Consider the following 192,233-nt stretch of genomic DNA (forward strand, 5'->3'; position numbering starts at 1 on the left):
CGGCGCTCGGTCACCTGGGCGATCGGACTGATCGGCGCGTTCTACATCTTCACTCTGGTGCTGGGCTTCGGCGCCGCGGCGTACGTCGGTGCCGACGTGATCGCCAAGGCCCCCGGCGGCGTCAACTCCGCGGCACCGCTGCTCGCGTTCTCGCTCGGCGGCACCATTCTCATGGCGGTCATCTCGGCGGTCGCCTTCGCGACGATCCTCGCCGTCGTCGCCGGCCTCGCGATCACCGCGTCGGCCAGCCTTGCGCACGACATCTACAACGGCGTGATCAAACACGGGAAGGCGTCCGAGGAGTCGCAGGTGCGGGTCTCGCGGATCACCGTGGTCGTGATCGGCATCGTGTCGATCATCCTCGGGATCGGCGCGATGGGGCAGAACATCGCCTTCCTCGTGGCCCTGGCGTTCGCCGTCGCGGCCTCGGCGAACCTGCCGACGATCCTGTTCTCCCTGTTCTGGCGGAGGTTCAACACCACGGGCGCGGTGCTCTCGATGTACGGCGGGCTCATCTCGGCGATCGTGCTGATCGTCTTCTCGCCCGCCGTCTCGGGGAAGCCGACGTCGATGTTCAAGTCGCTCGACTTCCACTGGTTCCCGCTCGAGAACCCGGGCCTGGTGTCGATCCCGATCGGCTTCGGCCTCGCCGTCCTCGGCACGCTCTTCGGCAAGCCGGATACCGAGCTCGCCGACAAGGCGGTCGAGATGGAGGTCCGCTCGCTCACCGGTGTCGGTGTCGAGAAGGCCATCGATCACTAGGTCTTCGCGCTCGACGGTGCCCGTCCCTCACTCTCGAGGGGCGGGCACCGTCGTTCCCGGGTCAGAGCGGGACGACCTCGCTGCCCGCGACCTCGTCGGTGCGCAGCGTGACGTCCAGCGCCGCGATGCGGCCGTCGGGGGTGAAGGTCACGTCGCCGAGCAGCAGGTAGCCGGGCGCTTCGGGCAGCCGCACGGTGTAGCCGAGCACGCCGTCGATCAGCGCGACCAGGGCCGTCTTCGCCTTGAACAGGAAGGCCTCGGCGATGGCCGGCGCCCCGACGAGCACCGACGAGGCGTCGTCGGTACGGGTGCGGAAGACCGCGTCGGGGTCGAGCAGGTCGACGAGCGCGGTGAAGTCGCCGTCGCGTGAGGCCGCGAGGAAGGCGCGCACCGCGTCGGCGCGCGCGGCGTCCGGCCGGGGCGTGCCCGCGACGCGGCGGCGCGCCCGGCTCGCGAGCTGGCGGGTCGCGGCGGGGCTCTTCCCGAGGACCGCCGCCACGTCGTCGAAGGGGACGGCGAAGACGTCGTGCAGCACGAAGGCCACGCGCTCAGCGGGCGCCAGGTCGTCGAGCACTGCACCCATCGCCGCGCCGACGGACTCCGCGAGCTGCACCTCGGTGTCCGGCGACGGCCCTGGATCGACCGGGTCGACGTCGTCGAGCGGCGCGGTCTCGCGGCGGGCGCGCAGGCGGTCGAGGCAGATGCGGGAGACCACGGTGGTGAGCCACGCGGTCGGGCTGTCGACGGTGCCGTCCCCATCCGCCCGGTCGGCGCGCAGCCACGCCTCCTGCACCGCGTCCTCCGCGTCCGCGGCCGAGCCGAGCATCCGCGTGGCCACCGCGATGAGCCGCGGCCGCGCTGCTTCGAAGTCGTCGAGATCCATCTGTCACATCCTCCGTCGTCGATCCGTCATGGAGGTGACGGGGTGATCGCCCCGAGTGTGACAGACGAAGGAGACCACGATGACCGCACGGATGACCAACCCCGCCTTCACCCTCCCCGGCGCGATGGACGCGCTGACGAGGCTGGGAGAGGCGGTGGCCGCCTCGGGACTCTCGCCCGAGTTGCTCGAGCTGGTGAACATGCGGGCGAGCCAGCTCAACAGCTGCAGCACCTGCCTCGACGGGCACTGGCGGATGGCGCGCAAGCACGGCGCCTCCGACGACAAGCTCTTCGCGGTCGGCGCGTGGCGGCACACGCCTTACTTCTCCGATGCCGAGCGCATCGCGCTGGAGCTGACGGAGCAGCTCACCGCGCTCGCCGGCAACCCCGACGCGGTGCCCGACGAGCTGTGGGACGCCGCCGCGGACGAGTTCGATGCGGCCCAGCTGGCCGCGCTCGTCCTCGCCATCGGGCAGATCAATCTGTGGAACCGCGTGAATCACGCCACCCGCCAGGAAGCGGGTTCTTGGAGGCCTTGATGCACCGAGGTTCTCCGACGATCAGAGGAGGCGTGCGGCCACCCAGCCGCCTCCGTCTCGTCAGTGCTCGAGCTCGACGAGGTGTTCGGCAGCAGTACCTGGTCGACGGCTCCCCGCTGCACTTCGTGGACGAACTCCTCGTACCAGGTTTCGCGCCCGCCCGCCGGGTCGTTAGGCGCTCTCAGGGTGACGGTGCAAAGGACGGGCGATCGACCGGATTAGACTCATAGGCATGTCCGATCAGCCCTACCAGCCGACCCTCGCGCAACTGCGCGCCTTCGTCGCAGTGGCACGCTCGCGCCACTTCGGGACCGCGGCGACGTCGCTCGGCGTGAGCCAGCCGTCGCTATCCCAGGCGCTGGCGTCGCTCGAGGCGGGACTCGGTGTGCAGCTGGTGGAGCGCAGCACGCGCAAGGTGCTGATCACCGAGGCGGGGATGGCGCTGTTGGAGCAGGCCTCGGTGATCGTCTCGTCCGCCGCGGAGCTGGTGAGTTCGGCGGCCGGTCTCACCGGGGAGCTCCGCGGCACGCTCCGGCTCGGGATGATCCCGACGGTCGCCCCGTACCGGCTGCCCCGCCTCCTGCCGCAGCTCCGGGCGGAGGTGGAGGACCTGGCGGTCACCGTCGTCGAGGACCAGACGGCGCGCCTGCTCGACGCCCTCCGCTCCGGACGGATCGACGTCGCCGTCCTCGCGTTGCCGGTGCACAGCGCGTCCATCGCCGAGATCCCTCTTTACGACGAGGAATTCGTTCTGGTCGTGCCGCCCGGGCATCCGCTCGCGGGCCGCGACGACCTCACCGCGGACGACCTCTCCGGCCTGCCGCTCCTTCTCCTCGATGAGGGGCACTGCCTGCGTGACCAGGCGCTGGACCTGTGCCGGCAGGCGGAGGAGGGCGTCGGTGTCATGGGCGACACCCGCGCCGCCTCGCTCGCCACGATCGTGCAGTGCGTCTCCGGCGGCCTCGGCGTGACGCTGCTGCCCGAGCCCGCGGTCGCCGTCGAGCTCCGCGGCACCGACCTGGCGACGGCGCGGTTCGCCGCGCCCGCGCCGGGCCGGCGGATCGGCCTCGCCTACCGGGCCTCCAGCGCGAAGACCGAGGGCTTCACCCGCCTCGCCGAGATCGCCCGCGCCGCCGCCGAATCGCCCCTGTGACCTCACAGAATCCGGCGTAGCATGGCCCCCTGCGACCCGCCCGCACCTCCAGTCGCTGGGGGAGTGGGACGCCTTGAGGTAGGACTCGTCGTCGTACACGGAGATTCAGGTGGGGGCCCGACTACTGGATCGTCGATCTCGACGGCACCGACGTGCGTCTCGAGATACTCACCCTCGTCGACGGCTGGTACGAATCATCCTCGTACACAGGCGTCGCCGAGACGGCGGAGCCCTTCGTCGTCCGGCTGGACCTCGATGCCCTGCGCTGAGCGCTAGCCTGGGCGCATGGCTTCCGACCGTTCCGTCCTCCTGCTCATGGACTATCAGCGCGGCATCGTCGACGGTGCCGAGCGCGCCGGCGCGGCCGCGCTCGGGTCCGCCGCACGCGCCCTGTCGTCGGCGCGGGACCACGGCGTCCCCGTGGTGCACGTGCGCGTGGCCTTCCGGCCCGACTACCCCGAGATCCCACCGACGAACCGGGCTTTCGCTCCGATCCGGGAGGGCGGCGACTCGATGACCGAGGTGTCGCCGCTGACCGCCATCGTCCCCGAAGTGGCGCCGCTGCCGGGGGAGCCCGTCGTGGTCAAGCGCCGGTTCGGAGCGTTCAGCGGCAGCGATCTGGACGTCGTCCTGCGCGGCCTGCGGGCCGACCACCTGGTGCTCGCGGGCATCTCGACGAGCGGCGTCGTGCTGTCGACGGTCCGCTACGCGGGCGATCTCGACTACCGCCTCACGGTGCTCTCCGATGCGTGCGCCGACCACGACCCCGAGGTGCACCGCGTGCTGGTGCGCAAGGTCTTCCCGCGCCAGGCCGAGGTGCTCGCCGTCGACGAGTGGATCGAGTTCCTGGGCTGATCAGCGGCGCGGCCGCTTGCCGGGCCCGCCCTTCGTCGCCCCCGGCTTCTTCCCGGCCGCGGCGCGCGCCGCCTGCTTGGCGAGCGTCTTCTCCCGCGCGGTGCGCTTGGGGGCCGGTTCCGCGCGGCCGCGCGAGGAGCCGGCCTTCCGTCCGCGGACGACGCCGATGAACTCCGCGACCGCCTCGGCCTGCTCACCCTCCGGGACCGCGAGCACCACGGGGGAGCCGGGCGCATCGGTGATGGGCCGGTAGGTGAGGTCCTTGCGATGATGCAGCCGGGCGAGCGACTGCGGCACGATGAGCGCGCCCAACCCGGCGGCGACGAGCTCGATCGCGGCCTCCGTGGTGTCCGGCCGATGCTCGACCGGTACGCCCGGGGCGCCGTCCCAGCGCAGGGCGTCGTCGCGGGGGAGCACGGTCGGCTCGTCGTCGAGATCGGCGGCCGTGAGCTCGTCCGCGGCGGCCGCGTGGTGGTCCTTCGGCACGACGGCGACCACCTGTTCCTCGTACAGCGCGATCGTCGCGAGCCCGTCCGTCTCCGCGGGCAGGCGCAGCAGCGCCAGGTCGACGGCGCCGTCGCGAACCGCGCCCGCCGCCTTCGCGGCCTCGACGGGGACGAGGACGAGACGGACGTCGGGATGCCGCTCGCCCCAGATGCGTGCCCATTTGGCGGGCGTGGCGCCGGGGACGTAGCCGAGCCGTAGGTCCGGCGGGAGCGATGAGGTCACGGCATGAGATTACCGATAGGCTGGTCGGCATGAGCAGGCCGAACGCACAGTCCATGAAACCCGCGACCGCGGCGAAGAAGCTGGACGTGTACCTGCCCGCCACGCCGGCCCAGTTCCAGGAGAACTCGATCACCCGCGACGAGTTGGCGGCGCTGCAGGCGGAGCCGCCGCAGTGGCTGCAGGACCTGCGGAAGAACGGGCCGCACCCGAAGAACCTCGTCGCGGCCCGTCTGGGCGTGTCGATCTCGGGCCTCCAGCGCGCCGGAGTCGATGCGGCGATGACCTCCGAGCAGATCGCCGCTCTGCTCGCGGATCCGCCGCAGTGGCTGGTCGACGAGCGAGCGGGTCTCGATGCGGTGCGCGCCGAGGAGCAGCGCGTCGCCGAGGCGCGCGCGGCTCGTAACCGCCCCCGGCGGAAGTAGGTCCGCGGCGGCTGCAGGCCGAGCCGCGCTCCGCCGCACGGGCGGACCAGCGCACGGATTCCTCCGATCGGGCACCGGCGCACGCGCTCATGTGTACGCTGTGAACATGACGCGCCGCCCCAGGCGCGCCGTGGAGACACCGGAGAGAGTGAGCCGCCATGTCCGAGCAAATGTCCGCCACCCGAGTCATCCCCGCCAGCCCCGAGCGGGTCTTCGCCGTCCTCGCCGATCCGGCGCACCACCAGGACATCGAGCCCACGGACTGGGTGCGCACAGCGGTGGACTCCGCCCCGCTCGATCACGTCGGGCAGATGTTCTCGGTGAACATGTACCTCGAGCAGGCGGGCGGCGACTACGTCATGGAGAACAAGGTCTCCGCCTTCGAGCCCGGCCGCACCATCGGCTGGCTGCCCGGCCAGACCCCGGCCGGCGGCGAGTGGGAGGCCGGCGGCTGGTGGTGGCGGTACGACCTGGCACCGTCGGGCGACGGCACCGAGGTCACGCTGACCTACGACTGGACCGACACTCCGCAGTCCTTCCGGGACTTCGTCGGCGCCATGCCGCCGTTCCCGCCCGAGTATCTCGATCAGTCCCTCGCGGGCCTCGATGCGGTGGCTCGCGGCTGATTCAGCCCGCCACGACTTCGACGTCCACGAGCGCGACGTCGCCGCGCTCGTCGGACGCGGGCAGGTCGACGACGGCGGTGATCGCCCAGCCGTGGTCGCCGTCGGGATCGGCGATCGTCTGGCGCACCCGCCACGCCCGCGGCATCGAGGTGTCGAGCGAGAAGAGCTGCGGCCCACGGGCGTCCGCGCCGGTGAGGATGTCGTCGTACTCCTCGTAGTAGTCGTCGAACGCCGCGTACCAGTCGACGCCCGGGTCCATCGCGTCCAGCTGGTCGTACTCCTCCTCGGCGACGAGTTGGACACGGCGGAACAGTGCGTTGCGCACCATCACCGCGAACGCCCGCTCGTCCGAGGTCAGCGACGTGGAGCGCCCGATCTCCGGCGCGGAGGCGTGGGCCTGCACCGGGTCCGGGGAGGTCATCTCCTCCCACTCGTCGACGAGCGAGCTGTCCACGTACCGCACGAGCGCGCCGAGCCAGGCGATGTAGTCGTCGAGCTCGGGTGTGCGGGCCGTTTCCGGGACCGTGTGCCGCAACGTGCGGAAGGCGTCCGAGAGGTACCGCAGCACCGCGCCCTCCGACCGGCCGAGCTGGTACTTCGAGACCAGGTCGTTGAAGGTCATGGCGCGTTCGATCATTTCGCGCACCACCGATTTCGGCGAGAGCTCGAACTGCGTCACCCAGGCGTGTCCGGCCGCGTAGGTCGCGAACGCGGGGACCAGCAGGTCCTCCAGCGGCTTCGGGTAGGTCACGTCCTCGAGTAGTGCCATGCGCTCGTCGTAGTCGATGCCGTCGGCCTTCATCTCCGCCACCGCCGCGCCGCGCGCCGCGTTCTGCTGCGCGCGGAGCACCGGCCGGGGGTCGTCGAGCACCGACTCGATCACCGAGATCACGTCGAGCGCGTAGTCGGGTTCTTCGGGGTCGAGGAGCTCCAGCGCGGCCAGGGCGAACGGCGCGAGGGGCTGGTTCAGGGCGAAATCGGGCTGCAGCTCGACGGTGAGCCGCGCGTGCCGGCCGTCCTCGTCGGGCTCGGCGAGCCGCTCGACGACGCCGCCGGACTCCAGGCCGCGGAACAGAGTGATCGCGGTGCGGATGTGCCGCAACTGATTCCGACGCGATTCGTGGTTGTCCTCCAGGAGGTGCCGCATCGACTCGAAGCAGTTCTGCGGCCGGGCGATCACGTTGAGGAGCATCGAGTTGGTCACGGAGAACCGGGAGGCCAGAGGCTCGGGATCGGCTGCTACGAGTTTCTCGAAGGTCGCCTTGCCCCACGAGACGAAGCCCTCGGGCGGCTTGCGGCGCTGGACGCGTTTGAGTTTGGCCGGGTCCCCGCCCGCCTTGGCCTCGCGGCGCGCGTTCTCGATCTCGTGGTCCGGTGCCGCCACGACGACGGTGCCCATCGTGTCGAATCCGGCGCGCCCGGCGCGGCCGGCGATCTGGTGGAACTCGCGCGCCCGCAGGTGGCGGGTGCGGTTCCCGTCGAACTTGGTGAGCCCCGTCAGGTAGACGGTGCGGATGGGCACGTTGATGCCGACGCCGAGCGTGTCGGTGCCGCAGATGACCTTGAGCAGCCCGTCCTGGGCCAGCTTCTCCACGAGGCGCCGGTAGCGGGGGAGCATGCCGGCGTGGTGCACGCCGATGCCCGAGCGGATCAGCCGTGAGAGCGTCTTGCCGAAGCCCGTCGTGAACTGGAAGTCCCCGATCGCCGCCGCTATCGCGGCTTTCTGCTCCTTGGTGGCGAGCGGCAGTGACATCAGTGCCTGCGCCCGCTCGGCCGCCGCCTGCTGGGTGAAGTGCACGACGTAGACCGGCGCCTGGTGGGTGGTGACCAGCTCGACGATCTGATCCTGGACGGGCATCGTCGAGTAGGAGAAGTGCAGTGGTACCGGGCGTTCCGCTCCGGCCACGAGTACGGTCTCGCGCCCCGTCCGCCGGGTGAGGTCCTCCTCGAAGAAGGACGTGTCGCCGAGCGTCGCCGACATCAGGACGAACTGCGCGCGGGGGAGCTCGATGAGGGGCACCTGCCACGCCCAGCCGCGATCGGGCTCGGAGTAGTAGTGGAACTCGTCCATCACCACCTGCGCGATGTCGGAGCCGGCGCCCTCGCGCAGCGCGACGTTGGCGACGATCTCGGCGGTGGCGCACACGATCGGCGCGTCGGCGTTCACCGCGGCGTCGCCCGTGACCATGCCGACGTTCTCGGTGCCGAAGACCTCGCACAGGGCGAAGAACTTCTCGCTGACCAGGGCCTTGATCGGCGCGGTGTAGTAGGTGCGGCGGCCCTGCGCGAGCGCGGCGAACTGGGCACCCATCGCCACCAGGGACTTGCCGGAACCGGTGGGCGTCGCGACGATCACGTTCGCGCCCGAGCACGCCGCGATCAGTGCCTCCTCCTGGGCGGGGTACAGCGTGATGCCGCGATCCTCGGTCCATTCCAGGAAGGCCTCGAAGACCGCGTCGGCCGTCGGATCAGCCGGCAGCAGGTCGATGAGGTTCACTCATCTCACTCTACGGGCCGCGATCGTGGCCGCTCAGCCCAGCTCCTGGGCGGGTGCGGCGACGGCGACGCCGGCGGCCGAGCGGAGCCCGTCGCGCAGGTGCGTCCGCGCCAGCCGGGCCGGGGTCGTCGACGTCAGGAAGTCCGTGAGCACGGCGAGGAAGCGATCCGGGGCCTCGGTCATGGGGAAGTGCCCGACGCCGTCGAAGACCTCCACCCGCGCCGCGGGCAGCGCCTCCCGGAGGACCTCGGCGTGCGAGGCGGGGATGATCGAGTCGTCGGCGCCCCAGGCCACGAGCGTCGGCACCTCGGCGGTCAGGTAGCAGCGGTCCCGCATCGTCACCACCTGCCCGCGCAGGTCCACCACGGACCGCAGGGTCCGGGCGAAGGCGTGGGGGGACGCGGTGTTCGGCATCCGATCGAGCGCACGGAGCAGTTGGGCCGCGTCGGGGCGCACGGGGCTCGGCACGGCCGCCGCCGCGAGGAGTGCGGCCGCCAGGACCTGCTTGGCGCCCGGGAGGGCGGTGAGCGCGACGACCTGCTCGGCGAAGGGCAGGGAGAGGAGCCGCAGGAGCGGCGAGACGTCGTGATCCACCCCGCCGGGCGCGACGAAGGCGATGCGCTCGACCATCTCCGGGAATTGGTAGGCGAACTGCCCGGCGACCCCGCCGCCCAGCGAATGGCCGACGATCGAGACGCGCTCGATACCCAGGTAGCACAGCAGATCGCGCATGCCGTTGGCGAACGCCGCGACCGAGTAGTCGGCGCGCGGACGGTCGGAGAGGCCGTGTCCGAGCAGGTCCGGGGCGATCACGGTGAACCGGTCGGTGAGCGGCGCGAGGACCAGGTCCCACACCAGCGAGTTGTCGCCGATGCCGTGCAACAGCAGGACGGCGGGTCCGGTACCGCCGATCCGGTAGGCGCGACGGTGGCCGTGGATCGTCGCGAAACACAGGTCGGGTACGTACGGGCGCGCCCGGAAGGGCAGAACGTCGGAACTCATCGCGGCCTCCTCGTCACTGACGTCTCGTCAGTGTGGGCGGGCGTGATTACGGTCCGGGCCTTCGCCGGTTACGCCGGCGTTTCGGCCTCGGCGTCGAGGTCGGCGTCACGACGCAGCGCGGTCTGCAGGTCGGCCACGGTGAGCCGCGCGGGCGCGGTCCCGTCGATGAAGTCGGTCAGTACCGTGAGGAACCGCTCCGGGTCGCTGCGGAACGGGAAGTGGCCGGCACCGTCGAAGATCTCCAACCGCGACGACGGCAATGAGGCGTGCAGCAGGTGGGCGTGCTCGACGGGGATGATCGGATCGTCCGAGCCCCACACGACGAGCACCGGCACCGTCTCGGCGACGTACGTGCGGTCGAGCATCGTCACGACCTGCCCGAGCGGGTCGACGACCGCGCGCAGGGTTCGGGCGAAGGCGCGCGGGGTGCCGGCGTGCGGCAGGCCGGCGAGGACGCGAGCACATTCGGCGTTGTCGATGAAGAGCCGGTGCGGCACGCGGCCGAGCAGCTCCAGGGCGGCGCTCGCGATGGGCACCGCACCGGGGAGGGCGAGCGAGCGGATCGCGATCTCGGACAACGGCAGCGAGACTGCGCGGAGCACGGGGGAGACCGAGCGCGTGACGCCTCCCGTGTTGACGAAGACGAGGCGCTCGACCATCTCGGGGTACTGGTAGGTGAACTGGCCGGCGATGCCGCCGCCCAACGAGTGCCCGACCAGGGTGGCGCGCTCGACGCCCAGATAGAGGAGAAGGTCGCGCATGGCGTTCGTGAAGGCGGGCAGCGAGTAATCGGCGCGCGGGCGCCCTGACAGGCCGTGCCCGAGCAGGTCGGGCACGATCACCGTGTACCGCTCGGCGAGGCGGTCCAGGATCGGCTCGAACGTCGACGAGTTGTCGGCCATCCCGTGGATGAGCAGCAGGGCGGGCCCGGTGCCCCCGATCCGGTAGGCCCGGCGGTGGCCGTGGATCAGCGCGACGCGCTGACGCACCTGGGTCACGAGGCGTCGCCGTTCTCGCCCTCGTCGCCGGCCTGCTCGGCGAGGAAGGCCTCGAACTCGCTGGCCAGGTCGTCGCCGGTCGGAATCGCCTCGCCGTCGGCGATGAGCAGCTCGCGCGGCTGCGTGGCGGCCTCGTCGTACTGCTGCTCGAGCGCCTCGACCACCGAGGAGATCTCCGAGCTGGACGAGACCTGGGCGTCGATCTGCTCGCGCAGTTCCGCAGCCTCCACCGAGAGCTCGCCGTCGGGCAGTTGGAGGCCGACGGAGCTGCGGAGCGCGCCCAACATGCCGAGGACGGCTTCGGGGTAGTCGTTCTGCGCGAGGTAGTGGGGCACGTGCACCGACAGGCCCAGCGTGTCGTAGCCCTTGTCTGCCATGCGCAGCTCGAGCAGTCCGGCGGCGCTGCCGGGCAGGCGCATGGTGCCGCCGTCCCATGAGCGCAGCTCGCTGCGCAGCTCCGGCTTGTTGCCGTGCGCGGTCACCGGCACGGGCCGGGTGTGCGGCACGGCCATCGGGATCGCGTGCAGGCCCACGACGGTGCGCACGCCGAACCGCTCGGCGAGGCCGGCGACGGCGCTGACGAAGCCGTTCCATCGCAGGTCGGGTTCGGCACCGGCGAGGAGGAGGAAGGGCTTACCGGACGAGTCGCGCACAGCGTAGAGGTTGAGCTCGGGCTCGTCCACGCCGGTGAAACCGTCCTCGAAGGTCATCGGGGGGCGGCGCGAGCGGTAGTCGATCAACTCGTCGACGTCGAAGGACGCGACCAGCTCGGTGGTGAGGTTGTCCTTGAGGTGCTGCCGGAGCAGCCGCAGCGCGTGCCCCGCGTCGGCGTAGCCGTCGAGCGCGTGCACCAGTACGGGGCCGTTGCCGTCGGTGTCCGAGACCGAGGGACCGGGGAACTCCAGTTCGTACATGTGGGACTGCTCGTCCATGCGCTACTCCTTCACCGTGCCGCCCCGCGAGGGGGAGCTACCAGTTTTCCACGAGTGACAACCTCGCGTGCATCGTGTCGATTCCCCGTGGCCGCGTGTTTCCGCTCACGGCGTAACCGCGGAGGCCAGGAATCGTGCCACCGCTGCGGCCTCGTCGGGCGTGAGGGCGGCGGCCGCGGCGCGGATCGGGCCGAGGAAACGGGCGAAGAAGCCCTCGCCGATGTCCCGGGCGCGGGAGGTGACCAGCAGCCGTACGCGGCGCCGGTCGCCGGGGTCGGGGCCGCGTTCGACGAGGCCGGCGGCGGCGAGGCGGTCGACGAGGGCCGTGCAGGCCGCGGAGCTGAGCTGCAGCTCACCGGCGAGCGCGCCCGGCGTCGCGGGGGCGTCGGCACGCTCGAGATCGAGCAGGACGATCAGCGCCCGGATGTCCGTCGTGCCGAGGTCGTACCGCCCGCCGAAGGCGGCGATCTCCTGCTCCCAGCGCAGGGCGGCCGCCCGCAGTGCGTGCACGAGATGGTCGTTGTCGCTCACGGGGCGAGGATATCAACTACCTTGAGTATCAAGTATCTCGATGATCGAGAGGAATGAGATGGAATCCGAGCTCGCCGATGCCTACGCCACCGTGCTGCGGGACTGGGGCGTGCCCGTGCGGCGCCTCGTCGTCGACGGTGACCTCGCCCGCACCCAGGTGCTCAGCTGCGGCCCGGACGACGCGCCGCCGCTGCTGTGTCTGCCCGGTGGTGGTGGTACCGCTGCCGTGTGGTTCGCGCAGGCAGCGGACCTGGCGCAGCGATTCCGGGTGATCGCCCCCGACCTGCCGGGCGATGCGGGCGGCACCGAACGCCGCACCTTCCGCACTCGGGCCGATTGGCCGGCCTGGATCGACGAGGTCCTCGACGGTGTCGGCGCTCCGGCCGCCGCGGTACTCGGTCATTCCTACGGCGCCCAGATCGCGGTCGCGTACGCCCTCGCGCGCCCCGAGCGGGTGGAGACGATGACCCTGCTCGACCCGACCGACGTCTTCGCTCCCATGCGACCGAGCACACTGATCCGGGCGGTACCGCTCCTGCTGGCCCCGTCGAGCTCGCGGCAGCGCGCCCATGCGATCTGGGAGACCCGGGGCCACTGGCCGCCGACACCCGAACTCGGTCGCCTCGCCGCAGCGGTCGCCGACGGCGCTCGGCGAACGTACGTACCGCCGCGCCGCCCGTCCGCCACGGCGCTGGACGCGCTGGAAGCGGTCCGCGGGGGAGTCACCGTGATCTTCGCGCTGCGGACGCGCTACCACGACGGCGCGGCGCTGGCGCGCACCGTCGGGCAGCGGTACCCGTGGATGCGGGTCGAGACGCTCCCCGTGGCGCACCACGAGCTGCCGTTCGCGTACCGGCCCGTTTAGGAGACGTGCACCGTCGGGCGACGTTTGGCGTCGTGCTCGGCCTGCCGGAGCACCTCGTGGCAGACGGCGGCCACCTCGCCCGAGCCCTCGACGAGGTACTTGCCCATGTTGAGGACGGGGTTCATCTCGGACCACTGGAAGTACACCTCGGGCACGACGCCCGTCTCGTCCCGGATGTACAGGAGCACGGCGGCGATGGTGTTCGCGATGCTGCCGGAGCGCACTTTGAGCAGGCGGTAGCCGAACTTCTCGATGCCGCGGACCTCCAGGTCCTCCTCGAAGTCCGAGGAGTCGCGCGGCCACACCTCGAGCAGGATCACCCGCGAGCGGCCGGGGATGTGCCCGAACTTGCGCTCGGCGCGGACCTTGTCGCGGTACTCCTTCTTGGTGTCGACGTCGGGCTCGTGCGAGACGATCCGGATGGCGTGCTGGGCCGCGGCGTCGTCGCGGATGAACTCGAGCGCCTTCTCATCGAAGGTGATCGACGACGCGCGGAGTTCGAACGAGCGGCGCACGCGCGAGCCGATCGACACGACGGCGATCGCGAGGATGAACAGCGCGGCGATCCGCACGCCGTCCGGCCGTTCGATGATGTTGTCGATGGTGGTGTAGACGAAGACCGCCGAGATCAGGCCGAAGCCCCACGTGGCCGCGGTCTGCCGCTTGCGGCGCGCGGAGATCGTCACCGCGATCGCCGCGGACGTCATGAGGACCAGGACGCCGGTCGCGTACGCGCCGCCCTGCGCGTTCACGTCGGCCTCGAAGATGAGCACGATGACGAGGGCGATCACGGTGAGCACCACCACGAGCGGCCGCACGGCCGAGGCCCAGCGCGGGGCCATGCCGTACCGGGGCAGGTAGCGCGGGACCAGGTTGAGCATGCCGGCCATGGCGGAGGCGCCCGCGAACCAGAGGATCGCCACCGTCGAGACGTCGTAGACGGTGCCGAAGCCGTTCCCGAGGTACTCGTGCGCGAGCCAGGCGAGGGCGCGCCCGTTGGCGCCGCCGTGCGGCTCGAACTCCTCCGCGGGGATCAGCACGGTGGTCGCGAAGCTGGAGGTCGCGAGCAGGACGCTCATGATCACCGCGGCGGTGGTCAGGAGACGCCCGGTGTCCCGGATGCGCTTGGCCGGGTACTCCGGGGGATCGTTCGGGTCGCCCTTGATCTGCGGCATCACCGCGACGCCGGTCTCGAAGCCGGAGAGGCCCAGCGCCAGCTTCGGGAAGACGATCAGCGCCACCGCGATCACCATGAGCGGATTCGAATGCTCGGACCACAGCAGATCCTGCCAGTCCAGGACCTTCTGCGGCCGCTCCGCGACGTGCCACAGCGAGACGCCGATGACGACCACGTTGAGCGAGAGGTACACCGTGACGAGGACGACGGCGGTGCCGATCGCCTCGCGGAAACCCTTGAGGAAGATCACCCCGAGGGCGAGTACGAGGCCCAGGGTGATGGGGATGTTCGCGCCGTGCAGGAACGACGGGACGAGGGGGTTCTCGACGATGTGCTCGGCGGCGTCGGACGACGACAGGGTGATCGTGATGATGAAGTCGGTGGCCGCGAAACCCAACAGCACCAGCACGAACAACTTGCCGCCCCACCAGGGCAGGAGCCTCTCGAACATGGCGAGCGACCCCGCGCCGTTGAAGCTCTCGCGGGAGACCCGTTTGTAGACCGGCAGTGCGCCGAACAGCGTGAGGGCGATGAGCACCAGCGTGGCGATGGGCGAGATGACGCCCGCGGCGATGAACGCGATGGCGGGCTGGTAACCGAGGGTCGAGAAGTAATCGACGCCGGTCAGGCACATGACCTTCCACCACGGCTGCGGGTGTTCCACGTCGGTCGCGTGGGGTCCGACGTGGGTGCCGGCCCGCTCAGACATGCCGCTGAGGAACCAGTCGCGCGTGCGGTCCGAGAACCGCGGTAAGCCGATCACGCGGTTCACAGTAGCGCCCACCGGTTCCCCGTGTCGGTCGCCCGCCCACCGGTGTCCGGTAATGCCCGATCCTGTGCACAACGCCCAGCGTGGAGAACGTTTCGTAATCAAACTGGGGATGAGTGGTGCCGCACCGGCGGTGTCCGTCCGCGCCTTCCGTGAGCATTCGATCATGACGAAACATCACTCGGATCCGGCCATGAAGATCGACTCACTCGGCGAGCTGCTCGCCGCCGTCCCGGCACTCCTGGGCTTCTATCCCACGCGTTCGGTGGTCCTCCTCACGCACGACGAGGTGACCGGCCGGATCGGGGCCACCGCCCGCACCGACCTCGGCCTGAACCGGTCGGGCGGGCTCCGGAAGGACTGCCGGGCGCACATCGCCGAGGCCGTGGGCCTGCTGCGGAATCAGGGCGCCGACCGGCTGTTCTGCGTCGCTGTCGACGATCGTCCGCTCGTGCGGGCGGTCCCGGCGCTGCTGCAGCTGCTCGAGGATGCGGGACGGTCGCGGAGCGCGGTCGACCCGGACCTCGAGATCCTCGACGTGGTGCTGGTGGACCGGATGACGGCCGGCCAGCGGTGGGTCTGCAGGCACGGTGAGAGTGGTCCGCTCCCGGACCCGGCGTCCTCACCGGCGATGCTGGCGGCGGTCATCGAGGGACGCACGGTCCACCGGTCCCGCGCCGAACTGACCGACCAGCTGGCGGAGGAGGGTCCCGGGGTCGCCGCCGACCGGTGCCGGGACGCCGCCGCGTACGAGGCCGACGGCGACCCGTGCGAGCTGCTGGCCGCCGTGGTCGGGGCCGTCACCGCGCAGCGCAGTGCGACGCTCTCGGACGCCGACGTCGCCCTGCTCGGCGGCGCTCTGCTCGACGTGGCGGTGCGCGATGCGGCGATGGCGCTGGGTCTGACCGTGATGGCGGACGAGGCCCGTCTCCTGTTCGCCGAACTGGCCCGGCGGTTGCGCGGCACACCCCGGGCCGCCGCGGCCACCCTGGTGGCCGCCGCGGGCTATCTCCGCGGCGACGGACCGCTCACGGGGATCGCTCTCGACGCGGCGCTCACCGCGGACCGGCGCTACCGCGGTGCGCAGCTCCTCGCGCACGCGCTCGCCGCGGGCATGCATCCGCGGGAACTGCGGATCACCGCCGAGATCGGGATGACGGTGGCCCGCCGCCTCGGCGTGGAACTGCCGCCCCGGGACCTGGAGTTCCCGCTCGCCGGGTGACGACGGTCGCCGGGCGCGGGAGGCCGCGGGCCCGGTCAGGTGCGACGGGCGGCGTGGGCGCGATCGCCCAGCGCCTGCGTGAACTCCCAGGCGTCGGCGACGATCTCGCGCAGATCGGTCTTCTCCGGCCGCCAGCCCAACTCGTCGATCGCGCGACGCGAGGACGCGACCAGCGACGCCGGATCGCCGGCGCGGCGGTCGGCGGCGATCTCCGGGATCTCGCGCCCCGTCACCTCGCGGCAGGTGTCGATCACTTGGCGGACCGAGAAGCCCTCGCCGGAGCCCAGATTGAAGATCTCGTGCGTTCCCGGCCGCGCGTGGTCCAGAGCCAGGAGGTGAGCCTCGGCCAGATCCTTGACGTGCACGTAGTCGCGCACCGCGGTGCCGTCGGCCGTCGGGTAGTCGGAACCGAAGACGGCGATGTCGCCGCGCTGGCCCAGCGCGGTCTGCAGGACCAGCGGGATCAGGTGCGTCTCGATCTCGCGGTTCTCGCCGAAACCCTCGTAGCTGCCCGCCACGTTGAAGTACCGCAGCGAGACCGCGGCGAGGCCGTAGGCGGTGGCGTACGAGGAGATCGCGGCGTCGATCGCGAGCTTGGTGGCGCCGTAGGTGTTGGTGGGAGCGGTCCGCGCATCCTCGGGGATCGGGACCGTCTCCGGCTCGCCGTACGTGGCCGCGGTGGAGGAGAAGACCAGACGCGGCACGCCGGCCGCGAGCATCGCGTCGAGCAGCGTCAGCGTGGTGACGACATTGCCCTGCCAGTACTTGTGCGGATGCGACACCGATTCGCCCACCAGCGATTTCGCTGCGAAATGCAGGACGCCGTCGAAGTCGCCGTCGCTGAGCAGGGGGCGCGCCGCCTGCGCGACGTCGCCCTCCACGAAGGTGGCGCCCGCGGGCACCGCCTCCCGGTTCCCCGTGCTCAGGTCGTCGATCACGGTCACCTCGTGGCCGCGTTCGAGGAGCACCTGCGTGCACACACTGCCGACGTAGCCGGCGCCGCCCGTCACCACCAGGCGCATCGGCTACACCGCCTCGACGAAGACGGCGTGGGCCATCTCGTCGGGAAGCTCGAAATCCTCGTGTCCGGCGACCGAGATGACCACGGCGCCGCGCTGCACGGTGACCGAGACGCGCGCGTCCGGCACCACGCCGGCCTCGCGGAACCGGCCGATCAGGTCGGTGTCCGCCTGCACGTGCTCGGCCAGCCGCTTGATGACGACCGCCGTGGGGCCGCCCTGCGGCAGGTCGGTGAGGCGGGCGGGACGCGCGGGCTCGGTACCGATCGCCACGCCGAGCTCGCCGAGCCCCGGGATCGGGTTGCCGTAGGGCGACGTGGTGGGGTTGCCCAGCACCTCCAGCAGCCGCCGCTCCACGTCCTCGCTCATCACGTGCTCCCAGCGGCAGGCCTCTGCGTGCACGTTCTCCCACTGCAGCCCGATGACGTCCACGAGGAGACGCTCGGCGAGCCGGTGCTTGCGCATCACGGCGATCGCCAGCTGACGGCCCTTCTCGCTGAGCTCCAGGTGACGGTCGCCGGCCACCCGGACGAGGCCGTCGCGCTCCATGCGCTGCACCGTCTGCGAGACGGTGGGACCACTCTGCTCGAGACGCTCCGCGATCCGCGCCCGGAGGGGCACGACGCCCTCCTCCTCGAGCTCGTAGATGGTCCGCAGGTACATCTCGGTGGTGTCCACCAGATCGTTCACGTGTCCAGCTCCTTCTCGTCACTGTCGAGCTTAACCGAGACGCGCTACCGTCCCCCGTACTAAAGGTTACCTAACTTCGAGGCGGTGCAGGGGAGCAACGACTAGGGTCGTGACTCATGGCGCGGTTCCCCGACTCCCAGGTGGTCTGGGACCCCTCGGTTCTCGACTACCGGTTCTCCCACTCCCACCCCATGGACCCCGTGCGACTGCGTCTGACGATGGAGCTCTCGCGGATGCTCGGAGTGCTCGACGGGGTCGAGGTGGTGACCCCCGCGGACTTCGATCCGCTGGAGCTCGGCCGCGCCCACACCGACGACTACCTCGCGGCCGTGCGGGTCGCGGGCTCGGGACGCTCCCGGATAGACCTCACGGGGTACGGGCTGGGCAACGACGACAACCCGATCTTCCTTCGCATGCACGAGGCGGCCGCGAGCCTGGTCGGCTCCACCCTCACCGGCGCGAAGGCGATCGCGACGGGGCACACCACCCGCGCCGTCAACATCGCGGGCGGGATGCACCACGCCATGCGGTCGCACGCCTCCGGGTTCTGCGTCTACAACGACGCCGCGATCGCCATCTCCTGGTTGCTTGACAACGGCTTCGACCGGATCGCCTACATCGACGTCGACGCCCACCACGGCGACGGCGTGCAGGCTCAGTTCTGGAACGACCCACGGGTCCTGACGGTCTCACTGCACGAGGACCCCCAGCACCTCTGGCCGAACACCGGGTACCCCACGGAACTCGGCGGCCCCGAGGCCCGCGGCACCGCCGTGAACATCCCCGTCCCGGCCTTCTGCCCCGACGGGCTCTGGCTGCGCGCCTTCCACGCCGTCGTCCCGTCGGTCGTCCGCGAGTTCCGGCCCCAGCTCATCATCAGCCAGTGCGGCTGCGACTCGCACGCGACCGACCCGCTGACCGATCTCTCGCTCACCGTCGACGGACAGCGTGCGGCGATCCTCGCGATGCGCGACCTCGCCGACGAGGTGTGCGACGGCCGCTGGCTCGCGGTCGGCGGCGGCGGCTACCAGCTCGTGCACGTGGTGCCCCGCGCCTGGACGCATCTCATCGCCGCCGTCGTGGGCGCCGACATCGACCCCGCCACACCGATTCCCGACGAGTGGAAGGACCTCGCGGCGAGCCTCCCGACCGATCAGGTCGGCGCCGTGGGCACGCTGCCGGAGACGATGGGGGAGGGCGCCGCCACCGGCTTCGTCCCCTGGGAGCCGTCCTCCTACGACCCCACTGCCGCGCCGATGGAGGCCGCCGCCGACCGCTTCATCGCCCGCGCACGTTCCGCGGTCTTTCCGCTCCACGGACTCGACCCGGAGGATCCTCGTGACTGACGTGTTCCCTGCCGCACTTCGCACTCCAGGACTCGACCCGGAGGATCCTCGTGACTGACGACATCCCGCTGCATCCCTCGGGCCCCGCCACCGACCCGTTCCCCGCTCCGAGCCAGCAGGCACCGTCGGGACCCTACGAGTTCCCCGCGCACTGGGTCGCCGACGTGCTCGCATCCGACGGCGGCGTGGTCCACCTGCGCCCCGTGGTCCCCGACGACGCCGACGCGATGGTCGAGTTCCACGCGGGCCTGTCCGAGCGCACCCGCTATCTGCGCTACTTCGGGCCGTACCCGGTGATGCCGCCGCGCGACGTGGCGCGGATGACCACCGTCGACCACGATCAGCGCGTCTGCCTGCTCGCGATCCTGGGCGGCAGGATCATCGCCGTCGGCCTGTACGAGGGCCTCGCCGACTCCGGCAAGCCGACGTCGGCGGAGGTCGCCTTCGTCGTCGCCGACGAGCACCAGGGCCGCGGCCTCGGACCGATCCTGCTCGAGCACCTCGCCGGAGCCGCCGCCGAGAACGGCTTCCACCGGTTCGAGGCGGAGGTCCTCGCCGAGAACCGCTACATGGTCAACGTCTTCAAGGCCGCCGGGTACGAGCTGCGCCGCAGCTTCGACGGCAGCGTGGTGCACGTCGAGTTCGGCATCGACCCCACCGAGGCGCTGGTCGCCGTGCGCAACGCGCGCGAGCTGGCGTCGGAGGCACGCAGTGTGAGCAACGCGCTGCGGCCCACCTCGATCGCTGTGATCGGCGCGTCGACCACCCCCGGCAAGGTCGGACACGCCGTGCTGCGCAACATCATCGCGGGCGATTTCGCGGGCCCCGTGTACCCGGTGCACCCCGACCGCCGGTCGGTCGCGGGCATCCGCGCCTACGAATCCGTGCGGGACATCCCCGACCAGGTGGACCTCGCCGTGGTCGCCGTGCCCGCCGACAACATGGATCAGGTGCTCGACGACTGCCTCGCCAAGGAGGTGCGGACGCTGCTCGTCGTCTCGTCCGGCTTCTCCGACGTCGGCGGCCGCGGCAAGGAGTCCGAGCGGCGGCTGCTCAAAGCCGTTCGCTCGCACGGCATGCGACTGATCGGGCCCAACGCCCTCGGCGTGATCAACACCGACCGCGAGGTGCGGATCAACGCGACGCTGGCCCCGGTCGTCCCCGGGCGCGGCAACGTGGGCTTCTTCTGCCAGTCCGGCGCCCTCGGCATCGCCATCCTGGACACCGCGGCGAAACGCGGTGTGGGCCTGACGACCTTCGTCTCGGCCGGTAACCGCGCCGACGTCTCCGGCAACGACGTGCTGCAGTACTGGGACACCGACGACGCCACCGAGGTGGTCCTGCTCTACCTCGAGAGTTTCGGTAACCCCCGCAAGTTCGGCCGCATCGCGCAGCGCCTGTCCCGCCAGAAGCCGATCGTCGCCGTGCACCGGGGTGGGATCGACGCTGATCGCCGCCGCCGCGGCTCCGAGGCGCTGTTCGAGAACTCCGGTGTGGTCCAGGTGGATTCGATCCCCGAGCTCTTCGACTGCGCCACCTTCTTCAGCTACCAGCCGTTGCCCGCCGGGCCGCGGGTCGCCGTCATCGGCAACTCGACGGCGCTGGGCGTCCTCGCCACGCACACCGGTATCCGCGCGGGCCTCGACGTGGCGCAGCCCGTCGACCTCGGCGCGTCCGCGACACCCGAGGAGTTCGGCGCCGCGATCGATGCGGCGTTGGCGGACGACGCGGTGGACGCGATCATCGCGGTCTTCGTGCCGCCGGTGGAGGCCCCGCCCGAGGCCCACGCCGCGGTACTCCTCGAGGCCTCCCGGAAGCTGATCAAACCGATCGTCTCGACCTTCCTCGCGTTCGACGGCGTCACCGAACTGCTCGCCGCCACCGACGGCGACGGCGTACGGGTGCGCGGCTCGGTCCCGTCGTACCCCGAGCCCGAACGCGCCGCCCGGGTGCTCGCGCACGGTTGGCGCTACGCGCAGTGGCGCGCCCGCCCCGTCTCCGACACCGCGCGGCCCGACGGCACCGACGTGGAGACCGCCCGCACGCGCGTGCGGGAATGGCTGCCCACCGGCGACGCCGACACGGGGCCCGTCACCCTGACCTTCGCGCAGAGCGCGGAACTGCTGGGGCTCTACGGGGTCGGCGTGGTGGCCTTCGACATCGCGTCGACGCCGGAGGAGGCGGCCGTCGCCGCGGACCGCCTCGGATACCCCGTCGCCGTCAAGGCCATGGGTGAGCGCTGGCGCCTGCGCGCCGACCTCGCTGCGGTGCGCCTGGACCTCACCGGACCGCAGGCCGTGGCCGCCGCCTTCGCCGAGCTGACCGAGGCGACGGGGGAGTCGACACTGCACGTGCAGCGGATGGCGCACAAGGGGATCGGCTGCGCCGTCGGCTACGAGAACGACCCGCGGATCGGTCCGCTCCTGTCCTTCGGCCTGAGCGGCGCCGTCCCCGAGCTCCTGGGCGACCGGGCCTACCGGCTGTTGCCGCTGACCAACGCGGCCGCGGCCGACCTCGTGACCGCGACCCGCTCCGCGCCCCTGCTCGACGGGTTCGCCGGCGAGTCCGGCGTCGATCGGGCCGCCTTGATCGACGTGGTGACCCGCGTCGCGGCGCTCGCGTACGAAGTGCCGGAGATCGCGTCGATCGACTGCCAGCCGATCCTCGCGACGACGGACGGCGCCTCGGTGCTGTCCGTGGTGATCCGCATCGGCCACGCGAGCGAGGTGCTGGCCCAACAAGCGGAACCGCGCCGGCTGTAACAGCCGACGCGGTTCCTTCCGTGCTGGTTCCTAGCTCGCGTACGCGCGCAGGCGGTCGGCCCGCTCGCCGTTGCGGAGCTTGCTCATGACCTCGCGCTCGATCTGGCGCACGCGCTCGCGGGAGAGCCCGAAGAGCTTGCCGATCTGGTCGAGGGTGCGGGGCTGGCCGTCGTCGAGGCCGTAGCGCAGGCGGATGACCTGCTGTTCGCGCTCGTCGAGCGTCGCCAGCACCGACCGCACGTCGCTGTGCATGAGTCGCGAGATGACGGCGGACTCGGCGGACGCGGCCTCCGCGTCCTCGATGAAGTCACCCAGCGGGGCCTCCTCGTCGGAGCCGACGGGCATGTCGAGGCTCACCGGATCGCGCGAGTGGTCCATGAGATCGGCGATCTTCTCGGCCGGGATGCCCGACTCCTCCGCGAGCTCCGCATCCGTGGCCTCGCGGCCCAACTGCTGATGCAGCTCGCGCCGGATGCGGGCGAGCTTGTTCACCTGCTCCACGAGGTGGACGGGCAGGCGGATCGTGCGGGACTGGTCCGCCATACCGCGGGTGATCGCCTGCCGGATCCACCAGGTGGCGTACGTGGAGAACTTGAAGCCCTTGGCGTAGTCGAACTTCTCCATCGCGCGGATCAGGCCCAGGTTGCCCTCCTGGATGAGGTCCAGGAGCGGCATGCCCCGCCCCGTGTAGCGCTTGGCCAGCGACACCACGAGACGCAGGTTGGCCTCCAGCAGGTGCTGGCGCGCGGCCTGTCCGTCGCGGACGATGAACGCAAGATCGCGCTTCTTCGACGCGGCCATCCGCTTCTTCGTGGCCAGAAGGTGCTGGGCGTAGAGCCCGGCCTCGATGCGCTTGGCCAGGTCGACCTCGTCCTCCGCGGTCAGCAGAGCGGTACGGCCGATGCCGTTCAGGTACACCCGCACCAGGTCCGCGGCGGGACTCTGCGCATCGAGATCGGCCTCGGTCAGCGGGGGCCGCACCCGATCAGCGGGGCGGGCTGCGGTGCTAGCGGTGTTGACGCGGTGTGCCATGTGGCTGCCTCCTGTTCGCCGGTACATCAGGTTCAACGGACGGCGGGCGCACAGAGTTCCCGGCGCCGAATCCCCTGACCTGCGGAAACACAGAGGCGTTCTGAGAAGTTGCTTAGAGGAAGGTTACGAATCCGTGCCGGTGGAGATCGGCCAGCAGCCGGTGGGCGGAATCGGCCAGTCCGTCGAGGCCGGTGGCGACCTCCAGGAGGGCGACGAGGTCCTCGGTCGGCAGTTCCCCGCGGCAGCCGGCCAGCAGCCGGGCGCCGGCGTCATCGATGTCGTGACTCCACCGCGGGCCCGACATGCGGGTCACCCGCACGGCGACCTCGTCCCAGCCCTCGGCCCCGGCCACCGACACCCGCTCGTGTGCGACGTCGTCGCCGAGCAGCGGCCGGGCGGCGTCCAGGTCCGCCCCGCGCAGCCAGGCCATCCGCGCGAAATGGGCGGGCACCTCGTCGCCCAGCGGATCGTCGAAGGGATGGCTCAACTCCTCGCAGACCACCTCGGACGGGCCGTCGATCGCGCGCAGCAGTACGAAGCCGAATCCGATGCCCGTGACATCGGCGTCCGCGAGGTGGGCCAGCCATCGGTCCGACTTCGCGCGTCCCTCGCCGACGCGGGGATCGAGCCCCTCGTCGCGCAGCCAGGTGCCCACGTACAACGCGGGATCGGCGACGTCCCGCTGCAGCACCCAGGCCGCTACGCCTTCGCTCGGCAGCCAGGACGCGACCCGGGCCTGCCAGCCCTCGTCCGCGCGGTGGACCCAGGAGGCGAGCAGTGCCGCGGTGCCGCCGGGCGCCAGGTGCTCCGGCGCGCTGCGCACCACCAGTTCGGAGGCGCCGTCGAGGTCCAGGCCGGAGTCGCGATAGGTGTGATCGACGCGGCCCTCGCCCACGACGAAGGGCGGGTTCGCCAGTACCAGGTCGAACCGGCGGCCGGCGACCGGCGCGAACCAGTCGCCCTCGAGCACCTCGACGTCCGCACCGTTCAGCGCGGCCGACGCGGCGGCGAACCCCGTGGCGCGCTCGCTGACGTCCGTGGCGGTCACCGCGTCCGCGAACCGCGTGGCGGCGCACGCGTGGACGCCGCACCCGGTGCCGAGGTCGAGGACGGAGCCCACCTGTTCGCGGGGCGTGGCCCGCAGCAGCGACTGCGAGGCGTGACCGACGCCGAGGACGTGCTCGCGGTGCTGCGGGTGCGGCCGCATCAGGCCGTCGAGGTCGGAGAGGAACCACTGCGGACCGTCGGGCAGATCCAGGGGCCGCAGGCTCAGGGCGGCGCGCACCCTCGACGGGTCCTCCGGGTCGGGCTCGAGCAGGCCGGCCTCCAGTGCGTCGTCGACGGTGACGGGCGCGAGCGCACCGTCGACCTCCGACCGCGGGACCGGCGCGGCGGCCAGGAACAAGCGGATCAGGACGTCGAGCGGCGCATCGCCGTCCGCGGCGGACTCGACGGGGCCGGGCTCGCCGCGGGAGAGGCAGCCGTAGGCGTCACCCAGTCGATCGGCGACGGCGGATTCGGAGAAGTCGGCGGCGGCCAGCACGGGACCGAGCCGACGGCACAGCGGTGCCAGGCCGGGGGAGAGCAGCACCTATTCGCCGCGTCCCGAGACGGTCGTGATGGGATGTCCCTGCAGTGCGAGCCGGTCGAGCTTGCGCCGGGTGAAACGATCGGGCTCGCCCTTGCGCTTCTTCGGCCGGTCGTTGGCGCGGATCACCGCGATCCACGGGATCGGTATGGAGCCGGCGAGCACGGCCAGCGCGATCATCCAGTTGCCGGTGGCCGAGTAGATCCACGCCGAGATGACGAGGGCGGGGATGCGGATCGCCATGATCATCAGGTACCGACGGACCCGCCGCCGGTGCTGCTCGTCGTACGAGTCCTCCGCATCGGTGATGACGTAGGTGCTCTCGCCCTGATTTCCCACACTTCGATCGTCCCACCGCGGCTGGCAGAATGAAAGTCATGAGTACGAAGACCCTGGAGAAGCCGGACGTCGACGTCGATGCCGACACCGGTAACGACGACGACACCCCCAAATTCTTCCACTACGTGCGGAAGAACAAGATCGCCGAATCGGCCGTGATGGGCAACTACGTCGTCGCGCTCTGCGGCGAGACCTTCCCGGTCACCAAGTCGGCGAAGCCCGGCTCGCCGGTGTGCCCCGAGTGCAAGAAGATCTACGACCGCATGAAGAAGTAGCCGCTCAGCGCGGTTCCACCTCACGCGGGGGCCGCGCCGGCGGACGGCGAGGGGTCTCCGGCGCGACGGTACGCGGCGGCGGCACGTCGGTCTCGACGGTGCGTCCGGATGCATCGGTACCCGGCTCCGGGTCGTCGCCGTCGGGCGCCTCGGCCTCCGTACGCTGGCGGCGACGGATCGGGTCCGTCGCGCGACGCAGTCCCTCGGCCGCCGCCTTGCCGGGGTCGGAGATCCCGGCCTCCTTGATCTGTTCGACGACCCAGTCGCGCAACTGATCCGTGCGGATCTCCCGCGCGGGCCAGCGGTCCTGCAGCGCGGCGTTGAACTCGGCGCCGACCATGACGGCGAAGCCCAGGAAGAACGTGAACAGCAGGAAGGCGATCGGCGTCGCGAGCGCGCCGTAGGAGATGCCACGGCCCGACGCGATGAACGACAGGTAGACGCGTAGTCCCGTGGACGCGACGAGGAAGATCAGGGCTGCGAGCGCCGCGCCCGGAACGTGCCGGTACCAGGGCAACGGCCGCGGCAGCGCCTGCCGGTACAGCAGCGCGAGCCCGCCGACCAGCATGAGCACGACGAAGGGCAGGTAGCCGAAGTCGATGAGCTGCGCCACCGCCGGGTGCCACGACGCCGGGATGTACTTGATGATGAAACTCGGCCCCAGCGCGACCAGCGGCAGCGTGAAGACCGCGATCACCAGGAACTCCACGTACAGCAGCAGGGCGAAGAACCGCTGGTGGACCGCGTTGCGCACGGTGTGCTGGTCGTGGGCCATGCTGATCGAGTCGACGTACGAGGACAGCGCCGACGAGCCGGCCCACAGCGCGATGATGAAGCCCACCGAGACCACGTCGCCGCGGCCCTGCTGCAGCACCCCGTCGACCATCGGGCGGATGATCTCGTCCACCACGTTGGGCGTGAAGATCCGGAGGCCGAAGGAGATGAGCCGGTCGTGGATCACCCCGATGGTGTCGGGGCCGAACCAGTTCGCGATGTAGCCGATGAGGCCCATCAGGGCCAGGAGGAGCGGCGCCAGCGACAGGGTCGTCCAGAAGGCCGCCTGGGCGCTGTGGCCCACGATCGAATCGTCCCAGGACTTCACCACGGTGCGCCACAGGACCTGCGGCATGCCTTTGACGACTCCCCACGCCCGGGTGGGGAAGGAGGCACGACGGGGCCGATCCAGGTCCTGGGTGTGCGGGCCCGGATCGCGCGGCCCGGCGTCCTGTGCCGGGCCCGATCGCCGGGTCCCCGGCGTGCCGTGTGCGTCGTCCATCGTCTTCAGTCTTGCGCACCGGCGCCGATCACGCCGGAACCGGGATCGCCGCGTGTTGCGAGTAGACTGCTTCCGGGTTCACGATCGACCCGCCCGCGCCGCGGACTCGCGCCGGGCGGGCTTCTCTCGCGGTATAGGGGTGCGTTTCTCGATGGCGGTTTCACTTCGTGTCTGGCAGCGCCGTGCGCTCACGAAGTACCTGACCTCGAAGCCTCAGGACTTCCTCGCCGTCGCCACGCCGGGTGCCGGAAAGACGACGTTCGCGCTGCGGGTGGCCGCCGAGCTGCTGGCCGACCGCACCGTCGAGCGGGTGACCGTGGTCGCCCCGACCGAGCACCTCAAGTACCAGTGGGCCGAGGCCGCGGCGCGCAACGGCATCAACCTCGACCCGAACTTCACCAATTCCGGCGGCAGCACCTCGTCCGACTTCCAGGGCGTCGTGATCACCTACGCCCAGGTCGGCATGCACCCGTACAAGCACCACGCGCGCACCACGGCCTACAAGACTCTCGTGATCCTCGATGAGATTCATCACGCCGGCGACGCGAAGAGCTGGGGTGAGGGCGTGCGCGAAGCGTTCGCACCCGCGACGCGGCGCCTCGCGCTGACGGGTACGCCCTTCCGCAGCGACGACAACCCGATCCCGTTCGTCACCTACGAACCCGAGTTCGGCGGTGGACAGCGGTCGAAGGCCGATCACGTCTACGGCTACTCGGACGCCCTCGCCGACGGCGTGGTCCGTCCCGTGGTCTTCCTGGCCTACTCCGGCCAGGCCAGCTGGCGCACGAGCGCCGGCGAGGAGTTCACCGCCCGCTTGGGCGAGCCGCTGAGCAAGGAGCAGACCGCGCGGGCGTGGCGCACCGCGCTCGACCCGCACGGCGACTGGATCCCGGCGGTCCTCCACGCCGCGAACACGCGGCTCGAGCAGCTCCGGCGCGCGATGCCCGACGCGGGCGGCCTGGTGATCGCCACCGACCAGTCGACGGCGCGCGACTACGCCGAGCTGCTCGAGGAGATCAGCGGCGAGAAGGTCACCGTCGTCCTGTCCGACGACCCCACCGCCTCGAAGCGGATCTCCGCGTTCGCCGAGGGCACCGACAAGTGGATGGTCGCCGTCCGCATGGTGTCCGAGGGCGTCGACGTGCCGCGCCTCGCAGTGGGTGTGTACGCCACGAGCGCCTCGACGCCGCTGTTCTTCGCGCAGGCCATCGGGCGCTTCGTGCGGCTCCGGGTGCCGGGCGAGACCGCGAGCGTCTTCCTGCCCTCGGTGCCGGTCCTGCTGGATCTCGCGGCGAAGCTCGAGGAGCAGCGCGACCACGTCCTGGGCAAGCCGCACCGCGAGTCCGACGGTCTTGAGGACGCGCTGCTCATCGACGCCAACAAGCAGAAGGACGAGCCCGGTGAGGAGGAGAAGGCCTTCGTCTCGCTCCATGCCGACGCGGAGCTGGATCAGCTCATCTACGACGGGTCCTCGTACGGCACCGCCACTTTCGCGGGAAGCGAGGAGGAGGCGGACTACCTCGGTCTGCCCGGCCTGCTCGACGCGGAGCAGATGCGCGCCCTCCTCAAGCAGCGGCAGAAGGATCAGGTGGACGTCCGCTCCACCGAGGCCGAGCGGCCCGCGCCGCCCCCGGCCGTGGAGGAGCGGGCCACTGCGGGAGCGCAGCTGTCCGCACTGCGTCGGGAGCTCAACTCCCTGGTCGCGATGCATCACCACCGCACCGGGAAGCCGCACGGCGTGGTGCACAACGAACTGCGCAGCCGGCTCGGCGGTCCCGTGACGGCGATGGCCTCGGCGGATCAGCTGCGGGAACGGATCGCCGCACTGCGCACGTGGAAGTGACCGTGGGCACGCCGGATTGATCCGGGTCGACCCCCGCATACGCCGACGGCGCCGTGCACCCGGAAGTAGGGCGGGTGCACGGCGCCGTCGGACGCCGGAAACTAGACGGAGACGGGCTCGCCCGCGATGGTCGCGCCCTGCGACTCCAGCTTCGCCTTGTGCTCGGTGAAGTGGTGCCCGCAGAAGAGCAGCTCGAAGCCCGACGGGAGTACCGCACGGACCTGGGCGGCCGCGGAACAGCGATCGCACCGGTCGGACGCCGTCAGGGGAGCGAAGGCATCGCCCGCAGGGGCCTCTGAAGTGACTGTGTTCGTCATGACTCCTCCGTTCCTCACGAACTCTTCTTACATCTGTTTATACGTTCGAGGGTACCCATTTGTTCCACCACACCGGGGAGGTGGGCGGCATGTTCTCCCAGGGTGAACAACTTCCCGCCGGCGAGAACACGGATGCGATCCGCTCATGGGGTCCCCTAGGGTGATGCGCGTGACGCAGCTGATGATCCCCGCGATGTTCGTGGTCGGGGCGATCAGCCAGTACGTCGGAGCCTCCCTGGGCGTCGGCCTGTTCGAGCAGCTCTCGCCCGTCGCGGTGGCGTGGCTGCGTGGTGCCGGCGCCGGCCTCATCCTGCTCGTCGCCCTGCGTCCCCGTCGCGGCGACTGGACCCCGGCGCGTCTGCGCGCCGCTGCCTTGTTCGGCACCGTCACCGTCGCCATGAACATGGCCTTCTACGAGGCGATCGACCACATCGACCTGGGGACGGCGGTCGCGATCGAGTTCCTGGGCCCGATCGCAGTGGCCGTCGCCGGGTCGCGGCGCGCCGTCGACCTCGTCGCCGCCGCTGCCGCGTTGGTCGGGGTGGTGTGCGTCGCGGGCGTCAACCTCGACGGAGCAGGCGGCGGACTCGGCTCCGACGGCGCGATCGGCATCGCCTGCGCCCTGCTGGCGGCCGCCCTGTGGGCCGGCTACATCGTGCTCGGAAAGCGCGTCGCCGACGCGGGCGGCGGCATCGAGGGCCTCGGCGTGGGCCTCGCGGCGGGTGCCCTGGTCCTGGCGATCCCCGGACTCGGTCCCGATCTGGCGACCCGTCCCGAGGCCTTCCTCAGCTGGGAGGTGTGGGTGCTCGGCCTGGGGCTGGGCTTGCTCAGCTCGGTGGTCCCGTACGCCCTCGATCAGGTGGTCCTGACGCGGGTCGGGCGCGAGCGCTTCGCGCTCCTGCTGGCCCTGCTGCCGGTGACCGCCACGGGCGTCGGTGCGGTGATGCTGGGCCAGCGTCCCGGCTGGCTGGAAGCGGTGGGGATCGCGCTGGTGGTCTTCGCGATCGCACTCACCTCGCGGCGGGCGCCCGCACCCGACGCGGGTGGTTAGCGTGTCGCACCTTCGTTGCCGCCGATCGGGTTAGATTCGGGTATGCACACCGGTGATGACCACTCGTCCGCTCATCCGCCCCGCCCCGACCGCGATCCGTTCGGCGCCCCGACCGGCGGATTCGACCGTCGCCGGTTCCTCGCCGGCTTCGGCGTGTTGGCCGGCACCGCGGTCCTCGCGGCGTGCGGGGTCTCCGCGCCGAACGGCGGACCGTCGACCTCCTCCAGGCCCTCCCGCCCGCTGACGGGCCCCGACCTCGGCGGCGCGGCGCCCGGCGTCCGCGTGCAGGACGACCTGTTCCGGCACGTCAACGGCGGCTGGGCCGACGGCTACACGATCCCCGCAGACAAGGCCTCGTTCAACACGTTCACCGACCTGTCGGACCGCGCGCTGGATCAGCTCAAGGCGATCATCGAGGGCATCAAGGACCCGCGCACGCGCAGCGATGAGGCGAAGATCCGCGACGTCTACGACTCCTTCATGGACACGGCCCGGATCGACCGGGAGGGCGCCGAGCCGATCAAGCCCGATCTCGACGCGATCGACAAGGCGGCCGACAAGGCGGCGCTGCTCGACGTGATCGGCGCGCACGAGAAGCAGGGCGTCGGCGGCCTGGTCGGGTTCTACGTCGACACCGACCAGAAGGACTCGTCGAAGTACGTGCTCAGCCTGGTGCAGTCCGGCATCGGCCTGCCCGACGAGGCCTACTACCGCGACCCGAAGTACGCCGAGGTCCGCGACAAGTACCGCGCGTACCTCGAGAAGGTGGCCTCGCTCGCCGGACTCTCCGACGCTCCGGGCGTCGCGGCCCGCGTGCTGGCGTTCGAGACGTCGGTGGCGAAGGGGCACTGGGATCGGGTCCGCTCGAGGGATGCGACGGCGACCTACAACCCGTACCCGTGGTCGGAGCTCGCGAAGCTCGCACCCGGCTACGACTGGGACCGCTGGCAGAAGGCCGTCGGCATCAAGGCCGACGACGCGAAGAACGTCGTGGTCTCGCAGCCGAGCTTCCTCACCTCCGCGGCCAAGCTGTGGGCCGACACGGACCTGAACACGCTCAAGGACCATGCCCGGATCCAGGTCGTGCGCGCCTACGCCGCGTACCTGTCCGAGCCCTTCGTCACGGCGAACTTCGAGTTCTACTCGAAGACTCTGAGCGGGGTCGAGCAGCAGCGCGACCGCTGGAAGCGGGGCGTGGCCGTGGTCGAGGGCGCACTCGGCGAGGCGCTCGGAAAGCTCTACGTCAAGAAGCACTTCCCGTCGGACGCCAAGCAGCAGGCGGAACAGATGGTGAACAACCTGCGCAGCGCGTACCGCGCGAGCTTCGAGGACCTCGACTGGATGACCCCGGCAACCCGGCGGGCCGCGGCGGCCAAGCTGGAGAAGATCCGCACCAAGATCGGCTACCCCGAGAAGTGGCGCGATTACTCCGATCTCACGACCGACTCGAAGTCGATCGTCGCGAACGTCCGCGCGTCCGGCGAGTTCGAGAACGCCTACCAGCTGGCCAAGCTCGCCAAGCCGGTGGACAAGGGCGAGTGGCTGATGACGCCGCAGACCGTGAACGCCTACTACAACCCGGGGATGAACGAGATCGTCTTCCCCGCCGCGATCCTGCAGTCTCCCTTCTTCTCGCCCGACGCCCAGGCGGCGGTCAACTACGGCGGGATCGGCGCCGTGATCGGGCACGAGATCGGCCACGCCTTCGACGACCAGGGTGCGAAGTACGACGGTGACGGCAACCTCAAGGACTGGTGGGAGCCCGCCGACCGTGCCGAGTTCGACAAGCGCACCAAGGCACTCATCGCGCAGTACGACGCCCTGGTCCCGGCGGGCCTGCCGCCGACGAACAAGGTGAACGGCGGCCTCACGGTGGGGGAGAACCTCGCCGACCTCGGCGGCCTGTCCATCGCGATCGCGGCGTACCGGATCGCCGTGGCGAACCGGGACACCGGCACGGAGGGGGCGGGCTCGGCGAGCGCGGCACCGTCGGCGAGTGCCGGGGCGAGCGCGTCGCCGTCCGCGGCCGCGAACGCGGGGCCCGACCTGACGCCGCTCTTCCTGAGCTGGGGCCGGATCTGGCGGAACAAGGCGCGGGAGGCCTCCGCGATCCAGTCGCTGGCGACCGATCCGCACGCGCCCAACGAGTTCCGGGCCAATCAGGTGGTCAAGAACGTGGGCGCGTTCGCCGCGACCTTCGGGGTCAAGGCCGGCGACGGCGAGTGGCTGGACCCGAAGGACCGGGTCACGGTCTGGTAGCCGGAGTGCACCTCGTCGGCGTCAGTCGAAGTCGAAGATGGAGTGCTTGTCGTAGAAGTGAAGAACGTACCTGCAATTCAGGCAGATCATGAGTGTCATCCGGTGGCTCGTCATTCCCCAGCGGGAGTCCTGGCGGGAGGACTCCTGCTGGAAGTCCTCGCAGGCGCATAGTGGGCATCGTAAAGTCGTCATTCGTGAAGGTTACTCGGTGACCTGAACCGCCAAGTCCAGGTCGCGGCGCGGCGGCGGATCGATGGGATCCGGGTGACCGGGTAGAGCAGGTAGCCGAGTAGGACCGCGCGCAGGTGGCCGAGGGTGGAGTAGAGCCCGAAGAAGGGCATGGTCAGCTGCACCAGGATCGGCAGCGCGATCATCGCGCCGATCCGCCAGCGCCACAGCGTGATCCGGTAGACCATCAGCCCGGCGAGGCAGAGGCTGCCGTAGCTCACACCCACGTCGATCATGCCCTGCACGTCGAGATCGTCGGTGATGATCCCGTGCGCCAGCAGGCGGTTCGCCGACAGCACCGAGATCAGCGACGCGGTTGCGCTGCCCGTGAAGTACACGGCCGGCATGCCCACGTGGCCCAGCCAGCGCTCGGCGGGACCGAGCACCAGCAGGGTCATCAGCGTGACGAACGGAATGTCGACCGGGTCGATCCAGAGTGCGGACGTGATCAAGGACTGCAGGGGGTGGGAGCCGAACTGGTCGAGGTTGGTGCTGTGGGCCTCCAGGACCTGCTCGCCGAGGCTGCGCGGCAGCCCGAGCAGCATCACGGTGTTGGCCATCACGACCAGCCACATCAGGGCGGCGACGGGGCTCGCGCGCACCCACGCCCGCGCGTACCGGGCCGCGCCGAGCATCCACTCGGAGCCCGGCCCGGCGCGCCGGACGTGTCCGACGGCGGCCCACAGGAGCACGACCGCGATCAGTCCGATCAGCAGGTCCACGCGCTCAATACTCCACCGCCGTGCGGGGGAGTGCTAGAGGCCCATGTCCTTGGCGATGATGGTCTTCATCACCTCGGACGTGCCGCCGTAGATGCGGTTGACGCGGTTGTCGGCGTAGAGCCGCGCGATCGGGTACTCGTTGATGTAGCCGTAGCCGCCGTGCAACTGCAGGCACCGGTCGATCACGTCCGAGGCGGCCTCGGTGCAGAAGAGCTTGAGCGAGGCGGCGTCCGCGGCGGTGAGCTCGCCCGCGTCGTGCAGCTCGAGGCCGCGGTCGACGCTCGACTCCATCGCGTCCACCTTCGCCTTGCACGCGGCGAGCTCGAACTTGCTGTTCTGGAAGGACGCGACGGTCTTGCCGAAGATGGTGCGGTCCTGCGTGTAGGCCTGCGCGAAGCGCACCGCGGCGGCGGCCTGCGAGTACGCGCCGACGGCGATCGACAGGCGCTCCTGCGGCAGGTTCTGTCCGAGGTAGGAGAAGCCCTTGTTCTCCTCGCCCAGCAGATCCTCGGCGGGGACCTTGACGTCGGTGAAGGAGAGCTCGGCGGTGTCGGACGTGCGCAGGCCGATCTTGTCGAGCTTGCGGCCCACGGCGTAGCCGTCGAGCGTGGTGTCCACGACGAACAGGGAGATGCCGTGGCGCCGGTCCTCGGGGGTCGACGGGGCGGTGCGCGCGCAGACGATCACACGGTCGGCGTTGACGCCGCCGGTGATGAAGGTCTTCGCTCCGTTGAGTACGTAGTGGGTGCCGTCCTCGGACAGCTTGGCGGTGGTCTTCATGCCCGCGAGGTCGGAGCCGGTCCCGGGCTCGGTCATCGCGATGGCGAACATCATCTCGCCCGCCGCCATGCCGGGCAGCCAGCGCTGCTTCTGCTCGTCGGTCGCGAGGCCCGTCAGGTAGGGCAGGCACAGCGCGATGTGCACGCTGGAGCCACCGAAGGAGACGCCGGCCCGGCCCAGCTCCTCGCTGATCACGGCCTGGTACTTGAACGACTCGATCCCGGCACCGCCGTACTCCTCGGGCACCTCGATGCCGAAGACGCCCAGTTCGCCGAGCTTGGGGTAGAAGTCCTTGGGCACGATGCCGTTGGCGTACCACTCGTCGTAGTGCGGCACGACCTCCGCCTCGATGAAGGCGCGCAGGGTCTCGCGGAAGGCCTCGTGATCGGCGTTGTAGACGGTACGACGCATGGTGTTCTCCTCGGGTTCTCTACTTCGGGTGTACGGATGTGTTCGCCCCGACGGTGCGCAGGGCGAGATCGGCGTAGAAGTCGCCGATCCGGTCGGGGGTGATCTCGCCGCCGTCGTGGTACCAGCGGCCGATGTCGATGCCGCTGGAGAGGACCGCGATGGTCGCCATCCGCGGATCGGGCGTGTCGAAGGAGCCGTCCGCGACGCCGTCGTCGACGATCGCGCGCAGCCGGCGGGTGATCTCGCGGCGGAGTCCGCTGATCTCGGCGCGGTGCTCCTCGGTGAGGGCGTCCAGCTCGTAGTTGACCACGCGGACACTGGTGTGCGACGACGCGTGATGGGTCGCGAAGGCCCGCATCGCCGCGGCGAGCCGCTCGGCGGGGGAGTCCGAGGCGTCGACGGCGTCGTCGATCGCCTCGATGATCCGCTGGTGCCCGACCCGCGAGAGTTGGTGCAGCAGTTGTTCCTTCGACTTGTAGTGCACGTACACCGCCGCAGGGCTCATGCCGGCGGCAGAGGCGATGTCGCGGGTGGTGGTGCCGTGGAAGCCGCGTTCGGCGAACGCCTCCGCCGCGGCCGCGAGCAGTCGCGCGCGGGTCGCGTCCGCGCGGGACGGCGCTTCGGATTCGGTCATCGTCTCCCCTTCGGTCGCCACCGCGATGCGGCGCCCCGGTGCGGTGTCTCTAGTGTGAACGGGACCACAGGAAACGGTGCATTGACGACCGGCTCTCAGTGGTGCAGAGTAATGGTACACCGCTAAGCGAGCGCTTAGTCAGCAACTGGTTCAACTCGGAGGTCATTCCATGCCCGAAGCCGTCATCGTCTCCACCGCACGCTCGCCGATCGGGCGCGCGGCGAAGGGCTCGCTCAAGGACGCCCGTCCCGACGACCTCTCGGTCCAGATGGTGCGGGCCGCGCTCGACAAGGTCCCGGGCCTCGATCCCCGCGAGATCGACGACCTCATGTTCGGCTGTGGCCAGCCCGCGGGTGAGTCGGGCTTCAACATCGCCCGTGTCATCGCCGTCGAGGCCGGTCTCGACCACCTGCCCGGTGTCACCGTGAACCGCTACTGCAGCTCGAGCCTGCAGACCACCCGGATGGCCTTCCATGCGATCAAGGCGGGGGAGGGCGACGTCTTCGTCTCCGGCGGCGTCGAGACCGTGAGCCGCTACATCAAGGGCAACGCCGACGGCCTGCCCGACACCAAGAACGCCCTGTTCGCCGACGCGGAGGCGCGCACCGCCACCTTCGCCGCCGGCGGCCAGACCTGGGTCGACCCGCGTGAGAACGGTCTGCTGCCCGACGTCTACATCGCCATGGGTCAGACCGCCGAGAACGTCGCGCAATTCAAGAACGTCAGCCGCCAGGACCAGGACGAGTGGGGTGTCCGCAGCCAGAACCGCGCCGAGGCCGCGATCGCCTCGGGCTTCTGGGAGAAGGACATCACCCCGGTCACGCTGGCCGACGGCACCGTCGTCTCGAAGGACGACGGACCGCGCGCGGGCGTCACGTACGAGGGCATCGCCGGCCTCAAGCCGGTCTTCCGCCCGGACGGGACGGTCACGGCGGGCAACTGCTGTCCGCTCAACGACGGTGCCGCTGCGGTCGTGATCATGTCGGACACCAAGGCCAAGGCGCTCGGCCTGACGCCGCTCGCGCGCATCGTGTCCACCGGCGTCACGGGCCTGTCGCCCGAGATCATGGGCCTCGGCCCGGTCGAGGCGTCGAAGCAGGCGCTGCAGCGCGCCGGCCTGTCGATCGGCGATATCGATCTCATGGAGGTCAACGAGGCCTTCGCCGCGCAGGTGATCCCCTCGGTGCGCGACCTGGGTATCGACGCCGACAAGGTCAACGTGAACGGCGGGGCGATTGCGGTAGGCCATCCCTTCGGCATGACGGGCGCGCGCATCACCAGCACGCTCATCAACTCGCTGCAGTGGCACGACAAGCAGTTCGGTCTGGAGACCATGTGCGTCGGCGGCGGCCAGGGCGTGGCGATGATCATCGAGCGGCTCAGCTGACCCTGCTCGACCGCGCACGGAGCGGCCCGTCGCGTCCTCGGACGCGCGGGCCGCTCCGTCGTTTCCGGGGTGTGCCACCGCAAGCATCCGTACTGTGAGAAGCGTCACAGGCATTGGTTCGCCCAAGGGGTCGTCACGCGCAGGCGTGTGTCGTAGGCTACAAACTAAGCGAGCGCTTAGTCAGTTTGAATGGAAGGTGTGTGGAGCATGACCCGATTCGCCGGGAAGACCGCGATCGTCACGGGAGCGAGCCGCGGCATCGGCCTGGCCATCGCGCAGCGGCTGGTTGCCGACGGCGCGAAGGTCGTCATCACGGCCCGCAAGCAGGAGGCGCTCGACGCCGCCGTCGCGGAGCTGGGCGGCCCGGAGGTCGCGGTCGCCGTGGCCGGGTCGGGTGACGACGAGGCGCATCAGGACCAGGTGATCGCCACCGCGATCGAGACCTTCGGCAGCGCGGACTTCTTCGTCAACAACACCGGCATCAATCCGGTCTACGGCCCGCTCATGGAGCTCGATCCCGCGGCCGCCCGCAAGATCTTCGAGGTCAACGTGCTCTCCACGTTGTCCTGGACCAAGAAGGTGTACGCGGCGTGGCAGAAGGAGCACGGCGGTGCGATCGTCAACGTCGGTTCCGTCGCCGGGCTGCGCCCCGCGCCCGGCATCGCCTTCTACGGCGTCTCCAAGGCCGCTGTCATCCACCTCACCGAGGAACTCGCCGTCGAGCTCGGCCCCGACATCCGGGTGAACGCCGTCGCGCCGGCGGTCGTCAAGACCCGCTTCGCGACCGCCCTGTACGAGGGGCGTGAGGAGCAGGTCTCCGCGGCGTACCCGCTCAAGCGACTCGGTGTGCCGGACGACATCGGCTCGGTCGTGGCCTTCCTCCTCTCCGACGACGCCGCCTGGATGACCGGCCAGACGCTCACCGTCGACGGCGGCGTCCTGCTCACGGGCGGGGTCTAGACCGTGGCCGCCTTCGATCCCGAGAACAGGGGCGTCGTCGTCACCGGCGCCGGCAACGGCATCGGTGCCGCGCTGGCGCGTGAGCTCGCCGCCCGGGGCGCCCGTGTCGTCGTCTCCGACATCGACGCCGACGGTGCCGCACGCACGGTGGCCGAGATCGAGTCCGCGGGTGGTACCGCCTTCGCCGTGGCCGGCGACGCGGCCTCCGAGGAGGGCGTCGCCGCTCTGGTCGCGACCGCCCGTCGTGAGCTCGGCGCGATCGACGCCTGGTACGCGAACGCGGGCGTGGACCGCGGTCGCGGTCTCGACACCCCCGAGTCCGAGTGGGCTTTGTCGATCGACGTCAACGTGATGGCGCACGTACGCGCCGCCCGCCTGCTGGTCCCGGAGTGGGTCGCCGCGCGCGGGGGCCGGTTCGTGGTCACCGCCTCCGCGGCGGGCCTGCTGACGATGATCGGTGCCCCCGCGTATTCCGTGACCAAGCACGCTGCCGTGGCCTTCGCCGAGTGGCTGTCGGTGACCTACCGCCATCAGGGCGTCGTGGTGCAGGCGATCTGCCCGCAGGGCGTCCGCACCGGCATGCTCGAGCGCTCCGGCGAGCTCGAGGAACTGCTCAGCCGCGACAGCGCGCTGGAGCCCGCCGATGTCGCGACCCTGGCCGTCGACGCGCTCGGCGGTGACGACTTCCTGATCCTCCCGCACCCCGAGGTGGGCGGCTACTACGCCGCCCGTGCGAGCGCCACGGACAAGTGGCTGCACGGCATGAACAAGCTGCAGCAGCGGCTCGAGACGAAGGAGACGACACGATGAGGGCCTGGCAGGTACAGGAACTGGGCGAGCCGCTCGCCGCGCTGCGCGAGGCGGACCTTCCGACACCTGAGGCCGGTCCCGGCCAGGTCGTCGTCCGCACGCTCGCGACGGCGGCGAACTTCCCCGACGTGCTCATGTGCCGCGGCCTGTACCAGGTCAAGCCCGACCTCCCGTTCACCCCGGGCGTCGAGCTGTGCGGCGAGATCACCGCGCTCGGCGAGGGTGTCGAGGGCTTCGCGGTGGGCGATCGCGTGCTCGGCGGCGCGGCGCTGCCCGCGGGCGGCTTCGCCGAGTACGCCGTGCTGAACGCGGCCCAGACCTTCGCGGCACCGGCGTCGCTCGACGACGCGCAGGCGTCGTCGCTGTACATCGGCTACCAGACCGGCTGGTTCGGGCTGCACCGCCGCGCACACCTCCAGGCCGGCGAGACCCTCCTGGTGCACGCCGCAGCGGGCGGCGTCGGCAGCGCGGCGATCCAGCTCGGCAAGGCCGCCGGCGCGAAGGTCATCGGCGTCGTGGGCGGCGCCGACAAGGCCGAGGTCGCGCGCGCCCTGGGCGCGGATGTGGTCGTCGACCGGCACACCCAGGACTTCGTCGAGGTGGTCAAGGCCGAGACCGGCGGCCGCGGCGCCGACGTGATCTACGACCCCGTCGGCGGCGAGACGTACAAGCGCTCCACAAAGTGCATCGCCTTCGAGGGCCGCATCCTGATCGTCGGCTTCGCCGGCGGCACCATCCAGGAGGCCGCGCTCAACCACGCGCTGATCAAGAACTACTCGATCGTCGGCCTGCATTGGGGCCTCTACAACACCTATGACCCCGAGGCCGTGCAGCAGTGCCACCGTGAGCTCACCGCGCTCGCCGACAAGGGCCTGGTGAATCCGCTGGTCAGCGAGCGACTCTCGTTCGACGAGGTGCCCGACGGTCTGCAGCGCCTCGCCGACGGCACCACCGTGGGCCGCGTGGTCTACCAGGCGGCCCGGTGACGGCGGCCGCGACGGGCGGGGGCCGCGAGGTCGATGCCGTCCTGTTCGACTACGGCGGCGTCCTGACGGTGCCGATGCGCCGCAGCATCGAGGCATGGATCGCCGACGAGAGCATCGATCCGGCGAGCTTCACCACGACCCTGAAGGCATGGCTGGGCCGGGATGCGGAGTCGGGCAGCCCGATCCACCGTCTGGAGACCGGCGAACTGCCCGAGGCCGAATTCGATGCGGAGTTCGCGGCCGCGCTGCGCACCACGACCGGCGCGCCCGTGGACCCCGACGGCGTGCTGCGCCGCATGTTCGCCCGCGTCGAGGAGGATCCTGCGATGTGGGAGCTCGCCGAGGACCTGCGCGCCGCCGGCGTACCCGTGGCGATCGTCTCGAACAGCTGGGGCGGCGGGAACCTCTACCCCCGTGAGCGTCTCGCGGCGCTGTTCGCGCCGGTGATCATCTCCGAGGAGGTGGGACTGCGCAAGCCCGACCCGGGGATCTTCACGCTGGCCCTCGACGCCCTGGGCGTCGCGGCCGACCGCGCCGCCTTCATCGACGACGCGGCGCCGAACGTCGAGGGCGCCGCCGCCCTCGGCATCCGCGCCGTCCACCACACCGATCCCGAAACCACCCGTGCGGCCCTGCGGGAGCTGATTCCCGCGCTCGCCGATACGTCCGTTCACCCCTGAAGGAGTTACCCATGACCCAGCGCATCGCCATCGTGACCGGAGCGGCCCGCGGTATCGGCGCCGAGGTGGCCCGCCGCCTCGCCTCCGACGGGCACGCCGTCGCCGTCCTCGACCTCGACGAGGCCGCGTGCCAGGTGGTCGCGGACGAGATCACCGCGGCCGGTGGCCGCGCCGTGGGCGTGGGCGTCGACGTCTCCGACGAGGAGAAGGTCGGCGCCGCGGTCTCGCGCGTCGCCGAGGAGCTCGGACCGCCGACCATCCTCATCAACAACGCCGGCATCATCCGCGACAACCTGCTCTTCAAGATGACCGTCTCCGACTGGGATTCGGTGCTGGGCGTGCACCTGCGCGGCGCCTTCCTGATGTCGCGCGAGGTGCAGAAGTACCAGACCCAGGAGAAGTGGGGCCGCATCGTCAACCTGTCGTCGACCTCGGCGCTGGGCAACCGCGGCCAGGCCAACTACTCGGCCGCGAAGGCGGGTATGCAGGGCCTGACCAAGACGCTCGCGCTCGAGCTCGGCCGCTTCGGGGTGACCGCCAACGCGATCGCCCCCGGTTTCATCGCCACGGACATGACCGCCGCGACCGCCGAGCGGATCGGCATGTCCTTCGAGGACTTCAAGACCGCCGCCGCCAAGGAGATCCCGGTGCAGCGCGTCGGCCTGCCGGCCGACATCGCGCACACCGCCAGCTTCTTCGCCAGCGAGGGCGCCGGATTCGTCTCCGGCCAGGTGGTCTACGTGGCCGGCGGGCCCAAGGACTAGGGCCGGACAGGACGAGGAGAGGAAGAGACGATCATGCGGGTACTCAACGGACTCGAGGAGTTGCAGGCCGCCGTCGGCGAGCACCTCGGCTACAGCGACTGGGTCGAGATCGACCAGCAGCGCATCGACCTGTTCGCCGAGGCCACCGGCGATCATCAGTGGATCCACGTGGATGCGGAGAAGGCGAAGGCCGGGCCCTTCGGTTCGACCATCGCCCACGGGTACCTCACCCTCTCGCTCATCCCGATGCTGGTGTGGCAGATCTACACCGTCGAGGGCACCAAGATGGGCGTCAACTACGGGTGCAACAAGGTGCGTTTCCCGTCGCCGGTCCCGGTCGGCTCGCGGGTGCGCGCCGGGGTGGAACTCCTCTCCGTCACCCCGGGCGGCGGCGGCCAGCAGGTCGTCGCGCGGGTCACCATCGAGCGCGAGGGCGGCGACCGTCCGGCGTGCGTCGCCGAGACCGTCTCCGTGGTGGTCTTCTGATGGCGGAGCAGCATCCGGGGCTCGACCTCGACGTCCTCGGCACCTGGCTCCCGCAGCACGTGCAGGGCGCGGGCTCCGACATCGAGGCCGTGCTCATCGCGGGCGGGAAGTCCAATCTCACCTACCGCATCTCCGACGGTGCCTCGTCCTGGATCCTGCGCCGGCCGCCGGTCGGCAAGCTGTTGGCGACGGCGCACGACATGAGCCGCGAGTACCGGATGATGTCGGCGCTCGGCGGTACCGCCGTCCCGGTGCCCGTGATGTACGCCTTCTGCGAGGACCCGGAGGTCCTCGGGGCGCCGTTCTACGTCATGAGCGAGGTCGACGGCGTGCCCTACCGGCGCGCCTCCGAGCTCGCGACGCTGGGCGCCGACCGCACCCGCGCGATCTCCGAGCGGCTCGTGGACACGCTCATCGAGTTGCACCACGTCGACCCCGCGAGCGTGGGCCTGGCGGACTACGGCCGCCCCGAGGGCTTCACGGGCCGGCAGGTGGAGCGGTGGCGCAAGCAGTTCGCCGCCGCCCACACCCGTGATCTGCCGAAGGTGGACGAACTGTACGCCGGGCTGCAGGCGCGGGTTCCCGCGGATTCCGCTCCTGGCATCGTGCACGGCGACTACCGCCTCGACAACGTGCTGGTCTCGCCACAGGACGAGCCGGCCGCCGTCATCGACTGGGAGCTCGCCACCATCGGCGACTCGCTCACCGACCTGTCGCTCATGCTGGTCTACGGCCGCCTCGCGAAGATCTCCGCGGGCACCGTCAGCGATGTCACGGAGGCCCCGGGCTTCCTCAGCGAGCAGCAGATCATCGACCGCTACGCCGCCGGGTCCAGCCGCGACCTCGGCGATCTCGGCTTCTACATCGCCCTCTCCTGCTTCAAGTTGGCAGGCATCGTCGAGGGCATCCACTACCGCTACGTCAACGGCCAGACCGTCGGCGAGGGCTTCGCCGAGGCCGGTGAGGCAGTGAACCCGCTGCTCGACGCCGGACTCGACGCTCTGAAGGAGAACTGACATGGAATTCGCGTACGACGCCAAGACCACGGAGTTGATCGGACAGGTCAACGACTTCATGGACAGCCACGTCTACCCGGCGGAGGAGACCTTCCACCGCCAGTTGGCGGAGCTGGACGACCGGTGGGCCTGGGACAGCGTCCCGGTCCTGCACGAGCTGCGCGCCGAGGCCCGCAGCCGCGGCTTCTGGAACTTCTTCCTGCCCGGCGAGAACGGTGCGGGCCTGACCAACCTGCAGTACGCGCCGCTCGCCGAGATCTCGGGCCGCAGCCTGCACCTGGCGCCGGCCGTGTTCAACTGCGCCGCGCCGGACACCGGGAACATGGAGGTGCTCAACGAGTTCGGTACCGCCGAGCAGAAGGATCGTTGGCTCACCCCGCTTCTGAACGGCGAGATCCGTTCCGCGTTCGCGATGACCGAGCCCGATGTCGCCAGCTCGGATGCCACCAACATCGGCCTGTCCATCGTCCGCGACGGCGACGACTACGTGATCAACGGCCGTAAGTGGTGGATCACGGGCGCCATGAACCCCAATTGCGCGATCTTCATCGTGATGGGCAAGACGGCGCCCGACGCGGAGCGCCATCGCCAGCAGTCGCAGATCCTCGTCCCGCGGGACACCCCGGGTCTCGAGGTGCTGCGTGGCATGCAGGTCTTCGGCTACGAGGACAACAACCACGGCGGCCACGCCGAGCTCCGCTTCACCGATGTGCGCGTGCCCGCGAGCAACCTCATCGGCGAGGAGGGCGACGGCTTCGCCATCGCGCAGGCCCGCCTCGGACCCGGCCGCATCCACCACTGCATGCGCTCGATCGGCGTCGCCGAGCGCGCGGTGGAGATGATGTGCGAGCGGGTGTCGGGTCGCACCGCCTTCGGTAAGCCGCTCTCCGAGCAGGGCGTCATCCGCGACTGGATCGCGGAGTCGCGGGTGCGGATCGAGCAGCTGCGCCTGCTGGTGCTCAAGACGGCGTGGCTGATGGACACCGTGGGCAACCGCGGCGCCCACACCGAGATCCAGGCGATCAAGATCGCCACCCCGCAGACGGTGCAGTGGATCCTCGACAAGGCCATCCAGTCGCACGGCGCGGGCGGTCTCTCGCAGGACTTCTCGCTCGCCGAGGCCTACGCCGGCATCCGCACGCTGCGGTTCGCCGACGGCCCGGATGAGGTGCACAAGAACTCGCTGGCGCGGGCCGAGCTCAAGCGCGTCGCCGCGAAGAAGGCGCAGTGACGACGGCGGACGACCTCGCGCAGCGCGTCGACGACTTCCTGGCGGCGCACCCGCCCGCCGGGACCGACCCGCAGGAGTTCCTGCGGGCGCGGTACGACGCGGGCCTGGCGTGGGTGGCGTACCCGGAGGGGCGCGGCGGCCTCGGGCTGTCCCGGTCGCTGCAGCGCGGGGTCGACGAGGCCTTCGCCGCGGCGGGTGCCCCCGACAACCGCAGTCACGTCAACGGGATCGGGCTCGGCATGGCCGCGCCCACGATCCTCGCCTTCGGCACGCCCGAGCAGGTCGACCGCTTCCTGCGCCCGCTGTGGACCGGCGAGGAGATCTGGTGCCAGCTCTTCAGCGAGCCCGGCGCCGGGTCCGACCTGGCGGGTCTGGCGACCCGCGCAGTCCGCGACGGCGACGACTGGGTGGTGACGGGCCAGAAGGTGTGGACCTCGGGCGCGCACAACGCGCAGTGGGCGATCCTGGTCGCCCGCACCGATCCCGAGCAGCCGAAGCACAAGGGGCTCACGTACTTCCTGTGCGACATGTCCGATCCGGGCATCGACGTGCGGCCGCTGCGGCAGATCACCGGCGAGGCGGAGTTCAACGAGGTCTTCCTCGAGGGCGTGCGGATCCCGGACGCCCACCGCCTCGGTGAGGTCGGCCAGGGCTGGCAGGTCGCGAACGCGACGCTCAACAACGAGCGGGTCGCCATCGGCGGCCGCGCCTCGCAGCGCGAGGACGGCATGATCGGCGTCGTCGCATCGACCTGGCGCGAGCGCCCCGAACTGCGCACCCCGGACCTGCACGACGATCTGCTCCGCCTCTGGGTGGACAGCGAGGTCGCCCGGGTCACCGCGCTGCGGCTGGGCCAGAAGCTCGCCTCGGGCCAGCCCGGCCCGGAGGGGGCGGCGATGAAGCTGTCCTTCGCGCGACTCAACCAGAAGCTCTCGGGCCTCGAGCTCGAGCTGCTGGGCGAGGACGGCCTGCGGTACAGCGACTGGACGATGGTCCGCCCGGACCGCGTGGACTTCTACGGCCGCGACGCCGGCTATCGCTATCTGCGCGCCAAGGGCAATTCCATCGAGGGCGGCACCTCGGAGATCCTCAAGAACATCGTGGCGGAGCGCGTGCTGGGCCTGCCGCCGGAGCACCGGGTCGATAAGGACCTGCCGTGGAAGGACGTGCCCAAGTGAGCTTCACCCCGCAGCTGCTCAGCAGCGATATCGAGGACGACCTCCGCGCCGCCGTCCGTGATCTGCTCGACCGCAGGGTCGCGCCGGCGGACCTCATCGCGGCGTACGACGGCACCGCGGCCCCCGGCATCGACGGCGAGCTCGCCGAGATGGGCGTCTCCGGCCTGCTGATCCCGGAGGAGTTCGGCGGCGCCGGAGCGGGTGTCGCCGTCGCGGGTGTGGTGGCGGAGGAGCTCGGAGCGGCGTGCGCCGCAACGAGTTTCGTCACCTCGTCCGGCATCGCCGCGACGACCGCGCTCGCGGCGGGCGCCACCGAGTTGGTCGTCGCGCTCGCGGCGGGGGAGACGGTCGCCGCGCTCGCGGTTCCGTTCTCCGTCGATCCGCACGGCCCGGTCGCGGGCGTCCCCGTCGCCGACGGTGCGTTCACGGGCACCGTCCGATCCGTGGCGGGCGCGCTCGGGGCCGACGTGCTCCTCGTGCCGGGCGCAGACGGTGCGCTGTACGCCGTCGACGCCGCCGCGGCGCGGATCGAGCCGGTGCCCTCGCTGGACATGACGCGACAGGTCGCCGACGTGACCTTCGACGGTGCCGCCGGCACCGCGCTCACGACCGACGGTGCCCCCGCAGTCCGGGCGGGGCTGCTCACCGGGGCCGCACTGCTCGCGGCGGAGCAGGCCGGCGTGGCGCGGTGGTGCGTCGCGACCACCGTCGGATACCTGAAGCAGCGCAAGCAGTTCGGGCGCGTGGTCGGCGGCTTCCAGGCCGTCAAGCACCGCCTGGCCGAGCTGTACGCGGACGCGGAGTCCGCCGCCGCGGCGGCCCGCTCGGCGACGGTGACCCTCGCCGAGCTCGGCACCGAGGACCCGGAGTCCGTCATCGCCGTGGCCGTCGCGGCGGCCTACTGCTCCGATCTGGCCGTGCGCGCGGCCGAGGAGGCGGTGCAGCTGCACGGCGGCATCGGCATGACGTGGGAGGCGCCGGTGCATCTGTACCTCAAGCGCGCCAAGGCGGATCAGATCGGGCTCGGCGTCCCGGGGCGGCATCGCGCCGCGCTCGCGGGCCTCGTCGACCTGCCCGCCTGAGAGCACGGCGCCGCGGCGCAACCAGAGAAGGAAGAAGGAACCATGGGAGTCGTCCACACCGTCACCGGAGACGTCGACGCCGCCGACCTCGGCGTCACGCTCATGCACGAGCACGTCTTCGTGCTCACCCCGGACATCCAGCAGAACTATCCGGAGGACTTCGGCGACGAGGACGCCCGGGTGGACGACGCCGTCGCCCAGTTGCAGAAGGCGTACGACGCCGGCGTGCGCACGATCGTCGACCCCACGGTGGTGGGCCTCGGCCGGTACATCCCGCGCATCCAGCGGATCGCGGAGCGCACGCCGGTGCGGATCGTGGCGGCGACGGGCGTCTACACCTACCGCGACGTGCCCCGCTACTTCATGTACCGCGGTCCGGCGCTCACGGCGATGACCGGGATCGACTTCCCGGATCCCATGGTGGACATGTTCGTCCGCGACATCAGCGAAGGTATCGGCGACACCGGGGTGAAGGCGGGCATGCTCAAGTGCGCGATCGATCACCACGGGCTCACCGAGGGCGTCGAGCGGGTGATGCGGGCGGTCGCACAGGCACACAAGGCCACCGGCGTGCCTATCACCGTGCACACCCACCCCGGCTCTGAGACGGGCCTGTTGGTCAAGCGGGTGATGTGCGACGAGGAGGGCGTCGATCCGGGCCGGATCGTCCTGGGCCATAGCGGCGACTCGACCGACGTCGATCACCTCGCGGCGCTCGCCGATGCCGGGTTCACGCTGGGCTTCGACCGGTTCGGCATCAATCTCGAGACCACCTTCGAGGCCCGCAACGACACCCTCATCGAGATGGTGCGCCGCGGTTACACCGAGAAGATCGTGCTGTCGCAGGACGCGTCCTGCTACATCGACTGGATCGACCCGAACGTCAAGGCGGGCATGCTCCAGTGGCACTACACCCACGTCTTCGACGACGTCTTCCCGTACGTGCTCGAACGCGGCGTGACCCAGGCTCAGATCGACACCATGCTGGTCGACGTGCCGCGGCGCGTCCTGGCGGGGGAGTGAGGCGGCGTGTCCTTCAACCTTGCGACGATGCTGCGCGAGTCGGCGACGACCGCGCCCGATGCACACGCCCTGTTCTTCGGCGATCGTGAGATCACCTACCGGGAGGTCGACGAGCAGTCCGGGCGGCTCGCGGCCTCGCTGCTCGCCCGCGGGCTCGCCGCCGGCGACAAGGTGGCGATCCAGCTGCCGAACCTCCCGGAGTTCGTCCTCCTGTACTTCGGCATCCTCAAAGCCGGCCTGACCATGGTGCCGCTGAACCCGCTGTTCACGGCTCCGGAGATCGCCTACCACGTGGGCGACAGTGACGCGAAGCTGCTCGTGGCCTCCGACTTCTCCGCCGAGGCCGCGCTCGCGGGGGCGGCCGAGGCCGGGGTGGGCGACGTGGTGATCGTCTCGCTCGGGGCGCCGACACCGTCGGGCGCGGCGCCGTTCGCCGAGCTCCTGGCGGAGCCGGACACCGGCGAGATCCATCCCACGAGCTCCGACGACACCGCTGTGCTGCTCTACACCTCCGGCACCACCGGCCGCCCGAAGGGCGCCGAGCTCACCCACTTCGAGCTCTACATGAACTGCACCGTCGCGCCGCAGCTGTTCGGGATGACCGACCAGGACGTCGCGCTCGGCGCCCTCCCGCTCTTCCACGTCTTCGGCCTGTCCAGCGTGCTCAACGCCGCGGTCCGCTACGGCGGCTCGGTGGCGCTCGTGCCGCGGTTCGACGCGGAGGCCGTCATCGACGTCATCGCGCGCCGTCGGGTCACCGTGCTCTCCGGTGTGCCCACGATGTACGTGGCGCTCCTCGGCATCGAGCTCGCCGGCCGCGACGTCTCCAGCCTGCGGGCCGCCGTCTCCGGCGGTGCGTCGATCCCCGGCGGCGTGATCACCGCGTTCGAGGAGAAGTTCCCGGGCCTGGCGATCCTCGAGGGCTACGGTCTCTCGGAGACCGCCTCGACCGCGACGTTCAACATCAGCGCCGAACAGCGCAAGGTGCTCTCGATCGGCAAGCCCATCTGGGGCGTGGAGATGCGGGCCGTCGATCTCGACGGGACGGAGCTCCCGCCCGGCGAGGACAACATCGGCGAGATCGTGGTCCGTGGGCACAACGTGATGAAGGGCTACTACAAGCGACCCGAGGCGACCGCGGAGGCGCTCCGCAACGGCTGGCTGCACACGGGCGACCTGGGCTATCGCGACGAGGACGGCTACTTCTTCATCGTCGACCGGCTCAAGGACCTGGTGATCCGGGGCGGCTACAACGTCTATCCCCGCGAGGTCGAGGAGGTGCTCTACGCGCACCCCGAGGTCGTCGAGGCCGCCGTGGTGGGCCGGCCCGACGAGCGGCTGGGGGAGGAGGTCGTCGCCTTCGTCGTGCTGCGTCCGGGGGCGAGCGCCGACGCCGCGGCGCTCACCGAGTTCAGCCGTGAGCGACTGGCCGCGTACAAGTACCCGCGCGAGATCCACCTCCTCGCCGAGCTGCCCAAGGGCGGCACGGGGAAGATCCTCAAGCGGGAGTTGCGCACCACCTCGAGCTGATCACCGGGGTCCGGTGAGGACCCGCTCGACGAACCCGATGAGCTCGGCGGCCACGTCGTCGCGGCTCTCGGGTTCGTTGTGCACCTCGTGTCGCAGACCGGGGTAGACGCGGGTGCGGACGTCCGGGTGTCCGGTGGCGACGAGGCGGTTCGCCACGTGATAGGCGCCTTCGCCGTAGTTGGTCACGGGATCCTGGTCGCCGGCGAGGATCAGGACCGGCGTCGTGGACGGGAGCGCGGCGTAGAAGCCGTCGCCGTTCGCGGCGTCGTACAGGTCGAGGAAGCCGCGGAGGAAGCGGGCGGACATCGGCGCGCCGAAGTTGTTGAACGGGTCTTTTCCGTGGTCGCGGACCACGTCGGCGTCCCGGGCGACCCAGTCCGTCGGGCCCGCACCCTCACCGAACCGGGAGACGAAGCCGTCGAACAGCGCTCCGACGTACGCGAGCGGAGCCGGGCCGGCCTGGTCCGGCACGGCCGCGAGCGCCGCGCGGTCGACGGTGTGCGCTCCCGGGATCTGTGCGGCGATGCCGCACAGCACGAGACCGTCGATCTCAGCGGCGGATTCGACGGCCGCACCGCGGGCGATCATCGAGCCCATCGAATGGCCGAAGACGACGAAGGGGAGTCCGGGGTGCTGCTCGCGCACCGTCGCACCGAGCGACCGCGCGTCCGCCACCATGACGCGCCCGGCGTCCTCGCCCGCATCGGCCCAGACGCCCGAGGCCATCGCCGTCGCGCCGTGGCCGGCGTGGTCCTCGGCCGCGACGACGAAGTCCGCGTCGAGGAGCGCGGTGATCAGCCGGAGGTAGCGCCGGGAGTGCTCGCCGAGGCCGTGGATCAGCTGGACGATCGCGCGGGGCTCACGTACCGGCGTGTAGATCCAGGCATGGATGGTGTCGCGCCCGTTGGCGGACGGGAAGTCGGGTTCGGAGAGTGCCATGTGCTCTTTGTACGTGATGGCCGCCGGAAGCGGCGCCGAACAGTCCGAAGCCATGGAAACGGTCTCCCATCTGCGTAAGCAAACGCTTAGCAATTTCCCCGAAACGGTTGACACCAACGTCAACGTCAAGCATTCTCTGTGGCGGGGATCACAACATTCACGAAGGGCCATCCATGACACAGACCCACGAGCCCGGTGCCGTCGCGCCGGTGAAGAAGTCGCACGGCAAGCTGCTCACCGCCGGGCTGATCAGTAGTTCCATCGAGTGGTACGACTTCTTCATCTACGGCACCGCCGCCGCGTTGGTGTTCGACAAGGTCTTCTTCCCGGACCTGTCGCCGCTGATGGGCACGCTGATGGCCTTCGCGACCTTCTCCGTCGGCTTCATCGCCCGGCCGCTCGGCGGCATCCTCGCCGGACACTTCGGCGACAAGATCGGCCGCAAGCCGATGCTGCTCTGGTGCCTCACCGCGATGGGCCTGGCAACGTTCCTGATCGGCTGCCTGCCCACCGCGGGCGCGATCGGATCGCTGGCACCCATCCTGCTCGTGTCGCTGCGCTTCGTGCAGGGCCTCGCGTGCGGAGGCCAATGGGGCGGCGTGGTGCTGCTGCTCACGGAGTCCGCGGGCCCCAAGAAGCGGGGCTTCGCCGGGACCTTCGGCCAGATGGGTGTCCCCCTGGGGCTGCTGCTCGGCAACGTGATGATGATCCTGATGAACACCGTCCTCGACGACGCCGCGTTCCTCAGCTGGGGCTGGCGCGTCCCCTTCTGGGCCAGCGCCGTGCTGGTGCCCGTGGTGATGTACATCCACAAGAAGATCGAGGACTCGCCCGAATTCCTCGCCCTGCAGCAGGAGGTCGCCGCGAAGAACGCCGGCAAGGAGGCGATCGCCGCCGCGCCGCTCTCCGAGGCGATCCGCAAGCACTGGGTCAAGATCCTGCTGGGCGCGGGCCTGCTCGCCGGCACCAACTCGGCGTTCTACGTCTCGATCGCCGGCTTCGTCAGCTACGGCAGCAAGAAGACGTCCGCCGGCGGCCTGGGCATGAGCAGCAACTCCATCCTCATGTGCGTCCTCGCCACGTCCGTGGTGATGCCGCTCGTGATCATGGCCGCGGGCGCGGTCTCCGACAGGGTGGGCCGCCGCCCGCTGATCCTCATCGGCGGCGCCGTGCTCGTCGCCTGGGCGTTCCCGTTCTTCTGGCTCGCGGAGACCACGAACATCGGGCTCCTGCTGGTCGCGATGTTCGTCTCCAGCTTCGGGCAGGCGCTGACCTACGGACCCCTGGCGGCCTTCATGGCGGAGCTGTTCGAGCCGCGCATCCGCTACTCGGGCGCCTCGCTGGCCTACCAGCTCGCCGCGGTGGCCGTCTCCGGTGTGGCGCCGCTGATCATGACGGCCATCATCGCCGAGACGCAGTCCACCACGTTCGTCTCGGTCTACCTGGCCGCCATGGGGCTGGTGACCTTCGCCAGCGCGTACTTCCTCAAGGAGACGAACGGCAGGGCCGTACGGGAGGATCCGGAGGCAGTGCCCGGCGTCCCCGCATCGGTCTGATCCGGTACCGGCGTCCTTGAAGGTCCGAGCGGAGCCGAGCAGACTCGTGAGCGTGACGATCAGCGAATCACAGGAGCGGGCGCGCGCGAACCGCAAGGACGCCGGCGGCGCCCGCCGGGAGGAACTCCTCCGGGCGGCGGCCGATTGTTTCGACGATCTGGGCTACTCGGCGACCACCGTGGAGCTCATCGCGGCCCGCGCGCAGACCTCCCGGCCGACCTTCTACGCCTACTTCCGGTCGAAGGACGAGATCCTGCTCGCCCTCGTCGACCGGATCGGTTCCGAACTCGAGGCCACGCAGATGCTCGACGGCATCGAGACCGAGGAGCCGCGTGAGGTCATCGCGGCGACGATGCGGGCGTACGCCGACGCGGTCTTCGCCAACGGCGGCCTGGTCGCGCTGTTCGACGCGCTGGCGCCGGTCCGCGAGGACGTCGCCGAGGTGTGGGGTCGCACGATCCGGCGCACCCACCGCCGCTACACCGCATACCTCGCGTCGCTCGATCCCAGCACCGTCGACCTGTGCCTCGCGCCCGGGGCCCTGGTCAGCATTCTCAACGACACCATCCACCACGGCGCGAAGCGCGTCGTGCGCGACAGTCCCGCCGCGCGCGAGCGCTTCGTCGCGGATCAGATCCGCGTCGCCGAACGACTGATCGGCTTCTGACGGAGCCGACGCACCGAAGGAGCCCCATGTCCGACCGGACCACCGACGTCGCCGCAGAACTGGACGCCGTTGCCGAGGAGATCCGCGCCCTGCGCCTGCGGAACTGGCCGCCGCAGGTGCCACGCACCGTCGAATATCCCGCGGGGACGCCGACGATGGTGGAGCATCTGCGGCACTGGGCGCGGGAGCGGCCCGAGACGGTCGCGATCTCCTTCTACGGACGCGAGGTGACGTACGCCGAGTACGACGAGCTCTCCGACCGCTTCGCGGGCCTGCTCGCCGATCATGGTGTGCGCCCGGGCGATGCGGTCGGCGTGTACCTGGGGAACTGCCCCCAGTTCGCTGTCGCGATGCTCGGCGTCCTGAAGCTGGGGGCCGTCCACGTCCCGGTCAATCCGCTGCTCAAGGGGCGCGAGTTGCAGCACGAGCTGGCCGACGCGGGCGTCGGTGTGCTGCTCGCGCAGACGGACCTGCTGGACCTGGTGGAGTCGGTGCGCGCGCAGACACCCGTCCGCACCGTGCTCGCCACCGCTCTGGGGGACCTGCTGGACGGGGTGGACGCGCTCGCCGGCGCCCCGGCGCCCTTCGACACCGCGCCGGATCCGCGGAGCGACTGGCACCGCGTGCTCGCCGCTCCGCCCGCGCCCGCGCGGGCTTCGGACCCCGACGCGCTGGCGGCGCTCAACTACACCGGCGGCACCACCGGCCTGCCCAAGGGATGCGAGCACACCCAGCGGCACATGGCCTACACCGCGGCCACCGCGACGCTCGCGGGCGGCGGCACGGTGGGGGACTGCGCCTCGGTCGGCCTGAACTTCCTGCCCGTCTTCTGGATCGCCGGTGAGGATTTCGGCATCCTCAAGCCCCTGCTGAACGGCCAGACGATCGTGCTCATGACGCGCTGGGATCCGGCCGTCGCCGCGGCGCTCATCGCCCGGTACGGCGTGACGGACACCGTCGCCACGGTCGACAACTACGTCGAGCTCATGGACCTCCCCGGTTTCGACGGCGCCGCGTTCCGCACCGTGGTGAACCCGCTCGCGGTCTCCTTCGTGCTCAAGCTGACTCCGGAACTCCGTGCCCGCTGGCGCGCCCTGACCGGCGGTGTCCTGCGCGAGGCCTCGTACGGCATGACCGAGACGCACACCGCCGACACCTTCACCCTCGGCTTCCAGGACGGCGACCGCGACCTCACGGCCGACCCCGTCTTCTGCGGGCTTCCCGTGCCCGGCACAGACATCCTGATCGTCGACGCCGACGGCCTGCCCGTGCCCATCGGGGAGAGCGGCGAGATCGTCGTGCGCAGCGAATCCATTCTCACCGCCTACCACGGGCGGCCGGACGCCACCGCCGAGGCGATCCGCGACGGCTGGCTGCACACCGGCGATGTCGGCCGGCTCGACGACTGGGGCGCCGTGCACTACCTCGCGCGCACCAAGGAGATGATCAAGGTCAACGGCATGTCCGTCTTCCCCTCCGAGGTGGAGGCGCTGCTCAAGGACCACCCGGCGATCGGATCGGTCTCCGTTGTGCCGCGCCCGGACCCGCGCAAGGGTCAGGTGCCGCTGGCCTTCGTCGTGTCCGCCGGCCCCGTCGACGTCGCCGAGCTGACCGCGTGGGCGCGGGAGAACATGGCGGGGTACAAGGTGCCCGACTTCGTGCTCCTCGACTCGCTCCCGATGACGGCGACGGGCAAGGTACGCAAGGGGGATCTGTTCGCGAGGGCCGCGCGGATCGCGGCCGAAGGGGAGTCGAAGTGAAGCTGCTCATCGCCAACCGCGGCGAGATCGCACTGCGGATCATCCGTACCGCACGGGAACTCGGTGTCCCGACGGTCGCCGTATACGCGGAGGACGATGCCGGGACGCCGCACGTCGCGGCGGCCGACGACGCCGTCGCCCTCCCGGGGTCGGGCCCCGCGGCGTACCTCGACGGTGCCGCCGTCATCGCGGCGGCCGCGAGCACCGGCGCCGACGCCGTGCACCCCGGCTACGGGTTCCTCGCCGAGAACGCCGATTTCGCCGCGTCCTGCGCCGCTGCCGGGCTCACCTTCGTGGGGCCCGAGCCCGCGGTGCTGCGCACCTTCGGCGACAAGGCCTCGGCGCGGGCGGCCGCGGTCGCCGCTGGGGTTCCCGTGCCGGCCGCCACCGACGGGGGAGTGGACCTCGACGCGGTGCGCGCGTTCGCCGCGGATCGCCCGTCCGGAATCATGATCAAGGCCGTCGCCGGCGGCGGCGGGCGCGGCATGCGCGCCGTGCTGCCGGGGCCGCGGTTCGACGAGGAGCTGGACGCCGCCTACCGCGCCTGCGTCTCCGAGGCCGAGCTCGGATTCGGCGACGGCCGCGTCTTCGCCGAGGAACTGCAGAACGGCGCGCGGCACATCGAGATCCAGATCGTCGGCGACGGGGCGGACGCGCTGGCGCTCGGCGACCGGGACTGCAGCGTGCAGCGCCGCAACCAGAAGCTCATCGAGGTCGCGCCGGCGCCGGCGTTGCCCGCGGATCTGCGTGCCGCCCTGCACGAGCACGCCGTGCGCCTGTGCGCGGCCGCCGGATACCGCGGCCTCGCGACCGTCGAGTTCCTGGTCCGCGACGACACGGCGGTCTTCCTCGAGGTGAATCCGCGGATCCAGGTCGAGCACACCGTGACCGAGGAGGTGACGGGCGTCGATCTGGTCGCGGCCCAGCTCGCCCTCGCCGAGGGGACGACGCTCGCCGATCTCGGCCTCCCCACCGGAACCCGGTGCCGTGCGGGTGTCGTCGACGGGGCGCCCGCCGCCGCGCTCGGCACGGCGGTGCAGACCCGCGTGAATCTCGAGGCGCCCCAGCGGGACGGCACGGTCCTGCCCACCGGCGGCGTGCTGGCCGGCTACACCCCGCCGACGGGTCCGGGCGTCCGCGTCGACGATTACGGTCGCCCGGGCCTGACGACCTCCGCCCGGTACGACTCGCTGCTCGCGAAGGTGATCGTGCGCGCCGCCACCCCGGCGCGCGCCTTCGCCAAGGCGGATGCGGCGCTGGGGGAGTTCGTGATCGACGGACCGGGCACCAACATCGCGCTGCTGCGTGCCGTCCTCGGAGACCCCGAGTTCCGGTCCGGCCCCGTCGACACGGGATACCTGGCGCGCCGCCTCGGCGACCTCGTTCCCGAGACCGCCGACATGGCGGCTGCTCCGGTCACGGACCTCGACGGGGACGTGCTCACCGCCACCCTGACCGGCACCGTCGTCGCCGTCGCCGATGCGGGCGCGGTGACGGAAACCGGAACCGCCCTCGTGGTCCTCGAGGCCATGAAGATGGAACACGAACAGACGCTCGCGGTGCCGGTCACCGTCGGCGATGTGCTGGTGAGCCCCGGGCAGACCGTCACCGCGGGGACCCCGCTGCTGAGCTATCTCCCCGCCGACGGGGCGGAACCCGGCGGAGCCGCCGCCGACGCGCTCGATCTCGACCGCTCGCGGGCGGACCTCGACGAGGTGCGCGAGCGGCACCGGGTGACGCGGGACGAGGGGCGCCCCGACGCGGTGGCCAAGCGGCGGCGGATCGGCCGACGCACCGCGCGCGAGAACATCGACGACCTCGTCGACGCGGGGAGCTTCACCGAGTACGGCGCGCTGCTCCTGCCCGCGCAGCGCGCCCGCCGCTCGGAGGAGGACCTGATCGCCACCGGAGCGGCCGACGGCCTCATCGGCGGCCTGGCGACCATCGGCGGCGCCGAGGCGATGGTCATCTCCTACGACTACACGGTGCTCGCCGGCACGCAGGGGTGGCGCAACCATGCCAAGACCGACCGGCTCATCGACGTCGCGGAACGCCGCGGCGTGCCGATCGTGCTGTTCGCCGAGGGCGGCGGCGGACGCCCCGGGGACACGGACCTCGACATCGTCGCCGGCCTCGACGTGCCGACCTTCCGTTCGCTCGGGGCGCTGCGCGGGCGGGTCCCGCTCGTCGCCGTCGTCTCCGGACGCTGTTTCGCGGGTAACGCCGCCCTGGCCGGGATCTGCGACGTCGTCATCGCCACGCCCGACGCCAACCTGGGCATGGGCGGGCCCGCGATGATCTCGGGCGGCGGGCTCGGCGAATTCCCGCCCGAGGCCATCGGGCCCATCGACGTGCAGCGCCGCAACGGCGTCGTGCACGTCGTCGCCGACGACGAGGCCGACGCGGTGGACCGCGCCCGGCGATACCTCGGCTACTTCGCCGGGCCCGTCGACGATTGGACCGCGCCCGATCCGCGCATCGCGCGTCACGTGGTCCCGGAGAACCGGCTGCGCGCCTACGACGTGCGCGCCGCGATCGCCGCGATCGTCGACGTGGATTCGACCCTGGAACTGCGCCGCGACTACGGCATCGGCGTCATCACGGCGCTCGTGCGCGTGGAGGGCAGGCCCTACGCGCTCATCGCCAACAGCACCCGGCACCTGGGCGGCGCGATCGACGCGGAGGCCGCGGACAAGCTCGCCGATTTCCTGGAACTCGCGCAGGCGCACGGGCTTCCCGTGGTCTCGCTGTGCGACACCCCCGGTTTCATGGTCGGGCCGGAGGCGGAGGAGCAGGCCACTGTGCGGCGCTTCTCGCGGTTGTTCGTGCTCGGGGCCCGGCTCACTGTGCCGCTGGGCGTGTTCGTCCTGCGCAAGGGCTACGGGCTCGGCGCGATGGCGATGACGGGCGGCAGCTTCCACGCCCCGCAGTTCACCGTGGCCTGGCCCACGGGCGAGATCGGCGGGATGGGGCTCGAGGGCGCCGTGCGGCTCGGGTTCAGCAAGGAGCTCGCTGCCGCGCCCGATGAGGCGGCCCGCGCCGAGCTCTTCGAGCAGCTGCTCGCGCTCGCGTACCAGCGGGGTCGGGCTCTGCACGCAGCGACCACGTTCGAGCTGGACGACGTGATCGACCCCGCCGCCACCCGAGACTGGATCCGTACCCTCACCCGGTGAGGGGATGAGGGTACGGATCCGCCGTGGGCCGTCCGCCGGCGTGACGGTGGACGGCCCACGGTTCAGCGGTCAGCGCACCCGCCGGTAGAGGGACTCGAGCGTCCCGGCCAGGACGGCCGCGATGACCACGTGCATCAGCGAGAGCGTCACGGTCGACGGCCCGTCGAAGTCCGCGGCCAGCGTGCCCGCGATCGTGCCGAGCGAGGCCAGGGCGCCGACCACGGCGGCGACGCGCAGGATCGGGGCCCACAGCTTCGAGAGCAGCACGGCGGCGGTCATGCCGACGGCGAGCGGCGCCACCGTCATGAGGACGACGCCGCCCGGGGCGACCGAGGCGCGGACGCCCTCGGGGTCGGTCATGGTGAAATCGCCGCCCGCCGCGAGGCCGACGAGCCACAGGACGAGGTTGCCGAACAGTGAGACGACGACCGCGCCCAGAACGGCGGTCGTGCGGGTGAGGCGGAAGGTCGACGGAGCTGCGGTGTCGATGGCGGTCATGATGTCTCCTCGGATCGTTTTCTGGAACGGATCCATCACATAACCTGAAGTATTGTTGAGGTCAAGCCCCTAGCTCAAACCGGATTGTGCGGCGATCACGGCGGCCTGTACGCGGGACTGGACCCCCAACTTCATCAGCACCCGGGAGACATGTGTCTTCACCGTGGCCTCGCCGATGTCGAGCCGCCGGGCGATCTGCTGGTTGGACAGTCCGTCGCCGAGGCCCGCGAGCACGTCGCGCTCCCTCTCCGTGAGCGCCGACAGGTCCGCGACGTCCGGTTCCGCGGTGGTGCGGGGCAGCGCACCGATGACGGCGCGGGTCACCTTCGGGTCCAGGACGGCATCGCCCTCGGCGACGGCCCGAACGGCCCGGATCAACTCGTCGCCGCCGGCCGACTTGAGCAGGAACCCGCTCGCACCCGCGCTCAGCGCACCCAGTACGTACTCGTCGAGGTCGAAGGTGGTCAGCACGAGTACGGCGCTGTCGGTCTCGGCGACGACGGACGCGGTCGCCGCCAGGCCGTCGACGCGCGGCATCCGCACGTCCATCACCACCACGTCCGGCCGGAGCGCCCGGGCCTGCCGCAGGGCGGCGGCGCCATCGGCCGCCTCGCCGATCACCTGTACCTCGCCGCTGGATTCGAGCAGCAGGCGCAGCCCGGCCCGGATGGCGGCGTGGTCGTCGGCGAGGACGACGGTGACCGTCATCGCGCGACCTCCAGCGGCACGGTCGCCCGGACCACCCACGCGTCGCCCTCGGGCCCCGCCGACGCGGTGCCGCCGACGGACTCGGCCCGGAAGGAGATGTTGCGCAGGCCGTCCCCCGAGCCGATCGGCGCGTCCCGCGCGGGCAGCGGATTGGTGGCGGTCACGGTGAGTTCCTCCCGGCCGGTGTCGATGACCACGTCGAGCGGAGCGCCCGGCGCGTGTTTGGTGGCGTTCGTGATGACCTCGCCCAGGATCCGCGTGAGCACCGCCTCGCCGGCGGTGGGCAGCGGACCGTCGGGCAGGCGAAGCCGCACGGCGACCCCGGCCGCACCGGCGGTCTCGATGAGCGGCTCGAGGGACTCCAGGGTGGTGCGAACGGCGGCGTCGTCGGGGGAGGTGAGCAGATTGATCGTGGCCCGCATCTCCTCCAGTGCGGCGAGGCTGCCGGACCGGATCGACTGCAGGACGGCGGGATTGCTGGGCGTGCGCTGCGCGGCGTCGGCGAGGATCGCGACCGCCGACAGGTGCCCTGCGACGGTGTCGTGCAGCTCGCGGGCGAGGCGCCGGCGCTCGTCCGCCAGCGCCGTGGCGCGCCGGGCCTCGCCCTCGTCCCGCTCGACTTGCGCGAGTTCGCGGTAGGCGAGGACGGCCCGCCCGTAGCCGATCGGCGACCACAGGATGGCCACCAGGACCAGCACCGCGTAGATCCCGCCCTTGACGCCGCCCGCGGCGGTGAGCCCCGCGCCGATCACGACGGTCAGGACGAGCACCGTCCACATCACGGCGGCGCGCAGACGGTCGCTACCGGTGGCGACCGCCAGGTAGATCACGTCGGAGAGGGCGATCCACAGCACGACCGACGGGCCGAAGGGCAGGTCCCAGAGGACGAGCGTGAGCATCAGGACGAACGCGAGAGCCGGGCGGCTGCGCGCCAGGAGCTGTATCGCCAGGGCGCCGCAGAGCAGTCCGAACTTGACCTGCCAGGGATAGAAGTGCTCCGTATCGGCGCGGACCGACCAGCCGCCCGCCGCCCACAGCATTGCCCCGACCAGCGATATGCCGATCGCGGGTACCGCGGCGTACTCCGACGTCCACGACATGCGATCCGCTCGCTTCGCTCCCGGCGGCGTGGTCCGCCCCAGCGACCTCATGCGCCCATTGCAGCACATCCCCGACTCCGGCGGGTCCGTCGAAAGGGGGACGGGAGCGTCGCCGAACGCGGGACGACAGTGCCGCCCGGACCGGGAAGAGTGCTGGGCATGGGAGAGCTGAACAGTCCGGTGCTGTGGACGATCGCCGCGTGCGAGATCGGTTTCTGGGTCCTGGTAGTCGGGGGTCTGGCGATGCGCTACATCCTGCGCTGGCGACGCGCGGGGATGGTCTCGCTGGCGCTGGTCCCACTCCTCGACGTCGTGCTCATCATCGCCGTCGCAGTGGACCTGTACCGGGGCGGCGAGGTCGGGTTCGCCCATCGTCTCGCGGGGATCTACCTCGGCTGCACAGTGATGTTCGGTCACCGCATGATCTCGTGGGCGGACGAGCGGTTCGCGCACCGGTTCGCCGGCGGGCCCGCGCCGCGGAAGGTGCCGAAGCTCGGACCGGAGCGCACGCGCAAGGAGTGGTCGGACTTCTACCGCTGGCTCGGTGCTGTCGCGATCGCCGGCGCCGTCTCGCTGGGACTGGGTTACACCGTTGCCGACGACGCGCAGCGCGACGCGCTGATGGGCGTGTTCGGCACGCTCGGCGTGATCACGGTCATCTGGCTGATCACCGGCCCGCTGTGGGTCGCGGGACGAGGGGAGAGCGCCGAGCGCTGACCGCGCGGTGCCGGCGCCGGCGCCGCGACCGCCCGCGCGGTACAGCGCGAGCACCCCTTCCCGGTGCGAGCGCCGTCGCGATGGGCGGGCCTGATCGCGCTCACGCGGAGATCGGCGAGGAACGAACGAACGGCCCGACGGAGAACCGTCGGGCCGTTCGGGGGTCGTGCCTAGTCGAGGTAGTCGCGCAGGACCTGCGAGCGCGACGGGTGCCGCAGCTTGCTCATCGTCTTCGACTCGATCTGGCGGATGCGCTCACGCGTCACGCCGTAGACCTGGCCGATCTCGTCTAAAGTACGCGGCTGGCCGTCGGTGAGACCGAAACGGAGACGGACCACGCCGGCCTCGCGCTCGGACAGGGTGTCGAGCACCGACTGGAGCTGATCCTGCAGCAGCGTGAAGGAGACGGCGTCGACCGCGACGACGGCCTCGGAGTCCTCGATGAAGTCACCGAGCTGGCTGTCGCCCTCGTCGCCGATGGTCTGGTCGAGAGAGATCGGCTCACGCGCGTACTGCTGGATCTCCAGCACCTTCTCCGGCGTGATGTCCATCTCCTTGGCCAGCTCCTCCGGGGTGGGCTCGCGGCCCAGGTCCTGGAGCAGCTCGCGCTGGATGCGACCGAGCTTGTTGATGACCTCCACCATGTGCACCGGGATGCGGATGGTGCGGGCCTGGTCGGCCATGGCGCGGGTGATCGCCTGCCGGATCCACCACGTGGCGTACGTCGAGAACTTGTAGCCCTTGGTGTAGTCGAACTTCTCGACGGCGCGGATCAGGCCGAGGTTGCCCTCCTGGATCAGGTCGAGGAAGGCCATTCCGCGCCCCGTGTAGCGCTTGGCCAGCGAGACCACGAGGCGCAGGTTGGCCTCGAGCAGGTGGTTCTTCGCGCGGTTGCCGTCACGGGCGATCCAGTTCATGTCGCGCCGGATACCGATGGCGGGCTTCTCACCGCGCTCGAGCCAGCGGTTGATCTGCTGCTCCGCGAAGAGGCCCGCCTCGATCCGCTTGGCGAGCTCGACCTCCTCCTCGGCGTTGAGCAGCGCGACCTTGCCGATCTGCTTGAGGTAGGCGCGCACCGAGTCCGCCGATGCGGTGAGCTCGGCGTCCTTGCGGGCCTGCCGCAGCGCCTCGGACTCCTCCTCGTCCCACACGAAGTCGCCGGAGGCCTTGTCCTGCTCGGACGGCTCCTCGTCCTCCGCGTCGGCCGGGGCGGGCTTGGTGACGGCGCTCTTGCCCTTCGTCTCCGGAGTGTCGTCGGGGGTGTCGTCGGCGTCGAGCGTGACGTCCTCGTCCGCCAGCTCCGTGGGATCGGGATCGCCGTCGAGCTCGGGATCGACTTCGTCCTCGGCGCCGCTCTCGGCACCGGCCGCCGAGGCGTCCTTCTTGCCCGCGGCCTTCTTCGCCGTGCGCTTCGCGGGGCCCGCCGCCTTCTTCGCGGCGGCCTTCTTCGCGGGCGCCTTCTTGGCCGCCGCCTTCTTGGCGGGCGCCTTCTTGGCCGCCGCCTTCTTCGCGGGAGCCTTCTTGGCGGTGGTCTTCTTGGCGGGGGTCTCCGCCGAGGTGGCCGAACCGTCCACGCCGCCTGCCGACGGTGCGCTGGAGGTGGTCTGCGTCGCTGCCACGTACGCCCTTTCCTACTGTGCCTGCGTGCGCCGGAGGTCACCTCCCGGGCGCGACAACAGCACCGGTCCGAGCCGGGTTCGGCGTCGGTGGTGGCTGAGGCGTCCGGACGTGAGGGGATCCGGCGTCTGTTCCGGCGTTTCGACGCCGACACCCCATTGTAACGATTCGGTCGCTCCGCCCGCATTCACCTGCGGTCAAAGCGCCCGAACCGGGCGGTTTCACGACTGTTGCGATGCCATCGCCGCGCCCACGATGCCCGCGGTGTTCAGCAGCTTCGCCGGGATCACCGGCGTCGCCACCTCGAGCAGCGGGACCCACTTGTCGGCCTTGCGACTCACGCCCCCGCCCACGATGATCAGGTCCGGCCAGAGCAACTTCTCGTACTCGCGGAAGACCCGGCTGACCTGACCCGCCCACTTCTCGTAACTCCAGCCGCGCCGGTCCTTGACCGAGCTCGCGGCGCGGTGCTCGGCCTCCTTGCCCTCCACCTCGATGTGGCCGAACTCGGTGTTGGGGACGAGGGTCCCGCGGTGGATCAGAGCCGAGCCGATGCCCGTGCCCAGGGTCAGGAGGAGGATCACGCCCTCGAAGTCCCGCCCCGCGCCGTACCGGTCCTCGGCCAGGCCGGCCGCGTCCGCGTCGTTGAGCACCGTGACGGGACGGTCCAGCGCGGACGAGAAGAGTCCGTTCGCATCGGTGCCGATCCACGCCGCGTCGATGTTCGCCGCGCTGCGGACCGTGCCCTTCGTCACCACCGCCGGGACCGTGATCCCGACGGGGCCCTTCCACTCGAAGTGGCCGACGACCTCCTCGACGACCTCCGCGCAGGCCTCGGGCGTCGACGGCTGCGGCGTGGCGATCTTGAACCGCTCGCCGACCAGCTCGCCCGTGTCCAGGTCGACGACGCCGCCCTTGATGCCGCTGCCGCCGATGTCGACGCCGAACCCCAGATTCTCCGCCATTGCCTGCTCCGCATCCCTCGAAGTTCCGGACCTCTCGTCCACCGCCCGGGTGCCCCCGGCGCTGACAAACTACCGCGGATTGTGGTTCTGTGGTGGACGTGCAACTTAACCGGTGGGAGTTGTCCGAGATCGCCGTCACGGTCGCGACGGAGGCCGCGCAGCGCGTCGCGGCCCGCCGGGCGGAGGTGTTCGGCGCCAACGCATTCGACGGTGCCGATGGGGCGCGCCCGGAGGGGGTGAGCACCAAGTCGACGCCCACCGATCCGGTCACCGTCGTCGATACCGAGACCGAGCGGTTCGTGCGGGACCGGCTGGCCGCGCTGCGCCCCGGCGACACCGTCCTCGGTGAGGAGTTCGGCGGCGACGCAGGGGAGCCGGGCACCGTGCGGTGGATCGTCGACCCCATCGACGGCACCGTCAACTTCCTCTACGGCGTGCCCGCGTACGCGGTCTCCGTCGGCGCACAGGTCGACGGGGTGTCGGTGGCGGGTGCCGTCGCCGACGTCGTCCACGGCACGGTCTACGCCGCCGCCCTCGGCGCAGGCGCACGGGAGATCGCGCCCGACGGCACCGTCCGGGACCTGCGCGCCAACCCGATCACCGATCCCGCGCTCGCGCTCGTCGCCACCGGCTTCGGGTACGCCCGGGAACGGCGGGAACGGCAGGGCCGCGTGCTCGCGGAGCTGCTGCCCGCGGTGCGCGACGTGCGGCGCATCGGCTCCGCCGCGCTCGATCTGTGCATGGTCGCCGCGGGACGCGCCGACGCCCACTACGAGCACGGACTGAGCCCCTGGGACTGGGCGGCCGGCGCTCTCATCGCACAGGAGGCCGGGGCCGTCGTCATCGTGCCGGCCTCCGACTCCACCAGCGCCGACGGCGCCCTGACCCTCGCCGCCGCGCCGGGAATCGCCGACGAACTGATCGCCCTACTCCGCGCGGCCGGAGGGCTCGACGCGCTGTAGCCGTGCCGTCGGGCCCGGTCACCGGGGCGTGGACGAGCCCGCTCAGCGGTTGCAGGACTGGCTGTGCACCGCCGAGACCAGCGCGGGATTCGCCCCGCCGTCCGCCGCCCCCGCGGGCGCCGCGCGCAGGATGCGCAGGATCTCCTGCGCGTCGGTGCTGGGCTCCAGGTCGGTGAAGAAGGTGCCGAGGACCAGATCGACCGAGTTGTCGCGTCGCCCGTCGTTGACCAGCTCGGCGCACGGCGCGATGATCCACGCGGCCGCGGCCGCGGACTTCCCGGAATCGCCGAACCGGAGCTGGGCCTGGCAGGCCATCTCCGGATAGACCGGATCGTTGCCGTAGGCGCCGGTCGTGGGCGCGCCGAAGCCGTAGTCGGCGAGCTTGTTCAGCGTGGTCTCCGCGCGTCCCGCCTGACCCGAGGCGTTCAGCACGCGCACGGTCGACGCGGCGAGCGGTGCGGGCCGCACCGAGACCAGGTCATCGGGGGAGACCACTTCGAACTGACCCGAGGTGGGCGCGGGTGCCGGTGCGGTGGCGCCGGCGCGCGCGGCCGCACCGGGCGTCGAGGTCGCGGCCGCCGAGGCCGACGGCGCCGGCGGGGGCGGGCAGGAGACGGGGGCTGCCGTCTCCTCCTGTGAGGACATGGCGCGGGCCCAGGTCGCGATGGCGACCACGGCGAGGACGGCGATCACGATGAGGATCGGCAGCGTGTTGCGACGCCGGAACGGTTCACCGTTCCGGTCGAATCGCCGGCCCGCGCCGGTGAGCTGGGAAACCACGGCCCCGACTGTACGGGAGCGTCTCGCTCCGGCAGGGGAGGCGCCGCGGTGCCGTCGCCGGAATCCTGAGGTCCGTCCCGGGATCCGGTCCCGGGAATCATCTGGGCTCATCGTGCGTTGGAGGGGCAACGAGCGGTGCAATCGACAACCGTCATGGAAAGTCCGTGACATCCGATTTCGAGTGCGCTACACTCTGGCCGCTCGCGCGGGACACAACGCGCCCGGCGGTTTCGGAAACCCCGAGGCCGGGGGCACGAGCAAGGATGGGGATGACACGGCATGGCAACTGATTACGACGCTCCACGGCGGTCCGAGGCGGACGAGATCTCGGAGGATTCGCTCGAGGAGCTCAAGGCCCGTCGCAACGAGGGTCAGTCCGGCACGGTGGACGTGGACGAGGGCGAGACCGCAGAATCCTTCGAACTCCCCGGCGCCGACCTGTCGGGCGAGGAGCTGAGCGTCCGTGTGGTGCCGAAGCAGGCTGACGAGTTCACATGCACCAGCTGTTTCCTGGTGTACCACCGCAGCCGCCTCGCCGATCCGGACGGCGACGAGCTGATCTGCATCGACTGCGCCTGACGGCGACCAGTCTCCGCGGCGACCCGCTCGTCAACCGAGCGTGGTCGCGGCGGGGATCAGCGCGAGCATCTTCTCCGGATGCCGGGTGGAGACCATCCAGTACGGGGTCGGATCGTCGGGATCATCGAGCACCACCACGATCATCGTCTTGATCCAGCCCTTGTGATAGACGAAGGCCGCCGGATCGAGCTGGCGGCCCAGGGCCGCGCTCTTCGCCTCCGCGGGCACGGCCGCCGCGCGGGAGATCAGCTCCAGCGGCAGGTGGGCGTTACCGGCCCAGAGCTCACCATCGCGCACCGCGACACTGCCGCGGCACATCGACCAGAGCAGGACGGCGATGACCACGACGATCAGCACGAACGCCCCGATCATCCAGTCGCCCCAGGTCGCGGCGAGCGTCACCTCGAAGCACAGCAGACCCGCCACGAAGGCTCCCGCGAGCCACCAGTACCACGGCACGGTGAGCCGCTCGAAGTAGCCGTCCCGCGGCTGCGAGGTCTTCACTGTTCGATCGTCCGACACGGCTTCAGCGTAGTCTGCATCCCATGGTGAGCCAGATACCCCTACTGCGGCTCGACGAGGGCCTCCCACTTCCCAAGCGCGCACATCCCGGCGACGCGGGCGTGGACCTGTACTCGACGACCGACGTGCGGATCGAACCCGGCGCCCGCACGCTCGTCGCCACCGGCGTCGCGATCGCGCTGCCCCACGGCACCGTCGGCCTGATCCATCCTCGCTCCGGTCTCGCCGCGAAACACGGTCTCACCGTGGTCAATACGCCCGGGACTATCGACGCCGGCTATCGGGGCGAGATCAAGGTGTGCCTGCTCAACACCGATCGCGAGCAGGCCGTCGACATCAAGCGCGGCGACCGCATCGCCCAGCTCCTCGTGCAGCGCGTGGAGCTGCCCGACTTCAAGGAGGTCTCGTTCCTGGACGAGACCGTCCGCGGCGCCGGCGGCTACGGCTCCTCGGGCGGGCACGCCAGCCTCGAGTCCTCCCACTGACCTCTACAGAACCTCGAACGATCAAGGAGCACCGTTCATGGCCCTCGGCCGCCGCAAGTCCAAGCAGCGCAGCACCGCCAGCGTCGACCCGTACGCCACGATCGGGCAGCCCGAGCACCACACGGCGCCGGCGCCCGCGGACGACGACGAGGTGCAGGAGCTCGGCACCGGCGCGGGTCCCTACGACCTGAACTCCCTCGAGAGCGCCGAGGGGCTCGACGACGGCCGGCTCGACCTCGGCTCGATCATCCTGGCGATGCCGCCGGAAGCACAGCTGCAGGTCGAGATGAGCCCCGAGGGTGTCCCCGTCGGTGTGCACCTCGACACCCCCGTGGGCCGTATCACGCCGGGCGTCTTCGCCGCGCCCAAGTCGGGCGGGCAGTGGCGCGAGGTCGTCACCGAGCTGGCCGACTCGCTGCGCGAGAACGGCGCCCAGGTCGCCATCGAGGACGGCCACTGGGGCCGCGAGGTGGTCGGCACCCAGCCGGACGGCGTGCTGCGTTTCATCGGCGTCGACGGCCCGCGGTGGATGGTCCGCATCGTGGTCGCCTCGCCGCTGGAGAACGCCGATCAGGCCGCGCAGTTGGCGCGGGCCATGCTCGCGGAGACCGTGATCCGGCGCGGGACCGATCCGCGACCCGCCCGCGATCACCTCGAGATCGAACTGCCCGCCGAGCTGGTGCAGCAGCTGCAGGAGGCCATGGCGGCCCAGCAGGCCCAGCAGGAGCAGGCCGCCGCGGCGATCGCCGCGCAGGTGGCGCAGCGCGCCGCCGCCGACGGGCCCGCCGCCCTGCGGCAGAGCAATCAGGACCGGCTCACCCAGGGCTCCGCGCTGACGCGGCTCAACAACCAGCAGTAAGCCCGTCGAGCCCCGCCCGGCCCAGTGTGGCCGGGTCGGGGCCGAGGTCGGCGAGGTCGACGACGACGGTCGCGGCCCCGGGGATCGCCGCTCCCCACGTCCGCGCGGTCGCGACGGGGTGGATCAGATCCCCCTCGGCGCCCACGACCACGGTGCGCGCGGAGAGACCGCGGAGCACCTCCTCGGTCGGGGCGCGGTAAGCCGCCGCCTCCCGCAGGGCGGGGGCGAGGAAGTCGCCGTGCGCGGCCCAGGACCGACTCAGCTCCCGCGCCAGCCACGGTGGGCTGCCCGCCCGCATCCGGGCGATCGCCTCCGCCGACCCGACCTCGTCGACGGTGTCCGCGGTCACCCGGGCCGACATCGCCGCGGGCACGTCCGGCCCGGCCGCGCCGCACCACGGCGGCAGCGTGAGCACCAGCACGACGTCGGCTTCCGGATTCTCCGCGGCCCAGCCGGCGGCCACCGCGGACCCGAGGGAGACTCCGCAGGCCACCAGCGGACCGTCCGACGCGGCGGCGTCCAGCGCCGCACGGTACCCGGCCACCACCGACGGCGGCGTCGCGTCGACCGCGACGGTCCGGGCGCACAGCGCGGTGAGCGGTGCGAACGCGCGGAGTGCGAAGTCGGCGTCCGACCCGGATCCCGGCAGCAGGACGGCGGTGGTGTGCGCGGGGAACTGCATGGGCCGAGCATGCCAGGGCCCGCGCGCCGGACGACGCCGGCACCGCACGACGGATCGTGGGCCCCTTCGGCCACGTACTGTGTTCCTGTGACGGATGGTGCTGAGCAGGAGCCGGACACGGCGGCGCACGACGCCCCCGAGCCCTCGATCAAGGATCAGGTGCTCGAGCAGATGGGCGGCTGGCAGGGGATGGTCTACTCGACGCTCCCCGTCGTGGCGTTCGTGCCCGCCAACGCGCTGTGGGGACTGAAGGGCGGCGCGATCGCGGCGTTGGCCGTGGCCGCCCTGGTCGCGGGGATCAGGCTCGCGACCCGGACCTCGATCCAACCCGCGATCTCCGGCTTCTTCGGCGTGGCCGTCTGCGTCGTGATCGCGATGATCGTCGGGGGCAACGGCAAGGGCTACTTCCTCTACGGCATCGTCATGCAGGCGGTCTTCGCGGTCGTCTTCGCGGTCTCGCTGCTCGTGCGATGGCCGCTCGTGGGGGTGCTGTGGCACCTGTTCGACGACCGCTCGAAGGATCGGACCGGGACGGAGGACCCGGCCGCGGCGCACGACTGGCGGGCCGACCGGCGCCAGTACCGCGCGTTCGCGTGGCTCACCGTGCTCTGGATCCTCATGTTCGCTGTGCGCTTCGCCGTGCAGTTCGCGCTCTACCAGAACGACAGCGTCGGTGGTCTCGGCGTCGCCCGGATCATCATGGGCTGGCCCATGTTCGCCGTCGGCGTGCTGATCACCTTCCTCGTGGCCAGGAGGCTGACCCGTGCTGCAGCCGAATGACGTCGTCGAACTGACCTGCGGCGCCCCCGGCCACGGCGGCTTCGTCGTCGCGCGGCACGAGGGGCGGGCGATCTTCGTGCGCGGTGCCCTTCCGGACGAGCGGGTGCGGGCGCGGATCACCGAGGTCAAGAAGTCCTACGCCCGCGCGAGCACCGTCGAGGTCCTCGACGCCTCGCCGCACCGCGTTCCCGAGGCGTGTTCCGCCGCCGCGGCCGGCGCGGGGTGCTGCGACCTGACCTTCGCCGACCCCGCCTACCAGCGCGAACTCAAGGCCTCCGTACTGCGTGACCAATTGCGCCGGGTGGGCGGCTTCGCCCCCGCGTTCTTCGGGCCGGAGTGGGACACGGTCGTGCAGCCGCTCTCGGACGCCCCGGTCGCCGGGTGGCGCCACCGCGCGCGCCTCGTCGCCGACGGTGACGGCTCCCTCGGGCAGCACACGCATCGCAGCGACGCCGTGGTGGTGGCCCCCTGCGCGCAGCTGCCCGACGCCCTGACGGACCTCGCCGCCGGCCTGCGCGCCGAGCCCGGGACCGAGGTCGCGCTCGTCCTCGACGACGCGGGCGCGGCCCACGCGGCCGTTCCCGCGCGACGCGGACGCCCCGCTCAGGTCCTCGCCGGCGACGCGCTCGCCGAGTACCGGGTGGGCGCGCGATCGTGGAGGATTCCGGTCGGCGGCTTCTGGCAGGCCCATCGCGACGCGGCGTCCAGGTACGCCCAGTGGGTCGGTGCGTACACGAGCCGGTTCGGCGGCGAACCCGGCCGCGCCTGGGACCTGTACGGCGGCGCGGGCGTCCTCGCCGGAGCCCTGGTCGACGAGGGCTTCGCAGTCGACGTGGTGGAGACCTCGGGCGGAGCGATCGCGGCGGGAAAGCAGACCTTCGCCGGCGCGCCCGTCGCCTTCCACCGCGGCGACACGGCGTCCCGGATCAAGGGACTCCCGTCGCCCGCGGTCGTCGTCCTCGACCCGCCGCGGACGGGTGCCGGTGCTGCGGTCATGGCCGAGATCGCGGCGGCGGAGCCGCGGGCGATCGTGCACGTGGGCTGCGATCCCGCGGCGTTCGCGCGCGATCTGGGTGCCGCGTGCGAGAACGGCTACCGGTTGGCCGAGCTCGACGCCCGTGACGCCTTCCCCGGGACCCACCACCTGGAGGCCTTCGCCGTCCTGGTGCCCGGGCGCGAGGACCGGCGTGGCCGGTAAGGGCGCGAGGACCGGGGTGGCCGGTAAAGTGGCACAGGCACCTCTCACGGGAGTAGACACGAGGGATATGAACCTGCTGCGCACCATCGAGACCCCACGCGACCTGCGTCGGCTGGACCAGGACCAGCTCACGGAGTTGGCGGGGGAGATCCGCGACTTCCTCGTGGAGAAGGTCTCGGCGACCGGCGGGCACCTCGGCCCCAACCTCGGCGTGGTCGAGCTCACCATGGCGATCCACCGGGTCTTCGACTCGCCGACCGACCCCGTGCTCTTCGACACGGGGCACCAGGCCTACGTGCACAAGATCCTCACCGGCCGCCGCGACGGTTTCGACACCCTGCGTCAGGCCGGCGGCCTCTCGGGCTACCCGTGCCGCGCCGAGTCGGAGCACGACTGGGTCGAGTCCTCGCACGCGTCGGCCGCCCTCAGCTACGCCGACGGCCTCGCGAAGGCCTTCGCGCTGAAGGGCGAGCAGCGCACCGTCGTAGCCGTGGTCGGCGACGGCGCCCTGACCGGCGGCATGTGCTGGGAGGCGCTCAACAACATCGCCGCCTCGGACCGCCCCGTCGTCATCGTGGTCAACGACAACGGCCGCTCCTACGCGCCCACGATCGGGGGCCTCGCCACGCACCTGTCCGGCCTGCGCACGCAGCCCGAGTACGAGCGGCTCCTCGGCGAGGCTCGGCGTCGGCTGCGGAACGTGCCCGTCGTCGGCGAGCCCGCGTACTCCGTGCTGCACGGCATGAAGGCGGGCATCAAGGACATGGTGAGCCCGCAGGCGCTGTTCGCGGACCTCGGGCTCAAGTACGTCGGCCCCATCGACGGCCACGACGAGCTCGCCCTGGAGGCGGCGCTCCGACGCGCGAAGGACTTCGGCGGGCCCGTGGTGGTGCACGCCCTCACCCGCAAGGGCAACGGCTACGAGCATGCGGAGAACCACGAGGCCGACCAGATGCACGGCATCGGCGTGATCGACCCCGCCACCGGTCTGCCGGTCGGCGGAGCCGGGGGCGGGAGCCAGGACTGGACCTCCGTGTTCGCGGAGGAATTGGTGGCGCACGGCGAGCGGCGCGACGACGTCGTCGCCATCACCGGGGCGATGGCCGAGCCCACCGGCGTGGCCGACTTCGGCCGCAAGTTCCCGGACCGCATGTACGACGTGGGCATCGCCGAGCAGCACGCGCTGACCTCCGCCGCCGGGCTCGCGCTGGGCGGCATGCACCCCGTGGTCGCGCTGTACGCGACATTCCTCAACCGCGCCTTCGACCAGCTGCTCATGGACGTCGCGCTGCTGAAGCAGGGCGTCACGGTCGTGCTCGACCGGTCCGGCATCACCGGCCCCGACGGCGCCAGCCACCACGGCATGTGGGATCTCTCGCTCGCCGCGATCGTCCCCGGGTTGCGCGCCGCGGTGCCCCGTGACGCGGCCCGCCTCCGCGAGGAGTTCGCGGAGGCCCTCGACGTGGCCGACGCGCCGACCCTCATCCGGTACGGCAAGGGCGCGGTGCCCGCCGACCTCGAGGCCGTACGCCGCCTGCCCGACGGGGTCGACGTGCTCGTCGAGGACGGCGACAGCGGCGCGGACGTGCTGATCGTCGCGGTCGGGGCCTTCGCCCACGTCGCGGTCGACGTGGCGGCGCGCCTGCGCAATCAGGGCATCTCGGCGACCGTCGTCGACCCGCGCTGGGTGCTGCCGGTGCCGGCGTCGGTGATCGACCTGGCGCGCACGCACCAGCTCGTCGTGACCGTCGAGGACAACGGCGTCGCCGGCGGCATCGGGGCGTCCGTGACCGCCGCCCTGCAGCGGGCCGAGGTCGACGTGCCCACCCGAGTCCTCGGTATCGAGCAGAACTTCCTCGATCACGCCTCGCGCGGAGAGATCCTCACCGGCCTCGGGCTCACCCCGTCGGAGATCGCGTTCCGGATCACCGGCTGGGTCACCGCGTGCGCCCACGTGACGGTGCCCGCCGAGAAGACGCAGGCCACGCCGGAACAGGTGCGCTGATCGCCCGCCGGTCCGGTGCGATCAGGTAGAGGCGAGCGCGGCCGCGACGGCGTCCACCGTCAGGCGGCGCTGCCATTCCCGCGCACCCGAGGCGGCGAGAGCGGCGTCGACGGCGGCCGCACCCGACGCCGTACCGTCCCAGCACAGGCTCCGGACGGCGTCCGTCGGCAGCAGGTTCTCCACGGGGACCGACACCTCCTCCGAGATCACCGCGAGCGCACCGCGCACCGCGGCCAGCCTTTCCGCCGCCTCGGGATTCGACTTGGCCCAGCGGTTGTTGGCCGGTACTCCGTTGCGAGGGCCGTGCAGGGGCGGCAACGCGGCGTCCGTGAGGTCGTTGGCGCGATGGATCGCCCCCAGCCAGCGCTTCGCCGATCGCTTCATCCGCGGACCGCCGAACACCGGGAGCGCCGTGAGCTCCGCCTCGGTAGTGGGGTTCTTCGCGGCGGCGTTGACGATCGCGGCGTCCGGCAGGGTGCGTCCGGGCGCGACGTTGCGCTGCTCGGCCATCTCGTCGCGCGCGAGCCACAGCTCGCGCGCCCGCGCCAGCTGGCGCCGGTTGCGCAGCGTGCTCAGTCCCGAGAGGCGACGCCACGGGTCCGGCTTCGGGGCGGGATCGGGCCGGGTGCGCTCGTATTCGAACTCCTCGAGTGCCCAGTCGAGTTTCCCAGCGTCCTCGAGCCGCTCGTAGGCCTCGTCGCGCAGGTCCACCAGCACCTCGACGTCGAGCGCCGCGTAGTTGAGCCAGTCGTGCGGCAGCGGCCGTGTGCTCCAGTCGGCAGCGCCGTGTCCTTTCGCCAGCGCGTAGCCGGTGTACTCGGAGGTCATCGCGGCGAGGTTGACGCGCGGCGCGCCCAGGAGCCGGCCCGCGAGCTCGGTGTCGAAGAGCGCATCGCACTCGAAGCCGTCATCCCGTAGGCAGGGCAGATCCTGGTCGGCGGCGTGCAGTACCCACTCGACGCCGCGCATCGCCTCGATCACCGGTGCGAGGCCCTCGGGCTCGTGGATCGGGTCGAGCAGGAAGAGCCCGGAGCCCGTGCGCTTGATCTGGATCAGGTACGCGCGGGACGAGTAGGTGAAACCCGATGCGCGCTCGGTGTCGACGGCGACGGGGCCCGTACCCCGGCGCAGCGCCGCGGCGCACTCCGCGAACTCCTCGACGGTGGTCAGGGGCTCCGGGACGCCCTCGGCGGGTTCGGTGAGCGGAATGCCGGGGACCGGTTCCGATGAGGCCTTGCCCACGGCGGCGCCTACGCCGAGCCGAGCCGGGTGATGCCGGCCGGCGGCAGTCCGGCGGCGGTCTCGAGCACCGCGCAGAAGGCCTCGACGTGCCCGGACAGGTCGTCGCCGAGCGGGGTCCAGGAGGCCCGCAGCTCCAGCTGGTGCGCGCGCGGGGGACCGGCGATGTCGCCGTACCGCACCGATGCGGTGGCGGTGACGGTGCCGCCCAGGGCGGTCACCTCCTGGCCGCGTTCGGCGAGCGCGTCGGTCAGCCAGCTCCAGGCCACCTCGGGGAGCAGCGGATCGGACGCCAGGGACTCGTCGACCTCGGACTGCACGTAGGCGACCAGCCGCATGAGGCCGTTCCACGCCTCGTGGCCGTGGGGGTCGTGGAGCAGGATCAGGCGGCCGAAGGTCTCGCCGTCCGAGTGCTCCGGCACGACGTCGGTCTCGGGCGCGCGGACCTCGGCGCCCAGGGCGTAGCTGTAGGGGGCGAGTCGCTGCGGCGGCCGGATACTGCCGATCTCGATCTCGGGGCGGACCGTCGCCGTGTGGAGGGACTCGACGGCCGCACGGAAGGACTCCGGCTCGGCGCCGCGCGCTCCCGCACCGCCCGCCGCTTCGTCACCCGTTCCTGGTTGGCTCACAAACCGTGACCGTAGCCGCTCCGGAGGCCCTGTCGGCGGAGGCGCGCCGCAGGCCGCGGCCTGCGGGCGCGGAGGTCATGACATGATCGTTGACGATGAGTAACGAGGATCGATCGACGACGGCCGGAGCGACGGCGTATCCGCTGCTCGACGCGGCGGCGGGGCGCTCGCCCGCACACCGCCCGGTGTGGTTCATGCGGCAGGCGGGGCGATCGCTGCCCGAGTACCGCAAAGCGCGTGAGGGCGTCGGCATGCTCCAGTCGTGCTTCCGGCCGGACCTGGTGTGCGAGATCACGCTGCAGCCGGTACGCCGCCATCGCACCGACGCCGCGATCCTGTTCTCCGACATCGTGGTGCCGCTCAAGGCCGCCGGGATCGACCTCGACATCGTGAGCGGGATCGGGCCGGTCATCGAGCAGCCGGTCCGTGATGCGGCCGCGGTCGCCGCGATGCCGCGGCTCGACGCCACGCAGGTCGAGCCGATCGCGGAGGCGGTGCGACTGCTGCGGGGCGAGCTCCCCGCGGGCGTCGCGCTCATCGGCTTCTCCGGCGCGCCGTTCACGCTCGCTTCGTACCTCGTGGAGGGCGGTCCCAGCCGCAATCACGAGCGCACGAAGGCGCTGATGTACACGCAGCCCGACACCTGGCACGCGCTGCTCGACGCGCTCGCCGACATCGCGATCACCTTCCTGCGGGTGCAGGCCGACGCCGGCGCGCAGGCCTTCCAGCTCTTCGACTCGTGGGCCGGGGCGCTCTCGCTCGCCGACTACCGCCAATACGTCCAGCCGCACTCGGCGCGGGTGTTCGCCGCACTGCGCGAGAGCAATCCGGCGCTGCCCGCCTTCCACTTCGGGGTCGGCACGGGCGAGCTGCTCGGTGCGATGGGCGAGGCCGGTGCCGACGTCGTGGGCGTCGACTGGCGCGTGCCGCTCGACGTGGCCGCGGGTCGCGTCGGACCCGGCAAGGCTCTGCAGGGGAACCTGGACCCGGCAACCCTGATGGCCGACCGCGACACCGTCGCCGCGCAGGTCCGGCGCGTCGTCGCCGACGCCGACGCGGCGCTGGCCGCCGGTGCCACCGGGCACGTCTTCAACCTCGGTCACGGGGTGCTCCCGTCGACCGATCCCGACGCACTCACCCGCGTCGTCGACCTGGTGCACGCGCTATGAGCAATGTCGCCGTCGTCGGGGCGGGCATCTCAGGGCTGGTCGCCGCGCTGCGACTGCAGCAGGCGGGCGCACGCGTCACCGTATTCGAATCGGGCAACCGGGTGGGCGGCAAGCTGCGGTCCGAGACCATCGGCGGGGAGCGCCTCGACGTCGGCGCCGAGGCCTTCGTCCGCCGCCGCCCCGAGGTGATCGACCTCGCGACCGAACTCGGCCTCGCCGACCAGCTGGTCGAGCCCGCCGGGCGCCGGCCGGCGCTGTTCGCCGACGGTGCCCTCCGCGGTGGCTTCGGCCGCACCGTGATGGGCATCCCGGGCGATGCGGACGAGGTGCGGATCCCGTTGCGCTGGAACCGGGGTGCCGACGCGTCGATCGGCGCGCTGGTCCGCTCGCGACTCGGCGACGAGGTCGTCGAGCGCAGTGTCGACCCGATGGTGGCGGGGGTCTTCGCCGCCCACGCCGACGACGTCTCGGTGCGCGCCGCGCTGCCCGCGCTGGCCGCCCGCCTGGACGAGGGCGCCGCTTCGCTCGGGGAGGCCGTGCGGGACGTTCTCGGCGAGCCCGACGACAGTCCTGTCTTCGGTGCCTTCCGCGGCGGCTACCAGCAGCTGCTCGACGCCCTCGCGGAGCGCCTCGGCGACCGGATCATGCTCGGCGCGCCCGTGCCGGAGGTGCGGCCCGGGTGGAGCCTGCGCGGCTCGATGTTCGACGCGGTGGTCCTCGCGGTGCCCGCCCCCCAGGTCGGCCGCCTGGTCGGGCTGAGCCTCCCCGAGCTCGGCACCGCAGTCGGGTCGATTCCCGCGGCCAGCTCGGCGCTGGTGACGCTGCGGCTGCCCGAGGACGTCGAGCTGCCCGAGCTGTCCGGCGTCCTCATGGCGAGCCGCGAGCAGGTCAGCGCCAAGGCGCTCACGCTCTCCGGCCGTAAATGGGATCACCTGCCGGGTGGCACCGTGCGCCTGTCCTTCGGCCGCCTCGGCGTGAGCCGGATCGTCGACGACGTCGACGCCGGGCTCATCGCCGCCGCCCGGGACGATCTCGCGAACGTGCTGGGCATCACCGCCACGCCGACTGTCGCGCACGTGCAGCGCTGGTACGAGGGCATCCCCGTGTACCTCCCCGGTCACCGCGACACGCTCGCTGCCATCGAGGAGGCCACGCCGAAGGGGCTCGCTCTGGCGGGTGCGTACTTCGACGGGGTCGGGGTGCCGGCGTGCATCGCGCGGGCGGAGGCCGCGGCGCAGCGCGTCCTCGCCGACCTCTCCTGAGGTGGACCCGCACGCGGGGCTACCATCGGGGTCATGGCCAAACTGGATTACGCAGAGCTGAATTCGACCGTCCGCTACCTCATGTTCTCGGTGTTCTCGATCACGCCGGGCGAGCTGGGCGACGATGAGCAGCGGGCCGCGGCGTCCACCGAGGCCGAGGCCTTCCTGGCGAAGATCCAGGAGGGTGACCTGGTGGTCCGGGGCGTCTACAACGTCGCCGGAATGCGCGCCGACGCGGACTTCATGATCTGGTGGCACGCCGAGAAGCTCGAGGACCTGCAGGCCGCGTACAACGACTTCCGGCGCAGCACCGCGCTGGGCCGCGCGAGCGATCCGGTGTGGTCGAGCACCGCGCTGCACCGTCCGGCGGAGTTCAACAAGAGCCACATCCCCGCGTTCCTCGCGGGGGAGGACCCGGGCGCCTACATCTGCGTCTACCCGTTCGTGCGCAGCCTCGAGTGGTACCTGTTGCCCGACGAGGAGCGCCGCAAGATGCTCGCCGACCACGGCCGCGCCGCCCGCGGCTACCCCGACGTCCGCGCGAACACCGTGCCGGCGTTCGCGCTCGGCGACTACGAGTGGCTGCTCGCCTTCGAGGCCCCGGAGATGCACCGCATCGTCGACCTGATGCGCGACCTGCGCGCCACCGACGCGCGGCGGCACACCCGCGAGGAGACGCCCTTCTTCTCCGGGCCCCGCACGGGGGTGCGCGAACTGATCACGGCGCTTCCGTAGCAAGTTCGTGGTGCGGAGGCAGCGGGGGTGGGGCGGCCCCCGCTGCGCGATCAGCTCTCTTGGTCGGGCTCGAGGCGCATGGAGATGCTGTTGATGCAGTAGCGGAGGTCGGTGGGGGTGTCGTAGCCCTCCCCCTCGAAGACGTGCCCCAGGTGGCTGCCGCAGTGGGCGCACAGCACCTCCACGCGGCGCATGCCGAGCGAGGTGTCGACGCGCTCGATGATCTTGTCGCCCGCCAGCGGCGAGAAGAACGACGGCCAGCCGCAGTGCGACTCGAACTTCGCGTCCGAGCGGAACAGCTCCTCGCCGCAGGCCCGGCAGCGGTAGACGCCGGAGGTCGTGGTGTCGGTGTATTCGCCGGTGAACGGCGCCTCGGTGCCCGCCTGCCGCAGGACGCGGAACTCGGGAGCGGTGAGGCGCTGCCGCCATTCCGAATCGCTCAGCTGCAGTTTGGGCTTGGGAGTACTGGCCTCACTCATGCCTCCACGCTAACCGCGTGCGGCGGAAGGTGCCAGCTCGTGCTTGCCGGGCTCTTCGTCGGGCGGGAGCGGACGGTCGATGCCCTCGTCGAGCCGGTTCTCGGCCTTCGCGTCGAGGTACCGGAAGAGCAGCACGCAGAAGGGCACGACGATCAGCAGTGACCAGCCCAGCGTGCACTTGAGGTACGCCAGGGACCGCCCGAAGGCCGGCCATTTGCCGGAGAGCCAGTAGTCGTAGCTGAGGAAGCCGTAGACCGCGACCCACGAGGCCCAGTTGCCCATCACCGAGCTGCGGTAGACCACCGTCATGAGCATCGGGAACAGCAGCATCGAGTAGTAGCCCTGCCCCAGCGAGCCGACCAGCCACGACGCGGTCAGCAGCGTGCCGGTCGACGTCGTGAGCCACAGCAGCTCGTTGCTCTTGCGGTAGAACTTCCACAGCAGCCACAGCGTGACGGCGGCCATGACGACCACTGCAGCGCGGAGGAAGTAGTCCAGCCACGGGGGCAGGCCGAAGTACTGGGCGTTCCCTGCGATGGAGCTGTTGTAGTAGTCGCGCGCCTCTCCGAGGTAGGGCAGCGTCTTGTGGAAGAACTCCATGCGGTCCGCGGAGAACAGCATGCCCACGCCCATCAGCACGACCGGGATGCCGATCGCGGCGATGAGCGCCTTCCACCACTGGCGGTTGAGGACGATGAGCAGGAGCATCACGGCCAGCAGGGGCTTCACCGCGAAGGACAGCCCGAGCGGGACGCCCGCCCAGAGTGCCTTGTGCTTGAGCAGCAACGCCATCGCCGCCACCTCGGCCAGCAGCACGAAGCAGTTGAAGTTCGTGTAGACCAGCGTGCTGGTGACGGCCTCGGTGGTGACCGCGAAGAACAGCACGACCGGCGCGACCACGGAGTTCAGGCCGTAGCCGAACATCCGGATCAGGATGTACAGCGCCAGGAGCAGCGCGATCGTGCTGAGCCCGACGAAGATGTACCGCGCCGTCTCCGGGTCGAAGTACCCGAAGGGCGCCATGAGCAGCGTGCCCGACGGCGGGTAGAGGTAATGCGGATCGACGGTGTCGTAGTTCTCCGTGTACACCGCCTGGTGCCGCAGGAACCGCACCGCGGCCGCGTACACGGTGGTGAAATCGTCGGTCTTGTTCCCGTTCGGGACCAGGACGACCAGCCGCTGCAGCAGTGTGAGCAGGGCGAGGGGCCACAGGATGGCCTTGACCACGAGACCGGGATCGGACTTCATCCGCGCGAGGGCTACTGACGACACGGCTAAACCGTATCCGACGGTGCCGTGGCCCACGGGAGCCCCGCCCGGGTCCGGCCGGGCGGGGCCGCGACGATCACGCGGGGCACGCCTGCGTCGCCGGCGCGTCGAGGCGATCGAGGTAGCCGACCAGCGACTTCTGCACGCACGACGACCGGACCACCGCGCCGTCGCCCAGGCCGGCCCACGTGATGGTCGTGGGCCGCGCGCCGACGACGGTGAGCTGCCCCGTGAGGGTGTCGAGCGCGGTGCGCGCCGTGAGCGGGTCGGCCGCCGATGTGGCGACCACGGACTTCACCCCGAGGTCGGTGAGCTTCGGCGGGGCGGCCATCGTCGGCCAGGCGGAACAGGTGCCGAGCTCGAGCGCCGTGGCGCCGCCGAGCCGGTACTCGGGGCCCCAGCTGCGCACGGAGGCGAGGATCTGGTCGGGCGAGGCCTTCGTGACGGCGTCCGAACAGCGCGCGATGAACTGACCGTCGCTGCCGAGGGCCTCGTCGGCCGTGCGGAGCAGGGCGCGCAGCGGGGCCGCGTCCCCGGTCCGCGCCCCCTGCAGTGCGGTCGCCAAGCGGGTGATGCGGGCGTCCCGGTCGCCGGGGCCCACACCCAGAGTGACCACCACGGCCCGTCGGACATCGGTATCGGTGAATCCGCCCAGCCGGCCCGCGGCCGCGTCATCGATGATCGTGCGCATCGCGCCGGCGGGGTCCGCGCCCAGGGCGCAGGTGGGGCCGCACTGCGCGGCGAACGCGTCGACGGTGGCGGAGGTGCCGCGCGCCGCGTCCTCGGCGCGCTGCACCTCGGTGCCGCCGTAGCGGACGGGGGAGTCGAGGACGAGTCGCGCGACCTGCTTCGGGTGCTGCGCCGCGTACGCGAGGGCGGTGGTGGAGCCGTCGCCGACGGCGAGCAGGCCCAGCGCCGGCACGTCCCACGTGGTGCGCAGCTTCTCAAGGTCCTCGGCCGCGGACGCCGCGGTGAAGTCGGAGATCGCGTCGGCGTAGGCGTCACCGCACGAGGTCGACGCCCGCTGGGCGGCCTCGCCGATCTTCGCCACCCGCGTCTCCGGACTCCCGCCCGGGCCGCCCCCGCTGCGCAGGATCGCCTGGTCGGGTTCTGTGCGGCAGGTGAGCGCCCCCGAGGTCCCGATGCCGCGGCGCTCGACGGCCACGACGGGCCGGTTCGCGAGCACGGGGCTGTCGCCCGCGGCGAGAGTGGCCAGAGCGCGCTGGCCGGTGAACTCGGTCCCGCCGACCAGCACGAGCGGCGCGGCGGTATCGGGGGTGCCGGGCACCCGGGCCCGGGTCACGCTGAGTTTGAGGGGCGCATCGGTCTGGCCGACGCCGACGGTGAGCGTCGCGCACTGCAGCGTGGCGTTCGCCGCGGGCGGGGTCGCGTACCGGGTCGCGAGGCGACCGGTGCAATCCTGCCAGGCGAGGGGGTCCTTCGCGGATGCCCTCCACTCCGGTCCCTTCGCCGCGGCGTCGCCGGAGCCCGATGGCGCGGCGCCGCCCTTCCCGAAGTCGGTGACGTAGTCGGGGGTCGGCGCCGGAACGGGTGCGCACGCGGACACGGCGACGAAGGCGCCGACGGCGATCCCGGCGGCGGCGAGGGCTCGGGGGCGCGCGTGGGACATGCCGTTCACAGTAACCAGATCGCGGGCGACGGGACGTCAGCGCGCCCAGCGCGTGTAGAGGTAGCCGTCGTCGTCGCCGAGAACGAGTCGTCGCCGCCAGCGATCGAGCGGCAGGTCCGGGCCGGTCACGATCCGCTTGCCGTCGCCGCCGGCGACCACCGGCGCGACCGTGAGGCACAGCTCGTCGACCAGGCCCGCGGCGAGCAGCGCGCCGAGCACGCCGGGGCCGCCCTCGGCCAACACCCGCCGGTGGCCGCGCGCGTACAGGTCCGCGAGTACCGCGCGCAGGTCCACGGATTCGCCGTGCCCCGAGTAGACGATCGGCTCGGGCCCGCCCTCCGGGTACAGCCGGGCGCTGCGAGGGATCGTTCCGCGCGTCACGATCGCGAGCGCGGGATGCGCGGGCGTGCCGTAGTCCTCGTCGCGCACGGTCGCCGCACCCACGAGGACCGCGTCGGCCGCGGCGCGCAGCGCTTGGAACACCCGCCGGTCGCCGCTCCCGCCCAGCCCTCCGGACCGGCCGGAGGCGGTCGACGATCCATCGAGGGAGCTGATCATGTTGGCGCGCACGAACGCGCGCCCTTCCGCCGTCGGATGCGCGTAGGCGAGGGCGAGGGCGGCGTCGTCCGCGGGAAGTGGCTCGATCACGTCACGACCGTAGCGCGGGATTTTCAGACCGCGACGACCAGCGGATATGATCACCACTCATGACGCTGCATCTCGTGGACCGCAACCCTACGGTGACGCCCGAGCAGATGGTGGAGCAGCTCGTTCCGCCGGAGATGTTCAGCGAGGTCAGCTTCGACAGCTACATCCCGGACCCGAACGAACCCACGCAGGCCGCCGCGGTCCAGACGGGCCGAGCCTTCGTCGCGGACGTCGTCAAGCTCACCAAGCAGCGGAACAAGAAGGGCCTGTTCGGGCGCAAGGGCACCCCGCCGCACGGCGTGGGGCTCTACCTCGACGGCGGCTTCGGCGTCGGCAAGACCCACCTCCTGGCGTCGATCTTCCACAGCGTCCCGTCGCCCAAGTCCTTCGGCACCTTCGTCGAGTACACCCACCTGGTGGGCGCGCTCGGCTTCAACCAGTGCGTCGAATACCTGGCGAACCACAGCGTGATCTGCATCGACGAGTTCGAACTCGATGACCCGGGCGACACGATGGTGATGTCGCGCCTGCTCACCGAGCTGGCGGCCCGCGGCGTCTCGATCGTCGCGACGTCGAACACCCTGCCCGGGCAGCTGGGCGAGGGCCGGTTCGCCGCGCAGGACTTCCTCCGCGAGATCAACAAGCTCAGTTCCGTCTTCCAGTCGGTGCGCGTCGACGGCCCCGACTACCGGCACCGCGACCTGCCGCCCGCGCCCGATCCGCTCACCGACGAGGAGCTGGTGGCCGTGGCCGAGGCAGACCCCACGGCCACCCTCGACGACTTCGACGCGCTGTCCGAGCATCTGTCGAAGCTGCACCCGTCGCGGTACAAGCAACTGGTCGACGGGATCTCCAAGGTCTGCATCAGTGGTGTGCACCCGGCCGACAACCAGACGGTCGCGCTGCGCATCGTGGTCCTCGCGGACCGGCTCTACGACGCGGGCATCCCCGTCCTGGTCTCCGGCGCGAAGCTGGACGAGATCTTCACCCCGGAGATGCTCGCCGGCGGCTATCGGAAGAAGTACCTGCGCGCGACGTCGCGCCTGCTCGCGCTCTCGCGATTCGCCTCCGCCGACGCGCAATAACCCCTGAACACACCAACACCCGCCCGGTGATGTGTGGGCCGGGCGGGTGCATGGGTGAGGGTGTCGGAGTGTGAGAGAAGTCTCACTTCGCTGACAACAGTCACTGTACGGGAACGGGTTCCTCCGGGGAAGTCGGTTCGGGCATTCCAGTGTCCGGAATGCACCACCGCACTGCGGAAGTGGTATGGCGAGCGGTCAGCGGGTGAACCGGGCGATCGCGTCGGCCGCCTCTTTGATCTTGGCGGCGGTCTCCGCCTCGTCGCCCGAGCGCGCCGCGTCCACGACGCAGTGGCTCATGTGGTCCTCGAGCAGCCCCAACCCGACGGCCTGCAGGGCCTTGGTCATGGCGGAGACCTGCGTGAGGATGTCGATGCAGTACTTCTCCTCCTCGACCATCCGCTGCAGGCCGCGGGCCTGCCCCTCGATGCGGCGCAGCCGCTTGAGGTACTCGTCCTTGTCGGACATGTAGCCGTGGTGCGCGTGGCCGGCGTCGGTGGTCATGGGGATCAGTATCCCTTCTGGGGTCGGAAGCTTCGCAGTCGCAGGCTGTTGCTGACCACGAAGACGGAGGACAGCGCCATCGCGGCGCCGGCGAGCATGGGGTTGAGCAGTCCGGCGGCGGCCAGGGGCAGCGCCGCCACGTTGTAGGCGAAGGCCCAGAACAGGTTGGCCTTGATGGTGCGCAGCGTGCGGCGCGAGAGCCGGATCGCGTCGGCGGCGGTGCGGAGGTCGCCGCTGACGAGGGTGAGGTCCGCCGCCTCGATCGCCGCGTCGGTGCCGGTGCCCAGGGCGATGCCCAGGTCGGCGGTGGCGAGCGCGGCGGCGTCGTTCACGCCGTCGCCGACCATCGCGACGGCGTTGCCTTGCGCCTGGAGCGCCCGCACCGCCTCCGCCTTCTGCGCGGGCAGCACGCCGGCGATCACCTCGTCGATGCCGACCTGTGCGGCGACGAACCGCGCCGCGGGCTCGTTGTCGCCGGTGAGCATCACCGGGCGCAGCCCCAGGTCGCGGAGCCGCGAGATCGCCTCCCGCGATGTGGCTTTGACCTCGTCGGAGACCACGAGCACCCCGCGGGCGGCCCCGTCCCAGCCGACGGCGATCGGCGTCTGACCCCGGTGCTGGGCCTCGTCGAAGGCCGCGCGGAGGCCCGCGGGCAGGGGCATGGCGTCGTCGTCGAGCAGGCGCGGCCGCCCGACCGTCACGGCGCGCCCGTCGACCGTGCCGCGGACTCCGAGCCCGGGGACGGCGACGAAGTCGTCGACGCCGCTGAGCGGCGCGGTCGCGGATCGGACCACGGCCCGGGCGATCGGGTGCTCGGACGCGGCCTCCAGGGCGGCGGCCACGGCGAGCAGCTCGTCGGAGGACGCGTCCGCGGCGGCGTGGACGGCCTGCAGGGTCATGACGCCGGTGGTCACCGTCCCGGTCTTGTCGAGGACGACGGTGTCGACGCTGCGCGTGTGCTCGAGCGCCTCGGGGCCCTTGATGAGGATGCCCAGTTGGGCCCCGCGCCCCGTGCCGACGAGCAGGGCGGTCGGTGTCGCGAGCCCGAGGGCGCAGGGGCACGCGATGATCAGCACCGAAACGGCGGCGGTCAGCGCCATCGATGCGGCCTGTCCGGCGCCGAGCCAGAACCCGAGCGAGCCGACGGCGATCGCGATGACGATCGGTACGAAGACGCCGGAGATCCGGTCGGCGAGGCGCTGCGCCTCGGCCTTCCCCGCCTGGGCGTCCTCGACGAGGCGGCTCATCTGCGCGAGCTGGGTGTCGGCGCCGACGCGGGTGGCGCGCACCACGAGCCTGCCACCCGCGTTGACGGTCGCCCCGGTCACCGGGTCGCCGGTGCGCACCTCGACCGGGACCGCCTCGCCGGTCAGCATCGACGCGTCGACGGCGGACTGACCCGAGACGACGACGCCGTCGGTCGCGATCTTCTCGCCGGGGCGCACGACGAATTCGTCGCCCACCGTGAGGTCGCCGATCGGCACGAGGGTCTCGATACCGTCGCGGAGCACGGTCGCATCCCTGGCGCCGAGTTCGAGCAGCGCGCGCAGCGCGGCGCCGGCCCGGCGCTTGCTCTTCGCCTCGAAGTACCGTCCGGCAAGGATGAACGTGGTGACGCCCGCCGCCGCCTCGAGATAGATGGCACTGGTGCCGTCCATGCGCTCGACCGTGAATGTGAACGGATGCGTCATACCGGTCACGCCGGCCGCGCCCCAGAACAGGGCGTAGACGGACCAGCCGAACGCGGCTAGCACGCCGATCGACACCAGGGTGTCCATCGTGGCGGCGCCGTGCTGGAGGTTGGTCCAGGCGGCGCGGTGGAACGGGAGAGCCCCCCACACCACCACCGGCGCCGCGAGCGTCAGGGAGAGCCACTGCCAATAGTCGAACTGCAGAGCGGGGATCATCGCCACTGCGATGACCGGCACGGTCAGCGCAGTGCTCACCAGTAGGCGCCGGCGCAGCGCATCCGCGGGCTCGTGGGTGCGCCCGTCCGGCTCGTGCAGTTCGTCGCCGCCCGGCGCTGCGGGCACGTGCGCGGCGTACCCGGCCTGCTCGACGGTGTCGATGAGGACCGCGGCGTCGGTGCCCGCGGGTGCTGTGACGTGCGCCTTCTCCGTGGCGAAGTTGACGGACGCGGACACCCCGTCGAGCTTGTTCAGCTTGCGTTCGATCCGGTTCGCGCAGGAGGCGCAGGTCATGCCCTCGATCGCGAGATCGACCACCGTCTCGGACGGCCGGGTGTCAGTGCCCATCGTGACCTCCCTCCGCCGTCGACGGCGCGCCTGCGTGCGGTCCGGGGGCGTCGGGCGGCGGACCGACGGCGGCACCCACGGCGAACGCCGCGGCGAAGACGACGGCCGAGCCTGCGGCGAACGCAGCGATCGCCACCAGGGGTTTCATCGTCTCTCCCGCCTTCCGCATCACCACACACTACTATACCCCCCTAGGGTACGCGGGCGGGCCTCGCGGGTGCCCGCGCGAGGTAACGGTTGAAACGACGAACGAACGGGCCGCACGCTCAATCGCATGGACGAGATCGAGCGGCGGATCCACGCCTGGGAGACCGAATCGCACCACCCGACCAGCGAGGGGATCGTGATGTACCAGCGCTGCGCCTGCGGCGCCCGGCGGATCAAGCTCGTGGGCGCGACCGCCGAGGTGCCCGTGTCGCGACCCGAGATCACCGCGCAGGCGGGATGATCGACCCGTGCAGTTCGCTCACGACAACATGACCGGGGTGCGGCTCTCCGTCGACCTGGTCAACCTCGCGGCCGACGGTGCCTGGTCCGAAGACCGGGTCGTCGCCGCGCTGCACGATCACGAGATCCGCCGGATCGAGCTGGACGACGGTGCGGTGGACGGGCTGGGGAACTGGACCGAGTTGCTGCGCGCCCCCTTCGTCGCCCGGACGGTGGACGACCGGTGCGCGGCGGTGAACCGCCTGCTGGACGAGGGCACCGCCGGGATCTATCTCACCGCGCACGACGACTGGCGGCCCCACCTGCACTTCACGCCCGAGGCCGAGTCGCTCCTCGGTCGAGTGAAGGCCGTGACCGCCGGTGGCCTCGCGATCTTCACGACCGAAGCCGAGGGCGCGCGGCTCGGAGCGTGCGCCCGCACGGGCTGCGCCAGGGTCTTCGCCGACACCAGTCGTGGCGGCCGACAGTCGTACTGCTCGCCCCGCTGCGCCAACACCGACGCCGTGCGCCGGCACCGTCGGGCTTGAGGTCGGCGATTCCTAGATCGGCGAGATCGACCGGCGCTTCTGCGGCACCCGCGGCGGTCGGCGCCGGGCCCGCCCCAGCGCCTCCGCGAGCATCGGCCGCGTCGCCGATGGGAGCACCACGTCGTCGATGCCGAAACCATCGGCCGCCAGCAACGGATCGACGTTCGCCTGGAACAGCGCGATGAGATCGCCGCGGGCCTTCGCCGGATCGGGTGCGGCCTCGTACTGCGAGCGGAAGGCGAGATCGACGGCGCTCTCGATGGGGATCGCGCAGATCTCCGCGGTCGGCCAGGCCAGCGAGAGGTCGGCCTCGATGCTGCGGCCACCGCCCATCGCGATGTACGCCGCACCGTAGGCCTTGCGGGTCACGATCACGAAGCGCGGCACCGTCGCCGCCGCCAGCTCGTAGCCGAGGCGGGCGCTGCGCCGCACCAGGTTCGTCTCCTCGGCGCCCGCCCCGACGAGGAAGCCGGGCAGGTCGATGAGGATCAGCAGCGGCAGCCCGAACGTGTCGCACACGGCGATGAAGTGCGCGGCTTTCTCGCAGGCGTTGGCGTCGAGCGCGCCCGCGTGGAAGCGGGGCTGGTTGGCGACCACGCCCACCGGCCGTCCGTCGATCCGGGCGAAGGCAGTCACGATGTTCGGCGCGTGCAGCCGCTTGAGCTCGAAGACCGTGTCGATGTCGGCGATGCCCTCGATCACGTCCACCACGTCGTAGGCCTGCCGCATCGACGACGGCACCAGCGTGTCCAGGCCGTCGGCGGTGTCGCCGGGCTCGTAGGGGCCCGCGGAGATCATCGGTTCGCCGGCGGACGATGCGGGGAGGTAGCTGAGGAAGGCGCGGATCGCGTCCACCGACTCCTGTTCGGTGTCGGTGACCACGTCGACGACGCCGCGCTCGGCCTGCAGATCGGCGCCGCCGATCTCCTCATTGGTGAGGTTCTCGCCGGTCGCCGCCTGGACCAGCGGTGCCGACGAGATCCCGATGGTGCCCATGCCGCGCACGATCGTCACGAAGTCGCAGCACGCCGAGATGTTGGCGGGCGCGCCGAATCCCGGCCCCATCATTGCGGCGACCAGCGGCACGTGGCCCGACAGGTCCGCCAGGCGCAGCAGCAGCCGCGACCCGGGCGCGGCGAGGCGCGAGTCGAGAGCCTCCTGCATGCGGTGGCCGCCGCCGTCCATGAGCATGATCAGCGGGATTCCGTCGAGCAGCGCGCGCTCGGCGCACCGGTCGAGTTTGGCCATACCGGTAGCGCCGTTGCTGCCGCCGAGCACGGTGAAGTCGAAGGCCGCGATCGCCGCCGGCCGGCCGTCGATGTAACCGATACCGGTCACCACGCCGTCGCCCGGAGCGACCAGGGGAGCGGCGCCCTGCTGCGCGGGGCCCGGCCCCGCGAGCGCGCCGAACTCGTGGAAGCCGCCGTTCGCGAGCAGCGCCACCCGCTCGCGGGCGGTCATCTTCCCGCGTGCGTGCTGCTTGGCGACCTTCTCGGCGCGCGCCTCGTCGGTGACCGCCCGGTAGGCGGCGCGCACGCGGTCGTTCAGTGCCTGTTCGGGTGTGGGTTCGCTCACGCTCGGAAGTTAGCAGGCCGTCACCGAGAGGTGGACAGCCGGCCGGGTTCCGTCCATTCGCGCCGGTCCGCACGCCGCGCGTCTAGCCCGGTAGCGCGTCGCCGGGGAAGCTCAGGCACGGGTACACCTCGCTGTGCATCATCTCCGCCCGCACGCACGGGTCGCCGGCGATGATCTCCGCGGCCCGCTCGGCGGGCACCGTCATCACCGCCATCCCGGCCATGGCGTCGTCGAGGATCGGGCACAGGATCGCGATCACGCCGTCGGCGCGGAGGGAGACCATGCGCCGCTGGTGTTCCCGCTCGATCGCCTCGGCACCGTCCTGCGCGCGCCGAGGCCCCCAGCGAAGGAGGACCAGACTGTACGGCTGCGCCGTCTGCACCAGGTCCTGGATCTGCTCGTCGGTCACCGTCGTCGCCATGGTCGCTCCCGTGCTGTTTCGATCGATCGCGGTCCTCGTCACACGCTACTGCGCGCCGACGCGCGCGATTCCTCTCTTTCGAGAACGGCGTGCACCAGGTGCTGCTGCGCGTAGGTCCAGATGTTGTTGGCGACCCAGTAGAGCAGGATCGCGATCGGCAGGACCGGTCCGGCGACGACGCTGCCCACCGGCATCACCCACAGCATCAGCTTGCGCATCAGATCGGCCTGCATCGCGTTCGACGGGTCGGCGGTCTGGTGGCGGATCGAGAAGCGTGCGTTGATGTGCGTCGCGAGGCACGCGATCAGCATGAGGGGGACGGCGACGGCCGCGATCGTGGCGAGACTGGGCACCCCTCCGAACTGTCCGAACGATGCGAGCACGGTGTCGGAGCTGGACATCGAGACGGAGATCGGTGCGCCGAACAACCGGGCGCTCAGGAAAGACTGGACGTCGTGCGCCGAGAAGAGGTAGTTCGCCGTGGTCGCGTTCTGCTCTGGAGTGAGGCCGAGCTGTCCGACACCGGTGCCGGTGCGGTTGAACGAGCGCAGTACGTGATAGAGGCCGAAGAACACCGGGATCTGGACCAACGCGGGCAGGCAGCCGAGCAGCGGCCGGACGCCGTGCTCGCGCTGGAGCTTCTGCGTCTCCAGGGCGAGCTTCTGCGTGTCCTTGCCGTGCTTCGTGCGCAGCGCCTCCAACTCGGGGCGCATCTTCTGGAGGCGACGGCCGGTTCGCGCCGAGACGATGCCCGGCCACAACAGCACGGCGCGCACCGTGAAGACGAGGAAGACGACGGACAGGGCCCAGGCGAAGCCGTTGTCGGCGCCCAAGAGCGCGCCGAAGACGCGGTGCCAGAGCCAGAGGACCGCGGAGATGGGGTAGTAGACGAGATCGAGCATGACGGGAGCACCTCACAGGCAGGGCGCGCGCGAGTCACCGCTACGCGCAGGAGAAAAGGGATCTGCGTGTGCGGCGTGTGCCGAGGGGAGGGCTACGCCGCGGTGGCGGCGCGTCCCGGTGCTCGAGGTCGACGGGGCCGTCCCGCCCCGTTGGGCATGGAACTGCGGCGATAGGCGCCGCGGAGTCGGTGGTCGGGTTCGCGTCCGGCCGCGGGACCCGACGGTGCGCCCGCGTCGCGCTCGGAGGAGGCGTGACAGAGCGCGGCGACCGCGATGGCGAGGGCGATGCCCACGAGGGCGGCGGCACCGTCGGACAGGGCGACGCCGGCGACGAACAGTGCGACGACGGCGACCCACGGCGCGGAGAGATCGCCCCAGCGGGGCAGTCTCCGGAGGAGGTCGGCGGTCATGGCCGCCAGCGTACGGGAGATGGCTGAAGCCCCGGCCGCGTACGCGGCCGGGGCTTCTTGAGCGGATGACGGGATTCGAACCCGCGACCCTCACCTTGGCAAGGTGATGCGCTACCACTGCGCTACATCCGCGTGCCCATCGGGCGAGCAACAAGTTACACGAATGTTGCGGCCCGACGCGAATCGGCAGGTGGCGTCAGGCTTCCCGCGGCAGCAGCAGGACCTTGCCGACGGAGTCCTGTGACTCCAGGAGCGCCTGCCCCTGGCCGGCGTCGGCGAGCGGTAGACGGGCGGAGACGACCGGCGAGATGAGCCCGCGCTCGACGAGCGGCCACTCGTGTGCCGCGACCGCGGCGACGATCTCGGCCTTCGATCCGGGGCCGGTCAGGGGCCGGTTCCGCACGTTCAGCCCGATGATGCGGGCGCGCTTGCCGATGAGGGCGCCGACGTTCACCTCGCCCGTGAAGCCGCCTTGCATCCCGATGGTCACGAGGCGTCCGCCGATGCCGAGCGCGTCGACGTTGCGCGCCAGGTAGCTGCCGCCCATGATGTCGAGGATCACATCGACCTGACCGGCGAGCTCCGCGGCGAAGTCCTGCTCGCGGTAGTTGATCACGATGTCGGCGCCGAGGTCGCGGCAGCGCTGCGCCTTGCCCTCCGAGCCGACGGTGACCGCGACCCGCGCGCCGAGCGCTTTCGCGACCTGGATCGCGTGGGTGCCGATTCCGCTGCCGCCGCCGTGCACGAGCAGCAGCTCGCCCGCCTTCAGCCCGGCATCCATGACGATGGTAGACCAGACGGTGCTCGCGACCTCCGGCAGCGCCGCCGCGTCGACGAGCGAGACGCCGTCGGGCACGGGCAGCAGTTGCGCGGCGGGGACCACGGCGTACTCGGCGTAGCCACCGCCCGCCATCAGGGCGCAGACCTCATCGCCCACGGCGGTGCCGTCGACGTCGGGGCCGAGCGCGACGACGGTGCCGGAGACCTCCATGCCCATGACATCGGTGATGCCCGGCGGCGGCGGGTAGAGGCCCTGGCGCTGCATCAGGTCGGCGCGGTTGATGCCGGCCGCCTCGATGCGGACGAGGACCTCGCCGGCGGCGGGAACGGGAACGGGGATCTCATCGATGACGAGGTTCTTCTCGTCGTCCACGACGATCGCGCGCATGGCGGTGGGGACGGAGGTCATTGTCGGATTGCCTTTCGGTCGGGTGGGACGGTCAGCGGACGGAGACCGGGACGGGCATGTGCAGGGCCGCCTGTGCTCCAGTGTTCACGTCGAGGCGGATGGTGCGGATCGGGTTGAGGGAACGCAGGTCGTCGGACATGCGGCCGTCGCCGAGGGTGAGGTCGACGCCGCGCGGAAGCACGGCGGTGCCGCTCGCGAGCACGTTCGTCTGATTGAGGGTGGAGAACCAGGCCCCCTCGCGCCGCGTGTACGAGGTGAGTGTGGAGGCCTTCGTGCCGCTCGCATGCCGCTTCTGGTGCGGGGTCCGAGCAGAGAGGGCGACGTCGACGCCACCGTCGGCGTTGGCGATCCGGGCGGACGTGTGTGCGGCGGTGATGTCGACGTCGAGGTCGGTCACCCACTTCGGGAAGCCGTAGCCGTCGTGGCCCCGGACCTGTGCGATCTCCGTGTTGACCGGCAGGGAGAAGACGTAGGAGTGCAGGTGGTCGTCGCCGAGGGCGGTCGCCAGGTCGGCGATGCCGGGCCCGCCGTGTCGGGCGGGGCGGACCGCGACCCCGACCGCGGCCTCGGTGTAGAAGTCGATGTCACAGACGTCGTAGCGGAAGAACATCACCGACGCGAGGCCGAGACCCGGGGCGATCTCCAGCGGGGTGAGCGCGTCGGGGAGGCGCCGGCGGATCGCGCGGGTCGGGGCGAGCATCGTGAGTCGGGCCGAGGACATGGCGTAGTAGAAGTTCGGCGTCCGGGTCGCTCCGATGGGGGAGTCGACCCGCGACTTCGGCAGGGTTCGGAAGAAGTCGACGCCGGGAACGCGCGGATCCAGCGCGACATCGTCGAGCGGGGTGTCCATCCGGAATCGGTCGTACAGCCCGTCCTTCGGGACGCTGACGATGCGCCCACCGAGGTCGACCTCGACGGTGCCGGTTGCTGCGGTCATGGTGTGCGGCTCCTCGCCTGATTGATGTGTGCGCTGCTTACATTGAGAGTAGAGCCTTATGTAAGCAGTGTCAACAAAGCTGATGCGTGACGTGTTCCGGCCCTGCGCACGGACGTGCCGGAGCGGGTTCCCTGCTGCGCGCGCCGATGGAGCTCTGCGGGTCGCCGTGCGAGACGTCGCAGGGGCGGTTCGGTGTCGCGTGTTCTGTGGTGTTGTCGATAGTGCTGGGGCGCTGCCGTTTTCGTTCGATTCGGGTTGTTGCGTAGAGCGGATGCGTCATCCGACCGGCTACCATGGTGGTGTGCATCACGGCCGCTGCGGTCGTGAAGCACGATCGAACCTCTCCGGGGCTGCAGCCACTCGGCCCACCGTGTACCTCAGTGATCGGCGGGAGTAGCCGTGCCGACTCGACCTTCCTCGCGAGCGAGCGATCGGGCCCTGGTGTGGAACGGGGCATGCGTGGCGCTGATCGTTCTGGCCATCGCCACGGGGTTCATCGATGCGATACCGGTCGAGGCGACGATCGTGCTGTGTGCGCTCGGCGTGGCGGCGGGCCTGGTCGGAGTGCCGCTCTACATCGCTCACCTGCTCGCGGGCTGGCGGTCTCCCGGGCCGTCGAAGGCCGCTACTTCTGCTACCACCGAGGGTGAGGGCGCGGGCGGCGCTGAGCGCGTGGGCGAGGGTGAGCGCGGGGGCGGGGGCGATGGCGCAGACGCGGCGGTCGCGCGTGTCGACGCGGCGAAGCCCGAGCCGCTCGTCGAACCGGAGGTCGGGCCCGACTCGGTGACCGGGGGCGAGGGCGAGCCGGATCTGCGCAGTGGGCAGGGCGGAGCGGATGGTGAGGTTCCCGCGGAGCCGGAGTCGCCCGCTGTCGACTCCCCGCAGCGCTCGGCGCCCGCGCAGCCACGGTGCTCGTGCCACGGCCTACCGGTAGCGGCTGACGTCGAGGGCGTCTGACGCCACGGAGGGGGTTCCCCGGATACGAAGAAGCCCCCTGCAAGCAGGGGGTTTCTTCGGTGGTGCGCGATACTGGGATTGAACCAGTGACCTCTTCCGTGTCAGGGAAGCGCTCTCCCACTGAGCTAATCGCGCTTACGTGAAGTGGCGCTCAGCCGCTCCGTTGCGGAGTGGCTGAGCGTGTTGGAGGCGGCGACGGGAATCGAACCCGTGTGCACGGCTTTGCAGGCCGTTGCCTCACCACTCGGCCACACCGCCACGGTAAGCCCACTTCGAGCGGATGACGGGATTCGAACCCGCGACCCTCACCTTGGCAAGGTGATGCGCTACCAACTGCGCTACATCCGCATTCGTCCGGACCGGCGCTCGAAAGCGCCTTTCCGGTGCGAGAGAGAACACTACGTGAACATCGAGCGCTCTGCCAAATCGGCTGGTCACCCCATGTTTCGCGCGCAGTCGGCGTGGTGGGGCGCACCCCGATGCCTCGTCGGCTCACTGCCCGGAACCGTATCCGCTGGTGGAGCGCCCGATTACCCTTTCGCTCAGCCGTCGTGTTAGTGTTCTCTCTCGTTCGCCTCCCTGGTAACACAGGGGTGGGCGCGACTTCGGTCCTATGGCTCAGTGGGAGAGCGTCCCCTTCACACGGGGAAGGTCGCTGGTTCGATCCCAGCTAGGACCACCGAGAAACCGCCTGGCGACAGGCGGTTTTTTCGTTCGACGGCCGAGGCTGTCGCGGTCGCTGTCGGCGTGGCCGGATCGTCGGCGTCATCACGAGTACGACCCGGTCGGAGGTCGCCGCGGATTCCGGCTGCCGGTGTGGGCAGCGTCATGGTTCCCATCGTTGTGGCGCTGCACCGGATCTGGTTGCCTGGCCTGGAGTTCCGAGTACGCCGACCGTACGCGTGACGGCCCGGCTTCCCGATCCGTACAGGAGTCTTCCGGCGATGACCTTCCACACGACGCCCGCCACCGAACTCGACTACTTCGACGACCACGACGGCGACGATCACGGCGCACCGCTGGTGCTGTTGCACGGCACCGGAACCGACGGCGACCTCAATTTCGGGCACCTTCTCCCGGCGCTGTCCGGGCGCCGAGTCATCCGGCCCAACCTCCCGGGGTCCGGGCCGGAGCCGGACCTCGACGGAGTCGATCTCGACGGAATCGTCGAGCGGATCGCGACCCTGCACGACCGAACTCACCCCGAGGGCCCCGTCGACGTGCTCGGCTTCTCGCTGGGCGCCGTGCTGGCGGCCGCGTATGCCGGGCGCTACCCCGGCCGCGTCGGACGCCTGATCCTACTGGCCGGATGGGCGGCGCCCGACCCGAGACATCAGCTCTTCATGGGACTGTGGCGACGACTGGCCGACCTGGACGACCGGGCCTACGGTGAGTTCCTCGTGCTCACTCTGTTCAGTCCGCAGTTCGTCGCCGGCTTGGGCGACGGCGTCGAGGAGGCCGTACGGAGCACTCTTCCGACTCCGGGCACCTCCCGCCAGATCGATCTCGACGCGACGATCGACATCCGCTCCCTCGCGGCGCGGATCACGGCACCGACCCTCCTGATCGCCGGAACGGAGGATGTGATCGCCCCACCGAGCAAGGTTCGTGAGCTGGGAGGACTCATCGGGGCAGCACGTACACGGAGGTCGACAGTGGTCACATGGTGCTCGTCGAGCAGCCGGAGAAGGTTCTCTCACTGGTACACGACTTTCTGAAATAGGTGGGGCGGCTCGTGGTCCCGACCGGCGAGCGAGGCGCGCGTGATTCGCCGCGTAGTCGATGGCCGGCGCGGGTTCGCCACGAGGAAACATGTCGTACCGCCGTGACACGGTGGCGGCATGACATTCGACCGGCGCGGGATCCTCTGGGACGCGATCAACGGCAGGACTCCACCCTCACCCGCGGCGGAGCTCCTGGGCTGGACGTTCCGCGCCGTCGACCCCGATGCGGGGCCCTTGGAGATCGGTTTCTCCCTCGACGAGAAGTTCATCAATCCCGTCGGCTCGATCCAGGGCGGCTTCGTCGCCGCGATGCTCGACGACACCCTGGGGCCGGCCCTGGTCGCGACTCTCGAGCCGGATCAGTTCGCGCCGACGGTGTCGCTGCACGTGCAGTACTTGGCGCCGGCGCTGCCGGGTGAGTTCATCGGATACGGGCGCGTCGTGAAGAAGGGGAGGGAGATCGCGTTCCTGGAGGGCCGTCTCGTCGATGCCCGTGGAACGACGGTGGCGACGGCCGGCGCGACGAGCGTCATCCGCACGCTGCGCTGACACCGCGCGGCCGCAAGGCTGCTTCGGCCTCGGTCAGCAGGTGCCGACGATAGTGTCGACACATGGCCATCAAACTGGAGAACGTCGCGATCGCGGTGCGCGACCTGGAAGCGACGATCGCATTCTTCACGGACCTGGGGCTCGCGGTGATCGGTCGGCAGACCGTCAGCGGGGAGTGGACGGACACGGCCGTCGGTCTGGACGGCAACCACGCGAAGATCGCGATGCTGGAGACGCCGGACGGGCAGGGGCGCATCGAGCTGTTCGAGTACATCCACCCCGATGCGATCGAGACGGAGCCGACGCTGCCCAACGAGATCGGGATGCACCGCGTCGCCTTCTCCGTCGACGATCTGGACGACGCGCTGGCCATCGCGGCGAAGCACCGTTGCCACCCGCTGCGCGGTGTCGGAGTGTACGAGGACGTCTACCGACTCACCTACGTCCGTGGCCCCAGCGGCATCATCGTGATGCTCGCCGAGGAGATCCAGAACCGGTAGCGCCCGGATCCGTCAGGCCCGGTTCAGAGCCGCCGCGCGGGTGACGAGGTCGCGGAACGCGGCGTCGTCGACGGCATCGGATTCCTGGATGTCGATGGCGCGGCGGGTGCCGGCGGTGAGGCTGGCGTTGAAGAGCCCGGACGGGTCGTCGATCGATGCCCCCTTCGCGAACGTCACCTTGACCTTGTCCTTGTAGGTTTCGACGGTGCAGAGCAGTCCGCCGAGCGAGAACGCGGGCACTCCGTCGGGATTGGAGGGCTTGCGCCACTTCACTTCTTCGACCGTGTCCGGTTCTGCCTGCAGGATCAGGCCGCGGATGTGCTCGACGGTGCGCTCACGCCAGTCAGTGCTCATGGTCGAACGGTACGCCGACGGCGGCCGGGGCGTGAACGCCCCGGCCGCCGTGCGGATCGTCCAGCCGGTGTCAGTGCACGTCCACCGAGGGGGTGTCGGTGACACTCACGCCGCTGGAGCTCGCCGTCGCCGAGCCGGTATCGGCCTCGACGCCGTGGCTGCCGGTGGCCGGCGTGCTCACCTCGGCGCCGCCCGACGGGCCCGTCACCGACGCCGAGCCGGTGCTCGGGCTGACCGACGCGCTGCCGGTCTCCACGTGGCCGCTCGCGCTGCCGGCCGGGGTGGTGACTTCGGCCTGGGCCTTCGGGCCGGTCACCGTGGTGTCGCCGTTCGTCGCGACCGTCGCCGAACCCGTGGACACCGCGCCGCCGCCGCTGGCGACCGGAGTGGTGACCGAGCCGCTGGCGGCCGGACCGGTCACGGACACCCCGCTCGAGCCCGCGGACGCGCTGCCGGTGCTCGCCGTGACGGTGCCGCCGCCGACCGGCGTGGATACGGTTCCGGTCCCGGACGGCCCGGTGACCGAGACACCCGTCGGCGTGATGCTGCCACCGCCGCCGTTGACGTTCAGCCCCGCGTTGACCGTGTTGAGCACGTTGACGTTGGCGGTCAGATCCGGCGCATCGACGGTGAGCCCGCCGGTGCCCACGGTGATCGTCCCCGGTGTCACGCCGACCGAGCCGCCCCCGAGCGGGGTCGTGACCGCGCCCGAGATGCTGGGCGTGACCAGGACGAGCTGGCCGTTCTGGAACCCGATGCTGCCGAGGTTCAGGACGAGGTTGCCGCCGCCGAGCGGGGTGGTGAGGCCGAGGTTGATGGCGGGGAGGCCCACGATGAACGTGTTGGCGCCGTATGTCACCTTGACCGGCACGATCGCGGCGGTCGCGCTGCCCAGGCCCAGGGGAGCGGTGGCGCCCAGACCGATCGACGGCGTCCACGTGGTGAGGCCGCCCGAGGTGATCGCGCTCAGTGACGTGTTCAGGCTGAGGCCGCTTCCCAGCGGGCCGCTCACCGACGTGATGTTGCCGCCGACACTGCCGACCCCGAGGCCCGGCCCGAGGCCGACGAGGCCGTAGGTCGTGCTGGAGAGGCCGCCCAGGCCGAGCGGGGCGCCGACGGTGAAGGTGTCCTGCTGGCCGAGGCCGAGCCATCCGGCCGGCGCGCCGGGGACCTGCGCGGTCGAGAGGATGGCACCCGAGGTGTTGCTCACCGGAATCAGCCCGCTGAGGACGGGGATCTGATTCCAGGCGGCGACGCCCTGGTTGATCTGCGGCGCGATGATCGGGATCGCCGCGAGGGGGATTCCGCCGGGGAGGAGGGGAGCAGCAGCGAGGATCGCGTCGACCTGCGGATTACCGGTCGGTGCGGCGTTCGCGGTGGCCGGTGTCGCGACGGTCAGGGTAGCGGCCGCCGCGACCGCGGTGGCGGCAACGGCGGTGCGGCGCACCGACTTCCGCGCATGCTTGGGAGAGGTAGGGGACATGGAGGACCTCCGGTTCATGAAGGTACGGCGGGCTCGGACGAGAGCGCCGGGTTGAAAATGGATGTTGACCCAGCAGAATGTCGAGGCGTCTGCGCTCGGTTCGAGTGCCTGAAGCGGCGCCTGTGGATCTCCTGGGAGTTCTGAAGTTATCAGTATTTCCACTGTTTCCCAATAGGTTTTGAATCTATTCGTTCGCAGTGATTCGAGCTACTGCGCAGTAGCGAAATACAAAGAGTTCTAACAGAACCCGTTCCATCCTTTGCGATCGAACGACAGCGCTCAATCGGTGTATTCCCAACCGATTCGATTCGTCGGGAATGGCGATCGCAAGCGCGGAGAATCATGCGTATAGGCGTGCTAAATAGCGGGTTTGCACACGTGGATGTGCGCGCTTCGAGGACTGCGCCCGGAGGGCTTCGCTTATGCGCGTTATCGTGAACATCATGTTCACCGTGATGGAACGACAGGACATCGGAAACCGCCTCATCCGGGCCGGCGAGGCGACCGAGGGAGTGACGGCGGGAGCCGTGCTCGGCGCTGCTGCCGTGGGGACGCTCGACCCCTTGTCCGGGATCGACCTGATGTTCGCCGCCGCACCGGATCTCGACATCGACGAGGTGCGGTACCGCTGGAGCGAACAGATGTATCGCGACTTCGGGACGATCCACCACACGGTCGAGGAGTCGGGCACCGTCTACCTCCTCCCCGGCCTCCTCACGGCATGCGTCGTGATCGTCCCCGTGGCCGGGTTCCATCCGCGAGCCGGTGAGCCCTTCCAGCAGGTGTTCGGCCCGGTCGGCGTGTCGCATCGCGGCTGGGGGTCTCACGGACCATCGGACCTGGTCGGGCCCGCCTGGCTCGCTGCACTGAGGACGCGCGCGGCGCTAGTTCGCGGCGACGGGCCCTCCGCGGCGATCGCCCTGGACGCCCTGCGCCGCGCCCTCGTCGCGCTGGCGGGGGCCCGCGTCGGAGCCCCGGCCGGACACCTCGAGCCCGCGGACCGGGAGCGGATCCGTGCCACGGAGAGCGGATCCCGCGATGTGAAGGCGCTCGCTCGCGCGTTCGCGGCTGCGGTCCAGATCCTCGACGCGGAGTTGCAGGCGGCCGCGCCGACGGTCGCCGATGCCGTCGCGCTGCCGTTGCTCGAGGAGATCGCCGGCTGACGCCGGTACCGTGGGACCATGCATGACCAGCACAGGGAGTCTCCGCTCACGGGGCCGCGCGCGTGGCGCGCACGGATCAAGGCGACGCGGCACGGCACGCTCGCGTGGCGGGTGTGCGTCGGTGTCATCGGTGGCATCGTGCTCATCGCCGGCATCATCGCGATCCCGTACCCGGGCCCCGGGTGGCTCATCGTCTTCGCCGGTCTCGGCATTCTCGCTACCGAATTCGAGTGGGCCCACCGCCTTCTGCGATTCGCGCGCGCACGCTACGACCGGTTCGCCGACTGGCTCTCCCGCCAGAGCATCGTCGTCAAGGCCGCCTTCGGGCTCGGCACCTGCCTCATCGTGCTGGCCACCGTCTGGCTGCTCGGCGCGGCGGCGATGATCGGCGGCTGGTTCGGCATCGACTGGCCCTGGCTTGCCAGCCCGCTGTTCGGGTGATCGAGGACCTTCGCCGAGCGGTCTCCGCGCCCGACGATCGCGTCGCCGGTGTCCTCTACTGGTACGCACTGTCGGGCGCGCTCGCGCGACTCGCGGTCGCCGGACGGGACGCGGCGTCGGCGACGATCCGGCCCGGCAACGGCGGCTGGCCGGAGGTCGGGGAGGCGGCACCGTCGGGCGACCCCGGGGCCCACCTGGCCCGCGCCTGCCATCGCCTGATCCCGGTGCTCGCCGCGGAGTCCGGCGCCTCGCCGAGATCCCTCTGGGCCATCGCGACCGACTCGATCGCCTCCGCGGCGCTGGGCGCTGCGGACCCCCGGGGCGTCACCGACGAACTGCTGCGCGCGTGCGGCGCCGAGGCCCCGTCCGCCCGGTTCGAGGAGGTCCCCGGGCGCGGCACCGTCGTCCGACGGGGCTCCTGCTGCCTGCTCTACCTGTGCCCGGGCATGCCGAAGTGCCTGAGCTGCCCTCGGCAGACCCCGGGCGAGCGACGCGCCCGGCTCGCCTGAGCCTCGCCTCGGGCGCGTCCCGCGGGCGTTGCCCGATAGGATCGAACGCACTGACAACCGCGTGCGGCCAGGTATGCCGCCCGCTACATGACTAGGAGCACTGTGAGCACCACCTTCGTCGTCCCGGCGGGAATCGCGGCCGGGGCCGCCATGCGCGAGCTGGACCTGCCCAACAAGGGACCCGAGGCCGTCGTCGTCGTCAAGACCACCGACGGCACCCTCAAGGACCTGAGCTGGGTTCCCGAGACCGACACCGAGGTCGAGGCCGTCGCGGCGAACACGGAGGACGGGCGCAGCGTGATCCGCCACTCGGCGGCCCACGTCCTCGCGCAGGCGGTGCAGGACGGCTTCCCCGGCACCAAGCTGGGCATCGGCCCGCCGATCAAGGACGGCTTCTACTACGACTTCGACGTCGCCGAGCCCTTCACTCCCGAGGATCTGAAGACCCTCGAGAAGAAGATGAAGCAGATCATCAAGGCCGGGCAGCGGTTCAGTCGCCGCGTCTACGACAGCAAGGACGAGGCCCGCGCCGAACTGGCGAACGAGCCCTACAAGCTCGAGCTGATCGACGACAAGGGTGCGGCCGAGGACAGCGAGGTCATGGAGGTCGGCGGAGCCGAGCTCACCGCCTACGACAACCTCAATCCCCGCACCGGTGAGCGGATCTGGGGCGATCTGTGCCGCGGCCCGCACGTGCCCACCACGAAGTACATCCCCGCGGTCAAGCTGACCCGCAGCTCCGCCGCCTACTGGCGCGGCGACCAGAACAACGCCGACCTGCAGCGCGTCTACGGCACCGCGTGGGAGTCGTCCGAGGCTATGGACGAGTACCTCGAGCTTCTCGCCGAGGCCGAGAAGCGCGATCACCGCAAGCTCGGCGCCGAACTGGACCTGTTCAGCTTCCCCGACGAGCTGGGCTCCGGCCTGCCCGTGTTCCACCCCAAGGGCGGCATCATCAAGCGCGAGATGGAGGACTACGTCCGCGGCAAGCACATCGAGCACGGCTTCGAGTACGTCGGCACTCCGCACATCTCGAAGGAGAACCTCTTCCACACCTCGGGGCACCTGCCGTACTACGCGGACACGATGTTCCCGCCGCTCCACGTCGACGAGGAGCGCAACGCCGAGGGTGAGATCACCAAGCAGGGGCAGGACTACTACCTCAAGGCGATGAACTGCCCGATGCACAACCTGATCTACCGGTCCCGCGGTCGGTCGTACCGGGAGCTGCCGCTGCGCCTGTTCGAGTTCGGCCATGTCTATCGCTACGAGAAGTCCGGCGTCATCCAGGGGCTGACCCGAGTGCGCGGATTCGCGCAGGACGACTCGCACAGCTACGTGACGCCTGAGCAGGCGAAGGGCGAGATCAAGCATCTCCTCGACTTCATTCTCGGGCTGCTGCGGGACTTCGGGCTCAACGACTTCTACCTCGAGCTGTCCACCCGCGGTGACTCCGACAAGTTCATCGGGTCGGACGCCCAGTGGGCCGAAGCGACCGCCATCCTCGAAGAGGTGTGCGTCGAGTCCGGTCTGCAGCTGGTGCCGGATCCGGGTGGCGCCGCCTTCTACGGCCCGAAGGTGTCCGTGCAGGCGAAGGATGCGATCGGCCGCACCTGGCAGATGTCGACGATCCAGTACGACTTCAACCAGCCCGCCGGCTTCAACCTCGAGTACACCGCCGCTGATGGCACCAAGCAGCAGCCGGTGATGATCCACTCTGCGAAGTTCGGCTCGATCGAGCGCTTCTTCGGCGTGCTCACCGAGCACTACGCCGGGGCTTTCCCCGCGTGGCTGGCGCCGCAGCAGGTGGTCGGCATCCCCGTCGCCGATCAGTTCGGCGACCACCTGGAGACCGTGATCCGTGCTCTCAAGAAGCACGGGATCCGGGCCGAGGTCGACCACAGCGACGACCGCATGCAGAAGAAGATCCGCAACCACACCACGCAGAAGGTGCCGTTCATGCTCCTCGCGGGCGAGCGTGACCAGGAGGCGGGCGCGGTGAGCTTCCGGTTCCGCGACGGCACGCAGGTCAACGAGGTGCCGGTCGACGACGCCGTCGCGCGCATCGTCGACTGGGTGCATGCGCGCCGCAACGAGTCCCCGACGGCCGAGCTGCTGGGCCCCGCGGAGAGCACCGTCGGGACCGCCTGACCGGAGCCGACGGACGAGACGGGGAGAGGGAATCGATGACGGACGCCACGGACGGCGACGCGCGGGGAGCGCACACCGACTTCGGGGTCGGCGACGGTGACGAGACCATCGAGCGGCTGTGGACGCCGTACCGGATGCGGTACCTCGTCGATTCCCCTCCGGTGCCCGAGGGCAGCACGGCCTTCCTCGAGATCCCCAAGCTGGCAGATGAGGACGGTCTGATCGTGGCCCGCGGCGAGCACTGCTACGTGGTGCTCAACCTCTTCCCGTACAACCCGGGCCACTGCATGGTGGTGCCGTATCGACAGGTGGCCGAGCTGGAGGACCTCACCGATGACGAGGCCTTCGAGCTCATCAAGCTCACGCAGAAGACCATCCGCGTGATCAAAAGGATCTCGCGGCCGGCGGCGTTCAACGTGGGCTTCAACCTGGGCCGGTCGGGTGGCGGCTCGATCGCCGAGCACCTGCACCAGCACATCGTGCCGCGGTGGCCGGGCGATGCGAACTACATCACGGTGCTCTCGGGCACTAAGGTGATGCCGCAGCTCCTCGGACAGACCCGGGCGCTGATGGCGAAGGCCTGGGAGGAGGTCTAGGAGTGTCGGCGATCTTCAGTCGTGAGGCGGTCTCCAAGGTCACCCACCCGATCGCGAAGGTGCTGATCAGGACCGGCCTGACTCCGGACGCGGTCACGCTCTTCGGGACCGTGTGCTCGGTGACCGCGGCGCTGTGGCTCTTCCCCGCGGACGAGCTGTTCTGGGGAACCATGGTCATCTGGTTCTTCGTCATGTTCGACATGCTCGACGGTGCCATGGCCCGCGTCCGCGGCGGCGGCACCCGGTTCGGGGCGTGGCTCGACGCCACCTGCGACCGCGTCGCCGACGGTGCCGTCTTCGCGGGCCTGGCCTGGTGGGCCGTGTTCACCGAGGACAACCGCTACAACCTGCTCGTCGCGACCCTGATCTGCCTGGTCACCTCCCAGGTCATCAGCTACGCCAAGGCCCGTGCCGAAGCGTCGGGCCTCAAGGGTGACGGCGGCTGGATCGAGCGTCCGGAGCGTCTCATCATCGTTCTCGTCGGTGCCGGCTTCACCGGACTCGGCGTCTGGTGGGCCGTCCACGTCGCGATGTGGCTGCTCGCGGCGACGTCGATCGTCACCGTCGTGCAGCGCGCCCTGACGGTCCGCCGCTCGCCGGGTGCGACCGATCTGCTGCCGCTGCCGCAGGCGGCCGCGCAGCACGAGGAGGACCAGGCGTGATCGATCCGCGCGAAGAGGTGGCCGATCTCGCCTACCGCACCGGTTGGGCCGTGACGAAGCGGATGCCGGAGTTCGCCGCCAAGTTCCTCATCGACGATCTGGGCGGTCGCCTCGGTGCGCGCGGCGAGAACACGCAGCTGCGGAAGAACCTCGCGCGGGTCCTCGGCACCACGCCGGATGCCGTGCCGCAGAGCCTCATCGAGGAGTCCTCGCGGTCCTACGCGCGGTACTGGCGCGAATCCTTCCGGTTGCCGTCGATGGACCTCGTCGAACTGGGCGCACGCCTCGATCAGTACGTCGACGTGCCCAGCCTGCACGAGGCGATGGCCGCGGGCACCGGCGCCGTGCTGGCCCTGCCGCACAGCGGCAACTGGGACATGGCCGGCGTGTGGCTCGCGCAGAAGTACGGGCGCTTCGCCACCGTCGCCGAGCGGCTCAAACCCGAATCGCTGTTCCGACGGTTCGTCGAGTACCGCGAATCACTCGGGTTCGAGATCTTCCCCCTCTCCGGCGGGGAGCAGCCGCCGATGCAGGCCCTGGCGCAGCGGCTGCACGAGGGTCGGCCGATCTGCCTGCTCGGCGAGCGCGACCTCGCGCGACACGGCGTGCCCGTCACGTTCTTCGGCGAGCGCACCCGGATGCCCGCCGGCCCGGCGAAACTCGCGATCGACACCGGGGCTCCGCTGCTGCCCGTGCACTGCTGGTTCGAGGGCGACGCCTGGGGGTTCAAGGCCGAGGCGCCCGTCGACGTCTCGGGCGGTATCGACAGTGCCACGCAGAAGCTCGCGCACGCCTTCGAGCGCAACATCGCGGAGCACCCCGCCGACTGGCACATGCTCCAGCCGCTGTGGGAGGCGGACTGGTCGCAGGCGCGCCGCGAGCGGATCCTGGGCGACGGAGCCGGGGGAGCCTGAGCCATGCGGATCGGGATGATCTGCCCGTACTCGTTCGACGTCGCGGGCGGGGTGCAGGCGCACGTCGTGGACCTGGCGCGGGTCCTCATCGAGCGGGGCCACGAGGTCTCCGTGCTGACGCCGTCGTCGAAGGAGACACCGCTGCCGGACTTCGCCGTCTCCTCGGGCAAGGCCGTCGCCATCCCGTACAACGGCTCGGTCTCGCGGCTCTCCTTCGGTCCCAAGGCCTTCGCCCGTCTGCGCAAATGGATCCGCAAGGGTGAGTTCGACGTGCTGCACGTGCACGAACCGAATGCGCCCAGCCTCGGCATGCTGGCGCTGGCCATCGCGGACGGCCCGATCGTGGCGACCTTCCACACGTCGACCGAGAAGTCGCTGGTGCTCTCGGTCTTCCAGAGCGTGCTGCGCCCGTCGCACGAGAAGATCCGCGGCAAGATCGCGGTCTCCGAGCTCGCCCGGCGCTGGCAGATGGAGTCGCTCGGCTCGGACGCCATCGAGATCCCCAACGGTGTCGACGTGCGCGCCTTCGCCGACGGTGATCCCCTCCCGGGCTATCCGCGCCCCGGGAAGACGGTGCTCTTCCTCGGTCGCTACGACGAGTCGCGCAAGGGCATGGCCGTCTTCCTGGAAGCGCTGCCCGCCATCGTCGCGGCCCAGCCCGATATCGAGGTGCTGGTGATCGGCCGGGGCGACGAGGAGAAGCTGCTGCGTGACGCCGGTCCGTACGCGAAGCACCTGCGTCTCATGGGCGCCGTGACCGACGAGGAGAAGGCCGCCGCGCTCCGCTCCGCCGACGTCTACGTCGCACCGAACCTCGGGGGCGAGAGCTTCGGCATCGTCCTCGTCGAGGCGATGGCCGCGGGGACGGCCGTCGTCGCGAGCGACCTCAACGCCTTCGAGCGCGTCCTGGACGGCGGGGAGGCCGGCCGCCTGTTCCCGGTCGGCGACGGCGCCGCCCTCGGCCGCACGATCGTCGAACTGCTCGACGACGACTTCCGCCGCGCCGAGCTGGTGACCCACGCCTCCGAGGTGGTGTGGCGCTTCGACTGGTCCGTCGTGGCCGAGCAGGTCATCCGCGTGTACGAGACCGTCGCCGTTCCCGGCGTGGTCGTCTCGATCGACGACTGAAGGGGGCAGCCGTGCTGAATCTGACCGCCACCACCGTGCTCGTCATCGGCATCATCACGATGGCCGTGCTGATCGTCGCGGCCCTGGCGTACCAGACCGCGCACCGCCTGGACCGCCTGCACGTGCGAGTCGACCTCTCGCTCGCCGCGCTCGAGGCCGCTCTCACCCGACGGTCCGCCGTCGCCCGCGCGGTCGCCGCGTCCATCCCCGCGGACCAGGGGCCGATGCTTCGCGCCGCGGCCGACCGCGCCGAGAACGCCGCTCCCGAGGACCGGATGCCCATGGAGAACCGGCTCTCCGCGGCGATCGGCGCCATCGACATCGAGGTCCTGCCGCGGTCGCTGGTCGCGGAGATCGCCGACGCCGACACCCGGGTGACCATGGCCCGCCGGTTCCACAACGACGCGGTCCGCGACACCCGCGCGTTGCGCGGCCGCCGGTTCGTGCGCTGGTTGCATCTGGGCGGCACCGCGCCGATGCCCCAGTACTTCGACATCGTCGACCGGGGCGGGATCCTGCCCGCGGCGCTCCTCGCCGCGAACGACGAGCGGCGCGTCTCCGCCCGGGTCATCGTCGTCGACCCCGACGGTGCCGTGCTCGTCGTGCGCGGCCACGAGCCCGTCCCGGAAGGCACGCGACCTGCCGGTCACTGGTGGTTCACCGTCGGCGGGGGAGTCGAGCGGGGCGAGGACCTGCGCGCCGCCGCCGCTCGCGAACTGGAGGAGGAGACCGGGCGGGCGCTCGCACCGTCCGCCTTCGTCGGGCCCCTGTTCCGCCGCGAGGCGGTCTTCTCCTTCGACGGCGAGATCATCGACTCCGTCGAGTACTTCTTCGCCGTCGAGTGCGAACGGTTCGACCCGGCACCGGCGGGGTGGACGGACCTCGAGCGCCGGACCCTCGACGAGATGCGCTGGTGCACCCCCGACGAGATCCGCGTGCTGGAGGACCCCGTCTATCCCGCGGCGCTCGCCGACCTGATCCCCGACGTGAAGAACGCGTGCGCGTCCGGGGAGGTGCCGGGCGAGCCGGTCGCGATCGAGTGAGGAGGCGCGATGCAACCGAAGGAGATCTCCGGATACCGGGTGGTGCGCCGCCTCGGTGCCGGCGGCATGGGTGAGGTCTTCCTCGTCGACCACCCGCGGCTGCCGCGGCAGGACGCGCTGAAGCTGCTCGGGCCGCAACTGGGCGACGATCCGAGCTTCGCCGCACGCTTCCTGCGCGAGGCCGACATCCTGGCCGGGCTGCGGCACCCCAACATCGTCACGATCCACGACCGTGGCGAGTACGAGGGTCGCCTCTGGCTCGCGATGGAGTACGTCGAGGGGGAGGACGCCGCGCAGTACCTGCGTACCCGTGGCCCGCTGCCGCCCGCGATGGTCGCCGACGTGATCGATCAGGTCGGGAGCGCGTTGGACTGGGCGTGGAGCGAACGCCGGCTCACGCACCGCGACGTCAAACCCGGCAACATCCTGCTTGCCGCCGTCCGCCCGGGGCGGCCCGTCGCCGCGAAGCTGGTGGACTTCGGCATCGCCAAGGCCAGCGACGAGGCGAGTTCGCTCACCGCCACGGGTGTCGCCGTCGGGACCATGGCCTACCTGGCACCCGAGGTGATCGAGGGCAATCCGCTGGACAACCGTGCCGACGAGTACTCCCTCGCATGCGCCGCGTTCGAGCTGCTCACCGGGGCACCGCCGTACGGACCCGGCTCGCCGAGCTCCGTGTTGATGGCGCACCTACAGGCTCCCGTGCCGGACCCGGCGGCGCGGGCGGCGGGCATCCCGCCCGGGCTCGCCCCCGTCTTCGAGCGGGCGTTGGCCAAGCAGCCGCGCGACCGGTTCCCCGACAACGCCGCGTTCGCCCGGGCGTTCCGGGCCGCGCTGACCGCGCCGGGGCCGGGTTCGGCGCCGATGGCGAGCGGGCCGGCCTCGCCCACCGTGATCCGACCGACCCCGCCGCCCACTCCGCTGCCGGCGTACACGCACGCCGCGCAGCCGCTGCCGGCTCAGCGCCTCGCGGGGACACACGTGCCGCCATCGACGGCCGTCGACGGCGCGGGCGCCGGAGCCGCGCCGGCGCGCAACGGCCGCGTATGGGCCCTGGCGGGCCTGGTGGCGGTGCTGGTGATCGCACTGCTGGCGGTCGGCTACCTGGCCTTCGGTCGGGGCGGGGATGCCGTGTCGGCCGATCCGACGGGTACCCCCGCTCCGTCGAGCACCTCGACGCAAGCCACGTCGGCGGCGCCGACGGGCGCCTCGGAAACCGCCTCGGCGCCGACGGTCCCGGGCACGGACGCCTACGGCTTCGTCGGCAGCCCCGCGCGCTGCGCGGGCGGCGAGACGCTGCAGCTGGCGCTGCTCACGTCGAAGGCGAACGGCGGTGGCTCGCGCGTAGTGATCTGTGGTTCAGCAGGTGAGTTCACCTACCGCGGCGCGCAGATCTCAGGGGACAACAGCGGCATCACTCTCGCCGCGACCCGCAACGGCGCCGGCGGCTTCCGCGCGATCAACCGCGACGCCAAGGGCAAGGACAAGGACGACACGGTCTACACCGTGAGCTCCAGCGGCCTGGTGATCACCCGCGGCGACGGCCGCGCCGTCTCGTCGGAGCCCGCCCGCTCCCTATGGACCCGCTGACGCGCGCTCCCGCGGGAACTTTCCACCGATCATCGGGGTGCGACCACCGCTCCGGCGAACAACCCTCGCGGGAGACCCGGCGTCGCCGAATCCGCCCGCGCGGAGCGCCCGTCGGGGTCGATGGACAGATCGGCGTGGGGGCGCCGAGGCAGGGATGCGTCGGTGTCCGATGGAGATTCGGCTCCACGCAAGCACAGGCTCGAGATGCTGGCGACGGGGTCGACCGGCGAGGTCCGCGGCGGAACGCTCCGCCGCCGGCCTGGTCCTCAGTCATGCCGCGGCCGCAGCGGTCCACGGCATGGAGGTTCTGACTTTCGATTGGCGCACCGTCGAATTCACCCGCGATGGTCGGCGAGGAGGAGGCAGGGACGGGCGACGTCGCGTGCACATTCGTCGGCTCGACGGGAAGGACACCACGGTCGTCGACGGTCTCGCGGTGACGCCGGTGGCCCGGACCGCACTCGATGTGGCGCTGGCAGGCACCTTCGAGCAGGCGGTCTGTGCCCTGGACGCTGCGCTGCGGATGGGCTTGCCCTCGACGAGCTGCATGCGGCGACTGATCGGCTCGGTCGGCGGCGCGGTATCGCCCTGCTTCGGTCGGCGATGCCGGAGGCGGACGGGAGGTCGGAGTCCGTCGGCGAGTCACGAAGTCGTGCCCTCGTGCTCGCCTGGCCGGAGATTCCCCGCCCGGACCTGCAGCGGGAGTTCTTCAATCGCGCCGGTGCGCTCGAGGTCCGGGTGGACTTCCTGTTCGGGGAGGTCGTGGTCGGCGAGTTCGACGGTGCGGGGAAGCGGAAGAAGGGCTTCGACGCCGACGCCCGACTCGAGCGCGACACCCTCCTCATCGACCGCGGTCTGTGGCCCACGCACTGGGGATGGATGGACTGCGCGGAGCCGGACCGCCTCCGGACCAAGCTGAGGGACGCCCTCCGCCGGGCGTGCTCGCGCGTCAGTGTCAAGTGATGACGGGGCCGTTCGCGTCCGCCTCGACGGTCACGATCCGCCCGTCGCGGTGTGCCGCAGTGAGCACCCCGCCCGCGTCTCGGATGGCCCAGTTCTCGGCCCAGTAGGTGATGCCCGGCTCGACGTCGCGGGGCGGTTTGCCCCAGATCCTGTGGTCCGGGACCACCTGAACCTCGATCTCGTCGTCGTGGAGCATCACCAACCAGCCGTTCCAGCGGACCTCCGGTGAATAGTCGACCAACGGCCTGCGGACGACGACGGGAACCACGTCGAAGCCGTCGCGGACATCCCAGACGCCCGAAGGAGTTCGCGACGCATCCCACGCTCTCCGTGCCTGGGCGACGTCGTCCACGACGAAGACGATCAAGGAGCTCGTCTGGTCGAGGTCGACCTCCAGCCAGCGGAGATCGGTTGAGATAAGGGTGGAGCCGGAGTAGTCGATGAAGGTGCCGCCGACGGTGAACATCCAGTCGAACGCCATGTCGATCTCGTCGCCGACGGGGCGACTGATCGCCAGGCAGTCAGTGCCGGCGGTGATACGGGGCAGCATTCCGTCGGTGATGTCGCTGGCGGTGAGGTATTCGCCGGGGGAGTCGGGGACGGGGGTGAGGGACCACCGGGCGACGAATTGCTGGACCAACCGGCCGTTGAATCCAGAGCCGACCGCGAGCTCGGCCGCGGGAACAAAGGGATGCACGGCAACGGCGATGCCCATGCAGTCAGTGTATGTCGCAGCGCACGTGCGGTCGGAACGTCTGTAGGTGGCACCGTCGAACCCCGAGGCTGCGACCCGGGCTGGGAGCCGCGCACCGTCATCGGGAATACTGGAGCCCCACATGTCCCAGCTACGAGGAGACCCATCAGTGACCACTGATCCCCAGACCGCACCCGTCACCGGCACCGCACGCGTCAAGCGCGGCATGGCCGAGATGCTCAAGGGCGGCGTGATCATGGACGTGGTGACCCCCGAGCAGGCGAAGATCGCCGAGGACGCCGGTGCGGTCGCGGTGATGGCGCTCGAGCGCGTGCCCGCCGACATCCGCGCGCAGGGCGGCGTCAGCCGCATGTCCGATCCGGACATGATCGACGGCATCATCGAGGCCGTCAGCATCCCCGTCATGGCGAAGGCCCGCATCGGCCACTTCGTCGAGGCCCAGATCCTGCAGGCCCTCGGCGTCGACTACATCGACGAGTCCGAGGTCCTGACGCCGGCCGACTACAGCAACCACATCGACAAGTTCGCCTTCACCGTGCCCTTCGTCTGCGGCGCGACCAACCTGGGCGAGGCGCTGCGTCGCATCACCGAGGGCGCCGCGATGATCCGCAGCAAGGGCGAGGCCGGGACCGGCGACGTCTCCAACGCGACCACGCACATGCGCAAGATCCGGGACGAGATCCGCCGTCTGACCTCGCTGCCCGAGGACGAGCTGTACGTCGCGGCCAAGGAATTGCAGGCTCCCTACGACCTCGTCGTCGAGGTCGCCAAGAACGGCAAGCTTCCCGTCACCCTGTTCACCGCGGGTGGCATCGCCACCCCGGCCGACGCGGCGATGATGATGCAGCTCGGCGCCGAGGGCGTGTTCGTGGGCTCCGGTATTTTCAAGTCGGGCAATCCGGAGCAGCGGGCCAAGGCGATCGTCGCGGCGACCACCTTCTACGACGACCCGGGCAAGCTCGCCGAGGTCTCGCGCGGACTGGGTGAGGCGATGGTCGGAATCAACGTCGATGACATCCCGCAGCCGCATCGCCTGGCGGAACGCGGCTGGTAACGGCATGTCGCCCGCCGGTGTCCGACGATTCGCGCTAGCGTCGAGATGCGCGTGTCGGGCAGACGCGGGACTGAAGTGGAAGCAGTGAGGCGGAGGATGTCAGACCAAGCAACGGCCAGGGCCACCCAGGAGTACGGGGCCCAGACGTCCCTGGGCGGATCGCACGTGGAGGCGGCACCCAACGTTCTGCGTGTGCTCGCGTACGTCGCCGACCTGTGCGTCGCGTCGGCGGTGGTCGGCATCGCGCTGATCGTGAACGTCGTGGCGGGGCTCGAGCAGGGGTGGGTGTTCCTCGGCGTCGGCGTCGCGGTCGCGATCATCGCGTCCATCGTGCTGCACGGCGTCGTCGGTGCCAGTCCCGGCAAGATGCTCGCCGGCCTCAAGGTCGTGGACGAGCAGTCCCACCGGCCGATCGGCTTCCCGTCGTCCGCGATCCGCTCGGTCGTCTTCAACGTCCTGGCTCCGCTGGTCTACCTGCCGGCGTGGTCGATCCTCGCCGACGGCGGCCGCCGCGGCGTCCACGAGAAGGCCTCTCGCTCCACCGTGGTCGACGACGTCGATGTCGCGGCCCCGTTCCGCGCGCAGGCGACCGCACCGTCGGGCCCGCTCGGCGGCCTCGTGACCGGCGAGTCCGACAGCACGCTCCAGCGCATTCCGAAGCCCCTGCCGGACGAGACCCGCGTGGACGCGGGCGCCGCCGGCGCGGCCACCGAGGTCGTGGAGACGGGCGAGCCCCGCGAGCGGCTGCAGCCCCCGACGCTCCCGCCGCTGCCGGACGATGTTCCCGGCCTGCGCCCGGTGCCGCCGCGCTTCGGCCCGCCGCCCACCGAGGGTGACGAGCCCACGACCGGGCTTCCGCCGGCCGCCGCCTTCGCGCCCCCGCCGGCGCAGGCGCCGCAGGCCCCCCAGCAGTACGCGCCGCGTCCCAGCGGCCCCACGGGGCCCAGCGGCCAGCCTCGCGTACCCGGTCCGGGTGCGGGCCGGCCGCCCGCGACGCAGCCCCCCGCCGGTCCGCCGGCCGGGCGGCCCCAGGGCGTCCAGCCGCCGCAGGGGCAGCCGCAGCAGCCGCGACCCGCTGCCCCGGCGCCGACGGGCGGCGCGCCGATCCAGCTGCGCTTCGACGACGGGCACTCCGTGGACGTGCGCGGCGACGGGATCATCGGCCGCGAGCCGGTCGTGCCGGCGACGGCGGATCCGGCCAAGGTCACCAAGCACGTGCTCGTTGATGACACCGCGTCGGTGTCGAAGACCCACTTGCTGTTCGGCATCACCCGCGGTGAATTGTGGGTGGAGGACGTGGGCTCGACCAACGGGTCCGCGATCGCGTTCGGCGATTCGTGGACCGAGCTCACCAAGGGAGTCAGGTACGCCGTGGAGAAGGGCAGCGTCGTGCACATGGGTCAGCGCAGTTTCAAGGTGTTCGGCGGATGACGACGGATGCGGGGGAGGCGCGCTCCGAGATCGTCTACGGGGTGCAGGGCGGCGTTTCCATGAAGTGGGTCGCCATCAGCAATCCCGGTCGGGTTCGCCTGACCAACGAGGACGGTGCGCTCACCGGTCCCGGCATGTTCCTGCTCGCCGACGGCATGGGCGGTCACGACGCCGGCGAGGTGGCCTCGGCCGCCGCGCTCGAGGCACTGGCCGAGGTCTTCGGGCCCGAGCCCGCGGACGCGCAGGTCGTGATGGAGCAGGTCGTGGATCGGCTGCGCGATGCGCACGCCGCGATCGAGGCCATCGACTCGGAGACCGGCAAGCGCGCGGGCACCACCGTCACGGGCGTGTTGCTCACGACGTACGAGGGCGTGCCGCACTGGCTGGTGGTCAACATCGGCGACTCGCGCACCTACCGGTTGGCCGAGGGCTACTTCGAGCAACTGACCGTCGACCATTCGCAGGTCCAGGAGCTCATCAACGGCGGCTTCCTCAGCCCCGAGCAGGCCCGCGTCGACCCGCGCCGCAACGTCATCACCCGCGCCCTGGGCGCGGGGATGGAGCCCGATGCGGACTTCTGGATCGTGCCGGCCCAGCCGCGCGAGAAGCTGCTCGTGTGCTCGGACGGCCTCAACGGCGAGCTCACCGACGACGAGATCCGCCAGATCCTCGACACCGACGCGCCGATCGACGAGTGCGCCGACCAGCTCGTCGCCGCTGCGCTCAACGCCGGCGGCCGCGACAACGTCACGGTGATCGTGGTGGACGCCACCACGGAACCGACCGATCCGGACTGGTGACCTGAGTAGAGTCATCCCTCGTGGCTGACATCGAAGCGCTGCTGAGTCTCGAGCAGATCGACCGCGACATCTTCCGGGGGATCCACGCACCGTCCGTGCTGGTCCGAACCTTCGGGGGCCAGGTGGCGGGACAGGCGCTGCGATCGGCGATCGAGACCGTCCCGGACACCATGCAGGTCCACTCGCTGCACGGCTACTTCCTCCGTCCCGGCAACCCGGATGCCGACACCGTTTTCCTCGTGGACCGGATCCGCGACGGACGGTCGTTCTGCACCCGCCGCGTGAACGGGGTGCAGAACGGCGAAGCGATCTTCTCGATGTCGGCGTCGTTCCAGCTCCCGGGGCAGGACGGCATCGAGCACGCCGACGAGATGCCGCCCACGCGCGATCCCGAGTCCGTGCTGAGCCCGCGCGAGGACCCCAACGCCACCCGCGAAAGCCTCGGACTGTTCGAGGAGTGGAGCGACTGGGACATCAGGATCGTCCCGCAGGACGAAACCGTGCCCTACGCCGGCCGGGCGGTGCACCAACAGGTGTGGTTCCGGCACATCAAACGCCTCCCGGACGATCAGAACACTCACGTGAGCGCGCTCGCCTACATGAGCGACATGACGCTCCTCGGCTCGGCGCGCGTCGCGCATCCCGGCGTCGACACCCAGGTGGCCTCGCTCGACCACGCCATGTGGTTCCTCCGTCCCTTCCGCGCCGACGAGTGGCTGCTCTACGACCAGACCTCGCCCTCCGCCGGAGGGGGCCGCGCGCTCACCGCCGGCCGGATCTTCGCGCGCGACGGTGCCCTCGTCGCCGTCGTCATCCAGGAGGGCCTGCACCGCTTCCGGGCGTGACCGCGTCGCGGTTTAGGCTGGCTCCCCGTGACCGTACGGATCGGAGTCCTCGCCCTGCAGGGTGACGTGCGCGAGCATCGTCATGCGCTCGAAGCGGCCGGCGCCGCCACCACGGCGGTGCGCACCGCGGACGACCTGGCCGCCGTCGACGGCATCGTCCTCCCCGGCGGGGAGTCGACCACCATGAGCCGGCTGCTCGGCGTCTTCGACCTCTTCGACCCCCTCCGCGACGCGCTCGCCGCCGGCCTTCCCGCCTACGGATCGTGCGCGGGCATGATCCTCCTCGCCTCCGAGGTGCTCGACACCCGCCCCGATGCCCGGTGCCTCGGCGCCATCGACATGACGGTGCGCCGGAACGCCTTCGGCAGACAGGTGGACTCCTTCGAGACGGATCTCGCGGTCGAGGGTGTCGACGGGGCGCCGGTGCGCGCCGTGTTCATCCGCGCGCCGTGGGTCGAGCGGGTCGGCGGGGGTGTCGAGGTGCTGGCGAGGGTGCCCGCCGAGGCCGGTCCGACGGCGGGTACGGTGGTCGCTGTTCAACAGGGTGTGACGATGGCCACATCCTTCCATCCCGAGGTCACGGGTGATCTGCGGATCCACCGGCGCTTCGTGGACCTTGTCCGGCGGCGGTGATCCGCCGCTACGAAGGGGAGTGGCGACGTGAGCTACATGCCGGTGACGGACTCGATGTTCCTGATGGCCGAATCGCGCGAGCATCCGATGCACGTCGGCGGCCTGCAGCTCTTCACGCCGCCCGAGGGAGCGGGTCCGGACTTCGTGCGTTCCGTGGTCGAGACCATGCGCGAGCACACCCGCGTGAGCGAAAAGTTCGGGCGACGCCCCGCCGACCCGGTGGGGATCCTCGGTAACACCTGGTGGTCCGAGGTGGATTCGATCGATCTCGAGTACCACGTCCGGCACTCGGCCCTGCCCAAACCCGGCCGGATCCGCGAGCTCTTCCAGCAGGTCTCCCTCTGGCACGAGACGCTCCTCGACCGGCACCGCCCCATGTGGGAGGTGCACGTCGTCGAGGGCCTGGAGGACGGCCGGTTCGCGGTCTACTCGAAGGTGCACCACTCGCTGGTCGACGGGGTCTCGGCGCTCCGGTACATGACCCTGGCGCTGTCGAACGATCCCGACGACCGCGAGGGGCGCGTCGTCTGGCAGCCCGGCCTGGGGCGTCGCAGGAAGGCCGCGCCGGCCGCGGAGCAGTCCCCGAGGAGCCTGCTGCCGTTCAACCCGTTGAGCACGGCGAAACAGATCGGCGGGCTCACCGGCGAGGTGCTGGGGATGCTCCCGGCATCGCTCAAGGTGGCGGGAACCTCGCTGCGCGATCACGACTACAAGGCGCCCTTCCAGGCGCCGCACACGATCTTCAACGTGCCCATCGGCGGCGCCCGACGGTTCGTCGCGCAGTCCTACTCCCTGGACCGGATCGACGCGGTGCGGCAGCAGGCGGGCGCCACGGTCAACGACATCGTGCTCGCGATGTGCGGCGGCGCGCTGCGGGCGTACCTGGAGGAACTGAACGAGCTGCCCGACCGCTCGCTCACGGCGATGGTGCCGGTCTCGCTGCACAAGGAGGGCTCAGAGTCCTCCTCGAACGCCGTCGGCGCGGTGATCTCCACACTCGCCACCGACGTCACCGACCCCGCCGCGCGGGTGACCGCCATCCAGGATTCGGTCCGCGCCGCGCGGAAGGTCATGGGCGAGCTCTCGCCGCTGCAGGTGCTGGCGCTCAGTGCGAGCAACATCGCGGGTCTCGCGCCGGGCATGCTGCCCGGCTACCGGGGCGTGGCGCGACCCCCGTTCAACCTGGTCATCTCGAACGTCCCGGGTCCGCGCGAGGCGATGTACTGGAACGGTGCGCACCTCGACGGCGTCTACCCGGCGTCCATCCCGTGGGAGGGACAGGCGGTCAACATCACGATCTGCACCAACAACCGGAACCTGGAGTTCGGCATCACCGCGTGCCGCACCTCCGTCCCGCACGTGCAGCGACTCATCCACCACCTCGAGGACGCGTTGACGGAGCTGGAGAAGGCTTTCACGTAAACTCGAAGGGTTGATGCAGCGCACCCGAACGGAATCGAGGGATCGATGAGCGGCCATTCCAAATGGGCCACCACCAAGCACAAGAAGGCGGCGATCGACGCCAAGCGCGGCAAGCTGTTCGCCAAGCTGATCAAGAACATCGAGGTTGCGGCACGTACCGGCGGTAGCGATCCCGACGGCAATCCCACGCTCTACGACGCCATCCAGAAGGCGAAGAAGACCTCCGTCCCCAACGACAACATCGAGCGCGCCCGCAAGCGCGGCGGTGGCGAAGAGGCCGGCGGCGCCGACTGGCAGACCATCATGTACGAGGGCTACGGCCCCAACGGCGTGGCCGTCCTGATCGAGTGCCTGACCGACAACCGCAACCGCGCCGCCGGCGAAGTCCGCGTCGCGATGACCCGCAACGGCGGCAACATGGCCGATCCGGGCTCGGTGTCCTACCTGTTCACCCGCAAGGGCATCGTCACGCTGGACAAGAACGGGCAGTCGGAGGACGACGTCCTCATGGCCGTGCTCGACGCGGGCGCCGAGGAGATCAGCGACCTCGGCGATCAGTTCGAGATCCTGTCCGAGCCCACCGATCTCGTCGCGGTCCGCTCCGCGCTCCAGGAGGCGGGTATCGACTACGACTCGGCGGAGTCCGGCTTCCGGGCGTCGGTCGAGGTGCCCGTCGACGCCGATGGCGCGCGCAAGGTGTTCAAGCTGGTCGACGCGCTGGAGGACAGCGACGACGTGCAGAACGTGTACACCAACGTCGACATCTCCGACGAGGTCCTGGCGGAGCTCGACGAGGACTGAGTGCCCTGAGATTGCCGTACCGCATCGCCCCTACTGTGCGGTAATAATGCGTCAGGATATTCTCAGGTTGTGACTCGCACCCGAACGGCGCTGCGCCGTGTCCCGGCCCTGGCACTGGTCGGGGCCCTGCTCCTCGGGGCAGGGGGTGCCGCGGCCTGGGAATCCGGCCGCGCGGAGACGGTGCACGGCGCCACCGCCGTCGGGGTGGAGTTCGGTGCCCTGGGACGCGACGACGCGATCCACCGCCTCGACGGCGCCGCCAAGCGCGTGGACACGGAGCCCATCACGCTCCGCACCGCCAAGGGGGAGGTGCGGCTGCAGCCCGCCCAGCTCGGCTTGGCGATGGACGTGCCGACGACGGTGCAGCGCGCGATCGACGAGCGCTCCCCGCTGCGGGATCTGATCGGACTGGTCAGCGATCGGCACGTGCATCCGGCGTCCACGCTGAACCGGCAGGTCTTCGACGCCGCGATCACGCGGGCCGCCGGCGCGCTCACGTCGGAGGCGGGCGACGGCGCCGTGATCTTCCGCAGCGGCAGGCCGGTGGCCGTCGAGCCCAAGGCGGGCGACAGGATCGACCTCGGTAGGGCCGCGGAGGCCGTCGCCGCCGCCTGGCCCGACTCCACCGACATCACCGTGCCGACGGAGGCCGTCACGCCCACCGTCTCCGCCGACACCGTGCGCGCCGTCGCCTCGGGGGCGGCGGCACAGGCCGTCGCGTCCGACGTCGTCCTGCGCCGCGAGGCCGCAGGCCAGGTCTCCGCAGGCACCGTCGGCCGTGTGTCCGGGGCCGACATCGGCACGTTCCTGTCCTTCCGGCCCGACGGTGCCGGCAATCTCGCGCCGAAGGTCGACCGGGAGGCCGCGAAGAAGATCCTCGGCACGCGCCTCGAGTCCGCCGTCGCCAAGCCCAAGGACGCGGGCTTCGACCTGTCGGGCGGCAGCCCGACGGTGACCGAGGCCGTCCCCGGTCGCGAGGTCGTCTGGGATCCGACTCTCGACGCCGTGACCAAGGCCGTGACCGAGCAGTCCACCCAGGGGCGCACCGCGACGGCTCAGTTCAAGGCCGTCGAGCCGAAGGTCACGACCGCCCGCGCCAAGGAGCTCGGCGTGCGCGAGGTCGTCAGCGAGTTCTCCACCGGAGGTTTCAGCGACGCCTCGGGCGTCAACATCCGCCGGGTCGCGCAGCAGGTCAACGGTGCGGTCGTGCTGCCGGGCGAGACCTTCTCCCTCAACGGCTACACCGGTCCCCGCGGAACGGCGCAGGGCTACGTGGAGTCCGGCATCATCAACAACGGGCGCCCGGACAAGGCGGTCGGCGGCGGCATTTCGCAGTTCGCGACCACGCTGTACAACGCCGCCTACTTCGCCGGCCTGGAGGACGCGGGCCACACCGAGCACAGCTACTACATCTCCCGGTATCCCGAGGCGCGCGAGGCGACCGTCTTCGAGGGCGCGATCGACCTGCAGTTCCGCAACGACACCCCCTACGGCATCGTGATCGAGTCCAGCGCGGGCGCGTCGTCGGTGTCGGTGCGGATGTGGAGCACCAAGACCCGGGAGGTGTCGTCGAGCACCGGCTCGCGCAGCCTGCCGACGGAGCCGTCGACCATCCGGCTCGCGAAGGGCCCTCACTGCGTCGCCAGCACCGGTCAGCCCGGCTTCACCACCAGCAACACACGGACGATCACCGACGTCAAGACCGGCAGCGTCATCTCCCGGCACACCCGCACCGTCAAGTACGACCCCGTGCCCACGGTCATCTGCGAGTAGGCGCGCGTCCGCGTGTTGCTCGCGCGCGGCCCCGTCGCGCTCCGGTATGCTCTCGAACAAAGGTTTGAGTGTTCGACGGTGCTCGGAGGTGCGGCGATGCGGGTGATGGGGGTGGACCCCGGTCTCACGCGCTGCGGCCTGTCGGTGGTCGAGACGGGCTCGGGCCGCAAGGTCACCGCGCTCGACGTCGACGTGGTGCGCACGCCGTCGACCATGCCGCTCGCGGAGCGGCTGCTGGCAGTGTGGACCGCTGCCGAGTTCTGGATGGACACGCACCAGCCCGACGTGATCGCGGTCGAGCGGGTCTTCGCCCAGCACAACGTGTCCACCGCCATGGGCACCGCGCAGGCGGGCGGTGTCGTCGCGCTCGCGGCCGCGCGGCGCGGCATCGACGTGCACTTCCACACTCCGTCGGAGGTGAAGGCGGCCGTGACCGGGAACGGCAACGCGGGCAAGGCGCAGGTGACCGCGATGATCACCAGGATTCTGGGCCTGCAGAAGGCTCCGGAACCCGCGGACGCTGCGGATGCGCTCGCCCTCGCGGTCTGCCACAGCTGGCGCGCGCCGATGATCGCGCGGATGGCCGAGGCGGAACGGCGCGCGGCGGAACAGCAGAAGGTCTTTCAGCAGCGTCTCGCGGCCCAGCGTCGCGCGGCGAAGAAGGTGACGGGGGGAGTGCGATGATCGCGTCGTTGCGCGGCGAGGTGCGGCACATCGGTCTGGACCACGTGGTGATCGAGTGCGGCGGCGTGGGCTACAAGGTGCTCGTCGCCCCGAACACCGCGGGCGCGCTCACCCGGGGCACCGAGGGCTACCTCCTCACCTCGATGGTGGTCCGCGAGGACTCGCAGACGCTCTACGGTTTCACCGACGCGCCGCAGCAGGAACTGTTCCACCTGCTCCAGACGGTGCAGGGGGTGGGCCCGCGCCTGGCCATGGCCGCCATCGCGGTTCTCGATCCGGCGCAGATGCAGACTGCGATCGCCGCGGGCGATCTCAAGACGCTGTGCCTGATCCCCGGCATCGGCAAGCGCGTCGCCGAGCGCATCCACATCGAGCTCAAGGACAAGGTCGCGGCCTCGCCGTCCGACGGGGGCGCCGCGGTCGGGTCGACGGTGCCGGCGGGTGGCGTCTCCCAGCAGCTCCTGGACGCGCTCGAAGGGCTGGGCTTCACGCCGAAGCAGGCGGAGCCGGCCGTCGCGGCCGCCGTCGAGGCCGGGCCGGGCAAGTCGGTCTCCGAACTCCTGCGCGACGCCCTGAAGTCGTTGGGACGCGGCTGACGTGCATCACGACGACGGCGTCGACGGTGAGTTCGGCAGCGAGTACGAGGACGTCGAGGGCATCATGGGGCCATCGGCACTGTCGGGCGACGACACCGAAACGCTGCGCCCGAAGTCCCTCGACGAGTTCATCGGCCAGCCCAAGGTCCGCGAGCAGCTGCAGCTGGTCCTGCACGGCGCGAAGCTGCGCGGCGGCACCCCGGATCACATCCTGCTCTCCGGTCCGCCCGGCCTCGGTAAGACCAGCCTCGCGATGATCATCGCGGCGGAGCTCGGCACCGCCCTGCGCGTGACCTCGGGGCCGGCGCTGGAGCGCGCCGGCGACCTCGCCGCGATGCTGTCGAACCTCGTCGAGGGCGACGTGCTGTTCATCGACGAGATCCACCGTATGGCCCGCCCCGCCGAGGAGATGCTCTACCTCGCGATGGAGGACTTCCGCGTCGACGTGGTGGTGGGCAAGGGCCCCGGCGCCACCTCGATCCCGCTCGACGTGGCGCCGTTCACCCTGGTCGGTGCGACCACCCGGTCCGGCGCGCTCACCGGTCCGCTGCGCGACCGATTCGGTTTCACCGCACACATGGACTTCTACGAGACGGCCGATCTGGTGCAGGTGATCGAGCGCAGCGCGAAGATCCTCGGGATCACCATCGAGCGCGAGGCGGCCGCCGAGATCGGCAGCCGCAGTCGCGGCACGCCCCGCATCGCCAACCGTCTTCTGCGCCGGGTCCGGGACTTCGCCGACGTCCGGGCGGACGGCACGGTCACCGTCGATGTGGCGCGCGGCGCACTCAAGGTCTACGACGTGGACGAGCTCGGCCTCGATCGCCTCGACCGGGCCGTGCTCGGTGCGCTGATCCGCAGCTTCGGGGGCGGCCCTGTGGGCGTCTCCACGCTGGCCGTGGCCGTGGGCGAGGAGCCCGGCACCGTCGAGGAGGTGTGCGAGCCCTTCCTGGTGCGCGCCGGCATGCTCGCGCGCACGCCGCGCGGCCGCGTCGCGACCATGGCGGCGTGGCACCACCTCGGGCTCGAGCCGCCCGCAGGGGCGCTGGCCTCCGGCATCGAGGTCCGCGGTGACTTCGACCCCGACGACCGCCTGTTCTGACGCCGCTCGCCCGCGGGGCCGCCGGGGGCACTACCGCGTCACCGACGTCGACGGCACCCGGCCCGACAGCTGGGCCGAGCGCCGCGACTGATCACGCCTTCGGTGCCGTGAGGTCGTAGGCGGACACCCCGTCGACGGTGCGCGCCGAGAACGTCTTCTCGACCCATGCTCGGATCTCCGACGCGACGCCGGAACCCCCGAAACCGCCGAAACCGCCCGACGATTCGGCCAGGAAGTAGTGGATCCTGCCCTCGCGCACGTACTCCTGGAACTGCGCCAGGGTCGGCGACGGATCGGTGCCGTTGAATCCGCCGATCGGCATCACCGGCTTCTCCGTCGCCAACTGGTAGCCGGCGGCGCTGTTCGCACCGATCGTCGCCGCCACCCACGTGTACCGGTCCGCGTCCCGCAGGAGGAGGGCGGTCACCTCCGGACCGGCCTTGCTGCCCATCAGGAACGACGGTCCGCCGCTCCCGCGCTCGTCGTCACCGGACGCGCCCGGGCGGGCACCGTCGGTCCGCACGGACCTACCGCTGCCTCCGGGCCCTCCGGCGCTCTGCATCCGGCGCATGCCGCCGCCCGGGCCGAAGCCGTGGCCGCTCGACGGCCCCGCCGAGACGATGGCGCCCTGTCGCGGCGTGGCGATGGTCTCGATGGCGAAGGCCGCCTGCCCTGCGATCGCGGTGAACAGCGCGCCTGCGGCGATCAGAGCGGCCAGGCGTCGCGTGCGGCCGACGGTGGGGCGCAACGTGGCGAGCAGCGCCACCGCCGACACGGCCGCGGCGACAGCGATCGTCCAGCGCAGCCAGGGATTCCAGTCCGGAGTCTGCGCCAGGATGTACCAGCCGGTGGTGCCGGTCGCGACGATCGCGACCGCACCCACGGCGCGGATCCAGGCCCGATCGCGCTCCCGCCACCCGACCGCGACGCCGGTCGCGACGAGCGCCGCGATCGCGGGCGCCAGGGCCACGGTGTAGTACGCGTGGAAGATGCCCGCCATGAAGCTGAACGTGCCACCGGTGACGAGCAGCCAGCCGCCCCAGGCGATCACGGCGGCGCGATCGGGATCCGTCCGCGGGGCGCGCCACCGCAGGGCCACGACCAGCGCCAGGGCGATCAGGGCCGCCGGCAGCAGCCACGCGATCTGGCCGGCCTGCGCGGGCTCGAACATGCGCAGGATGCCGGCCTCGCCGAACACGCCGCCACCGCGCTGACCGGGCATCTCCATGCCGGCGGGGAGCTCGAATCCGTAGGGCATCTCCATGCCACCCCGGCCGGGCCCGACGCTGCCCTTCTCGTTCCCGTTGAGGCGACCGAGGCCGTTGTAGCCCAGGGTGAGTTCGAGGATCGAGTTGTTCTGCGAGCCGCCGATCCACGGCCGCGAGGAGGCGGGCCACAGCTCGACGGTGAGCAGCCACCACCCCGCGCCGACCACCATCGCTGCACCCGCGGCGAAGAGTTGCGCGATGCGCTTCCCGATCCGGGGCGGGCCGGCGATCAGGTACGTCAGTGCCAAGCCGGGAACGATCAGCATCACCGCGAGCTGTTTGGTGAGGAAGCCGAATCCCACGAAGGCGCCGCAGGCGACGAGCCAGCGCCAGCGGCCGTCCTCGACGGCCCGCAGCATCGCCCACGTCGCCGCGATCATCAGCAGCACCAGCAGCGCGTCCGGGTTGTTGAACCGGAACATCATGGCGGCCACCGGGGTCACTGCCAGGAGTAGCCCGGCGAGGAGGCCCGCGGCCGGGCCGGAGCGACGGCGCACCGTCGCGTACAGGAGGGCGACGGAGGCCACCCCGAGGAGGGCCTGCGGGACGAGCATCGCCCAGGTGTTGACGCCGAAGATCCTCGTGGACAGCTCCATCACCCACAGGGAGGCGGGAGGCTTGTCGACCGTGATCGAGTTCGCCCCGTCCGAGCTGCCGAAGAACATGGCCTTCCCGCTCACGGTGCCGGCCTGGACGGCGGCGGAGTAGAAGGCGTTGGCCCAGCCCGCTCGGCCGAGGCCCCAGAGATAGGCGGTCGCCGTCCCCACGAGGAGGACGGCGAGCGCGATGCGCTCGCGGACCTTGGTCACCGGGCGTCCGCCTCGGTGGTCGCGGAGCGGAAGATCAGGCGCATTCCCAGGAACCGGGTGATCGTCGCGACCAGGTTCGCGACCACCAGCACCGCGAGCTGGACCTCCCGCCCGGCGGCGGGGGCGATGTGCGCGAGGGCCGTGAGGCTGCCCGACGTCAGGGCCCAGGTGAGTAGGAAGACCGCCATCCCCTGCAGGTGATGCCGGGCGGCGCCCTCCCGGCCGCGCACCCCGAAGGTGAAGGAGCGATTGGCGGCGATGTTGCCCACCGCGGTGATCAGAAGCGCCGCGAAGTTCGCGCCCTGCGCCCCGATGAGCGGGTGCAGGAGCAGGTAGAGGATCGCGTACGCGATGGTGCTCGCGACGCCCACCGCGGCGAACCGGGTCAGCTGGCCGACCATGTCGCGCGGTACCCCCGCCAACTGGGGTTCCTCCCGGCCGAGGGCGCGCCGCACATCGTCGAGGGGCAGTGCGCCCCGGCCCAGCGCGCGCCCCACCCGGACGACCCCCTTGAGGTCCTTCTTCACCGTGTCGACGATGTCGACACGGCTGTCGGGGTCGTCGGTCCAGTCGACGGGGACCTCGTGGATCCGCAGCCCCGCCCGCTCGGCGAGAACGAGCAGCTCCGTGTCGAAGAACCACTCGCCGTCCTCGACGAGCGGCAGCAATTCGCGCGCGACGTCGGTGCGGATCGCCTTGAAGCCGCACTGGGCGTCGGAGAAGCGGACCCGCAGCGCGGTGTGCAGCAGGAGGTTGTAGCCGCGGGAGATGAACTCGCGCTTCGGTCCGCGCACTACGTTAGCGCCGCGACCGAGTCGGGTACCGATCGCGAGATCGCTGTGGCCCGAGAGCAGCGGCGCGACGAGCGGATGCAGCGCCCTGAGGTCGGTCGACAGATCGACGTCCATGTAGACCAGCACGCGGGCATCGGACTGCTCCCAGACCCGGCGCAGGGCGCGCCCGCGCCCCTTCGCGTCGAGGTGGACCACCCGCACGCCGTCGATCGCCGCCGCCAGCGAGCGCGCCACGCGCAGCGTCTCGTCCGTGCTGGCGTTGTCCGCGATGGTGATCCGCGCCGGGAACGCGAGCGAGGCGTCGAGGTACGCGCGGAGCGTCTCCACGCAGTGCGCGATCGTGTGGGCCTCGTTGTAGACGGGGATCACGATGTCGAGTACGGGGGCGGTCTCCGCCCGCCCGTTCCCGTCCTGTGCCGTCGTGACCGTCGGGTCGGGTGCGATCTCGGTTGTCATGGCAGCAACCTTCGACGGCCGCGCTGGGGCCACCCTGCGGCGTCTCTGTGCGGTGCCTGGGAGCGGGTTCGCACATCGAAGTGTGCGGACGGGCGGAGTGCGGGCTACGCCAGCGCCGTCGCGCCCAGCGCGACCAGGAGCCCCGCCTTCGCGATTTCGAGACCGATGTAGCCGATGTGGAGGTTGGTGCGCGGCATCGCGTCGGAGATCTCGTGCGTCGCGGTGGGCCCGGCCACGCGGCGGTCCATCGAGCGGCGCAGGACGACGCAGCAGAGCAGATCGGCCGCGGCGAGGAGGAACAGGACGACGGTGGCCGTGCGGTGCGGCCCCACGAGGAGCGCGATCGCGATGCCGGCGGCCAGGGCCGCCTCGCACGCGTTCAGTGCGCGGAAGACCAGCCGACCGATTCCCACGCCGAGCGGGATGGTGATGCCCGGTGCTCGGAACTTCAGCGGCGCCTCGAGGAAGGAGACGGCCAGGACCATTCCGAGCCAGACGAAGGTCAGGGCGGCCGCGACGGGGTTCACGGTGTCCGATGCTAGGACCGTCCTGCGGACGGTTGTCGGTGGGGCCGTCTAGCCTCGGGGTGCAACCGATCAGGGGAGTCTCGGCGATGACGGAACGAATGCTCACGGGAGAGCGGGCGGATCGCGCCCGGCGAGTGATCGAGGCGCTCGCCGGGCCCGGCGCAGAGCTGCGGGCCGACCAGGAGACGGCGGTCGCCGCCCTGCTGGAACCCGCGGCCAGGGTGCTGGTGGTGCAGGCGACGGGCTGGGGCAAGTCGGCCGTGTACTGGGTGGCCACGGCGCTGCGCCGGGCGGAGGGCGCCGGCCCCGCGCTGATCGTTTCGCCGCTGCTCTCGTTGATGCGGGATCAGGTCGCCGCCGCCGAGCGCGCAGGCCTGCGCGCAGCGACCCTGAACTCGTCGAACTTCGAGGAATGGAACACGATCGAGGCGGCACTGGCTGCCGGAGAGGTCGATGTCCTGCTCGTCTCGCCGGAGCGGCTCGCGAACCCGTCCTTCGGGCGGCGCGTCCTGGACGCCCTCGAGGGTTCCCTCGGCCTGCTCGTGATCGACGAGGCGCACGCGGTCTCGGACTGGGGCCACGACTTCCGTCCCGACTACCGCCGCGTGTCCGACGTGCTCACCCGGCTGCACCCGCAGACCCCGGTGCTGGCGACCACCGCGACCGCCAACGCCCGCGTCACCGACGACGTCGCCGCGCAGCTCGGCGACGCCACGCTGGTGCTGCGCGGGCCGCTGGCGCGCCGCTCGTTGCAGCTCAACGTGCTGCCCGCCCTGGCCCCGATCACCCGCTACGCGTGGGTCGCGCGGCATCTGCCGGACCTGCCCGGCTCCGGCATCGTCTACGCGCTGACGGTGGCGGACGCCGAACGCCTCGTGGACGGCATCCGGGCCGTGCACGGCCCCGGGTACCCGGTGGCCGCCTACACCGGCAAGCTCGACCCGGACACCCGCGCCCGGCTCGAGGACGCGCTGCGCGCCAACGAGATCAAGGCGCTCGTCGCCACCTCGGCGCTCGGCATGGGCTTCGACAAGCCGGACCTCGGCTTCGTGGTGCACGTCGGCTCGCCGCCTTCGCCCGTCTCCTACTACCAGCAGGTCGGCCGTGCCGGCCGTGCCATCGACCACGCCGTCGTCGCGCTGCTGCCCTCGGAGTCCGACGCGGGGGTGTGGGACTACTTCGCCACCGCGACCATCCCGGACCCGCAGCAGATGGAGCGCGTACTCGGTGCGCTGGCGGAGGACGAGTCGGGGGAGGGGCTCTCGGCCATCGCGCTCGAGGCCGCCACGGGCATCCGCCGCACCCGGATCGAGCTCATGCTCAAGCAGCTCGCGGTCGACGGCGCCGTGGACCGGGTCCAGGGCGGCTACCGCGTCACGGGCGCGCCCTGGCACTACGACGGCGCCCACTACGACGGGATCGTCGCGACCCGGCGCCGCGAGGCCGACATCATGCGGGCTTACACCCGCGGCGAGCGCTGCCTGATGCAGCTGCTCACCGAATCGCTCGACGATCCCGAGGCCGCGCCGTGCGGCCGTTGCTCGGTGTGCCTCGGCCACGTACCCGACGGGCTCGGGGAACCCGTCCCGCCGGACACGGCCCGCGCGGTCGCCGGTGCGCTCCGGTCCCAGAGCCAGGTGCTCGAGCCGCGCAAGATGTGGCCCGGCGGGGTGGCGGGCCGCAAGGGCCGGATCCAGCCGGACCTCGCGGCCGAGCCCGGCCGGGTGCTGGTCTTCGCCGACGCCCCGGAATGGACCGGCACCCTCGCGGCGGCGCGTTCGGGGGACCCCCAGGCCACCGCCGATCTCGCCGACGCCGCCGTCGCCGCGCTGTCGCGCTGGCGCGACCAGTGGCGCGCCCGCCCCGAGGTCGTCGCCTCGCTGCAGCTGACCGACCGGCCCACGCCCGTCGAGCCCGTCGCCGATCGGATCGCCGAGGTGGGCCGGCTCGAGCGGGTGACCCTGCCGGTGCCCCGCGGCCCCGCGCCGGGGCGCGACGCCTCCGGGGCGCAGGAGGCCGCGCACTGGTTGGACGCGATCGACGCCGGCCCGGCCGCCGACGCGGTCCGGGGCAGGTCGGTGCTGCTCGTCGTCGACGAATCGGGCACGGGCTGGGCCGTCACCGTCGCGGCGGCGCGGCTCCGGGAGGCCGGCGCGGCCGTGGTGCTGCCGCTGGTGGTGCACCGTCCCGCCTGACCCGCGCGAGATGTGGAACACTGGAACACCGAGTGCTGCCTACGACCCGGGCGGCGAGGCCGCGGAGCGTCCGCGTCCACACCACCGAGGAGAACCATGCCGAACCTGATCCTGCCCCTACTGCTCGTCCTCATGCTCGTCTTCATGTTCTTCCAGTTCCGGAAGCAGAAGAAGCAGATGAACGAGACCATGGAGATGCAGGCCGCCCTCACCGTGGGCACCAAGGTCATGACCAGCACGGGCCTGTACGGCACCGTCGTGGGGCTCGGCGAGGACACCGTCGACCTCGAGATCGCTCCCGGGATCACCACCACCTGGGTCCGCCGCGCCGTCGCGAAGGTGCTGACCCCGGAGGAGCTCGGCGCCCCGTCGATCGAGACCATCACCGACGAGGACGGCCACATCGACCTGGACAAGCGCTCCGAGGACCGCTGACCCGCATCACCGTCACCACTGACGAACTTCTCCGGCGGACCGCCGCCGGAGAAGTTCTCCACGCCGAGGAGTCGTAACCGCCCGTGGCCAGGAAAACATCGAGCAGCGACCGCACCGAGTCGCGGCTCCTCATCGCCTTCGGGCTGATCTTGCTTGTGGTCTTCGGGCTGGTGTTCTTCACCGGCGACCGCGAGCCCACGCCCAAGCTCGGCATCGACCTGCAGGGCGGCACCTCCGTCGTGCTGCAGGCCGTCACCCCGGACGGTCAGCCGCCCCAGTCGGACCAGATGGAGCAGGCGCGCGACATCATCAACAAGCGCGTCAACGGCCTCGGCGTCTCCGGCTCCGAGGTCAAGATCAACGGGCGGAACCTGATCATCACGGTGCCCGGCAGCGACGGCGACCAGGCCCGTACCCTCGGCCAGACGGCCCAGCTCAAGGTGCGGCCCGTGCTCGGCTCGCAGCCGGCCGCCGCGGTCAACACGCCCGCGCCCGACCTGACGGATCCCGCCGCCGCGAAGAAGGCGATCGACGAGGCACGCGCCACGCGCCAGTCGACCGACCCCGCGGTGCAGAAGAAGACCCTCGAGTCCCTCAACTGCAACCTGCCGTCGGATCCCCTGGCCGGGAACGACGATCCCGCCAAGCCGCTCATCACGTGCGACCGCCCGGAGGAGCGCAAGGAGGGGCAGCCGCGCAGCGTGTACACGCTGGGCCCCGCGATCATCGACGGGCAGTCGATCAAGAACGCCTCGTCGGGCATCCCGCAGAACCAGGTCCAGTACGTCGTGACCCTGGAGTTCACCGGCGAGGCCTCGAAGGTGTGGGCGGACTTCACCTCGAAGAACGTCGGCAAGCAGGCCGCCTTCGTCCTCGACTCCCAGGTCATCACCGCGCCGAACATCAACGGGCCCATCACCGGCGGGCAGACGCAGATCACCGGCGACTTCAACCAGCAGACCGCCGGCGACCTCGCGGGCGTCCTGAAGTACGGTTCGCTCCCGCTCTCCTTCAAGGCCGGCACCGCGCAGACCGTGAGCGCCACGCTCGGCTTCGAGTCGCTCAAGGCAGGCCTCATCGCGGGCGCGATCGGCCTGGTCCTCGTCCTGATCTACGCGCTCGCCTACTACCGCGCGCTCGGCGTGCTGGTCGCGCTGTCGCTGGCGCTGTCGATCGCCCTGCTCTACGGCCTGCTCGTGCTGCTGGGCCGGTGGATCGGCTACTCGCTCGACCTCGCGGGCATCGCCGGCATCATCATCGGTATCGGCATGACGGCCGACTCGTTCGTCGTCTACTTCGAGCGCATCAAGGACGAGATCAGAGAGGGCCGCAGTTTCCGGTCCGCGGTCCCTCGAGGATGGGCCAGCGCCCGGCGCACCATCTGGACGGGCAACGCGGTCTCGCTGCTCTCCGCCGTCGTGCTGTACGTGCTGGCCGTGGGGGATGTCCAGGGCTTCGCCTTCACGCTCGGCCTGTCGACGATCCTCGACGTGGTGATCGTCTTCCTCGTCACCCACCCGCTCGTGTACTTCGCGTCGAAGACCGAGTTCTTCGCCAAGCCGTCGATGAACGGCCTCGGCGCCGTGGCGGCGATCGGCCGTGAGCGCAAGCGGGCCGCAGCTACCACCGGGGAGGCGTCCGCATGACCGACACCAGCATCGAGAGCGAGAAGAAGGCCTCCTTCTTCACCAAGCTGTACACGGGTACGGGCGCCTTCGACATCGTGGGCAAGCGCAATCGCTACTACATCGCCACGGGCGTGATCATCGTGATCGCCTTCCTGGGCATCCTGATCCCGGGCTTCAAGTTCAGCATCGACTTCGAGGGCGGCACGCAGATCTCGTTCCCCGTGGGGAACGCACAGGTCGACACCGCGAAGGTCCGCGAGACGGTGCGCGAGGCCACGGGCGTCGAGCCCTCGGCTGTGCAGACCGCCGGCACCGGGGCCGCGCAGACCTACCAGGTGGCGCTGTCCGAGCTCAGCAACAACCAGATCACGCAGGCCCGCGACGCGCTGTTCGAGACCTTCCACCCGCCCGCGCAGGACGGGAAGCCGGCCGAGAACACGATCAGCTTCTCCGGCGTGAGCTCCACCTGGGGCGACCAGATCACCCAACGCGGCCTGCTGGCGCTGGCCGTCTTCCTGGTGCTGGTCACGGTGTACATCGCCGTCCGCTTCCGCGAGTGGGACATGGCGCTCGCCGCGCTCGCCTCGCTGTTCTTCGACGTGGTGGTCACCGCGGGCGTGTACGCCTGGTCCGGCTTCGAGGTCAGCCCCGCGACCGTGATCGGCCTGCTCACCATTCTCGGCTTCTCGCTGTACGACACGGTGGTCGTCTTCGACAAGGTCGAGGAGAACGTCCGCGGCGTGCTCAACACGAGTCGACGCACGTACGCCGAACAGGCCAACCTCGCGGTGAACCAGACCCTCATGCGGTCGATCAACACCACGGTGATCTCGGCGCTGCCGATCATCGCGCTGATGGTGGTCGCCGCGGGCATGCTGGGTGTCGGCACCCTGATGGACCTCGGTCTGATCCAGCTGGTGGGCGTCGTGGTCGGCACGTACTCGTCGGTCTTCTTCGCGTCGCCGCTGCTGGTCTCGCTCAAGGAGCGCCGGCCGCAGTACCGGGCGCACAACGAGAAGGTGCTCGCCCGCCGGGCCCGCGCGGAAGCGGGGGAGTCCGCCGACACCGCTGCCGCGACGGACGCGGGCGCGGTGCGGCTCGACAAGGCGCCGGCCCGCCCGCAGACCAAGCGCGGCCGTCGTCGTGACTGACGCGGCCCGCGCGGCGGTCGCCGCGCACACGCGGCACGTCGCCGGCTTCCCCGAGCCGGGAGTGGTCTTCGCCGACCTGACGCCCGTCTTCGCCGACGGTGCCGCCCTCGCGGCGGTCATCGACGGACTCGCGGCCGCGGGCCGCGGGCCGGAGGGGGCCGTCACCGTCGACCTGGTGGCGGGCCTGGACGCCCGCGGCTTCCTCCTGGGCTCCGGCGTGGCCCTGCGCCTCGGCGTCGGCACCCTCGCGGTGCGGAAGGCCGGCAAGCTGCCTCCTCCCGTGCTGCGCGAGGATTACCAGCTCGAATACGGTTCCGCCGCGCTCGAGATCCCGGCGGAGGGCATCGCCCTGGAGGGGAAGCGGATCCTGATCGTCGACGATGTGCTCGCCACCGGCGGCACGGTCTCGGCGGCGGTCGGGCTGCTGCGCCGCGCGGGTGCGATCGTCGAGCGCGTGTCGGTCGTTCTCGAGCTCGGGGCACTCGGCGGGCGGGCGCGACTGCAGGAATTGCCCGGCGGTGCCATCGCGGTCTCGGCCATCTCGGTAGGCTGAATCCCTAGTCCAATCACGTCGTCCGGGCGGGGAGGCACCATGTCGCTGCAGTCTCAGGGTTCCGACGCCGCGCGCACACCCGCCGGGGCGGGGCAGCAGGGCCCGCCCAACCTGGAGACCACGGGGTCCACGACGCGCCGCGTACGGGCGCGCCTGGCCCGCCGCATGACGGGGACCCGCAACCACGTGCGGCCGGTGCTGGAGCCGCTCGTGGCGCTGCACCGCGAGGTCTACCCCAAGGCCGACGTCGCGCTGATCGAGCGCGCCTACGACGTGGCGGAGCAGCGGCACGCCAGCCAGATGCGCAAGTCGGGCGATCCGTACATCACCCATCCCCTCGCGGTGGCGACGATCCTCGCCGAGCTCGGTATGGACACGACGACGCTGGTGGCGGCGCTGCTGCACGACACCGTCGAGGACACGGGGTACAGCCTCGAGCAGCTCACCACCGAGTTCGGCCCCGAGGTGGCCCACCTGGTGGACGGCGTCACGAAGCTGGACAAGGTCGCGCTCGGCAGCGCGGCCGAGGCCGAGACCATTCGCAAGATGATCATCGCGATGGCCCGCGATCCGCGCGTGCTGGTGATCAAGGTCGCGGACCGGCTGCACAACATGCGCACCATGCGGTTCCTGCCGCCGGAGAAGCAGGCCCGCAAGGCCCGCGAGACGCTCGAGGTGATCGCCCCGCTGGCGCACCGCCTCGGCATGGCGACGGTCAAGTGGGAGCTCGAGGACCTGGCCTTCGCCATCCTCCACCCGAAGAAGTACGACGAGATCGTGCGGCTCGTGGCCGACCGGGCACCGTCGCGCGACACCTACCTGGCCGCGGTGCGCGCGGAGATCAACGGGGCGCTGGCGGCGCAGCGGATCGTGGCCGACGTGCAGGGCCGCCCCAAGCACTACTGGTCGATCTACCAGAAGATGATCGTCAAGGGCCGCGACTTCGACGACATCCACGACCTGGTCGGCGTGCGGATCCTGTGCGACGAGGTCCGTGACTGCTACGCCGCCGTCGGCACCGTGCACTCGCTGTGGCAGCCGATGGCGGGCCGGTTCAAGGACTACATCGCGCAGCCGCGGTACGGCGTCTACCAGTCGCTGCACACGACCGTGATCGGCCCGGAGGGCAAGCCCCTCGAAGTGCAGATCCGCACGCGCGAGATGCACCGGACGGCCGAGTTCGGCATCGCCGCGCACTGGCGCTACAAGGAGACGAAGGGGCGCGCGGGCGGCGGCGCCAAGGGGTCGGACCTGGCCGAGGTCGACGACATGGCGTGGATGCGTCAGCTGCTCGACTGGCAGCGGGAGGCGGCGGACCCGGGGGAGTTCCTCGAGTCGCTCCGTTACGACCTCGCGGTCAAGGAGATCTTCGTCTTCACGCCCAAGGGTGACGTCATCACGCTGCCCGCGGGCAGCACCCCGGTGGACTTCGCCTACGCCGTGCACACCGAGGTGGGACATCGGTGCATCGGCGCCCGCGTGAACGGCCGGCTCGTGGCGCTGGAGCGCAAACTCGAGAACGGTGAGGTCGTCGAGGTCTTCACCAGCAAGGCGGAGAACGCCGGCCCGTCCCGCGACTGGCAGTCCTTCGTCGTCTCCCCGCGCGCGAAGGCCAAGATCCGGCAGTGGTTCGCCAAGGAGCGCCGCGAGGAGGCGCTGGAGAACGGCCGCGACGCCATCGCCAAGGAGGTGCGCCGTTCCGGCCTCCCACTGCAACGCCTGACGAACGCGGAGTCGATGGCGGGCATCGCCAAGGAACTGCGCTACGCGGACGTCTCAGCGCTCTACACGGCCGTGGGCGAGCACCAGGTGTCCGCGCACACCGTCGTGCAGCGGATGCTCGAACAACTCGGCGGCATCGAGGAGGCGACGGAGGAACTCGCCGAGCGCAGCACCCCGTCGACCATCTCCGGCCCCACCGCGACGACGGACGTCGGCGTGCTCGTCACCGGCCAGCCGGGCGTGCTCGCGAAGCTCGCCAAGTGCTGCACCCCGGTGCCCGGCGACGAGATCGTCGGCTTCGTGACCCGGGGTGGCGGCGTCAGTGTGCACCGCACCGACTGCACCAACGTCGCCGAGCTGCGCAAGGAGCCGGAGCGCTTCCTGGACGTGAAGTGGGCGCCGTCGGCGTCGTCGGTCTTCCTGGTCGCGATCCAGGTGGAGGCGCTCGACCGGCACCGCCTGCTGTCCGACGTGACGAAGGTGCTCGCCGACGAGAAGGTGAACATCCTCTCGGCGTCGGTCACCACGTCACGCGACCGGGTCGCGGTGTCGCGCTTCACCTTCGAGATGGGCGATCCGAAGCACCTCGGGCACGTGCTCAACGTGGTGCGCAACGTGGAGGGCGTGTACGACGTCTACCGCGTGACCTCCGCGCAGTAGCCGCCCGGGCACGGCCGCGCGCCCCATAGCCGCCCCGCGCGCCCGCCGGCGCGCTCGCGATTCCCGGCGACGACGAAGGCCCCCGCCGGAGCGGGGGCCTTCGCGGTGTCGCCTGCTACTGGGCGAGCGCCATGGTGGTGATGTTCACCGGCTCCTTGGGCTTGCCGTCGGTGACGGGCTTGTCGCCCGGCTTCGGCGCGGGGTCGCCGTCCTTGGGGACGATGCCCTTCTTCGCGATCATCTGCAGCACCGTCAGGCCCGCATCGTCGACCTTGCCGATCACGGCGTAGTTCGCGGGCAGGGTCGTCTCCTTGTAGACCAGGAAGAACTGGCTGGACCCGGTGTTCGTGGTGGCCGGTTGGCCCGTCATCGGGTTCGCCTCGGAGTTCGCGTTCGCGACCGCGATCGTGCCGGCGGGGTAGACCACGTTCGGCGTCTGCTGCATCGGGTTCGCGGAGCCGCCCGCCTCCTTGAGGAAGGTCGGCTTCTCGTCGGGGGAGGTCCAGCTCGGGCCGCCGCTGCCCGTGCCGGTCGGGTCGCCGCACTGGAGCACGAACAGGTCGGAGGTCCCGGCCTTGGGATCCGCCGTGTTCGCCACCTCGCGGTGGCAGGGGGTGCCGTCGAAGTACTTCGCCTCGATGAGCGTCAGGAAGGTCTGCACGTTGCACGGAGCCTTCGACCGGTCGAGCTCGAAACCGATCGCGCCGGCGTTGGTCGTGATGGTGCCGTTCGCGGTTCCGGTGTTCGGGACGTCCTTGCCGTCGGGCTTGGTGACGCCCTTGTTCTTCCCGGTCAGCGTGTCCAGCGCGGGCAGCGCCTTCTCCGCCTCGACGATCTGCTTCTCGACGGTGTCGATCTGCTCCTGAGCGGTCTTCTGCTGATCGGCGGGCATCTTGGCCATGCCGGCCTTCTGCTGCGCGATCTGCCCGCGCGCCTTGGTGATGTTCTCGCGCAGCGCGGCCGCCTGATCGGGACGATCGGCGAAATCGCACGTCACGTGGAGCGACTTGTAGCGGTCCTCGGCGCCGACCCGGAGCGGGGCCCGGGGCCCCTGCGGGAGCCAGATGTAACAGCCGGCGGCGACGAGCGCGACCACGACGACGCCGGCGACGGCACCCGCCTTGATCTTGCGCTTGCGCGCGTCGGCCTCACGCCGCTCGTTCTGCTTCGCCAGCTTCTCGCGGGCGGCCTGGCGGCGCTCTTCATTGCTCGGCACGGTGTGACGACCTCCTCATTACCGACATCCGGCGGGCACAACTGATCGCCAAGTCTGCCAGTTAAACCTGATAGACGCCGCCACCGGGTCTGGTGCCACAATGGTCGGATGCTGATCACCGGATTCCCCGCGGGGGTGTTCCAGACCAACTGCTACGTCGTCGCGGCCGGTCCGGACTCCGACGCCGTCGTCATCGACCCCGGTCAGGACGCCGTCGAGCCCCTCAAGCAGCTCCTGGCCGAGCACCGGCTCAACCCCGTCGCGGTCCTGCTCACGCACGGTCACCTCGACCACACGTGGACCGCGCAGCCCTTCGCCGACGAGTTCGGCATCCCCGTGCACATCCACGAGGCGGACCGGCCGATGCTCGCGGATCCCGCCGTCGGGATCGGGGCCGCGCTCGGCGCGATGATCGGGGATCAGGTCTTCGTCGAGCCGCAGAAGGTGATCGACCTCGTCGACGGCGAGCCCGTCACCCTGGCGGGCATCACCTTCGGCGTCGACCATGCGCCCGGCCACTCGGCGGGCTCGATCGTCTTCACCGTCGACGCGCCCGCGGTCGACGGTGCCGGTACCCCGGTCGAGGGCGAGACGGTCACCGTCGCCTTCGACGGCGACGTCCTGTTCCAGGGGTCCATCGGCCGGACGGATCTGCCGGGCGGGAGCCACGAGCAGCTGCTGGGCTCGATCGCGGCGAAGCTGCTGCCGCTGCGGGACGACACCGTCGTCCTGCCGGGCCACGGCCCGGCCACCACCATCGGGCGGGAGCGGGCGTCGAACCCGTTCCTGCAGGGGCTCACGGGTACCGAGACACCCGCTGAGCGGAAAGGACGATACGGACTGTGAGCGCCGGTAGCTTCCAGGCTCCCAAGGGCATTCCCGACTACATCCCGGTGCCGTCGGGGGAGAAGAACAGCTCCGCCGATTTCCTCGCCGTGCGCACCGCGCTGCTGCGGGCGACCGCCGAGGCGGGGTACGGCTACATCGAGCTGCCGATCTTCGAGGACACCACGCTGTTCGCGCGCGGCGTCGGCGAGTCGACCGACGTCGTCGCCAAGGAGATGTACACCTTCGCCGACCGTGGCGACCGCTCGGTGACGCTGCGTCCCGAGGGCACCGCAGGTGTGGTCCGCGCGGTGCTGCAGCACGGACTCGACCGCGGCCAGCTGCCGGTCAAGGCCGCCTACGCCGGGCCGTTCTTCCGGTACGAACGGCCTCAGGAAGGGCGCTACCGGCAGTTGCAACAGGTGGGCATCGAGGCCATCGGGGTCGACGACCCCGCGCTCGACGCCGAGGTGATCGCGGTCGCGGACCGCGCGTACCGCAGCGTCGGCCTCGACGGTTTCCGCCTGGAGGTCTCGAGCCTCGGCGACGGCACCTGTCGCCCGCAGTACCGGGAGAAGCTGCAGGAGTTCCTGTTCGCGCTCGACCTCGACGAGGAGACGCGGCGCCGTGCCGAGATCAACCCGCTCCGGGTGCTGGACGACAAGCGGCCGGAGGTGAGGGCCATGACGGCCGACGCGCCGCTCATGATCGACAACCTGACGCCGGAGCCCAAGGAGCACTTCGAGAAGGTGCTCGGCTACCTCGACGCGCTCGGTGTGCCCTACGTCGTGAATCCGCGCCTGGTCCGCGGCCTCGACTACTACACGAAGACGTGTTTCGAGTTCGTCCACGACGGCCTGGGTGCCCAGTCGGGCATCGGCGGCGGCGGCCGCTACGACGGTCTCGTCGAGCAGCTCGGCGGGCGTGAAGGCGTCACGGGCGTGGGCTTCGGCCTCGGCGTCGATCGCACCCTGCTCGCCCTGGCCGCGGAGGGCAAGCGCGCCCCGTCGGCGCCGCGGGTCACCGCCTTCGGCGTGCCCCTCGGTGACGCCGCGCGCGATGCGATGGTGCCGCTACTGGGGCGCCTGCGGCAGGCCGGGGTCGCGTCCGACATGGCGTACGGCAACCGTGCCATGAAGGGCGCGATGAAGGCCGCGGACCGTTCGGGTGCCCGATTCGCCCTGATCCTGGGCGATTCCGAGCTCGAACAGGGCGTCGTGATGGTCAAGGATCTCGCGAAGGGTGAGCAGCGGGCCCTCCCGATCGATACCGTCGTGGGCGTGATCGTGACCGAGAGCGCCGAGAGCGCAGGGTAGCCCGCGTGTCCTCCAGTCCCGCCGAGCCCGGCGCCCGCGACCCGCGGGAGCTGAGCGCGGAGGACGCCGTCGACGTGGACTTGATCCCGCCGCGCATGGTGCTGCCCAAGGTGCGCCGCGCGGTGGCCGTGGGACTCGCGGTGACCGTCGTGATCGCGGTGGTCGTCACCGTCCTCGCCGGACCGATGTGGGGCATCGCGGTCCTGGTCGCGGGCGCCGCGCCGGGCCTGGGCGGCTATCTCGGCGTCGCGCGGCGTCGAGTGGTGCTCGATCACCGCGTGCTCACCCGCCGGACGCTGCGGACGCAGCGCGTCAACCTGATGGACGCCGACGAGGTCGACCTGGTCGCGGAGGTGGCACGGCTCGCGCAGGTCTCGTTGCGCATCCGGCACGGGCGCACGACGATGCGCCTGCCGATCGCCCTGTACGAGGGCCCCGCTCGCGGTCGTGTGCGGGGCCGCGAGCTGCCGATGCTGGGCACGCGCCGGCTCGCGGAGGCGCTCGACCGGAACCGTCGCCCCGAGGTGCGCGACATCGGACGGGTGCTCGCCGAGCAGTCGCGCGGCCAGGCCGCGTCGATGCCGATGCGCGACCGTCCGCTGTTCCGCGCGGCGGGGATCGCGCGAGAGGTCGGTGGCGCGGAGGAACTGGTGTTCACGGCCGACGAGGTGGACGAGATCGCCCGCCCTCCGTGGTAGAGGTGGCGGTGGACGCGCGGTGTTCGAACGCTTGACTGTCATCGAACCACATGTTCGAATGGCGGTGTGCGATGGGACGGTCAGCTGCTGAGTGATGCCGGTTCGGGCGTGCGTGCGCTGCCGGGCCTCGAGGGCGTCGGGCGCACGGTCACGACGCCGGAGTTCGAGGGCGTCACCTTCCACGAGGTGCTGTGCAAGAGCGCGCTGAACAGGGTGCCGGAGTCGTCGGCCATGCCCTTCTCCTGGACTGTCAACCCGTACCGCGGATGCACGCACGCGTGCACCTACTGTTTCGCCCGGTCGAGTCACGAGTACCTCGAGTTCGACGCCGGCGGTGACTTCGACTCGCAGATCGTGGTGAAGACGAATCTGGTCTCGGTCCTCAAGAAGGAACTGCGGCGCGCGTCCTGGCGGGGGGAGCCGGTCGCGCTCGGCACCAACACCGATCCCTACCAGCGCGCCGAGGGCCGCTATCGCCTGATGCCGGGTGTGATCGGGGCGTTGGCCGGCGCGGGCTCGCCGATCTCGATCCTCACGAAGGGGACGCTGCTGCGGCGCGATCTCCCGCTGCTGACGACCGCTGCCACTCGGGTCCCGGTACAACTGTCGGTGTCGCTGGCACTGCTCGACCCGGAGCTGCAGCGCTCGCTGGAGCCGGGCACGCCCAAACCCGAAGCGCGCCTGGAACTCATCCGCGCGATCGCGGAGGCGGGGTTCGACTGCCACGTCATGGTCGCGCCGGTGGTGCCCTACCTCACTGACGACGCCGCGTCGCTGCGCGCACTGATCGCCGCGCTCGCGGACGCCGGGGCCACCAGCGCCTCGGTCATGGCGCTGAACCTCACCGGGCGGTACCGGGAGTGGTTCCTCGGGTGGCTGTCGGAGAACCATCCGATGCTGGTGCGGCGCTACCGCCAGCTGTACGGCTCCACGGGCCGCGTCTCGTCGGAGTACCGCACGCACCTGCGCGCCCGCGTCACCCCGATGCTCGAGGAGTTCGGCCTGATGCGGCTGGAGGATCCCTACGCGAGCCCGCCGCCGCGCGCGCCGCGCGCCCCGCGGGTCGACGGCTCCGCCGCGCCCGATCTTCAGGAGTCGCTCTTCTAGACAGGTGCGTAACCAATGCGTTACGCTTTTCCGGTGAGCGTCTTCACCGCCATCGCCGACCCGGTTCGCCGGAGGATTGTCGTCCTGCTGAGCGGGACTCCGATGACCGCGGGCCAGATCGCCGGCGAGTTCGACATCAGTCGGCCGGCCGTCAGTCGACATCTCCGCGTCCTGCGCGACGCGGGGGTGGTGGAGGGCGGACCGTTGGGCGAGGACGGCCGCGAGCGGTCGTACGTGCTACGGCTCGGCGCCCTCGACGAGGTCGACGGTTGGCTGGCGCGGGTGCGCGGCTCCGCGCGGCTCGGGGGTCTGCTCGCCTCGCCCGCGCTGGACACCGAGGTGCGCCGCGCGCGGCGCGACAGCGCTCCAAGTGCGAATCCTGGGAACGGCATCGACCGAACGAATGAACGGGGAACGGCATGACCAAGCGGGCGACGGGACGTGTGGAGTCCACCGGCGACGGGCGCGACCTGATACTCGAGCGCTACTTCGTCGCCGGGGTGGAGGATGTCTGGGCTTCGATCACGGAGCCGGACCGGACCGCGCGATGGTTCGGGGCGTGGACCGGCGAGCCCGGGGTGGGTGCGGTGGTGCGGGTGACGATGGGCTTCGAGGAGGGGGCGCCGGTGATGCCCATGACCATCACCGCGTGTGAGCCGCCCCGCCGCCTCGGCGTGCACGCCAAGGACGAGTACGGCGAGTGGAACCTCGAGGCGCTCGTCGAGCGCGACGGTGACCGCACGCGCCTGACCTTCGTGCATCACCTCGACGGCGCGGCGAACGCGGCGGAGGTCGGACCGGGGTGGGAGTACTACCTCGACGCGCTCGTCGCCGCCGAGAGCGGCGATGCCGCACCGGATTTCGATGACTACTTCCCGGCGATGTCGAAGCACTACGGCGGCGACTGAGGGGTCTGTCGTCGCCGCTACTAATGGAAATGATTACTATTAGTGGCATGCCTGCCTCATCCCCGTTGCCCGTCACCGTCCTCTCCGGCTTCCTCGGCGCCGGTAAGACCACCCTGCTCAATCACCTCCTCACGAACCGTGACGGGCTGCGCATCGCCGTCATCGTCAACGACATGAGCGAGGTCAACGTCGACGCCGCCCTCGTCGACCTCGGCGGTTTCGACCGCACCGAGGAGAAGCTCGTCGAACTCAGTAACGGCTGCATCTGCTGCACCCTGCGCGAGGACCTCGTCGACGCCGTCGGCGCGATCGCGCGGCAACGCACCCCCGAGGGTGGGCCGCGCTTCGACCACCTCGTGATCGAGTCGACGGGCATCTCCGAGCCGATGCCCGTCGCCGCGACGTTCGACTGGACCTTCGACGACGGCAGCCGCCTCGGAGACGTCGCCGCGTTGGACACCATGGTCACGGTCGTGGACGCGAGCACCTTCCTCGGCGAGATCGCGCGCGGCACGAGCCTCGCGCAGCGGGGGCTCGGGGCGGCGGCGGGGGACGAGCGCTCCATCGCCGACCTGCTGATCGACCAGGTGGAGTTCGCGGATGTGGTGCTGATCAGCAAGCTCGACCTGGTCTCCGCGGCCGCCGGCGGCGCGGTCGAGGCGACGGTCCGTCGGCTCAACCCGCGCGCCAGAGTGCGCCCGCTCCCGCGCGGTGCGATCGCGGTCGCCGAAGTGATCGGGACCGGCCTGTTCGACCACGACGCCGCGTCCTCGGTCGCGGGATGGGACGACGAGGTCATCGGCGGGCACATCCCGGAGACGGAGGAGTACGGCATCTCGTCGACGACCTACCGCGCCGACCGGCCCTTCCACCCGCAGCGTCTCCTCGAATCCCTCTCCGAGGTCCGGGCGGTGCTCCGCAGCAAGGGCTTCTGCTGGATCGCCAGCCGGCCCGACCTCGTCGGGCTCTGGTCCCAGGCCGGGCCGAATCTCACGATCGAGCCCGCCGCCTACTGGTCGCAGGTCGACGGTGCGCCGCAGCAGGAGCTGGTGTTCATCGGGGTCCGGCTCGACGCCGAACGGATGCGCACCCTGCTCGACGTGGCCCTGCTCACTGACGACGAGGTCGCCGAGGGGCCCGCAGCATGGGTCGACTATCCGGATCGACTACCGGCCTGGAACGTGCCGGCGCACCGTCACTGAGCGGCGAGGGCCGACTGCGCCGCGCCGGCGGCGGCCTCGGCGATCTCCGGGATGAGCGCGAGGCGCGTGCGGCGCTCGAGGAGGTCCGCCGGCGTGATCGCGCCCTCGACGAGCGCGCCGAAGACGAGTTCCGCGCCGGTGACGTCGGTGCCGGCGGCGACCGGCTCCGCAAGCGCGGGATCGGCCTCGCCGAGCGCGACCACCGCGGGCGCCTCGGTGCCGTAGGCGCGGACGAGCCGCTCCGGGGCGTCGATGTGCTGCAGCGTCTTCCGCGGCGCCGCGCCGACCAGGGGGAGGGTCCGGGTGAGGCAGGGGCCGGCCACCAGACCCGTTGCGGCCAGCGCGGCGTCGACCGCGTCCTCCGCCATCCGCCGGTACGTCGTGAGCTTGCCGCCCACGACGGTCACGAGGCCGTCGCCGCGAGTCAGTACGGCGTGCTTGCGGGAGACGTCCGCGGTCTTCCCGGCGCCCGAATTCAGGAGCGGGCGCAGGCCGGCGAAGGTGCCGACCACGTCGTGCCGGGTCAAGGGGGCGCCGAGTGCGAGATTCACCGTCGCGAGCAGGAAGTCGATCTCCGCGTCCGACGGGGTCGGAACGTCGGGGACGGCACCGTCGGCCTCCTCGTCCGTGAGTCCCACGTAGACCCGCCCGTCCGGCTGCGGCAGCGCGAAGACGTACCGGCCGAAGGAGTCGGGGACGGGCACGGTCAGGCCCGCGGAGAGTCCACCGAAGCTCTCCTGACGGAAGACGAGGTGCGTTCCCCGGCTGGGGCGCAGCGAGACCGCGGGGTCCACGGTGCCCGACCACACGCCGGTCGCGTTGATCACGCTCTTCGCGCGGACCGTCACCGAGTGACCGGTCAGTTCGTCGGTGACGGTGGCCGCGGTGCCGGTGACCTGGGAGGCCGCGCAGTGCGTGAGGATCACGGCGCCGTGTCGCGCCGCGGTGCGGGCGATGCCCACCGTGAGACGGGCGTCGTCGGTGAGCTGCCCGTCCCAGTTGAGAAGGCCGCCGCGCAGGCCTGCGCGGCGCACCGTGGGCGCCATCGCGATCACGTCGGCGGGGGAGATGCGGCGGGAGCGCGAGAGTTCCGAGCCGGGAGTGCGGGCGGCGAGGCGCAGCGCGTCGCCCGCGAGGAATCCGACCCGCGTGAGCGCGGCGTCACGCCGCGAGACGTCGCCCAGCAGCGGCACCACCTGCGGCAGCGGTCGGGTCAGGTGCGGCGCGATCGATCGGATCAGGGCATCGCGCTCGACGGCGCTCTCGTAGGCGATGCCCACGGCGCCCGAGGCCAGGTAACGCAGGCCGCCGTGCACCAGCTTCGAGGACCAGCGGCTCGTGCCGAAGGCGAGGTCGTGCTTCTCGACCAGGGCCACCCGCAGACCGCGGCTCGCCGCGTCCAGCGCGACGCCGGTGCCGGTGACGCCGCCGCCGATGACGAGTACGTCGACCGACGGGTCGTCCGCCAGTGCGGCAAGATCGGCGGCGCGCCGGGCCGCCGAGAGGCGGGCCGCGGGGGCGATGGATTCGACGGCCGCGGTCACGGCTGCAGGTACCGGTCGATGAGGTCGAAGAGCTGCGCGTCGAGCAGGTCGGCCGACTCGGTGAAGACGGGTCCTGTGAGCGCCGACGACCAGGCGAGTTGCAGCACGACCGCCGCGAGCTCAGCGGGCTCACCGTCGCGGATGCTGCCGTCGGCCTGCCCGGCGGCCACACCGCCGGTGATGGCTTCGAGTTGGGCGCGCGACGTGCGACCGGTCCGGTGGAGCAGATAGGGCATGAGGAACTCCGGGTCCAGCTCGACGATGCGCCGCAGCAGGGGGTGCGAGCGCGCCGCGGCGGTCACGTGCACGACCGTGCGCGCGACGGTCTCGCGGCCGGTGGCACCGTCGAACAGGCCCATGGAGGAGAGCGCGGCGACGAACTCGCGGGTGGTGACGGCGGCTGCGAGGGCCTGCACGTTGGGGTAGCGGCGGTACAGCGTGGCGCGCGAGACCTGTGCGGTGCGGGCGACGTCGGCCATCGTCGTGCGGCGGATGCCGATGGTGGACATCAGGTCGCGGGCCGCATCGAGGATGTGCTCGTCGTCGACGGCGTTGGCCGGGCCGCGGGGAGACGACCCTCGGGGATTGAGATCCTGCGACATCATGTGTACAAATGTATCATGACTTCGTCCGAGGTGGATCTGCCCGTCGTCGCCTTCGAGCCCGGCCGCTGGGGCGATCCCGCGAACCCGATGCACCTGTCCGAATCCGTGCTCGGCGCGCTCACCATGCTCGGCATCGACGGCGGCCCCGGGGAGCCCGAGCAGCCCTTCCTGATGCCGTCCCGGGTGTCGGGGCGTGCGCTCGCGGCCCTGCAGAAGACGGGTGTGACCGTCGCCACCGACGACGCTACCCGGCTCGCGCACCTGCGCGGCTTCTCCACGCCGGACCTGCTCAAGTTCCGCGCCGGCGATACCTCGGACGCACCCGACGCGGTCGTGACGCCCACGTCGGCCGACCAGGTGGCCGAGGTGCTGGCCGTCTGCGCCGCGAAGGACCTCACGCTGAGCCCGTTCGCCGGCGGCACCTCCGTCACCGGCGGCCTCGCGCCCGAGCGGAGCCGGCCCGTCGTCGCCCTCGACCTGCGCGGGCTCAGCGGCCTCCTCGCGCTGGACCCGGTCTCGCAGATCGCCACCCTCGCCGCCGGTACCCGCCTGCCGGAGGCCGAGCGTCTCCTCGCCGAGGAGGGCTTCGAGCTCGGCCACTTCCCACAGTCGTACGAGGGCGCGACCATCGGCGGCTGCGCGGTCACCCGCTCCGCCGGGCAGTCGTCCATCGGGTACGGCCGGTTCGACGAGATGGTCGTCGGGCTCACCGTCGCCACCCCGCAGGGCGACGCCGAGATCGGCACCGCTCCCAAGTCGGCGGCGGGCCCTGACCTGCGCCAGCTCTTCCTCGGCTCCGAGGGCGCCTTCGGCCTGGTCACCGCCGTCCGCGTCCGCGTGCACCCGGTCCCGACGGTCCGCCGGTTCTACGGCTGGCGCTTCCCCGACTTCGCCGCCGGCGCGAACGCCATGCGCGTGCTCGCGCAGGGCGCCGTCCGCCCGACGGTGCTCCGCCTGTCCGACGAAGCCGAGACCGGCCTCAACCTCGCGGATCCTGGCGCCGCGGGCAAGGCCGCCGTCGGCGGCTGCCTCATGGTCGTCGGCTTCGAGGGCGACGAGCCGGACGTCGACTGTCGCGACGGCTACGTCTCCGCGCGGCTCGTCGAGCTGGGCGGAGAGTTCCTCGGCGAGGACGCGGGCGAGGCCTGGCGCACCGGCCGGTTCCGTGGCCCCTACCTGCGCGATCCGCTGCTCGACGCCGGTGCGCTGGTCGAGACGCTGGAGACCGTGACCTTCTGGTCGAACGTCGACCGGCTCAAGGCCGACGTGACCGCGGCACTCACGACGACCCTCGGCGAGCAGGGCACGCCCGCCGTGGTCATGTGCCACATCTCGCATGTCTACCCGACCGGGGCCTCGCTGTACTTCACGGTGATCTGCAAGGCGCTGGAGGACCCGCTCGCCCAGTGGGCCGCCGCCAAGGCCGCCGCCAACGCGGCGATCCGCTCGGCCGGCGCCTCGATCACGCATCACCACGCCGTCGGCACCGACCATCGCGCCACCTACCTCGAGGAGATCGGCGACGTGCAGGTCACGGCACTGCGCGCGGTCAAGGACGCGCTGGACCCGCAGGGCGTCCTCAACCCGGGGATCCTGCTCCCGTGACCGGCACCGACGTCATCGCCGTCCTCAACCCGATATCCGGCGGCGGGGTCGCGCGGACGCGCTGGGCCGCCGTGGCGGACGAGCTGGCCCGCCGGGACGTCTCGACCGACGTCGTCGAGTCGACCTCGGGCACCGACGCCCGCCGGCTCGCGGAGGAGGCCGCGGCGTCCGGCGCGCTCACCGTCGCCGTCGGCGGCGACGGCCAGATCCGCGAGGTCGCCACCGGCGTGCTGCGTGTGCCCGGGGCCCCGATGGGCATCGTCACCGCCGGCCGCGGCAACGACATGGCCCGCCACCTCCACCTGCCCGACCACCCGTCCGCTATCGCCGACGTCCTCGCCGACGGTAGGCGCGCGGATCTCGACGTGCTCACCGTCGGCGGCGAGATCGCCGTCGGGAACGTCTACGTCGGCCTCGACTCCGTGGCCACCGAACTCATCAACCGGCTCCGCTGGATGGGGCCGCTCGCATACCGGCTCGCGCCGGCCATCGCCGCGTTGCGCTGGAAGCCCGCCGGCTTCCGCATCGAGGTCGACGGTTCCGTCCACGAGGGCCCGGTCCACATGGTGATCGTCGCGAACTCCGGCTGGTACGGCAGCGGGCTCCACATGGTTCCGGCCGCCTCGTCCGACAACGGCCGCATCGACGTGCTCGCCGTCGACGGTGCCGGCAACAAGCTCAAGCTCATCAGCGCGATGGGGGAGGCCAAGACGGGCTCGCACGTCGCGCGGGCCGAGGTGCTCACCTTCAGCGGGCAGGAGGTCGTGGTCAGCGCCGACCGCCCCATCCCGGTCCACGCCGACGGCGACTACCTGCAGGAGCTGCCCGTCACGGTCGGCATCCGGAAGGCCGTGCTCCCGGTTCTCGTGCCCCGCTGAGGCCCCGGTACTGGTCTTCGGTCACGAACTGTTGTCCTCAGAGCTCTTCGTGACCGAAGACCGTCGTCCTACGCCGCGCGGCGGCCGAGAGTTTCAGCGACGGTGGTGATCACGCCCTCGGGATCTTCGTTGAGGTGGTGCCACGAGAAATTCAGCACCGACCAGCCCGCCGACGTGAGCGCGTTCGACTTGTCCTGGTCCCGCATCCACCGCGCCCGGGACCGGTGGAACGCCCAGCCGTTGATCTCGACGGCCAGCTTCGACTCCGGAAACGCGAAGTCCACCGCCCAGCCGCGGAACGGAAGCTGTGCGTACCACCCGGTGATCCCGTGCAGTTGCAGGAGCTCGAGGAACATCCGCTCGGCCTCGGACTCGGTCTGGCCGGCCGCGACATTGAAGATCGCGCGGGCCTCGACGATTCCGCGCGACTTCGCGTTGCGCTCCAACGCGGATTCGAGGTCGTCCAGGTTCACCACCTCCGTCTGCAGCGCACGATCCATGATCCGCGCGTCGCAGACCTCGAGCACGCTGAGCGGTTTGCCGGTCACGGACAGCCCGTCGACCTGCACGATGTCGGCCGGATCCAGCCACCTGCGGCGTGTCTCGATGCGGTAGCCGGCGGCCTGGCGGAGCCGCCGCTCGGGCGGGACAGTGACGGTTACGGTCTCGGGCGGGGCGTTCACCACGCCGTGCCAGTACAGGGCGGTCGTCCGGTCCGCCACGCCGCCCGCGAGGATCACCGCGACCCGCACGCCCGTCCGATCGGTGTGGGGATGGTGCCTCGTCCGGAACAGGCCCCGGGTGATCCGCACCAGTTCACCTGATGCCAGCCGCGCGCGGATCGCGGTGTCAGTGAGCCCGGCGCCCCTGAGCTGGTCCAATGTCGCGATGCCGTCCTGGGCGGCGAAAACCTCCGCTGCTTTCGTCCACATATCAATTGGACGCATCAGCGCGGCTTCCAGTTCCGAACGTCGTCGTTCTTCGGTCACGAACCGTCGTTCTCAGAGCCCTTCGTGACCGAAGACGAGCAACTGGGCGGAATACACTGATCTGCATGGGGGAGTTTCGTCATTCCCCCGGCCCCGCTACCGCTGCGGCAAGCTTTAGACGATCGCGGCGCGCAGCGTATCCAGGCCCATGCCGCCGAGCGCGAGGGCGTCGCGGTGGAAGTCCTTGATCGTCGATCCCGGGTGCGCACTGAGGTAGGCGTCGCGGGTCTGCTGCCACACGCGCTGGCCCACCGAGTACGACGGCGCCTGCCCGGGCCAGCCGAGGTAGCGGTGGTACTCGAAGCGCAGCTGCTCGTCCGACATGGCGACGTGCGAGCGGAGGAAGGACCAGCCCTTGTCGTAGGTCCATGCTCCTCCGCCCAGCTCGGCGGGCGCCTCGAAGCCGCAGTGCACGCCGATGTCGAGCACCACGCGGGCCGCGCGGAGCCGCTGCGAGTCGAGCATGCCCATGAGATCGCCGTCGTCGTCCAGGAACCCCAGGTCGCGCATCAGGCGTTCGGCGTACAGCGCCCAGCCCTCGCCGTGGCCCGAGGTGAACGAGTAGAGCCCCCGCCAGCGGTTGAGCGGCGCGATCACGGCCTGCCCGATCTGCAGGTGATGGCCGGGCACGCCCTCGTGGTAGACGGTCGTCTTCTCCTGCCAGGTGTGGAACTCGGTGACGCCGGGCGGCACGGACCACCACATCGATCCCGGGCGCGTGAGGTCCGCGGACGGGCCGGTGTAGTAGATGCCGCCATTGCTGCTCGGCGCGATCCGGCAGTCCAGGTGATGCAGCTCGGCGGGGATGTCGAAGTGCGTGCCGGCGAGCGCGGCCACCGACTCGTCCGACGTGCGCTGCATCCACTCGCGCAGGGCTTCGGTGCCCTGCAGCACGTACCGCGGCTCGGTGTCGAGCTTCGCCAAGGTCTCCGCGACCGTCGCGCCCGGGTACAGGCGGGCCGCCACCTCGTTCTGTTCGGCGACGATCGACGCGAGGAGCTCCTGCCCCCATGCGTAGGTCTCCGCCAGATCGACGGCGGTGCCCAGGAACAGTCGCGAGTACAGTGGGTAGAGCTCGCGACCGACGCCGAGGCCGCCCGGCTGGTCCACCGGGATCGCCGAGGGCGCGATCTCCGCCTCCAAGACCTCCGCGAACCGCGCGAAGGCCGCCCGGATCTCGTCGGTGAGGCCGGGCGCGGCGTCCATCGCCCGCTCGGCGTTGGCGGCGACCTGCTCGCCCGCCTCGCGGGCCTGGGCGATCACTTCCCGGACCTGCAGCGCGGGGAACGGCCAGGAGCCGTCGGCGAGGCGGGCGCGCAGGCCCGAGATCGCCGACTCGAGCGCCTGCGGCACGGCTGCCAGGCGTGGCGCGAGGCGCGGGTCACCGTCGGGCATGAGGTCGAAGACGTCGCGGATCGCCTGCAACGGCGAGGCGATCACGTTGAGGTCGCCGACGATCCGCCCGGCGTCGGCGAGCTCGATCTCCACGCCGAGGCGCTCGCGCAGCGCGTCCGCGGTCACCCGGTCGGCGTCCGATTCCGGTGCCAGCGACGCCAGTTCGGCGAGCGTCTCGCGCGCGACCTCGACCCGGGCGGCGACGCCGGCGGGGGAGAAGTCGGTGAGCCGATCGTCGAAGTCCGTGATCCCCACCGCGGTCGCCTCGATCGGATCGACCTCGGCGAGCCGCAGGGCAAGCCGGTCCGCGAGGGCGTCGATCGGCGTGGAGGTGTGAGTGGTGTCAGCCATGCTCCGAGGTTATGGGAATCGTGGCCGGAAGGGGATCGGGTTGTACGCGCGCCGCTCAGTGTCTGCGGTCGCGGTGATCGGAGTACGCCGATGCGGCGCCGTTCAGCGCGGCGATGCAGAGCAGGGCCACGGCCGCGAGCGCCCAGAATCCGGGCGTGCCCCAATGCATGTGGTGCGCGAGTTCGAAGGTCTCCTTGAGCGCGATGAGCGCGGCGCCCGCGGCCACGATCATCCACGCGCGCGCGACCGCGAAGTAGCGGGCCAGATTCGCCAGCTGCGCCGGCGTCAGCACCGTAGTGAGGGTCGCGACGTACGCGGACTGTCGCTGGCGGGCGAGGTACAGCGCGGCCGGAGGGAACAGCCACCAGACCGCGGACGGCCGAGACGGCGGCGCCGTCGCGCGCACGGCTTCGCGTACCTCGGCGAGGTGCGAGCGCTCCCGCTCCAGCTCGAGGCGGGACTGCAGGAGCGGCCCCGCCACGAGCAGCCACCCGCCGAGGTACGCGCCCCAGCGGATCAGCGTTTCGAGCACCGGATCAGATGGTGCCGGTGAACGTGTTGCACTGCCTGAAGTCGCCGGTCTGATAGCCCTGGGAGAACCACTTCACTCGTTGCTGCGAGGTTCCGTGGGAGAAGGACTCGGGGTTGACGTTGCGGCCCGCGTTGCGCTGGATGGTGTCGTCGCCGATGGCCTGGGCGGTGGTGATCGCGTCGGAGATCTCCTCCTGCGTGAGCGGCTTGAGCATGGCGTCCTCGCCCTTGTCGGCGTGCGCCGCCCAGACGCCCGCGTAGCAGTCGGCCTGCAACTCGACCCGCACCGAGCCGCCCTGCGCGCCCTTGCCCTGCTGCGCCTTGTTGATATCGCCCAGCAGCGTCTGCACGTGGTGGCCGAACTCGTGGGCCACGATGTACTCCTGCGAGAACGGCGCGTTGGTGCCGCCCATCTTCTTGATCACGCGGTCCATGAAGTCGAGCTGGAACACCGCGACCTGATCGCTCGGGCAGTAGAACGGGCCGGTGTCGGCCCCGGCCACGCCGCACGCGGTGTTGATGGACTGGGCGCCCACCGGCATGATCTTGGTCCCACCGCGCGGCGGCTGGTAGCCGCGCAGGACCGTCGGCCACACCTTGTCCAGGGAGATGGTGGTGGCCTTGATGCGGCACGCCGTGTCGCTGTTGGCCTGCTCTCTGGTGCAGTTCTTGAGCTTCTCGTCGAGCTGCTGCTCCGCCTGGGAGAGGCCCGGCGACGGAGCCTGCTGGCCGCCGCCCGTGTTGAGGAAGCCGAGGTTGCCGGTCAGCGCGGCCAGGATCAGGCCGATCACGACCGTGCCGATGCTGCCGCCGCCGATGATCATGCCGCGGCCCATGCCGCCACCGCCGCCTGCGCTGACGTTGCCGCCCTCGAGCGGCCCGTTGCCCTGAAAGGTCATGCGCACAGCATTCCATGACAGCGGTGAGATCGTGAACCGGTTCGCCCCGTAGCATGACAGTCGCTCGAAGATTCCCTGTCGAAAGGACACCCCGAACGTGCTGCGCACTCACTTGGCCGGATCGTTGCGTGCGGAGGATGCCGGCACCGTCGTCACCCTCGCGGGCTGGGTGGCGCGCCGGCGTGACCACGGCGGAGTGATCTTCATCGACCTCCGCGACAGCTCCGGCGTCGCCCAGGTCGTCTTCCGCGAGTCGGACGTCGCCGAGCAGGCGCACCGGCTGCGCTCCGAGTACTGCGTGCTGGTGACCGGCACCGTCGAGAAGCGGCCCGAGGGCAGCGAGAACCCGAACCTGCCGTCGGGGGCCATCGAGGTCAACGTCACGGAGCTCGAGGTGCTCAACGAGTCGGCGCCGCTGCCTTTCCAGCTCGACGAGGAGCCGGGCGAGGAGGCGCGCCTGAAGTACCGCTACCTGGACCTGCGCCGGGAGTCGCCCGCCGCCGCGATCAAGCTGCGCAGCCAGGCCAACGCCGTGGCGCGCAACATCCTCGCGCTCAACGACTTCACCGAGATCGAGACGCCGACGCTGACCCGCTCCACCCCGGAGGGCGCCCGCGACTTCCTGGTGCCCGCGCGCCTGCGCCCCGGCACCTTCTACGCGCTCCCGCAGAGCCCGCAGCTGTTCAAGCAGCTGCTCATGGTCGCGGGCATGGAGCGGTACTACCAGATCGCGCGCTGCTACCGCGACGAGGACTTCCGCGCCGACCGGCAGCCCGAGTTCACCCAGCTCGACATCGAGATGAGCTTCGTGGACCAGGAGGACGTGATCGCCCTCGGCGAGCAGATCGTCAAGGCACTGTGGTCGCTCATCGGACACGAGGTCCCCACCCCGATCCCGCGCCTGACCTACGCCGAGGCCATGCGCCGCTTCGGCTCCGACAAGCCGGACCTGCGCTTCGGTCTCGAGCTCGTCGAGTGCACCGAGTACTTCAAGGACACGCCGTTCCGCGTCTTCCAGGCGCCGTACGTCGGCGCCGTCGTCATGCCGGGCGGCGCGAGCCAGCCCCGTCGCCAGCTCGACGCGTGGCAGGAGTGGGCGAAGCAGCGCGGCGCCCGCGGCCTCGCGTACGTGCTGATCGGCGAGGACGGCGAGCTGACCGGCCCCGTCGCCAAGAACCTCTCGGACGACGAGCGCGCCGGCCTCGCGGCCCACGTGGGTGCCCAGCCGGGTGACTGCGTCTTCTTCGCCGCCGGCCCCACCAAGACGATGCGGGCTCTGCTCGGCGCGGCGCGCGGCGAGATCGCGGACAAGCTCGGCCTCATCAAGGAAGGCGACTGGGCGTTCACCTGGGTCGTCGACGCCCCGCTGTTCGAGCCGGCCGACGATGCGACCGCGTCGGGCGACGTGGCCGTGGGCGACGGCGCCTGGACGGCCGTGCACCACGCCTTCACGAGCCCCAAGCCGGAGTCGATCGACACCTTCGACACCGACCCGGGCAGTGCGCTGGCCTACGCCTACGACATCGTCTGCAACGGCAACGAGATCGGTGGCGGCTCGATCCGTATCCATCGCAAGGACGTGCAGGAGCGCGTCTTCGCGATCATGGGTATCGACGAGGAGCAGGCCCGCGAGAAGTTCGGCTTCCTGCTCGACGCCTTCTCCTACGGCGCCCCGCCGCACGGCGGCATCGCCTTCGGCTGGGACCGCGTGGTCTCGCTGCTGGCCGGCGCGCCGTCGATCCGCGAGGTCATCGCGTTCCCGAAGTCGGGCGGCGGCGTCGACCCGCTCACCGACGCGCCTGCGGCCATCACGGTGCAGCAGCGCCGTGAGTCGGGTATGGACGCCAAGCCCAAGAAGCCCGAGCAGGCCGCGGCGGACCAGGGCACCGAGCAGAAGTAGCCGCGTGCGCCACATCCGGGTGATCAGCCCGCCGGACCGGACCGACGCGGTACTCGCGCTGCTGCGGTCGCGGCCGGGGGTCACCCACATCACGCTGGCGCTCGGCGCGTCGCTCGTCCCCGCGGGCGACGTGCTCAGCGCGGAGGTCACCCGGGAGGCCGCGCACCGCGTGCTGCAGGGCCTCGAGGAGCTCGACATCCCCGCCGACGGTGCCGTCACCGTCTCGACGCTGGACACGGTGCTCTCCGATGCCGCGGACGCGGCGGAGAAGGCCGTACCCGGCGACCCGTCGGACGCGGTCGTCTGGGAGGAGCTCACGGCCCGCACCCGCGAGGAGTCGACGCTCAACTCCACCTTCGTCGCCTTCCTGGTGCTCGCGGTCCTGCTGGCCGCGGTCGGCGTGGTCACGAACTCGCCGGTCACGGTCGTCGGCGCGATGGTCGTGGGGCCGGAGTTCGGCCCGCTCGCGGCCATCGCGGTGGCGCTCGCGACCCGGCGCTTCCACTTCGCGGTGCGCCCGATGATCGCGCTCTCCGTCGGATTCCCGGTGGCGATGCTGTGCACCTGGCTGGGCGCGGAGGCGGCGCTCGCGGCGGATCTGTTCACCGTCGACGTCCTCGACTCGGCCGGCCAGGTCGACTTCATCTATCGTGTCGGCCCGTTCTCCCTCATCGTCGCGCTGCTCGCGGGCGCCGCCGGCATGATCTCGATGGTCACCGCCAAGTCGGCGGCGCTGGTGGGCGTCTTCATCTCGGTCACGACGGTGCCCGCCGCCGGGTACGCCGTGGTGGCCGCCACGGTCGGGGAATGGCAGCGCGCTCTCGAATCCACGGGCCAGCTCGCGATCAACCTCGCCGGCATCGTCGTCGCGGGCGTGCTGGTGCTGGTGCTTCGTCCTGCGGCGTGGCGCGACATGCGGGAGCAGGTGGGCCTGTGAGCATCGACGCGCTCCGCGACCTCGACCCCGCGGCCCTGCGCCGTCTCTCGGCCCGGGTCCGCGGCCTCATCGACGACGAGGGCATCACCTACAACGCACTCGACGCCCTGCCCGCGGCCCACGATCCGGCGGTCCCCGGGGCCGCGACCGAGCCGGGGCCGTGGCGGCTCGACCCGCTGCCGGTGCTGCTCGGCGCGGAGGAGTGGGACGCCCTCGCCCGCGGCGTCGCGCAGCGCTCGTTGCTGCTGGACGCCGTGCTCAAGGACTTCTACGGCGAACAGCGCACGCTGCGCAGCGGCACCGTGCCGCCGGAGGTGCTGTTCGCGCACCCCGGCTTCATCCGCCGGGCCGTCGGCGTCCCGTCGCCCGGACCGCGCTCGCTGTTCCTGCACGGCATCGACCTCGGCGAGGCCGTCGGCGACGAGGTGAGCGGGTACGTCGCGGTCGCGGACCGCACCCAGGCCCCGTCGGGCGTGGGGTATGCGCTCGCGGATCGGCGCGTGACCTCCCGCGCCCTGCCGCGCGAGCTCCGCTCGGAGACGCCGCGCCCCGTCGCCTCCTTCGCGGCGGCGCTGCGCGTGCAGCTGGTGGAGGCCGCCCCGCCGGGCGTCGACGACCCGACCGTCGTCGTGCTGAGCCCCGGGTCGTTCTCCGAGACCGCGTTCGACCAGGCCTATCTCGCCTCCGTCCTCGGCTTCCCGCTCGTCGAGGCGACCGACCTGACGGTGCGCGACGGCGGCGTCTTCATGCGCTCGCTCGGCCGGATGAAGCGCGTCCACGTGATCCTCCGGCGCGTGGACTCCGAGTTCTCCGACCCCCTCGACCTCCGCACCGATTCGCAGCTCGGCGTCGTCGGCCTGGTGGAGATGATGACCCGCGGCGCGGTCACCGTCGTCAACACGCTCGGCTCGGGAGTGCTCGAGAACCCCGCCCTGCACGCCTACCTCCCGCAGCTGTGCCGGGACCTGCTCGACGAGGAGCTGCTGCTGCCGTCCACGCCGACCCTGCACGCCACGAGCCCGGCCGGGCGCGCCGCTCTCGACGGTCCGCTCGACGACCGGCTCGTGTTGAACTTCGCCACCGGCGAGCGCATCGCGGGCGCGGACCTCACCGCCGCCCGGGCCGACGACCTGCGGCAGCGGATCGCTGCGGACCCGACCGTCTGGTGCGTGAAGACGCTCGTGCGCTTCACCGGCCGCCCCGCGATCGACGGCGGCGCCGTCGCCGAGCGCGGCTTCGCGCTGCGGGCGTTCGCGCTCGCGCAGGAGTCCGGTTACACCGTGCTGCCGGGCGGTCTCGGCCAGGTTCTGGTCGACGGTCCCGACGGCGCCCTCCTGCACTCGTCGGCGGCCCGCGACGTCTGGGTGCCCACGCCGGAGGACCTGCGCGCCCCCGCGCGGGTCGCGACTGCGCCCCGGTCGGGCCGGATCGGTTCCGTCGCGAGCGGGCCCGTCGCGACCCCGCGCGTGCTGTCGGACCAGTTCTGGATCGGCCGGTACGCCGAGCGGGCGGAGGCCACCGTCCGGATGCTGTCGATGGCGCACGACCGCAGTCGCGAGTTCCGGCACCGGCCGTGGCAGGCGGGTGCCGACGTGCTGCAACCGCTGCTCGACGCGGTGGTCGCGGCCACCGTGACCGATCACCTGGGGCCGATCGTCGTGGAGGGCTCCGAGCAGACGGACGTCCTCGCGCGGCTGCGTCGTCTCACCCTCGACGTCGACGTGCCGGGCAGCGTCGCCCACTCGGGCGTGCGGCTGCGGGCCTGCCTGCGGGCCGTCCGCGACCAGATGTCCACCGACACGTGGCTCGTGCTCAGCGGCGCCGAGCGTTCACTGGGACGGTTGGCCGCCGACCGCGACGACGCGGGCGAGCAACTCGACCAGACGCTCGGCGAGGTGCTGGTCTCGCTGCTCGCCTTCGCCGGCCTCGGCCGCGAGTCCCTCGTGCAGGATCCCGCGTGGCTGATGATGGACGCCGGCCGCCGGATCGAGCGCGCTCTACAGCTCAGTGCCGTGACCCGCGCGATGGTGGTGCCCGAGAACCCCGCCGACATCGAGGCGGGCCTGCTCGACGCCTACCTCGTGACGTGCGAGTCCGCGGTCACCTACCGGCGCCGGCACCGCGCCGTGCTGCGGGCGGGCGCCGCGGTCGACCTGATGTTCCTCGACGCCACCAACCCGCGGTCGCTCGTCGCCGCGCTCACGGCGCTGTCCGCCGACCTGGCGCAGCTGCCCGACGAACTGCGCAGCGCGACGTGCGAGCGCACCGTCGGTGAGGTCCTCGGGCGCCTCGGTCGGTTCGACCCCGACGACGCGGAGACCGTGGCCGACGGCCGGCGGACCGAGATCGAGGGGCTGCTGGACGCCGTCGACGAGGGACTGCGGGAGGTCTCGGACGTGCTCGAACGCACTCGCTTCGCGCCGCCCGCCGCGGCCCGCCCGATCTGGGTGGGGGTGCAGTCGTGGGCCTGAGTTTCTCCCGTCGCACCGAGGACTCCCGGTCGCGCCGCTACCGCGTGGTGCACGAGACCACCTACACGTACGACGCGGAGGTCACCTCGAGTTTCGGCCGCTGCTACCTGTCGCCGCGCGACCTGCCCGATCAGCGGGTCGAGGAGCACGCCATCACGGTCGGACCGGAGCCCTCCGACCGCTCGGAGGGCGTCGACGCGTACGGCAACACCGACACGTACTTCCACGTGACGACGCCGCACACGCGGCTGTTGGTGCGGGGCGAATCGGTGGTCGAGGTGGACCCGCTGGACCGCGCGATCACCGACGAGGGGCCGGCGCTCGCGCCGTGGGAGCTCGCCCGGCCCGTCGGCGAGGCGGGCGCGCTCGCGGCGCAGTACCGGCTCGACCAGCGGCCCGCCGAGATCGACGACGCCGTGCGCGCGTACGCCGACGCGATCTTCACGCCCGGGAAACCCCTGGTCGAGGCGATCGAGGAGCTCACCACGCGGATCTACACCGATTTCGCGTACAAGTCCGGCGCCACCAACGTCTCGACCCGCGTGGGCACCGTCATGGAGCGCCGCGAGGGCGTCTGCCAGGACTTCGCGCGGGTCGCGATCGCCTGCCTGCGGTCGAAGGGGCTCGCCGCGCGCTACGTCTCCGGATACCTCGCCACCGAGCCGCCGCCCGGCCAGGACCGGGTCGTCGGCGCGGGCGCCACCCACGCCTGGGCCGCAGTGTGGCTGCCCGGTGACGCCTGGCTGCCCTTCGATCCCACCAACAACAAGTTCGTCGACGAGCGGCACGTGACCGTCGCATGGGGTCGGGATTACGAGGACGTGCCGCCCCTGCGCGGCGTCATCTACACCGAATCGAAGGGATCGAAGATCCATGTCTCCGTGGACGTCGCGCCCCTGCCGACTGAGGTAGGTTGGACGTGATGGTCACCGCGCTGGGTTACGAGACGACGAGGGCGGCTCTCACTGCGGTGGAGGGCCTGCTGGGGCGCCGGGTCGGCGCATCCGTCGAGCTGGGCGAGCCGGAGGATCTGGGCGGCTCGGGCCGCACGCTCGTGATGCGTGTGCGGGTGCTGCACAACAACCCGCTGCTGCCGCGATCCGTCGTGATCAAGCAGTTGCGTGCCGCGGACCACATCGACAAGGACTACTCGGAGGCCTTCGCCCGCGAGGGCGCCGCCTACAAGTTCGCCACCGCGCTGCCCGTCGACGCCCGGCCCGGACCGCAGCTCCTCGCCTCCGATGCGGAGGAGCGCATCCTCGTGCTGCAGGACCTCGGCGAGGGCGAGACCATGGGCGATCTGCTGCGGCGCACCCCGTCCTCCGGCGCGGCCACGGTGCTGTCCGCCTGGGCCCAGGCCCTGGGGCGCATGCACGCCGGCACCTACGGCCGCGAACGCGACCTGTCCGTGCTCGCCCGTCGCGAGCACACCGACTCCCGTAACGATCCCGTCGCCGGGGAGGCCGCCCGCGCCGCCGAAGCGGTGCCCGCCGCCGTGGGCGGTATCGACGAGGCCGCGCGCGCCGTGCTCGACGCCGCGGTCGCCCTGTTCACCGAGGGGCCCTTCCGAGCCTTCAGCCCGTCCGACGTCGGGCCCGACAACACGCACGTCGTGGGCGGCGCCGTGCGCTTCCTCGACTACGAATGGGCGGGCTTCCGCGACGGCGCGCTGGACGTGGCCTACGTGCTGCTGACCTACCCCGACTGCATCGAGGACGGCCACGACCCCGACCTCGACGTGGCGATCGTGGAGGCATGGCGCTCCGAGGTCGTGCGTCTGTGGCCCCGCCTCGCCGACGACGTGGCGCTCCGCCGCCACGTCACCACCGCCAAGCTCGCCTGGCTGACGCTCGCCACCTACTGGGCCCTCGGCCTCGATTCGGCGAGCCGCATCGACGCCGGCCACCTCGACAGCCTGCCCGCGTGGTCCAACGACGACCTCGCGGCCCGCTGGGACCGGCTCGCCGCCGCCGACCCGCGCGTGCACGACTTCGCCGTCGCCGCCGCCGCCGAGGTCCGCGCGCTATGACCCTTCCCTCGGAGGTCCGCGCCCGGTGACCGGATCCCTGTTCGGCGACGACGGGGACCTCGGAGCGCCACCCGAAGCACCGCCCGCGCGGGGGCCGGTCGAGTTCGTTCCCACTCACGCGGGGACGCCGCTGGCGGTCCGCATGCGGCCCCGCGACCTCGACGAGGTCCTCGGCCAGGAGCACCTGCTCGGCCCGGGGACGCCCCTGCGCCGCCTCATCGACGGTGCGGGCGCCGCCAGCGTGATCCTCTACGGCCCGCCCGGCACCGGTAAGACCACGATCGCCTCGCTCATCTCGGGCGCGACGGGCCGCCGCTTCGAGGCGCTGTCCGCCCTGTCGGCGGGCGTGAAGGACGTGCGCGCGGTCATCGAGCTGGCGCGCCGACGCCTCCTCGTGGACGAGCAGACGGTGCTGTTCATCGACGAGGTACACCGGTTCTCCAAGGCGCAGCAGGATGCGCTGCTCGCGGCCGTCGAGAACCGGGTCGTGCTCCTCGTCGCGGCCACCACCGAGAATCCCAGCTTCTCGGTGGTCTCGCCGTTGCTCTCGCGGTCCCTGATCCTGCAGCTGCGGCCGCTGGAGCCCGCGCACATCTCCGAGCTCATCGACCGGGCGCTGTCGGACCCGCGTGGCTACGACGGTGCCCTCACCATCGCCGACGAGGCCCGCGAGCACCTGGTGCGGCTCGCCGGCGGCGACGCCCGCCGTTCCCTCACCGCGCTCGAGGCCGCCGCCGACGTGACAGTGGGGGAGGGCGGCGACGAGATCACCCTGGACGCGGTCGAGTCGTCGATCGACACGGCGGCCGTGCGCTACGACCGCGCCGGGGATCAGCACTACGACGTGATCAGCGCCTTCATCAAGTCGATCCGCGGTTCCGACGTCGACGCGGCGCTGCATTACCTGGCCCGGATGATCTCGGCGGGAGAGGACCCGCGGTTCATCGCTCGACGCCTCGTCGTGCATGCCTCCGAGGACATCGGCATGGCCGACCCGCAGGCGCTGCTCGTCGCCACCGCCGCCGCGCAGGCCGTCCAGCTGATCGGCATGCCCGAGGCCCGATTGGCCCTGGCGCAGGCCACCATCCACCTCGCTTCGGCCCCGAAGTCCGACGGGGTCGTCGCCGCCATCGGCGCGGCGATGGGCGATGTCGCGGCGGGCAAGGCGGGCCCGGTGCCCCCGCACCTGCGCGACGGCCACTACGCCGGCGCCGAGAAGCTCGGCAACGCCCAGGGCTACGTCTACCCGCACGGGGTGCCGGGTGGCGTCGCCGCGCAGCAGTACCCGCCCGACGACCTCGTCGGCGCCGACTACTACAAGCCCACCGACCACGGCTTCGAGCGCGAGATCGGCCCGCGGGTAGCGCGGCTGCGGGGGATCCTGCGGCGTCGATAGCGGGCGAGACGACGGTGGCCGAGGAACGCACGTGCGCGGGTACGCGGCGCGTCGGTAAGGTGGTCGGGTCGCTGTAAGGCTCGAAGACATTTGAACGCGAAGGATCGTTGTGCAGACCCATGAGATTCGGAAGCGGTTCACGGACCACTTCGTCAAGGCCGGACACACCTCGGTGCCGAGCGCATCGCTGGTCCTGAACGATCCGAATCAGCTCTTCGTCATCGCGGGCATGGTTCCCTTCGTGCCGTACTTCCTCGGGCAGCAGACCCCGCCGTACGAGCGCGCCACCTCGATCCAGAAGTGCGTCCGCACACTGGACATCGAAGAGGTCGGCATCACCACACGCCACAACACCTTCTTCCAGATGGCCGGCAACTTCAGCTTCGGCGACTACTTCAAGCGCGACGCGATCCGCTTCGCCTGGTCGCTCCTCACGAACCCCGTCGACGAGGGCGGCTTCGGCATGGACCCCGAGCGCCTGTGGTCGACGGTCTACCTCGACGACGACGAGGCTCGCGACCTGTGGCTCGAGGTCGGCCAGGTGCCCGAACGCATCCAGCGCCGCGGCATGAAGGACAACTACTGGTCCATGGGCATCCCCGGCCCCGCCGGGCCCTGCTCCGAGATCTTCTACGACCGCGGGCCCGAGTACGGCGTCGAGGGCGGCCCCGAGGCCGACGAGGACCGCTACATCGAGATCTGGAACCTCGTCTTCATGCAGAACGAGCGGGGCCAGGGCGGCGGCAAGGAGAACTTCGAGATCCTCGGCGAGCTGCCGAAGAAGAACATCGACACCGGCATGGGCATCGAGCGCGTCGCCTTCCTGTTGCAGGGGGTCGACAACGTCTACGACACCGATCTGCTGCGCCCCGTCATCGACCGCGCGCAGGAGCTCACGGGCCAGCGCTACAACGCCGGCGATGCCGAGCACGACCGGCTGTTCCGTGTCATCGCGGACCACACGCGCACCGCTGTCATGCTCATCCAGGACGGCGTGAACCCCGGCAACGACGGCCGCGGCTACGTGCTGCGCCGCTTGCTGCGCCGAGTCGTCCGTTCGGCGCGCCTCCTCGGCGCCACCGGCGAGACCATGGGCGAGTTCGTCGACACCGTGCTGTCCACGATGTCGCCGTCGTACCCCGAGCTCGCGGACGACGCGCAGCGCATCCGCACCGTCGCCACCGGCGAGGAGCAGGCCTTCCTCAAGACCCTCGAGCAGGGCACCACCCTGTTCGGCAACGCCGTCGACTCCACCAAGTCGTCCGGGCAGACGGTGCTCTCCGGCGATGACGCCTTCACCCTGCACGACACCTACGGCTTCCCGATCGACCTCACGCTGGAGATGGCCTCCGAGGCCGGGCTGTCGGTCGACGAGGACGGCTTCCGCGCCCTCATGGCCGAACAGCGTCAGCGCGCCAAGGACGACGCGAACTCCCGCAAGTCGGCCCTCGCCGATCTCTCGGTCTTCCGCGAGTTCGTCGACCGCGGCCCCACCGAGTTCACCGGATTCGACGAGCTCGTCTCCGACGCCCAGGTCCTCGGCCTGATCAAGGACGGCGTGCGCGTGCCCGTCGTGCACCAGGGCGACGACGTCGAGATCGTGCTCGACCGCAGCCCCCTGTATGCCGAGGCCGGCGGACAGCTCGCCGACATCGGCACGATCACCACCGCAGCGGGCGCGCAGATCGTCGTCACCGACGTGCAGCGCGTGGCCAAGACCCTGTGGCGGCACCAGGGCACCGTCGCCGCCGGCGAGGTCTCCGAGGGCGACACGGTCACCGTCGCCGTCGACGCGGGCCACCGCCACGGCAGCACCCAGGGCCACTCCGGCACCCACCTCGTGCACGCCGCGCTGCGCCAGGTGCTCGGTCCCAACGCCGTGCAGGCGGGCTCGCTCAACAAGCCCGGCTACCTGCGCTTCGACTTCCGCTGGTCCGGTGGCCTCACCGACGATCAGCGGGCCGACATCGAGCGCGTCACCAATGAGGCCGTCCAGGCCGATTACGCCGTGCACACCGACGTGACGGACCTGGAGACCGCGAAGCAGCGCGGCGCGATGGCCCTGTTCGGCGAGAACTACGGCGACCGCGTCCGCGTCGTCGAGATCGGCGGCCCCTTCTCGATGGAGCTCTGCGGCGGCACGCACGTCGCGAGCTCGGGCCTCGTCGGGCCGGTGACCGTGCTCGGCGAGAGCTCCGTCGGCTCGGGCGTGCGCCGCGTCGAGGCGTACGTGGGGCTCGACTCGCAGAAGTTCCTCGCGAAGGAGCACGCGCTCGTCTCGGCGCTGTCCAGCTCGCTCAAGGTGCCCTCCGAGGAGGTGCCCGGTCGGGTCGAGTCGCTGGTGACGCGCCTCAAGGACGCCGAGAAGGAGCTCGAGAAGCTCCGTGCGCAGGCGGCGTTGTCGGCGCTCGCCGAGCTCGCCTCGTCGCCCGAGCGCGTCGGCGCTGTGCGGCTCGTCGCCGCGAAGGCGCCGCAGGGCGTGACGGCCGGCGAGCTGCGCGGCCTGGTCTCGCAGCTCAAGGGTCGTCTCGGGGCGGACCCTGCCGTGATCGCGCTGTTCGCGGTCGACGGCGAGAAGGTTCCGTTCGTGGTGGCCGCCAACGACGCGGCCCAGGACCTGGGAGTCAAGGCGGGCGATCTGGTCAAGGCCGCGGCGCCTTCGATCGGCGGTCGCGGCGGCGGTAAGGCCGACCTGGCGCAGGGCGCCGGTTCGGACGCCACCGGTATCGAGGGCGGTATCGCCGCGGTCCGGGCCGAGGTCGCGCGGACGGTCGGCGCCTGACGGTGGGCGGCGCGGAACCCGCCTGGGAGCGGGGCCGACGGCTGGCCCTCGACGTGGGCAAGGCCCGCATCGGGGTGGCCGTCTCCGATCCCGACGGGATCCTCGCGACACCGGTGGAGACGGTGCGCGCGGCGAAGGACGGGTCCGACCTGCGGCGGATCGCCCAACTCGTGGTCGATTACGAGCCGGTGGAGATCGTGATCGGGATGCCCCGAACGCTGCGGGGCGAGCGGGGCTCGTCGGCGCGGATGGCGGAGGGATTCGCCCGACGGCTCGCCGACGTGCTCGGTGCCGCGAATGCAACACCGCCGCGGGTATGTTTTTCGGATGAGCGCTTCACCACCGTCACGGCGCAGCGGGCGCTGCGGGAGAACGGGGTGCGGGCGAAGGAGCAGCGAGCGGTGATCGATCAGGCCGCCGCGGTGGCCATCCTGCAGGGATGGCTCGACGAGCGGCGGCCGGTCCCCGGCCGCGAGGAGGTCGACGAGTGAGCGACGGGTGGAACAGGCACCGGGCCGAGCCGGTGTCGGTCGGCGAACAGCGGACCACCCGGGCCGAGCGGCGTCGGGCCGCGGAGCGCGCGCGGATCAAGCGGCGGCGGCGCGTCGCCCTGCTGTCGATGCTCGTGGTCTTCCTGGTGGTCGTGGGCGGCGTGCTGTGGACCGTGCGCGGTTCCCTCTTCGGCGGCGCCGCGGCGCCCGACGACTACGCGTCCGGGCAGGCGGGACCCGAGGTGGTGGTGCACATCGTCGGGCAGAACAACTCGGATTTCGCGCAGAATCTCGTCGACGCCGGGGTCGTGAAGTCGGTGGGCGCGTTCAACCAGGCCGCGGGCGACAAGCCGATCTCCGCGGGCTATTACGAGCTGCGCAAGTCCCTGCCCGCGGCCGAGGCCGTCACCATGCTCGTCGACCCGGACCGCTCGCACCGCGTCGGCATGCTCAACGTGCCCGCCGGCGCGGTCCTCGACGACAAGCGCAACAAGGACGGCAAGACCGCGCTCGGCATCTTCAGCCAGCTCTCCGCGGCCACGGCGCACACCGTCGACGGTGTGAAGAAGCAGACGCCGAAGGCCGATTTCGTGAGGATCGCGTCCTCCGCGACCGTCGCCGATCTGGGCGTCCCGGAGTGGGCGGCCGGCACCGTCACCCGGCTCAAGGGCGACCACCGGCGTCTCGAGGGGCTCATCGCGCCCGGCATCTGGGACCAGATCGATCCCGCGGGCACGCCGATCGCCATCCTCAAGCAGCTCATCACCGCCTCCGCGAAGCAGTACGAGGCCCAGGGCCTGCTCACCGCGAGCCGCAGTTCGGCGGCCAAGCTGGCGCCCTACCAGGTGCTGGTGTCGGCGTCGATCGTCGAACGCGAGGTCAACCAGGCGGACGACTACCCCAAGGTGGCCCGCGTGATCCTCAACCGGCTCGCCAAGAACCAGAAGCTCGAGATGGACTCGACGGTCAACTACGGCGAGGCCGTGACCGGCATCGACGTCGCGGGCGAGAAGCTGCTCAAGAAGACCGAGTGGAACACCTACGCCAAGACGGGCCTGCCCGCCACGCCGATCGGCGCCGTCGGCACCGACGCGCTCGTCGCGACGGAGAACCCGGCGCCGGGCCCGTGGCTGTACTTCGTCACCGTCGACAACAAGGGCACCACCCTCTTCACCGATGACTTCGCGCAGCACGAGCGGAACCGGCAGAAGGCCTGCGACACCAAGTTCCTCACGGTGGGCTGCGGGCCGTGACGCGGCGCGCCGCCGTCCTCGGCAAGCCGATCGCGCACTCGCTCTCGCCCGTCCTGCACGGCGCGGCGTTCGCCGCTTTGGGCCTGGACTGGTCCTACGAACGGATCGAGTGCGACGCCGACGCGTTGCCCGGCCTCGTCGGCGGGTTCGGCCCGGAGTGGGTCGGCGTCTCGGTCACGATGCCCGGCAAGTTCGCGGCGCTGGAGTTCGCCGACGAGCGCACCGACCGCGCCGTCACCGTCGGCTCCGCCAACACCCTGGTCCGTACCGCGGCGGGGTGGCTCGCCGACTGCACCGACGTCGACGGTGCCGAAGGCCTCCTCGCAGAGTGCGGCGCGAAGGGGGAGTCCGCGATCGTCGTCGGCGCCGGCGGCACCGCTCGGCCGGTCTTCGCCGCCCTCGGTGACCGGGGTTTCCGCCGCGTGGTGGTGCTCGCCCGTTCCGAGGAGCGCGCGCAGGGCGCGCTGGCGTGCGCCGAGGCGTTCGGGCTCGCCGCGAGCTGGGCGCCGCTCGCCGCGGCCTCGGTTCCGGCCGCCGACGCGGTCGTCTCGACGCTGCCCGGCACGACGCAGTCCGACGACTTCCCGCTCATGGACGCGTTGTCGTCCGCGGCGCCGGCCGTGGCCGACGTCGCCTACGACCCGTGGCCGACGCTGCTGGTGGCGGCCGCGCAGGCGAAGGGCGCGCGCACTGCGGGCGGTCTGACGATGCTGCTGCACCAGGCCTTCCGACAGGCCGAGTGGTTCTCCGGGCGTCCCGCGCCCCGCGAGGCGATGGCGGCGGCGCTGACCGCCGCGAGGGAGGCATGATGTCCGAATTCCGTCACCGGTTCCGGCCGCGCTACTACGAGATCGACCGCCAGGGCGTCGTGTTCAACATGTGGTACCTCGCGTACCTCGACGACGCCGTCGGCCGGTTCTTCACCGAGCGCGGCGCGGCGTGGGAGCAGTGGGTCGGCCAGGGCTTCGACACCCAGGTCGTGCACGTCGAACTCGACTACGCCGCCGGGCTCACCGATGACCGGGACTCCGAGATCGTGATCCGGCCCGGCCGGATCGGGAACAAGAGCTTCACGCTCGACTTCGCCTTCGAGACGGACCTCGAGGCCGGGGAGCCGAAACGCGCCGTCGCCGGCCGGATCGTCTACGCCGTGATCGCCGCCGACGGTTCGGGCGCGATCACGGTCCCCGATGCGCTGCGCGAGGCCCTGCAGGCCTGACACACTGGGCCCGTGGAGTGGGGGCTCTTCGGGGGTTTCGTCCTGGCGCTGTTCGTGTCGTGGTGCGCCGCGCTGTGCTGGTACGACGTGCGCGAGCGTCGCCTGCCGAACGCGCTGACGCTGCCCGCTGCGGGCGTCGCTGTGGTCGGCTCGCTCTGGGCCCTGGTCGACGGTGCGCCCGCCTCCTTGGTCGGCGCCACCCTCTGGACGGCGGTGAACGCCGCCGCCTTCCTCGCGCGCGGGATGGGCGCCGGCGACGTGAAGCTGGCGCCGACGCTCGGCGCGGTGGTCGGCGCCGCGAGCGGTGTGCCGGAGGTGCTGCTCGCCGTCCTGGGCGCGCAGGTCGTCACCATCGCCTGGGCCATCGCCGCCCGCGATCGGACGGTGCCACATGGCCCGGCGATGATCGCCGCCGCCCTCGTGGCTGTGCTCGTGGCGTGATCAGCCGGCGGTGAGCCGCCGGAGGAGTGCGTCGAGCGTCTGCAGTTCCTCGCGGGTCAGCGCGGAGAGGAGTTCGCGCTCGCGCTCGACGTGTCCGGGCAGTACGCGCTCGACGAGTCGACGACCGTGCGCGGTGAGCGTCACGGTCTTCCCCCGGCCGTCGGCCGGATTCGGGCTGCGTGCGACGAGCCCCGCCGTCTCCAGACGATCGAGCCGGGAGGTCAGGCCGGCCCGGGTTATCAGGAGCTGGTCCGCGAGCGATGCCGGGGAGAGCGCATACGGTGCGCCGCAGCGGCGCAGTGTCGCGAGCACATCGAACTCGCCCCGTCGGAGGCCCTCGTGCTCCAACGGAACCTCGATGGCGGCGCGGCCGGCGGCCTCGAGATTCGCGAGACGTCCGATGACGCTCATCGGCAGCGTGTCGAGATCGGGGTACTCGGTGTGCCACTGGGCCATGGCGGCGTCGACGTCCTGCACGGGCCGAGGGTACCTCTTGACCAAGATAGTTAGATGGTGAATCATTAGTAGTTAGACGGCTAATCAATGGAGGAAGATCATGATCGTGCAGGATCCTGAGATCGTGGGCGGCGAGGACGGTCCGCAGGTGGCGCTGTTCGTCGACGCGGCGGCAACGGGAGGAGCGGTGAGCGTGCAGCGCGTGCACCTTCCCGCCGGTGCCGACGGCGCCTCACCCCATTTCCACACCAGGTCGACCGAGGTCTTCCATATCCTCGACGGTGCGCTCGAGATGCTCATCGGCGACGAACTCCGCGTGGTCGCCGCGGGCGGGCTCGCCGTGATCCCGCCGGACACGGTGCACGCCTTCGCCGCACATGCCGGACGTGCGGCGACGGCGCTCATCGTGCTGACGCCGGGCGTGGAGCGCTTCGGGTACTTCCGGCTCCTCCGCGATGTCGCATCCGGCGCGGCGGCACCGTCGGAGCTGCTCGCGGCGCAGGACGAGTACGACAACCACTTCGTCGACAGTCCACTCTGGCGCGAACGTCCGCGCGGCTGAGCCGACGATTCCCTTGGATCCACGGTGAGCGCAAGGGGTCACAGACGAAACCGCGCCGCCTACCGTCGAATCCGTGACCGCGCCTACCTCACGCCCTGTCCTCGGGATAGCCCTGGAGCCCTTCGGCTGGCATCCCGCAGCGTTCGCGGAGGTGGGAGCGGATCCACTGGAGGCCACCTCCGCGGAGCACTGGGTTGGGCTGGCCCGCTCCGCGGAGGCGGCCGCCGCCGACCTCGTGACCTTCGAGGATTCCTTCTCCCTCTCCGGGCGTGACCGCCTCTCGGGCCGGTTCGACGCCACCCTGCTCGCCGCCCGCGTGGCGCCCGCGGTCCCGCGGATCGGGCTGGTCCCGACCGTCACCGCCACGCACACCGAGCCCTTCCACGCCTCGAAGGCCATCGCGACGCTCGACTACGTCAGCGGTGGCCGTGCCGGAGTGCTTCCGGCGACCACGGGCGCCGCTGCCGACGCGGCGCTCTTCGGCCGCAAGGCCCCCCAGGACGCGGCGTCGCGCGCCGGCGAGGCCCGCGAGTACGTCGAGGTGCTGCGCGACCTCTGGGACAGCTGGGAGGACGAGGCGATCGTCAAGGACGTCGCCACCGGTCGGTTCGTCGACCGGGACCGACTGCACTACATCGACTTCCAGGGCGAGAACTTCTCCGTCAAGGGTCCGTCGATCACGCCCCGGCCACCGCAGGGGCGGCCGCCGGTGGTCGTGCGCGTCGCCGACGCGGCCGCCGAATCGGTCGCCGCGGACGCGGATCTCGCGATTGTGCCCGCAGGTAGCGACGAGGAGTTGGCAGAGACCGCCCGCCGGCTTCGAGCCTCCGGGGTCCCGCTCCTTCTCGTGGACGTGACCGTCCACCTCGCCGACTCCGAGCGGACCGCGCTGCGCCGCATCGAGAAGCTGGACCGCCGCGAACCCGCGGACGACGACACCCGGGTGTTCGCCGGTACGGGGGAGTCGCTCGCCCGCGCCGTGGCTGGCTGGCAGTCCCTCGGCTTCGACGGCGCCCGGCTGCGCCCGGGCGTCAACGCCGTGGACCTGCCCAGGCTCCGCGCGTCCTTCGCGCCGCTCCTGCCCGGGGCTCCGCGGACGGGGACGCTCCGCGAGATCCTGGGTCTCGGGCCCGCGATCAACCGCTTCGCCGCCGTGAAGGGGGCCTGATGACCGGCCTGAACGTCCTCGATCTGGCGCCGATCCCGGACGGGGGAACCCCGTCGGACGCACTCCGCAACACCCTGGATCTCGCGCGGCGCGCGGAGGACTGGGGGTACGGCCGGTACTGGGTGGCCGAGCACCACTTCGCGCACGTCGCGAGCGCCGCTCCGGCCGTCCTCATCGCCGAGATCCTGGCCCGCACCACCCGGATCCGTGTCGGTTCCGCGGCCGTGCTCATCGGCTTCACCACCGCACCCGCCGTCGCCGACGCCTTCGGCGTGCTCGCCTCCCTGCACCCCGGCCGGGTGGACATCGGACTCGGGAGGACGGGGCAACGCCTGCGGACGCCCCCGCCGGGCGCGCCGGCACCGAATCCGGCGATCGTCGCCGGCTACGAACAGCTCTACCACCCGAAGGCCGAGCCGCCGACCTACACGCAGCAGGTCGACGACGTCCTCGCCCTGGTGTCCGGCACGTTCGTGGCAGACGGTCACCCGCTGCGTTCGCCCGTCGCCGAGGCGGCCCACGACGCGCCCGTCTGGATCTTCGGCAGCAGCGCGGGGGAGAGCGCTCGCCTGGCCGGCGCCCGCGGCCTGCCCTTCGTCGCCAATTACCACGTGAGCCCGAGAACCACCGTCGAGGCGGCGCAGGCGTACCGTGACGCCTTCCGGCCCTCGGCGCGACTCGCCGAGCCCCGCCTCGTGGTCAGCGCAGACGTGGTGGTCGGCGATACCGACGACCAGGCTCGCGAGCTCGCCTCCGGCTTCCCCGCGTGGGTGCACTCCATCCGCCACGGCAGCGGCGCCATCGCCTACCCGCGCGACAGCTCCGCACTCACCGACGATCAGCGCGCCGCGGTCGCCGACCGGACCGAGACCCAGTTCGTCGGCGAGGCCGGCCGCGTCGCCGACGGACTGCGTGCGCTCGCCGAGCGCACCGGCGCCGACGAACTCGTGATCACCTCGGTCACCCACGACCACGCCGCGCGCCTGCGCAGCCACGAACTGCTCGCCAAGGAATGGGGACTGCTATGACCGAGGTCCCCGTGCGGGAGGGCGCACACCGCAAGCCGATCCACTTGGCCGCCCACTTCCCGGGCGTCAACCACAACACGGTGTGGTCGGACCCCGCGGCGCGCAGTCAGGTGGAGTTCGATTCCTTCGTGTACCTGGCCCGTGCAGCCGAGCGCGCGAAGTTCGACTTCTTCTTCCTCGCCGAGGGCCTGCGGCTGCGCGAACACCTCGGGCGGATCCACGACCTCGACGTGGTGGGCCGGCCCGATACCTTCACCGTCCTGTCCGCGCTGGCGGCGGTGACCGACCGGATCGGCCTCGCGGGGACGATCAACACCACCTTCAACGAGCCCTTCGACGTGGCCCGGCAGTTCGCCACGCTCGATCATCTCAGCGCGGGCCGCGCGGCCTGGAACATGGTGACGAGCTCTGACGCCTTCACCGGCGAGAACTTCCGTCGCGGTGGCTTCCTCGCGCACGCCGACCGCTACCACCGCGCCGACGAGTTCATCACCGTCGCACGGAAGTTCTGGGAGGGCTGGCAGCGCGGTGAGATCGTGCACCACGGCGCGCAGTTCGACGTGCGGGGCGCCGCACCGCTTCCACCCTCGCCGCAGGGCCGCCCCGTGCTCCTGCAGGCTGGTGATTCCGGGGAGGGGCGCGACTTCGCCGCGGCGCAGGCAGACGCGATCTTCACCCGGCACGGCTCCCTCGAGAGTGGCCGGGCCTTCTACGCCGACGTCAAGCGACGCGCCGCCGACCGCGGACGGAACCCCGAGCACCTCAAGGTCTTCCCCGGCGCCGCCGCCGTCATCGGCGACACGCCCGAGGAGGCGCAGGAGAAGGCGCGCGACATCCGGCGGCGGCAGGTGAGCCCGCAGACGGCGCTCAACTTCCTCGAGCAGGTGTGGGGCCGGGAGCTGCAGTCCTACGATCCCGACGGTCCACTGCCCGACGTGGAACCGGTCTACGAGGCGAAGGCGGTGCAGGGGCGCGTCCTGCATGCGGACCCGCGGGAGATCGTCGCCGCCTACCGCTCCCGCGCCGAGGCGGGCGGTCTGTCGATCCGGGAACTGGTCATCGAGCTCAACACCCGGCCCCAGTTCGTGGGCACCGCGCACCAGGTGGCCGACGAGATCGACACCTTTATCCAGGCGGACGCCGCGGACGGCTTCATCCTGGTGCCGCACCTCACGCCCACGGGCTTGGACGAGTTCATCGACGGCGTCGTCCCGTTGCTGCAGGAGCGCGGTGCTTTCCGGACCGAGTACGAGGGCACCACGGTGCGCGAGCATCTCGGCCTGCCACTGCCGGAGGAGACCGCGGCGCAGCGCGCGGGTTAGTGGATCTTCACTCGTTCGCCCCGCGGACGCCGTGGGAACGGGCTAGCGTGCGGCCATGAGTCGATCGATGCGCCCCGATCTCAGCGGTGTCGACCCCCTTGTCGTCAACCTGACCCACCGCGTCTGCCTGGGCGACCTGCCGACCCGCGCCGCCCGGTCCTTCGGGGACCGGCCCGCCATCGTCGACGGTGACCACACCGTCACCTACCGGCAACTCGAGAGCCGGGCGAACGCCCTCGCCCGGGGGCTGCAGGCGCGCGGCTACCAGCGCGGTGACGCGATCGCGCTCCAGCTGCAGAACCGCTGGGAGTTCGTGGTCTCTGTGTTCGCCTGCGCCAAGCTCGGTGTGGTCGCGATGCCGCTGAACCTGCTCCTGGCCCCGGGCGACGTGGCGTACCAGCTGGCCGACAGCGGCGTGCGCGCCGTCATCACCGAGGACGTCTTCGCGCCCGCTCTCACCGCTGCGCTCGGTGCCGCCGGCCACGCGGTCGAGGCGGTCTACGTCGTCTCGAACGGCGCGGGCGAGATCCCGGGCGAGGTGGGCGGCGTCCCGTCGACCGGCTTCGCCGAGGTGGTTGACCCCGACGACTCCGTGGTGGAGACGATCGTCGAGGACCGCGACATCCTGCACTGCCTGTACACGTCCGGCACCACTGCGCGGCCCAAGGGCGTCGTCACCAGCCATGTCGCGGTGCACATCTCGGCGCTGTCCTCCGCACTCGGGCTGGGCCTGCGCCCTGATGTACAGCCCGTGGTCCAGCCGATCGCGCTGCCGCTCTTCCACGTCACGGCCCTCGACGCGCTGCTCATGCCGACGCTCGTCACCGGTGGCACGGCGGTGCTGCTGCGGGGATTCGACCCCGAGAAGCTGGCCCGCGCGTTCGTCGATCACCGCGTCACCCACATCACCCTCCTGCCGATGATGTGGGCGGCGCTGCTGGCCCGCCCCGAACTGGACGACGACAACACCGCGTCGCTCGTCGCGGGCATGTACGCGATGGCACCGATGCCGCCGGAGCTGCTCGCCGCGCTGCGGGCCAGGTTCGCCTCGGCCGCCATCATTCTCGGCTCGGGCCAGACCGAGACGACGCCGGCGTCGGAACTGCAGTGGTCGGGTCACCAGGGCGTCAAGGACGACTCCTGGGGCCCCGCGACCGTCTCCACCGACGTCGCGATCATGGGCGACGACGGGGCGCTGCTCCCGCCCGGCGAGGTCGGCGAGATCGTCTACCGCGCGCCGCAGCTCATGGAGGGCTACTGGAACAACGCGGCCGCGAACGCGGAGGCCTTCGCACACGGCTGGTTCCACGGCGGCGACATCGGCTACCTGGACGACGCGGGCGTCGTCTACTTCACCGACCGCGCGAAGGACATCATCAAGTCGGGCGGCGAGAACGTCTCCTCCGTCGAGGTCGAGCGGGTGCTCCTCGGCCACGACGCCGTCGCCGAGGTCGCCGTCGTCGGTGTCCCGCACGAGCGCTGGGGCGAGGCGGTCACCGCCTTCGTCGTCAGTGCACCGGCGGCCGAGGCCGACGGTGCCGTCCTGCTCGAGTACGCGAAGCAGAACCTCGCGGGGTTCAAGGCGCCCAAGGAGATCGTCTTCGTCGATGCGCTCCCCAAGACGGCGACAGGCAAGATCCAGAAGAACCTGGTGCGGACGCTGCGGGAGACGCGGACCTAGGCCGCCGAGGAGAGCGCGGGCACCAGGCCGCGGGCATCGGTGAGGATCTGCTCGTAGTCGCGGACATCGAACTCGTAGGGCAGCTCGAGCCGGAACTCGGTGACCGGCCCCGTCTCCGGGGAGAACGCCGGGTCGGCGACGAGTCGCTCGGCGATCTCCGCGATCGGACCCACGAGATCCTCCGCGAACAGCGTGCGCTTCTCGCCGTGGGCCGCCAGGGTCCGCTCGTACCGCGAGCGTGCGTAGGCCCGGTAGCGCTCCGCCGTGGCTCGGTCGGCGCTGTCCGTCGGGACGATCACGCGCCCGACGGCCACCCGCCGGTCCGCGCCGCCGGCCCTGCGGTACTCGTCGATGAGCGCGGCCTGGACGGTGCCGAAGTCGTCGGAATCGATGCCCCCGGCGGAGACGATGTTGCCGGTGAGCAGGTGCAGTCCGGCCTCGCCGGTCCATCGCGCCGAACCGAGCGACGTTCCGCCGTACCAGGATCGGTCGGCCAATCCGGGGGTGTGCGGCTGCAGGCGCGGCCGCTGCACGTTGCCGGGGGACTCGATCCGCGTGTCGTCATCGCCGAGGTAGGCGCCCCGCAGGTGCTCGACGGTGCGCGCCACCCGCGCGTACCCGGTGTCGGTGGGAAGGTGCTCGAACACCACGTCCGCGAGCAGGTCCGCGTGCGGCATCCCGGTGGAGAAGCCGGCCTGGACGCGTCCGCGCGCCAGGGCGTCGGCGAGGGACAGGTCCTCCGCCAGCCGGAAGGGGTTCTCGTAGCCGATCGGGATGACGGCGGTGCCCAACTCGATCGTGGCGGTGCGCTGCGAGGCCGCGCCGAGGAAGACCGCGGCGGAGGATATCCCGTGCTCCAGATGCCGTTGGCGCACCCAGGCGCCGCGATAGCCCAGTCGCTCGCCGAACTCGATGAGGCGCAGAGTGTCCTCGAGCCCGGCGGCCGGGTCGCCGTCCTCGTAATTGCCCGGAGTGAGGAAGGCGAGCGAATCGATCGTCATCGGTCAGAACCCCGCCGCCGGGTTGATCTCGGACTTCGGCAGCGCCGAGGTCGGCACCTTCCACTTCTCGAACAGCCGCTGGTACTCGCCGCGTGCGATGAGGGTGTTGATCGCCTGTGCGATGGCCGGCGCGATCGGGGATCCCTTCGCGGTGACGAAACCGACCACCGTCGTGGAGTACTCACCCAGGAACGTCGTGCCGGGGACCTTGTCCACGAGGTAGCGCAGCGAGAGCGTGGGGCCGAAGTAGGCGTCCACCTTGTTGTTCTGCAGGCTCAGGATCACCGCGCCCTGATCGTCGAGGTACTGGACGGTGTACGCGGGCTTGCCCTTCGACGTGCACTGCTGCACGCCCTTCTCGAGGATCTGCTGGAAGGTGGTGCCCGAGCCGGTGACGATCTTCTTGCCGCACAGGTCCTCCAGCGTCTTGACGCCGGTGAGGCCGGAGTTCGAGGAGCCGACGAAGGACTGTCCGTCGTTGAGGTAGGTCGCGAAGTCGACGACCTCGAGGCGCGGCTTGGTGACGCCGAAGTTGCCCTGGCCCACCTGGTACCGGCCGTTCTGCACCCCCGGGATGATCGTGGAGAAAGTCCCGATCTCCTGCTTCCAGGTCACGCCGAGGGCCTTGGCCACGGCGTTGCGGAGATCCACGTCCAGGCCCACCGGGTTGCCGTCGGGGATCTCCCCGGCGTGCGGCAGGTTGTTGATGCCCGGCTGCCGGGTGAGCCCCAGCGTCAGCTCCTTCGTGCCGGCCGGCAGCAGTGCCTGGGCGGCCGGGTCGACGGCGACGGACGACACCACGTCCTGCGTCGGGATCGGGTAGCTCGAGCTCTGTGCCGCCGGATCGGACGAGCCGCCGCACGCCGACAGGAGCGTGGCGGCGGCGATCAGGGGCAGGGCGAGCAGGGCGCGGCTGCGCATGGGGTCTCCTTGGACTCGGATCTAGCGGGGGATCAGCGCACGGCCGCGAGGAATTCGCGGGTGCGGGGGTGCTCGGCGTCGGCGAAGATCGCGTCGGGCCGGCCGGTCTCGACGATGCGGCCGTCGTCCATGAAGATCACGGTGTCGGCGACATCGCGGGCGAAGCCGATCTCGTGCGTCACCACGACGAGGGTCATGCCCGACTCCGCGAGGTCCCGGATCACGGCCAGCACCTCGCCGACCAGCTCCGGGTCGAGCGCCGAGGTGGGCTCGTCGAAGAGCACGACGTCGGGCCGCATGGCCAGGGTGCGGGCAATCGCGACGCGCTGCTGCTGGCCGCCCGAGAGCTGCGACGGGTACGCCTTCTCGCGGCCCGCGAGCCCGACACGGGCGAGGAGCTCGCGGCCGCGCTCAGCGGCCTCGGCGGGCGCGACACCGGTGGCGAGCTGCCCCTCGGTGAGGTTCTCCAGGACGGTGAAGTGCGGAAAGAGGTTGAACTGCTGGAAGACCATGCCGATGCGGCGGCGCTGCCCCGCCACGTCTCGGGGGTGCAGCTCGCGGAGGACGCTCGTTCCACCGCGACGCCGCGCCTCGCGGTAGCCGATCAGGTCGTCGTTCACCCGCACGTACCCGGCGTCGGGCTGCTCCAGGTGGTTGATGCAGCGCAGCAGGGTCGACTTCCCGGACCCGGAGGGCCCGAGGATGATGGCGACCTCGCCCTGCGCGACGTCCAGGTCGACGCCGCGCAGCACCTCGGTGCCGCCGAAGGACTTCCGGAGCCCGCGGACCTCGATCGCGCTCATGCCCGGTCTCCCGCCGCGCGGACAGTGCGGGGGAGCCGTGGGCGCAGGCGTGCCGCGTCGGCGACGATCTCGCGGAAGAGACGGGCATCCCGGTGGCCCCGGCGGAAGTGTCGCTCCACGAAGTACTGGCCCACGGCCAGCACCGAGGTGATCACGATGTACCAGATCGTCGCCACCAGCAGCAGCGGCATCACCTTGAAGTTCTGGTTGTAGACCAGCTGCACCGAGTACAGCAGATCGGTCACGGCGATGACGCTCACCAGTGACGTCGACTTGAGCAGCCCGATCAGCAGATTGCCGGACGCGGGGATGATGGCGGGCATCGCCTGCGGAAGCACGATGCGGCGGAAGATGCGTCGCGGGCTCAGCCCCAGCGACCGCGCGGCCTCCGTCTGCCCCGGGTCGACGGACACCAGTCCGCCGCGCACGATCTCCGCGGCGAACGCAGCGACGTCGATGGTCAACGCGATGAACGCCGCGACCAGACCGCTGATGAGGTGCGTGGTGTTGAACGTGACGAACTCGGGGCCGAAGGGGATGCCCAGCGACAACTGCGGGTACAGGGACGCGAGTTGGAACCAGAACAGCAGCAGCACCAGCGGCGGCACCGATCGCACCAGCCAGACGAACACGAAGGACACCGTGCGGAGTACGGGCCCACCCCACAGTCGCATGGCCGCGAGGCCGATGCCGAGGACGAATCCCGCGGCGAAGGTGACCGCGGTGAGCCATAGGGTGAGCCAGAGGCCCTTGAGGACCGACTCCTGCGTGAAGTAATGGGCGACCGTCGGCCACTCGAAACGCTCATTGGTGAACAGGGTGTGCGCCAACATCGCGCCGAGGACCGCGACCACGGCGGCCGCCACCCAGCGCCCGGGGCGGCGGCGCGGCACGAGGCGCACCGGTCCCGTCGAGGTGTCCGCCGGCGGGCCCTGCGCAGGCCGCGACGGGGAGAGAATCGTTGTCGCCATGAGGTACGACCGTAAGTCGTTGGCGCGCAGAGAAGAAGGTTTTCAATCGCCCTGACCGGATGCGGCGATCCCGGAATCGAAGGCGTACCGCACGGCGTGGGCGCGGTCCCGGAGCCGGGCCTTCGCGAACAGATTGTTGATGTGCGTCTTCACCGTCGACTCGCTGACGAACAGGCGGGCGGCGATCTCTCGGTTCGTGAGGCCGTCGGCGATGAGGCGCAACACCTCGGTCTCGCGGGGCGTCAGATCGACCGGCGGTGCCGTCGCGGGTTCCGACGGTGCCGCGCGCTGCCCGGACCTGCCGGTCGCCGAGACGAGCAGGCGCTGTTGTACGACCGGATCGAGCACGGACTGCCCGGCGGCGGCCGCCATGATCGCCGCCGCGATCTCGGCGCGCCCCGCGTTCTTGGTGAGATATCCTCGGGCACCGGCCTGCAGCCCCTGCAGGATCGACTCCTCGTCGTCGAAGGTCGTGAGCAGGACGACGGCCGTCTCCGGCGCGTCGGCGAGGACTCGCGCGGTGGCGCCGGCACCGTCGAGGTTGGGCATCCGCAGGTCGGTGAGCAGCACGTCGGGACGGTGTTCCCGGACCAGCGCCACCGCCTCCACCCCGTCCGCCGCCGCGCCGACCACGGCGATGCCGGGCGAGAGGTCGAGCATCGCGGCGAGCGCGTCGCGCACCGTCGCCTGGTCGTCGGCCACGACCACACGGACGTCTTCGCTCGCAGGCCGGTCGCCCTGCCCCTCGATCGTCACTCACAGCTCCTTCGTCGGTTCGGGCGAGCCTTCGGACGCGTGGTCCGTCGCACGGGGGAGGAACAGCCGGACGGACCAGCCTCCCTCGGCGGTCGGTCCTGCGTGCAGCGTGCCACCGACTTCGGCCGCACGCTCGCGCATGCCGATCAGTCCCATGCCGGAGCCGTGGGTCTGCGTGTCGGTCCCGGCCCCGTTGGTCACGGTGAGCTCGGCACCGTCGGGCGCGGGGGAGACGCGGGCCGTGACGGGCGCGCCCGCGGCGTACCGTCGGGCGTTGGTGATCGCCTCCTGTGCGACGCGCAGCACCGCCCGGGCCTGCGGGTCCGTCAGCTCGACGGGCTGCGTCTCCACGGCCTCGTCGGGTCCGTCGGCGAGCGCGGCCAGTGCCGCAGGCAGATCGACGGTGTCCTCCCGCAGGGCGTGGACGGCGCCGCGGGCCTCGGTGACGCCGTCGGCGATGGCGCCACGGGCGCGCTGCACGGCGGCGCGGGCGTCGGCGGGACGGTTCGCTTCGAGAAGGGCGTCGGCGAGCTCGAGCTGCATCCCGGCACCGGAGAGCGTATGGGCGAGGACGTCGTGCAGGTCGCGGGCGATGCGGGCCCGCTCCGCGAGCGCGCTGCTGCGCGCCTCGGAGTCCGCCGTGAGCCTGGTCTGTTCCACCAGCTGTTCGAGCGCCCGGGTCCGCTCGTGGCGCGTCCGCCGGGCGATGCCGGCCCAGACCGTGACGGCGATCGTGAAGCCGATCCAGAAATCCCCCGAGCGCTGCAGTCCGAGCCCGAGTGCGACGGTGCCGCCGAGGAGCGCCGCGAGGGGGATCGAGACCCGTTGGGGGAAGCGGACACCGTAGTAGACGGCGGAGACGTACAGCAGGACGCCCGTGCCGGGATTCGGCTGCAGGACGAAGAACGCGGCTCCCGCCACGGCCCCGATCGCCTCCACGCCGATCCACGCGCGTTCGGGGAGCACGGTCCCGGGCGCCGCTCGGGACGCGACGACGAGACACACCACCGCGAAGAGGATCGGCGCGAGCGGGAGGTGCTCGCCCCAGCGGACGGTGACAGCCGCGAGGCCCAGACCGATGACCGAGGCGGCGAATCCGAAGCGCATGCGGTCACCGTCGAACACCAGGCAATGATGGCAGAGTGGCGGCATGCGCGTCGCAGTGGTGCTGGTGGGGCTCGCCGTCGTGTCGGCGGGGGCCTGGTTCGCCTTCCTGGGGTGGGACCAGGAGTACTACGAGGTCGACGGTGTGGCGCAGGGGCCCTACCGGCCGTGGCAGGTGATCGCGTGCGGCGCGGTGATCGTGCTCGCGTGTACCGCCGCCTTCTGGTACCTCCGGCGGCTCTCGCTCATGGCGCTGATCCCCGTGGTCGCGGTCGTGGGCTTCGCGATCCCGTGGGTGGCGTGGGCGTCGCGCGACGACACCGGGCTGTGGATGGCGGGGCTGATCTTCCTCCTGGTGGGTGGCGTGATGAGCCTGACGGTGTGGCTCGCGCTGGGCTACGCCGCGGTCGAAACGGTGCGTTCCGTGCGTCGGCGACGGTCCGGTGCGCCGCCGACGATCCCCGGTCCGTGGGTGGGGTGAGCCGCGCCGCGGCGTGGGTGGGAAAATGGCGGGCATGTCTACGTCATCGATGTCCAGTGCCGCCGCCGACCTGACGGTGCACTCGATCATCGAGGCCCGCGCGCGGCTCGCCGGAGTGGTGTCGGTGAGCCCGCTGCAGCACTGCGATCGGCTCTCCGCGCTGACCGGTGCGAAGGTCTACCTCAAGCGCGAGGACCTGCAGGTGGTGCGCTCGTACAAGATCCGCGGCGCCTACAACCTGATGGCGCAGCTCACCGAGGCGGAGAAGGCGGCCGGCGTGGTCGCGGCCTCGGCCGGTAACCACGCGCAGGGCGTCGCCTTCGCGTGCCGCGCGATGGAGGTGCACGGGCGCATCTACGTCCCGACCACCACGCCCAAGCAGAAGCGCGACCGGATCCGGGCGCACGGCGGCCGGTACGTCGAGCTGATCGCCACCGGCGAGACCTACGACGCCGCGGCCGCCGCGGCCCAGGAGGACGTCGCCTCGACCGGCGCGACCTGGGTACACGCCTTCGACGATCCCCGCACCACCGCCGGGCAGGGCACCATCGGTGTCGAGCTCGTCGAACAGCTCGGCGGCGTCGTCCCCGACGTCACCGTGATGCCTGTCGGCGGTGCGGGCTGCTTCGCCGGCGTCACCCGATACCTGCGGTCGCAGTCCGCCTCCGCCACGATCGTGGGCGCCGAGCCCGCGGGCGCACCGTCGTTGGCCCGCGCGATCGAGGCGGGCGGCCCGATCGACCTCCCGACCATCGACCCGTTCGTCGACGGTGCTGCCGTGAAGAAGATCGGCGGCATCGGCTACGACGTCGCCGTCTCCGAGGGCGCCGCGGTGTGGCCCGCCCACGCGGTCCGTGATGTGGCGGCCGGCGAGCTCGGGATCGTCGAGGTCGACGAGGGCGCGATCTGCACCGCCATGCTCGACCTCTACCAGAACGAGGGCGTCATCGCCGAGCCGGCGGGCGCGCTGTCCGTGGCCGCGCTGGCGCAGCTGCGCTTCGAGCCGGGCGCGACGGTCGTGTGCCTGCTGTCCGGTGGCAACAACGACGTGTCGCGGTACAACGAGGTGATCGAGCGGTCGCTGGTGCACCAGGGGCTCAAGCACTACTTCCTCGTCGCCTTCCCGCAGGAGCCCGGCGCGCTGCGCCGCTTCCTCGACGAGGTGCTCGGCCCCGACGACGACGTGACGCTGTTCGAGTACGTCAAGCGCAATAACCGCGACACCGGCGAGGCGCTGGTGGGCATCGAACTCGGGCATGCCGGGGATCTCGGTGCGCTGCTCGAGCGGATGGATTCCTCACGCCTGCACTGTGAGCGGCTCGAGCCGGGTTCGCCCGCGTACCGCTACCTGACGTAGCTTCTGCGTTTGTAGTTTCTGTGTCGATCGCAGGACCGGAAGGTCGAGTTCAGCAAGCGCGAGAGCAGATAGGCCGTCACTGTCTGCGAGTTGTCGAAGCCCGCGTGCCCGAAGTGCACGTGCTCCCCGAGAAAATTGTCCGCGCCGTTGCGGGTGCGATCGTCGACGAGGAAGACACCGGCGTTCAGGTTCTTGTGGTGCGACAGGATGAGTCGCTGGTAAGCCCGAGGTTCGGGCACACGTCCGCGATTGCGGCGAATCCAGAGCACCTTGTCCGTCCAGGCTCTATCACGGCGAGGATTCCAACGGCGTTGTCACAGTGGCGCCCATACCGGTTCCGAACCTCCGGATCGATCGCGCGATCCCGGATGGAAAGTCGACGAGACCGGTGTCCAAGTCCATGCACAGCGTCGCCGTCACCCGTCGAACGCTACATTCCGGGGACATCGGTTCGTGTCGTTCAGCGGTTCGCCAGGTTGGGGGTCGCAGTTGTTGGACGGTGGCTACCCTCAAGCCCTGAAGGCGGGTACGGCCCGCACTGTAACGGTACGTTGCGGAATGACGGGCAGGGGGCGATGTGAGTAAGCTGGGCAACTTCGTGTGGGGGATCGCGGATCAACTCCGCGGGGTGTATAAACCACATCAGTATGGCGGGGTGATCCTGCCGTTCACCATCCTTCGTCGCCTGGACTGCATCATGGAGCCGCACCGCGACGAGATGCGCAAGCTCGCCGAGAAGTACGCCGGTGGGGCTCTGGAGGTGCAGGTCAAGCGCAAGACCGGGCTGCAGTTCTACAACACGAGTCCGTTCGACTTCAAGCTCCTACTCGAGGACCCCGAGGGTCTAGAAGCGAACTTGCTCGACTACGTCAACAGCTTCTCCGGGAACATCGACGTATTCGACCGATTCAAGTTCGAGAACGAGATCGCGACGCTGGACGAGAAGGACCGGCTGTACCTGGTCACCTCACAGTTCGCCAGCGTCGACCTGCACCCGAAGGTGGTCCCCAACGCCGAGATGGGCGACCTGTTCGAGCACCTCATCTACAAGTTCGCGGAGGCCTCCAACGAGGAGGCCGGCGAGCACTACACCCCACGCGATGCGATCCGGCTGATGGTGGACCTCCTGTTCGCCGAGGACAACGACGCGCTCCTCGAGCCCGGCACCATCCGCACCATCTACGACCCCACGGCCGGTACCGGCGGCATGCTCTCGGTCGCCGAGGAGCGGCTGCTGGAGCGGAACCCGGATGCGCGGCTGCGGCTGTACGGGCAGGAGATCAACGACCAATCGTACGCGATCTGCAAGTCCGACATGCTCTCGAAGGGGCAGGACCCGGGCAACATTCGCCTTGGCGACACGCTGGCCGAGGACAAATTCTTCGACCGAACCTTCGACTTCTGCATGTCCAACCCGCCCTACGGTGTGGACTGGAAAGCGTCCGCTGAGACGGTCAAGCAGGAGGCGCTCGCGCAGAACTCCCGCTTCTCCCACGGCCTGCCGGCGATCGGCGATGGGCAGATGCTGTTCCTGAGCCACCTCGCGAGCAAGATGCGGCCCGCGCACGACGGCGGCGGCCGCGCCGGCATCGTCCTCAACGGCTCACCGCTTTTCAACGGCGCCGCCGAGTCGGGGCCGTCGAAGATCCGGCAATGGCTCCTCGAAGCCGACCTGGTCGAGGCGATCGTCGCGTTGCCGACGAACATGTTCTTCAACACCGCCATCGCCACCTACATCTGGATACTGGACAACACGAAACGGCCCGAGCGGCAAGGCAAGGTCCAGCTGATCGACGCCACCTCGTTCTGGACGAAGATGCGCAAGAGCCTCGGCGCCAAGAGCCGCGAGCTCGACGAGGCCGCCCGGGACCGGATCCTCGGGCTCTACGACGCGTTCGACGAGGCCGATCCCGACTTCTCGAAGGTCTTCACCGCCGACGACTTCGGCTACTGGACTGTGACCGTCGAGCGGCCGTTGCTGACGCCGGCCGGCAAGGTGTCGACCGACCGGAAGGGCAATCCGAAGCCCGATACGAAGAAGCGCGATACCGAGAACATCCCCTTCACCTACGGCGGCAACACCGACGGGCAGGCCGGCCGGGACGCGACGATCGAGGCGTACTTCGAAGCGGAGGTCCTGCCGCACGTACCGGACGCTTGGATCGAAGAGACGAAGACCAAAGTCGGATACGAGATCCCGTTCACGCGCCAATTCTACAAGTACATCCCTCCCCGCCCCCTCGCCGAGATCGACGCCGACTTAGAGAAGCAGGTCGCGAAGATCATGAACCTGCTGCGGGAGGTAGAGGGGTGACCACCACGGAAGATTGGACCTCCACGCGGCTGCGGTTTTGTCTTGAGGTAGATCCGCCTACTCTTCCTGCCTTGCGCGTAGATGCGGATCGCGTAGGATCGCTGCTACCGATGGAGGCCATTGGTGAGCGCGGGGCGCTGGACCTATCCCGCGAAACTACCGTGAGCGATGTCTCGTCAGGGATGACATTCGTCGCCGATGGCGACGTGCTCCTGGCAAAGGTGACGCCGTGTTTCGAGAACGGCAAAGGCGCGATCGCCGCCGGGCTCAAGAATGGGTTCGCATTCGCCACAACCGAGGTGTATGCATTGCGGCCAACGGACTGCGTCGAGGCAAGGTTCCTTGACTACCTCTTGAGGTCGGAGACATTCCGGCAGTACGGCACCGCTCGCCTTCTTGGCGCGGGCGGATTGAAACGACTGTCCGCAACCGATCTTCGGAACTTCGAATTCGAGCTGCCCAGCTCTCAACAGCAGCGTGCGATCGCCGACTTCCTGGACCGGGAGACGGCAGGGATCGACACGTTGATCGAGGAGCAGCAGCGGCTCGTGGACCTGCTGCGGGAGCGGCGTCACGCTGCCGTCGAGTCGAGCGTTGCCGATGCATCATCGACCACGTCTGGTCAGCGGCTGAAGCACGTGGTCTCGGCCGTGCAGCAGGGGTGGAGCCCGCAGTGTTATCCCTGGCCCGCGGACGGAGTTGAAAAGTGGGCGGTCTTGAAAGCTGGGGCAGCGAACGGGGGTGTCTTTCGCTCGACCGAGAACAAGGAGTTGCCCGACTCAGCGATACCTCGACCCGAGACCGTCGTGACTCGGGGACAGCTGATTGTCTCTCGTGCTAACACCCGCGAACTCGCGGGTAGTGCTGCCGTTGTGGACGGCGACTTTCCGCGGCTCATGCTATCCGACAAGCTGTACGGCTTTTCGCTTGACTCGACGGCCGCGGATCCCGCGTATGTCGCAGCTGTCCTCGGCACGAAGCGGTGGCGTGGACTGATCGAGCTGGAAGCGACCGGGTCGTCACCTTCGATGCAGAACATTAGCCAGGCCGACATTCTGAACCTGCCTATGGATCTGCCGTCCCTGGCCGAGCAGCGCCGTATCGTGGCTTACCTCGATGAGCAGACGTCGAAGATCGACAACCTGATCGCCGAGTCAGAGCGGTTTATAGAGCTGGCGCGGGAGCGTCGTGCTGCGGTGGTCACTTGTGCGGTGACAGGGAAGATCGATGTGCGGGATGAGGTTATGAGCTGATGGCGCAGCACAACGAGGTGGAGTTCGAGCGCGAGATTGCCGAGTACCTGGCCGGGCATGGCTGGCTGTATTCGCCGACCGACGAGGGTTACGACCGCGAACGCGCGATGTTCCCGGCGGATCTGCTCGGGTACTTGTCAGACACGCAGCCGGAGCAGTTGGCGAAGGTGGTCAAGCCGGGGGCGAAGGATATTGCGAAGCAGCAGGTGCAGCTGCTGGACCGGGTGGTGAAGGTCCTCGACACTCCGATGGAGAACGGCGGCGGCACCCTCAACGCGCTGCGGAAGCCAGTGTCGCACCTGGCGGCGAAGGTCTCGCTGTGCCAGTTCCGGCCGGAGTCGACGCTGAACCCGAAGACCGTCTCCGATCACGCGGCGGTCCGGCTGCGGGTGATGCGGCAGGTGCACTTCTCTCCCGTTACGGGGGACACCCGCAGTGTGGATCTGGTGTTCTTCGTCAACGGGCTCCCGGTCGCGACGGCGGAGCTGAAGACCGACTTCACCCAGTCCGTCGGGGATGCGATGACGCAGTACCGCACCTCCCGCCTGCCGAAGGACCCCGACACCGGCCAGGTGCAGCCGCTGTTCGCGTCCGGTGCCCGCGCGCTGGTGCATTTCGCGGTGTCCAACGATGAGGTGTGGATGACCACCAACCTCGTCGGGGAGAAGACGCACTTCCTGCCGTTCAACCGCGGCACCGAGACCGGCGGCGCCGGTAACCCGCTGAACCCGGGTGGGTCACCGTCGTCGTACCTGTGGGAGCGGGTGCTGCAGCGCGACGCGTGGCTGAACATCCTCGGCCGACTGATGTACATCAAGCACGAGAAGCACACCGACCCGATCAGCGGGAAGACGAGCCGCTCGTCGTCACTGCGGTTCCCACGGTTCCATCAGTGGGAGGCCGTCACCAACCTCACGGCCGCCGTCGTCGCTGAGGGCGTCGGGCAGCGGTACCTGATCCAGCACTCCGCCGGCTCCGGGAAGACCGACTCGATCGCGTGGACCGCGCACCGCATGGCGCGCCTGCAGGTCGACAACAAGAAGGTCTTCGACTCCGTCATCGTGGTCACCGACCGCAACGTCCTCGACGCGCAGCTACAGGACGCGATCAAGCAGATCGACAACGACAGCAACATCGTCGTCGCGATCGATCGGGATGCCGCGTCCAAGTCCGGAACGTCGAAGTCGGGTCTACTCGCGGACGCCCTGACGCACGAGAAGCTGATCATCGTCGTCACGATCCAGACCTTCCCGTTCGCGATGAACGAGATCCGGAAGAACAAAGGCCTCAAGGGCAAGACGTTCGCGGTGATCGCCGACGAGGCGCACAGCTCCCAGTCCGGGCAGGTCGCCGGCAAGCTCAAGGCCGTCCTCACGGCCGAGGAGCTGCAGGATATCGAGGACGGCGGTGAGATCGACGCCGAGGCCTTCCTCGCCGCGGAGGCCACCGAACGCGCCGCGTCGCAGAACATTTCCTACTTCGCGTTCACAGCGACCCCGAAGGGCAAGACGCTCGAGCTGTTCGGACGCCGGCCCACCCCGGACACAGCACCGGAGCCGTTCCACTTCTACACGATGAAGCAGGCGATCGAGGAGGGGTACATCCTCGACGTCCTCACCGGCTACCACTCCTTCAAGCTGGCCTTCCAGATCGGCCAGAACGTGACCCACAGCGTCGACGAGGTGGACCAGAGCGAGGCCACCCAGGCCGTGATGAAGTGGGTCAAGCTCAACCCACAGACGATCGCACAGAAGGCCGCGATCATCGTCGAGCACTTCCGCGGCAACGTCGCGCACCTGCTCGAAGGGCACGCGAAAGCGATGGTCGTCGCCGACTCCCGCAAGGCCGCAGTGCGGTTCAAGCTCGCGATCGACGAGTACGTCGCGAAGAGGGGCTACGGCTACGGCACCCTCGTCGCGTTCTCCGGCTCGGTCCAGGACCCGGAGTCCGGGCCCGAGGACTTCACCGAGGCATCGATGAATCCCGGCGTGCATGATCTGCGGACCTCGTTCACCGGCGATCAGTACAAGGTGATGATCGTCGCGAACAAGTTTCAGACCGGGTTCGACCAGCCTCTGCTCTGCGCGATGTACGTCGACCGCAAGCTCTCCGGTGTCACGGCGGTACAGACCCTCTCGCGGCTCAACCGCACCTACCGCACCCCGTCGGGGGTGTCGAAGACCGCGGCGATGACCCAGGTGGTCGACTTCGTCAACGACCCCGCCGCGATCCAGGAGTCGTTCGAGCCGTACTTCACTGACGCGTTCCTCGAGACCGAGACGGACCCGAACCTGGTGCACGACCTCGCCGCGAAGCTTGACACCGCCGCGATCTACACTCAGGTCGAGGTCGACCAGTGCGCGCACGCCTTCGTCAACGGCAAGGGCAACAACGCCCTGAAGGCCGCAGTCGGGCCCGGCCAGAAGCGATTCGCCGAGCGGTACAACGCGGCGCTCCTGCACAACGGTGGCGACGGCGACAAGACCGAGCTGGCGATCCTCGACATGTTCCGTAAGGACGTCGGCTCGTTCGTGCGGCTCTACGACTTCATGTCCCAGATCGTCGACTACGGCGACGCCGAGTTGGAGAAGAAGCAGATCTACCTGCGACACCTCGACCGCGTCATCCAGCCCGAGAACTACACCGCCCCGATCGATCTCTCCGACGTTGTTCTGCTGCAGGTCAAGCAAGTGGACCAGGGCAAGACCGACATCACTCTCGGCTCGCGCATCGGACTGAGCGGCATGACCGCTGCCGGCTCGGGGGAGAAGCGTGACCCGACCATGGTCGCGTTCCAGGCCGTCCTCGATCGCCTAAATGACCTGTTCGGCTCCGAGGACTTCACGACCTCGCAGAAAGTGTCGTTCCTGCAGGCCCTGCTCCGTACCCTGCTCGACGACGACGCGCTGGTGCAGCAGGCGAAGGTGAACTCCACCAAGCAGTTCGTCGAGTCCCCGGACTTCGACGACGCCGTCACCGGCGCGGTGGCCGATAACCAAGGCGCGCATCAGAAGATGAGCGACTACTTCTTCAGCGACGCACCCGGCCGCACGAAGCTGATCTCGGACATCGCGAAGTGGTTCTACCAGGTCGTCGCCGTGGAGGCCGACGTACCGTTGAATCACGGCGACAGCATCGGTGGCGGCTTCGGCGAATGGAATCCGCACGGAAGAAGTCCCGTTGTCGGCCAGACGGCTCAGACTGCAGATCGCGGACACGGAGGTGACGATGGTGACCGAACCAACTGACACCGGCGATGCGTCGCGGCCGGTGCGGATCACCGACCTCATCGGTGACGACGATTCGGCGGAAATCGAACTCGAACCCGATCGGCTCGGGCTGACCGCGAGGACGTCCGAGCTCTGACCGCACCCCAATGCCCGACGGTGAGCCGTCACCGTCGGGCCTGAGAAGCGGGACGATTCAGGCGACCGGGACCGCGGCCTGCTGCGCGCGGTGCGCAGCGACGCGCTGCTGGATGAACCAGGTCTGGGCGTAGAGGGTGATGCCGATGAAGAGCATCGTCGTGACGCCTGCGAAGCCGCGGCCGGTGTGATCGCCCATCGCCATCGGCACCAGCACGTCGACGCCCACGTGCAGGACGATCGCCACGATCCACAAGCCGATCGTGGCCGCAGTGCCCTGGCGCAGGTACTGGCCGTCCGGGCGGGGGAAGACCTTCGTGGTGAGGGCCCGGGGGTAGGCGAGGGCGACGGCGATGACGAGGCCCAGGATCGCGGCGACCATGTGGCCGGCGCCGACCTCGCCGCCGCTGGAGACGTACTGCACCGTCTGGTAGAGGCCCACGGCGGCGAGCACGAGCGCGATGCGGGCGGTCTTGTCCTTGAGCGGCCGCGCCTGCAGTTGGCGGTAGAAGATCCAGCCGATGGCGAGGACGGCGATGACGGCGGTGGTCGCTGTGTTCATGCGGATCACTCTGCCGCCGCCGCGCCCGCCGCGGATCGACCGACGGGTGGAGATCCGGGTGGAGACGTAGCCTCGACCGCATGCAGATCAGCGAGAACCTGACGCCCGCCGCCGTCGACTTCCTTTCCGCCGGAACCCGCACCGGCCACCTGGCCTACCTCGCGAGCGACGGACGGCCACTCACCACACCCGTCTGGTTCGTGATCGACGACGGTGCCCTCGTTTTCGCGACCGGCCGGGACACGCCGAAGGGGCGACTCCTGGCGAAGGACCCGCGGGTCGCGGTGTCCGTCGACCTGCAGGAACCGCCCTACGCCTTCGCCCAGGTCCAGGGCATCGCCGAGTTCGTCGACGACCCCGACTACCTGCTGAAGATCTGCACCGCCTGCGGCGTCCGCTACATGGGCGCCGAGCGGGGCGAGGAGTTCGGGCGGCGCAACGCCGTGCCGGAGGAGATCGTCGTGCGCGTGAGCCCCACCCGGGTGTTGTTCAACGGGGACGTCACCGCGTAGGCGGAAACGGCCGGAGCTCAGCCGAGCTGGTCGACGGCGCCCTTGATCAGCTCGAGGCTGTGCTTGCGCTCGGCGAGGCCGGGGATCATGCCGGAGATCATCAGCTCCTGCGGCTGCGTGCGGGCGAGCAGCTCGCGGAGCTCGTCGCGGACCGTCTCCTGCGAGCCCACGATCCACGCCGACGTCGTCGGGGCGATCGCGTGCTCCTGCTCCGGCGTCAGCGGCTGCGCCGCGGCCTGTTCGTACGTCAGCATCCGGCCCGGATTGCCGGTGCGCACCCGGTACATCGAGGCCTTCGCGGGCCCGGCGATGCGCTGGGCCTCCTCGTCCGTGTCCGCCGCGACGACGGTGACCGTCAGCATGGCGTTGGGGGAGTCGAGGTCGCCCGGGCGGAAGGTCTCGCGGTACTCGGCGAGCGCGGGCAGCGTGGCCTGCGGCGCGAAGTGCCGCGCGAACGCGAAGGGCAGGCCGAGCAGACCCGCGAGCTTCGCGCTGAACGTCGACGAGCCGAGCAGCCACATCTGCGGGTTCGAACCGATGCCCGGCGTCGCCGTGATCGCGGCGTACGGGTGATCGGCGGGGAAGTCGTCGCGCAGGAAGGCCCGCAGATGCGCGAGGGCCTGCGGGAAGTCGTCGACGGACTCGCTGACCTTGCCGCCGCGCAGCGCGTGCGCGGTCAGCTGGTCGGTGCCGGGCGCGCGGCCGATGCCGAGGTCGATGCGGTCGGGGAACAGCGCGTCGAGCGTGCCGAACTGTTCGGCGACCACCAGTGGCTGGTGGTTCGGCAGCATCACCCCGCCCGAGCCCACGCGGATCCGCTCCGTCGCGCCCGCGATCTGCCCGATGAGCACGGCCGGGGCCGAGCTGGCGATGCCCGGCATCGAGTGGTGCTCGGCGACCCAGACCCGCTCGTAGCCAAGGCGTTCGGCCTCCTGCGCGGTCGCGATGGTGTCGCGGAGGGCGTCGCCGAAGGACGCACCGTCGACGACGGGGGCGAGCTCGAGCAGGGACAGGCGAGGGCGGGGGAAGGGTGCTTCGGTCACAGAAGAGACAACCGGGGGCGGCCCGGAAATCATCCCGGACCGCCCCCGTGGGCGTGTGTCGGCGACTACACCAGCTCGCGGAGCAGCTCCACCTGCTTGACGCGGCCGGCCGCGTCCTCGGCGATCGGCACGACGTTGAGCACCGTGGCGCCGGCCTCCTCGAAGGCGGCGACCCGCTCCTTGACGTAGCCCTTGGGGCCGATGAGGGAGACGCTGCGGGCCAGTTCGTCCGGCACGGCCTCGACCGCGGCCGCCTTGTCGCCCGCCAGGTACAGCTCCTGGATCCGGTCGGCCTCGGCGCCGTAGCCGTAGTTGGTGGCCAGCGTGTGATAGAAGTTCTTGCCCTTGGCGCCCATGCCGCCGATGTACAGCGCGAGGTGCGGCTTCACGAAGCCGAGCAGGTGGTCGACGTTCTCGCCGATCGCCAGCGCGGGGCCCGCGTAGACGTCCAACTCGCCCAGCGCGGGATCGCGCTTGGCCTTGCCCTCGGCGACGGCGTCGCCCCACACGTCCTTCGCCTTCTCCGGGAGGAAGAAGATCGGCTGCCAGCCCTCGGCGACCTCCGCCGCGAGCGCGACGTTCTTCTGGCCGAGCGCGGCGAGCAGGACCGGGATGCGCTCGCGCACCGGGTGGTTGATCAGCTTGAGGGGCTTGCCGAGGCCGGTGCCGCCCTGTTCGGCGGTCAGGGGCATCGAGTAGAACTTGCCCTGGTGCTCGAGACGTTCGCGGCGCCAGACCTTACGGCAGATCTCGATGATCTCGCGGGTGCGGCCGATCGGCGCGTCGTACTTCACGCCGTGGAAGCCCTCGATGACCTGCGGCCCCGAAGCGCCGAGGCCCAGAATGAACCGGCCGTCGGAGACGTTGTCGAGGCCCGCGGCGGTCATCGCCGTCAGCGTGGGCGTCCGGGTGTAGATCTGCAGGATGCCGGAGGCCAACTGCACGCGCTCCGTCTTCGCGGCGAGGTAGCCCAGAGCGCTGACCGCGTCGAACGAGTACGCCTCGGGGACGAAGACGATGTCCAATCCCGCCCGCTCCAGGTCGAGGACCTCGTCGGCCGTGGCCTTGAACCCGTCCGTGTAGTTGATGCCCAATCCGATTCGCATAGGCGCAAGGTTCTCACAAAGCGACCGCTTAGCGACAGGGCGCCCGCGGATTGTGGTCAGGTACGCCGACGGAGGACGATGAAGGAGTGTCCGGGCAGGGTGACGCCGCCCGGGTCCGGCGTCGCGTCGTCCCACGCGAGCAGCGGATCGCCGGTGACCGGCGCCCTGACCGGCGACGGGGTGAAGTTGACGACCAGCGTGAGGTCGCCGCGGTGCACCGCGAACCAGGTGGTCTCGCCGGGGTGGTCGCAGCGGACGCTCCGGAAGTCGTCGCCGGCGAGGGCCGGGTCGCGACGCAGCGCGATCAGGGCGCGGTACGTGCCCAGCAGGCGCGCGTGTTCCGGTCGCGCAGGCTCGGACCAGTCGAGGCGCGAGGCGGCGAAGGTCGACGGATCCTGCGGGTCGGGCACGTCGCCGGGCGGCCAGCCGTGCTCGGCGAACTCGGCCTTGCGGCCCTCCGCCGTGGCGCGGGCCAGTTCCGGCTCCGGATGGCTCGTGAAGAAGCGGAAGGGCGTCCGCGCGCCCCACTCCTCGCCCATGAACAGCATGGGCGTGAACGGGGAGAACAGCACGAGTGCGGCCTTCACCGCGAGCTGCCCGGGGGACAGGTACTCCGACGGCCGGTCGCCGCGGGCTCGGTTGCCGACCTGGTCGTGGGTACACGTGTAGGCCAGGAGTTGCGACGGTGCTACCCGATCGGGGTCGATCCGCTCCCCGTGGACGCGTCCGCGGAACGAACTGTAGGTGCCGGCGTGGAAGAAGCCCTGGGTGAGAACGGTCGCGAGGCACTCGGGGGCGCCGAAGTCGGCGTAGTAGCCCTGCCGTTCGCCGGAGACGATGGTGTGGATCGCGTGGTGCACGTCGTCGTTCCACTGGGCTGCGAGGCCGTAGCCGCCCAGTTCGGCGGGCGTGACCAGGCGCGGGTCGTTGAGGTCCGATTCGGCGACCAGGGCCAACGGGCGGCCGAGCTCGGTTGAGAGCGCGCCGCCCAGTGCGGCGGCGTCCTCGAGGAGGTGGCGCTCCGAGTGGTCGACGAGGGCGTGCACCGCGTCGAGCCGCAGCCCGTCGACGCCGTAGCGGCGCAGCCACCACGCGATGTCATCGAGGATGAAGCGCCGGACCTCCGCGCTGCCCTCCCCGGACAGGTTGATCGTGCGGCCCCAGGTGTTGGCGCCGTCGGTCTCGTAGGGGCCGAACCGCCCGAGGTAGTTGCCCGACGGACCCAGGTGGTTGTGCACCACGTCGAGCAGGACGCCGAGTCCCAGGCCGTGTGCGGCCGCGACGAACCGCTCCAGCCCCGACGGTCCGCCGTAGGGCTCGTGCACCGCGAACCACCCGACGCCGTCGTAGCCCCAGCCGTGCACGCCGTTGAAAGCGTTGACCGGCATCACCTGGACGAAGTCGACGCCCAGGTCCACCAGGTGCGGCAGCTTCGCGGCGGCGGCGTCGAACGTGCCCTCTGGCGTGAAGGTGCCGATGTGCAGTTCGTAGACGACCGCGCCCCGCAACTCGCGTCCCGCCCACCGCGGGCCCTCCACCTCGGGGATCAGTGCCGACGGGGCGTGCACCCCGTCCGGCTGTCGCGGCGACCGCGGATCGGGAAGCACCGTCTCGTCGTCATCGAGCAGGAAGCCGTACCGGGCGCCGGGTGCTGCGGGCACGGTGACCCGCCACCGGTCGTCGTCACCGCGTTCCATCGGATGAATCGCTCCGTCGAGCCAGAGTCGCACTCGACGCGGCAGCGGGGCCCACACCTGGAAGGCGTGGTCGGCGGAATGATCGGACGGGGCGGGCATCGGTTCGCAACGATAGCCTCAGTGCAGGCCTTCCCACTCCGCGGTGCGGGCGCGGTGCAACTCCAGCGCCGCGAGGGCCGACTCCGCAGTCTCGTGCCGGCCGCCGGTGATGCAACCGATGGACCGGTACTCGTGCCGGTCCAGGGAGCGGAACCGCCAGACCTCGTCCAGCGAATGCGTGCAGACGTGCGTGGTGAGGGTGACCTCCGCCGGTGTGCCGAGGCACGCGCTGGCATCCTCGGCGAAGACCTCCGCGAACGTGCGCTCGCCGAGACGGATGTAGAGCGTGTCGCTCATGGGCACCTCGCTGAGCACCGTGCGGTCACCGGCCAGGATCAGCCGGTCGTGGATCTCCGCGGTGAGCTCCCACGCCGACGCCATGCCCGCGCAACGGATCAGCAGGTGCGCGACCTCCTCCGCGTCCTCCAGCAGGCCCAGGATCGAGTTGCGCCCCTCCCGCAGGGCGCGGACCTCGATCGCGCCGCCGGGCAATGTCTGTGCCGTCAGCCGTGAGGTACCGGCGACGACGACCAGGCGCCCCGTGGGGAGCAGATCGGCCGGGAGCCCGTGCTCGCGCAGCGATTCCGCGACCCGGGCCAGGGAGGAAGCACGGATCCGATTGCCGCTGACGCCGGCGCGCGCGGTGGCGGACTGGACGAGTGCCGTGGTGAGCGGCCGCGGGGTTTCGCTGTTCATGTTTCGAAGTGTGCGCGGACCCACTGACAAGTTTTCTACTCGCGCACCAACAGGGCGACAGGATGTTCGAGGAAGATCTCCTGGAGAGGTGTCCTACCGGTCACGATGTGCCCCGTCAGCCGGTCGGTCCATGCTCCGTCGCCGAGGTCGATCCGCGTGTCGGCCCATCCGCCCGCACGCTCCAAGCGCAGGGAGTGCCGCGTCGCCAGAGCCGCGACGTCCGGCGCTCCGCCGGAGGGCCCGCGATGGAAACCGAGCAGGTGGCCCGCCGCCGTACCGTCGGCGACGAGCGGGCGGTACGACCCGCGGACGAAGCTCTCCGGGCGCTCCCGCCGCAGCCGCAGCACGGTGCGCACCAGGTGCTGCTTGGGGTGGGAGTCGTCCGCAGCGGACCAGTCGACGGGCCGCCGGTTGTCGGGATCGACCAGCGAGTCCTCCCACCGTTCCGTGCCCTGGTAGACGTCGGGCACCCCCGGGCCGGCGAGCTGGAGGAGTTTCTGGGCCAGCGAATCCGACCGGCCGTGCGGGGCCAGCCGCGCGACCAACTCCGTCATCCCGGCACCGACGGTATCGGCGAGGAGGGCGTCGAGGAAGGCGTGCCCGGCCGCCTCGAAGGCACCGTCGGGCGAGGTCCACGACGTGCCGCGGCGGCCCTCCCGCATCGCCTTCTCCGCGTATGCGTGCAGGCGCGCCCGCAGATCGTCCGTGATCGCCCCGTCCTCCGGCCACACCCCGAACACGGTCTGCAGGAGGAACAGGCCCGTCACCGGATCCGGCGGGGAGGGGAGCAGCGGCATCCACCGGCCGACGGCGGTCGCCCAGTCGTCCGGGCACTGGCTCAGCACGCCGATCCGGGCGCGGACGTCCTCGCCGCGCTTGGTGTCGTGCGTCGAGAGCGTCGTCATCGCCGCCGGCCACTGCGCGGCGCGGCGGGCGAATGCGGAGTGTGGATCACTCGGACCGAAGTCCGACGGCGAGCCACCCACCTCCTGCAGGGAGATCAGGCGCGCGGTGCGGTAGAACAGCGTGTCCTCGACGGTCTTCGCGGTGAGCGCGCCCGTGAACTGCGCGAACCGCGCCGCCGTCTCGGCGCCCCGATCGCGCGCCTCCGCGAGCAGGTCGAAGGCCGCGCCGCTGCCGGGGGCGCCGTCATCGCACCCGTGGGAGCGCGTGCGGATGTCCTCGCGCAGCCGGGCGGCGGGCTCCGCCAGCGCGGGGTAGTCGTCGCGGTAGAAGCGCGAGTCGCGCGCCCAGCGCACGGCCGCCGCCTCGACCAGCGGCGCCGGGGGCGGTCCGGCGAGCGACCGCGGCGTCGACTCGCGCAGCGCGGCCCGGGCGAGACGGCGCAACTCGGGTCCGAGGTCGCCGCGGGCGATGTCGTCGGCGATCTCCCCGCGCGCGGCCCGCAGCGCGCCGTCGCCCCCATCGTCACCGGTCCAGCGCTCGTGCAGGGCGCCCAGCCCCGCCGCGCCGTCCGGATCGAGCAGCGCGTGACCGAGCTCGCGGAGCGCGTCGTAGCCGGTGGTCCCGGCCACCGGGAGGGAGGGCTCCAGCGGCTCGCGCGGCTCGAGGATCTTCTCGATCACGATCCACGCATCGGGACCGGTGAGCTCGCGGAGCCGGTGCAGGTACGAAACCGGATCGGCCAGCCCGTCGGGGTGGTCGACGCGCAGGCCGTCGGCGATGCCATCGGTGAACCAGGACCCGATCTCCGCGTGCGTCGCGGCGAACACGTCGGAATCCTCGACGCGGACCGCGGCCAGGTCGTCGACCGTGAAGAACCGGCGGTACGAGCGGACCGCGGAGTCCCAGGGCACCAACCGGTAGGGCTGCGCGTAGTGGATCCGCTCGGCGTCGCCGCCACCCACGTCGCGACCGATCGGGAACATCCGGTCGTGGTAACGGAGCACGGGCTCGGGCCCGGTCCGGTCGACGGTGATCGCGGCGACGTCGCCCTCGGACGCGAGGACCGGGAGGGCGAGCTTGCCGCCGGCGCCGTTGCGCGGGTCCCAGTCGATGTCGAAGTAGTGCGCGAACGCCGACTTCCGGCCGTGGGTGAGCACGTCCCACCACCACGGGTTCTGCTCGGGACGGCCGACGCCGAGGTGGTTCGGGACGATGTCCATGACGAGGCCGAGACCGTCGACGTGCGCAGCATCGGCGAGCCGCTCGAGCCCCCTGCGCCCGCCGAGCTCGGCACGGACCCTCGTCGGATCGGTCACGTCGTAGCCGTGTGCGGAGCCGTGCACCGCCTCGAGCACGGGGGAGAGGTAGAGGTGCGTCACGCCGAGATCGGCGAGGTACGGCACGCGGCGGGCGGCGTCCTCGAAGGTGAAGGACGGCCCCAACTGCAGGCGGTAGGTCGCGCCGACGGGCCGCGGTACGCCGGAAGCCATGGCCCGATCATGCCATCCGCTGCTCTCGCCGCCGGGCGACGCCGCACCCACCCGGCGGATGGCGACGCCGCGCGGGGCGAGGCTAACGTGGCCCGACATGACGCCCGACGAGATCCTCGCCCTGGACACCCGGACGCTCTGGCATCCCTACAGCGCCGTCGGCGGCGTAGGAGCGCGGGTCGTCACCTCCGCCGACGGGGTCCGCCTCACGCTCGGCGACGGCACGCGGGTCATCGACGGGATGAGCTCCTGGTGGGCCGCGATCCACGGCTACCGCCACCCGGTGCTCGACGCGGCGGCGAAGGCCCAGATCGACACGATGTCGCACGTCATGTTCGGCGGCCTGACCCACGAGAGCGCCGCCCGCCTCGGCGAGTTGCTGGTGCGCATCACGCCCGAGGGCCTCGACCGCGTCTTCCTCGCCGACAGCGGCTCGGTCTCCATCGAGGTCGCCGTGAAGACCGCGCTGCAGTACTGGCGGGCCCGCGGCGTCGAAGGCCGCAACCGGCTGCTGACCTGGCGCGGCGGCTATCACGGCGACACCTTCACCCCGATGAGCGTCTGTGATCCCGACGGCGGGATGCACTCGCTGTGGACCGATGTGCTCGCCACGCAGGTGTTCGCACCCGCGCCGCCCGCCGAGTTCGACGAGGCCTACGTCGCCGAGCTCGACCGGCTCGTCGGGGAGCACGCGCACGAGCTCGCCGCGGTGATCATCGAGCCCGTCGTCCAGGGCGCGGGCGGCATGCGCTTCCATCCCCCGGCGTACGTCGCCGCGCTCCGTGAGATCACCCGGCGGCACGACGTCCTGCTCATCTGCGACGAGATCGCGACCGGTTTCGGCCGCACGGGTTCGCTGTTCGCCTGCGACGCCGCCGGGATCACGCCCGACATCCTGTGCGTCGGCAAGGCGCTGACCGGCGGCTACCTCACCCTCGCGGCCATGCTCTGCACCGACGAGCTCGCGCTCACCATCTCGCGCTCGGATCAGGGGGCGCTCATGCACGGCCCCACGTTCATGGGCAATCCGCTGGCCTGCGCCGTCGCCGTCGCCAGCACCGAGCTGCTGCTCGCGCAGGACTGGAAGGCGCGGGTCGCGGCGATCGAGCAGGGACTGCGGGAGGGACTCGCGCCGCTGCGCGACCTGCCCGGAGTCGTCGACGTGCGGGTGCTCGGCGCCATCGGCGTCGTGCAGCTCGACCGGCCCGTCGACATGGCCGCGGCGACCGATGCCACGATCGCCGCGGGCGTCTGGCTGCGGCCCTTTCGCGACCTCGTCTACACGATGCCGCCGTTCATCAGCACGCCCGCCGACATCGCGGCGATCTGCGGCGGGGTCTCGGCGGCGGTGCGCGCAGCGCTACAGTGAGGACATGAACGGTGTTCAATTCACGGCGCGCCGTGGCGCTCCGGTTCCGCCCCGGAGCCGGGGGCGCGATGCCCTCGGGTGGCTCGACGGCTACGCGGCGGACCGCGCCGCAGCGGGCCTGCGGCGCACGCTGACGGCCCGCCGTCCCGACGAGCCCGGCCTCGACCTGGCGTCCAACGACTACCTCGGGCTCAGCGGCCACCCCCGGGTGCTCGCCGCCGCCGCGGAGGCGCTCCGTGTCTGGGGCGCGGGCGCCACCGGATCGCGACTGGTCACGGGTACGACGGAGCTCCACGAGGCGTTCGAACGCAACCTGGCCGACTTTCTGGGCGCCGAATCGGCGCTGTGCTTCTCCTCGGGCTACTTGGCGAACCTCGGCGTCGTCACCGCGCTCGCCGGCCGGGGCACGCTCGTCGTCTCCGACGGCGGCTCCCACGCCTCGCTCGTCGACGCGTGCCGGCTCTCCCGCGCTCGGATCGTCGTGACCCCGCGGGGTGACGTGAACGCCGTTCGGGACGCCCTCGCCGACCGTGACGAGGAGCGTGCCATCGTCCTCACCGACTCCGTCTACAGCGCCGACGGCGTGCTCGCGCCCGTCGTCGAACTGCACGCCGCCGCCCGCGCGCACGGCGCGGCCCTCGTGGTCGACGAGGCGCACGGGCTCGGCGTCCGCGGCGACGGTGGCCGCGGTCTGGTCCACGAGCTGGGCCTGGCGGGCGAGCCGGACCTCGTCGTCACCGCCACCATGTCCAAGGCCCTCGGCGCGCAGGGCGGCGTCGTCCTCGGGCCCGAGCGCGTGCGCGCGCACCTCATCGACGCCGCGCGTCCCTTCATCTTCGACACCGGCCTCGCACCGGCCGCCGTGGCCGCCGCGGACGCCGCGCTGGCCGAGCTGCGCGCACAGCCCGCGCTCG

General features: G+C 71.0%; 181 protein-coding genes and 5 tRNA genes (1 of these 186 cut by a window edge). 113 read left to right on the forward strand and 73 right to left on the reverse strand.

Features of this window, described 5'->3' with window-relative positions; all coding sequences use genetic code 11:
* Positions 1-762: the 3' portion of a monocarboxylic acid transporter gene (locus tag FK530_RS11260; protein WP_146487109.1), read on the forward strand. Its footprint begins 873 nt before the window's first position; 762 of the gene's 1,635 nt are visible here — the last part of the coding sequence; its start codon lies off the left edge, out of view; it ends in the stop codon at positions 760-762.
* Between the two features lie 61 nt (positions 763-823).
* On the opposite strand, the gene FK530_RS11265 is transcribed toward FK530_RS11260, so the two are convergent.
* Positions 824-1,645, reverse strand: coding sequence for a sigma-70 family RNA polymerase sigma factor (locus FK530_RS11265; protein ID WP_146487110.1), 822 nt, complete (start codon positions 1,643-1,645; stop codon positions 824-826).
* A gap of 79 nt (positions 1,646-1,724) precedes the next feature.
* On the opposite strand from FK530_RS11265, the gene FK530_RS11270 reads away from it, so the two are divergent.
* From FK530_RS11270 to FK530_RS11280, 3 genes are all read left to right on the forward strand, one after another.
* Entirely contained in the window at positions 1,725-2,183 is a 459-nt protein-coding gene (locus FK530_RS11270; protein ID WP_146487111.1) for a carboxymuconolactone decarboxylase family protein, read from the forward strand.
* A gap of 232 nt (positions 2,184-2,415) precedes the next feature.
* Complete coding sequence (locus tag FK530_RS11275; RefSeq protein ID WP_146487112.1) at positions 2,416-3,336, forward strand: hydrogen peroxide-inducible genes activator; 921 nt, start codon at positions 2,416-2,418, stop codon at positions 3,334-3,336.
* A gap of 285 nt (positions 3,337-3,621) precedes the next feature.
* A complete protein-coding gene (locus FK530_RS11280; protein ID WP_146487113.1) occupies positions 3,622-4,191 on the forward strand; it encodes a cysteine hydrolase family protein in 570 nt (189 codons plus the stop codon).
* Here the strand turns inward: FK530_RS11280 and FK530_RS11285 are convergent, their stop codons facing one another.
* Complete coding sequence (locus FK530_RS11285) at positions 4,192-4,920, reverse strand: LysR family transcriptional regulator substrate-binding protein (RefSeq protein ID WP_146487114.1); 729 nt, start codon at positions 4,918-4,920, stop codon at positions 4,192-4,194. It abuts the gene before it with no gap.
* 29 nt (positions 4,921-4,949) lie between these two features.
* On the opposite strand from FK530_RS11285, the gene FK530_RS11290 reads away from it, so the two are divergent.
* Together FK530_RS11290 and FK530_RS11295 are read left to right on the forward strand one after the other, a co-directional pair.
* Positions 4,950-5,342, forward strand: coding sequence for a DUF5997 family protein (locus FK530_RS11290; protein WP_146487115.1), 393 nt, complete (start codon positions 4,950-4,952; stop codon positions 5,340-5,342).
* A 158-nt stretch (positions 5,343-5,500) separates the two neighbouring features.
* A complete protein-coding gene (locus FK530_RS11295; RefSeq protein WP_146487116.1) occupies positions 5,501-5,968 on the forward strand; it encodes an SRPBCC family protein in 468 nt (155 codons plus the stop codon).
* Position 5,969: 1 nt separating this feature from the next.
* Here the strand turns inward: FK530_RS11295 and FK530_RS11300 are convergent, their stop codons facing one another.
* The 5 genes from FK530_RS11300 to FK530_RS11320 all read right to left on the reverse strand — a co-directional run bounded on the left by FK530_RS11300 (position 5,970) and on the right by FK530_RS11320 (position 11,928).
* The gene (locus tag FK530_RS11300; RefSeq protein WP_146487117.1) at positions 5,970-8,465 is read right to left on the reverse strand and encodes a DEAD/DEAH box helicase; all 2,496 of its coding nucleotides are present in this window, start codon (positions 8,463-8,465) and stop codon (positions 5,970-5,972) included.
* Between the two features lie 33 nt (positions 8,466-8,498).
* Positions 8,499-9,467 (reverse strand): alpha/beta fold hydrolase, encoded by a 969-nt coding sequence (locus FK530_RS11305; protein WP_146487118.1) that lies wholly within the window; start codon positions 9,465-9,467, stop codon positions 8,499-8,501.
* Positions 9,468-9,535: 68 nt separating this feature from the next.
* A complete protein-coding gene (locus tag FK530_RS11310) occupies positions 9,536-10,465 on the reverse strand; it encodes an alpha/beta fold hydrolase (RefSeq protein WP_146487119.1) in 930 nt (309 codons plus the stop codon).
* Positions 10,462-11,397, reverse strand: a complete 936-nt coding sequence (locus FK530_RS11315; RefSeq protein ID WP_146487120.1) for a proteasome assembly chaperone family protein — start codon at positions 11,395-11,397, stop codon at positions 10,462-10,464. The genes FK530_RS11310 and FK530_RS11315 overlap by 4 nt, the downstream gene beginning before the upstream one ends.
* 105 nt (positions 11,398-11,502) lie before the next feature.
* Entirely contained in the window at positions 11,503-11,928 is a 426-nt protein-coding gene (locus FK530_RS11320) for a MarR family winged helix-turn-helix transcriptional regulator (RefSeq protein ID WP_146487121.1), read from the reverse strand.
* A gap of 40 nt (positions 11,929-11,968) precedes the next feature.
* Here FK530_RS11320 and FK530_RS11325 point away from each other — a divergent pair, with 40 nt between their 5' ends.
* The gene (locus FK530_RS11325) at positions 11,969-12,793 is read left to right on the forward strand and encodes an alpha/beta fold hydrolase (RefSeq protein WP_146487122.1); all 825 of its coding nucleotides are present in this window, start codon (positions 11,969-11,971) and stop codon (positions 12,791-12,793) included.
* Here FK530_RS11325 and FK530_RS11330 read toward each other — a convergent pair.
* Complete coding sequence (locus FK530_RS11330; RefSeq protein ID WP_223120361.1) at positions 12,790-14,679, reverse strand: APC family permease; 1,890 nt, start codon at positions 14,677-14,679, stop codon at positions 12,790-12,792. The genes FK530_RS11325 and FK530_RS11330 overlap by 4 nt on opposite strands.
* A gap of 253 nt (positions 14,680-14,932) precedes the next feature.
* Here FK530_RS11330 and FK530_RS11335 point away from each other — a divergent pair, with 253 nt between their 5' ends.
* Positions 14,933-15,961: a DUF4192 domain-containing protein gene (locus FK530_RS11335; RefSeq protein ID WP_158645080.1), complete on the forward strand. Its 1,029-nt coding sequence runs from the start codon at positions 14,933-14,935 to the stop codon at positions 15,959-15,961.
* Positions 15,962-15,996: 35 nt separating this feature from the next.
* On the opposite strand, the gene galE is transcribed toward FK530_RS11335, so the two are convergent.
* Both galE and FK530_RS11345 read right to left on the reverse strand, forming a co-directional pair.
* Positions 15,997-16,983 (reverse strand): UDP-glucose 4-epimerase GalE, encoded by a 987-nt coding sequence (gene galE, locus FK530_RS11340; RefSeq protein WP_146487125.1) that lies wholly within the window; start codon positions 16,981-16,983, stop codon positions 15,997-15,999.
* 3 nt (positions 16,984-16,986) lie between these two features.
* Positions 16,987-17,670, reverse strand: coding sequence for an iron-dependent transcriptional repressor DtxR (locus tag FK530_RS11345; protein ID WP_146487126.1), 684 nt, complete (start codon positions 17,668-17,670; stop codon positions 16,987-16,989).
* Between the two features lie 116 nt (positions 17,671-17,786).
* Here FK530_RS11345 and FK530_RS11350 point away from each other — a divergent pair, with 116 nt between their 5' ends.
* Positions 17,787-19,016, forward strand: a complete 1,230-nt coding sequence (locus tag FK530_RS11350; RefSeq protein WP_146487127.1) for an acetoin utilization protein AcuC — start codon at positions 17,787-17,789, stop codon at positions 19,014-19,016.
* A 50-nt stretch (positions 19,017-19,066) separates the two neighbouring features.
* Positions 19,067-21,778 carry a bifunctional acetate--CoA ligase family protein/GNAT family N-acetyltransferase gene (locus FK530_RS11355; protein ID WP_146487128.1) on the forward strand — a complete coding sequence of 904 codons (2,712 nt, stop codon included), beginning with the start codon at positions 19,067-19,069 and terminating at the stop codon, positions 21,776-21,778.
* Positions 21,779-21,808: 30 nt separating this feature from the next.
* Here FK530_RS11355 and FK530_RS11360 read toward each other — a convergent pair whose 3' ends face one another.
* From FK530_RS11360 to FK530_RS11370, 3 genes are all read right to left on the reverse strand, one after another.
* A complete protein-coding gene (locus FK530_RS11360; protein WP_068525066.1) occupies positions 21,809-22,810 on the reverse strand; it encodes a sigma-70 family RNA polymerase sigma factor in 1,002 nt (333 codons plus the stop codon).
* 112 nt (positions 22,811-22,922) lie between these two features.
* Positions 22,923-24,401, reverse strand: coding sequence for a DUF7782 domain-containing protein (locus FK530_RS11365; protein ID WP_146487129.1), 1,479 nt, complete (start codon positions 24,399-24,401; stop codon positions 22,923-22,925).
* The gene (locus FK530_RS11370; RefSeq protein WP_146487130.1) at positions 24,402-24,737 is read right to left on the reverse strand and encodes a DUF3099 domain-containing protein; all 336 of its coding nucleotides are present in this window, start codon (positions 24,735-24,737) and stop codon (positions 24,402-24,404) included.
* 38 nt (positions 24,738-24,775) lie between these two features.
* Between FK530_RS11370 and FK530_RS11375 the strand changes: the two genes are divergently transcribed.
* On the forward strand, positions 24,776-25,012 hold the full coding sequence (locus FK530_RS11375; protein ID WP_068535230.1) for a DUF3039 domain-containing protein: 237 nt from the start codon (positions 24,776-24,778) through the stop codon (positions 25,010-25,012).
* A gap of 4 nt (positions 25,013-25,016) precedes the next feature.
* Here FK530_RS11375 and FK530_RS11380 read toward each other — a convergent pair whose 3' ends face one another.
* Positions 25,017-26,288 carry a YihY/virulence factor BrkB family protein gene (locus tag FK530_RS11380; protein ID WP_205124196.1) on the reverse strand — a complete coding sequence of 424 codons (1,272 nt, stop codon included), beginning with the start codon at positions 26,286-26,288 and terminating at the stop codon, positions 25,017-25,019.
* A gap of 151 nt (positions 26,289-26,439) precedes the next feature.
* Here FK530_RS11380 and FK530_RS11385 point away from each other — a divergent pair, with 151 nt between their 5' ends.
* Complete coding sequence (locus FK530_RS11385) at positions 26,440-28,131, forward strand: DEAD/DEAH box helicase (RefSeq protein ID WP_146487131.1); 1,692 nt, start codon at positions 26,440-26,442, stop codon at positions 28,129-28,131.
* A gap of 101 nt (positions 28,132-28,232) precedes the next feature.
* Here FK530_RS11385 and FK530_RS11390 read toward each other — a convergent pair whose 3' ends face one another.
* Entirely contained in the window at positions 28,233-28,448 is a 216-nt protein-coding gene (locus FK530_RS11390) for a DUF7455 domain-containing protein (protein WP_146487132.1), read from the reverse strand.
* A 163-nt stretch (positions 28,449-28,611) separates the two neighbouring features.
* Between FK530_RS11390 and FK530_RS11395 the strand changes: the two genes are divergently transcribed.
* Both FK530_RS11395 and FK530_RS11400 read left to right on the forward strand, forming a co-directional pair.
* On the forward strand, positions 28,612-29,499 hold the full coding sequence (locus FK530_RS11395; protein WP_146487133.1) for an EamA family transporter: 888 nt from the start codon (positions 28,612-28,614) through the stop codon (positions 29,497-29,499).
* Positions 29,500-29,541: 42 nt separating this feature from the next.
* Positions 29,542-31,758, forward strand: a complete 2,217-nt coding sequence (locus tag FK530_RS11400; protein ID WP_146487134.1) for a M13 family metallopeptidase — start codon at positions 29,542-29,544, stop codon at positions 31,756-31,758.
* Between the two features lie 21 nt (positions 31,759-31,779).
* Here the strand turns inward: FK530_RS11400 and FK530_RS27535 are convergent, their stop codons facing one another.
* From FK530_RS27535 to FK530_RS11415, 4 genes are read right to left on the reverse strand one after another with little or no spacing between them, the layout of a single operon-like run.
* Entirely contained in the window at positions 31,780-31,950 is a 171-nt protein-coding gene (locus FK530_RS27535) for a hypothetical protein (protein WP_500485921.1), read from the reverse strand.
* Positions 31,947-32,708, reverse strand: coding sequence for a rhomboid-like protein (locus FK530_RS11405; protein ID WP_146487135.1), 762 nt, complete (start codon positions 32,706-32,708; stop codon positions 31,947-31,949). Before FK530_RS11405 ends, FK530_RS27535 begins: the two co-directional genes overlap by 4 nt.
* A 33-nt stretch (positions 32,709-32,741) precedes the next feature.
* Positions 32,742-33,899, reverse strand: coding sequence for an acyl-CoA dehydrogenase family protein (locus FK530_RS11410; RefSeq protein WP_146487136.1), 1,158 nt, complete (start codon positions 33,897-33,899; stop codon positions 32,742-32,744).
* A 19-nt stretch (positions 33,900-33,918) separates the two neighbouring features.
* Positions 33,919-34,533, reverse strand: a complete 615-nt coding sequence (locus FK530_RS11415; protein WP_146487137.1) for a TetR/AcrR family transcriptional regulator — start codon at positions 34,531-34,533, stop codon at positions 33,919-33,921.
* Positions 34,534-34,702: 169 nt separating this feature from the next.
* Between FK530_RS11415 and FK530_RS11420 the strand changes: the two genes are divergently transcribed.
* The 13 genes from FK530_RS11420 to FK530_RS11480 all read left to right on the forward strand — a co-directional run bounded on the left by FK530_RS11420 (position 34,703) and on the right by FK530_RS11480 (position 47,666).
* Positions 34,703-35,920: an acetyl-CoA C-acetyltransferase gene (locus FK530_RS11420; RefSeq protein WP_146487138.1), complete on the forward strand. Its 1,218-nt coding sequence runs from the start codon at positions 34,703-34,705 to the stop codon at positions 35,918-35,920.
* A gap of 207 nt (positions 35,921-36,127) precedes the next feature.
* A complete protein-coding gene (locus FK530_RS11425) occupies positions 36,128-36,880 on the forward strand; it encodes an SDR family oxidoreductase (RefSeq protein WP_146487139.1) in 753 nt (250 codons plus the stop codon).
* A gap of 3 nt (positions 36,881-36,883) precedes the next feature.
* On the forward strand, positions 36,884-37,690 hold the full coding sequence (locus tag FK530_RS11430) for an SDR family NAD(P)-dependent oxidoreductase (RefSeq protein WP_146487140.1): 807 nt from the start codon (positions 36,884-36,886) through the stop codon (positions 37,688-37,690).
* Positions 37,687-38,676 carry an NADPH:quinone oxidoreductase family protein gene (locus tag FK530_RS11435; protein WP_146487141.1) on the forward strand — a complete coding sequence of 330 codons (990 nt, stop codon included), beginning with the start codon at positions 37,687-37,689 and terminating at the stop codon, positions 38,674-38,676. The genes FK530_RS11430 and FK530_RS11435 overlap by 4 nt, the downstream gene beginning before the upstream one ends.
* The gene (locus tag FK530_RS11440) at positions 38,673-39,356 is read left to right on the forward strand and encodes an HAD family hydrolase (RefSeq protein WP_231706593.1); all 684 of its coding nucleotides are present in this window, start codon (positions 38,673-38,675) and stop codon (positions 39,354-39,356) included. Before FK530_RS11435 ends, FK530_RS11440 begins: the two co-directional genes overlap by 4 nt.
* A gap of 11 nt (positions 39,357-39,367) precedes the next feature.
* Entirely contained in the window at positions 39,368-40,120 is a 753-nt protein-coding gene (locus FK530_RS11445; RefSeq protein ID WP_146487142.1) for an SDR family oxidoreductase, read from the forward strand.
* 33 nt (positions 40,121-40,153) lie between these two features.
* Positions 40,154-40,606 (forward strand): MaoC family dehydratase, encoded by a 453-nt coding sequence (locus tag FK530_RS11450; protein ID WP_146487143.1) that lies wholly within the window; start codon positions 40,154-40,156, stop codon positions 40,604-40,606.
* Positions 40,606-41,622, forward strand: a complete 1,017-nt coding sequence (locus FK530_RS11455; RefSeq protein ID WP_146487144.1) for a phosphotransferase family protein — start codon at positions 40,606-40,608, stop codon at positions 41,620-41,622. Before FK530_RS11450 ends, FK530_RS11455 begins: the two co-directional genes overlap by 1 nt.
* 1 nt (position 41,623) lies before the next feature.
* Positions 41,624-42,853, forward strand: a complete 1,230-nt coding sequence (locus tag FK530_RS11460; protein ID WP_146487145.1) for an acyl-CoA dehydrogenase family protein — start codon at positions 41,624-41,626, stop codon at positions 42,851-42,853.
* Positions 42,850-44,031, forward strand: a complete 1,182-nt coding sequence (locus tag FK530_RS11465; RefSeq protein WP_146487146.1) for an acyl-CoA dehydrogenase family protein — start codon at positions 42,850-42,852, stop codon at positions 44,029-44,031. The genes FK530_RS11460 and FK530_RS11465 overlap by 4 nt, the downstream gene beginning before the upstream one ends.
* A complete protein-coding gene (locus FK530_RS11470; RefSeq protein WP_146487147.1) occupies positions 44,028-45,113 on the forward strand; it encodes an acyl-CoA dehydrogenase family protein in 1,086 nt (361 codons plus the stop codon). The genes FK530_RS11465 and FK530_RS11470 overlap by 4 nt, the downstream gene beginning before the upstream one ends.
* Positions 45,114-45,155: 42 nt before the next feature.
* The gene (locus FK530_RS11475) at positions 45,156-46,136 is read left to right on the forward strand and encodes a phosphotriesterase family protein (protein ID WP_146487149.1); all 981 of its coding nucleotides are present in this window, start codon (positions 45,156-45,158) and stop codon (positions 46,134-46,136) included.
* A 6-nt stretch (positions 46,137-46,142) separates the two neighbouring features.
* Positions 46,143-47,666, forward strand: coding sequence for a long-chain-fatty-acid--CoA ligase (locus tag FK530_RS11480; RefSeq protein WP_191834116.1), 1,524 nt, complete (start codon positions 46,143-46,145; stop codon positions 47,664-47,666).
* On the opposite strand, the gene FK530_RS11485 is transcribed toward FK530_RS11480, so the two are convergent.
* Positions 47,667-48,605 (reverse strand): alpha/beta fold hydrolase, encoded by a 939-nt coding sequence (locus tag FK530_RS11485; protein ID WP_146487150.1) that lies wholly within the window; start codon positions 48,603-48,605, stop codon positions 47,667-47,669.
* Between the two features lie 173 nt (positions 48,606-48,778).
* Here FK530_RS11485 and FK530_RS11490 point away from each other — a divergent pair, with 173 nt between their 5' ends.
* Genes FK530_RS11490 through FK530_RS11505 form a run of 4 tightly spaced genes read left to right on the forward strand, consistent with a single transcriptional unit; the run spans position 48,779 to position 55,761 of the window.
* Entirely contained in the window at positions 48,779-50,161 is a 1,383-nt protein-coding gene (locus FK530_RS11490) for an MFS transporter (RefSeq protein WP_146487152.1), read from the forward strand.
* Between the two features lie 52 nt (positions 50,162-50,213).
* The gene (locus FK530_RS11495) at positions 50,214-50,828 is read left to right on the forward strand and encodes a TetR/AcrR family transcriptional regulator (RefSeq protein ID WP_231706594.1); all 615 of its coding nucleotides are present in this window, start codon (positions 50,214-50,216) and stop codon (positions 50,826-50,828) included.
* Between the two features lie 26 nt (positions 50,829-50,854).
* Positions 50,855-52,588 (forward strand): AMP-binding protein, encoded by a 1,734-nt coding sequence (locus tag FK530_RS11500; RefSeq protein ID WP_146487154.1) that lies wholly within the window; start codon positions 50,855-50,857, stop codon positions 52,586-52,588.
* A complete protein-coding gene (locus FK530_RS11505) occupies positions 52,585-55,761 on the forward strand; it encodes an acetyl-CoA carboxylase family protein (protein ID WP_146487156.1) in 3,177 nt (1,058 codons plus the stop codon). Before FK530_RS11500 ends, FK530_RS11505 begins: the two co-directional genes overlap by 4 nt.
* Before the next feature lie 69 nt (positions 55,762-55,830).
* Here the strand turns inward: FK530_RS11505 and FK530_RS11510 are convergent, their stop codons facing one another.
* The 3 genes from FK530_RS11510 to FK530_RS11520 form a co-directional block, all read right to left on the reverse strand.
* On the reverse strand, positions 55,831-56,259 hold the full coding sequence (locus tag FK530_RS11510; protein WP_146487157.1) for a DUF6069 family protein: 429 nt from the start codon (positions 56,257-56,259) through the stop codon (positions 55,831-55,833).
* 69 nt (positions 56,260-56,328) lie between these two features.
* The gene (locus FK530_RS11515; protein ID WP_146487158.1) at positions 56,329-56,967 is read right to left on the reverse strand and encodes a response regulator; all 639 of its coding nucleotides are present in this window, start codon (positions 56,965-56,967) and stop codon (positions 56,329-56,331) included.
* On the reverse strand, positions 56,964-58,067 hold the full coding sequence (locus FK530_RS11520) for a sensor histidine kinase (protein ID WP_231706595.1): 1,104 nt from the start codon (positions 58,065-58,067) through the stop codon (positions 56,964-56,966). The genes FK530_RS11515 and FK530_RS11520 overlap by 4 nt, the downstream gene beginning before the upstream one ends.
* A 159-nt stretch (positions 58,068-58,226) precedes the next feature.
* On the opposite strand from FK530_RS11520, the gene FK530_RS11525 reads away from it, so the two are divergent.
* Complete coding sequence (locus tag FK530_RS11525) at positions 58,227-58,784, forward strand: hypothetical protein (protein WP_146487160.1); 558 nt, start codon at positions 58,227-58,229, stop codon at positions 58,782-58,784.
* 170 nt (positions 58,785-58,954) lie between these two features.
* Here the strand turns inward: FK530_RS11525 and FK530_RS11530 are convergent, their stop codons facing one another.
* Together FK530_RS11530 and ppgK are read right to left on the reverse strand one after the other, a co-directional pair.
* Positions 58,955-60,403: an RNA polymerase sigma factor gene (locus FK530_RS11530; RefSeq protein ID WP_146487161.1), complete on the reverse strand. Its 1,449-nt coding sequence runs from the start codon at positions 60,401-60,403 to the stop codon at positions 58,955-58,957.
* A gap of 219 nt (positions 60,404-60,622) precedes the next feature.
* Entirely contained in the window at positions 60,623-61,366 is a 744-nt protein-coding gene (gene ppgK, locus FK530_RS11535) for a polyphosphate--glucose phosphotransferase (RefSeq protein WP_146487162.1), read from the reverse strand.
* 98 nt (positions 61,367-61,464) lie between these two features.
* Here ppgK and FK530_RS11540 point away from each other — a divergent pair, with 98 nt between their 5' ends.
* A complete protein-coding gene (locus FK530_RS11540) occupies positions 61,465-62,328 on the forward strand; it encodes an inositol monophosphatase family protein (RefSeq protein ID WP_410468447.1) in 864 nt (287 codons plus the stop codon).
* 42 nt (positions 62,329-62,370) lie between these two features.
* On the opposite strand, the gene cei is transcribed toward FK530_RS11540, so the two are convergent.
* Complete coding sequence (gene cei / locus FK530_RS11545; protein WP_146487166.1) at positions 62,371-63,108, reverse strand: envelope integrity protein Cei; 738 nt, start codon at positions 63,106-63,108, stop codon at positions 62,371-62,373.
* Positions 63,109-63,387: 279 nt separating this feature from the next.
* On the opposite strand from cei, the gene FK530_RS11550 reads away from it, so the two are divergent.
* Positions 63,388-63,687: a DUF4193 domain-containing protein gene (locus tag FK530_RS11550; RefSeq protein WP_146487168.1), complete on the forward strand. Its 300-nt coding sequence runs from the start codon at positions 63,388-63,390 to the stop codon at positions 63,685-63,687.
* Between the two features lie 30 nt (positions 63,688-63,717).
* Here the strand turns inward: FK530_RS11550 and FK530_RS11555 are convergent, their stop codons facing one another.
* On the reverse strand, positions 63,718-64,209 hold the full coding sequence (locus FK530_RS11555) for a DUF3093 domain-containing protein (RefSeq protein WP_231706596.1): 492 nt from the start codon (positions 64,207-64,209) through the stop codon (positions 63,718-63,720).
* Between the two features lie 23 nt (positions 64,210-64,232).
* On the opposite strand from FK530_RS11555, the gene dut reads away from it, so the two are divergent.
* Positions 64,233-64,694, forward strand: a complete 462-nt coding sequence (gene dut, locus FK530_RS11560; RefSeq protein ID WP_146487170.1) for a dUTP diphosphatase — start codon at positions 64,233-64,235, stop codon at positions 64,692-64,694.
* 37 nt (positions 64,695-64,731) lie between these two features.
* Entirely contained in the window at positions 64,732-65,553 is an 822-nt protein-coding gene (locus FK530_RS11565; protein ID WP_146487172.1) for a DUF3710 domain-containing protein, read from the forward strand.
* Here FK530_RS11565 and FK530_RS11570 read toward each other — a convergent pair.
* A complete protein-coding gene (locus tag FK530_RS11570) occupies positions 65,537-66,235 on the reverse strand; it encodes an alpha/beta fold hydrolase (protein WP_146487174.1) in 699 nt (232 codons plus the stop codon). The two genes, FK530_RS11565 and FK530_RS11570, sit on opposite strands and share 17 nt — an antisense overlap.
* Before the next feature lie 87 nt (positions 66,236-66,322).
* Here FK530_RS11570 and FK530_RS11575 point away from each other — a divergent pair, with 87 nt between their 5' ends.
* From FK530_RS11575 to dxs, 3 genes are all read left to right on the forward strand, one after another.
* Positions 66,323-67,015 (forward strand): DUF3159 domain-containing protein, encoded by a 693-nt coding sequence (locus FK530_RS11575; protein ID WP_231706597.1) that lies wholly within the window; start codon positions 66,323-66,325, stop codon positions 67,013-67,015.
* Positions 66,999-68,213, forward strand: coding sequence for a class I SAM-dependent RNA methyltransferase (locus FK530_RS11580; RefSeq protein WP_146487177.1), 1,215 nt, complete (start codon positions 66,999-67,001; stop codon positions 68,211-68,213). The genes FK530_RS11575 and FK530_RS11580 overlap by 17 nt, the downstream gene beginning before the upstream one ends.
* Before the next feature lie 67 nt (positions 68,214-68,280).
* A complete protein-coding gene (gene dxs, locus FK530_RS11585) occupies positions 68,281-70,218 on the forward strand; it encodes a 1-deoxy-D-xylulose-5-phosphate synthase (protein ID WP_146487178.1) in 1,938 nt (645 codons plus the stop codon).
* A 21-nt stretch (positions 70,219-70,239) separates the two neighbouring features.
* On the opposite strand, the gene FK530_RS11590 is transcribed toward dxs, so the two are convergent.
* Complete coding sequence (locus tag FK530_RS11590; RefSeq protein ID WP_146487179.1) at positions 70,240-71,460, reverse strand: HRDC domain-containing protein; 1,221 nt, start codon at positions 71,458-71,460, stop codon at positions 70,240-70,242.
* A gap of 8 nt (positions 71,461-71,468) precedes the next feature.
* Positions 71,469-72,086: a DUF3000 domain-containing protein gene (locus tag FK530_RS11595; protein WP_146487180.1), complete on the reverse strand. Its 618-nt coding sequence runs from the start codon at positions 72,084-72,086 to the stop codon at positions 71,469-71,471.
* A gap of 95 nt (positions 72,087-72,181) precedes the next feature.
* Between FK530_RS11595 and hemE the strand changes: the two genes are divergently transcribed.
* From hemE to hemQ, 3 genes are read left to right on the forward strand one after another with little or no spacing between them, the layout of a single operon-like run.
* The gene (hemE, locus tag FK530_RS11600) at positions 72,182-73,255 is read left to right on the forward strand and encodes a uroporphyrinogen decarboxylase (RefSeq protein WP_146487181.1); all 1,074 of its coding nucleotides are present in this window, start codon (positions 72,182-72,184) and stop codon (positions 73,253-73,255) included.
* A complete protein-coding gene (hemG, locus tag FK530_RS11605) occupies positions 73,252-74,517 on the forward strand; it encodes a protoporphyrinogen oxidase (RefSeq protein ID WP_146487182.1) in 1,266 nt (421 codons plus the stop codon). The genes hemE and hemG overlap by 4 nt, the downstream gene beginning before the upstream one ends.
* Positions 74,518-74,550: 33 nt before the next feature.
* The gene (gene hemQ, locus FK530_RS11610; RefSeq protein WP_146487183.1) at positions 74,551-75,252 is read left to right on the forward strand and encodes a hydrogen peroxide-dependent heme synthase; all 702 of its coding nucleotides are present in this window, start codon (positions 74,551-74,553) and stop codon (positions 75,250-75,252) included.
* A 50-nt stretch (positions 75,253-75,302) separates the two neighbouring features.
* Here the strand turns inward: hemQ and msrB are convergent, their stop codons facing one another.
* The 4 genes from msrB to FK530_RS11630 all read right to left on the reverse strand — a co-directional run bounded on the left by msrB (position 75,303) and on the right by FK530_RS11630 (position 79,278).
* Complete coding sequence (gene msrB, locus FK530_RS11615) at positions 75,303-75,731, reverse strand: peptide-methionine (R)-S-oxide reductase MsrB (protein ID WP_146487184.1); 429 nt, start codon at positions 75,729-75,731, stop codon at positions 75,303-75,305.
* Between the two features lie 9 nt (positions 75,732-75,740).
* Positions 75,741-77,003 (reverse strand): glycosyltransferase family 87 protein, encoded by a 1,263-nt coding sequence (locus tag FK530_RS11620; RefSeq protein WP_231706598.1) that lies wholly within the window; start codon positions 77,001-77,003, stop codon positions 75,741-75,743.
* Positions 77,004-77,076: 73 nt separating this feature from the next.
* Positions 77,077-78,630 carry an alpha/beta fold hydrolase gene (locus FK530_RS11625; protein WP_146487185.1) on the reverse strand — a complete coding sequence of 518 codons (1,554 nt, stop codon included), beginning with the start codon at positions 78,628-78,630 and terminating at the stop codon, positions 77,077-77,079.
* A 36-nt stretch (positions 78,631-78,666) separates the two neighbouring features.
* The gene (locus FK530_RS11630) at positions 78,667-79,278 is read right to left on the reverse strand and encodes a dihydrofolate reductase family protein (RefSeq protein ID WP_231706599.1); all 612 of its coding nucleotides are present in this window, start codon (positions 79,276-79,278) and stop codon (positions 78,667-78,669) included.
* Between the two features lie 59 nt (positions 79,279-79,337).
* Between FK530_RS11630 and zapE the strand changes: the two genes are divergently transcribed.
* Entirely contained in the window at positions 79,338-80,363 is a 1,026-nt protein-coding gene (gene zapE / locus FK530_RS11635) for a cell division protein ZapE (RefSeq protein ID WP_146487186.1), read from the forward strand.
* A 195-nt stretch (positions 80,364-80,558) separates the two neighbouring features.
* On the opposite strand, the gene FK530_RS11640 is transcribed toward zapE, so the two are convergent.
* Genes FK530_RS11640 through FK530_RS11650 form a run of 3 tightly spaced genes read right to left on the reverse strand, consistent with a single transcriptional unit; the run spans position 80,559 to position 83,288 of the window.
* Complete coding sequence (locus FK530_RS11640; protein WP_146487187.1) at positions 80,559-80,864, reverse strand: metal-sensitive transcriptional regulator; 306 nt, start codon at positions 80,862-80,864, stop codon at positions 80,559-80,561.
* 5 nt (positions 80,865-80,869) lie between these two features.
* Positions 80,870-83,119 carry a heavy metal translocating P-type ATPase gene (locus FK530_RS11645; RefSeq protein ID WP_146487188.1) on the reverse strand — a complete coding sequence of 750 codons (2,250 nt, stop codon included), beginning with the start codon at positions 83,117-83,119 and terminating at the stop codon, positions 80,870-80,872.
* Positions 83,109-83,288 (reverse strand): hypothetical protein, encoded by a 180-nt coding sequence (locus tag FK530_RS11650; protein WP_146487189.1) that lies wholly within the window; start codon positions 83,286-83,288, stop codon positions 83,109-83,111. Before FK530_RS11650 ends, FK530_RS11645 begins: the two co-directional genes overlap by 11 nt.
* Before the next feature lie 105 nt (positions 83,289-83,393).
* On the opposite strand from FK530_RS11650, the gene FK530_RS26275 reads away from it, so the two are divergent.
* Both FK530_RS26275 and FK530_RS11655 read left to right on the forward strand, forming a co-directional pair.
* On the forward strand, positions 83,394-83,567 hold the full coding sequence (locus FK530_RS26275; protein ID WP_166443284.1) for a hypothetical protein: 174 nt from the start codon (positions 83,394-83,396) through the stop codon (positions 83,565-83,567).
* Between the two features lie 7 nt (positions 83,568-83,574).
* Positions 83,575-84,093, forward strand: a complete 519-nt coding sequence (locus FK530_RS11655; protein WP_146487190.1) for a CGNR zinc finger domain-containing protein — start codon at positions 83,575-83,577, stop codon at positions 84,091-84,093.
* 12 nt (positions 84,094-84,105) lie between these two features.
* Here FK530_RS11655 and FK530_RS11660 read toward each other — a convergent pair whose 3' ends face one another.
* The 7 genes from FK530_RS11660 to FK530_RS11690 form a co-directional block, all read right to left on the reverse strand.
* Positions 84,106-85,668 carry an acyl-CoA carboxylase subunit beta gene (locus FK530_RS11660; protein ID WP_146487191.1) on the reverse strand — a complete coding sequence of 521 codons (1,563 nt, stop codon included), beginning with the start codon at positions 85,666-85,668 and terminating at the stop codon, positions 84,106-84,108.
* 82 nt (positions 85,669-85,750) lie between these two features.
* A complete protein-coding gene (locus FK530_RS11665; RefSeq protein WP_146487192.1) occupies positions 85,751-86,089 on the reverse strand; it encodes a hypothetical protein in 339 nt (112 codons plus the stop codon).
* A gap of 38 nt (positions 86,090-86,127) precedes the next feature.
* On the reverse strand, positions 86,128-86,991 hold the full coding sequence (gene yidC / locus FK530_RS11670; protein ID WP_146487193.1) for a membrane protein insertase YidC: 864 nt from the start codon (positions 86,989-86,991) through the stop codon (positions 86,128-86,130).
* Between the two features lie 92 nt (positions 86,992-87,083).
* Positions 87,084-87,401 (reverse strand): DUF6412 domain-containing protein, encoded by a 318-nt coding sequence (locus FK530_RS25840; RefSeq protein WP_158645081.1) that lies wholly within the window; start codon positions 87,399-87,401, stop codon positions 87,084-87,086.
* Between the two features lie 60 nt (positions 87,402-87,461).
* A tRNA-Gly gene (locus tag FK530_RS11680) sits at positions 87,462-87,533 on the reverse strand.
* Positions 87,534-87,597: 64 nt separating this feature from the next.
* Complete coding sequence (locus FK530_RS11685) at positions 87,598-88,569, reverse strand: NAD(P)H-quinone oxidoreductase (protein WP_146487297.1); 972 nt, start codon at positions 88,567-88,569, stop codon at positions 87,598-87,600.
* Positions 88,570-88,621: 52 nt separating this feature from the next.
* Positions 88,622-89,527 (reverse strand): acetoacetate decarboxylase family protein, encoded by a 906-nt coding sequence (locus tag FK530_RS11690; RefSeq protein ID WP_146487194.1) that lies wholly within the window; start codon positions 89,525-89,527, stop codon positions 88,622-88,624.
* A 459-nt stretch (positions 89,528-89,986) separates the two neighbouring features.
* Here FK530_RS11690 and FK530_RS11695 point away from each other — a divergent pair, with 459 nt between their 5' ends.
* Positions 89,987-90,484: a hypothetical protein gene (locus FK530_RS11695; protein ID WP_146487195.1), complete on the forward strand. Its 498-nt coding sequence runs from the start codon at positions 89,987-89,989 to the stop codon at positions 90,482-90,484.
* A 60-nt stretch (positions 90,485-90,544) separates the two neighbouring features.
* On the opposite strand, the gene FK530_RS11700 is transcribed toward FK530_RS11695, so the two are convergent.
* From FK530_RS11700 to FK530_RS11710, 3 genes are all read right to left on the reverse strand, one after another.
* Positions 90,545-90,619: transfer RNA gene (locus tag FK530_RS11700), tRNA-Val, on the reverse strand.
* Positions 90,620-90,668: 49 nt separating this feature from the next.
* Positions 90,669-90,742: transfer RNA gene (locus FK530_RS11705), tRNA-Cys, on the reverse strand.
* A 17-nt stretch (positions 90,743-90,759) separates the two neighbouring features.
* Positions 90,760-90,832, reverse strand: a tRNA-Gly gene (locus FK530_RS11710).
* 259 nt (positions 90,833-91,091) lie between these two features.
* Between FK530_RS11710 and FK530_RS11715 the strand changes: the two genes are divergently transcribed.
* The 4 genes from FK530_RS11715 to FK530_RS11730 all read left to right on the forward strand — a co-directional run bounded on the left by FK530_RS11715 (position 91,092) and on the right by FK530_RS11730 (position 93,257).
* Positions 91,092-91,163 (forward strand) — tRNA-Val (locus FK530_RS11715).
* A 265-nt stretch (positions 91,164-91,428) separates the two neighbouring features.
* Positions 91,429-92,202: an alpha/beta fold hydrolase gene (locus FK530_RS11720; protein ID WP_146487196.1), complete on the forward strand. Its 774-nt coding sequence runs from the start codon at positions 91,429-91,431 to the stop codon at positions 92,200-92,202.
* A gap of 123 nt (positions 92,203-92,325) precedes the next feature.
* Positions 92,326-92,757, forward strand: a complete 432-nt coding sequence (locus FK530_RS11725) for a PaaI family thioesterase (protein ID WP_146487197.1) — start codon at positions 92,326-92,328, stop codon at positions 92,755-92,757.
* Positions 92,758-92,819: 62 nt separating this feature from the next.
* Complete coding sequence (locus FK530_RS11730; RefSeq protein ID WP_146487198.1) at positions 92,820-93,257, forward strand: VOC family protein; 438 nt, start codon at positions 92,820-92,822, stop codon at positions 93,255-93,257.
* Between the two features lie 12 nt (positions 93,258-93,269).
* On the opposite strand, the gene FK530_RS11735 is transcribed toward FK530_RS11730, so the two are convergent.
* Both FK530_RS11735 and FK530_RS11740 read right to left on the reverse strand, forming a co-directional pair.
* Positions 93,270-93,611 carry a DUF1801 domain-containing protein gene (locus FK530_RS11735; protein WP_146487199.1) on the reverse strand — a complete coding sequence of 114 codons (342 nt, stop codon included), beginning with the start codon at positions 93,609-93,611 and terminating at the stop codon, positions 93,270-93,272.
* Positions 93,612-93,681: 70 nt separating this feature from the next.
* A complete protein-coding gene (locus tag FK530_RS11740; RefSeq protein ID WP_146487200.1) occupies positions 93,682-95,094 on the reverse strand; it encodes a hypothetical protein in 1,413 nt (470 codons plus the stop codon).
* Between the two features lie 443 nt (positions 95,095-95,537).
* On the opposite strand from FK530_RS11740, the gene FK530_RS11745 reads away from it, so the two are divergent.
* The 11 genes from FK530_RS11745 (at position 95,538) to FK530_RS11795 (ending at position 106,254) form a co-directional block, all read left to right on the forward strand.
* Positions 95,538-96,257: a hypothetical protein gene (locus FK530_RS11745; RefSeq protein ID WP_146487201.1), complete on the forward strand. Its 720-nt coding sequence runs from the start codon at positions 95,538-95,540 to the stop codon at positions 96,255-96,257.
* Positions 96,258-96,275: 18 nt separating this feature from the next.
* Entirely contained in the window at positions 96,276-96,698 is a 423-nt protein-coding gene (locus tag FK530_RS11750) for a TIGR02611 family protein (protein WP_146487202.1), read from the forward strand.
* On the forward strand, positions 96,695-97,207 hold the full coding sequence (locus tag FK530_RS11755) for a (2Fe-2S)-binding protein (protein WP_158645082.1): 513 nt from the start codon (positions 96,695-96,697) through the stop codon (positions 97,205-97,207). Before FK530_RS11750 ends, FK530_RS11755 begins: the two co-directional genes overlap by 4 nt.
* 150 nt (positions 97,208-97,357) lie before the next feature.
* Complete coding sequence (thrS, locus tag FK530_RS11760; RefSeq protein ID WP_231706610.1) at positions 97,358-99,358, forward strand: threonine--tRNA ligase; 2,001 nt, start codon at positions 97,358-97,360, stop codon at positions 99,356-99,358.
* 35 nt (positions 99,359-99,393) lie between these two features.
* Complete coding sequence (locus FK530_RS11765; RefSeq protein ID WP_146487205.1) at positions 99,394-99,954, forward strand: HIT family protein; 561 nt, start codon at positions 99,394-99,396, stop codon at positions 99,952-99,954.
* 2 nt (positions 99,955-99,956) lie between these two features.
* Positions 99,957-100,616 (forward strand): phosphatidylinositol phosphate synthase, encoded by a 660-nt coding sequence (pgsA, locus tag FK530_RS11770; protein WP_146487206.1) that lies wholly within the window; start codon positions 99,957-99,959, stop codon positions 100,614-100,616.
* Positions 100,616-101,530, forward strand: coding sequence for a phosphatidylinositol mannoside acyltransferase (locus FK530_RS11775; RefSeq protein ID WP_146487298.1), 915 nt, complete (start codon positions 100,616-100,618; stop codon positions 101,528-101,530). Before pgsA ends, FK530_RS11775 begins: the two co-directional genes overlap by 1 nt.
* Before the next feature lie 3 nt (positions 101,531-101,533).
* Entirely contained in the window at positions 101,534-102,658 is a 1,125-nt protein-coding gene (locus FK530_RS11780; protein ID WP_146487207.1) for a glycosyltransferase family 4 protein, read from the forward strand.
* 14 nt (positions 102,659-102,672) lie between these two features.
* Entirely contained in the window at positions 102,673-103,701 is a 1,029-nt protein-coding gene (locus FK530_RS11785; RefSeq protein WP_146487299.1) for an NUDIX hydrolase, read from the forward strand.
* A 9-nt stretch (positions 103,702-103,710) separates the two neighbouring features.
* The gene (locus tag FK530_RS11790) at positions 103,711-105,291 is read left to right on the forward strand and encodes a serine/threonine-protein kinase (RefSeq protein WP_146487208.1); all 1,581 of its coding nucleotides are present in this window, start codon (positions 103,711-103,713) and stop codon (positions 105,289-105,291) included.
* Between the two features lie 603 nt (positions 105,292-105,894).
* Positions 105,895-106,254 (forward strand): hypothetical protein, encoded by a 360-nt coding sequence (locus FK530_RS11795; RefSeq protein WP_146487209.1) that lies wholly within the window; start codon positions 105,895-105,897, stop codon positions 106,252-106,254.
* Here FK530_RS11795 and FK530_RS11800 read toward each other — a convergent pair.
* Positions 106,247-106,969, reverse strand: a complete 723-nt coding sequence (locus FK530_RS11800) for a hypothetical protein (RefSeq protein WP_146487210.1) — start codon at positions 106,967-106,969, stop codon at positions 106,247-106,249. The two genes, FK530_RS11795 and FK530_RS11800, sit on opposite strands and share 8 nt — an antisense overlap.
* Before the next feature lie 121 nt (positions 106,970-107,090).
* Here FK530_RS11800 and pdxS point away from each other — a divergent pair, with 121 nt between their 5' ends.
* From pdxS to ruvB, 11 genes are all read left to right on the forward strand, one after another.
* Positions 107,091-108,023: a pyridoxal 5'-phosphate synthase lyase subunit PdxS gene (pdxS, locus tag FK530_RS11805; protein ID WP_146487211.1), complete on the forward strand. Its 933-nt coding sequence runs from the start codon at positions 107,091-107,093 to the stop codon at positions 108,021-108,023.
* A 96-nt stretch (positions 108,024-108,119) separates the two neighbouring features.
* Positions 108,120-109,454 (forward strand): RDD family protein, encoded by a 1,335-nt coding sequence (locus tag FK530_RS26885; RefSeq protein WP_158645083.1) that lies wholly within the window; start codon positions 108,120-108,122, stop codon positions 109,452-109,454.
* Complete coding sequence (locus tag FK530_RS11815) at positions 109,451-110,254, forward strand: PP2C family protein-serine/threonine phosphatase (RefSeq protein ID WP_146487213.1); 804 nt, start codon at positions 109,451-109,453, stop codon at positions 110,252-110,254. Before FK530_RS26885 ends, FK530_RS11815 begins: the two co-directional genes overlap by 4 nt.
* A 20-nt stretch (positions 110,255-110,274) precedes the next feature.
* On the forward strand, positions 110,275-111,099 hold the full coding sequence (locus FK530_RS11820) for an acyl-CoA thioesterase (RefSeq protein WP_146487214.1): 825 nt from the start codon (positions 110,275-110,277) through the stop codon (positions 111,097-111,099).
* Positions 111,100-111,126: 27 nt separating this feature from the next.
* The gene (gene pdxT, locus FK530_RS11825; protein ID WP_146487215.1) at positions 111,127-111,732 is read left to right on the forward strand and encodes a pyridoxal 5'-phosphate synthase glutaminase subunit PdxT; all 606 of its coding nucleotides are present in this window, start codon (positions 111,127-111,129) and stop codon (positions 111,730-111,732) included.
* 36 nt (positions 111,733-111,768) lie between these two features.
* Complete coding sequence (locus FK530_RS11830) at positions 111,769-113,154, forward strand: WS/DGAT/MGAT family O-acyltransferase (protein ID WP_146487300.1); 1,386 nt, start codon at positions 111,769-111,771, stop codon at positions 113,152-113,154.
* A gap of 45 nt (positions 113,155-113,199) precedes the next feature.
* Positions 113,200-113,955, forward strand: a complete 756-nt coding sequence (locus tag FK530_RS11835; RefSeq protein WP_146487216.1) for a YebC/PmpR family DNA-binding transcriptional regulator — start codon at positions 113,200-113,202, stop codon at positions 113,953-113,955.
* A 69-nt stretch (positions 113,956-114,024) separates the two neighbouring features.
* Positions 114,025-115,728, forward strand: coding sequence for a VanW family protein (locus FK530_RS11840; RefSeq protein WP_146487217.1), 1,704 nt, complete (start codon positions 114,025-114,027; stop codon positions 115,726-115,728).
* Between the two features lie 96 nt (positions 115,729-115,824).
* Positions 115,825-116,412 (forward strand): crossover junction endodeoxyribonuclease RuvC, encoded by a 588-nt coding sequence (ruvC, locus tag FK530_RS11845; RefSeq protein ID WP_146487301.1) that lies wholly within the window; start codon positions 115,825-115,827, stop codon positions 116,410-116,412.
* Entirely contained in the window at positions 116,409-117,008 is a 600-nt protein-coding gene (ruvA, locus tag FK530_RS11850) for a Holliday junction branch migration protein RuvA (RefSeq protein ID WP_146487218.1), read from the forward strand. Before ruvC ends, ruvA begins: the two co-directional genes overlap by 4 nt.
* Before the next feature lie 64 nt (positions 117,009-117,072).
* A complete protein-coding gene (gene ruvB / locus FK530_RS11855; RefSeq protein WP_146487302.1) occupies positions 117,073-118,110 on the forward strand; it encodes a Holliday junction branch migration DNA helicase RuvB in 1,038 nt (345 codons plus the stop codon).
* Between the two features lie 91 nt (positions 118,111-118,201).
* On the opposite strand, the gene FK530_RS11860 is transcribed toward ruvB, so the two are convergent.
* From FK530_RS11860 to FK530_RS11870, 3 genes are all read right to left on the reverse strand, one after another.
* The gene (locus FK530_RS11860) at positions 118,202-120,187 is read right to left on the reverse strand and encodes a glycosyltransferase family 39 protein (protein WP_146487219.1); all 1,986 of its coding nucleotides are present in this window, start codon (positions 120,185-120,187) and stop codon (positions 118,202-118,204) included.
* Positions 120,184-121,437 carry a bifunctional glycosyltransferase family 2/GtrA family protein gene (locus tag FK530_RS11865; protein WP_146487220.1) on the reverse strand — a complete coding sequence of 418 codons (1,254 nt, stop codon included), beginning with the start codon at positions 121,435-121,437 and terminating at the stop codon, positions 120,184-120,186. Before FK530_RS11865 ends, FK530_RS11860 begins: the two co-directional genes overlap by 4 nt.
* 104 nt (positions 121,438-121,541) lie before the next feature.
* Positions 121,542-121,922, reverse strand: coding sequence for a hypothetical protein (locus FK530_RS11870; protein WP_146487303.1), 381 nt, complete (start codon positions 121,920-121,922; stop codon positions 121,542-121,544).
* Between the two features lie 128 nt (positions 121,923-122,050).
* Here FK530_RS11870 and FK530_RS11875 point away from each other — a divergent pair, with 128 nt between their 5' ends.
* From FK530_RS11875 to FK530_RS11900, 6 genes are all read left to right on the forward strand, one after another.
* A complete protein-coding gene (locus FK530_RS11875) occupies positions 122,051-124,159 on the forward strand; it encodes a RecQ family ATP-dependent DNA helicase (protein ID WP_146487221.1) in 2,109 nt (702 codons plus the stop codon).
* A 96-nt stretch (positions 124,160-124,255) separates the two neighbouring features.
* On the forward strand, positions 124,256-124,594 hold the full coding sequence (yajC, locus tag FK530_RS11880; RefSeq protein WP_146487222.1) for a preprotein translocase subunit YajC: 339 nt from the start codon (positions 124,256-124,258) through the stop codon (positions 124,592-124,594).
* A gap of 83 nt (positions 124,595-124,677) precedes the next feature.
* Positions 124,678-126,240 carry a protein translocase subunit SecD gene (gene secD, locus FK530_RS11885; protein WP_146487223.1) on the forward strand — a complete coding sequence of 521 codons (1,563 nt, stop codon included), beginning with the start codon at positions 124,678-124,680 and terminating at the stop codon, positions 126,238-126,240.
* Positions 126,237-127,373, forward strand: a complete 1,137-nt coding sequence (secF, locus tag FK530_RS11890; RefSeq protein ID WP_146487224.1) for a protein translocase subunit SecF — start codon at positions 126,237-126,239, stop codon at positions 127,371-127,373. The genes secD and secF overlap by 4 nt, the downstream gene beginning before the upstream one ends.
* Positions 127,366-127,926 (forward strand): adenine phosphoribosyltransferase, encoded by a 561-nt coding sequence (locus FK530_RS11895; protein ID WP_146487225.1) that lies wholly within the window; start codon positions 127,366-127,368, stop codon positions 127,924-127,926. Before secF ends, FK530_RS11895 begins: the two co-directional genes overlap by 8 nt.
* 39 nt (positions 127,927-127,965) lie before the next feature.
* Positions 127,966-130,308 carry a RelA/SpoT family protein gene (locus FK530_RS11900; RefSeq protein ID WP_146487226.1) on the forward strand — a complete coding sequence of 781 codons (2,343 nt, stop codon included), beginning with the start codon at positions 127,966-127,968 and terminating at the stop codon, positions 130,306-130,308.
* 115 nt (positions 130,309-130,423) lie between these two features.
* Here FK530_RS11900 and FK530_RS11905 read toward each other — a convergent pair whose 3' ends face one another.
* Positions 130,424-131,524 (reverse strand): peptidylprolyl isomerase, encoded by a 1,101-nt coding sequence (locus FK530_RS11905; RefSeq protein ID WP_146487227.1) that lies wholly within the window; start codon positions 131,522-131,524, stop codon positions 130,424-130,426.
* 108 nt (positions 131,525-131,632) lie between these two features.
* Between FK530_RS11905 and FK530_RS11910 the strand changes: the two genes are divergently transcribed.
* The 7 genes from FK530_RS11910 (at position 131,633) to FK530_RS11940 (ending at position 137,580) form a co-directional block, all read left to right on the forward strand.
* A complete protein-coding gene (locus FK530_RS11910; RefSeq protein ID WP_146487228.1) occupies positions 131,633-132,370 on the forward strand; it encodes an MBL fold metallo-hydrolase in 738 nt (245 codons plus the stop codon).
* On the forward strand, positions 132,367-133,665 hold the full coding sequence (gene hisS / locus FK530_RS11915) for a histidine--tRNA ligase (protein ID WP_146487229.1): 1,299 nt from the start codon (positions 132,367-132,369) through the stop codon (positions 133,663-133,665). Before FK530_RS11910 ends, hisS begins: the two co-directional genes overlap by 4 nt.
* A gap of 5 nt (positions 133,666-133,670) precedes the next feature.
* On the forward strand, positions 133,671-134,363 hold the full coding sequence (locus FK530_RS11920; protein WP_146487230.1) for a hypothetical protein: 693 nt from the start codon (positions 133,671-133,673) through the stop codon (positions 134,361-134,363).
* Positions 134,364-134,429: 66 nt separating this feature from the next.
* Positions 134,430-135,470 carry an Rv2578c family radical SAM protein gene (locus tag FK530_RS11925; RefSeq protein WP_146487231.1) on the forward strand — a complete coding sequence of 347 codons (1,041 nt, stop codon included), beginning with the start codon at positions 134,430-134,432 and terminating at the stop codon, positions 135,468-135,470.
* Positions 135,471-135,503: 33 nt separating this feature from the next.
* A complete protein-coding gene (locus tag FK530_RS11930; protein WP_231706600.1) occupies positions 135,504-135,893 on the forward strand; it encodes a metalloregulator ArsR/SmtB family transcription factor in 390 nt (129 codons plus the stop codon).
* Complete coding sequence (locus FK530_RS11935; RefSeq protein ID WP_146487233.1) at positions 135,890-136,378, forward strand: SRPBCC family protein; 489 nt, start codon at positions 135,890-135,892, stop codon at positions 136,376-136,378. The genes FK530_RS11930 and FK530_RS11935 overlap by 4 nt, the downstream gene beginning before the upstream one ends.
* Before the next feature lie 47 nt (positions 136,379-136,425).
* On the forward strand, positions 136,426-137,580 hold the full coding sequence (locus FK530_RS11940; protein WP_146487234.1) for a GTP-binding protein: 1,155 nt from the start codon (positions 136,426-136,428) through the stop codon (positions 137,578-137,580).
* On the opposite strand, the gene FK530_RS11945 is transcribed toward FK530_RS11940, so the two are convergent.
* Both FK530_RS11945 and FK530_RS11950 read right to left on the reverse strand, forming a co-directional pair.
* Positions 137,574-139,124, reverse strand: coding sequence for a glycerol-3-phosphate dehydrogenase/oxidase (locus FK530_RS11945; protein WP_231706601.1), 1,551 nt, complete (start codon positions 139,122-139,124; stop codon positions 137,574-137,576). The two genes, FK530_RS11940 and FK530_RS11945, sit on opposite strands and share 7 nt — an antisense overlap.
* Positions 139,121-139,729, reverse strand: coding sequence for a TetR/AcrR family transcriptional regulator (locus tag FK530_RS11950; RefSeq protein ID WP_146487235.1), 609 nt, complete (start codon positions 139,727-139,729; stop codon positions 139,121-139,123). The genes FK530_RS11945 and FK530_RS11950 overlap by 4 nt, the downstream gene beginning before the upstream one ends.
* A 15-nt stretch (positions 139,730-139,744) precedes the next feature.
* On the opposite strand from FK530_RS11950, the gene FK530_RS11955 reads away from it, so the two are divergent.
* Positions 139,745-141,334 (forward strand): FAD-binding oxidoreductase, encoded by a 1,590-nt coding sequence (locus FK530_RS11955; RefSeq protein WP_146487236.1) that lies wholly within the window; start codon positions 139,745-139,747, stop codon positions 141,332-141,334.
* The gene (locus FK530_RS11960) at positions 141,331-142,212 is read left to right on the forward strand and encodes a diacylglycerol/lipid kinase family protein (protein ID WP_146487237.1); all 882 of its coding nucleotides are present in this window, start codon (positions 141,331-141,333) and stop codon (positions 142,210-142,212) included. The genes FK530_RS11955 and FK530_RS11960 overlap by 4 nt, the downstream gene beginning before the upstream one ends.
* Positions 142,213-142,280: 68 nt before the next feature.
* Here the strand turns inward: FK530_RS11960 and FK530_RS11965 are convergent, their stop codons facing one another.
* The 4 genes from FK530_RS11965 to ypfJ all read right to left on the reverse strand — a co-directional run bounded on the left by FK530_RS11965 (position 142,281) and on the right by ypfJ (position 146,377).
* Entirely contained in the window at positions 142,281-143,144 is an 864-nt protein-coding gene (locus FK530_RS11965) for a DUF559 domain-containing protein (RefSeq protein ID WP_158645084.1), read from the reverse strand.
* A gap of 171 nt (positions 143,145-143,315) precedes the next feature.
* On the reverse strand, positions 143,316-144,947 hold the full coding sequence (locus tag FK530_RS11970) for a DUF885 domain-containing protein (protein ID WP_146487239.1): 1,632 nt from the start codon (positions 144,945-144,947) through the stop codon (positions 143,316-143,318).
* A 55-nt stretch (positions 144,948-145,002) separates the two neighbouring features.
* Positions 145,003-145,479 (reverse strand): hypothetical protein, encoded by a 477-nt coding sequence (locus FK530_RS11975; protein ID WP_146487240.1) that lies wholly within the window; start codon positions 145,477-145,479, stop codon positions 145,003-145,005.
* Between the two features lie 4 nt (positions 145,480-145,483).
* Entirely contained in the window at positions 145,484-146,377 is an 894-nt protein-coding gene (gene ypfJ / locus FK530_RS11980; protein WP_146487241.1) for a KPN_02809 family neutral zinc metallopeptidase, read from the reverse strand.
* A gap of 97 nt (positions 146,378-146,474) precedes the next feature.
* On the opposite strand from ypfJ, the gene aspS reads away from it, so the two are divergent.
* The 12 genes from aspS to FK530_RS12040 all read left to right on the forward strand — a co-directional run bounded on the left by aspS (position 146,475) and on the right by FK530_RS12040 (position 161,296).
* On the forward strand, positions 146,475-148,277 hold the full coding sequence (aspS, locus tag FK530_RS11985) for an aspartate--tRNA ligase (protein WP_146487242.1): 1,803 nt from the start codon (positions 146,475-146,477) through the stop codon (positions 148,275-148,277).
* Positions 148,278-148,281: 4 nt separating this feature from the next.
* A complete protein-coding gene (locus tag FK530_RS11990; protein ID WP_146487243.1) occupies positions 148,282-149,214 on the forward strand; it encodes a DUF389 domain-containing protein in 933 nt (310 codons plus the stop codon).
* Complete coding sequence (locus FK530_RS11995) at positions 149,211-151,685, forward strand: circularly permuted type 2 ATP-grasp protein (protein WP_158645085.1); 2,475 nt, start codon at positions 149,211-149,213, stop codon at positions 151,683-151,685. Before FK530_RS11990 ends, FK530_RS11995 begins: the two co-directional genes overlap by 4 nt.
* Positions 151,676-152,608, forward strand: a complete 933-nt coding sequence (locus FK530_RS12000; RefSeq protein ID WP_146487245.1) for a transglutaminase family protein — start codon at positions 151,676-151,678, stop codon at positions 152,606-152,608. The genes FK530_RS11995 and FK530_RS12000 overlap by 10 nt, the downstream gene beginning before the upstream one ends.
* Positions 152,608-153,714 carry a hypothetical protein gene (locus FK530_RS12005; RefSeq protein WP_146487246.1) on the forward strand — a complete coding sequence of 369 codons (1,107 nt, stop codon included), beginning with the start codon at positions 152,608-152,610 and terminating at the stop codon, positions 153,712-153,714. The genes FK530_RS12000 and FK530_RS12005 overlap by 1 nt, the downstream gene beginning before the upstream one ends.
* Before the next feature lie 25 nt (positions 153,715-153,739).
* The gene (locus tag FK530_RS12010; protein ID WP_146487247.1) at positions 153,740-155,110 is read left to right on the forward strand and encodes a replication-associated recombination protein A; all 1,371 of its coding nucleotides are present in this window, start codon (positions 153,740-153,742) and stop codon (positions 155,108-155,110) included.
* Between the two features lie 109 nt (positions 155,111-155,219).
* Entirely contained in the window at positions 155,220-157,892 is a 2,673-nt protein-coding gene (gene alaS / locus FK530_RS12015) for an alanine--tRNA ligase (RefSeq protein WP_146487248.1), read from the forward strand.
* A gap of 2 nt (positions 157,893-157,894) precedes the next feature.
* Positions 157,895-158,383, forward strand: a complete 489-nt coding sequence (ruvX, locus tag FK530_RS12020) for a Holliday junction resolvase RuvX (RefSeq protein ID WP_231706602.1) — start codon at positions 157,895-157,897, stop codon at positions 158,381-158,383.
* Entirely contained in the window at positions 158,380-159,636 is a 1,257-nt protein-coding gene (locus FK530_RS12025) for an endolytic transglycosylase MltG (RefSeq protein WP_158645086.1), read from the forward strand. The genes ruvX and FK530_RS12025 overlap by 4 nt, the downstream gene beginning before the upstream one ends.
* Positions 159,624-160,445 (forward strand): shikimate dehydrogenase, encoded by an 822-nt coding sequence (locus tag FK530_RS12030; protein ID WP_146487251.1) that lies wholly within the window; start codon positions 159,624-159,626, stop codon positions 160,443-160,445. Before FK530_RS12025 ends, FK530_RS12030 begins: the two co-directional genes overlap by 13 nt.
* Positions 160,445-160,855 (forward strand): acyl-CoA thioesterase, encoded by a 411-nt coding sequence (locus tag FK530_RS12035; protein WP_158645087.1) that lies wholly within the window; start codon positions 160,445-160,447, stop codon positions 160,853-160,855. The genes FK530_RS12030 and FK530_RS12035 overlap by 1 nt, the downstream gene beginning before the upstream one ends.
* A 12-nt stretch (positions 160,856-160,867) precedes the next feature.
* Positions 160,868-161,296, forward strand: coding sequence for a prepilin peptidase (locus tag FK530_RS12040; protein ID WP_146487253.1), 429 nt, complete (start codon positions 160,868-160,870; stop codon positions 161,294-161,296).
* On the opposite strand, the gene FK530_RS12045 is transcribed toward FK530_RS12040, so the two are convergent.
* On the reverse strand, positions 161,297-161,773 hold the full coding sequence (locus FK530_RS12045; RefSeq protein WP_231706604.1) for a MarR family winged helix-turn-helix transcriptional regulator: 477 nt from the start codon (positions 161,771-161,773) through the stop codon (positions 161,297-161,299).
* An 85-nt stretch (positions 161,774-161,858) separates the two neighbouring features.
* On the opposite strand from FK530_RS12045, the gene FK530_RS12050 reads away from it, so the two are divergent.
* The 5 genes from FK530_RS12050 (at position 161,859) to FK530_RS12070 (ending at position 167,513) form a co-directional block, all read left to right on the forward strand.
* Complete coding sequence (locus FK530_RS12050; RefSeq protein ID WP_231706605.1) at positions 161,859-162,314, forward strand: cupin domain-containing protein; 456 nt, start codon at positions 161,859-161,861, stop codon at positions 162,312-162,314.
* A gap of 73 nt (positions 162,315-162,387) precedes the next feature.
* On the forward strand, positions 162,388-163,482 hold the full coding sequence (locus tag FK530_RS12055) for an LLM class flavin-dependent oxidoreductase (RefSeq protein ID WP_146487256.1): 1,095 nt from the start codon (positions 162,388-162,390) through the stop codon (positions 163,480-163,482).
* Positions 163,482-164,510 (forward strand): MsnO8 family LLM class oxidoreductase, encoded by a 1,029-nt coding sequence (locus tag FK530_RS12060; RefSeq protein ID WP_146487257.1) that lies wholly within the window; start codon positions 163,482-163,484, stop codon positions 164,508-164,510. Before FK530_RS12055 ends, FK530_RS12060 begins: the two co-directional genes overlap by 1 nt.
* Positions 164,495-165,832, forward strand: a complete 1,338-nt coding sequence (locus FK530_RS12065; RefSeq protein ID WP_146487258.1) for an NtaA/DmoA family FMN-dependent monooxygenase — start codon at positions 164,495-164,497, stop codon at positions 165,830-165,832. Before FK530_RS12060 ends, FK530_RS12065 begins: the two co-directional genes overlap by 16 nt.
* Before the next feature lie 55 nt (positions 165,833-165,887).
* Positions 165,888-167,513 carry a class I adenylate-forming enzyme family protein gene (locus tag FK530_RS12070; RefSeq protein WP_146487259.1) on the forward strand — a complete coding sequence of 542 codons (1,626 nt, stop codon included), beginning with the start codon at positions 165,888-165,890 and terminating at the stop codon, positions 167,511-167,513.
* Here FK530_RS12070 and FK530_RS12075 read toward each other — a convergent pair.
* The 6 genes from FK530_RS12075 to FK530_RS12100 are packed head-to-tail and all read right to left on the reverse strand — an operon-like array spanning position 167,510 to position 173,090.
* Complete coding sequence (locus FK530_RS12075; RefSeq protein ID WP_146487260.1) at positions 167,510-168,514, reverse strand: LLM class flavin-dependent oxidoreductase; 1,005 nt, start codon at positions 168,512-168,514, stop codon at positions 167,510-167,512. The two genes, FK530_RS12070 and FK530_RS12075, sit on opposite strands and share 4 nt — an antisense overlap.
* A gap of 3 nt (positions 168,515-168,517) precedes the next feature.
* Positions 168,518-169,435, reverse strand: coding sequence for an ABC transporter substrate-binding protein (locus FK530_RS12080; RefSeq protein ID WP_146487261.1), 918 nt, complete (start codon positions 169,433-169,435; stop codon positions 168,518-168,520).
* A gap of 32 nt (positions 169,436-169,467) precedes the next feature.
* Complete coding sequence (locus FK530_RS12085; RefSeq protein ID WP_146487262.1) at positions 169,468-170,238, reverse strand: amino acid ABC transporter ATP-binding protein; 771 nt, start codon at positions 170,236-170,238, stop codon at positions 169,468-169,470.
* A complete protein-coding gene (locus FK530_RS12090; protein ID WP_146487263.1) occupies positions 170,235-171,209 on the reverse strand; it encodes an amino acid ABC transporter permease in 975 nt (324 codons plus the stop codon). The genes FK530_RS12085 and FK530_RS12090 overlap by 4 nt, the downstream gene beginning before the upstream one ends.
* 42 nt (positions 171,210-171,251) lie before the next feature.
* Entirely contained in the window at positions 171,252-171,965 is a 714-nt protein-coding gene (locus tag FK530_RS12095) for a response regulator transcription factor (protein ID WP_269434166.1), read from the reverse strand.
* Positions 171,966-173,090 (reverse strand): sensor histidine kinase, encoded by a 1,125-nt coding sequence (locus FK530_RS12100; RefSeq protein ID WP_158645088.1) that lies wholly within the window; start codon positions 173,088-173,090, stop codon positions 171,966-171,968. It lies immediately after the preceding gene.
* Positions 173,091-173,115: 25 nt separating this feature from the next.
* On the opposite strand from FK530_RS12100, the gene FK530_RS12105 reads away from it, so the two are divergent.
* From FK530_RS12105 to FK530_RS25845, 6 genes are all read left to right on the forward strand, one after another.
* Positions 173,116-173,550, forward strand: a complete 435-nt coding sequence (locus tag FK530_RS12105; protein ID WP_146487265.1) for a hypothetical protein — start codon at positions 173,116-173,118, stop codon at positions 173,548-173,550.
* 34 nt (positions 173,551-173,584) lie between these two features.
* Entirely contained in the window at positions 173,585-174,907 is a 1,323-nt protein-coding gene (ilvA, locus tag FK530_RS12110; protein ID WP_146487266.1) for a threonine ammonia-lyase IlvA, read from the forward strand.
* A gap of 577 nt (positions 174,908-175,484) precedes the next feature.
* On the forward strand, positions 175,485-177,221 hold the full coding sequence (locus tag FK530_RS12115) for a type I restriction-modification system subunit M (protein ID WP_146487267.1): 1,737 nt from the start codon (positions 175,485-175,487) through the stop codon (positions 177,219-177,221).
* A gap of 110 nt (positions 177,222-177,331) precedes the next feature.
* Positions 177,332-178,474: a restriction endonuclease subunit S gene (locus tag FK530_RS12120; RefSeq protein ID WP_146487268.1), complete on the forward strand. Its 1,143-nt coding sequence runs from the start codon at positions 177,332-177,334 to the stop codon at positions 178,472-178,474.
* Complete coding sequence (locus FK530_RS12125; RefSeq protein ID WP_146487269.1) at positions 178,474-181,722, forward strand: type I restriction endonuclease subunit R; 3,249 nt, start codon at positions 178,474-178,476, stop codon at positions 181,720-181,722. Before FK530_RS12120 ends, FK530_RS12125 begins: the two co-directional genes overlap by 1 nt.
* Positions 181,697-181,840 (forward strand): hypothetical protein, encoded by a 144-nt coding sequence (locus FK530_RS25845; RefSeq protein ID WP_158645089.1) that lies wholly within the window; start codon positions 181,697-181,699, stop codon positions 181,838-181,840. Before FK530_RS12125 ends, FK530_RS25845 begins: the two co-directional genes overlap by 26 nt.
* Positions 181,841-181,897: 57 nt before the next feature.
* Here the strand turns inward: FK530_RS25845 and FK530_RS12130 are convergent, their stop codons facing one another.
* Entirely contained in the window at positions 181,898-182,401 is a 504-nt protein-coding gene (locus FK530_RS12130; protein ID WP_146487270.1) for a hypothetical protein, read from the reverse strand.
* Between the two features lie 80 nt (positions 182,402-182,481).
* Here FK530_RS12130 and FK530_RS12135 point away from each other — a divergent pair, with 80 nt between their 5' ends.
* Positions 182,482-182,913 (forward strand): PPOX class F420-dependent oxidoreductase, encoded by a 432-nt coding sequence (locus FK530_RS12135; protein ID WP_146487271.1) that lies wholly within the window; start codon positions 182,482-182,484, stop codon positions 182,911-182,913.
* 17 nt (positions 182,914-182,930) lie between these two features.
* On the opposite strand, the gene FK530_RS12140 is transcribed toward FK530_RS12135, so the two are convergent.
* From FK530_RS12140 to treY, 5 genes are all read right to left on the reverse strand, one after another.
* The gene (locus FK530_RS12140) at positions 182,931-183,956 is read right to left on the reverse strand and encodes an LLM class flavin-dependent oxidoreductase (RefSeq protein WP_231706607.1); all 1,026 of its coding nucleotides are present in this window, start codon (positions 183,954-183,956) and stop codon (positions 182,931-182,933) included.
* 65 nt (positions 183,957-184,021) lie between these two features.
* On the reverse strand, positions 184,022-185,062 hold the full coding sequence (locus tag FK530_RS12145; RefSeq protein ID WP_146487273.1) for an LLM class F420-dependent oxidoreductase: 1,041 nt from the start codon (positions 185,060-185,062) through the stop codon (positions 184,022-184,024).
* A gap of 56 nt (positions 185,063-185,118) precedes the next feature.
* Positions 185,119-186,858 carry a malto-oligosyltrehalose trehalohydrolase gene (gene treZ / locus FK530_RS12150; protein ID WP_146487274.1) on the reverse strand — a complete coding sequence of 580 codons (1,740 nt, stop codon included), beginning with the start codon at positions 186,856-186,858 and terminating at the stop codon, positions 185,119-185,121.
* An 18-nt stretch (positions 186,859-186,876) separates the two neighbouring features.
* Complete coding sequence (locus FK530_RS12155; protein WP_146487275.1) at positions 186,877-187,554, reverse strand: hypothetical protein; 678 nt, start codon at positions 187,552-187,554, stop codon at positions 186,877-186,879.
* 35 nt (positions 187,555-187,589) lie between these two features.
* Positions 187,590-189,950: a malto-oligosyltrehalose synthase gene (gene treY / locus FK530_RS12160; RefSeq protein WP_146487276.1), complete on the reverse strand. Its 2,361-nt coding sequence runs from the start codon at positions 189,948-189,950 to the stop codon at positions 187,590-187,592.
* A 97-nt stretch (positions 189,951-190,047) separates the two neighbouring features.
* Here treY and FK530_RS12165 point away from each other — a divergent pair, with 97 nt between their 5' ends.
* Together FK530_RS12165 and FK530_RS12170 are read left to right on the forward strand one after the other, a co-directional pair.
* On the forward strand, positions 190,048-191,319 hold the full coding sequence (locus FK530_RS12165) for an adenosylmethionine--8-amino-7-oxononanoate transaminase (RefSeq protein WP_146487277.1): 1,272 nt from the start codon (positions 190,048-190,050) through the stop codon (positions 191,317-191,319).
* Positions 191,320-191,323: 4 nt separating this feature from the next.
* Positions 191,324-192,233: aminotransferase class I/II-fold pyridoxal phosphate-dependent enzyme (locus tag FK530_RS12170; protein ID WP_146487278.1), on the forward strand; the 910-nt coding region annotated here is incomplete at its 3' end.

It is taken from the genome of Tsukamurella conjunctivitidis (assembly GCF_007858475.1).
GTDB classification, from domain to species: Bacteria; Actinomycetota; Actinomycetes; order Mycobacteriales; family Mycobacteriaceae; genus Tsukamurella; species Tsukamurella conjunctivitidis.

Bases quoted from the DNA above. Each gene is read 5' to 3' on its own strand.
- FK530_RS11640 (WP_146487187.1), bottom strand. From the start codon at position 80,864: ATGACCACCGACGCCGGCCACGCGCACCACGGCTACATGTCCGACAAG.
- FK530_RS11910 (WP_146487228.1), top strand. From the start codon at position 131,633: ATGCTGATCACCGGATTCCCCGCGGGGGTGTTCCAGACCAACTGCTAC.
- FK530_RS11420 (WP_146487138.1), top strand. From the start codon at position 34,703: ATGCCCGAAGCCGTCATCGTCTCCACCGCACGCTCGCCGATCGGGCGC.
- FK530_RS11570 (WP_146487174.1), bottom strand. From the start codon at position 66,235: ATGCAGTTCCCCGCGCACACCACCGCCGTCCTGCTGCCGGGATCCGGG.
- FK530_RS11725 (WP_146487197.1), top strand. From the start codon at position 92,326: ATGACATTCGACCGGCGCGGGATCCTCTGGGACGCGATCAACGGCAGG.
- FK530_RS11265 (WP_146487110.1), bottom strand. From the start codon at position 1,645: ATGGATCTCGACGACTTCGAAGCAGCGCGGCCGCGGCTCATCGCGGTG.
- FK530_RS11965 (WP_158645084.1), bottom strand. From the start codon at position 143,144: ATGTGGACGAAAGCAGCGGAGGTTTTCGCCGCCCAGGACGGCATCGCG.
- FK530_RS11955 (WP_146487236.1), top strand. From the start codon at position 139,745: ATGACTTCGTCCGAGGTGGATCTGCCCGTCGTCGCCTTCGAGCCCGGC.
- FK530_RS11380 (WP_205124196.1), bottom strand. From the start codon at position 26,288: ATGGACGACGCACACGGCACGCCGGGGACCCGGCGATCGGGCCCGGCA.
- FK530_RS12035 (WP_158645087.1), top strand. From the start codon at position 160,445: ATGTCCGAATTCCGTCACCGGTTCCGGCCGCGCTACTACGAGATCGAC.
- FK530_RS11550 (WP_146487168.1), top strand. From the start codon at position 63,388: ATGGCAACTGATTACGACGCTCCACGGCGGTCCGAGGCGGACGAGATC.
- FK530_RS11435 (WP_146487141.1), top strand. From the start codon at position 37,687: ATGAGGGCCTGGCAGGTACAGGAACTGGGCGAGCCGCTCGCCGCGCTG.
- FK530_RS11295 (WP_146487116.1), top strand. From the start codon at position 5,501: ATGTCCGAGCAAATGTCCGCCACCCGAGTCATCCCCGCCAGCCCCGAG.
- FK530_RS11395 (WP_146487133.1), top strand. From the start codon at position 28,612: ATGCGCGTGACGCAGCTGATGATCCCCGCGATGTTCGTGGTCGGGGCG.
- FK530_RS11315 (WP_146487120.1), bottom strand. From the start codon at position 11,397: ATGGACGAGCAGTCCCACATGTACGAACTGGAGTTCCCCGGTCCCTCG.
- FK530_RS11280 (WP_146487113.1), top strand. From the start codon at position 3,622: ATGGCTTCCGACCGTTCCGTCCTCCTGCTCATGGACTATCAGCGCGGC.
- FK530_RS11450 (WP_146487143.1), top strand. From the start codon at position 40,154: ATGCGGGTACTCAACGGACTCGAGGAGTTGCAGGCCGCCGTCGGCGAG.
- FK530_RS11460 (WP_146487145.1), top strand. From the start codon at position 41,624: ATGGAATTCGCGTACGACGCCAAGACCACGGAGTTGATCGGACAGGTC.
- FK530_RS11800 (WP_146487210.1), bottom strand. From the start codon at position 106,969: ATGGGCATCGCCGTTGCCGTGCATCCCTTTGTTCCCGCGGCCGAGCTC.
- FK530_RS11350 (WP_146487127.1), top strand. From the start codon at position 17,787: ATGGCGCGGTTCCCCGACTCCCAGGTGGTCTGGGACCCCTCGGTTCTC.
- FK530_RS11740 (WP_146487200.1), bottom strand. From the start codon at position 95,094: ATGTCCCCTACCTCTCCCAAGCATGCGCGGAAGTCGGTGCGCCGCACC.
- dxs (WP_146487178.1), top strand. From the start codon at position 68,281: ATGAACCTGCTGCGCACCATCGAGACCCCACGCGACCTGCGTCGGCTG.
- FK530_RS11275 (WP_146487112.1), top strand. From the start codon at position 2,416: ATGTCCGATCAGCCCTACCAGCCGACCCTCGCGCAACTGCGCGCCTTC.
- FK530_RS11690 (WP_146487194.1), bottom strand. From the start codon at position 89,527: ATGACCGCAGCAACCGGCACCGTCGAGGTCGACCTCGGTGGGCGCATC.
- FK530_RS11815 (WP_146487213.1), top strand. From the start codon at position 109,451: ATGACGACGGATGCGGGGGAGGCGCGCTCCGAGATCGTCTACGGGGTG.
- FK530_RS11870 (WP_146487303.1), bottom strand. From the start codon at position 121,922: ATGGTCCTGGCCGTCTCCTTCCTCGAGGCGCCGCTGAAGTTCCGAGCA.
- FK530_RS12060 (WP_146487257.1), top strand. From the start codon at position 163,482: ATGACCGGCCTGAACGTCCTCGATCTGGCGCCGATCCCGGACGGGGGA.
- FK530_RS11335 (WP_158645080.1), top strand. From the start codon at position 14,933: ATGAAGATCGACTCACTCGGCGAGCTGCTCGCCGCCGTCCCGGCACTC.
- FK530_RS11520 (WP_231706595.1), bottom strand. From the start codon at position 58,067: ATGTCGTGGACGTCGGAGTACGCCGCGGTACCCGCGATCGGCATATCG.
- FK530_RS11375 (WP_068535230.1), top strand. From the start codon at position 24,776: ATGAGTACGAAGACCCTGGAGAAGCCGGACGTCGACGTCGATGCCGAC.
- FK530_RS12155 (WP_146487275.1), bottom strand. From the start codon at position 187,554: ATGAACAGCGAAACCCCGCGGCCGCTCACCACGGCACTCGTCCAGTCC.
- hemQ (WP_146487183.1), top strand. From the start codon at position 74,551: ATGGCCAAACTGGATTACGCAGAGCTGAATTCGACCGTCCGCTACCTC.
- FK530_RS11645 (WP_146487188.1), bottom strand. From the start codon at position 83,119: ATGGGCACTGACACCCGGCCGTCCGAGACGGTGGTCGATCTCGCGATC.
- FK530_RS11525 (WP_146487160.1), top strand. From the start codon at position 58,227: ATGGGAGAGCTGAACAGTCCGGTGCTGTGGACGATCGCCGCGTGCGAG.
- FK530_RS11445 (WP_146487142.1), top strand. From the start codon at position 39,368: ATGACCCAGCGCATCGCCATCGTGACCGGAGCGGCCCGCGGTATCGGC.
- FK530_RS11475 (WP_146487149.1), top strand. From the start codon at position 45,156: ATGGGAGTCGTCCACACCGTCACCGGAGACGTCGACGCCGCCGACCTC.
- FK530_RS11410 (WP_146487136.1), bottom strand. From the start codon at position 33,899: ATGCGTCGTACCGTCTACAACGCCGATCACGAGGCCTTCCGCGAGACC.
- FK530_RS11330 (WP_223120361.1), bottom strand. From the start codon at position 14,679: ATGTCTGAGCGGGCCGGCACCCACGTCGGACCCCACGCGACCGACGTG.
- FK530_RS11510 (WP_146487157.1), bottom strand. From the start codon at position 56,259: ATGACCGCCATCGACACCGCAGCTCCGTCGACCTTCCGCCTCACCCGC.
- FK530_RS11425 (WP_146487139.1), top strand. From the start codon at position 36,128: ATGACCCGATTCGCCGGGAAGACCGCGATCGTCACGGGAGCGAGCCGC.
- ruvB (WP_146487302.1), top strand. From the start codon at position 117,073: ATGGGGCCATCGGCACTGTCGGGCGACGACACCGAAACGCTGCGCCCG.
- FK530_RS11780 (WP_146487207.1), top strand. From the start codon at position 101,534: ATGCGGATCGGGATGATCTGCCCGTACTCGTTCGACGTCGCGGGCGGG.
- FK530_RS12065 (WP_146487258.1), top strand. From the start codon at position 164,495: ATGGGGACTGCTATGACCGAGGTCCCCGTGCGGGAGGGCGCACACCGC.
- FK530_RS11485 (WP_146487150.1), bottom strand. From the start codon at position 48,605: ATGGCACTCTCCGAACCCGACTTCCCGTCCGCCAACGGGCGCGACACC.
- FK530_RS12145 (WP_146487273.1), bottom strand. From the start codon at position 185,062: ATGCGAATCGGATTGGGCATCAACTACACGGACGGGTTCAAGGCCACG.
- FK530_RS11835 (WP_146487216.1), top strand. From the start codon at position 113,200: ATGAGCGGCCATTCCAAATGGGCCACCACCAAGCACAAGAAGGCGGCG.
- FK530_RS12075 (WP_146487260.1), bottom strand. From the start codon at position 168,514: ATGACGATCGATTCGCTCGCCTTCCTCACTCCGGGCAATTACGAGGAC.
- FK530_RS11795 (WP_146487209.1), top strand. From the start codon at position 105,895: ATGCCGGAGGCGGACGGGAGGTCGGAGTCCGTCGGCGAGTCACGAAGT.
- FK530_RS11490 (WP_146487152.1), top strand. From the start codon at position 48,779: ATGACACAGACCCACGAGCCCGGTGCCGTCGCGCCGGTGAAGAAGTCG.
- ruvA (WP_146487218.1), top strand. From the start codon at position 116,409: ATGATCGCGTCGTTGCGCGGCGAGGTGCGGCACATCGGTCTGGACCAC.
- FK530_RS11940 (WP_146487234.1), top strand. From the start codon at position 136,426: ATGCCTGCCTCATCCCCGTTGCCCGTCACCGTCCTCTCCGGCTTCCTC.
- FK530_RS11900 (WP_146487226.1), top strand. From the start codon at position 127,966: ATGTCGCTGCAGTCTCAGGGTTCCGACGCCGCGCGCACACCCGCCGGG.
- FK530_RS11400 (WP_146487134.1), top strand. From the start codon at position 29,542: ATGCACACCGGTGATGACCACTCGTCCGCTCATCCGCCCCGCCCCGAC.
- FK530_RS11515 (WP_146487158.1), bottom strand. From the start codon at position 56,967: ATGACGGTCACCGTCGTCCTCGCCGACGACCACGCCGCCATCCGGGCC.
- secF (WP_146487224.1), top strand. From the start codon at position 126,237: ATGACCGACACCAGCATCGAGAGCGAGAAGAAGGCCTCCTTCTTCACC.
- ilvA (WP_146487266.1), top strand. From the start codon at position 173,585: ATGTCTACGTCATCGATGTCCAGTGCCGCCGCCGACCTGACGGTGCAC.
- FK530_RS11685 (WP_146487297.1), bottom strand. From the start codon at position 88,569: ATGCGCGCGATCGTCGTGGACGACGAGAAGAACCTCGTCATCGATGAG.
- FK530_RS11360 (WP_068525066.1), bottom strand. From the start codon at position 22,810: ATGGCACACCGCGTCAACACCGCTAGCACCGCAGCCCGCCCCGCTGAT.
- FK530_RS11935 (WP_146487233.1), top strand. From the start codon at position 135,890: ATGACCAAGCGGGCGACGGGACGTGTGGAGTCCACCGGCGACGGGCGC.
- FK530_RS12135 (WP_146487271.1), top strand. From the start codon at position 182,482: ATGCAGATCAGCGAGAACCTGACGCCCGCCGCCGTCGACTTCCTTTCC.
- FK530_RS11745 (WP_146487201.1), top strand. From the start codon at position 95,538: ATGTTCACCGTGATGGAACGACAGGACATCGGAAACCGCCTCATCCGG.
- FK530_RS11650 (WP_146487189.1), bottom strand. From the start codon at position 83,288: ATGCGGAAGGCGGGAGAGACGATGAAACCCCTGGTGGCGATCGCTGCG.
- FK530_RS11735 (WP_146487199.1), bottom strand. From the start codon at position 93,611: ATGAGCACTGACTGGCGTGAGCGCACCGTCGAGCACATCCGCGGCCTG.
- FK530_RS11270 (WP_146487111.1), top strand. From the start codon at position 1,725: ATGACCGCACGGATGACCAACCCCGCCTTCACCCTCCCCGGCGCGATG.
- FK530_RS12070 (WP_146487259.1), top strand. From the start codon at position 165,888: ATGAGTCGATCGATGCGCCCCGATCTCAGCGGTGTCGACCCCCTTGTC.
- FK530_RS11305 (WP_146487118.1), bottom strand. From the start codon at position 9,467: ATGAGTTCCGACGTTCTGCCCTTCCGGGCGCGCCCGTACGTACCCGAC.
- FK530_RS11385 (WP_146487131.1), top strand. From the start codon at position 26,440: ATGGCGGTTTCACTTCGTGTCTGGCAGCGCCGTGCGCTCACGAAGTAC.
- FK530_RS11500 (WP_146487154.1), top strand. From the start codon at position 50,855: ATGTCCGACCGGACCACCGACGTCGCCGCAGAACTGGACGCCGTTGCC.
- FK530_RS12130 (WP_146487270.1), bottom strand. From the start codon at position 182,401: ATGAACACAGCGACCACCGCCGTCATCGCCGTCCTCGCCATCGGCTGG.
- FK530_RS12165 (WP_146487277.1), top strand. From the start codon at position 190,048: ATGACGCCCGACGAGATCCTCGCCCTGGACACCCGGACGCTCTGGCAT.
- FK530_RS11730 (WP_146487198.1), top strand. From the start codon at position 92,820: ATGGCCATCAAACTGGAGAACGTCGCGATCGCGGTGCGCGACCTGGAA.
- treZ (WP_146487274.1), bottom strand. From the start codon at position 186,858: ATGCCCGCCCCGTCCGATCATTCCGCCGACCACGCCTTCCAGGTGTGG.
- FK530_RS11325 (WP_146487122.1), top strand. From the start codon at position 11,969: ATGATCGAGAGGAATGAGATGGAATCCGAGCTCGCCGATGCCTACGCC.
- FK530_RS11765 (WP_146487205.1), top strand. From the start codon at position 99,394: ATGACGGACGCCACGGACGGCGACGCGCGGGGAGCGCACACCGACTTC.
- FK530_RS12080 (WP_146487261.1), bottom strand. From the start codon at position 169,435: ATGCGCAGCCGCGCCCTGCTCGCCCTGCCCCTGATCGCCGCCGCCACG.
- pdxS (WP_146487211.1), top strand. From the start codon at position 107,091: ATGTCCCAGCTACGAGGAGACCCATCAGTGACCACTGATCCCCAGACC.
- treY (WP_146487276.1), bottom strand. From the start codon at position 189,950: ATGGCTTCCGGCGTACCGCGGCCCGTCGGCGCGACCTACCGCCTGCAG.
- hemG (WP_146487182.1), top strand. From the start codon at position 73,252: ATGAGCAATGTCGCCGTCGTCGGGGCGGGCATCTCAGGGCTGGTCGCC.
- FK530_RS11875 (WP_146487221.1), top strand. From the start codon at position 122,051: ATGACGGAACGAATGCTCACGGGAGAGCGGGCGGATCGCGCCCGGCGA.
- zapE (WP_146487186.1), top strand. From the start codon at position 79,338: ATGACGCTGCATCTCGTGGACCGCAACCCTACGGTGACGCCCGAGCAG.
- FK530_RS12120 (WP_146487268.1), top strand. From the start codon at position 177,332: ATGGAGGCCATTGGTGAGCGCGGGGCGCTGGACCTATCCCGCGAAACT.
- galE (WP_146487125.1), bottom strand. From the start codon at position 16,983: ATGCGCCTGGTGGTGACGGGCGGCGCCGGCTACGTCGGCAGTGTGTGC.
- FK530_RS11390 (WP_146487132.1), bottom strand. From the start codon at position 28,448: ATGACGAACACAGTCACTTCAGAGGCCCCTGCGGGCGATGCCTTCGCT.
- FK530_RS11290 (WP_146487115.1), top strand. From the start codon at position 4,950: ATGAGCAGGCCGAACGCACAGTCCATGAAACCCGCGACCGCGGCGAAG.
- FK530_RS11830 (WP_146487300.1), top strand. From the start codon at position 111,769: ATGCCGGTGACGGACTCGATGTTCCTGATGGCCGAATCGCGCGAGCAT.
- FK530_RS12090 (WP_146487263.1), bottom strand. From the start codon at position 171,209: ATGGCGACAACGATTCTCTCCCCGTCGCGGCCTGCGCAGGGCCCGCCG.
- ppgK (WP_146487162.1), bottom strand. From the start codon at position 61,366: ATGGCGGAGAATCTGGGGTTCGGCGTCGACATCGGCGGCAGCGGCATC.
- FK530_RS11720 (WP_146487196.1), top strand. From the start codon at position 91,429: ATGACCTTCCACACGACGCCCGCCACCGAACTCGACTACTTCGACGAC.
- FK530_RS26275 (WP_166443284.1), top strand. From the start codon at position 83,394: ATGGACGAGATCGAGCGGCGGATCCACGCCTGGGAGACCGAATCGCAC.
- ruvC (WP_146487301.1), top strand. From the start codon at position 115,825: ATGCGGGTGATGGGGGTGGACCCCGGTCTCACGCGCTGCGGCCTGTCG.
- FK530_RS25840 (WP_158645081.1), bottom strand. From the start codon at position 87,401: ATGACCGCCGACCTCCTCCGGAGACTGCCCCGCTGGGGCGATCTCTCC.
- FK530_RS11950 (WP_146487235.1), bottom strand. From the start codon at position 139,729: ATGATGTCGCAGGATCTCAATCCCCGAGGGTCGTCTCCCCGCGGCCCG.
- FK530_RS11750 (WP_146487202.1), top strand. From the start codon at position 96,276: ATGCATGACCAGCACAGGGAGTCTCCGCTCACGGGGCCGCGCGCGTGG.
- FK530_RS11665 (WP_146487192.1), bottom strand. From the start codon at position 86,089: ATGGCGACGACGGTGACCGACGAGCAGATCCAGGACCTGGTGCAGACG.
- FK530_RS11790 (WP_146487208.1), top strand. From the start codon at position 103,711: ATGCAACCGAAGGAGATCTCCGGATACCGGGTGGTGCGCCGCCTCGGT.
- yajC (WP_146487222.1), top strand. From the start codon at position 124,256: ATGCCGAACCTGATCCTGCCCCTACTGCTCGTCCTCATGCTCGTCTTC.
- FK530_RS11625 (WP_146487185.1), bottom strand. From the start codon at position 78,630: ATGTCCCACGCGCGCCCCCGAGCCCTCGCCGCCGCCGGGATCGCCGTC.
- ypfJ (WP_146487241.1), bottom strand. From the start codon at position 146,377: ATGACCTTTCAGGGCAACGGGCCGCTCGAGGGCGGCAACGTCAGCGCA.
- dut (WP_146487170.1), top strand. From the start codon at position 64,233: ATGGTGAGCCAGATACCCCTACTGCGGCTCGACGAGGGCCTCCCACTT.
- FK530_RS11865 (WP_146487220.1), bottom strand. From the start codon at position 121,437: ATGACAACCGAGATCGCACCCGACCCGACGGTCACGACGGCACAGGAC.
- yidC (WP_146487193.1), bottom strand. From the start codon at position 86,991: ATGCTCGATCTCGTCTACTACCCCATCTCCGCGGTCCTCTGGCTCTGG.
- thrS (WP_231706610.1), top strand. From the start codon at position 97,358: ATGCGCGAGCTGGACCTGCCCAACAAGGGACCCGAGGCCGTCGTCGTC.
- FK530_RS11455 (WP_146487144.1), top strand. From the start codon at position 40,606: ATGGCGGAGCAGCATCCGGGGCTCGACCTCGACGTCCTCGGCACCTGG.
- FK530_RS12125 (WP_146487269.1), top strand. From the start codon at position 178,474: ATGGCGCAGCACAACGAGGTGGAGTTCGAGCGCGAGATTGCCGAGTAC.
- hemE (WP_146487181.1), top strand. From the start codon at position 72,182: ATGAGTAACGAGGATCGATCGACGACGGCCGGAGCGACGGCGTATCCG.
- FK530_RS26885 (WP_158645083.1), top strand. From the start codon at position 108,120: ATGTCAGACCAAGCAACGGCCAGGGCCACCCAGGAGTACGGGGCCCAG.
- FK530_RS12085 (WP_146487262.1), bottom strand. From the start codon at position 170,238: ATGAGCGCGATCGAGGTCCGCGGGCTCCGGAAGTCCTTCGGCGGCACC.
- FK530_RS11970 (WP_146487239.1), bottom strand. From the start codon at position 144,947: ATGGCTGACACCACTCACACCTCCACGCCGATCGACGCCCTCGCGGAC.
- FK530_RS27535 (WP_500485921.1), bottom strand. From the start codon at position 31,950: ATGACGACTTTACGATGCCCACTATGCGCCTGCGAGGACTTCCAGCAG.
- msrB (WP_146487184.1), bottom strand. From the start codon at position 75,731: ATGAGTGAGGCCAGTACTCCCAAGCCCAAACTGCAGCTGAGCGATTCG.
- FK530_RS11415 (WP_146487137.1), bottom strand. From the start codon at position 34,533: ATGACCGAATCCGAAGCGCCGTCCCGCGCGGACGCGACCCGCGCGCGA.
- FK530_RS11565 (WP_146487172.1), top strand. From the start codon at position 64,732: ATGGCCCTCGGCCGCCGCAAGTCCAAGCAGCGCAGCACCGCCAGCGTC.
- FK530_RS12105 (WP_146487265.1), top strand. From the start codon at position 173,116: ATGCGCGTCGCAGTGGTGCTGGTGGGGCTCGCCGTCGTGTCGGCGGGG.
- FK530_RS12005 (WP_146487246.1), top strand. From the start codon at position 152,608: ATGGTCACCGCGCTGGGTTACGAGACGACGAGGGCGGCTCTCACTGCG.